Below are 194,197 nucleotides of genomic sequence, written 5' to 3'. Positions count from 1 at the left end.
TACGGATTTGACTTGGGGTGAACGTACACACTACCATCATATATATACTCACTTTCAAACTTCTCTCCATATTTTTGCTGCATATAATACTCTGCTGCATTCATGTAATCTTTTCTTGTCAGCATAAAAATACTTACCCCTCTTTTTACCAGCATATCTCTAAGGAATACCAGTCCCACTATAAATACTATTATTATAAGAATACCTCTTATTGCTTCTTCATTCTGGCTTATTCTTCTTTTTTTCATTCTAATCCCTTAAATTTAAAAATACACATATATTCATTTATCTTAATAAACTAAATAATAACTTATAGATAACATAAATACATGGGCTACAAAACTAACTTCTATATTAAACTTATTTGCAATCTCTTCATAAAGTGCCTGAGTTGCATCCCCCATGTTATCACACTGCCTTGCTATGTCTTCCATTACTCTAATTAAATTTTCTTATGTATTTTTTGTTATATTTACTCTTAATGCGTTTAAAAAGAAAGCTGAAAATTCCCTTAGTACAAGATGCTCCTTCCTTAGGATATCTGTATCTGCTTTTATCTTTGTCCAAGCTTGCATTCCTTCAGGATCATGGTCATTATTACCGGCACCATCATTATCCTTCCAGCTCATATTTGATATCCTGGCTTCACCAAGTTCAGGTCTTTCTTTTAGGATTGCCTCTATTGCCTGGAGATTTTTTGCTATAGCTTTTTGAGCAGCTTCTATCTTTTCCTTTTCTTCTTTTTTTAGACTATCTTTTATTTTATCCCTTTTCTTTTCCTTCATTACAGTTTGATTAACTATATCAATTATATTATATTTATCTTTTATACCTAACTTGTCCAATGGTAAATACTGTATAATATCGTACAATGCTTTTTTCTTGTAAGTCTTTATCTGTAGGTCTTTCACTTACCATAGTCCTTGTCTCCTTCCAATATATCTATATCATCATCAAAACCTGTCTTATATGCCTTATCATAAAAGCTGGAAATCCTATAGTAAAACTTTAGCTCATTAAATGTATAGGATATCAATTTTTCTTCAAATTTATCAAAATCTTCTTTTGTAATATATGTGACCAGTAATCTGTTAGTCTGCAAGTCTTTATCTACAAATATATTACATAACTTTTCAAAATCTCCTTCTCTGTTTTCAACATTTTTATCTGTGAATATACATGTAGTATAGTCACTATTACTTACATATGTCATCAAGTCTGTATCTCTATTAAAGCTGTCATCCAGTGAAAAACCATACGGATGAGTATACACCTTACACTCTCCATATATAGGTTTTACAAGCTCATATATATACTTCTCAAGTTCCTCTTTCTTTAGGTATCCTACATAATTATCGCTAAAATAAGTTAATCCATTTTCACTATAAACTTCTACTACTGCATGCCACTGAGGATTTTCCTTTGGATGAACGTATATATTGTTCTCAACTATATACTCACCTTCAAACTTTTCTCCGTATTTTTTCTGCATATAATATTCTACTGCATTCATATAATCTTGCCTTGTCAACATCAAAATCCTTACTCCCCTTTTTACCAGCATATCTCTAAGGAATACAAGTCCAACTATAAAAACTATTATCAGTAAAATACCCCTTATTGCCTCTTCGTTTTGGCTTAGTCTTCTCTTTTTCAACATTTGATTTTTTAACCTCTATTCGATAAAAACTTTTGTATCAGGAAACATAGCCTCAATGTCTTCATTTATCTTCAAATGATATAAATGTAAATCCTCTAAATATTTAAATTTTTTTATTAAATATATATTATCAAGCACATTCTCCTCCTCATAAATACTATTATCTCCATCATACGCACTTATGTAGCTAAACCATACAGTTTTAGTGTTCTTAAAATACTTTATATCTTCAATATTTTTTACTTTATATTCTCTAAAGTTTATTGATACCGACTGAACCCTCTCAAGATCTCTTTTCCAAATTATTCCATCTAATGCCTTTTCTCTTCTATCTACCATTGACACTTTAGATGATATTAAAGTATCTCTTACCGCCCTTTCAAACTCTCTATCTTTAAAAAAGACTATTTGGTCCATAATATATATACAAATTACCGACATCACAACAATAGCAATTTGTATTCTTCTCTTTTTCATCATATCCCATACCTCCGGCAAATATTTCAAACTTACCTTTAGAAAAATTTGTATTAAAATTCTCAATACACTCTTTTGTCATTTCATTTCCCCGGTATCTACTTTGTAACTTGGATAAATTCTGTATTCACATATATACAAACATCCGTACATATTTACTCTATAACTACCCTCGCATTAGGAAACATTTTCTTTATATTTTCTATAGCTTCATCATCCAACTTTAAGTGATATAATTGCAAATCATCCAGATATTTTAAATCCTTTATCTTGTATAAATTATCAAGTACATTCTCATCCTCATATATGCTTTTATCTCCATAATATGCACTTGAATATACCAACGATATTAATTTAGCGTTCTTAAAATATACCAGGTCACTTATATCTCTTATTTTATATTTTCTAAAGTCTATATATATATTATCTACATCCTTAAGATTGTCTTTCCAAATTATACCCTTAATGGGATTGATTCTTCTGTATTCGTCTATAGTTACCATCTCATAATCAGTTTTAGTTTCTCTTACCAATCTTTCAAACTCAGGATCATGAAAAAAAGCTATTTTATTTACAGTATATAATGCAAATACGATAATAATAATTACTGTTGCACAAATTATCTTCTTATATTTCCTTAGCATAAATTCACCCCTCCGATGCAATATCCACTGTTCTTTTAATCCTGTCTCTAATATACTTACTCTTTTCCGGCATTTGTTTTTTCCTGCAAATCTTTCTCTGTAGGTTTTTCACTTGCCATATTTTTCATCCCCTTCTAATATCTTTATTTCATCAAATCCCACTTTGTCTACTTTACTATAAAAACTTGAAATTCTATAATAATATTTTTGTTGGTTAAATATGTAATCCATTCTGTACTCTTCAAATTTATCAAAGTCTTCCTTTGTAAAATATGTAACCAGTAATCTATTTGTTTGTAAATTTTTATCTAAAAAAATATCACATACTTTTCTAAAGTCTTTTTCTATATTTTTAGCCTTTTTATATGTAAATATACATGTAATATAGTTTCCTCTATTTACATATGTCATTATATCTGTATCTCTATTGAAGCTATCATCAAGAGAAAAATCATATGGCTGTGTATACACCTTACACTCCCCATATATCGGCTTTGCCAGCTCAGATATATACTTCTCAAGTTCCTCTTTCTTCAGGTATCCTACATAATTATCATGGAAAGATGTCAACCCTCCCTCACTCTCAAAATCCACTACCACATGCCACTCCGATTTTGACTTTGGGTGTACATATACGCTACCTTCATATACATATTCTCCTTCAAATTCCTCTCCATATTTTTTCTGCATGTAATATTCTGCTGCATTTATATAATCTAACTCTGTTAACATAGTAATGCTCACTCCCCTTTTTACCAGTATATCCCTAATGAATACCAGTCCAACCACAAAAGCTATCACTGCAATAATACCTATTATTCCATGTTCATTATTACTCAGTTTTCTATTTTTCATTTTATACCTTCAAATTCAAAAATATCCATGTATTTATATATCTTAATAAACTAAATACTAACTTATAGATAACATAAATACATGGGCTACAAAACTAACTCCTACTTAAGCTTACTTGCAATCTCTTCATCAAGTACCTGAGTTGCATCTCCCACGTCATCACACTGCTTTGCTATGTCCGGTATTAACTGATATATTTGATTGAATAAAGGCTGTAATGACTCAAACTGTGCTACGAAGCTCTCACTTGCCGCACCTTCCCATTCACCCTGTAATATGTTTATCAGATTTCTCATAGTGCTTTTTCCTGTAGTTCATCTTCAGTTTCAATATTATTATTTTCCATAACCATCTCTTCCTTTCAATACATCTATATCTGAAAATCCGGTATCATTCTTTTTATCATATATACTATCTAATGAATAATAGTAATCCTTTGAATTATATATGTTGTCAATATTAATTTCCTCTAGACTGCTGAAGTTTTCTTGAGTAATATATGTAACATTTATAACATTGCATTCTAATTTATTTTCAATAAAAATACTGCATGTCTTATTTAATTCAGTTTCCATATTTTCTGCATTTTCATACGTAAATATATCTAATGCATAATTTCCATTACTTACGTATGTCATTAAGTCCGTATCTTTGTTAAAGCTGTCATCCAATGAAAAACCATATGGATGTATATATACTTTGCACTCCCCATATATCGGCTTTGCCAACTCATATATATACTTTTCAAGTTCCGCTTTCTTAAGATATCCCACATAATTATCATGGAAATAAGTCATTCCGTCTTTATTTTCAACATCTACTACTACATGCCGGTACGGATTTGACTTGGGGTGAACGTACACACTACCATCATATATATACTCACTTTCAAACTTCTCTCCATATTTTTGCTGCATATAATACTCTGCCGCATTCATATAATCTTTTCTTGTAAACATCACTATACTCACTCCTCTTTTAACCAATACATCCCTTATAAATATTATTGCTGATATTGATGCAATTATTATCAATATTTTTAATAATATACTTCTTATGTTATTTTTTACTTTTTTCTTCATAAATGCATAATCCCTTCAACCAAAACATTTTTTATCTTGTTTATATATCAAATTGTAATAGTATTATTTCTACACTTTTTTGGTGCTAGAATATATTTAGTACAAAACAAAATGAGATATTTCCTTATTTGTTATATAATAAACCTTAGGAGGAACTCATTATGTCAAGTAAAAGAAACCATCACTCAGAGCAATTTAAGCTGGATGCTATCAACTATCGAAATGAACATCCGGATCTTACTCAAGTTGAATGTGCCAAGAATCTTGGTATTGGTGTTAGTACACTTGCCAAATGGGAAAGTCAATTTCGTAATAACGATGGTGACATTCCCGTTCGTGGCTCAGGTAACTATCAATCTGATGATGCAAAAGAAATAGCTCGCCTTAAACGTGAGCTTCGTGATGCTCAGGATGCTCTTGATGTACTAAAAAAAGCAATAAACATTCTGGAGAAAAGTTAACTCTTACTATCTATGCAGAATTTTCTGCATAGGTAGTGATATTTGATTTTTTAACCTCTACTCGATAGAAACTTCTGCTTCACGAAACATAGCTTCAATGTCTTCATTTATCTTCAAATGATATAAATGTAAATCTGTACATATTTACTCTATAACTACCCTCGCATTAGGAAATATTTTCTTTATATTTTCTATAGCTTCATCATCCAACTTTAAGTGATATAATTGCAAGTCATCCAAGTATTTTAAATCTTTTATCTTGTATAAATTATCAAGTACATGCTCGTCATCATATATACTCTTATCTCCGTCATATGCACTTGAATATACCAACCATATTGATTTAGCGTTCTTAAAATATACCAAGTCTCTTATATCCCGTATTTTATATCCCATAAAATCTAAATATATATCTTCTATGTCTTTCAAGTCATTCTTCCATATAACACCATTTATAGGTTTATATCTCTTATATTTATCTATTGCAAACATTGTACTATTGACTTTCGTTTCTCTAACAAATCTTTCAAACTCCGGGTCATGGAAAAAAGCTATTTTATTTACAGTATATAATGCAAATACGATAATAATAATTATGGTTATACAAATTATCTTCTTATATTGTAGGATATCATATAATGCTTTTTCCTGTAATTCATCTTCTGTCAGTCTATTATTGCTTGGCATAATCTTCATTTCCTTTCAATATATCTATATCTATATCTATAAATCTTTTTTCAACATTATCATATACTGCATCCACCCTATAGAAAAAACTTCGTCTATTATTTACCATGTCTATATATTTCTCCTGAAAATTACTTAAATCAGCATCCGTAATATATGTTACCAGTATTGCATTGCTTTCAAGTTTATTATCAATAAAAATTTGACATATGCTTTTAAATTTTGTATCCATATCTTTTATGTTATTATTTGTAAATATATTTGTAGTATAATCTCCCTTACTCGCATATATTCTCATATCTGTATCTTTGTTCCAATTATCATATAATCCAAAACCATGTGGCTCTATAAATACCTTACACTCCCCATATATTGGCTTTGCCAGCTCATATATATACTTCTCAAGTTCTTCTTTCTTTAGGTATCCTACATAATTATCATGAAAAGATGTCAACCCTCCCTCACTCTCAAAATCCACTACCACATGCCACTCCGGTTTTGACTTTGGGTGTACATACACACTATATTCATATACATATTCTCCTTCAAACTTCTCTCCATATTTTTTCTGCATATAATACTCTGCTGCATTTATATAATCTTGCCTTGTAAGCATCAAAATCCTCACTCCCCTTTTTACCAGTATATCTCTAAGGAATACCAGTCCCACTATGAATGCTATTATTATCAGAATACCTCTTATTGCTTCTTTATTTTGGCTTATTTTTCTCTTTTCCATCCTATCTCTCCAATCAAAAAAGTCCACGCAATTATATCCTGACAAAGTAATACTTTAAATTATCAGTAACATAAATGCGTGGGCTGTATAAATTTTCTATTCTTCTTTAATAAATCCGTAGTAAGATCCGGTCTTCATATTTGCAATATCCAGTATCGTTTCATCTTCCAAAAAAAATCCCATGTAGGGTATCGTATTCGGCTTAGATATCTGTTCCTTACCCTCTAACATAAATGTCGTATTCTTTGTATAAATACATATAAAATCTTCTACTGTATATTCGTCCGATCTGTTTATAACTTCCATCAGCTCGGCCTTGGTCACACCATAGGAGGAAAGTTTCTTTTCTATAAAATCCATTGCCTTCTCACCTCTGTACAATTCATATGTTCCGCCATAATAATTGTCATCGGTAATCCCCTTCTCCTGATACCAGAAAAAGCTGTGGTACTCATTGAACACCCAATATGATCCGTCATCATATGAAATCCATGATGTTTTTGTCAGAGCATCCGGCTCGATATTTTCGGCTTTGTCTGAACTAAAACATCCGCTAAGCAGAAATACCGCAAGTAGCATTGTCACAAAAATCGTCTTAAATTTTCTCATAAGATGTCTCCTTATTTGATTTTTACGAACTGAAGTAATAAACTGTTATCTATAGTATATATCATTTTCGATATTTTTCAATGTATTTCTACTTTATTCCCTATGTCCGCCTATTTGTCTGTTTCTGTCAAGTGCAGTTCCCTCTTCTTTGAGATTAAGCCCTTTAAATATGGCATTGTTTCCGAACTTTCTTTTTACTTTAAGTACGGCTTTCATTCTGCTGCTTTCTTTTTCTTTAGAAATGCTGTTTGCTTCCAAGAGATTTCCCGTACAGCCTGCGCTGTTTTTATGACTTATCTCACTTGCAACTATGGTTATCCTTCTAAACAGCAATATGGGATTTGCAAGTTTCTCAAAGAGCTCCTCACTTTTCTTGCAGATTTCTTTTGTGGAATTGGTATATGATAAAAGATTTATCGAGCCATGCGCACCTTCAGGTACGCTCCTTCCGTAAAAGTCTTTTGTAATATTCCCGGTGTATCTTTTTGCTGTTTTGGGATCTGCCAAGCTGTCTATATCGTATCCTATACTTAAAGTTATCTGCCTTGTGGCGGTATCTTTTTCCAGCAATGAAAATGACAGTCTTTCAGCCATCTCTATAACAATTGTTCTTACCTCTTCATAGCTGTACGCCCTAAGCAATACCTGACCTTCGCTTATACTTTTTTTCTCCGGAGTATATGCTTTTATATCTTTGATGTCCGTATTGTCAATTCCCCAGGCATGTTCTATCAAAAAGCTTGCATTTTTCCCAAACAGCTTATATAAAAGATTCATTCCCTCATTGGCACGATTCTTTTTTAAGCTCTCCCTTGCAATATCTCCCATTGTATACATTCCGTACTTTGCAAGGTTCTTGCTGTAACCTCTTCCTATTCTCCAAAAATCGGTAATAGGTGTATGACTCCAAAGCTTTTCTCTGTAGGATTTGACGCTCAGCTCTCCTATTCTTGCTCCATGCTCATTAGGCTCGGCTCTTTTTGCCATGATATCCATAGCTATTTTTGCCAGGTACATATTTTCACCTATACCGGCACTTGCCGTTATTCCTGTGGTATCAAGGACATCTTTTACCATTTTTTCAACAAAACCTGTTGCATCATCACCTGCATATCCCGTAATATCTATAAAGACCTCATCCACCGAATATACATAGATGTCCTCAGGTGAGACATACTTTAGATATACACTGATTATTCTTGCGCTGTACTCCATATATTTTTTCATTCTCGGTACAGCCACCACCAAATCAACTTCCAGCTTTACATTTTTTTTGAGTTCTTCAAGAGAATATGACTTTCCTTCAGACTTTCCTACAAGTTTTTCTCTTCTGTTATTTACTTCCTGCAGTCTTTTTATTACTTCAAAAAGTCTCGGCCTTCCGGGTATTCCAAAGGTCTTAAGTGCAGGACTTACCGCAAGACAGATAGTCTTTGAAGTTCTGCTCTCATCAGCTACCACCAGATTTATATCCAAGGGATCCAATTTTCTTTCTCTACACTCTACCGAGGCATAGAAGGATTTTAAGTCTATTGCCGCAAATATCCTTTTTTTATTATTCATTTTCAATTATCTATTATTTTAGCTTCTTTTCCCAATGCAGGTATTATCTTATTTAAAAAATCATCAGTGCTTATCTTCAGTGTTGAGGTATTCTCACAGGGATGACATCTGATAAAATCAGCCTGTATTACATCTTTGTCTATTACAAGTTCCACTCTGTTGTCTTTATCATTTAAAAGTCCCAGTACACTTACAGATCCCGGTGTTACATCCAAAAATTCCTTCAAATAGTTTTCTTTTGCAAAGGAGAGTCTGGACATATCCAGTTTCTTTGAGATATCTTTTGTAACATATTTCTTATCTCCGGGCATCATAAACAGGAAAAATCTTGTCTCCTGTCTGTTGCAAAGAACTATATTCTTGCAGATTTTAACTCCCAGTGCACCCTCTATCTCCTTGCATTTTTCCATATCTGAAGCTTCATCATGGTCAACCACCTCGTATTCCACTCCCAAGCCGTCCAAAAAATCATAACATCTTTTTTCTTTGTCCTGTCTTTTTTCAATATCAACAGGTCTTCCCTTATAGGGTTTTGAAATATACATAATAACCTTCCGAAATTACTCTAATATAAACACATATTTTTTCTCATTTGAAAGCTCTTTATCAAATTTGAATCCGAGTCTGTCAAACTTTTTTATTTTCTCTTCATTTTGGATATTTCCGGATGCAATGAAGTTTACCATCTCACCTCTTGCCATCTTTGCCATGGTGGCTTTTTGTACTACCTTACCGTCTTTTTTCTCGGCAAACACACATGTAATGAATTTATTTTCTTTTGAAAGATAGCTTTCTATAGTTTTTGAATATTCTTTTGAGGCAAGATTTATCACTACTTCTCCCGTTTCAAAAATCTTTTTATATATTTTATCTCCCCAAAATTCATACAGATTTTTGTGCTCTCCTATCTCCATCTTCGCCTGCATCTCAAGTCTGTACGGACTTACTCCGTCAAATGCTCTAAGTATTCCGAAAAATCCCGAAAGTATATATAAATTCTCTTTTATATACTCTATTGCAGAGGCTTCCATTACATTTACCGCCATATACTGATACTGTATACCTTGATAAGAAAATATTGCAGGGGTAAGACTCCCCTGCAAATTCATGTTTTTAAATCTGTCAAAATTTTCATTTGCAATCTTTTCATTGCATTTCCAGATCTCTTTCAGCTCTTCGTAAGATCTTTGTCTTATCTCTTCTAAAAGGATCTTGCTCTTATCAATATATGTAGGTACACTGCTTCCGATATAACAGTCTGTATTTTCTATCATTGTCTTGGCAGGTGATACTACTATTTTCATTCCAAAATCTCCAACATCTCAGCCGGATTCTTGGCAGCTTTTACCTTATCCATAGCCTCTATGATAACTCCCTTTTCATCTATAAGATATGTGGTTCTTACCACTCCCATAGACACTTTTCCATAGAGTTTTTTCTCATGCCATACATCATACGCCTGTATCACGTCAAGCTCAGGATTTGAAAGCAGTGTAAACGGCAGTGAATATTTATCTTTAAACTTCTTATGTGATGCAACACTGTCTTTACTGATGCCTACAACCTCTACTCCTTTTTCCGTAAACTGCGGATACAACTCTCCGAAGCCGCAAGCCTGCGCACTGCAACCCGGAGTATTATCCTTTGGATAAAAGTATAATATAAGTTTCTTACCTTCATAATCTGAAAGGTTTCTGACTGTTCCGTTCTCATCCGGAAGTGAAAACTCCGGTGCTTTTGTTCCTATCTGTAACATAAATTTCCTTCCTTATAAAATCTCTTTAAATATACCCTTAAGTGCCGGATATATCTTTCTAAACTTTTGGTATCTTTCCTCATATTTTGCCACAAGTTCCGGTTCCGGTTGTATTCTTTCTTTTATTTTTATTATGGACTTTGTAGCCGCTTCAACACTTTCGTATTCTTTGCAGCCTACCGCCGCAAGTATGGCGGCTCCAAATCCCGGACCTTCTTCGCTGACAGGTACTTCCACTTCTACATTCATGATATTTGCCACAAGTTTTTTCCAAAGTGCACTCTTTGCGCCTCCGCCGCATATCATGGTCTTCTTTATCTCTATGCCTAGGCTTCTTGCCACTTCCAAAGAATCTCTGAGACCGAAAGTAACACCCTCCAGTATTGCAAGTGTCATATCTTCTCTTTTTGTATCCATACTCATTCCGATAAATGTACCTCTTGCAGCCGGATCATTGTGAGGTGAGCGCTCTCCCATAAGATATGGTAAAAAGAACACCTTATTTTCTCCAAGATTATCTATATTTTCCTGTTCTTTTGAAAAATCCTTTGTCTTTAAAATATCTTCCATCCACCATTTATTACATGAAGCCGCACTGAGCATACATCCCATAAGGTGGTATTTTCCATCCGAATGATCAAATGAATGAAGCGCATTATACTTATCAACTCCGAAGTTTTGACTGGATATAAATATGGTTCCTGAAGTTCCCAAAGAAATATTGCAGGCTCCTTCTCCCACAGTGCCTGTTCCTATGGCTGCAGCCGCATTATCTCCGGCTCCTGCGATTATTTTTATATCTTCATTCAGTCCAAGCTCTTTTGCAAGTTCAGGTTTTATATTTCCTACCACCTCAAAGCTCTCGAAAAGTTTTGGAAGCATATTTTCTGAAATACTGCATATTTCTATCATTTCGGATGACCATTTTTTGTTTTTCACATCCAAAAGCAACATACCGGAAGCATCCGAATAATCTGTAGCAAAGCTTCCGCTAAGCATATAGCTGATATAATCCTTCGGAAGCATTATTTTTGAAATTTTTGCAAAAATCTCAGGTTCATTATTCTTTACCCAAAGTATCTTAGGTGCGGTAAATCCTGCAAATGCAATATTTGCCGTAAGTTTAGAAAGTTTTTCCTTTCCGATAACATTGTTTAAATAGTCTGTTTCCTCAGTACTTCTGCCGTCATTCCAGAGTATTGCAGGCCTTAGCACATTGTCATCCTTATCAAGAATAACAAGTCCATGCATCTGTCCTCCGAAACTGATACCTGCTATCTTCTCTTTTGCACCTTCACAAATTTCCTTTAATCCTTCTTTTACCGCTATAAACCAGTCTTCGGGCTTTTGCTCACTCCATCCGGAATGAGGAAAGTATATCGGATACTCCTTTGATACAGACTTTACAAGTTCACCTTTACTGTTCATCATCACAAGCTTTAGGGCCGAAGTGCCCAAATCAACACCAATATAATACATACACGTCTCCATAAATTAAAAGTTTATTCTACTATCTATTACATTAAGATTCTACTCTTACCTTGTCAATTGTATTCTTGCTCTTTTTACTGATAAAGTTGCTATCCGGTTTTATGTCTGTTTTGATTTTTTAAATCTTTTCGGTAAATGCAACTTAAATACCGAATCCACAAAGAATATGGCAAGGGCTATGGATCCCGCAATTTTCAATGCTTCGTTCATATAGGTACTCAGATATGACGACTCCCTTATAAAGGCATAAGCACATCTGTATATTGAGCCTCCGGGCACTATCGGCAGTATTCCCGGTATAAGGAAATTACTTACCGGTGCTTTTAAAACTCTGGCAAGTATATGTGACATTGTTGCAATACAAAGTGCTGAAACGAGTGCCGCTATTTCCACTCTGTGCGCAACCATATCCATCAAAAGATATACAGCCCAGCCAACCATTCCGGTCATTCCTGCCTGTACCATGTATTTTTTCGGCAGCTCTATCATAATACAAAAAGCCACCACTGCAATAAATGCACCAATTATCTTAAACAACATATCCGCCTCACAAAATCACATATGCCAGTGCCACGCCTACGGCAACAGCAAAGGCCACAACACCTGTCTCAAGCATTCTACTGACACCTGCGGTGTAATCACCGTTTAGAGTATCTCTCATCGCCGTGGTAAAAATAACTCCGGGTACTATCGGCATTATTCCGCCTATTATGACAAGATCGATATTCATATTTGCAAATACAAATCTTTGAAATCCCACCGCTGTCAAAGCCATGGACAGTGTGGAAATCATATTCAGGAAAAATGAGTTAAATCCGAAAGGAACCAGCGCCCACTGCGTAATTGCCATTGCAAGTCCCGCAACTCCGGCCACCATGCAGTCGGTAAAATCTCCTCCAAGCATCATGGTGAAAAAAAGTGCCACTCCTACAAAGGAAAGTCCGTATAAAATACCTGTAAACTGTCTTACATCCTTTATCTTTTTTATTTCGGAATACGCCTCATATATATCCATTTTCCCTGCACTCAAGGCTCTTGATACATTGTTTATCAGATATATTCTGTTGATATTTGTAGTTCTTTCAGGTACTCTTTTTGACATGGTAATAAGTCCTTCATCACTGTCCAAAGTCAAGGTAATACCTGTTGCCAGAACAAATGCAGTATGGGATTCACATTTTGAATAGTCTAGTATCCTGTTCATCGTATCTTCCACTCTGCTGATCTCCGCTCCGGCTATGAGCATAGTCTCACCTGCAAGCATGGCTGTCTCCGCCACCACTCTTTCCAGGCTTTTTGACACATTTTTTCCGTCTGCCACTTCCTCTTCTCCAATTTATTATTTTTATAAGCTTGCTCTGAGCTCACTTATCTTATCTCGCAAAAGTGCCGCATTTTCAAAATCCAACTCCGCAGCGGCTCTAAACATTTTCTTTTCAAGCTCTTTTATAAGCTTGTTTATCTCCGCTTTATCCATGGATTCCACATCTTTATCAATAGTTGATACACTCTCGGCAGCCTTTGATATCGCTATCAGATCTCTTACCGCCTTCTTTATTGTGGTAGGTGTGATACCATGCTCTTTATTGTAGGCTTCCTGTATGCCTCTTCTTCTGTAGGTCTCATCTATTGCCGCCTTCATGGAATCCGTCATATTGTCGGCATACATTATTACATGTCCGTCCGCATTTCTTGCGGCTCTTCCTATGGTCTGAATAAGTGAGGTCTCACTTCTAAGGAAACCTTCCTTATCCGCATCAAGTATCGCCACCAGCGTAATCTCCGGTATATCAAGTCCCTCACGCAAAAGATTGATACCTACAAGTACGTCAAATTTATCAAGTCTCATGTCCCTGATAATCTCCGCTCTCTCTAATGTATCAATATCCGAATGCAGGTATCTTACTCTGATACCGACTTCCTTCATATATTCGGTAAGATCCTCCGCCATTCTCTTTGTGAGAGTGGTGATAAGTATCTTGTTCTTTTTTTCTATTTCTTTGTTTACTTCGGAAATCAAATCATCTATCTGACCTTCTACAGGTCTTACACTTATAGGCGGATCCAAAAGTCCTGTAGGTCTTATGATCTGCTCCGTTCTAAACATTTCATGCTCTTTTTCATATACACTTGGTGTAGCGGATACAAAAAGCATTTGATCTATCTTTGATTCAAACTCCGAAAATTCCAAAGGTCTGTTATCAAGTGCCGACGGCAGTCTGAAACCGTAGTTTACCAAAGTGGTCTTTCTTGATCTGTCACCTGCATACATTCCTCTAACCTGTGGAATGGTAATATGGGACTCGTCTACGATTATAAGAAATTCATCTTTAAAATAATCTATCAATGTATAGGGAGGTTCTCCCGGTGCCGAACCTGTAAGATGTCTTGAGTAGTTTTCTATCCCTGAGCAAAATCCGGTCTCTCTCATCATCTCCACATCAAAATGAGTTCGTTCATCTATTCTTTGAGCTTCTATAAGCTTATCCTCCGATTTGAAGAACTTTACTCTCTCTTCACACTCTTCCAAAATATTTTGTGTGGCAATCATCATCTTTTCAGGTGCCACTACATAGTGAGATGCCGGGAAGATGACCGCATGTGAAAGTTCGGCTAAGATATTTCCTGTAAGTGTATCTATCTCAAGTATTCTGTCCACCTCATCACCGAAAAACTCAAATCTTAATGCTGTGGATGTGGATGCCGCAGGAAATACTTCAAGCACATCTCCACGTACACGAAAAGTACCACGATGAAAGTCCATATCGTTTCTGTCATACTGCATATCTATCAGCTTTCTTATGACATCATCTCTGTCTCTTTCCATTCCCGGTCTTAATGATACTACCATCTCCTGATAGTCTATCGGGCTACCAAGTCCATATATACATGACACTGAAGCCACTATTATCACATCTTTTCTTTCTGAAAGTGATGCTGTGGCGGAGTGTCTGAGTTTATCTATCTCGTCATTTATTGCAGAGTCTTTTTCAATATATGTGTCTGTGGAAGGTACATATGCCTCAGGCTGATAATAATCATAATAAGAAACAAAGTATTCTACCGCATTTTCAGGAAAGAACTCTTTAAACTCTCCATAGAGCTGGGCTGCCAATGTCTTATTATGTGCTATTATAAGTGTAGGTTTTTGCAATTTTTGAATAACATTTGCCATGGTAAATGTCTTACCGGAACCGGTCGCACCGAGCAAGGTTTGAAACTGGTTTCCCTCTTTAAAGCCTTTTACCAGTGCCTCTATTGCTTGAGGCTGATCTCCTGTAGGCAAAAACTCTGAATGTAATTTAAATTCCATTATTTTTAACCTTTCTGTCTGTCGGCAACTGCCAACCTACAAAAATTATAGCATGTGATAATATAAATGTACAGTTCAAAAGAACATTTGTTCGAAATATTTTAGACTGCTTCTATAGCACAAATACCTGATAAATCAGCCTTGCGGATTGCTTACCTGCAGTATTCCGGCCTGCTTTTCCAACATCTTTATAAAACTTTCCATCTGTCTGTTTATAAACCTGTCTTTTTTATGTAACACTTGATAGTTTGCCTTTATATGGAAATCCTTTATCGGCAATACCTTCAATGTATCATCTCTTAATTTCGGCTCAATCAGAAATCTCGGTAACACCGAATAACCCATATTGTTGCATAAGAGCTTTATAATCAGATTTGTATTCTGTGATTCAATGCTTGGCTTTATACTAAGACCTAGCTCAGAGAGTTTACTCTCAAGAATATATCTGTAGCTTGCATTTTTCTCAGTAAGTATACAGGGATATTCCAAAATCTCGGAGAGCTCTATTTCATTTTTGTATGCCAAGGGGTGATTTCTTGAAGCACAAAATACCACTTCAGTCTCTATCTGCACATCCGCAACAAAATCCCTTGAAACGCTCGGTTTGTCAAGCAGGAGCATTATATCTATATTATTGTGTTTTATCCCTTCAAAGAGCTCCGACGGAGTACATACCTTTACTTCAACAGTTACATTCGGATTTTTCTCATAAAACTCCGCCAAAACCTGTGGAAATAATGTGTCGCAAATGGAATCTATGGTTCCTATTCGAAGTTCTCCTGTCAGCATATCATCAGTTCTGATAAGTGACTCTTTTGCCTCTTCATTGAGCATAAGTATCTTTTCGGCATATGGATAAAACTGTTTTCCGTGATCTGTAAGTCGCACCTGCTTACCGAGTCTGTCAAAAAGTCTCATCCCAAGGTCAAACTCCAATTGTTGTATCTGTATAGATACCGCCGCCGGTGAATACCCAAGCATCATTGAGGCTTTGTAAAAGCTCCCCGATTCCGCTATTTTCACGAAGGTATTCAACTTCTTTAAATCTAAAAAATTTTCCATAACTTCCCCTTTATATGGTTGGTAAATGTTTTTGTAGTCCCACAGCATATTAAATACATTTAACTAATTATCTTTATTTTTCTTAAATTATATATTTAATTTTTTAAGATTTACAATTTACACATAGACCTACTATACTATATATATATAATATTTACCATAATAATATTTGATAAAACAGGCTGTTTGGGGGTGTATTCAGTTTAATGGAAAAGGATGATATCAGGTACAGGACTTATGTCCGAATATTAAAAGACGAGCTTGTACCGGCTATGGGATGTACGGAACCCATAGCACTGGCTTATGCGGCCGCAAAGGCAAGGGAAGTACTCGGCAAATTGCCGAAAGCAGTGCTTGTTGAAGCCAGCGGAAGTATAATAAAAAATGTAAAGAGCGTGATTGTTCCGAATACGGGGCATCTGAAAGGTATACCTGCTGCGGTGGCTGCCGGTATAGTTGCAGGTGATGCAAACAGAAAACTTGAAGTTATTTCCGATGTGGATGATTTAAAGAAATGTGAAATTGCCGATTTTATGAACAATATTAAAATTGATGTGATTCCGCTTGATATCGGTTATGTATTTGATCTTATTATTACACTTTTTGCTGATGATGAGTATGTAAAGATTCGTATTACAAATCAACATACAAATATAGTGCTTATCGAGAAAAATCATGAGATAATTTTTGAATCCGAGATTGAGAACAATGCCGTATCAGGAAGCGCCGATAAGGATCTGCTGACTATGGACGGTATATGGGACTTTATAAACTCGTTGGATGTTTCTGATGTGAAGGATATCTTGGACAGACAGATATTTTATAATACTTCAATATCTGAGGAAGGTCTTTTGGGAAATTACGGTGCAAATATAGGCTCCGTGCTGCTTGATACCTATGGCAATGATATTAAGGTAAGAGCAAAGGCTAAAGCCGCCGCAGGTTCCGATGCCAGAATGAACGGCTGTGAGCTTCCCGTTGTTATAAATTCAGGAAGCGGTAATCAAGGCATCACCTGTTCGATTCCCGTTATCGAATATGCCAAGGAATTAAAGGCTTCAAAGGAAAAGCTATATCGTGCACTGGCACTTTCAAATCTTACTTCCATACATCAAAAACATGGCATAGGTACACTGTCAGCCTACTGCGGTGCCGTAAGTGCAGGTGCAGGTGCAGGCGCGGGTATCGCCTATCTTACGGAAGGCAGTCTTGAAGCTGTGGAACATACCGTTGTAAACACTTTGGCTATAGTATCGGGTATTATGTGTGACGGTGCAAAGGCATCCTGTGCGGCTAAGATAGCCTCTTCAGTAGATGCGGCTATTATGGGACTGAGCATGTATAAAGACGGTCAGGCCTTCCATGGCGGTGACGGTATTGTAATGAACAATATTGAGGAAACTATCAAGGGAATTTCAAAGATAGGTAAGGACGGAATGCGTGAAACAAATAATGAAATTATAAAACTTATGGTGGAAAGCCATTAAAATTAGGAGGATTTTGATATGAAAAAGAACGGTATTTTAAACAGCCTTCCTTTCCGGCTGTTGCTTGCACTTGTTATAGGTATTGTTGCGGGACTTTTCCTGAACAAAAATGATACAAGTGCCGTTTCTGTGGCACTGCTTAATATAATTGTGACTGTTAAGTACATTGTCGGGCAATTTATAGGATTTTGTATTCCGCTTATTATTATAGGTTTTATTGCCCCGTCTATTACAAGGCTTGGCAGCAATGCATCAAGAATACTTATAGTTGCTCTTATACTAGCCTATGTTTCTTCAATCGGTGCGGCATTTTTTGCTACAGCTTCAGGCTTTATAATACTTCCACATATGAGTATTACGCCTGAAGTTGAGGGCCTTAAAGAATTACCCCAGCTTGTATTCCAGCTTTCAATACCGGCTATAATGCCTGTTATGAGTGCTCTTTTCTTCTCAATCATGGTTGGCCTTGCGGCTGCATGGAACAGAAGTGAACTTATTACCGGTGTTTTGGAAGAATTCCAAAAGGTTGTACTCAGCATAGTAACAAAATTTGTTATTCCTGTACTTCCTGTTCTTATCGGTACTACTTTTGCAACTCTCGCATATGAGGGAAGTATTACAAAACAATTGCCTGTGTTCCTTGTTATCATCATTATGGTAATGATAGGTCACTATATATGGTTGGCACTTCTTTATCTTATCGCAGGTGCTTATGCAGGTGCAAATCCTTTGGATATAATAAGAAACTACGGCCCTGCATACATGACTGCGGTAGGTACCATGTCAAGTGCCGCTACACTTTCAGTCGCTCTGGAATGTGCCAGGAAATCGGAACCGCCTCTTCGTGAAGATATGGTAAATTTCGGTATTCCGCTGTTTGCAAATATCCACCTTTGCGGCTCTGTTATGACTGAGACATTCTTTGTAATGGTCGTTTCAAAAATGCTTTACGGTGAATTCCCGTCTCCTGCAAAAATGATTTTATTCTGTTTGCTTTTAGGAGTATTTGCAATAGGCGCACCGGGAGTTCCGGGAGGTACTGTAATGGCTTCACTCGGCCTTATAACAGGTGTACTTATGTTTGATGAGACCGGAACAGCTCTTATGCTTACAATCTTTGCACTTCAGGATTCATTCGGTACAGCTTGTAATGTAACAGGTGACGGTGCTCTGACGCTTATACTTACCGGGTATGCAAAAAAGAATAAGATAGAACCCCAAAAACTTGGAAATATATTGAAGTAAACTAAAATATTTAAGTAAACTAAAAAATGGCTATCACTTATAGAAGCGGATTCATAAAGTGATAACCATTTTTTTATATATTTCATACGAAGTTATTGCCTATACTTTATTATTATAGTATATATTAAGTGTATCAAACTGATTATTAATTATATGAACTCTAACCGGATAAATTTACTTTTACCGGACATCATATAATTTTCTTGTGTACGAAAGGAAAAATGTTATGAGAAAAAATAAATACTTGCTGCACATTATAATTGCTCTTACCGTTACAGCCTCTGTAGGTATTACAGCCTGTAAAAGTTCAACTGATGAGACAAAGATAAGTGCCGATGATCCAACTTCCTCTGTAGCAGAAGAAAATAAAGAATTGGAATCCCCAAAAAACACAAGGGATCTTGACTATAAGAGTTTGACGGTAGAAGATCTGACAAAAAACTTAATCGGTAAGAATGAGCTTACAGATGAAGAATTTTTAGAGTTGGTATCAACTTACAGATATGTCCCCATTACTGAAGATTTAAATCTTGAAGACGGAAGCGTTACACAACAGGCATTTTCGTTGTTGGACGATAAGAATGTTAAGTATATTGCAAGCCAAAATGTACTAAAAACTTTGATAAAAAGTGAATATCCTCAACTTAGGGGGATTGCATGTGAGCTGATAGATGAATTTAACGGAGCAAAAGAGGAAAACATAGACTTGGTGAAAGAAATCCTAAAGACAGAAACAGAGCCATATGTACTTAGAAGAGCTGTAAGTGTAGTAGCATATAAAGCCGGAGAGGATCCCGAAATTGCAAAGTTCCTTCTTGATATGGCTAAAAATGAGAATCCCGGAGTAAGAGAAAGAGCTGCCTATTGGTTATGCATCGGTTCTAATAAGGACATAGAAGGAGCGCAAGATCTGGTTTTTGAACTTATGCAGGATGAGAATAAAGAAGTTATGAGAACCGCATGTGAAAAAAGCGGAGTGTTTAGAGATAATACAAAAATCACGGAGTATTTAAAAACAATACTTCTTGATGACAGTAAATACGAGCTTCATGGTATCTATGGAAAAGCTCTTATAGACATGTGGCTTAATCCTACTTATATGAACGGTCATAATGAAACTGCTTATAATGCGACTGTTGAATATATTGAAAAGACATCAAGAAATGAAAATATACCTGAGTTTACAGTGCTTAATTATTTGAGTGGAATATCTGATACGGGGTTTGAAGAATGGAAAGCACAAAATCCGTACTACAATAAGGATAAAATAATAGCTGCAATGATTGAAATTATTAAGGATCCTAATGCAAACAGTTTGGCACGCGCTTCTGCTATTGAAGTAATACATGCTCATGGAAAAAAAGAAGCCATGGAATCTATAAAATCTGTAATCGAAGCTTTGACTGACAAAGATGCCTCATTTATAAAGGATGTTTTTTCTAAAGAGCTTACAAAATAAATCATAAAATGCGACAAGGGTAAATAAAACTCAAGTCGCATTTTTTAGCTTTATATTTCAACAGCTTTATTTAAATAAGTAAAATATCTTAGTATAATATAAATCTCTAATTCTCTTTATTATTGTAAATCCACTTCAGTACCGCCATAGATATAATAATTGTATATCCTATAAAGCTTAATCTGTCCGGAATCTGACCTACAAATATAAATCCTAAAAGTGCCGAATATATAACCTGTGTATAGTCATATACCGATATTTCCTTTGCCGGAGCATATGTATAGGCTTTTGTAATGCAAATCTGTCCCACCATTGCGGAAAATCCCGAACCCATAAGCATTATAAACTGTATAAAGCTTGGGATGATAAAATCTATAGCCATAAGCGGTATACAGCATATGCTTGAAAAAACCGAGAATGAAAATACTATGAACATTCCCTTCACACCGCTACCGGTCATCTTTCTCACCAAAGCATATGCAGTGCCCGCCATAAGTCCGCCCATGACTCCTATCATAGCTACTACAAATGCAAAATTTGCACTTGGCTTTACTACAAATATCGCACCTATAAATGCTACTACCGTAGTTAGAATATCCATCAAAACCGGTTTTTCTTGTAAAATTATAAAACTTATCATTATTGCAAAAAAAGGACTAAGTTTATTCAATATAGAGGCATCTGCTATATTCATATGGTCAATTGCATAGAAGTTACAGATAACACCGATAAATCCACAGGTTGACCTGATAAATAATAAAATCCAATTTTTTCTTCCTATATTTTCCCACTTATAACCGCTTTTTATAAGCATAAAGAATGCTACAAAGGCTGCAATCAGATTTCTGAAAAACACCTTTTCAAATGTGGGCAGTTCTCCCGCCATTCGCACAAAGAGTCCCATCAGGGAAAAACCGAATGCAGCTCCAAGTATGTACAATATTCCTATCTTTTTATTATATTTATTCATAATGAAATTTTTCTCTTATCTCTTTTTCTCTAAATACTTCTCTTAATACATTTATGCAATATAAAAATCCGGGTATAAGAAACATATCCGCAACTATCCATGCCAGAGGTGATGCCATACATGCCGCCACAAAACCAAGATGTGGAACTGCCACAAAACCTATAAAGCCTCTGGCAAACATCTCACATACTCCCGACAATATGGCAAACATAGGAAATCCCATACCTTGAATGGAGTTTCTCCATACATTAACAAAGATAAGTGCAAAATAAAATCCTGAATTCCACAAGAGGAATATCCTTGCCCTTTCTATTACATCCGTCTTTGTTGCATCAATGAAAAACTTGGGCAATTCTCCACCGATAAATATCATTAAAACAAATACTATTGCAGAATATATTATTCCTATTATTGTAGCTACTCTTACACCTTCCTTTACTCTTTCAAGCTTTCCGGCACCTACATTTTGTCCGCAATAAGTAGCCATGGTCGCCCCAAGAGCATCTGTTACAGCCACGCAGAAGCTGCTTATCTTACTGCCTGCCGTTACCGCGGCTACAACCACAGCTCCCAGTCCGTTTACTGCAGCCTGCAATATTACGGAGCCTATGGCGGTGATTGAATACTGCAATCCCATAGGGATGCCCATGGACAATAATATCTTTATATGCCTTGCGGATACTCTGCCCTCTCCCGATTTAAGCTTTAATATATGAAACCTTTTAACCATAAATATCACACATAGTATTCCCGATACCAGCTGTGATATAACTGTTGCATAGGCAGGTCCTGCCACTCCAAGTCCCATAAACTGTATTGATACAATATCCAGCACTATATTAAGCAATGCCGCCACTATAAGAAAATACAGCGGAGTCCTTGAATCTCCCAATGCCCTTATAATACTTGCCGTCAAATTATAAAGATACATTACAGGAATGCCTGCAAATATAACAATAATATATATATAGGCTTCGTCCAGAATTTCTGCGGGTGTATTTGTAACTACAAGTATTAACCTTGTAAGCAGACAGACTATTGCAGTAAGAACTACGGAGAAAAATATTCCCATATATACCGCATTCATAGTGAATCTTCTCATCTCACTATAGTCTTTTGCACCGAATTTTTGTGCTATAGGTATGGAAAACCCTGCCGTATTTCCAATAACAAAGCCGTTTACCATGAAAAAGATGGCACCTGTGGAACCCACAGCTGCCAATGAATTAACACCCAGATACTTACCTACCATTACCGCATCCACCATACTGTAGAACTGCTGGAATAATGTTCCTATAAGCATGGGTATAGCAAATGCCAATATAAGTTTTAAAGGTTTTCCACAGGTCATATCTGTGATTCCCTGTGATTTCTTTTGTATATTTTCTTCCATAATTACCTCAAAACAGCATTTACATTTCGTCAATACTTTTATTTAAAACCATCCTAAGATTATCTATACTGTTATTCAGTATAAGTTCTTTTGGGAAATCCATTTCAGTCAACAATGTATCACAGTTTCTGAAGTCACCCACATCATCCGCATAATGGCTGTCTGTATTACATATTATATATGTACCGTATTTTCTTGCAGCCTCAAGCATCTTTATGGCATTCTCTCTTCCATGCAGTCTTGCGGACTTAGGATTCAATGACGAATTGTTAAGTTCAAGGACAATGCCCTTTTTTTTGGCTTCCTTTGCCAGTTCATCATGATCCATAGGATATCTTCCATCATCCGGATGCCCTATAATCTTTACATATGGATTTGACATGGCACCAAAATATGCATCCATATTTTCCTGCAGGCTTCCCGGCTCTATACAGATGGTATGCATACTGGCTATAACATAATCAAGTCGATTTAAAATATTATTATCAATATCTAAATTCCCCTTGAAATCAATTATATTTGCCTCTACACCTCTAAGTATCAATACCCCTTTATATCTTCTGGGCATTACCTTAAAATTCATGAAATATATATTTTTGCATGAACCGGGTACCGCTTCACTATGATCTGAAAAGCCATATGCCAAAAGTCCTTTTGCAGCCGCTTCTTCCATATTTTCTTTCAATGTGGAGTATGCATGACCGCTAGCGATTGTATGCGTATGCAAATCAAATAAAAAGTCCATATTATTTCTTAAAAAGGTCTCCAATCTTATCCATAGCGCTTGAGATTCCTACTTTAGCTATCTGTGTCTTTACACCTGCAACAACCGAATCAAGCTGACCGTCAGGTATATCGATACCTGTAAGTCCTTCTATTGTCTTCTCAGGATCCTTTGCAAGGTTTGATAAAAGTTCAGGATCCGCCTTTGCCTTGTTTATTATATCTGTTACTATTTTTGTGATATCCATATTTTCTCCTTTTTTGTACAACTAAAGCCAAGATTATATAAAGTATCTTGGCTCCGGTTAAATATATTATTGATTTATATTAGTTTCCTGACATCTGCTTTGCAACTTCTTCTGCAAAGTTCTCGCTCTTCTTCTCAAGGCCTTCACCTGTCTCAAATCTGACAAATCCCTTGATAGAGATGTTTGCATTGTTTGCCTTAGCAACCTCTGCAACATAAGCAGCTACAGACTGCTTTCCGTCCGCCGCCTTAACATAATGCTGGTCAAGAAGACAAATCTCTTTAAGCTCCTTCTTAATTCTACCCTCGATCATTCCCATGATAACCTTCTCAGGCTTTGAAGCCTCCTTAGGATCGTTCTTGATCTGAGCTAAGAGAATCTCTCTCTCCTTTGCAAGGTACTCTGCATCAACTTCCTTGTCTGAAGTATACTTCGGATGGAGTGCTGCAACCTGCATTGCAACATTCTTAGCCATCTCTTTGATTTCATCGTTTACAACATCAGTTGTAACATCTACAAGAACACCGATCTTTCCACCTGCATGAATGTATGAAACTACACAACCGGCATTCTCTTCTATCTTCTCAAATCTTCTGATAGACATGTTCTCGCCGATGATTGAGATCATGCTTGAAAGCTTCTCACCTACTGTAAGGCTTGGATCAAGATCCCACTTCTCGTTCAAGAACTCTTCTGTATTGCTTGCAGTTGTCTTTAATGCCTGTGCTGCAACCTCTGCAACATAAGTTCTGAACTTCTCATTCTTAGCAACGAAGTCTGTCTCTGCATTAACCTCAAGTACAACCGCTTTCTTAGCATCATCGCTTACACAAACATCTACGATACCTTCAGCTGCTATACGACCTGCCTTCTTCTGTGCTCCTGCAAGTCCCTTCTCACGAAGGAAGTCAACTGCCGCATCCATATCTCCATCAGTTGCAGCGAGGGCCTTCTTACAGTCCATCATTCCTGCGCCTGTCATCTCTCTTAACTCTTTTACCATTGCTGCTGTTACTGCTGCCATTGTAAAACCTCCTAAACATTTATAAATATGACAAGTTGCAAAGCGGTAAAATCCCTCTTTGCAACCCGTCTATAACTCAAATCTCTTTAAAATTAGAACTGTCTGTCGTCCAATTCTTCCTTATCAGGTGCAAATGTCTCACCCTCAAGTGAATCATCGGCAACGTCTTCTGATGTTGAAAGGATCTCACCCTGATTTGCCTCGATAACTGCATCTGCCATCTTAGCTACGATAAGCTTTACAGCACGGATAGCATCATCATTTCCCGGGATAAGGTAATCAAGCTCATCAGGATCACAGTTTGTATCACAGATACCGATAAGTGGAATACCTAAAGTATGAGCCTCCTGAACACAGATTCTCTCCTTCTTTGGATCTATAATAAATATAGCGTCAGGAATGTTCTTCATATCCTTGATACCGCCGAGGTTCTTCTCAAGCTTCTCCCATTCCTTCTTTAACTGGATAACTTCCTTCTTTGGAAGTAAATCAAATGTACCGTCTTCGCTCATCTCTTCCAACTGACGAAGTCTCTTGATTCTTGACTGGATTGTCTTAAAGTTTGTAAGCATTCCGCCAAGCCATCTCTCGTTTACATAGTACATTCCGCAACGCTCTGCCTCTTCCTTGATAGCATCCTGTGCCTGCTTCTTTGTTCCTACGAAAAGGATCTTTCCACCATCCTTAGCTATGTCTGACATAGCATTGTATGCTGTATCAACCATACCTACACTCTGCTGAAGATCGATAATATGGATACCGTTTCTCTCTGTGTAGATATATGGAGCCATCTTAGGGTTCCATCTTCTTGTCTGATGTCCGAAGTGAACACCTGCCTCAAGTAACTGCTTCATTGAAATAACACTCATTGTTTTTCTCCTTTGGTTTTTCTTCCATCAAGCTTAAGAAAAGGACCTATGGCACCTCTTTCCCTATTCACTTGATGTGCTTATTTAGCTATAAAATTCTATCATAATATTCATCAGATTGCAACTCTTCTTTTTTATTACCATGATACAAAACAAGACATAATATAAATCCCGCCGCAGCACCTGCCACATGTGCGGCATTGTCCACACCTGTAGTCCTGAATCCTGTATAAAGCATAAGTGCAAGAGAAATTGCTATCTGTTGTACACTCAAATCCTTTATTCTTCCTCTGTTTACAAGTAAAGCATATAAAAGCGCTCCCACTATACCGAATATCGCACCTGAAGCACCTGCACTTACAGCCACATCACCTGTATAATTCTGAAACCAGTCAGAACCTATATTTGCAAGTATACCTGAGAGCATATATATGATGAAGAATCTCACATGCCCCAGTATATCTTCAAGTTTTCCTCCAAGAAGTACCAAAATAAGCATATTATTGACGATATGTTCTATTCCGAAATGCATAAACATGGAAGTTACAAGTCTGTAATACTCACCGTTTTTAATGTTCTCCGGAAAAGCCGCACCGTATTTGAGCATAACCATGGTACTTTCCGAGCCTCCATGGGTTTCAAGAAAAATGAAATATATAATATTTACAATGATAATGCCGATCGCAACATAATTTTTCTTACCTATTCCAAGTTCCATTATCTTATACACTCTGCTATTTTCTTTGCTGTCTCTTTTTGTACTTCCTTATCCGACTGTCCCGGTACCCAACTTACAATACTTGAAGCGTCATCATATCTCGGTATAACATGTATATGACAGTGGAAAACCGTCTGACCTGCGCTCTCCCCTGTATTTGCCAGTGTGTTAAATCCTGTAGCTCCAAGAGCCGCCATAGATGCCTTACCCAGTTTTGCAGCCAAAACAATTGCCTTTCCGGCTATATCCTCACCAAGTTCCGTGATATCTCTTGCATGTGTCTTCGGCAATATAAGCATATGTCCCTTGCTTGCAGGTGATAAATCAAGTATCACCTTAAAATTGTCGTCTTCAAAAACTGTATCTGAAGGAATCTCCCCGTTGGCTATTTTACAAAAAATACAATCCATATTTACCTCGCTTTAATCATTATTAGTCCACTCAGGTTCCTGCGGTGTTTCAAAAGTTCCCTTTATATTTGTATCACCGTCTATTGCCACAAGTACTCCTGCCGAATTGGTCTTATACTCCACCTTGTCTGCATCTTTTACTTTTCCGTTTGATACTATCTTACCTGATGAGTTCACCACATAGTTTGTAGTACCGCTTCCGCTCTCATTCGGCACTGCAAAAACCTGATACTTTAAGGAATCATTTGCTTTTACAAGTCTTCCCTTGTAGTAAAGCTTGTGGTCCTTTGTGCCTGTCAACCCCTTACCTGTTGAAGTCTGGAAAAAATACTCCTCCGACTTGCCGGTTCCGTCCTTTATCATTTGCTTACCTTTCATAAGATAGCATTGTGACTCATTTCCGAAATAGTATGCCGAATATGTATTCCCCTGGTAAACCTTTTGAATACCGTATACAGGTGTGCCGTTTTTATTAAACAGATACTGATTTCCCTTTATTTTTTGCAAATCACTTGCATACAATTTTTCATTCTTTGATGCAACAGGCTCCCCTGTAGATGAAAAGTAGAACCATTCAACAGTATGATTGTACTCTCCTTCCAACTCCTCAGGCGGTTCTATGGAATACCAGCCTGTTCTTAGAGTTCCGTCCTCATTCATATACTTGAAATTTTTGATGGTAGGATTTGAACCTCCGGAAGTCTGTACCCAGCCTGTAACAAGCTCTCCGTTCTCATTGAAAGCATATCTTACACCGTCTATCTTCTTCTCACCAAATTTTGATCCGTTTGTCAGTACAGGTTTAAACTTCTTTCCTGTATTTGTAAAGTAGAACCACTTTTCATTCGAGGATGAATTCGGCCCTGTCCTTCTTTCTCCCTCATCATTTGGCGGCATAAGTTTATACCAGCCGGTCACCATGGTTCCGTCACTTTTTATATAGTAGTTGTCATCAAGTATCCACCCGGTAAGCATCTTTCCGTCTTCATCAAAGTAATAGTATTGATTGTTTATGCTCTTCCAATTGCCTTTGACCGCCTTACCTCCGGCCTGAAAATAAGCCCAGTAATCCTCACCTCTGTCCTTTAACTTTCTCCAGCCTTCCACTATAAGACCCTGATTGTCAACATAGTATTTGTCATCGTCCACCCAGCTGTCGGTTGCCATAACTCCTGCATCATTTAAATAACGCCATTTGTCATCTGCACCTTTTCTCCACTCATTTGTTATTTTATTATTGTTTCTGTCCAGGTAAGTCCAATCGGAACCGGATTTTGCCCAGCCTTCGGCATATGTACTTAAAGGCGTTACCAAAAGTAAACTGAAAGCCAAAACCGGTAAAAGTATTTTCTTTTTCATATTCTACTCCATATCGTTTATGCTCATTAAAGTTTATTTGATTCCATACACTCTTTTGTATCATATATTATACACTACAAGGTTGTATTTTTCATTACATTTACCTTAACTAACGCAAAAAACCCGTCTCTGTCTTAGACAAAAACGGGTTTTGTTATATTTTTTGTAAATTTTATTCTACAACGTAAGGAAGAAGAGCTATATGTCTAGCCTTCTTGATAGCTACTGTGATTTCTCTCTGATGCTTAGCACAGCTTCCTGAAATTCTTCTTGGAAGGATTTTTCCTCTCTCTGAAATATATTTTCTAAGAGTTGCCACATCTTTATAATCAATAGCCTTTTCCTTATCACTACAGAATGCACAAACTTTCTTTCTCCTGCGTAATCCGTTAGCAGGTCTTCTTCTAGAGCCTTCTGCTCTGTCAGCCTTGTTAAATGCCATGATAAAGTCCCCTTTCTTAATTTTAACCTAGTTAAATGGTAGACCCTCGTCATCAACTCCGTCCGGAATATTCATAAATCCGTCTGTACTCGCTGATGCCGGTGACGGTCTTGTAGAAGCCTGATAGCTGCTTGAGCCATCACTTGCTCCCTTACTGTCTGCAAATTCCTGAGTATCTATAATGACCTCAGTTGTATAAACTTTTTGACCTTCTTTGTTGGTATAACTTCCTGTCTGAATACGACCTGAAACCAATACTCTCATTCCCTGTCTAAAATATCTCTCTGCAAACTCGCCGGCTTTATCAAATGCAACACATGGTATAAAGTCTGCGTTCTGTTCAGATGAGTCTCCACGTTTGAAACCTCTGTCTACCGCAAGAGTATATCTTGCAATTGCCATAGATCTCTCACCACTTGAATATCTTACTTCCGGGTCTCTTGTTAGTCTGCCCATTAATATGGCTCTGTTCATACAATCTCTCCTTTATATTAAGCTTACTGCTTAACGACTAGGTATCTCACAACTGATTCCATGATACGAACATTTGCCTCTAACTCGTTAGGACAATTGTTATCCTCTGACTGGAACTTAATGAAATAGTAGAATCCTTCTTTTTGTTTGTTAATGTCATAGGCAAATCTCTTCTTACCCCAATCATCGACATTTACAACGCTTCCACCAAATCTTGTGATGTAGTTTTGAACTTTCTCCAGAGCTTCCGCTCTTGCATCATCTTCAAGCTTACCATTAAGCACTAATGCTAATTCATATGTACTTGTCATTTCTTACCTCCTCTTGGTCTCTGGCCTTTGATATCGATATCAAAAGCAAGGATTATGTGTCACAGTACTTAATAATATCATAGTTCGATTTTTATTGCAAGCGATAAATCATTATCTTTTTGCTTTGTTTTTTTGATACTCCGAAGGACTTAAAGAGGTGTATTTTTTAAATACGGTACAAAAATACTTGTAATCACTGAATCCTACTTTGCATGATATTTCGTATATCATCAGATCGGTTTTTTCAAGATAAGATATCGCCTTTTTTATTCTGTATTGACTCAAAAGGTCAACAAAACTTGTATTAAGCTTTGTCTTTAACTTCCTGCTGATATAACTGTTACTTACCTTAAGCTCATCCGCCACATCATTTATACTCAGCCTTTCTGTATATTTACCTTGTATAATATTATAAACCGAGCTTATAATAGCATCTGAGCTTTCTCCCGCTTTTAAAAATATTTTCCAGTCGTCTTCCTTTTCTATTATCTTATCCTTTACACTTTCCTCTATCTTTTTTTGCCTGTTCTTTTTATTTATTTTATCGGTTATTGATTTTAACAATTCTACAAGCTCGTCCTCGTCTACAGGCTTTAATAAATATCCTGACGCACCGAATTCTATTGCACTTTTGGCATAACCGAATTCCGCATAGCTGGTAAGAATTATACTGAAAAAATCCTTGCCTTGCTTTTTGGCATTTTGTATCATTTCTATTCCGCTCATCTTCGGCATCTTAATATCACTGATAACTATATCAGGATTAAGCTCAAGTATCATATCAAGCCCTTCCTTGCCGTCTTTTGCGAGCCCCACTATATTACATCCGTAATCCATCCAATCAAAGGAAATAACAAGACCGTTTCTTATAATCTCCTCATCTTCAACTATAATAATCTTATGCATATCTCACTCTCCCTATTTAAAAATTTCCGGCAACACCAAAACAACTTCCGTACCTTTACCTGTTTCACTTTTGATCTCAAGCCCGTATTCACTACCGTAGAGAAGTTCTATTCTCTTGTGTACATTGTAAAGTCCTATATGGTCCGAAAGATTGTATTTCTCCTTTAAATTAACCACCAATTCTTTTAATAAATCTTTTTCTATACCTACTCCGTCATCCCTTACTGTTACATACACTTTTCCGGATTTGATATAAGCAGATATACCAACCTTTAAAACTTCCACATCTTCACCGAATCCATATTTAACGGCATTTTCCACAATGGGCTGAATTATCATCTTCGGTACACTTACCTCTTTGACATCCTCAGAAATATTGTCATTAAATTCAAGCCTTTCACCGAATCTCACCTTCATTATCTCTATATATCTTTTGGCAAAATCAAACTCTTCCTTGAATCTGACTGTATCTACCGTATTTTGTATGCTGTATCTTAAAAGCTTTGACAAGTTTACTACCGTCTTATCTGCAACCTTAGGATTAAATTTCACCAGATATCTTATAGACTCAAGTGTATTGAATAAAAAATGCGGATTGAACTGCGATTCCATCATTTGAACTATTGCCATATTATTTTCCAGAGCCATTTTATCATGTCTTTCTATAAGGTGCCTTATACTCCCAAGCATCATATTAAAAGAATGACCTATGGATTTAAACTCGTCATCAGATTCAATATTCAAATTTATATCAAGTTTTCCATCCTCTACCTGCTTTAGAGCATCTATAAGTTGATATATTATGGCTGTCTTTTTTGCTGAGAATTTGCCTGCACTTGAAGAAATTGCCGCCGCCATTATAATTGCTACGGCAATTATCAACAGCAGCATTATTACGCTTATATTAAGATAAGTGCTGCAATCTGTAATCACATATATCCACGTATCTGCATAATCAACCTTATTCCTTGAAATATAGATCAGTTCTCCATCATTAAAGATAAGCCCTCTTCTGTCTCTGAAATTTTTAATAATCTTATTCCTGTCATCCACAAAACGCTTTGAATTACTAAATAGCACTCTATGAAATTTATTTACAAGCAAAACCGTACTGTTTGTATTGTTAAAAACAGCATCAAGATTTTTAAGCTCCAACTCATATGTACAAAGCCCTGCAAATTCATTATCTCTCACAATCGGCTTTACTATAAGATATGAAGATATTGGAGGATTTTCTGTTCCGTTACCACCGTAAATATATATTATACCTGGGCTCTCTCCCCAAAAGTTTGATTTGCTTCCGTCTATCTGATATTTTATAAGATCCTTTTTATTATCACTTCTTTCCGTGCTGAATAACATATCAAACTTTTTATCAAAAATATAAAATTGTGCCTTTATATCCTTTTGATTTATGAAGTTATATACACCTTCTATTATCTCAACTTTGTATTGGTTGTTGTTTTTAAAAAGTTCTATATCAATCTCATTTGCAACATGATTTGTATTTTCGATGTAGCTGTTTAAAACAACCTCTAGCTTTTCTTTTGAGTTTAGTGAATATGTATTATTATTCCTATATATATTTACAAATGCAATTGAAATAAATCCAAGTGTACATATTATGCATAAAATAAAACAGGGTGTAAGCGCATGAACTATAAGACTCCTTTTTAACTCTTCTTTAAAACTTATCTTTTTATTCATAGCTTACACCCTTTATATCCTATATTATATTTTTATTACATTGTAACATCCTTGCTTCCGGATACCTTAAAGAATACCAGAAGTGATATTACTGTTGTCAATGTCAATATACTTGCAAGTGCCGCCGCCTGGCCGTAGCTTGCTCTTATAACTTCATTATAAATAGCTACAGACATTGTCTTAGTCTTTGAAGTATATAACATAACCGAAGAACTCAACTCATTTATTATTGTAATCCAGCTCAAAATAGCACCTGATGCTACTCCCGGAAGCATCATCTTTGCAGTAACCTTTATAAATGATTTAGCAGGAGTATCTCCCAAACTTACAGCAGCCTCTTCCATACTTGGGCTTATCTGATAAAGTATAGCAGAGCTTGACCTCAATGTATATGCCAACCTTCTTATTACCAATGATATAATTATTATAAACGCCGTACCTGCAAGCATCAAAGGCTTATGATTAAATGCAATCAAAAGAGTTATACCGAGAACCGATCCCGGTACAATATAAGGGAACATTGCAATACTGTCTATAGCTGAAGTAAGTACACTTCTTCTTCTGACTGTAAGATATGCTATCAACATTCCCAAAGTTATAATTATTACAATTGCAAAGAAACAGAATACATATGTGTTTGTAATTGCTGCCAATGCTTTATCGGCAACCTTTTTATAGCTTCCCAAAGAAAATCCGTCTACAAACACCTGCATCTTTGTCGCCTTAAATGATGTATATACCACCATAGCCTGCGGAATTATAGAAAGACCTGCAAGCAGATATATGTACACATAAATAAGTACTTTAAATATCCCATTCGGTTCCTTCGGCTGTATAGGTCTTATTGAACTCATTGTAAATGATTTTGTATTTATATACCACTTTTGCAAGAAGAATACCAAGGCGGTTATAATTATCATTATAGTAGCCATACAGGCCGCAAAGTTTGCAGACCCTCCCGACTCACCTACAAACTCCGAATAGACAAGAGTAGGCATAACTCTGTATCCCTCACCTATAAGAGCCGGTGTTCCGAAATCCGCCATACAGTTCATAAATACTAAAAGCGCCGCCGCAACAAGTGTAGGGGTTATAAGAGGCATAATAACCGTAAATACCTTTTTAAGTCCACCGCAGCCCAAACTCTCCGCCGCCTCTGAAAGGGCAACGTCTATCTTTTTTAATGCACCCGATACATAGATATAAATAAACGGATAGAGCTTAAGAGAGAATACAAGTAACATTCCGACAAATCCATATATTGAAGGCATACTTATTCCAAGTGCTTTTTCCAAAAACTTTGTAACGCTTCCGTTTCTTCCAAGCAAAAGTATCCATGAATAAGCACCGATAAAGTTAGGACTCATCATTGATATAATAAACAATACCTCTAAGATTCCCTTTCCTTTTATCTTATAAAAAGACATAAAATATGCTAAAGGAACTCCTATCAAAACAGCTATTACAGTTACACTTATTGTAAGTTTAAAAGAATTTATAAGTGCACTTGTATAATATTTCTTTGAAAAGAACTGAATGTAGTTCATCAAAGACCATACACCGCTTTTACTGTCTTTAAAACCGTCTAAAAAAAGGCTTAGTAAAGGATAAATAAGGAAAATCGCAAAAACTATAATTATTAATAACGTAACTATATTCCAGAAATCTAATTTAATCTTCTTATTCAGCATACTTTACCACATCCTTTATAAGACTCTTTTCCATATCCTTTGTAAATATATTGATTTTCTTCTTGTTCGGAAGCAGTTTTATCATCTCTCCCTCATCAAATATTCTGTCCGCCTGACCAAGGTCTTGAGAGTATTCAATACTTGGCTGATCATCAAGTACCATACCGGGTGCAAACTCAAGGAAATAGTTGGTATATTTTCCAAGGAAAACTCTGCTTAGAATCTTACAATCAATTCCGGTTTCAGAAATAGAAAACTCCTCAGGTCTTACAGATATTACTACTTCTTCTCCATCCTTGGCTTCACTTGATATATTGTCCATAAATATACTGTATCCGTCATTAAATACTACTTTGTAGCCTCCATCCGCACTCTTTAGAGTTCCGTGGAAAAGATTTGAATGTCCGATAAATGTTGAAACAAATGCATCATAAGGTCTGGCATAGATATCCTGCGGACTGCCTATCTGTCTGATAATACCGTCTTTCATTACAGCTATTCTGTCCGATATCGCAAGCGCCTCTTCCTGATCATGAGTTACATATACTGTAGTTATTCCTATCTGCTTTTGTACATCTCTTATGGCACTTCTCATTTCTATTCTAAGCTTTGCATCAAGATTTGAGAGCGGCTCATCCATTAAAAGTACCTGCGGATGTATAACAATCGCTCTTGCAAGTGCAACTCTTTGTTGCTGTCCGCCTGACAACCTCTCAGGCAGCCTGTCCTGATACTCTTCTATCTTTACTATCTTGAGTATCTCATCCACTCTTTGTTTCATCTCTGCCTTAGGTACTTTTCTTATCTTAAGCCCGTACTCTACATTCTGTCTTACTGTAAGATGCGGGAAGATCGCATAACTTTGAAAAACCATTCCTATATTTCTGTTTTGTGCCGGCGTATCATTTATAATTTTATCGTCAAATGCTATTGTACCGCCCTCTATTGAGTTAAATCCGGCTATCATTCTCAGTAATGTTGTCTTTCCGCAGCCTGAAGGTCCAAGCAGTGTGAAAAACTCTCCGTTTTTTATAGTGGTGGACAGATCCGGTATTATTGTTATATCACCATATTTTTTTACAACATCTTTTACATTTATACTAACGCTCATCTTTTTCTCCTGATATATAGTTATTCTTTCCGATTAAAGAAAGAGCTGCCGCCAACACAACTCTTACAAGTTATATCTAAGTCTCTTTAGCTTTTACTTGTATCGTCCTGTATTATGCAGCAGCTTTTCCATAATTTATTTTGTAAATATTTCTTTGAACTTATCCAACCATTCGGACTTATGCTCAGCTGTATTGGTCTCATCGTCAGTGATAACCTTGATTTCAATCATAGGCTTCATGGCATCACCTGCTTCAACGTCTTTTCTGATGCTTCTACGATACTGTGTACTATTCATAAATTCCTGTGTCTCTTTACTTGTCAACCAGTCAAGGAAGATCTGAGCACTTCTCTCATTGGCACAGTTCTTTATTATATATGCACCGTCTCCTCTAAAGATAACACCTTCATTCATGTATACCACTTTTACAGGCGAACCTGCTCCTACATACTGTGCAGCACCCTGCTCAAATGTAAGTCCTACCGTATACTCACCGTCCGCTACTCCCTTATAAACTGCTGATGAACCTCCAAGAAGCTTTCCGTCCAGCTGGTCTACAAGCTTATCTACATAGTCCCATCCCTTATCAGGGTCACCGTTACCCATAGCGTACAACATATTAACAAGGTGCTCAAATGATGAAGATGACGCTGACGGTTCTGCAAAAGCTATCTTTCCCTTAAGCTCAGGATTTAATAAATCCTCATAACCTTCAACTTTGATATCTCCTATCAAATCTGTGTTTACCATGATTACAGAAGGTATTGTATCAAATCTTGTAAGATTGCCCTCTTTATTCTTGTACTCATCATAGAATGCATCTTCATTTGCACATTTATAATCTGCAAAATACTCACTCTTATTCTTTACTGTACCGATTGTTCCGGACCAAAGTACATCCGCCTGTGGGTTATCAGCCTCTGTCTCAATCCTTTTAAGAGCATCACCTGTTCCCATTGCAAGACACTCCGCCTCTATTCCGGTTTCCTCTTCAAACTTTGTGATCATCTCATCAATCATAGACTCGGTCAAAGGACTGTATATAACAAGCTTTCCTGTTTCTTTAAGATCCCCGTCCTTTGTATCCTTGCTTTCAACCTTAGCATCGGAACTTGCAGTTCCCTCACTCTTTTGACCTGAACAAGCCATAAGACTAAAAGCAGTCATAGCTGCCAAAGATATTGCAATTACTTGCTTTTTCATAAATATTCCTCCATTACGTAAAACTTATATAGTGATTATATCTGTATAAAAAAGTAAAATAAACCCAATAATAAGTCGATATATCCAAAATTCTGAACAAGATAAAAAGAATAACATATTAAGGAATTTAGGTGATGAAAATGAGAGAAGAATATGATATAAGTATCTTGAAATATCCCATACTCAAATTAGATACAATATTAAAAAGCTGCAAAGGGGTGATTTTGATTAAAAATAAGGAGAACTTTATGGATCAATACATTTGTAATTATCGGACTATCGAAGATATATCTACTACAGATATCAGTTTTTTACCGTCAGTCTATAATTTTTATAAAAATGATATTATTATGCCGAAGAAATCACTTGATGATATGATTTTACTGCTTTCCAAAGATTATGGTCTGACTAAAGTATTATATAGTGAACTTGACAGGATGACTGCGGAGTCAGCCATATCATTGATTAATTATAATACTCACGAAAACAATCTGAATATTCCTACTAATGATATTTGGCAACTTCCACAAAATTTGTCGACTTCCCGCTTTTATAAGGATTTTTATGAGAGATTTGTAAAAATCGGAGATTCTCCTAAGATTATATTGATTTATATACCGGATAAAGATTACTTTATGTCCAATTCGTCTTTTTTTGAAACTGCAATTTATGTTTATAGAGGAATAAATGAGGATGATTTTAATAAAAAAGGACCTGAGTATAAACATTATCTCAACAGTATGTTTTTATTGAGTGAATCTCTAAAAATGCAATATTAAAAACCGACCGTGAAAACTTTTTTTCACAGTCGGTTTCTTTATTTTCTACATTATTCATCGCCCGCATTTCTTGCAGGGCAACCGAGACTCTGCCATGTAAGATATGCAATAATAAACTTATCAATATCTCCGTCCATTACGGCACTTACATTTCCGCTTTCCGCTCCGGTTCTGTGATCCTTTACCATTGTATATGGCTGCATTACATAGGAACGAATCTGATTTCCCCAGCCAATGTCTTTTACATCACCTCTGATATCCGAAAGCTTCTCGACATTTGCCTGCTGCTTTAACATAAAGAGCTTTGCCTTAAGCATCTGCATGGCCTTGTCCTTGTTTTGGAACTGGCTTCTTTCATTCTGACATTGTACTACCACACCTGTAGGAAGATGTGTGATTCTTATAGCTGAAGAAGTCTTGTTGATATGCTGACCTCCGGCACCTGATGAACGATATGTATCTATTCTCAAATCATCAGGGTTGATATCCACGTCAAGGTCTTCTTCAATATCCGGCATAATATCACAGGACACAAACGAGGTCTGACGCTTTCCTGCCGCATTAAAAGGCGAGATACGCACAAGTCTGTGCACACCATGCTCACTTCTAAGATAACCGTAGGCATTTAAACCGTTTATCTGCAATGTGACAGACTTTATACCTGCCTCATCACCTTCAAGCATATCAAGGACTTCTACAGTGTATCCTTCTTTAGCGGCCCATCTTGTATACATTCTGTAAAGCATTGAACACCAGTCACAGGACTCGGTTCCGCCTGCTCCTGCATTAAGTTTCATGATGGCATTTGAAGAGTCATATTCACCTGTAAGAAGTGTAGCTATCTTCAGTTCATCTATTTCTTTTGTAAACGCTTCAAGCATACCTTCTATCTCAGGTATAAGGCTATCATCATTTTCCTCATAGCCCATCTCTATAAGGACTCCGATATCTTCGTATTCAGACTTTAACTTATTATATTTTTCGACAGTATCTTTGAGCTGTTTTGCCTCTCTTACTATCTTGGTACTCTCCTTAGGATCATCCCAAAATGTAGGCTCTTCCATAGCACGATCAAGCTCAATTATCTTTTTTTCCTTACTGTCCAAGTCAAAGTGAATCCCTCACTTCCAGCAATATTTTTTCGTAGGATTGTAGTGTGGTTTTAAAACCGTCTAATTCTACCATTTGCTCACCCACTTTCATTATTTTCTAAATATCCAAACGAATATCAACGACATTATATTAAAGTTTGGGGATTATGTAAACAGAAAGCTTCCATACCCTATGCTATCTTCCAGCTTACCGCCAATTCTCTGGCATTTATAAATGTTTTGTAGATTCCTTCCTGCTTTATCAGCTCTTCATGCTTTCCTTCCTGTACTATTTTGCCCTCATCTATAACCACTATCTTATCCGCATTTCTAACGGTCTTTAATCTGTGGGCTATCATTATTACCGTCTTTTTTCTGGTAAGTTCCTCTATAGCCTGCACAAGTTCCTTCTCATTCTCCGGGTCCACATTTGCGGTGGCTTCATCAAGTATTATAATAGGCGCCGATTTCATCATAGCTCTGGCTATTGAAATCCTTTGCTTTTCTCCACCTGAAAGAGAGGCTCCTCCCTCTCCTATCACAGTATCATAACCCTTGTCAAGTTTCATTATAAAATCATGGCAGCATGCCTTCTTTGCCACTTTTATTACCTCATCCATACTTGCATCCGGATTTCCAAACCTTATATTATTTGCAACAGTGTCCTCAAACAGATAAACACTTTGAAAAACAAAGCTGAAGTTTTTCATCAGAGAGTCCATACTGTAATCACGCACATCCTTGCCTCCAAGCTTTATACTTCCGCTGTTGACATCCCAAAATCTTGCCATAAGCCTGCATAATGTGGTCTTTCCGCTTCCGCTAGGTCCTACTATCGCAGTTGTGGTTCCCTCCTCTATATGCAAAGATATATTATTTATAATCTTTCTTTTATCGTATGAAAAATCAACATCTTCCAAATCTATATTATAGTTTTCAGGAACTATATCATCTCCGTTTATATCCATAGGATCTATTTTTAAGATGGAATTAGCCTTTTCTATAGCTATATTTACACTTCTTATAAGAGCCGAGAAACTTCCTGCACTGTCAAGTGCCGAATACATCATAAAGGCACATATAAGCATCATAATACAGTCTTCAAGACTCATACTGTTATTTATATAAAAATATATGGAAACCGCCACCAGACATACACCTGTGGCCTTTGTAATAATTGTCTGCAATGCCATAAACGGAAGCAGTCTTTTTTCCATTTGAAAGTTTACATTTGAGGCATTTTCTATAGCCTCTGTCAATTTTTTATTTTCTCCTCCATACAGTGAATATGATTTTATCTCAGACATACCCTGCACATACTCCAGCACTGAGGAAACCATAGTTCTGTCCGCATTGTCCTTACTTTCAGATACACTGAGAGCTCTGTACTGCAGATATCTGTTTGTAGCCAAAAATATAAGTAAACCGGTAACGGCTATAAGAGCAAGACGATAATCAAAGGTAAACATCATGCAGATTATAAGTAAAGTTGTAAGAAGTCCCTGAGTGGTCATCATAACTACCTTGGTCGCAACATCAGCCAAAGCCTCCATAGTATTTGTCGTAACCGAGGTAATATATCCCAGACTGTTTTCATTAAAATATCCCATAGGAATATATCTCATATGCTCCGCAATCTCTATACGCTTATTTGCACATGTACCATATCCCGCCTCTGTCTGCAACATTGTGGTTTTTGCTTTTACTATTATGGTAAAAACTATACTTATAAGTAAAATTCCCAAACTTATATAGCCGGTATTTGTATTTATACTTCCCTTTACTATCGCCTTTATCACCACATAGGTTGCAGGTATACGCAAAGCCTCAAGGAAAGCCATCATTACTCCCAGCACTATAGATATATAAAATTTCTTTTTATTTACATTTCCGCAAAAATCAAAAAACTTTTTTAATACTTCTATCATACTCTTCTCCTATGCCCTGTCTTTTACTTCTATATGTGCTTCCCACATATCTTTATAAAGCTTACTGCTCTTTAATAGTTCATCATGAGTATTTGCAGCTTCCACTTTTCCGTCATTTATCACATATATTTTATCCACATCCTTTATAGTACTTAATCTGTGAGCTATCACAATCATTGTTTTATTCTGTGACAGCTTTGCCACAGCTGATTGTATCAATGCCTCATTTTCAGGATCGGTATATGCGGTAGCTTCATCCAGGATTATAAGCTTTGCATCCTTTAACATCGCCCTTGCTATGGAAATTCTCTGCCTTTCACCACCTGATAGATGTCCGCCTGCACCTCCTACAACAGTTTCATATCCGTCACTCAGATTCATTATAAAATCATGACATCCGCTTTTTTTAGCAATCTCTTCCACTTCTTTATCACTTGCCTTCGGATTTCCAAGCCTTATATTCTCTCTTATATTCAAATCAAATAAATAATTGTCCTGTGATACATAGGCTATAAATTTATTTTGCACATCTAAGGGTATTTCCTTTGTATTTATTCCACCTATTAAAATATTTCCCTCACCTGTATCCCACAGACCTGCTATAAGCTTTGCTATTGTGGACTTTCCGCTTCCGCTTGGACCTACAAGTGCCACCACATTTCCGTCATCTATTTTCATATCGATACCATGCAAAACTTCTTTTTTATGATAGCCGAAACGAACAGCCCTAAGCTCTACATCAGCATTTCCTAACTTGCGATTGAAATCTTTAGGTCTTTCCATATCTTTTTCTTCCATCACACTGCTGATTTCAGACATAATAGTGCCTACCTTGGCAAGATCCTCGGCAAAAGCCGAACATGTAATAAGAGGTGCCACGATTCCAAAAGAAAGTATAATGATAAGTACAAATACCGGACCTAAAAGGCTGCCCTTATTATAAAGATACACTCCTATCGGCAAAATTCCTACCAAGGTTGCAGGCAGCAAAGACATTGCCGTAGACGAATACCAGATACATGCCCTCATCCATTCTATAAAGCAATCAGCTCCCTCCTTGGCAGCCAGCACAAATTTATCATAGGAACTCTGCGCTTTTCCAAATACCTTTATTACCTCGATACCGTTGATATATTCCACTGCGGTATCATTTAGCACTTTTGTTTTTACTATGGTATTATTATATCTTTCATCCATATTTTTAAACATTCCCATATAGGCAATTATACCCACCGGAACAGTTATAAGGGATGCCAATGCCATTCTCCAATCCAGGAAAAACAAATAAATCACTATACATACAGGTCCTAAAATATTGGCTGTAAGCTCGGGTATCATATGTGCGAGGGTGATTTCCATGCTGTCAACTCTTTCAACTATGATATTTTTGAGTGAACCTGACGGAATATCCTTTACATATCCCAATGGAAGTTTATAAAGTTTTTCACAGAGATTTTTTCTTATGTCTCCCAACATTGCAAAAGTTATTTTATGCGAAATAAATGTTGATATATTATGAAATAATATCCTAAAAAGCCAAACAATCATTATGACTAAGCATAAATTAAGGTATATGGAATAATCCTTTACTCCCTCCAAAAGATTTACCATTATATTGCCTATTATAAAATAAGGCGCCATCGCAAAAAATACTCCAAGTATTGCCGCACTTACAGACATAATATACCATCCCCTTTTTTGTTTAATGATATTTTTTAACCATGTAAAATCATATCTTTTCTTCATACTCAATTCTCCTTCTCATATTTTAATCCAAGTAATCTGTCCCAGCCGGCTGCAAAAAAATCCTGCAAACTGTTTACATATTCTATGGCATCATCTTTGTCAAAATCATGTGCAACGGTCTCAAAGATTCCGTTTAATAAAGAGCTTGCCAACATATGACACAAATCAACTCTTATATTCCGAACAATATAGCCCTCTTCCCTAAGCACATCCATAAATTTAATGCTGCTTTCCACCTCCATATCTACAAGATTGTCTACATAATGCTCATAACTTGAACCGAAACCATAGCATATTATCAGCTTAAAGCTGTCAAAGTATTCATATATTATATCCATTATTTCCTCCATTCCCTGCTCCGAAAAACTGTGCATGGAGGATATCTGTTCTTTAGGGGTGGAACTTCCGAACAAATCCAACTTATTTTTAAATCCGTTTAGAAGTTTATCCGCCCCCTCTTTTACCAGAATACTGAAAATCTTGTTCTTATCGACAAATCTGCTATACAGCATTCCCGTAGTACATCCTGATTTTTCAGCAATAACTCTCATGGAAGCATTCATATATCCCTGCTCCATAAACTCTTTTTTTGCAATTTCAAGTATTTTTAATTCAATATCTGTATCTTTCATAAGCCTCTCCATTTCTTATAACACTGTTATTATAACGCTGTTATAAAAAAATGTAAACTAAAAATAAGCCACAATTTTAAAATTAATGTGGGTTTTTATAGCATTCAACATAAAAAAGAGATACGACTTTTCAGCCATACCTCTCTTTATTCATAAACTGTATAATACAAAGTATTTTTAGACAAATCGAATCTCTTTTGATTTTTCCATATATTATCTGTTTAATATCTCCATAAACTCATCACCTGTGATAGTTTCCTTCTCATACAGGAAACGAGATATTTCTTCAAGTTTTTCTCTGTTTTCCATAAGTATCTGAGCAGCTTTCTCATGCTGTTCCTTTACTAATGCCACTACCTGCCTATCTATTATAGCCGCCGTTTCCGCCGAGGCTGCCAGTGAGGTATCTCCTCCAAGATACCTGTTTGTAACCGTTTCAAGTGCGACCATATCAAAGTCTTTACTCATTCCGTATCTTGTAATCATAGCTCTTGCAAGCTTGGTAGCCTGTTCGATATCATTTGATGCTCCTGTGGAAACATCACCGAATACCACTTCCTCCGCAGCTCTTCCACCTGTGAGTGTGGCTATTTTATTTTCAAGTTCCGATTTTGTCATCAGATAATGGTTGCCCTCATCCACCTGCATAGTATATCCAAGTGCACCCGAGGTTCTTGGTATAATGGTTATCTTGGTAACCGGTGCGGAATTTGTCTGTTTTGCCGCAACCAGTGCATGTCCCACCTCATGATAGGATACTCTCCACTTCTCGGCATCAGTTAAAATAGAATTCTTCTTTTGATATCCTGCAATTACCACCTCTATACTCTCTTCCAAATCGTATTGAATAACAAACTTTCTGTTATCCCTGACCGCCCTCAGTGCCGCTTCATTTATAATATTTGCAAGTTCCGCACCTGAAGCACCTGAAGCCATCCTTGCAATGATTTTAAAATCCACATCATCTGCCAGCTTTATTTTCTTTGCATGTACCTTGAGTATTTCTTCTCTTCCCTTTAAATCAGGAAGTTCTACAGGTACACGCCTGTCAAATCTTCCCGGTCTTGTAAGTGCGGGATCAAGTGCATCCGGTCTGTTTGTCGCCGCAAGGATTATAACTCCTGAATTCCCCTCAAAACCGTCCATCTCAGTCAAAAGCTGATTTAGAGTCTGCTCTCTCTCATCATTTCCGCCTATATGACCGTCTCTTTTTTTACCTATGGCGTCTATCTCATCAATAAATACTATACATGGAGCTTTCTCCTTTGCCTGCTTAAACAAATCTCTTACCTTGGAAGCTCCCATACCTACAAACATCTCAACAAACTCGGAACCCGACATTGAAAAGAATGGTACATTCGCCTCACCTGCAACCGCCTTTGCAAGCATTGTCTTACCTGTTCCCGGAGGGCCTACAAGCAAAATACCCTTTGGCATTGAAGCTCCGATATCCTTATATTTATTGGGATTATGCAGATAATCCACTATTTCAGTAAGATTCTCCTTTGCCTCGTCCTCACCTGCCACATCATCAAACTTTATACCCTCTGATGATTTTACATAAACCTTTGCTCCCGATTTTCCCATATTCCCAAACATCAATGAGTTTGCACTGTTTTTATCAAACACTCTCTTTGAAATTCTGTTCCAAAGGAAATAGAATAATGCCAGTGGGAGAATCCAACTCAAAAGCGCATCCACAAAAGGTGAATCTTTTCTGACTATCTCACTTGAAAACTGTACTCCTGCATTATGAAGTCTGTCTGTAAGTCCCGGATCATTCATAAGTCCTGTCTTATATACCGTCTTATCATTGTTTCCTGTAAAAAGAATTTGATTGGTCTGTATATCAACTTTTGAAATCTCTTTATTTTCAGTCATGGTCATAAATGTACCATAGTCTACCTGCTTTATCTGCCCTTCCTTTATAAACGGAAGTACCATAAAGTTTATAGCCGTCATTATTATTAATACTATAAGATAATAATATATAAAAGGCCTTCTGTTTTTGGGATCATCTATCATATTACCTCCTTTTTTTGATAATATAATCAACCTTGTTCACTGTTATCCAACCATTTTTAGAGGTTGTTGTTAGCACTATACCACCTCGAGTGCCAACTGTCAACATAAATATAAGGTTAAATTGTATTCAATCTAACCTTATGCTGAACTTTATATTACTTTTTCAAATTTTATCTGTACCTTGAAAAGATCTCCGTCTATTATTATCTCAAACTTTCCGCCTTGCAGTATGGTCAGAGATTTTGCTATAGAAAGCCCGAGTCCGCTACCTTCAGTGGTTCTTGATACATCACCTCTTACAAATCTTTCTGTAAGCTCATCAGGTCTTATATTTAACGGATTTTCAGATATATTTTTTATAACGAAAGTTGCTCCGGTATTATCCGAAATAACATCTATATAAATTCTTGAATTCTTTGCCGCATATTTAAATGCATTATTGTAAAGGTTTTCCAAAACTCTCCAAAGATGTCTACCGTCGGCCTTTATCATCACTCCACTTGAAGGAGTATTTGAAATAATTGACAGTCCTTTTTCACTGAACTTTTCTTCAAACTCTCCGTTTGTCTGGTTTATCATCTCTACCAGATCAATATCTCTCAGATCTACCGATATATTTCCGCTTGAGACCTTACTTGCCTCAACAAGATCCTCAGTCAGGTTCTTTAAATGCTGTGACTTTACGGATAGTATATCCAGATACTCCTGTATTTTGGCATTTTCAGGTTTTTCTCTCTTTATAAGATCGACATAATTTATTATTGAAGTGAGCGGTGTCTTGATATCATGTGACACATTTGTTATCAAATCGGCTTTCAGCCTTTCGCTCTTTACCTGATCGTTTATCGCCCCCTGAAGTCCCTTACTTATATTGTTGAGATCCTTTACAACACTTGCCTCTCTTCCGGCAAACTCATCCTCATTGAGTCTGTATCTTGTATCTCCGCTTGCAATCTCTTTTATAGCTTCAGCAATACTGTCAAAAGCTATAGCCGTTTTATAAATCTTATTAAATATAATAAAGTTTATAACTAAAAATATAATAAAGCAGATAAATATCATCAATCTTCCAAGAAGTCTCTTTTCATTTATAGTTGTCACAAGGAAAAATGTAACCGCAATAAAATCTACAAGCATCAAAACAAGGAAATTCGATCCCCATTTTTTCTTAAAACTTCTTTTTAACATATATACGGAAAAACTTTCCTTAATCACTTTTGTATATGAGTTTTTCCACAAAAGTCCGGCCTTATACTCTCTTACAATTGAGAATACGATAGGTAATGCAACAATATAAACAGAAGCGTAATTCAACATCTGATTTGCAAAATTCCAATGTTTTTTTTCTATATAAATATGTAATACTTTCTGTCCTATAAAATTGTTTGAGGCAAAAACTAAAACTATTCCGAAGGTCAACAAAAGAATTTTCACTTCAACCGGTATAATATCAAAAAGCTTATTTATTTTTATGCCCTTCTTACCCTCACTGTGACCGCTGAAAATAAGAAGATAAGCCATACTTAAAGCCATCAAAATAAGACCTACTGTAGCCGATACCAATCCTATAGAGTATACTCTCCTCTGTCTCAAATAATCCACATTGGCTAAAGCATATGTATCCGTTGCGGTATATACGGTATTCACGGCGATATATACCTTATAAGGCTTCGGCAGTTTATCTGTAAGTTTTTCCGCCTGATACGACAACTCTTTCGGTATTTCACTTAAATTAGTGTCAACCATCATCCCCTGAGAAGACGCTATGGCGTACTTTCCGTATTCATAAACACTCTTAATATTAAGTGTTCTGTCATTTGTATATACAGTATCACCATACTCGAGTCTGTATCTGAAATTTGAAGGGGTGAGAATAAATCTTTCATAGGCATTGTAGTATTTTGACAGCAAAACAAGACTATCCGTTATAATTGTCTTCATACTTATATATGCATCACCCGGTTCCACAAGACCTGAAGTATCCGCATATGTTCTGTAATTAACAAAATATGATGTATCTTCTATCTGATTTACCAGACTTTGATCTACAATACTGACCTGAAAATGCTCATCTATATAAAATCCATGTCTCTTGGCATATTCTATTATTGCACCTACAGTAAAATCCACATCATTGCTTGGGCCCATATTCAGACCGAATACATCCTTATTTATGTCAAATTTCCCGTCCGTTTCAAAGATATCCTTTAAATTTGCATACGAAAAAAGCAATGAAATATCGGAGTCAAACTGTGTTCTGAATGCCGGCGAATCATCATACTTCTCCGCATTGATCCACAGCAGACCCCTATTGAAATTTTCATTACAATAAATAATTGAAATACCTATAACAAAAACTATGAAAGCCGCTATATGTAATATGGTTACCCATACTTTCATCCTGCTTTTTGATAAAAATGTATTCTTATCCATATCAGCTTTGTTTTTCTATCTTATATCCGACTCCCCAAACCACTTTTAAGTATCTTGGCTCCTTAGGGTTTAACTCTATCTTTTCTCTTATATGTCTTATATGTACGGCAACCGTATTGTCAGCTCCGATAGCCTCTTCATTCCAAATCTGCTCATATATTTCATCAATAGAGAACACCTTTCCAGCATTCTTTGCAAGAAGTAAGAGTATATTGTACTCTATAGGTGTAAGCTTTATCAGCTCTCCTGCGATTGTAACTTCCTTAGTCTCATCGTCAATTTCAAGATCACCTACAACAACCTTTTGTGACTCAGGCACAGACATATTTCCAAGTTTTTTATATCTTCTAAGCTGACTCTTTACTCTTGCAACAAGCTCAAGAGGGTTAAAAGGCTTTGTAAGATAATCATCCGCACCGATATTCAGTCCTAAAATCTTATCTGCATCCTCAGATTTTGCCGAAAGCATTATAATAGGCACTGTGCTGTTCTCTCTTATCTTCATCGTAGCTCTTATTCCGTCCAGTACAGGCATCATAATATCTATTATAAGCAAATCAACTCTGTGTTTTGCCATCAATTTTACCGCTTCTTCACCGTCATAGGCTGTAAGTACTTCAAAACCCTCCCCTGAAAGATAGATTTTTATTGCGTCTACTATCTCTCTGTCGTCATCACATACCAATATTAATTCCATTGTTCCACCTTTATATCTTGACTTAATTTTTATTTTGATTTAGTTTAAAATGTAACTGTTTATATTATACCATTTGTTTTAATATAAAAAAATGAATATTTTCTAACAGTTTTGTAGTTTTATGATTATAAACCTAAAGTGTTAATTTTTTGTGTCTTATAAAGGGAATTTATGAATAAGGATGAATATTTTTTAAAAGAAGCCATAAAGCAGGCAAAGAAAGCCGGTGATATAGGTGATGTTCCTATAGGCTGTGTTATTGTTTTTGAAGATAAGATAATAGCAAGAGGATATAATAGAAGAAACAAGGACAAAAGTACACTCTCTCATGCTGAAATTATTGCAATAAAAAAGGGCTGTAAAAAGCTTGGAGATTGGAGGCTTGAAGATTGCACCATGTATATCACCCTTGAGCCCTGCCCGATGTGTGCAGGTGCGATAGTCCAGTCCAGAATAAAAAAAGTGGTTCTCGGTGCCATGAATCCGAAAGCCGGATGTGCCGGTTCCATTATAAATATTTTGCAAACAGACGGCTTCAATCACAAAACGGAAGTAGAACTTATATCAGGTCCCCTTCATGAGGAATGTTCCGGTATGCTTACCTCCTTTTTTAAATCGTTAAGACAGAACAAATCATAAAAACAACCGGGAGAGTCAAACTGTATTGACAATCCCGGTTTTATACTTACTCTTCCACTATCTTCGCATCTTTTATTCTTCCATATGTATTAGGACCTTCTTCATAAGTCTCAAATACACCTTCCACAGTTACAAGAGCATCTTCCTCTGGGCAGTTCTCATGTCTGTTCATTTTCTCGTCTGTCCAAAGCAGTTCCAACCCCTGTGTGCAGCATGCAGCCGCATCTTTTATTATGCAGAAATGATAGTATACATCTTTATCATTGCTGTATGAAGAATAATAGTTTCCTCTTATTTTAAAGCTCTTACCTATGTATGACTTGGGATCTATCATCATCTGATATACTGTGGCATACACCATATCCGCACCCATTACGGTCAAATCGTAGTCTACCTCTCCGTCCTTTTTTACAGATTCACTCTCCGTCGTTTCCTCCGTACCGTTCTCATTTATATTACTCTCATTTGCTATTTTGCTTTCAGCAACTGTCTTTTCATTATCAGCTTTACCGGCACTGCCGCACCCGGCCAAGAAAAGGCAGGAAAGCACTATTATAAACCTCTTCGTAAGTATTTCCTCCTTTGTTTATTATATCTATTATTATATTTTCTTCACTTAAATATGTACAGTTAAAATTTATATACTATTTTTTTAAATAATTGTTGTTTATTTTTCGCCAATTAATTATTGGACCTCTTTTACTGTATAAATTCAACTAAATACCTTGTTTTTTGTGTATTCTTACAATGTTTTTGTTGACCTAAATTTTTTTTAGTTTGCTATTGATTTGCTTTGTTAAAGGTGCTATATTATAGATACCTAAAAAAATTTTAGGTATTCAAATAATAAAGGAATGGCAATAGTGAATTTTATGAAAAGAGATGATTTGACTTTAGAATCTTTGGTAATGATTGCTCATGGTATAGCCAGGCATTTCGGCAATGACTGTGAGGTCTGTATTCATGATTTACAAGCTGACGATCTGGAACACACTATTTGCTATATCATCAATGGTCATGTAACGGGAAGAAAAATCGGTGACGGTGCTTCGACAATAGTTTTGGGGACTCTTGAGGCCTTAAAAAAAGGGGAAAATGTAAGTGATCACCTCGGCTATAAGACTCACACCACCGACGGCAGGATATTAAAATCTTCCTCCGTATTCTTAAAGGATGAAACCGGTAAATACAGATTTATTCTTGGTATAAACCATGATATGACAAATTTCATAAATGCTCAGGCAACGCTCTCAAGTATAGTTGAAAATTTTGAAGCTGCCGAAGAAGACGTTTATGGACAAATCCCACTTAGTGTTAATGATTTGCTTGAAAATCTGATTGAACAGAGTGTAAAGCTTGTGGGAAAAACACCTGCCCTTATGACAAAGGATGAAAAGATCAAGGCTATTAAATTTTTACAGGATGCCGGTGCTTTTCTCATCACTAAGTCCGGGGACAAAATTTCTCAATTTTTTGGTATTAGTAAATTCACACTGTACAGCTACATTGAACAGGCTAAGACAGTTAATGAATAATAGCATTTTTGCTAAACAATTTAGGAGGTTTAAAATTTCATGTCACAACTAAAATGGGTCTTAAATAATATGCCCAAAACAGAGGATGCCAATCTTCCGATAATGTCTGTGGAAGAAGTAACAAAAGCGAAAGCATTCCATGAGAGCTTTCCTCAGTATACTCAAACACCATTGGCTGATTTAAAGGAAATGGCTGAATTCCTTGGATTAGGAACAGTAAAGGTAAAGGATGAGTCTTACAGATTCGGTTTGAACGCATTTAAGGTTCTTGGCGGTTCATATGCTATCGCTAAGTACATAGCTGATGAAATGAATGTAGATGTATCTGAGCTGCCTTATTCAGTTCTTACATCCGACGAGTTTGCAAAGAAATTCAAACCTGCTACATTCTTCTCTGCTACAGATGGTAACCATGGTCGTGGAGTAGCTTGGGCAGCAAATAAGTTGCATCAAAAATCGGTAATCATCATGCCTAAGGGTTCAACTGAGACAAGACTCAACAACATCAAGGCTGAGGGTGCTGATGCTTGGATTTCCGATGTAAACTATGATGAGTGCGTTCGTGAGGCTGCAAAGCTTGCTGCCGGTGTTGAGCACGGTGTTGTGGTTCAGGATACAGCTTGGGAAGGCTATGAGAAGATTCCTGCATGGATTATGCAAGGATACGGTACTATGGCACTTGAAGCTGATGCTCAGTTTGCCGAGAGACCTACTCATGTATTTGTTCAGGCAGGTGTAGGCTCACTTGCAGGTGCAATGGTTGGTTACTTTGCTAATAAGTACAAAGAGAACCCACCTGTAATGGTAGTTGTTGAGGCTGAGGCTGCAGCTTGTCTTTACAAGGGTGCAAAGGCTGCTGACGGTGATATAAGAATAGTAGATGGAGATATGGATACAATCATGGCAGGTCTTGCTTGCGGTGAGCCTAATATCACATCTTGGGACATATTAAAGAATCATGTGACATGCTTTATAGCTGCTGAGGATATCGTGGCTGCAAGAGGTATGCGTATGCTTAATGCTCCTTTAAAGGGAGATACTCAGGTTCTTTCAGGTGAGTCGGGAGCCGCTCCGTTCGGTGCACTCGCTACTATCATGATGGATGATGAGTACAAGGAGCTTAGAGAGAAACTAAACTTAACCAAGGATTCTAAGGTATTACTCTTCTCAACCGAGGGTGACACTGATCCACAGCGTTGGAGAAATATTATCTGGGAAGCTAAGGAAAGATAAGATAGTTATATATTGAAGGAGGAACAATACAATGGGTAAATTATCAAAAGAAGAGTTAGAGAAGATTAAATCTTTAGCTGAAGGCTACAAGGCTGATATGACAGCTTTTCTTCGTGCTATAGTTGCTAATCCGGGCGAGTCATCTGACGAGGCTGCTCACGTTGCTACAATCAAAGCTGAGATGGAAAAAGTAGGCTTTGATGAAGTTAAGGTTGATCCACAGGGAAATGTTATGGGATTCATGGGATCAGGCAAGACTCTTATCGCTTTTGACGGACATATTGATACAGTAGGTATCGGAAACATCGACAACTGGAACTTTGATCCATATGAGGGATTTGAGGACGAGGAAGAGATCGGCGGTCGTGGTGTTTCAGATCAGCTCGGTGGAACAGTTTCTGCAGTATATGCTGCAAAGATTATGAAGGATCTCGGTCTTCTTAACGATAAGTATCGTGTAATGGTTGTAGGTACAGTTCAGGAAGAGGACTGTGACGGTCTTTGCTGGGAATATATCTACCATGAGGATAAGATCAGACCTGAGTTCGTTGTATCATCAGAGCCTACAGACGGCGGTCTTTACAGAGGACAAAGAGGACGTATGGAGATCAGAATCGATGTTAAGGGTGTTTCTTGCCACGGTTCAGCTCCTGACAGAGGTGACAATGCTCTCTACAAGATGGCTGATATCTTAAGAGACGTTCGTGCACTTAACAACAACGGTGATGCAGAGTCTACAGACATCAGAGGTCTTGTAAAGATGCTCAATCCTAAGTACAATGATCAGTGGAAAGAAGCAAGATTCCTTGGTAGAGGAACTGTTACAGCTTCACAGATCTTCTATACATCTCCTTCTCGTTGTGCAGTTGCTGACTCTTGTGCAGTATCTCTTGACAGAAGAATGACTGTAGGTGAGACTTGGGAGTCATGTCTTGAGGAGATCAGACAGCTTCCTGCAGTTAAGAAGTACGGTGATGATGTAGTTGTAAGCATGTACAACTATGACAGACCTTCATTTACAGGTGTTGTATATCCTATCGAGTGCTACTTCCCTACTTGGGTACTTCCTGAGGATCACAAAGTTTGTACAAGTGCTGTTGCAGCTTACAAGGATCTCTTCGGTGATAAGAGAATCGGTAATGCCAAGACTACACCTGAGCGTGAGGTAAGACCGCTTCTTGACAAGTGGACATTCTCTACAAACGGTGTTTCAATCATGGGTAGAAACGGTATCCCTGTAATCGGATTCGGTCCCGGTGCCGAGGCACAGGCTCATGCTCCAAACGAGATCACATGGAAGAAAGACTTGGTAACTTGTGCAGCATTCTATGCAGCTCTTCCTGCTTACTACTGTGACTAATTATAATAATATTTATGTTTAACGTTCCGGGCTTTTGCCCGGAGGGTTAAACTTGTGTACAAACGATTAATATATAAACTTTAAGCGCAAAGCGCTTTAAAAATAAGGAGTAATAAAAAATGTCAAATTTCAAGAGTTTAGTTGAAAAATTAAAGAACCTCAAAACACAGGATATGTTCATGAACGACTTCTTCCTTACATGGGAAAAGACAGATGATGAGCTTAATGCTGTATGGACAGTTGCTGATGCACTTCGTGACCTCAGACAGAGAAACATCTCTACAAAGGTTTTCGATTCAGGACTTGGAATATCACTCTTCCGTGATAACTCAACAAGAACAAGATTCTCTTTCGCTTCAGCTTGTAACCTTTTAGGTCTTGAGGTTCAGGATCTTGATGAAGGTAAGTCACAGATCGCTCACGGTGAAACAGTTCGTGAGACAGCTAACATGATCTCTTTCATGGCTGACGTTATCGGTATCAGAGATGATATGTACATCGGTAAGGGTAATGCTTATATGCACGAAGTTGCAGATTCTGTTGAGGCAGGATACAAGGATGGCGTTCTTGAGCAGAGACCTACTCTTGTAAACCTTCAGTGCGATATCGATCACCCTACACAGTGTATGGCTGATGCTCTTCATGTAATCCATGAGTTCGGCGGTCTTGAGAACCTTAAGGGTAAGAAGATTGCTATGAGCTGGGCTTATTCACCATCTTACGGTAAGCCTCTTTCAGTTCCACAGGGTGTTATCGGTCTTTTCACAAGACTTGGTATGGATGTTGTTTTAGCTCATCCGGAAGGTTATGAGGTAATGCCTGAGGTTGCTGAGGTTGCTAAGAAGCAGGCAGCTGAGTGTGGCGGTAAGTTCACTATCACAAACGATATGAAGGAAGCATTCAAGGATGCAGATATCGTTTATCCTAAGTCTTGGGCACCTTTTGCAGCTATGGAGAAGAGAACAAACCTTTATGCAGAGGGCGATTCAGAGGGAATCAAGAAGCTTGAGAAGGAACTTCTTGCTCAGAATGCAGAGCACAAGGATTGGGCATGTACAGAAGAAATGATGAAGCTTACAAAGGACGGTAAGGCTCTTTATCTTCACTGCTTACCTGCTGATATCACAGGCGTTTCTTGCAAGGAAGGCGAGGTTGACGGTTCAGTATTCGACAGATACAGAGATCCTCTTTACAAAGAGGCAAGCTTCAAGCCATATGTAATCGCAGCTATGATCTTACTTGAGAAGTTCAAAGATCCTGCTAAGGTTTTAGAGCAGCTTGAGGCACGTGGACAGGACAGAATCTTTTCAGAAAAATAAAGAGGCCAGTGAGTCTTAGTAAATCCGGCGACAGATGTCTTGTCGCCTATACAAAAGGGGGGCGGCTATTTTAGGCTGCCCCTTTATCTTTATAAACTATATCCTAACATTAAGGGGAAATTTATATGAAATTCAAAAGCAAGATTGTTATAGCTCTTGGTGGTAATGCCCTAGGTAATAATTTAAAAGAGCAGATGGTAGCTGTAAAAACTACTGCAAAGGCTATCGTAGATTTGATCGAAGATGGCCATGAGGTTCTTATCGTTCATGGAAACGGTCCACAGGTTGGTGTAATAAACAATGCTATGACAGAGTATGCGCATAATACCGACTCCGATTCAACTCCACTTTCAGTATGTGTGGCAATGAGCCAGGCTTATATCGGATATGATATACAGAACGCTCTTCGTGAGGAATTTTTAAACCGAAATCTTGAAGTTCCTCCAATAGCTACAGTTGTTACTCAGATCAGAGTAGATGAGAATGATAAAGCATTTGAAAATCCTACAAAGCCTATCGGTAAATTCATGGGCAAGGATGAAGCTCTTGAAGCTGCAGGAAACAGAGGCTGGATCGTAAAAGAGGATGCCGGAAGAGGTTACAGAAGAGTTGTTGCTTCTCCTGCTCCACAGGAAATTATTGAGTTATCTGCTATTAAGTCAATGGCTGACAACGGACAGGTTGTAATCTGCTGCGGTGGTGGCGGAATCCCTGTAATATCAAACGGAAAGCATCTTTCAGGTGCTCCTGCAGTAATCGATAAGGATGCCGCTGCCGCTCTTCTCGCAAAGAATGTAGGCGCAGATACACTTATTATCCTTACTGCTGTAGAAAAGGTTGCCATCGGATATGGCACAGAAAATGAAAAATGGTTGGATAAGCTCAGCACAGCTGAAGCTTTAAAGTATGCTGATGACGGAGAGTTCGCTCCGGGATCAATGCTTCCAAAGGTACTTGCCGCAGTAGATTTCGCTGCTTCAGGTGAAAACAAAACTGCAATGATAACATTGCTCGAAAAAGCTAAAGATGCTATTAACGGTAAGACAGGTACAAGAATTGTAGATTGATCAGGGAGGTATTGATAATATGAGTAATTCAGCAAATGCAGGCCAGAAGCAGTATGCTTCTATATTTGAATTGGACGGTTTCCCAAAGTTTTCAGAAGCTCTTCCACTTGCACTTCAACACGTGGTTGCAATGATTGTAGGATGTATAACACCTGCTATCATCGTATCAAATGTTGCTGAGCTTTCAGGTCCGGACAGAGTGCTTATGGTTCAGGCGGCTTTGGTAGTTGCCGCATTGTCTACACTCTTACAGCTTTTCGGTATAGGTACCAAGACATTTAGAATCGGTGCAAAACTTCCTGTTATTATGGGTATAAGCTTTGCATACGTTCCTACTATGCAGGATATTGCGAAAACTTCGGGTGTAGCTTCCATACTTGGAGCTCAGATAGTCGGTGGTATTGTTGCTATATTGGTAGGTTTCTCTGTTAAGAAAATTCAGAAGCTTTTCCCACCGCTTGTAACAGGTACTGTAGTATTTACTATCGGTCTTTCACTTTACTCAGTTGCTGTAAACTATATGGCAGGCGGTCTTGGAAAAGATGACTACGGCTCTTTAAAGAACTGGGGTGTAGCAATTTTTACACTTATTATTGTTATAGTACTCAACAACTTTGCTACAGGTATCTTAAAGCTTGCTTCCATATTGGTGGCAATGATTTGCGGTTATATTCTTGCATTGGTGCTTGGTATGGTCAACTTCTCATCTGTCGCAAGTGCAGGTGTATTCTCACTGCCTCAGATACTTCACTTCGGTATAAAGTTTGACCTGGCAGCTTGTATAGCAATCGGACTTTTGTTTGCTATAAACTCTATTCAGGCTATCGGAGATTTATCAGCTACAACAAGCGGTTCTATGGACAGACTTCCTACAGGTGATGAGCTTAGAAGCGGTATCATCGGTTATGGTATCTCAAATATACTCGGTGCCGCACTTGGCGGACTTCCTACAGCTACATTCTCACAGAATGTAGGTATTGTAACAACAACAAAGGTTATAAACAGAGCAGTACTTGGACTTGCAGGTATTATAATACTTATAGCAGGTCTTATACCTAAGTTCTCTGCATTGCTTACTACTATCCCTGTTTGTGTACTCGGTGGTGCTACAATATCAGTATTTGCTTCAATAGCAATGACAGGTATCAAGCTTATCTTCACAGAGAAGATGGACTTTAGAAACACATCTATTGTCGGACTTTCAGTAGCTCTCGGTGTAGGTATATCACAGGCACAAGGTTCACTTGCCGCTTTCCCACCGGAATTTACTACTATCTTCGGAAAGAGCCCTGTAGTTGTTGCAACTATCATGGCTGTTCTATTGAATGTAGTCCTTCCAAAAGATAAAACAGATCTTAAAAAATAAATTATAAATCTAAAAAGGAGTTATTCGGAAATAGATAACTTCAAAATAGGGGGCTGTCGGGAAATACTGAAATTTAATCCCTACAGAACAAAATAGAAATATCCTGACAAATACAAGGCATTTTGGCTTTGTGACTTTGTCAGGATATTTTGTTTTTCTATTATGCTGTATATTTTTTGGCATAAAAACCCCTTGGCTGAAATTTTGCTTTTGCATTTTTTACTATGCTGTTTTCTCCTGTAGTTTTCCTTCAAATTTCTTTAGTTTGGCATAGAGAAAACGATGATATTTATTTATATTTCTTCCTATTGCAAAAAGCATAAATTCTTTATAAACCTTATCTGAAGTACGATAGTTAAAGCGTCGGAAATCTTCATTCTCTTTAATATCTCCAAAATGACCTTCTGTTTGAATAGAGCGTATCTGTCGTTTCAGAATACCTTTTTCACTCTGTATGTTAGCATGTGATTTCTCTCGAAGCTCTTCCCATACTTCATTGATCTTCATCAATTTGTTCTTATCAATATCTTTATCAGGATTATATTTATATAAGCATTTAGGCTTATGTTCACATCCACTACAGTCTGAACATCCATATACCTCATATGTTTGTGTATAACCATTCTGTTCTTTCTTTTCTGTGTTGATATGTCTAAGTTCACGGCCGTCATGACAGATATAGACTTGCTCATCCTCAAATACCGTTGTCTTCATGTTGTAGTATTTACCTATATCTTTACTGTATGCTCTTGTTTTTCGTTTTTCGTGATCCTGTAGTTTTATATAACTGTCTATTTGATTTTCTTTCAGATATAAGAGGTTTTTCTCACTACAATAGCCGCTATCTGCCGTAACTTCTTCAAGCACTTCTCCAAATGCTTTCTTATGCTTTTCAAGGACAGGAATCAGTGTGTTATAGTCTGTACGATCATTACTTACATAACCATGCACAATAAAATAATTCTCTACTGCTATCTGTACATTGTATGCCGGCTTTAGCTGCCCGTTCAGCATATGATCTTCCTTCATTCGCATAAAAGTTGCTTCCAAATCAGTTTTGGAATAGCTGTTTCTATCTTTCCCCATAATCTCAAAGCATTCTTTATAGTGCATTAATCGCTATCCACAATGTTCAAGTTCTTCATAGAGTTGTTGAAGTTTTGGCTTTCTCTTACCCTTTCCGTTAACAAATACAATGCCTTCTCCGTCAGCAATTGTCATAAGATTTTTCTGGAGCTTAAGTATTTCAAGAGGAGAGCAGTTATCAATCTCTATAATACGGTTATTAGATAGCTTTTTATGTTTTGTAATCTTTCTTTTTCTGTTCTTTTCAATAATATCTCTAACTTTATCAATCCCGTCAATCACAAACATTTGTGCATTTCCAAGCTCGTACTTCTCCCCAAAACTGTTATCTTGTAAAAAAGAGTTATAGTCTGAATAAAGCTTATCAATAGAATCCAGAAGACCTGCAAGATGATAATTAATGCTTCCACGCCATACAAAAGTATAACGATTAGCATTAGCTTCTATTTTCGTTCCATCAATAAACAATTCTTTTAATATTACAAATCCTTCTTTTTGTAATCGTCTCATAAACTGATAGTTTAAGTCATCTAGGATATCTGAAGTAAGTTTCTTACTTTTAAAATCATAAAAGGCATCTCTTTTAGGCTTCCTCCCTTGAGTAAGCCAGATAAAAGCAATATCTCTTTCGCATAAATCTACAATACGATCAATAGAACGAATTCCTCGCATATTTGCATAAGTAATAACTGCATACATCATAATTGGATTGTACCCTGTTCTTCCCTTATCCGAACAATTGGCTAACAGTCTGGAAAAATTTAAATCCTCCATAACTTTTTTTAGGGTATAGACTGGATCGTCATCGGGTAAACTCAATTCATAGAAGCTAAAGTTGATTTTCTGTTGACCTATTTCAAAAAAGTCGTTATAATAATTAACTGTAAGCATAGTTACATTATAACATGTAACGGAGAAAGATGGTTATCGTTAGCCATCTTTTTTTATGTAAAAACTTAGGGAGGAGTGACTCATTTTGAGTTACTCCTCCCTCTTTTATAGCTGCCTTTTCCCGACAGCCCCCTAAATTTTTATTTTATACAATAAAAGTACGATAAAAACTTGTGTTTTTATGGCTCTAATATTTATCTTTATTGACTTTTATATTTTTTTAAGATAATTCTCAAATAATATCCCGAGTGATAATACTTACACTAAAATACCTCAAATAATTTTCTAAAAGATATTTTCCCATATTCTTTTATTACTTTTTCTTTTCCATTTCCGTAGTCATAGATAAACTTTGTAAAATGTGCTGTCCTGTCATGCCCTATTATGTTAAGTTCATCAATGTACAGTACATTAAACTCACTTTTCTTATACATATATCTACATAATTCATCCAGATTTCTCACTTCCTTAAATTCTTCCAACCCTTCACTCTCAGAAATTGTCTTATATCTTTTCTCAGGTTCATTCCATACTTTTATATGAGACATATTATCGTTGAATATCTCTATCCTCCTAGCTGTATTTTCTCCCTCTATCAGTTTGAATTGCCCCAGTGTCTTTATCTCTCCCTTTATATATTTGTCGGATACTTCTTCACACTTATCGACCAACATAGTTTCATTGTCAAAATAAAATACACTTCCATCAGTAGCGACATACTCCAATTTAGCTTCTGTGGCTTGCTGTAATTCATATTTTCTTACTCCATCATAAAAAAATTCTATAGAATCTTTACTACGTATATTTATTATATTTTGTAAGTGAGCTCTATATCTATAAACAGAATAACTACTAATGCACACCAAAGTAAGTATTCCCCAAAAAATAAATAATCTTACCGTTCTCCCCTTTTTATCCAATTTAATCCTCCATGTGTTTTATTCAAATAAATCACCAAAATCTATTTTCCCATAGTCTGTTATCACTTTTTCTTCTCCATTTCCATAATCATAAATAAACTTTGTAAATCGTGCTGTTCTATCATGACCTATTATGTCAAGTTCATCAATATACAGTTCTCCTTTATTACTTATCTTGTTCATATACTCAAACATTTCTTGTAAACTTTTAATCTCTTTGAACTCCTCCAAACCCTCGCTTTCAGAAATTGTCTTATATTTTTTTTCTTGCTCATTCCATACTCTTATGTGTTTCATATTATTATTAAAGTTTTTAATTGCTTGCTCAGTATCATGACTATCAAATGGATTTATTGTATATGAATAATTCATTCCAAGCTTTTCTAACATTAATTTATCCTCTCTTATATTAGTATCTTTAGTTAAATATCCATTCTTTCTAGCCTTTGCTTTACTTGTATTTGGATATAAACTTTCATAGTCTGACCATAATTTTTGAACAGTTTTCAAGGCTTTACTTTTTCTAAGAGTTATAGCTGTATACAATGCTAACTCTTTCCCCAATTTTAATACATTTAAATTATTATATAATGATTCTAAGTAAATCATTTTATTATCTTTTAATTCATTATTTATCCTTTTTGAATCTAGAATTCCTGATAACAAACCACCAACAGTACAGGCTATACTTAAGGGTGTTGCTAAAGGTGCTGCAGCTATTGACGGTATTGTAAGAATTAATGCAGCAATTGCTGTCCCCCAAGTTACCATTGCAGCACCATCAGAGCTTTTTGCACCAACACTATCTAATGCCTCTGATGCAAAATCTTTACTACTCTTACATACACTATTTCCTGATGTTACAAATATATAAACCTCTTGCAATTTAACTTCTATTCCCCACTCAGTTGCAACTCCGACATACGGATTTACTCCTAAATCTACCAATTCTCCATCATCATACTTTAAAGTGTATCCCATAAAATGTTTTGTTTCATCTTTATTTAATTCTATATTGAATAAAAGTTCTTCATTAAACTGAAAATTATACAAATTCCCTGCCACTATTACTTCATCCAAAAGTTTTACATTCAAGAAACTTCTCTGTATCATCTCATCAGTAGCACTAGAAACAATATCCTCAATACCAAACATAGTATTATCTTTAATGAATCTTTTCAGTTTATCGCAGGTATCTGTGAGTTTTGACCATGTTATTGGTTTTATAATAAATACTTTGTTGCTTAAACTACAAAATCTAGCATAAGCATTTGCACACCCCGATACATAAATAAAATTATCAAGAAGTGTATGTTGACAAATTGTAACATTAGATATTCGTTTGTCAGCAGTTGTAGCTATATAAGCACAACAAATAATTTTTTTTATTATATTTACATCTTCACATACACATAAATATATTCCTAACTTTATCAATGCATCCTCTTCACTCTCTTTCATGACTGATACATTCCTTAGTAACAGCTTTTTTACAATCAATTCATCCACTGTGCCGTCATCATTTAAAAATTTAGGATATTTATTATAGGACTTACTTAGTGTATATTCCTGCCCTGATGTTACAGGTGATATTATTCCTCCATGCTTGCATGGTAAATATGAGTTTGTATCTAAAGCATATTTACCGTTTATGGTAACACTCTTTCTAACATTTCTCCATTCTCCAAGTTTAAAACGGCAAATATGTTTGCCTACAAGCGGTTCATCATTCCATTTTGAACATGCAACAAATCCGTCAAACTTTTTATCATCGGTATTTGCAAGAGCCCCGGTTTCACTGCTGTCGGTATAAACACCATGATCAGCACTATTCAGTGTAGAATAATCACTTCCACGACTACAACAAAGTATTGCACCGTTAACAAGAAATTCTGTGCTTTCATCATTATGTTCTTTCCAATACTGCAACATTTTGTCTTTTATCTTTTTCTCGTCTGCATCTGTAAGCTCCCTTATCGATGCCCCAAAAGCGCCTTTTTTCTTACCTAATACTTCATATATCCATTCCACCTGACTTTTTTCTTCCATATCTACCTCTCATACATATCATTCTGCTACCTTTTATTCTTATTTCCTTATCATCTATACTCACTCTTACAAATTCATTCTCAACTTGACTTACTTTTGCAAATACTGTCACACATGTAAGTTTATTGACTTTATCATTTCAAAAGCTGCTCTTTTCCACTCATCCATATCATCATACCTGCAATTAAATGCTCCCTGAATAATATATTTGTCTATACTGATTAAATATATTATGTTATAAGCGGCTTCATCAATTCCATAGCTTTTAAACTGTATTAAGCTTATACTGTTCCCTGCAACACTTTCAATTGTTTTATCTTCAAAAAATACATATGCCGGATTCATGTTTTTTATCATTGTTTTTAACATGTTTATGGCATAGCTCATATCCCTTTCACCCGATGAAGTTACTAATAAATTAAACGAGAAATTTACGCTCCCATCAAGATTTGTATATATAACATCAGGCTTTTTCTCAGATATGTACTTAGTGTCTACAAGTTCAGGTAACATAATTACAAATTCATTCGGCATCATTACAGACAACTTTTCTTCAAACAACAGTTCTTTATGAAATAATGTAAGTGAGTTTTGTATATATAGCCCCTCTTCTATACTGCCGTATTCATCACGTCTTTTTATGTGCTTTGCACTTATTACCTCTTCATCAAAGTATTCCATGCCTATATCCTCTCTTATCTTTTTAACACTGTTATCTCATCATTTGATTCAATAGAAATCATCTGTGCCTCTATTTTTATTTTTCCTTTTGCATTTATATGAAGTTTTTCGATACTTCCAAAGTTTGTTAATGCTGATGAAAGGCTTAATATACTTGACCCTCCACATTTAACAGAAGTTTCATCCACTGACATTTCCTTTTTATCCTCTGTGGTAAGCCCTCTATCGCTCTTTTTAATATGATCAATTATATCAGAGGCAATGACAATCTTACTTTCTTCACTGTCTCCAAAATATAACTGCACTCTGCTGTTTACTTCAGGCATACAATACATGACATTTCCTGTAATCGGAATCCATACAACCGGAAAAACACTTTCAGAACAGTCAATATCACTTTTGACATAGATATGTTCTTCTTTTACATCTACAACCTTCCCACCGATTACAAGCCCAGTAATATTCTCATTAAGTTTTTGTGTTGATTTTATATATTGTTTATCACAAAGCTTGTATGTAAAAACCAAGTACCCTTCTCTGGTTTCTATTTTTTTCTCTTTTATATAAAATATTTTGCCCATAAACTCCGTCTTACTTCCAAGTTCATAGTCATTATAGTCTGATATTTTATAGTATCTATCCCCGACAGGCATATTATGGTGTACTTTTGATAAATCATTTTTTTCATAAATATCTATTTCAAACTCTGATTCATAATGATCCGGATGGAAATGTACCATATCTTCACTGTATGGCATACCATAATAAAAAGCTGTTACTCCTGATTTATAATCAGCCACAAGCACTTCTCCAAAGTTACTTGCAATTCTCTTTATAAACTCCCAATCAGTTTCCTTATATTGTAAAAACAGCTTTCCCAGCTTTTTAATTTCTGTATTATAAATCACCCTTGTCTCAATTTTAGAAGATACCTTTTCGATAACAGACTTTATATTATCTTCCTTATTTTGAAACAGCCTGTCATTTTTTTCTTTATCAAGCAACAAACTTTTGCTGAATGCTTCTATATGGCATACGCAGACACCTAAATCATTACTAAATCTAAAACTTTCGATTATTCCTTTGAACAAAATCTTAGTTTTGTTATCTGCTACATCGGTATACTCTATGCCTATATCGGAGCCTTTTATCTTATTTATTATGTTTTTAATTTGATTAATAAAACTATAACTGATATTAACCTTCAATTTTACGCATGCATGACTACATGGCTTTACTGTAAAATATAAATCAGCTACACTTTCTACTTCCAACAAACTATGTACTTTTACATTTCCTAAGCCAATCATTTTAAAATGCTCCTTTACAAGTATTTTTAGTACTCAATCTCCAAAGCCTGTAGGCAAATTCCTTTCATGCCTCGTTTTAATAGGCTTTCCACAAAATCAAGCCTTGCCACAGTAGACATGCCGTCAACACTTGGTATCTTAAATAAAGCTGTATCCGGTATATTTTTACCTATAAGTATTCCCTTATCTATATATCGTCCACGCCTGAATGTAGTTCTATCCGACAGACAATCTATTCTTTTAAGAATCGGGATTATATACTCATATGCTTCATCGCTGCTTTCTCCCATTAAAAGAACCCTCTTTATTACTGTTGCCGGCTCATAAAGCTTAAATATCCTGTATGCTTCATCAGACAACATAAATATTCCCTGATCCATTATATCCGGATATTTAGTATGCTCGTCAAATGAGTTCCGTATATTCACCAAAGATATCCCCGCTTGCTTATAACTTTCTCCTTCTTCAAGATATTCTTCTTTTATGCTCTTTCTCATATCAATCATTAAAGGTAGAGGCTCATAACTTTCGTCAGTACCTATAAGAAAATATCTTTCACTCATACAATATTCCCACTAAAAAAGTGTTCTCCCCTCTCCATATAAAGGCCATATACTATATTAAAATCATTTAATGCAGCCCCATTTTTCTTATTAATATATTCAACAAAGCACTCTATTGATTCTCTCCATATCTGCCTTCCGGTCATCAAATATCTAAGGCTATATTGATACTTTATATCCTTTTTTTGAAAATCTGTAACTTTTTCAATCTCCATATGATTAAGCATATATTTATCTATCGTAGCAAAGTCCTCTGTTATATACCTTTTCATTAAAGGAAGTTCCCTGTATATACTTTTATCGAGATTGCTCAAGTATAGATCCTTACCATATACCCCCAGTCTATATTCATATGATTGTGTAACAAAGCTGCTGTAGAGCGGCGAAATCACAATATATTTAGCATTTTTTTCTCCCAAAAGTTCCTCCAAGTCCTTAAAAACACATTGTTTATAATCATCTTTTTTCAGATGAAACTCTTTTAAAAACTCTTCACTTCTTTCCAAAAATAACTTATTTTGCATAATTTCAATATCCGTTATCACCTTACCCCCCATAAAACCTGAAAACTCTCATTATGACCAATCTTTGTACTTGTCATTAAATAATTCAAATAAACTAATCACACTCACTGATATTTCTTTACTTTCTCCATTTCCGTAATCATATATAAACTTTCCGGGTTGACCTGTTCTGTCATATCCAACTATATCAAGCTCATTCATATATAAAATATTTTCGTCATTTCGCCTATTCATATACTCCCACAGTTCTTCAAAACTATTTATATCCTCAAACTCTTCCAACCCCTCATTCTCAGCAATCGTTATATATCTATTCTCATGTGCACTCCATATCTTATATGTTTCATATTATCATTAAAATTTTTTATCAGTTCTAATGTTTCTTCACCTTCAGTTATCTGAAAGGAGCCAAGGGTAGGTAAATCACCTAAAATATATGGCTTTATAACTTCATCATATATATCTAAAAGCACGGGTTCAGTTTCTATTATTCTGATATTTCCTTTACTATCTGTATACTCCATATTTGCACCTGCATACAGCATCATTCTGTATTTCTTCCAGCCATCTTCCATAAATTCCAATGCTTCTTTTTTCTCATATCTTCTAACTTTTTAGCTCTTTCCCTAAATAAATGATTTCCATATATCAATAATACTAAGGAAAATATTATACCGAAAAAACACATTTAGGCTTTAATTTGTTTCCCATTACAATAATACTCCTTATAAAGCTATTCCCTATACCCCTACTTCAATAAGCCAAATAAATTAACTAAGCTAATCCTATTGATTGATAATTCTTTAATTTTTCCATTCCCATAATCATATATAAACTTTGCATCTTGTGCTGTTCTGTCATATCCAACTATGTCAAGTTCATTTATATATATAACTCCTTCATCATTTCGCTTATTCATATATTCCCACAGTTCTTCAAAACTATTTATATCTTTAAACTCTTCCAATCCCTCATTTTCAGCAATTGATATATACCTGTTCTTATGTGCACCCCATATCTTTACATGTTTCATATTATCATTAAAGTTTTTTATAAATTCTGATGTTCTTTTACCTTCAGTTATCCGAAAGGAGCCAAGAGTAGGTATCTTACCTAAAATATATGGCTTTATAACTTCATCATATATATCCAACAGTGCCGGTTCAGTTTCTATTATTCTGATATTTCCTTCACTATCTGTATACTCCATATTTGCACCTGCATACAGCATCATTCTGTATTTTTTCCAGCCATCTTCCATAAATTCTAATGATTCTTTTTTTCTCATATCTTCCAATTTTTTAGCTCTTTCCTTAAATAAATGATTCCCATATATCAATAATACTAAGGAAAATATTATGAAGCAAAAAACCCATTTAGGCTTTAATTTGTTTCCCATTACAATAATACCTCCTCATGAAGCTATTCCTTATACTCCTATTTCAAGAAGCCAAATAAATTAACTAAGCTAATCCTATCAACTGATACTTCTTTAATTTCTCCATTCCCATTATCATATATAAACTTTGCATCTTGTCCTGTTCTATCATGTCCAACTATATCAAGTTCATTCATATATAAAACGTTTTCGTCATTTCGTTTATTCATATAATCAAAAACCTCCGGTATAGTTTTCAATTCCTGAAACTCTTCCAATCCCTCATTTTCAGAAATAGTCCTGTATCTACCCTCACGATTATTCCATATCTTTAAGTGCAACATATTATCATTAAAATTTCTTATTCTTGTAGTAGTCATGTAACTGTCAAATACACTGACATAATAACTGTAATCATTTCCTAACGCATCAATCTTCATATCTCCCGCAGTCATATTATCATCAGGTGTTAATTTACCACTACTCTTAGAATTAACTTTTCTATTGTTAAGTTCTCTCTTATACGATAGCCAAGTACTTTCGCTTTTCTTCAATATCGGTGTAGTTCTCAATGTGATAGCTGTATACAATGACATACACTCACTCATCCTTATTACATTTGTATTTTTATTGTTTGCATCCAGATACAATCGTTTATTTGTCCCAGTTTCATCACTCCTTCTATCTGCATCAGCCTCACCTGCTGCCAGGCCTGTTACAGTGCAGGCAAATCCCAATGGTGCTGCAAAAGGTGCTGATGCTAAAGCAGGTATTATTGACAATGCTATTGAAATTCCCGCAGTTCCCCATGTTATTACAGTTGTCTTTCCGGAGTTTTTAGCATCCACACTCCCTACTACCAAATTTGAAATCTCAGCAATACTGTCGAACTTATTATCCCCTGAGGTTATATAAATATAAGCCTCCTGTAGTATAGGTGTAACCGTATATTTATCGACCCTCTCCATCTTTAATCCTTCTTGTATTAAAACACTGCTTTTTGTCAACTCTCCATCGTGATAACGTAAATTATATAACAGTACTCCTGTATTAGCCCCACTGTCAAACTTGATACTATGAACTCTATCTATATCTGACACTGTTGTATATATATTGCCTGCCAGCAATATTGTATCCAATAATTTTACGTTTAAAATTTGTATTTTTATAGCATCTACCTCTGTTCTGTCCACATCCGGCTTTGCGTCAGAAAGTATTTTCTCATTTACATATCGTTTCAACTTGGCAGCAGTATTACCAAGTTTATCCCATGTTGGAGGAAACTTTATATCTACCCTGTTACGTAGGCTACAAAATCTTGCATATGCAGTAGACCAAGATAATACATATTTGAAGTTATCAAGAAGTGTATATTGATAAAATTGCTCTTCAACTTCATTTCTATAGAATTGCTCTAAGTATGCACAACAAATAATCTTTCTCAACTTCTCTACATCAGTACATACACATAAATATATTCCCAACTTAATCAAGGCATCTATCTCATTCTCTTTCATTTGCTGCATATTTCTTAACAACAATTTTTTAATAATTAATTCATCTACTGTGCCGTCATCGTTTAAAAATTTAGGATATTTATTATAGGACTTACTTAGTGTATATTCCTGCCCTGATGTTACAGGTGATATTATTCCTCCATGTTTGCATGGCAAATATGAGTTTGTATCTAAGGCATACTTACCGTTTATGGTGACACTCTTTCTAACATTTTTCCATTCTCCAAGCTTAAAACGGCAAATATGTTTGCTTACAAGCGGTTCATCATTCCATTTTGAACATGCAACAAATCCGTCAAATTTTTTATCATCGGTATTTGCAAGCGCTCCGGTTTCACTGCTGTCGGTATAGACACCATGATCAGCACTATTAAGCGTAGAATAATCACTTCCGCGACTACAACAAAGTACCGCTCCATTGACAAGAAATTCAGTGCTTTCATCATTATGTTCTTTCCAGTACCGCAACATTTCTTCTCTTATCTTTTTCTCATCTGCATCTGTAAGCTCCCTTATAGATGCCCCCAAAATCCCTTTTTTCTTACCTAATACTTCATATATCCATTCCGCCTGATTTTTTTCTTTCATACGTACCTCCCGCAATGTAGCTCGTATCAATATTCTATCCTAAGTATACTTTACTTCCTTTATTGGTTATTCCGTCATTCATTTCTATCTGTGTTCCGTTTTGTGTTATTTGTACTGATGTAGGCGATATCAAGCTTATGCCTGCATTACTGCTTTCTATCAGCACTTCAGTTTTTGCAGCTATTGATATCATCCCGCTACTTTTTATACTTATTCCCTTATCATCTTTAAGTTCTATACTTGAACCGCTATTATCTGTAATAAGTACACTTTCAGGACTCAATCTGATTTCCTTTCCTTCTTTATTTTTGAAAAATTTAATTTCAGGATTGTCACGACCGCCTGCACTGCCTACATGAAAAGCGTTTTGTACATATATATTTTGTTCATTTGCATCAGGGAATTTCACTATTACCCTATCTCCGACTTCAGGCATACAATACCAGCTCCCTCCTTCAGGTGAAGAATATACTGTAGCGTAGTTTAGGAACGTCTTATCATCAGAATCGTTTTCATCATCATCTATACTCACTTTTACAAGTTCATTTTCGACTTGACACACCTTTGCAAATAATGCCGCACCTATAAGTTTTTCATTCTGATACGCCTTAGTCTTTACATCACTTTCTTTCATTAATATGTACTCATTAATCACTTCTCTATGTTCCAGTCTGCTGACTCTTGCTACAACAGCCTGTGTTTCGCCAAAAAATGTTAATCTTTCCCCTATTTCATAATGTTCTCTTACAGCAACTTTATAATATGCCTTGCCTGAATTAAGTAAAGACTCATCACCACTGTCAACTCCAAGCTCGTAATATTCCGACCTCAACAGCTTTTCCTGTCTACATGGAAGTCCTATAAAAAACTTAACGCCCTCTACACTACAGTCAGGGTATATCACTGTATTAGCAGAAAATGCCAGCCTTTTCAGATACTCCCAATCAGTTTCTTTATACTGACACATAAACCCCTGAGTTTTCTTATCATCACCTGAAGTCATTATAAATGCACTGTTATTATAACTTTCTATGATAATATCAATAATATCTCTGTAGCTAACTCCTGCATTTTGAAATGTTCTTATATGCTCTTTTCCATCCATAAGTACACTTTGTGTCATCAGGCCAAGAGTCATATAGTGAACATCTCCGTTACTTTTTATATTGCAGGAAGTGATAATTCCACAAAACAGAACTATACTATTACCCTCATATGTTTTAGCAATTATTTGTGTCACCTTTCCGCCAGATGATAAATATTCTTCTTTTTTATCCCCTCTTATAGTACCTCCAATAACTGCCTTACCATGTTTATTGGGCTTAATCTCTGAATAAAATTCCTGTATATCAATAAAATCAAAACCGTATATTTCTAAAAGTTCCGCCCTCATAACACACCTCCATGTACATATCTTTTATTCCATTAAATAACAAGATAGTTTCTAATCTCTGTTAAAAACTTTCAATATCAGTTAAACTTTTCTCACATCACTCACCTATATCTTCATTTATCTCCTGTAATGATGTATAAGGTATTTTTATATCTTCTATATTTTTTTTAATAAATTCTCCATTTACAAGCTCATAAATCATGCCATCATAAATAACTGCCTCATCAAATGTTCTGTACATTATATCTATCGGTCTGTTATATGAATAATATATAGGATATGTATAGTATTCTTTTAATGTCGTTACATATATATATCCATCTATAAAATAATATTCTGAAGTCGATTTTTCATCTTCTCCGTAAATTATTACAGTACATCTTGACACTTTATTATTTGTATCAATATATTTTACTACTTCCCCATCCCAGCCTATTATATCTTTATTAACAACTGTTATCTCTTCATCTAAATAATCAGTCGAAAATTTTTTATAAAATCCACTTATATCACTTTTTATATTATTGATATTTATTTTTTTGTTAACCGAGGAGTCCATACATCCTGTTATTAATATACATAATACAAAAAATAAACTCAGAAATTTAATATTACTCTTCATGCCTATCTTTATCCCTTATTAATTCCAGGTTTTTTCAAATTCATCAGGTGTTCCATATTGTTGTTTCAACTCTTTGGTAGTGCTTCCCCAATCAGGTAGTTGAAAATGGGGTTTATCTACCGGCTTTTTCCAATCTCCACCCCATTCAAGACCTATAGATTTCCCTATTGCACCAACTTTACTAAAGAATCCATCTTTATCATAATATGGATCATTCCCATCATTTCTACAAAAATCAAATGCTGTTCCCCATTGGTGATGTGAAGAATAGTCTGACCCCCTTGCATTAGTAACAATATTTCCTGAAGTTGTCCGCCCTTGTGCATACAGCCTGTCTTGTTCTTCAGCCGTTCTGATTTCTTGTGTTATTCTTATTAATAATCCCTTACTTTCACATTCTTCAATTAGTTTTTTCTGCAATATTTTTAGCTTTGGATGAATATCACTAACATTATGACCTGTATTATTTCTTTTTTTAGTACATACTCCATTCCCATCCACATGATATGTAGTACCTTCCCATGTAATGTCTTTATTGACCACCATTGCCCCATCTTCTCCAAGATAGTAATTTTTTCCATCAGCGCCCTTTACCATTTGTGATGTTACCATTTCTCCATTGCTTCCAAGGTAATACCATTTCCCTGCACTATCCTGTCTCCATTCAGATTTTACCATCTGACCATTGCTTCTTACATAGTACCACTTTCCGACACTATCCTGTCTCCACTCAGATTTTGCTATCTCACCGTTACTTTTTATGTAGTACCAGTTCTTATTTGTTTTATCCTGTATCCATTCAGACTCTGCCATATCACCTTTGCTATGAAAATAATAGATTTTTCCACTTATAGTACGCCAGCCTGTTTGCATAACTCCGGTAGACTCAAAGTAATACCACTTGCCATCTATCAGCTTCCATCCTGTTACAGGTTTACCGTTTTCATTATACATCCAACCTATCTCAGTCTTAACCCATCCGTTACGTTCAGATTTATTTATATTACTTAATACACTGTTTTTATTCCCTGAAGCTGCTTTTGCTGCTGTACGCACTCCTGTTGTATCATGGTACATCACATAGTTTATATCTTTTATTCCCATAGTCTTTTCTCCTGATTTTTTTAACTCTGTTTTAGTTAGACTTCCTATTACTACAGGTATAGAGCCTTGCACCATTTTTAAAATTTCCATCTCCGCTCTTTGTTCTGAACTTCCGGTTACCAAAACACAAGAAGGAATAGAGCCTAATGCATTTTTTGCCATTTTATTCATGTTGAATTTTCGCCTGTCCAAACTTTTGACCGGTATTCTGTTTGCCTTTTCCTTGGTACTAAATGACACACTTTTGCCACTCATATCTACGCGATTATTTATCTTCACAGATGATTTCATACTCTACCTCCTGATATATAAAACACAAATTCCTGTATAAAAATATGTATTCCATATATTAGCTTAACATTGATTTTCCAGTTACTTATTCCACATCATCATAATCGGATGTTTTTACTTCCTCTCTTTTTTCTTCCCATCCATAATTATTTCCTGCATAATCAATATACATAAATTTGCCTGAGCCGATTTCTAAAATATCCCCATCTTTCAGCTCTTTCGAAGTATATACAGCCTTCCCGTTTAATCTCACAAAACCCATACACTCTTCTCCCAACAACGTACCCTTAAGTCCTCGCATATCAAAAGCTATTACAGCATGCCTTTTATCCCTTATGTCATCATAACCTAGGATTTGTATAGTCATCGTGTCGTTTTTACCAATATAATTTTTCCCTTCCACTATATTGTATGAACGTCCCATTCTTGATCCTTCTATACAAACAATCCATGCACATACAGGAAACTCCTCTTCAAGTGATAGTTTTTTTGAGGTTCTCTTATCTTTGTACTTTTCTTCTAAAGTAAGTTTTTCCCTTTTTAAAGTTTTATATTTCCTATTCTTTAGTGACAAATCTTCCTTGGCGCCTATTTCTTCACATTTCCACTTATCCGACAGTTCTTCATGTTTTGATAAAAATTCTTTATATAAAAATTTGCTGTTTCCAATCTCTAAAATGTTTTTATCTTCCAATACATATTTATCATATTGAGGTTTATCCTTAATGTATACAATCCCGTCCGCTCTTGCAGGTAACAGCATTCCCTTATTTTCATTCTCATCAAAGTATATAAGGGTATGTTTTTTCTTTATCTTCTCATCTCCAAGTATCTGTATCTCATTGTCTCGGTCCGTACCTATAAAGTTTTCTCCGAAGCTTATTACATAACTCTTCCCTCTTCTTGCACCCTCTATACATACAAGCCATGCACATACCGGTCTCTCTTCCTTTAGGGAAAGTCCACATTCTTTCCTTAAACTTACATAAACTTTTTCAGGAGTGTCCAGATCAAAGCCACAGTGTGGGCATATTGTTCCATACCTTGTTTTTGAAAACCTGTGTCCGTAAGGGCAGTCCATTATGTTTGACATCTTTTCCTCCTAACTGCTGCTAATCCACCAAGATCTTCTTTGGGCTAAATCCTGTAGTCCTATGTCCGTCCGGATCTTTTGCACTGCTTAATATATACAAAAGTCCGGTATAAATTTCTGTATTGCTTAGCCGGCTTCCCTTTAGCTTTCCTTCCTTAAATGCTATATAGTTTTCTATAATATTTCTGCCTATTCCTTCCTTACTGTTTATGACCATATAGCAAAAGACTCTGTCAGTTTCTTCACATTTTTTTGTATTAAGGTATTCCTTAGCATATGCTTTTAATACATCTATATTAAATGACTTCTCACCATACCCTGCATAATCTGCATTCATAAGATGTATAGTATCATACTCGGATCTCATGTCAGCAAAGTCAAGATAAGTATCCCTTAATATAAACCCCGACTTGAGCAAAAAGTCGCAAAGTAAAATCTCTCCATCACTACTTTCTTCCTCTTCAGACAGAAAAGCCTCTATCTCGCTTATTATAAAGTCTTTATCCCTTACCTCTTTACACTTTAACTTTAAATACTCCCTTTGCTCAGTATTGGTGTATGCTACTTTTATTTCTTTATGTATCTGATATACCTCACCTTTCAGTTTTACAAGTCCCTTTCCGATGATAATATATTTATTCTCATGGTCTGAGCTTAATCTTAATCCTCTTATAACTCCGTCTGTATATCCATCATAAAGAATTGAGAGCAGATCTCTTGGGTAGTCTCTTAGTATTTCAAGTGCATCTTTTTTTAAGATCCTTCCGGTCTCAAACAAAGGGTATCTGTTTTCCATTAGCTTCTCCTTTACATTTAGTGCTCTCCATCAAAGAAATCACAAATCCATTCGTCGGTTTCAAACTTATACTCCTGCCCCTCTCCTGCATATAATATATCTTTCAACCTATATACCGGTACTATCTGAAATCCCCATTTTTTATAGTCTACAAAGGCAAATATCTTCAGTTCTCCGTTTTGTATATCATCCGTATCTTCCTGCTTAATATATCCGCTATATCTTCCTGCAAGCTCAATTCTGTCAGTCTCTCTTGCCTCATCTTTTTTGAAATGGAAAAGATACTCGAATCGTACATTTTCAGAAGCGTCATACAAATACATTCTAAGCAATATATCTTCAAGGCTTCTAAGTAAACTTCCGGTCATCTTATTGCTTTCAAAACCGTCAATAAGTACCTCTTGTCTGCCTGAGTATGACAATGCTTTTATTTTATAAGGAATCAGAGCCTCCTCATCTCTTATATCAAATCCCGCATATCCGGTTCTTTTATCATAAAGATACCTCATAAGTCCGTCCACACAGGCAAGTTTTAACTCTTCCTTTTTAACGCTCCCACCGCTTTGCATCATATTACCGGGTACAAATTCTTTCAGTGCATCCCTAAACAAACCGATCTTGCAGGACTGTCCTGTAAGTCTAATCATGTCAAAGTTGTAAAGTTCTCCATTTGTATACAATCTTTCCATAAATGCTTTCATAACCGCATATATTTCACCGGCAATAAGCTTTTCAACTTCATAACGGTTGAAATTTATCTTTGGCATTTCTTCCAATATATCAAGTTTATCTTCTTTAAATATGGAAAGCTTATAACGATCCGCCTCAAGCCTTAGAAGTCCTGATTTTATATTTTTATCCTCAGGTACTTCTATAACAATATCATTTCCTGAAAAAAGTCCTTGTTTTATTTCATCTGCAAGAGTAAATAAAAAGAAGTAATTATTTCTTACTCTGTAATACCCCTCCTTGCCATACGTTTCAAAATGTTTAAACGCAGTAGGTAAAATTTCTTCTACCCTTTCATAAGCTTTCTGCAAGCCCTCATAGAAGCTTTCCACACTTTCTTCATCAATATATCTATAAGGATCACCCGGCAGATCCTCAATCACTTCACTACCGAGGTCTTTCTCAAGTCCAAGAAGTTTGGATACAATTTTCAGTTTTAGAAGTTGCATTATTCTGTAGGTAATATTGTTTCCCCCAAAATCCGTATTACCGTTTTTGTAGCTGTTTTCCATGATATAGGTCTGTATATCACCCTTTGCATGTACCTTAAACTTGCATGCACTAAGATCTGTGGTTCCTCCTCCACAGTCCATTATCAGTGCCTTATAGCTTTCACCGTCTTTTAAGCGATTTTTCTCCCTCATCTTACTTATAAAACTATAAAGTACTGCTGTGCTCTCATCCAAAGTCACCTTTATTTCTAACGAAAGCATTTCTGACAGAATACCAAGCATTTGCTCATACACATGCTTTTGCTTTACGGGTACTGTAATATACACTTCTTTTATACAGCATTTAAAACTGTCTCTGGTAATATCCAGTACATGCCTTAAATATGCTCCTATAATCTCTATTCTTTGTACGTATTTATACCTTCCTTTTGAGTCTGTGAGTTCTTCCTTCCTCTCAAAATCTCCTACCCATCTTTTAATATCATAAAAGACTGAAAAACCTTTATCCGTATAGCTTAGATTGGCATACCACAAAGCTTTTCTTCCGAAAGCATACTCTATACAATTCTCTTTAACCTCTGTTACAGCAACTACTGTCGGAATCATCATTTCCATAAAGTTTTCTCCACCGACAGATTCAAAAAAAACAGTATGACAGATGGTATTCTCCTTTATGCCTCTTTGCTTCGCAGTGTTTATCTGCCTGTAATAGCTGCTGTCAGCATACATAGCAACAGTTGTATTGGTAGAACCTAAATCCAGAGCTATCGGCATATGTAACTCTATAAGTGGAAGTACTTCAAAGTCCATTATAGGAAGTTTATAGGCTTTATATTTTAGAAGTGATGCATTTGCTTCTTTATCTCCTATATATGTATGATATATAAACTCTGAAGCATCCCTTTCCATAAGATAAAGGCTGTAATCCTTTGTTTCGGTAACAATGCATGAAAGATCAGCCTCTTTTACCAAATATAAAGAATCCTTTTTATCTCCCATTGATACAACATTAAATACGGCACACACCTTTTTATCTCCGCTTACAATCAGGGCATTTGTATTTAAGAATTTTTCTTTGTACTCAATTTTATAATCATCTAAAAAGTTTAGCGCAGCACCTTCATAAATACTGATTTTCCCGGATATTCGAAGTTCTTCTTTCTCAGGCTCTCTTATACTGAACTTATCAAGGATTTGCTCTATACGCTCTCTTCCACCCGGTATCTCTTTTCTTATCAATTCATCTTCAAAGCTTTGGCAATATGAAAGAATCATCTCTATAAGCTCTTCATTTGTCAGGTTCTTATCAAGTCCCTTTACTATATGTTCCCTACGGCAAACTTCCCTCAGTCTGTATTCACTCATTAACTCAAGCTCGCTTCTTGAATACAGTGCAGCCTGTTCCACTTTTATTTCTCTGTTAAGCTTATAGCCCATAGCATTTCTACCGTCCTATACCTTTATTTTTTATAATAGCCTAATATATTGCTGTCTCTCCGATTCTCATACTCTCACCTACTCCTATGACACCAAAATGATGTTTCCAAAAGACATCCATTTCATAAGACAATGACAAGAACATATCTTTAAGCATTTCTATTGTTTCAATATCTTTTTTTGTCTTATCCACCCCTGTAAAAAGAATAAGTTTTTTAACATCCTCACTATGTATGTATAGATTGGAGTTTGGATAAAGCTCTCTCAATACTTTTTTAAAAATGGTGATATAATCTCCGCAGCTATATAAATCAAGCAAACAAAATATAATTCTTTTCGCCTTTTCAAAGCCAAGATGAAATAGTGTCTCTCTAAATCTCTTCAAAAATGCTCCCGACTCTATCTCTTTTAAGATATACATCGCCTTTAGCTCCTTTTTATCCGTTCCGCTCCTAAGATCCCATACCGCTATATAATGCATCATCACATCAAGGAATAATTCTCTTATGTTTTCATATCCTACTATGTCCGGCAAAAATATATCACCCAGTTCATTTGAAAAACGATACAGAGGATTCACTTCCAATTCCGTATCTTCAACTGTATCATAATTTAAAAAATCAAAAGAACTTTCCGTATACGGGCTGGGGCTTTTACTGTTTATAAATCTAAGTTCTTCCAATTTGTGTCCGTTTTTCTTTGCTTTTAATACAATTTCCCATATACAGTTCATACCTTGCTCCTACTTTTAATAATAAATAATTTCCGGGTTCATTCTTAGTAAGTCAAATTCATCAATAAAATATTTACCCTTCATATGTTTCGGTAGTCTTATGGTTTTTAAATTTATACAATCTGACACAACATCATTACTTATATATTCTATACTGTCCGGAAATGTTATTGTCGCAAATCCTGTACAACTATGAAAAGCAAAACTTTCAACTCTTTGTAGCTTTATTGGCAAAGTGATTTCTTCTAGACTTACACAGCCGTCAAAAGCTTTTTCATCAATTTTTTTTAGTTCACTCCCTTCTGCAAATCTGACTTCTTTTAAATTTTCACATGATCTGAATGCACCAAATCCTATAAATTCCACACTTTTGGGAATTTCCACTGTCTCAAGTCCCTTTGATTCTGAAAAAACCAATCCTACTATCAGTTTTGTTCCGTCTTGAATTTTTACAAAACTGTCATTTCCTGAATGTTCCAGCAATATGTTTTGAAAATATTTACAGTGATATTCATCCTGTTCCAAATTTTTAAGCCATAAGGTATTTTTAAAAACACATGCACTTACTTTTTCAGGTGTATGAGACATTTTTACTTCCTTTAAACTTACACAATTTTCAAATGATCTAAAGCCTATAAAACTTACTGTTTCAGGAATATCTACACTTTCTATATTGCAAGCATAAAACGCCTTACTTCTAATCTTCTCCAATTTGCTTGGTATATTTATATCTTTAAGTTCATGACACTCAGCAAATGCTTCATCTCCTATACAAATAAGACTTTCAGGCAACTCTGCCGAAACCAGATTCTCCATTCCGGCACAAGCTCCATTTGCTATAACTCTGGTTCCCTCCTTTACCTTGATATCAGAAATCCCCCTATTACACTTTATTAATACTTTACCTATATAAATATCATTATTCTTATCTGATAAATTCTCTATATAATACTTCGTTTCATTAAATACCTCTGTCTCTACATATCTTATTCCTTCGGACATTTTTATCTCTTCAAGATTCTTGCAGGAATAAAACGCTTTTGACTCTATTTCTTCTACGGAATCTTTATACTTTTAATATTTTCACATCCTGAAAAAGCCTCTGCCATTATAGACTTTATTCCTTCTCTCATTTCCACTTCTTCTAATCCTTGACAATTTAAGAAGGCTCCTGTAAATATCTTTTCTATTCCGTCATGAAGTATAATTTTTTTCAAACTTTTACATTCTTCAAAAGTATATCCTTCAATTGCAGTAATACCCAAAGGAATATTTACTTTTTCCAAACTATGGCAACCTCTAAACGCATTAATTCTTAGTCTTTTTAGATTTTCAGGCAGCTCTATGACTCTTAAATTAACGCAGTTTCTAAATGCACTTTCTTCAATATTTTTCAGATTTTTAGGCAATTCTATATGCTCTAATTGATAACAATCTTCAAAGGCAGAATTTCCTATAGTTTCAATTGTTTCAGGTAATTCTACACTTTCTAGTTTTTTACATTCTCTAAAAGCATTATCACCCAGTTTTGTAACACCTACAGGAACTGTAATTTGTTTTATACTTGACCTTCTCTCAATTATTCCGCTTTCTATTCTTATTAATACATTGTCCTCTATTATAAGTTTGGATTTTACATGAGTAGAAATATACAGTAAAATGACTGTTAGTATCGGTATTAATACTATAAACCTATATCGTCTCTTTCTATGCCTGCTTCTATGCATATTTTCTCCTCACAATTATCTTATTTTCCATTCATTGCTTTTTAAGCTATTACCTAGTTTTTCAATATTCTCTGCTTTTTTATCATTATCTTCTGTACTGTATCCTGTCAATAATATAAATTTACCCTCAAGATACTTTTGTCCGTATATTGTAGTAGCAACTTCTTCTCTATATTCATCAAAATCCACTATATCAAACCTGGTGATTGTGAATGGCTTCAAACTGCAATCTCCCCATCCATTATCCCCATATAGGTCTGTATATACATCATATAATATTATTTTCGTCGGCTTTGTACTTCTTTTAATAATCTCATTTTTTAACTTTTTTAAAAGATCTTTGGATGACAAAGTGAACAATGCCCCAATAACTGCTAAACCTGCACTGATACCTCCTGTAACTGTCCCAAATATTTCAGCCCCCATTAATCCTAGATAATTAAGTAATGCCGGAATTCCATATGAAAGTCCCGAAAAAAATAACGATGCCCACCCTGAATTTTCAGACAAATTAGCAGCTTTATTAGGTGAGAGCCAATGTTTATCTTCTTCTATCATTGTATCTATTAAAAAATTCAGTTCACTTATATAAGCTCCATTTAGATACATTATTATAGCAGGAGTACCTCTATTGTTTCTTCTACTTAAATCTTCATAAATATCAGGATTTTTCTTTTTGAATTTACTATTCATTACCCATATTCCTGATACAGTGTCATTTTTAACATTTCCATCTATGGTTGTATTTAAAATTGCAGTCTCCTGATTTCCAATTAACTTATAATCAATGGCGTTTTCCTCAAAGCAATCTATTTCAAAATAATAATCCCTATTAGCATAAAGAGCTATATTTATACAATAGTTCTCCTCATTTGTCACATGTTTTTTTATCTCATATTCACCTACATATCTTAATTTACCACAAAGGAATTCATAGACAAATACACTTCCGGCTGTCAAAGTAGTTTTACCATGCTGAGGCACTACGCCAAAATTATATAACCCTGAATTCTTAACTTTTACATGACCTACAAAATCCTTTTTATCTCTTGGTCGTCTCCAAGTTCCTTTCACATTCTCAACTATTTCCACAGCATCTTTTACCTCTGTATTATCATAACTTGGTGAAGCTTGTCCAGAAGTTTTGAATGAAACTATTCCCCCTTTTTCACATACTGTTATGGAATCCTGTGTAACTGCCTCAGCACACTCATTAGTTTTAAGATCCACTATATATAGCTTCTTACCTTCAATTACGGACCATTCACTTAGTTTCGGAACGCATTTACAAGGTTTACTTTTATCTTTATTGCATATCCCAAAACCGCTTATATTTGTAGGTTTACTGTCTCCCTTAATAATTAACGGTCTTCCATCCGAAGTATAAGAACCATGATCCCTTGATAAATTTAGTACACCGGTTTTGCTTCCATATTTACATGATACTTCCGCTCCCCTGACCACATACTCTTTACTTACCGAACCATTTATCAACTGCTGTTTATACATTTTCTCAATATTATCTGACATAAGTATTTGTCCTATTATTTATCAAAACTATAACTATTTTCCAAAATTCCTATACAGATATATTCATCAAAATTTATCTGTACCTGAGAAACAGCGTACCTTACAATTCCCTCACAAAGATTGCTGTCACTGTTTCTTAGGAATTTCAAAATCAATTTAGGGCTATCTTTCTTTATCACAATCTCTTCCTCAAAAAAACTATTCATGTCAGGTAAGATTTTATCTTCTTCTTTTAAAAATTGTTCCTCTACAGCTTCAAACCTTTCGCAAGACTTTAGAGATATATACTCTGAAATATCAAGTTCTTCAATTATCCTTTCTATTTCTGCCTTGGTATGTATTTTTACATTTCTATTTTTCTTCCATCTTCCAATCATGTTTTCTTTTCTTTTATTGCTTATTAAATCTATGGGCAATTCTTCTTTTGTATAACGAATATCAAAGATATTATAGCCGGTAAGGTCACTGTAGCTTTCCTCATAGGACTTTATAAAAATTCTTTCATCTTCATGTCTTATGCCGACCATTCCTTCTGTTTTTGCTATCAGTCTTAATGCTACTTCTTTATCTTTTGATAATACCATTTCCCTCTCATAGTACAATCCGTCGTTACATGGACTCAAAAAAGTGCTGCTTTTAAATAAAGTTTTTTCTATATTCCATACCGGATATATATCTTCTTTGATCATATCAGAGTATTTCCCATAGTCCACTTCCACTCCTCTTGCATCATCCGGTACATCTGACAAGTCAATATCAAAAAAACGATCAATATATACTGTATTTACAGTATCCCATATAAGCCCGTTGTGTGAGAAAGTTTCATGTAAATCGGCTACTTCTCTCCTGTATCGAAAAGCTTTCTTAGGCTTTACAAAAATATCCACCTGTTCTCTTTCTTTTGTGAAAGTAACTCTCAATTTATCCTTTGAAAAATTTTTGCAAATACTGTCCGTTGCATCTAAATATACAGTCTTCACATTGTTTTCTCTTTGTTTTTCTTCTATTGCATCATTCTCCTCTAATACATCTTCCTCAGATATAGGATAAAATCGTTTTAAAAATACCTTTTCTTTTTTTGAAAGCAACATTATCGCAATTTCATAGCTTTCTTTGCTATCTTCCAGCTCATCATAAACTTTCCGATATAATGTTTTGAATCTTTCTTCAAATACTTCACTCATCTTATACAGGCCTTCATATAAAACACTTTTGGCCAGAGCATATTCATCTTCATCCTTTATCTCGGAAAGTCTGTCCTTAACATATTTTTTTACGTCAAATTCATCTAAATATCCCATACCCTTATAAACTCCTCCAATATCAGTTTGACGAAGACTCCGACTCGCTTGTTTGCTGTACTGTGGATTCATTAGTTGCTGTAGAAGGTACTGCTTCTTTCTGCTTTATTTCATCAATCCTTTTTTGTACATCATTAAGCTTTTTATCCATCTGTATTGTATTTATCTCATCATTAATCTTTACATAAAGTCTTCTTGCATACTCATAATTTTCTCTGGCTGTTTCAAAATCACCCCTTAAAAAGGCTTCATCTCCTGTAATCGCATAGCCGCTTGCAGCATTTTTTTCCTCTTCACTTTCACTGATTTTCTTATCTGCTGTAGAGATTTTCTCCTCTATTTCAGCAAGTCCGGCACTTTCACCTGATTTTTCCAACAAATCTTTTGCCGTATTATAGTTTGCCCTTGCAGACAAAAAATCACCTTTGCTTAATGCCTCATCTCCCGCACTTAACATATCATTTGCCGATTGAAAGTTCTTTGACTGTTTGTCCGCTTCAGCCTGTTTTCCTTCCTGATCTTTTGCAATAGCTTGATCTACCGCTAAGAGCTTGGCCTCCGCCTTTAACTTTCCCTCTTCATAACCTATCTTTCTTGACTCATTTTTTGCGTCATTGTATCGTTCTCTTGCCCTTTCGTATATTTCAGAGTCAAAAAGTATATCTCCGTTATCCAAACTTAGATTTACGCTTTCATATCCCGATATAAAATCAAGTTTTCCTTTTACATAAGAAAGCCCGGCATTATCTGCATATGGAATTTCATCCAATACAAGTTTATATAAAGATTTTGCTTCACTGTAACTTTCGGCATCGTATTTTTCATCTGCCTCAAGTATTCCTTCAATAACTTGTTCATAGTGATAAAGCAACTCTTTCATATCCTTATCTCTGAGGCCTTCAGCCTTCTTTATTGACTCTTCACATTCTGTATCCGCTTTTTTATAATTTTCCATTTCAATAAATTTAAGCATCTTATCATAATGTGTATCCATATCTTCTTTTAACTCTTTTCTATATCGAGTATAAAAATATATAGCAATAACTGTAGCTAATATTAAAACTACAGCAACAATCGAACCGATTAAAATAAGCTTCCTTCTTCTTTTCTTCTTCGTATCCGACTCAATAAATACTTTATCAATATAAATCCCTGCAATTGTATAATTGTCAATATATTTTCTGTTTTTATCGAGTAGTGCAGTTTCCACTTCTCCAAGACATTCACTCGGATCTTTTCCACTGTTTTCAAAAATCTTATCAATTTCTCCCTCGGACACATTCTCCCAAATGCCCTTTGTATAGAGAATTAAAATATCTGTATCAAAAAGTTTTATTTTTCCTGATATTACCGGAGAAAAATCCTTCTGCCCCAAATATGAATATAAATTGCTTCTTTGTTCATGTCTTGATAAGGCATCTTCACTAAGCAGTTCATTTGATACCATCTCACTGCTTAAAGATGTATCAGTACTTTTATAAAAAACTTTATTATTTCTATATAATCTTATTCTTGTATTTCCGGCATATGCTAAACGCAGATTCTCATAATCGGTTACTGCAACTACTATTGATGCCTTTAATCTCATGTACTTTTCAGACTTTAACAGTACTTCATTTGCATATTTTAAATACTTATGTATACTTGCCTTTGACATTGACGGTTTTTCCTGAAATTTTAAAATTACACTTTCCACCGCTTCCTTTGCAGACTCGGTATCTGCTATATCCTCAATACCGTCTGCCAGTACGTAGCAGGCAAAATTATCAAGCTCCGCATAAGCAAAATAATCACTGTTTTTAAGTGCACTGCCCTCTTCTGAAATAAAATTTGTATTAAATCTGCTGTTTTGCTTACGCATTTTCTCCTCCTACATTCCAATAATTATCAGTCCCAGATTAGCCGTTTCTTTATTTTTACCTTTTATAACTTCTATAATCTCTCTTGCTTTTTCTTTACATGAGTTCTTTTTTACAAGAACTTCTTCCATTTCCCTAACTGAAATACTGTTTTGCACACTTTCAGTTAGCATTACAAGTATATCTTTTTTCTTTAATCTTATATCATTCCTACTTACAAGAGGAGGCATATAATCATCTCTTCCTACAAAATTGTATGCCCTGTTTATATCGGAAATTCTAAGTGCTGCCTCTTTACTTAAAAGCCCTTTACTTACTTTTTCTTTTATAAGCTCCTCCATAATCTGCCCCTTACTAAGTAGTATCAGTTCTTTTCCTCTAAAAATATAAATATTCATATGCCCGACTATGGCGTATTTCAATGTATTTCCATTTAGTACAATACATCCTGCATAAGCCTTTCCCATATCCGGTATATTTAGTACATTTGTATTAGCCAGTTTAAATACCTTTTCAAAGAAGCTGTCAGGACTTTGTGTACTGTCATATTGGTCATATAATTTAGTAAAAGTCCTTACCGTAGTCAGTGCCGCAACTTTTCCTACATAATCTCTTCCTTCCCCTGCTGTAAGAACCGCCATCATGCCGCCATTTAATCTTTTAATACCATATGCATTTGTCTGAATCTGTCTTTTTCCTATATCAAGTACAGCTTCTACATCACATTTACCGTTTTTTTCTTTTTTTACTTGTATAGATATCCTTAGAATTAAAATTCCAAAAGCAGTTATTATACAAATTACATTTGCCCATAAAGCAATTTCCATATTATTTACCTCATAATTATTTTTACCATGAAAACTGCTTACCACATAAGGCAATATATAAAAACTCACTCTCCCCCATGGTAATTACATCATATGTTTCCAAAACCTGAGGTGTATACACAGCCTTACCATTTAGGTATGTAATTCCTCCTCCTTCTGTACAAATCAAGGTGCCTTCCATATCTCTTTCATCAAATGACAAAATTGCATGATTCTCCTGCTTTATTGCATTATCACCTATAATTTGAATATCCATAGCATCTGTTCTTCCTATATAGTTTTTCCCAAATACTACTCTATAATCCTTTCCGTACCTCGGTCCTTTAATGCATACCAACCATGCACACACCGGCTTGGTTTTTATTCTAATCAAGCTTTCTTCAAGTTCAGCATCATCAAAAGATTCCTCAAGCTCTCTTCTTTCAGTCATATCCATATTGCAATATGGGCATATATTCCCATATCTTCTCTTTGAAAACATATGACCGTTTTTGCATCGTATTAAATTCCCCATAGCTCTTACCTTATCTGTAATTTATTCAGTCCAATAAAAATATAGTCATTTTTTACAAGTCTACTTTGCCCATCTCGTATGTTATAAAGTTTATCTTCTAAAAACCCTTTTATCTGTGTTCCGTTTTTACTCTGCATGTCTTCTATATACCAGAGCCCCTCCACATAGTTAAGTACTGCATGAATATCACTTACCGTTCCACCAAAAGCAGTATCGCATAGGTCTATATCTATATCTTCCTCGCTGTTTTTCTTTCCTATTACAACCGAATTTTTCCCTAATATACTCCAACTTCTTATAACTGTATTTTCCTCGCTTAAAAGTACAAGTTCTGATAGAAATGTATCTTGTATCTTTTCTCTTTTTAAAGAAAAATCCTTTATCAGAAAATAGATCAAAGAACCTGAAACTAAAAAAGAAAACATATAAAATATATATCCGCCATTCCATGCCCTTCCAAAGATTCCTGTAATTATGGCGCACAATATGGCCATAGTTATACCTAAAATATCAATTAAACATTTTTTATTCATATATCTCTCCCCTACTTTTATTCAAGTAGGGGGTGATTTATTCTCCCTACTCGTCAGCATGGCGGTACTTGTCGCAAGGCGATAATTCCCTGACGCCAACACTATAAAAAACAAGGCTGCATGACAAGTCATACAGCCTACATTTCTAACGGCTGATTATCTGTTATTCGGCTGCATAACCGCCTTCCACTACCAGACCTGCCATTTTATCTTTTTTCTGTTTTATTACAAGAGTAAAGTTTCCAACACCTTCCTCATCTCCATGCCTCTCTGTATAAGCAACTACAAATGCATTAGGAAATACATATTTTCTTTTTGTAATTCCTGCTACAATCTGCTCTACAGTAACCTTTCTGTAGCAATCTTTGCTCTGTGCAGGAACCATTGACCAAAGTGCCATGTTTTTAGTAGAATCAAAAGGATCCCCATCTACCGCAGTCAGAATCTTTCCTGTGATTTCCATGGTAGCACCGGCATCATTGGTACGTGCATTTGAATCAATCGGGATATCAGTAGATAAAAACACACTGTTTACGCATTCCTTTGCCAGTTCAAAACTTTCATTACCCTCAATTTTTACTTTATATGCCATACTTAAGCCCTCCTATTCCTTATTCTCCGGCATATCCGCCTTCTACAGTCACTTTCGCATTATTATCCTTCTTTTGACGGATATGAATGTAAAACTCTCCTGTTCCGTTCACATCATCCGCCCTCTCAGAATACTCTACAACAAAAGCATTTGGAATGACATACTTCCTTACAACAGCTCCTGCTGAAACTACTGTAACCTCCGCCACTCTGTAACAATCAGCATTTTCAGATGGTATTTGAGACCATTTTGCCAGCTTTAATACATCATCACTGTCAGCTCCGACATTGTACAAAACTCGCCCCCATACCTTGACTCCTAAGCCATAATCTGTCGCCTTAGCATTGGAATCTTTCGGTGACTCTGATAAAAATTCAGCATTTACAATACTTCTCTCATCAAAGTCCGCTACTTCTGATCCGGTTACTCTGAATCTAATTCCCATTGTGCTACCTCCTATAAAAGTATTATTATAGTAAAACCTCTTAAAATATTATAAAAATATTTTTCGACTAACAAAGTTGCAGGTATATTACTTTATGTAATTTATTCTCCTGCACGGTTTAACGGTACTTCAAGTCTCTTTATTGCATTACCGAAGCTTATTTCTATTGTACATACACCTGCTGTTTCATCCGCTTCATAGGTAATATCATCACCTGCACCAAGTATAGCATTAATATTTGACCTCTTTGAAAGCCAAACACTCTTTTGACTTGAAGGATTATTAGAGAAAAACTTACCTATATTCTCTGATTTGAAGTCCCCTGTTGCATGTCTTAAAATTCTTTCAATATAATTAGCTGTCTGTGTTTTATAAATCGGCTCATAGCTTCCACCCGACAGTTTTAAATTTCTTGCTTTGTAAACCATTATATGGCTGATATTTTCTCCATCCAAAACCGCATTCTCAGAAGAAAATACAAATCCGAATCCTCTTTTGTTAATATCATCTTTAACACTATTAGTAAACCCGGTTATCTCTTTAGACATTGTAGTATGCACCTTAAGCGAATTGTTCTTAGCCTCAATATCAAATCTCACTCCCGGTAAATCAGTATCAACATCTTTCTTAAAGTACTCTTTTAAATACTCCGGAGACTGATAACTTGCCACAAATCCGGCCGCCACATAAGCTGCACCTATATATACTCCATCTATCCAGAGTTTCATAATATCTTCTTTTGCCTTAGAAAGTTCTGCCGCCTCGTTTTCATTGATTATCATCTTGCTTTCAAGCTTTACCCCTGACTTATCCTTTGGAATAATAGTAAAGTTAGGCACACATGGAATCAAATATTCTGAATAAGGCTTTCCGCTAAGACCTGAACATCTGTCATCAAAAAATCCTACACCGGTCATTGCCATACTGTTAAATGTTGTCTTATCTCCGGTTTCATATGAATAAAAACACTGCACTCCATAATCCTTTAGTGCATCCGCAATCCTTGCCAATGATTCAACGCTAATATTCTCTGATTTTACACTGTCTTTATTACCTTTAAACCTCTCTCTTGTTACATTCATCTTTGATTTTTCATCTAAAGATACACCTGCAACAATTGCATACCATACAGTATTACTGTAATCATTCTTTTCATTCACCGTATTCAGATATGCACAAAGTTTTGGCACATTTAAACTGTTTGCCATTACTTCATTTTTAACATTTGCAACAAGTAATGTGGGTTTCATACCTTTTACCTGCTTAGGATACTGCTCAAAAAATGCCCATACACCTAAAATTTTTTCAACTAAAGGTTTTACAACTTTTATAAAATCATCCTTTGCATTCTTATAAAATTCAAGATATGTATTATAGTTTGCCACTTCTTTTTTGACATCTATCTGACTTTGCATAGCTGAATTCAAAGGACAAAATGTTCTTACTACCAGTTGCTTTACATAGCTGTTACCTTCAGCATTAAGTGCATCATAATCCTCCTCAAGGGCTTCTATCAATCCGGCATTTGAGTTATCATCTGCAAGAACAAGTCTGCTCTCTTCCACTTTCGGTGCTTCAATTACTGTAAGTTCTCCCTCGGAAGACATAGTTAGAAGTCCTAATGTTAATGCATCATTACTCTTCGACTCTTCTGATTCCCCTAATAAAAGTCTTGTTTTTATATCGGAAATTGCTAACGGAATCATAGCCATCAGGTTTTGATAATTTGCACTTGCCTCTTCAAACATTGAATTAAGTTTATCTCCGAGATCAAGCTTATGTGGGTCTCCGTCTTCAAGCTTTGCATACTCTGCATATGTATACTGAAGTTCTTTTCTAACCTGCTTAATATCGTCCATTACCTTTGACGGTGAAATCATCTCTGTAAGCTTTTCAAATTTAAAATCTGCATTTATAATTCCCTGACTTCTTTTTGTCTCCACCAAGGTCATAAGCATTTTCAAAAAATCATTATGTGCATTTAGATGAACTATGCTTAGCATATTCTCAGGAACACCTGTAGGTTTCTCTTTTGAATATACAATTTTTCCCGTTGATGCATTAAAAAAAGAGTATACTGTAGGGTCAAACTTTTCTAAAAACTCATCAAAATCCTTAACTAAAAGTGCTTCATTGATTTCCTTTACTTTATCATCACTTAAACTATCCAACCCTCTTACATCCCCTACTAAAGTAAGTAAGTTCAGTTTCTCCGGATTAATCTCTTCAATCAATAAAGTACGATTCGTTTGCCTTATAATACTCTCTGCCATCCTTGCGTCTCCTTTAAAAAAATATTAAGTTTTACTTGCACCTAATACAGTCTCTTAAAAATGCACAAAATTACCCCTCTTTCTCTCTCATAATATCATATTAAGTACAATATTTTACGTCCACATTTTCTAACATTTGCATTTTATATAATTTTCTTCACACTTTTCTTAGTGGTTTAATATTATCATATGAAAACTATATTTTCAATACTTAAAATATAAATTTTATTTCCGAAGTTATTTAAAATGCTTGAAATCATATTCACCTACATTGTTATATTTCACCAATTCTTCACTGGACTAAAGCTACTTATCAATGTATACTTTAGAATATAATATTTGCCGGCACTTCGGCAGATGTCCACTTGAAAGGAGAGAGTGTATGGATATACCTTATAAGATTTATTTGGAAGAAAATGAGATGCCAAAATATTGGTACAATGTAAGAGCTGATATGAAGAATAAGCCGGCTCCGCTTTTAAATCCCGGAACACATAAACCTGTGACCTATGAAGAGCTGTCACATGTATTCTGTGACGAGCTTGTTAAGCAGGAGCTTGATGATACCACCGCTTATTTTGAGATACCTGAGGCAATCAGATCATTTTACAGAATGTACAGACCTGCTCCACTTGTAAGAGCATACTGTCTGGAAGAAAAGCTTGGCACACCTGCAAAGATTTATTACAAATTTGAGGGAAATAATACCAGCGGAAGCCATAAGTTAAACTCGGCTATAGCTCAAGCCTACTATGCTAAAGAACAGGGACTTAAAGGTGTTACCACAGAAACCGGTGCAGGACAATGGGGTACCGCACTTTCTATGGCATGTGCATACTTTGGACTTGACTGTAAGGTATATATGGTTAAGGTATCCTATGAGCAGAAGCCTTTCAGACGTGAGGTTATGAGAACATACGGTGCTACCGTCACACCTTCACCGTCTATGGAAACGGAAGTGGGAAGAAGAATTCTGGAAAGACATCCCGGCACCACAGGAAGTCTTGGATGTGCTATATCGGAGGCTGTAGAAAAGGCCACAACTACTGAAGGGTACAGATATGTGCTCGGAAGCGTATTAAATCAGGTTTTATTGCATCAGTCAATTATCGGTCTTGAGACTAAGGCCGCACTTGATAAGTATAATATCAAGCCTGATATTATTATAGGCTGTGCAGGCGGCGGTTCAAACCTTGGCGGTCTTATATCTCCTTTCATGGGTGAGAAGCTCAGAGGTGAAAGTGATGTGAGAATCGTAGCTATAGAGCCTGCGTCATGTCCAAGCTTTACAAGAGGAACATTTGCCTATGACTTCTGTGATACGGGTATGATGACTCCGCTTGCAAAGATGTACACTTTAGGAAGTGATTTTATTCCTTCACCAAGCCATGCCGGTGGTCTCAGATATCATGGAATGAGTTCTACTCTCTCTCAGCTTTATCATGACGGTTATATGGAGGCAGCTTCAGTAAATCAGACGGATGTATTTAAGGCTGCAGAATATTTTGCAAGAACTGAGGGTATTCTCCCTGCTCCTGAGAGCTCACATGCTATCTATGCGGCTATTGAAGAAGCAAAAAAATGCAAAGAGAGCGGTGAAGAAAAGACTATCGTATTCGGACTTACAGGAACCGGATATTTTGATATGGTTGCTTATGAGAAATTCCATGACGGAAAGATGGATGACAGTGTTCCGACAGATGAGGAACTCAAAAAATATGCAGATATGCTGCCAAAGGTAGAGTAAAAAATAAGAGCTTTATTTCATAATACAAGCGCTACAAGTATTATGAAATAAAGCTCATTTGCATTTATATGTTTTATTTATTCTCTATCAAATAATATATCGCACCGATAAGGCCGGCATCATTTCCAAGTTTTGCAGGAACTATTTCAAGTCCTTCTGAAAATCTTGGCATTACTTTTTCATTTACCTTTTTACTAAGGCTTTCTATAAACTCTTTTCTGCCGCTTACTCCACCGCCTATAATAACCTGTTCGGGATTAAAGATATGAACCAGTGAAATTATTCCAAGTGAAATATCATCCACCCAGTTATCAACCGCCTGCCTTAACAGGCTGTTTTCATGTAAGGCATCAAATATCTTTCTACCGTTTATATTTTCTTCAAAGTCTTTCGGAAAAGCTGTCGGATTTTCCTTTTGCAATTTTGAGACACTCCTTACAAGCGCTGTTGTGGATGCATATCTTTCAAGACAACCTACATTTCCGCATGAACAACTCTCTCCGCTTCCATGTATCACTATATGTCCTATCTCTCCTGCCAGTCCTCTTTTTCCAAGCAAAATCTTGTCATCAACTATAATGCCTCCACCAACTCCGGTACCGATAGTTATAGCAACTATATTTTTATAGCCTCTTCCTGCTCCTATCCATTTTTCACCGAGGGCCGCACTGTTTGCATCATTTATAACTATAGTTTTGACAGCATATTTTTTTTCAAAGCTTTCCTTTATCTTTGATCCTACCCAGTTTTTTATATGTCCCGCACTTCCGATAACTTCACCTTTTTCGGAGTCTATCTGACCTGTAGCAGATACACCTATACCGGATATTTCACTAAACTCAAGTCCGCTTGAAGCCACAAAATACTCTGTCTTTTCCAAAACAGTCTTAAGTATCGGAGTCTCATATCCGTCAAATGAAACCGAGAACTCATCCTTGTGAAGTATGTTGCCGTTCTCATCAACAAGTCCAAACTTTGCTGCGGTTCCACCTATATCAATTCCCAAATACACTTTATTTATCATAAAAATTTCTTCTTGGCGTCAACTATCATTTTTGCCGCTGATTTTGCAATCTCTTTATCGGCATCTGTCAATGCCACCAACGGTTTTCTTACGCTTCCGATATCAAGCCCCTCGTTAATTCTAAGAACTTCCTTTATCATAGCATACATATTTCCATGTCCTGAAGTAAGAGCCGCTATAATATCATTTACACAATATTGTATCTCATTTGCTCTCTTCATATCGCCTGAATTTATACACTCATCCATTGCAAGGAAAAGCTCAGGCATTGCTCCGTATGTTCCACCGATACCTGCTTTTGCACCTATTACTCTACCTGAAACAAACTGCTCATCCGGACCGTTAAATACGATATAATCATCGCCGCCGTCTCTTACAAAGCCTTGAATGTCAAATACAGGCATGGAAGAATTCTTTACACCTATAACATTCTTATTCTCTCTCATCTTTGCATAGAGTCCTCTGCTTAAAGCCACTCCTGCAAGCTGTGGGATATTGTAGATAATAAAATCTGTATTCGGCGCAGCACTGCTGTAATCATTCCAATACTGTGCAACGGCATACTCCGGAAGCTTAAAATAAATAGGCGGAATTGCCGCAATTGCATCTACTTTAAGACTCTCTGCATGAGCTGCAAGTTCCATACCGTCCTTTGTATTGTTACATGCTATATGGTTAATTATTGTGAGATCACCCTTAACCTTCATTACATTCTCAAGAACAACTTTTCTGTCTTCAACGCTCTGATAAATACATTCACCTGAAGAACCGTTTACATATACTCCTCTAACCTTTTTATCCACAAAGTACTCTGTAAGAGCTCTTACTCTCTCAGGACTGATCTCCCCGTTATCATCATAACATGCATAAAATGCCGGAATGACTCCCTTGTACTTATCTAAATTTCTCATAATGCCTCCTTATTGTAGAGATAATACCAAGAGGGTCAAATATCTTTGACCCTCATCATATAATTATAAGCTTAGAATATCACTCATTGAATAGTTTTTCAATAAGAATAATCATTTTGAAATTATTTTCTAAACTTTCTATGCTTTATCAGTTTTAAATAAATTACGCTCTAACCGATGTCTTTACTGCCACCTATTCCCCCACTCACTTTCTTTAAAACCTACCAAGGCAAAATCGTCTCCCAAAACTATAGGTCTTTTTACAAGCATTCCGTTTTCTGAAAGGAGCTTGAGCTTTTCGTCATCACTCATAGTATCCATTTTTTCTTTGATATTAAGCTCTCTATATAGCATACCGCTTGTATTAAAAAGCTTCTTTATAGGAAGTCCCGAATAATCTAAAACCTTTTTTAACTCTTCTACACTTGGAGTCTCCTCCACAATATTCTTTTCTGTGAACTCCACATTTTTATCTCTTAACCACTTTCTTGCCTTCACACAAGTTGAACATTTAGGATAATGAAATACTAACATAAAATCTCCTTTAATAAACTAAAAATAGTCCGGCTTAAAATAAGGCCAAAATATTTTTAAAAAATGCTGTTTTTTAGATAAACTATATATCACTTTAACTTCTGCGTATTAATAGGCGGAAGTATAATCGGAGCCATACCGGGCTGTGATGTCAATAGCGTAACTTGGCTTCTAATAAATGGAAACATTATTGCTACAGTATTTGTATTTATTATTGACTCTTCTCTTGAATAATCCTCCGACTCATATAAAAATTGGGCTTCCGCTACCAATTCTATGTTCATATCATCCTTTTCAATTGTAGTTGTCAATATTACATTGTATTCATGCTTACCGATAGGAATGATATTCTTCTTTATATCTGCATTAAGTTCACCATTTTTAATAACCTTATCCCTCACAAATGAAAATTTACTAAAACAAAAGTTCTTCATTTGTAGACTTGATCTAATGTCCTTAATATCCATTCTCACCTCACTAAGCAGCCAAGCCAATATCCTGTTGTATACAGTCATCAACTAAATATACTGTATCCATATTCGCTACTATAGCTGAATCATTCTTATATATAAATTTTTCATCATATGATACAGCTGTGTTTTCTTCTTCTGTGATGAAGCTTACTCCAAATAATGACTCAAATGTATCTGGAGTATCAGCTTCTGTCAGTGAAATATCATATCCAAACTGCTCTTTCGCATACATTATAAACTTGTCCATCAAACTATTCACCTTGCTTACCTCCTATTCGAATATTACTGATTATACCGGTATCTTTTACACAATATATTGTCTCTACTCCAAAAACCATGTCCAATGAATCTGCAAACTCAATTGTACGCTCATATAAAGGTTGTTGACGTTGTTTAAAATTGCCTATTATCAACTTGTAATGTTTTTCTTTTGCATAAAACGAAATCAACATGGACCTTAATACAATTTTTCTCTCTACTTCATCATCAACTCCTTCAATCAGAATTTTATCATCCCCTGATAACATTGAATTGACAAAGCTTTCAAAATCGTCCAAGTCTTTTTTTACCCTTAAGTCAAACGTTTCATCCTTGTATATATCTTCTATATCAGCTAAAATAACCGTGGCTTTAATACTACCTTTGCCCTTTTGCTTTAACTCATTACATTTTCTTTTAGCTGCCCACCAGGCTTTCGCCTTTATATCATAGAAATATACACCTTCTCCACACCAACTTGTCTTATCTCCTCTTAAAGCAAAGCCATTTGTTTTAATATCTTCTGCAGATTCAATATCTGTCCCATGGCTTAGATTATAGTAGCTTTCAGTATATCTCATTATTTCTCCATGTGACCAATACTCTCTCAATAATGTATATTATATTCTAACATTTTTCTATGTTATTATCTATACAATTAAAAATTTATTTTCCAACTTCATGATACTCATTACAAAGCAGTCTGTAATACTTTTCACTTTCTTCTTTATTGCATTCTCTATTTTGCAGATAAAAGCTCTATTATAGCTCCTCTAACAAACTCGTTTTCACATACACAGTAAATTTCACCAATTAATTCACACGCATTTTGAGAGTTATACTTTCGTACCACCTCCATTACAGCTGTCTTTAAATCATATTCTATCTGTGCCTTATTAAGTATATCAAATGCTCTGCTCTGTATGCTGCTATGTGAAGGGCTCTCTTTATCATCAATTTCCACTTCTAAAGCAGATGATGATGAAATCTCCGGCAATCTTATAATTAAAACATTTTTTGTTTCATCATATTCAATACTTGCAGGTTCTATTTTCTTTTTATCGAGTAAAATATCAAATTCACTTTCTTTTCCTGCACCGTAGAAATAGAGATTATATCTTCTCTTCTCCCTTGCAGCATTTTTATTTCCCGAAACAGGGTTTATTCTAAATATTCTCTTTGCATTGCCTTCCAGAATCTCATATCCTGTATATGCCCAGTCAGACTCGACATAAGTATTAAATTCCTTTTCATCTTCGGCAAGAGTGAACTCTCCGTCCTTACCGGCAAAAATAAACAGATCCATTTCTGCAGGACTTGATATCTCATTTGTACTTACATTTGCATTAAGAGGTAAAATACTTCCCTCTCTTGCAAATACGGCGATATCTTCCAGATTTCTGTAGATTTCAAGTTCACGATTTCCTCTATACCTTACTCCGGTAAAGATATCAAACCATTCACCCTCCGGAAGCCATATCTTGGTCTTTGCCAATCCGCTCTCTGCATCAATTTTTCTTGTCACAGGACATACTATCAGATCCTCTCCGAAATAATACTCATTTTTATAATTATAAACCTTATCATTTGCAGGCTCATAGTAATAAAGTGGCAGTATTAAAGGAAGCTTATCCACATTTGCTCTTTTGTTCATAGTATAAAGATATGGTATAAGTCTATGACGAAGTCTTAAATATTTCTTTGTTATTCTTTCCGCAATCTGATTGTACTTCCAAGGTTCTTTTCCTGAAAACTCATTGCAGGTACTGTGCAATCTCATTATAGGTGAGAATACCCCAAACTGTACCCATCTTACAAACATCTCGTCATCTCGAACTCCGTTCATATGTCCGCCGATATCATGGCTCCACCATGCATATCCGATATTTGATGCTGTAGCTGTAAAATACGGCTGAAAGTCAAGACTGTCCCATGTAATAATGGTATCTCCGGAAAATCCTATAGGATATTTGTGACTTCCCACTCCTGCATATCTTGAAAGTATTAGACCTCTTCCCTCATCTCTTCTTTCAGAATCTTTATAGTGGAAATAGTTTAAAAGCCATAGCGGATCAAGCCCCTTATGGCCTGAGTTTTCTCCCTGTTGCCAGTCTATCCACCAGTAATCGACTCCCTGCTTTTCAAGTGGATGATGTACATGTTTAAAATATCCTTCTCTGAATTTATCATCGGCAATATCAAAAAGTACAGGTTCTTCCTTTTTAATATCTACACCCATAAATTCCCCCATATCCTTATAGCAATCTTCATATGCCCTTATACCGTCTGCCGGATGTACATTCAGTAAGACCTTATATCCTCTTGTATGCAGTTCACTTAGAAAATCTTTTGGACTTGGGAAAAGTTCCTTATTCCATGTATAACCTGTCCATCCTGTACCGAATCTTCCTTCCACATCAGTAATGTGCCAGTCCATATCGATAACCGCCACACAAAACGGAATATCCTCACTGTCAAATCTGTCCATCAAATCCAGATATGACTTTTGAGTGTATTTATAATATCTGCTCCACCAGTTACCAAGTGTAAATCTCGGCAGTAGAGGTAATTCTCCACTGAGAGTATAGAAATCCTTCAGTGCTGTCAAAAAATCAAGTCCATATCCGAAGAAATATAAATCTATTGCTTCAGAATCTTTTCTTAATTTAAATCCATCCTTTGTTATAAGCATTGAATTGCTGTCATCCACCACAGACCACATCTGCCTTGAAACAATTCCCTCGCCAAGCTCTGTTGCTCCGTCAATATTATCAAGAGTTCTGGTTGTTCCTTTTAAACTCTCATTCTTATCTCCATAATGCCATACACTTGAAGTTGTTCCGTAATTTCCGCTTACATTAATCCTTAAGCCTTCACCTGTAAATTCTTTTTTATCATATATTACTCTTAGATAATCTGTAACTATAACCAGTTTGTCTTCACTGTCCAAAACATCAAATTTTGCTTTCGGGAACTTTCTGTTTGTAACAGCCGCCGTCTCTTCATCAACAAATATATTTTTTTTACTGTATTCAAACCTTATAAGTCTATCGGTAAGAATACTTATTCTATAATTATTCCCTTTAATTATTGAAGCCTCTGCCGCCTTTGTACTTACCATTTTTCTCTCTTTCTATATTTCCCCTCAATCCTTCGCTACCGGATACTCATTGCAAAGCAGTCTATACGGCTCTTCGTCCTCTTCTATCTCAGGGAATCTGCCTATATCTTCATAGAATCTGTTGTCTATATTGTCATCATTACATTGGGAAACTTCACCTATAAGCACACTTCCGCTTCCCGGCTCCACATGGAACTCATGGTATTGATGTGGCCATATGGTGATACTCTCTCCCGGCAAAAGCTTTACAAGGCTTCCCGCTTTTACATAGTATGATCTTCCGTCTGAATTTATAAGTACATCCGAGTCGGCAAGTCCGCCCTTACCGTCATCATTATATACTTTTATAAGAAGTGTACCGCCACCTCTGTTTATAATATCCTCCGATTTAAACCAATGGAAATGCATAGGCGCCATCATATCGTCTCTTAAGAATAAAAGCTTCTCCGCATATACCTTTTTATACTTCTCGTTGTTCCTGTTCCCGTTTCTGAGTGTAATAAGCCCGAAACCTATCTTATCAAAATCTCCGAGTCCGAAGTCCGTTATATCCCATCCGAGCATATTATCTCTTATTTCATCATATTCATGCCCCTTGTTTTCCCAATCCTTTGGAGTCCAGTTGCAAAACGGCGGCAGATTAAAGCCGTTCTCTTTTATAAGCTCCTCCATCTCTCTTATGATGCTGTTAATTTGTGATCTTTTCATTCCTTTCCCCTTTCTTGTAACAAATATTTGCTCATTTGTCTTTGCAATATTCTAAGTGCATTTTCTATATCATCTCCCAGATTCAGCTTTGAAATTTTTGAATCCGCCAGAGATATCGCTCCTTCATAACCGCTGAATTTCGGTTTTGCTATACCGTTCTCAAGTATATGGCATATAAGTCTCGAATCTATTATATCTTCGTCTTCTTTAAAGATATTCTCCGACTCCTTACTTTCCATAACCTCTTTAAGTACCGATGCTACAGGCATCTCATTATACAATGTCTGCTGTATTTCGGTATCATAGGTGAGTGTTTTAAGAAATTCCCATGCCAGTTTCTTCTTATTTGACCTTGAACTTATTGCAATATCCAGACTGTCAATCATACTTACATTATTTCCTGATTTTCCTGCCGGCATCGGTATGCAATCCCACGCAAAACCTGTGTATTTTTTTATCTTGTAAGGATATGACTTATAAGTCCTATATTCGGCAAGTGACATCTGGCTGAATGCCAACTTACCGCTGTCAAACTGCTCTTTTGTTATATTCTTATTGCCGTTTAATGACTCAAGGCTTTTTACAAATCGTATAGACTCTGCAAACTTCTCCTGATTGAAATATGACTTCTTTCCGTCTTTTGAAAAAAGCACAACATTATTTGAAAGTGCAGCATTTATCCAGTCATATTTGTATATTCCGAAGTAATCCAGGCTGCCGTCAAGGTCCCTGTCCAAAGTTATCATTCTACACATTCTGTAAAAATCATCAAATGTGTAGTCATTTCCCGGTATATCAACATGCAGCTTTTCAAGCAGTGTACGGTTTACAAACATAAGAGTAGGCATGGCTTCATATGGAAGGGCGTATCTATGTCCCGAGAAAACTCCGGAATTTGCAATTTCACTGTAATATTTATTTATATCAAAATCTTTGTCTTCCATGACATATCTGTCAAGATTTTCTATAAGCCCCAGATTTATATAATTTTCAAAATCCTCATCCAAAACCATAAAAATATCCGGCATTTCATCCTTCAATATTCTCTCAGCCATCCACTCGCTGTAGTCTTCTTTTTGTATTCCGCCGATATATTTTATCTTTACACCTTTATGTTCATTCTCAAACTTCTCAATCGCTTTGTCAATAACGGAATAGCTTTCCTGTACGGCAACATCCCAATTACTGCCGTTAAACATAGCAAATTCTATTACTGTTTCTTTAGGTCTGCATATATAAAAAAATATGCCGAGTATTGCCGCAAAAAGAATTGCCCCCACAAAAAGTTTACTTTTCTTTCTCAAAGTTCACCTCTGCCTATTGCCCATATGGCAAGCTGTGTTCTGTCACGAAGTTCAAGTTTATCAAGGACAGTTGATAAATAATTTCTTACCGTACCTTCTGAAAAACTCAAATCCTTTGCAATTTCTTTATTGCTCTTCCCCTTTGCCACCTCTTCTATTATGGCCCATTCATTCTTTGTAAGAGTTTTTACATTCTCGGAATCTACATGTATGGTTTCATTGTTTACAGCCAGTTTTGAGAAAAACTTCAAAACCTTTGAAGCAATATCAGGATTTATCATTGCCTGTCCCTGATATACCGTATTTATCGCCTCTACCAGGCTGTCCATACTTATACCTTTTAAAAGATAACCGCTGGCTCCATATTTTAAAGCGTTAAAAACATATTCATCATCATCAAATGTGGTGAGTATAATAATCTTTATATCCGGATAACCTTCTTTTATAATCTTGGTACATGACACTCCGTCAAGTCTCGGCATTCTTATATCCAGAAGTATTATATCGGGCTTATTTTCTCTGACACTCCTTATTACCTCAAGTCCGTCAGACACGGCATCCGTTACCTCTATGTCAGGTTTACTGTCAAGGATTATCTTTAAGCTTTCTCTTATCAGCTCCTGATCATCTGCAATTAAAACTTTAATCATATTCCTCTCCCCATCTTATCGGTATCATAGCTTCCACCTTAAAGCCTTCTTCACTACTGAAATTTACCTGGCCTTTTAACATATTTACTCTTTCTCTGATATGTCTGAGTCCGAATCCCGCCTTGATATTTTCGCATCCTATTCCGTCATCACATATCAAAAGATTGATGCTTCCATAGTTTTTCTTAATTGATACATCTATATTTTTTGCCCTTCCATGCCTTATAGCATTTGTAAGACTTTCCTGTACTATCCTGTATATGGCCATCTCTTCGTCTTCATCAAACTTCAGATTAATAATATCACAATCAAGTTTTATATTTACACCGGCAACCCTTTTTGTATTCTCTACAAGTTCTTCTATGGCACTTTTAAGATTAAGTCTTTCAGGTGCATCCGGTCTTAATGAGCTGACACTCATTCTGATATCTTTTATACCGTTCCTACTGACCTTTGAGAGCAGATTCAGCTGATTTCTCAGAGCCGGTTTATCATCTCCTGCCAAAGCTATACAGGCATCTATACCTGCTGCAAGCCCTGTAAGAGTATGTCCCAGAGTATCGTGAATTTCCCTGGCAATACGGTTTCTTTCTCTGATCTCTGCAAGCCTTGCATTGTCCATTAAAGACTTCTCAAGTTCTTCATTTGTCCTTTGCAAATCTGTATTTGCTATCTCAAGTCTTTTATTAAGCTCCAGATTTTTCTCTATTATCTCTTCCTTACTTACTATTATAATTATACAGCATAATATAAAACATACCACAGTCATAAGATTTAGCGCATTGTAGATAAAGTATATTAATGTCTGTATACTTTGACTGCATACCTCTATGTAAGATGAGATATCATACACATTTATAAAGAGCTTCACCAGCTCATGAGTTGTTAAAAGATAGCTTATCATCGCGATAACAACTACCATCGGCATATATTTATTTCTTTTTAAATACATCAAAGCGTTTGCAAAAGTCCAAAGCAGTATTCCGTTATAATTAAAATTTAAAAGTATGATACATATTAATCCAAGTATAAATTCCAATGCGAAAGTTGCAACTATAATACCGGTATCATTTATGATATTGCCGTTTCTAATGCAGAAAGTTATTACAAAGCATACTGATGATATAACTGTAAATGTGAATATATACAAAGTATTGCCCGGTACATTTACCGCATTTGATAAAAACAGCTTTGCCTCATGTATACTTACCGTTCTTTCTGTAACTATCCATATAAAGCCTGAAATCAAAATAACTGCCGCAAGAGATATGACCAGCATTATTTCCTGTATTGTATTTATTTTAAAATTTCCTATACTTTTCATCTTATTGCCACTTCGATATATCAAATCTTGTTAAATTTCCTGCGTTTATCAAGTCGACATTTATGCTTATGTCGGATTCTATTTCTTTTCCGTTTAGATAATCGTACGCCGCTTTAGCCGCTTCCTTACCCATATATATAGGATGTTGAGCAACTGTTGCCGTAAAAAGCCCCTGCCTTATCAGCTCCTTCGCATCCGGGGATCCGTCAACTCCGTAGATTAAAACTTTCTTTTCGCTCTTCTCTCTAAGCGCCGCAACTGCACCGATTGCTGTAGGATCGTTCAACCCGAATATAACATCAAAATCTTTATCATTATTTTCAATATAATCAATAACAGCATGATTTACAGTTTCAATCTCACTTACTCCGTCTATTTCCTCTACAATCTCATACTTTTGATTATCCTTTATAGTGTCAATAAATCCCTGTCTTCTTTGTATCATGGATAAAGCTATAAGATTCTCAACAATAAGTATCTTTGCACCTTCAGGCTTTTTTCTTATTAAATCCTGTGCCAAAAGTACTCCGGCTTCATAATTATCCGATTGTATTGCACTTATTACACCGATTCTGTTATCAACATCGGTATCAATTAAAATTACCGGAACCCCTCTTTTTTCGCATTCAAGCAATGCACTTTCTATTCCGCTCTTGTCTACGGCATTTACAAACAAAAAATCAATTCCTTCATTTAACATATCCGTTATTTGAGCATTTTGTCTTTCCTGACTTTGCGCCGGATCTCTTGTTATAAGTATATCACCGTTTGCTTCAATAGTGTCTCTTATATTCTCATTGAGCACATTAAAGTAAGGATTATTCATTGTCATAAATGTAGATCCGAAAACAATTTTTTTGTCTTCAGTTTTCAATTTAAACAAAACTACCGATAAACACAATAAAAAAACATATGCTAAGAGCATATAAAATGCCCTTAGCCTGTTTTTGTCGATTTTTTTCATTATTTACTCTTTTTTAAATTTCTAATATAGTCGATAAATACTGCAAGTAATATTACAATACCCTTTACAACAGTCTGCCAGAAAGAGTTTACATTCATAAGGTTAAGTCCGTTACTTAAAATTCCTATGATAAGTGCACCTACCAAAGTACCTCCAAGCTTTCCGTATCCGCCCGACATTGATGTTCCGCCTACTACTACCGCAGCAATGGCATCCATCTCGGCGCCGTCACCTGCTGTAGGCTGCCCTGAATACATACGTGAAGCCAAGATAACTCCTGCAAGACCTGCCATAAGTCCTGAATAAGTATACACCATGAATTTTACTTTTGAAACACTTATGCCTGAAAACTTTGCCGCAAGTGTGTTTCCACCGACTGCATATATATATCTACCGATTTTTGTTCTGTTCATTATAAGAACCGATATTATAAATATAATAATCATTATAATAACAGGTACAGGAAAAATACCGATATATCCGGCACCCAGCCACTGCCATTCTTTTGATACAACTCTTACCGGTGAACCTCCTGTATAAACACCTGCAAGACCTCTTGCGATATTCATTGTTGCCAGAGTCACGATAAATGGCGGGATTGTTGTTCTTGAAATAACAAAACCGTTGAATGCACCTATTACTATTCCTATGATTACTCCGATAATCATAGCAAGGTAAATATTCATTCCGTATCTGGATACACATCCTGCGGCAAATACTCCTGAAAGTGCTATTACCGAACCTACCGACAAGTCGATACCGCCAAGTATGATTACCATAGTCATTCCACATGCAAGAAGCATATTTGTGGATATCTGTCTAAGTACATTGAAAACATTCTTTGTTGTAGGGAACGAACTGCTTGTAGCAGGAAATACTGTCAGAAATATTGCCAGCACCAGCAATGCGATTATGATTCCCATATTCTCTTTGAAAAAATTTAACGCCTTTAAATTATTCGCTTTTTTCACTTTTTACCTCCATCATATAGCTGCCAATGCCATAATGCTCTCTTGTGATATTTCTTCATGATCTATACAGCCTCTTATCGTTCCTGCCGCCATAACATATACTCTGTCACTCATGTTGATTATTTCCGGCAGTTCCGAGGATATCATAATGATTGAAACACCCTGTTTTACCAGGTCATTCATTATTCTGTATATCTCCGATTTTGCTCCTACATCTATTCCTCTTGTAGGCTCGTCCAAAATAAGGATTTTAGGATTTGTAGCCAGCCATCTTCCTATCATTACCTTTTGCTGATTTCCACCTGAGAGATTACCGATCACCTGCTCCTGTGAAGGTGTCTTGGTCGCCATCATGTCTATATATTTTTGAGTTATCTCAGACTCCTTTTTTGAATTTACATTCAAATTTTTTATAAAATCGTCAAGAACTTCAATAGTGGTATTGTATTTTATATCCTGCAGTAAATAAAGTCCCTGCTCTTTTCTGCTCTCAGGCACAAGTGCAAGACCGTTTTTTATCGCATCTGTCGGATCTTTTATATTTACCTTTTTCCCCTCAATATATATATCTCCGGAAACATCCTTTGAAAGTCCGAATATTGCCTGCATAGCCTCGCTTCTGCCCGCTCCGACAAGCCCTGCAAAACCTATTATCTCGCCTTTCTTTAACTCAAAGCTGACATCTTTTACCCTGTCGCCGTCTTTTAAATTCTCTACTTTAAGTATAACTTCCTTAGACGGCATAAAATCCCTTACATAGTAGTTTGTCAAAGTTCTTCCAACCATCATGGCTATAAGTTCGTCCTTGTTGGTCTCCTTTACGACCTTTGTTCCTACATATTCGCCGTCTCTCATTACCGTTACTCTGTCACATATTTCTTCGAGTTCGCTCATCTTATGTGATATGTAGATTATTCCGACACCCTTCTTTGTCAGATCTCTCATGATATTGAAGAGATTTTCAACCTCTCTGTCACTTATGGAAGAGGTAGGCTCATCCATAACCAGTATCTTTGCATTAACAGATACCGCCTTTGTTATTTCCACCATTTGCTGCTTAGCTATAGGAAGATTCATAACAAGTTCTCTTGCATCTATGTCCATGCCCAAATCATCAAGAATCTTTTGAGCATCTTTTTCCATCTTTGAAATATTTACAGTAAATCCTTTTCCTGATTCTCTGCCTAAATATATATTTTCCGCCACTGTCATATAAGGTACCAAAACAAGTTCCTGATGTATTATCGCAATATTGTTTTTTGATGCATCATGAACCGACTCAATCGATACCTTCCTGCCTTCGATTTCTATTTCTCCCTCATCAAGGCTGTATATTCCGCCAAGCACTTTTATAAGAGTTGATTTGCCGGCACCATTTTCACCCAACAGTGCATGCACTTCCCCGGACTTCAATTCGAGGTTTACTTTATCTAAGGCTTTAACTCCCGGAAAGCTCTTAGATATATTTTTCATTTTCAATAAAATATTGTCTGCCACTGTTTCACCTGCTCTTATTTTCTAAATAAGGCATCCCTGGGGATGCCTGAAATTTTGTTATATTAATAATATCCGCCGTTTAACTGCGACTGTTTACTGCCAGCCGTCTGTTCCGTACTTTGCTACATTGTCTGATGTGATAAGGAATGTTTCTACAGGATATCTCTCTTCAACCTGCTTTCCTTCTACATAATCATACATAATCTTCACTGCCTGCTCTGCGATAGATACAGGAGACTGAGCACCGCTACCCTCTATTAAAGAGTTACCTGATGCAAGCTCGGACTTAATGTCAGGTGAACCGTCAACACCGTAAATCATGCAATTCTTGATGCCTGCCGCATTTGCTGCCGCCAAAGCTCCTAAAGCTGTAGGATCGTTTCCTCCGAAGATTGCAACAACGTCAGGATTTGACTGTAGAAGATCCTCTGCAATACCCATTGCTACCTGAAGATTTCCCTTTGCATCCTGCTGTGCTACAACTTCAAATCCATGATCTTTTATAGCATCCATAAAACCGTTTGTTCTATCTACAACAGACTGCATAGTAGGTGAGTCAAGAACTATAATCTTTCCTCCGTTAGGTGCCTTCTTAACAAGGTCCTCTCCAACTACTTTTCCCGCATTGTAGTTATCTGATCCTGTGTATGATACAAGATATGACATATCGCCTACTTCAGTATCAAATCCCACCATAGGAACTCCTGCATCCTTTGCAAGATCAAGTGCAGGTATGATACCCTGTGCATCAACAGGATTCATAAACAATCCGTCAAGATTCTGTGAAAGCATATCCTCAACCTGTGAAATCTGCTTTGTAACATCATTTCCGGGATCTGTTACTATAAGTTCGTCACCGTTTGCCTCTACCAATTCCTTGATTTTATCCTGAATTGTAACGAAGAACGGGTTTGTTCCGTCCATACATGTGTATCCAAACTTATAATGCTTCTTTTCTCCGCTTTGGCTTTCACCACCCTGTGCTGTTGTAGCAGCCTCTTTGCTTTCTCCCTCTGATGCGGCCTTTTTCTCTCCGCCACCACAAGCTACCAAGCTACCTGCCATTACAAATGCCAATGCACCTGCCATTAATTTTCTTCTCATAAGACCTCCTCATATTACCTTTCGGTTGATATGGTAATAATATCAATAAAAACTATTTTACATAATTGTTTTTTGTAACGGGTATCATATGACAATTGTCATATACTATTTTTCGTTCTTAAATACTCTTATAGCATCCCTGTAAGTCTGCTTCATACTCTCTCTTGCAGTCACAAATACATCATGTGAATACAGATTTCCACTTGTATCCTCAGCCATTTTTCTTATTGCATCTCCTGCGAATTTTGCCGCATAGGTATAGAAGTTAATCTTCCTTACTCCACGGTCAATACATCTTCTGAAATCATCATCACTGATTCCGGATCCTCCATGCATTACCACAGGAACTCCCGTAAGTTCTCTGATATTTTCTATTCTTTCAAAGTCAAGCTTGGGTTCACTCTTATATATTCCATGTACCGTTCCGAATGAAGCCGCCAGTGCGTCAATACCTGTTTCCTCTACAAAGATTTTTGCAAGCTCGGGATCCGTATAGGCACCCATAACATTCTCCTCTACGCCCTCGGCCCCCATAGCGCCAAGCTCTGCTTCTATACTTGCACCGTATTCATCTGCAAGAGCTGCCGCATATCTTGTATTTGCCACATTTTCTTTAAAAGGCAATGAGGATCCGTCATACATTATCCCTGTAAATCCAAGGTCCAGCGCAGTCTTTATCTCAAAGAAATTATCACCATGATCCAGATGTACACATACCGGTACCTTCGCCTCATCAGCAAGCATTACCATTATTTTTCCTATCTTTTCAAGAGGTACATATTTTCCATGTGCCGCATTTGCAAACTGCAATATTACAGGAGCATTCTCCTCCTCTGCGGCCTCTATTACAGCCATTATCCCCTCAAGAGAAGTGGCATTAAATGCGGCAACAGCCATATTTTTACTCTCTGCTATATCCAAAATATTCTTAAGTGTTATTAACATAATCTACTCCTTTATAAAATCCTGAGTTTCCCAGTTATTTCCTATCTTTTCTTCAAGTTTTTTTATATCAATTAAACCGCTATAGGTATCGTATTCCGTAATACACATCGCACCTGTACCTGCCGCTATCTCCATAGCGGATTTTGGTAAGTAGTCATTTACTATTCCGTAAATAAATGCTGCTATGGCAGTATCCCCCGCTCCTATTGCAGACTTTATTCTGTCAGGTTTAAAGCTCTTTTGAAAATATTTAAAGCTGTCCCATTCTCTGCCAAGTCCGAGTTTTTTTGAAACATCTCCTGCCGTACAAAGATACATACCTGCCGCACCGCATTTTATAAGCAATATTGAAACTCCAAATTCCATGATCTTTTCTGCCAGCGGCAATATATCCTTTTCAAGGCTTAAGCACATGCAAACATCTTCTTCTCCCGCTCTTTCCAAAAGATTTTCGTATGCTTCTTTATCCATCATACATAAAAGCTCTTCAAAACTCGGCTCAAATACATCAACATATGGAAGCACCTGCTTTAGTATTTCTTTCCAGTCAAGTTTTCCTGCATCGCCCTCAGGGTCTATGGCCGCCACATCAAGACTTGTTATCAGTCCGGCTTCCTTTACACTTCTATACATTTCTATAAGATCTTTAGCATTGTTCTTATAAAATCCTGCCATTAGTGTAGGATAACCGAAATGGAACAGATACCCGTTCTTTATATCTTCCATATCTAAATCTGAAAATTTGAAGGTATCGTTTGTTCCCGTAAAATGTAAGAAACTTCTGTCAAAGCCCGGCGGTGATAATACTATGGTATATGATGTATCTTCTCCCATAGCCTTTATAAAATTTGTTTTTGCGCCCTTTTCTTCACATTTTTCTATTATCTGACGACCGAACTCATCATCTCCGACCTTGGCAATAAGATCGACATTTGCTCCGAATTTGTGCAATGCCATACCTGTATTATTTACAGCTCCGCCATTTGCCACTGTTGCCCTGCCTATATTTATAAGTTTTCCGGGTTTTAACATCTTTGCAAAATTTTTCCCTTTAGTATCATATATTTGAGGTGTAATATCATAGGATATATGGCCTGCAACTATTATTTTTCTGTCCATATTGCCCCCTTTCAAAAATAATTTACTAAAATTTACAAAAAAATAATAGTTACATTAGTCATTCTTTTTGACTGATATAACTATTATCTTTATTAAAGTTTCTTCCAAATAAATTTCCACATCGCCCATAACAAAACTGCGGTAATAACACTTATAATTATCCATCCGCCTTCCACTTTTGCCAGTGGCAGATCCACATTCATACCGAAAAATCCTGAAATCACTGTAGGTATTGTCATAAGAAGCGACCATATGGTCATAATACGCATAGTCTCATTCAACTTTATATTTATCAAATTGTTGTACATACCGCTCATCTGCTCCACTATGCTTGTCGCCATCTCGGCCATATCGCTTGCCTGCTTGGCCTCTATGTATGCATCCTCAAGTTCTTCCTTTTCGGCTTCACTACATTTTTTAATTGCCGAGGTTATCCTCATCTGCCTTATTGCCACCACATTCTGTCTTGTTGCGGCACCGAGGTAGATAAGACCGACCTCAAGGTCCGAGAGATCCCAGATACCCTGATTATTTGTATTCATTCTGAGTCTTCTGTTAAGATGCAGTCTCTCTTCATTGAGCTTATCAAGTATCGGTAAAAATGAGTCCGATATAACGAAAAGACTTAAAAACAAAAGCATCATCGGACTGCTTGCCTCTTCCGCCTGTATATACTTTTCAATAAGCGGAACTATATAGTTCGTGTCATATGTAACGAACATAAATATGCTTTCTGAATTTACAAAAAACTTTATTGACCTTGTCTCATAATGTCCGTTGTTTTGTGTAAATGCCGGCACATGTATTACTACAAGCAGATTTTTTCCGTCATATTCCACTCTGGCTCTTTCATTTGAGTCAAGAACATACTCCGCCATTTCCTCCGTTAATTCAAATTTTGTTTCCAAAGTCTCCACATCGGCAATATTACTGACATCTACGACTCTCCAATAATACTTTTTTCCCTCTTCTCCCAAATATAACTGCATTTATCAAACCTCTGAGTATATTAACCTTTTCTATTTGTATTCTTTATACCATTTATCGTCTACGGTAATATATTTTATCTTTTCAATAAGTAATTGTTCTATATTGGCATTGGTCTCTTCCACAAGCTTCTTTTGAAGTCTTTCGCAAGTCTCTTTTTCAAATATCAGACTTATTGTTACCATCTCATCAAATACGGTATCTTCTATAACTATATTTTCACTGTCTGCTATATATTTTATTTTTCCGTAAAAATCATATCCGAATTTATACTGTACTCTGAAACCGTCTCTGATCTCTCCTGTTTTCGTATTGGCAAGCGCCTCTATAACCGCCCCCTGATAAGCACGTATAAGTCCGCCCACACCAAGTAAGGTGCCTCCGAAATATCTCGTAACCACCGCCACTATATCAAAATAACCTTGATTTTCCAGTACTTCCATCATGGGCATTCCGGCACTTCTTTGCGGTTCACCGTCATCAGAACATTTTTTCTTATTTCCGTCTTCTCCTATAATATATGCATAGCAATTGTGCCTGGCATCATAGTATTTTTTCTTTATTTTATCTATAAATTCAAGTGCCTCTTCTTCAGAGCTTACCATAGCAATATTTGCTATAAATCTTGATTTCTTTTCTACAATCTCGGCTTCATTATTTTCCAGAATGATTTTCATAGACCTTATCTCCTGTTTTCACCAAGGTATTATAACAAATGTTTGAGGAAATAAAAAGATGACGCTAGAATACATTCAACTTTAATACTCTTTCTATACCATTTTCTATCGCTTCATCATATGTTATATTCTCATATAACAACTTACTTGTTATATTATTGTAATCCGATTCAAATACTCTTTTATCTATTATTTTTTTTAATATCTCTGCTATATTGTTTTCAAGTTGTGCTGAAGGATTATTTTTTGAAAGCATCCTATCTTTTCTGACATTTCCAATTAACTCATAAAACCTATTATCAAACTTTATATTTGGAATTATTTTTGCGATATCATATAGATGTCTTGAATGTCTATTTACATTACCTAGAAGCGTATAGTCGCAGACTGCAAAGATTTTATCAATGAATGTTCTATTTAAGTCCTGTACATGTATTGTACAATTTAGTTTTTTTGTCTCATTTATTTCTATTTTTCTTCTTTCACAAAACTTTCCTATTATTGAACTGACTTTAAGAAATTCTGTGGGATAAGATGTTTGGTAAAAGCTTGTTTCTACTATAATTTCCGGCTGAATATTACTAAACAGAGACTCATACTCAAAAACATATTTATTATAACTGTATCCCGACATAATATCTCTTTCATTAGTAAGAACAAGCCCAATACTTTTTGCTATATGGTTTACAATATAACTTGCTGACTTCTTTTCCGACTCTGTTATCTTTCTACTCATAGATAAATCTATATCTTCTGAAAACCTGTTTATCAAATCATATACTTTTGATAGCGAGGTTCCTCCCTTAAAGACGAATGGCAGTTCACTGTCAGACAGTTTTAAAAGAAATATGGACTGTATAGTATCCTTCTCAACCATTTGTACACTCCTGTTTTCTTCGGTTGCAACAATCTTTATAATTTCAGCCCACCTTTCCTTTTGATTCTCATACCAATTCACTCATCACACCCCCTTCATATATATTTCTATAAACTTTATCCGGATAAAACGGCAAATATTCTTTTACTATTTTAAAGTCTACATTATTTATATCTACAAACTTTTTTATTTTTCTAATCTTTTCATCGTCTGAAATCTCACAATACTTATCTATTTCAGACATCAAATCCAAAAATTGTAATGACGCCCTATTCTCTTCATTAACCTCTTTAACCGGCCTATATATAATTAAAGTATTCCCATCAACTTCCTGTCTCCTATATCCGGTAGTTGCCTCATTACTACATATCTCATAGCATGAGGGATTTTGTGTAGTAAATCCATATTGGTTAGCAAGCTGAAGACCTTTTATATATCCTTTTGTTTCCTGATTTGTCTGAATGTACTTTTTTTCTATATATTTATCTATAGAAATTCTTCCTTTAGTCCCTAATATAGTTGTATATGGTAAATAGTATACACCATTATATAATCTTTCCAAATTACCGTTATCCACAAGCTTCTTAATTTGCTGTCTAAGATAATCTTTAGACTTTCCCGGTAATTCACTAAAGAAAATAGGTTCTCCACATTCAAATTTTTCTAAAATATAGTTATATATCATATTCAACCACCTAATATATTTGAACAATTTATTTTCATTTTTATTATACATTGAACTTGAATTAAAATCAAATTAAAAAGCCTCCGGGTCGAAAACCCGAAAGCTCTTAAACTTACTATATTGAAAGTACCATATCCACCTGACGTGAAAAAGATACTCCTGTTTTGCACCAAAGTGCAAAATGCTCACAATTGTTTCTGGTAAAATTGTAGGCTCTTTCTCCAAGCCTTGATTTTGCCCTCTCTATAGTCTCCTCCGGTGAAAACAGATTATACTTTGCTTTAAATAAAAAATCAAATATACCGGTCTGTTCTCTCGGATTTTTATCAAAGTTTGTACTGCTCCTAATTTTTCTTGGCGGACCTCCCGCCTTTGGAAAATGAAGTACAAAATAATCCTCCGACCCTTCTGTAAATTCCTTTAAGTCGGTCTCATATATGCTGACATTCCTGCCGAAATCCTTGGTTTTGTCCGCATAGTGAATGACCTTGCCGTCTCCTATATAAATACCGTAGTGATCGTATAATGCTCTGGATACTCCTATCACATCTCCGGGCTTTAGGAAACTGCCTGAAACCAATCTTTCAAATTTCTCTTCCATAGCACTCATTGTACCGGTAGCTTTTCTTATATTATTTTTATCAAGAATCCTTGCATGTCCGTCAAGAAGACTGTACTGCAATCTATAGCCCATTTCTTCTCTTTTATCTCTCCAAAAATGTTGCTTACCGCAAATTTTCTCTTCTCTGTTCGGTCTGTCACCACCGGTTCCCATCAACATCTTACCGGCAATCAAAAGTGCTAATAACATATCCACTCCAAGTAATATATAACATTTTACCAAGTTAGGCTTTACTAAGTTAGGTAATACTAATATATATTACATGTATGGATTTTTCAAGTGGAAACTACTTTTCCGAAGATTTCAGCCGGAATATATGCTTTTATACGGATTCCTTCATCAATATATTCTTCACTGAGGATTTCACCGAATTTTCTGACAATTGCTATTTTACCGGCATCCTTATACGGGAATACATGCTCAAGATAAACTCTTTGCTTTTGTAATATATCTTCAACAGTCTTTTTTAAATCCTCTATACCCACTCCGGTCTTTGCCGACATCTTTAAAACTTTATCCGCATGGAAATCTCTTGGAAGTTCCATATTTTCTTCCATCAGATCCGTCTTATTAAATACGGTAATTATATCTTTATCAACTACATCAAGGCTTCTGAGTGTGTCGTATACCACCAGCATCTGTGATGATGCCTCTTCATTTGAAGCGTCCACCATATGTATCAGAAGATTTGCATACTTTGCCTCTTCCAGAGTGGATTTGAATGCTTCTATAAGATGATGCGGAAGTTTTCTTATAAAACCTACAGTATCCGTTACCAGTATTTCCTGACCGCTTCCAAGTTTTAACTTTCTTGTAGTAGGATCTAGAGTTGCAAAAAGCTTATCCTCCGCCAAAATATTTGCATCTGTAAGCTTATTAAGCAAAGTGGATTTTCCGGCATTGGTATATCCCACTATTGCCACATTAAAGGCAAGGTTTTCATCTCTGGATTTTCTTATCAGCTCTCTGTGATTTTCAACCTTTTTAAGTTCCGCTTTCAACTGTGAAATTCTCTCATGGATAAGTCTTCTGTCCATCTCAAGCTTTTTCTCTCCCGGACCTCTGGTTCCTATACCTCCACCAAGTCTTGAAAGACTGCTTCTAAGTCCTACCAATCTTGCTGCAGAAAATTTCAGCTGTGCCAACTCAACCTGAATCTTTCCTTCACTTGTTGTTGCTCTTTTTGCAAATATATCCAGGATTACCATTGTTCTGTCCATTACCTTGGTGTCCAAAAGATCCTCAAGATTTCTAAGCTGTGCAGGTGTGAGCTCGTCATCGCATACCACACCTGTAGCTCCAAGCTCTATAACTCTGTCTTTGACTTCCTCTATCTTACCCTTTCCTATATAGGTACCCGGGTGCATCCTCTCTCTCGATTGTATAATACTCTCAAGCACTGTTGCGCCTGCAGTATCCACAAGCTCTGCCAGCTCTTTCATGGATTCCTTTGTATCGTCACCCACATCAACTCCCAGCAGAATTACCTTTTCAACTATTTCTTTTGTTTCATATGTACTCATATACTACCTATCTGATTCTTGACTTTAAAAAAGCCACTTCATGAGAAACCGCCTCGTCCTCACCGTATTTTAAAATATATGCATTGAAGCATTCCAAAGCCTTGTCATAGTCACTCACATATTCATAACATGAGCCCTTTGAAAACATCAAAGACTTTAATGTCTCATCGTCATGTGCACTTAAAGTCTTATTTTCCAAAAGTGCCATGCCCTCTTCAACGGCTTCAAGTGCCTTTTCATAATCTTCTCTCTTTGACATATGCTTTGCATAGACAGCCAGCACCTTGGCATTTTTTCTGTTGGTTTCTTTTAACTGATTTTCTAAGAATTCCTCGGCCTTATCAAGATATGATGAATCTGAACTCTTATCATACATATCCTCATAATACTGTACTATACTGATACCCGCATTTATATGAAGTTCACTTCTGTCATCAAGGCTCTCCGCCTTATCATACATTGCCGTAGCATCTGCTATTTCTATATCCATATCTATATTGCAAAGCTTCGTATATATTATGGCCAGCATGTCCAAGTATTCCGTTCTTTCTTCATCTGCAGATATAAGAAGTCTGTATGTATGTTCGGCCGCCTTGTAATCACCTGCTTTGTACTCGGCTTCCGCTCTGTATCTGAGTATATCTATTTCAAGACCTCTGATATTTTTGCTTCCATGCACACCTATCGCCTTATCAAAGACTTCCACCGCTTGTGCATATTTCCCCTCTTCAAGCAAGGCCTTACCACTTTCAAAGTATTTCTTTTCATTTGCGGCACAACCGCTTAGTAAAACAAGAGATAATATACCTGATACAAATATCTTTTTAATTTTTCCCTGTACTGCCAAAGCCACCTCTGTCTACTCCATCCAATTTTTTCACTTCTTCAAATTCAAATGCATCCTGATGCTTTATTATTCTGAACTGGCATATTCTGTCATTTACTTCTATAACGGTATCTCTCATAGCCAATGCGGGAAATCTCCATTCATCATTATCACCGCAGTATGACTCGTCAATTACTCCCATAGAATTTGTCTGTAATATTCCGAAGTTTTTGAAAGTTGAACTTCTCGGTACCACCAACGCTTCATATCCGAGCGGCAATTCCATTCCCACTCCGAGCCTGATAAGCTTATAATCTCCCGACTTCATCTCAACTCTTTCAGCGGCTCTTAAGTCTATCCAGTCACTTTTTCCGTCTATGAATTTCAGTTTTTCAATATCCTCACTGAAATATTTTATCTTTATCTTCATATTAATTATCTTCCCCAACTCCGTTTACTTCACTTTCAAAGCCGAACTTCCAGCCTGTCTCTTCCTCCACCTCATGCACTATCTCGGCTTCAAGATCCGAATTGAGCCTTGGCAATGATTCTTTTGACTCCACTCCGAATCTTCTTAAGAATTCTTCGGTAGTTGCAAACTGTGAAGGTCTTCCGGGTGCATCAAGTTTTCCGGCTTCATACACAAGTCCGAACTCTACCAATCTGCTGACCACATGGTCCGATGATACGCCTCTTATGCGCTCTATTTCAGCCTTTGTAATAGGCTGCTTATATGCGATAATTGATAATGTCTCAAGCAGGGCATCGGTAAGTACCTGCTTTTTGGGTGTCTTACATACCTTTATAAGTTGTTCATAGTACTCTGTCTTTGTACACATCTGAACACAATCCCCCAAATCAATTATCTGTATTCCTCTGTTATCATTATTATACTTTGCTTTTAAAGATTCGAGATTTTGAATTACTTCACTCTCTTTCATATCAAGAGCGGCACATAATTGTCTTATTTCTACAGATGTTCCCAAGGCAAAAAGTATCGCCTCTATTGCCGCTTCTGTTTTACTCAATTTAGCCATCTAATATATCGCTTAGATCCAGCGTCTCCTCCTTTCCCTCTTCCTCCAAAGTTTCTATTTGCATTTCTCCAAAAGTCTCCTCCTGTAAAAGAGCTATTTTGCCTATTTTCATAAGTTCAAGTACACTTAAAAATGTAACCACAACTTCAAGCTTGGTTGCCTGGCTTTCAAGTAAAGATCTGAAAGTAAATTTTCTATGCTTTCTGGCATATCCCATAACCTCCGTTATCTTGGTTTCCAAAGATACAGGTTCCTTTTTTATGGTACCGAAATTACTCCTTACCTTATCAATCCTGTTTTCCTTTTGCTTCATTACACGGTCAAATACTTCTTTTAACTTGTGCAGATTTAAACCGCCGAAAAGCTCATCCAAGTTTACAGGCTCCTTGTACTCTTCCACCTCTGCAGGAATACTCGGCTCCTTAAAAAGGATTTTTTCGGCGTCAAAATATCTTCCGGCAAGTTCATTTGCCATCATCTTGTATTTTTTATATTCCAAAAGTCTTGCCACAAGCTCTGCTCTCGGGTCTATGATTTCCTTTGTTTCCTCATCCTCCTCAAGCGGTAAAAGCATCTTAGCTTTTATATCAAGAAGCGTGGTCGCCATTACAATAAATTCGCTCATCAAGTCAAGGTCATCGGTTTCCAGCTCGTTCATATAGTTTAAATACTGCTCTGTTATACTCACAATCGGAATATCATATATATCTATTCTATCCCTTTCTATAAGATATAAGAGCAAATCAAGCGGTCCTTCAAACCTCTCCAATTTGTATGAAATCTCCATACTCACCTCTCAAATATAAATATCACTCAACCTTACTATTGTACCAAATTTCAAGATTTATTGCGACACTTAAGATTAATCACAATCAGCTCCGACATATCATTTAATCTTATATTGATACTGTGAGTTCCAAGTCCCGCTCCGATTATCTGAATCATACTTCCGACTTTTTTTATTCCTACAACCAATCTGTTAAAGAAATGAAACTGCGGTGTCATCACGCCTATACCGCCCGGAAGCCTTATCGTTCCACCGTGAAAATGCCCTGCAAGTGCCAAATCCACATGACTGTCTGCATAGTCTTTTACAAACAGGGGTGAATGTGCCAATAAAATATTAAACTTTGATTCGTCTATACTTATGCGTTTATTTATATAACCGGAATCCAGAGGCTTTTTAAATCTTCTCAAATAATATTTTCTCTCAAGGTCCAATCCGTGAACACATATATTATCATCCAAATCACAGCTTTTATTTGAAAGATACACTATCCCCATATCCTCCATTATCTGCTTATATTGCCTGTAATTTAATCCGAATTTATTCTCACTAAGTCTTTGTTCATGATTTCCGTTGGCATATATACATTTATACTTACTTGAAAGCCTTTTTAAAAGAGGCAGGACATTTTCTATACCCAGTCTGCTCTTTACGGTTATCATATCACCGCCTATAAGCACCAAGTCCGGCGATATGTCCTCTATAGCTGAAAATAGCTTCTCATTGTTTTTTCCGAAACTGTTATTGTGTAAATCTGTTAAAAAGACTATTTTCTTTTCACTCTCAATCTTTTCACTGCTTATATTATATTGTACTGTTTTAAAGTTCTTTCTTTCATAAAAAGAACGGAGCAGCAAGGAAATACTCCCCACTGCTCCCAATCCTATAATTTTAGAAAATATATTTTTCATCAAACTCCTAGCTTACCCAAACTCCGTCACTGTTTAAAGTGTATCCGTCAGGTGTGGTGGTATTTGTCAACATTTTACCATCACTTCCCAAATAATACCATAGTCCGTTGTACTTAAGCCAGCCTGAAGAATTCATAGCTCCCGAATCCTCCATAAAATACCAAGATCCGCTTGTATCCTGTCTCCAGCCTTTTGCCATTTTGCCGTCCGCATCAAACCAGTATTTTTTTCCGTTAATATTTAAAACTTCAGCTCTTGCACTTGTTTTATCTGATTTTACATAAAACCAGCTTCCGTTGCTCTCTTTCCAACCTATATCCGGCGCCATACCTGGACCGTAGTTTTCAGCTCTTACATCAGATGTGGCAATTGACTTCGGTGCGGCATCAACTTTTGCACTGTCCGCATTTGTTACCTGAGCTTGCTGTGCCGATTCCGTTCTTGCAACAACTTCCTTTTTTGCGGCCTGCACTGCGGCACCTGTAATACTCTTTTTCACACTTACATCTTTTGATGCAATATCCACACCGCCTGTTGAAGCTATCGCAAAGCCGTAGTCAAGTAAGGCTCTTGTGTCGGTATAATGAGTTCCCTGACTCTTAAGTATTACAACTACCAGTCTTACACCGTTTCTCTCCGCACATGTTACCAAAGTATTTCCGGCACTCTTTGTATATCCGGTCTTTCCGCCTATAACACCCGGATAATATCTGTTGTCATTGGTCTGAACCATCTTATGATGCATTGCAATTGAAGTGGCGGGGTTTCTCTGAGTTGCGGGGAATGTATAATATCTTGTGCTTGCAATCGCTCTGAAATTAGGATTTCTAAACGCTTCAGCCGCAATCAAAGCCATATCCTTAGCTGTAGTCTTGTGGTTTTGATTGTTCAAACCGCTCGGATTTACAAAATTTGTGTTTTTTGCCCCTATTTCTCTCGCTCTTGCATTCATCATATTTGCAAAGCCCGGTATTGAACCTCCGACATGCTCCGCAAGTCCGTTTGCAACCTCATTTGCCGATGCAAGCATTGTTCCGTAAAGTGCATCTCTTACACTTATTCTGTCACCTTCCACTACACCAAGATTTGTAGCTCCCGATTCCAGATTTGTAGTTGCACTCTTTGAAAACACCACGGTATCATCAAGATCCGCCTGCTCCAAAGCAAGCAATGTTGTCATAATCTTAGTGATCGAGGCAGGGAAAAACTGCTTATTTCCCTCTTTTTCATACAGGAATTCACCTGTATTTGCATTGTAAAGTGCAGCTCCCTGCGATGCTATGTTTGGAGGAGTAGCTGCATGTGTTACCATTCCGTTCCCCGGCGCAAAAGTTATCACACCCACCGACAATAATATCGAAAGGCCGCCGGCTATAATTTTTTCGATTTTCATTTTTTATACTCACTTTAATTTTAAAATTTACCCTCTAATTTATTAATACTATATCACAAATATTGAACATATGTATTAAAATAACCTTACATACCTGTTACTTTATGCTAAACTATATTTTAGAGGTAAAGTATCTTTAACAGTTTAATAAAAACCAATCTGAAAATCAATGAACATCTGTCTTTAAATCTGTCTTATATTTATAATCAAAGGCTACACGCTTTCTTTGACAAAGAACCATTAAATAGAAAAATTCGGACCGCTTAAGGTCCGAATCAAATCTTCATTATTTATTTTTCTGTAAGTTCTTTCATTATATCTTCCACATGCTCAAGCGCTGTTGCTCTGTAAGCATTTGAACCGCAAAAGAGCAATGCATGGCTTTCATCCGAGTTTGCAGCAGAACACAGTGCATCTGTTATACAATACGGTATTGTCTTTCTGTCACATACCGACAATGCCAAACAGTTGTGACAATGTCTTATCGGTATAGGACCGGTCTTCAGTCTGTCCATAAAGTCGTTTCTTATAGCTCTTCCCGGCATACCTACAGGTGATTTTGTGATAACAATATCTTCTTCTTTTGCATCAATATATGTCTGCTTGTAATCATCCGGTGCATCACATTCATATGTGGTAACAAATCTTGTACCCATCTGTACTCCGTCCGCACCCAGACTCATGGCATGCTCCATATCTTCTCTTGTATATATACCGCCTGCCACAAACACAGGAATCTTTTTACCGAACTTTTCTTCATAGATTCTTACTTCCTCTATGATCTCTTTTATTTCGGCATCATATTTTTCTCTTTTATAGTTTTTACTTGCCATAGTGTCGGCGCCAAGCTCGTGAAGCTCATCATAGGAAAATCCCAGATGTCCGCCTGCAAGCGGTCCTTCTATTACTACGGCATCAGCTGTGGTGTTATATTTTCTGTCCCACATCTTTAAAATAACTTTTGCACTTTTTCTGCTTGAAACTATCGGTGCAATACAGGTCTTTTTTGCGTTTTCGCTTAAGGCCTGTCCCTTTTCCACAAGCTCCGGCAATTCTATCGGCAGTCCGGCTCCTGATATTATGATATCCGCACCGGCTTTTACGGCTTCTATTACATAGTCCGCATATTTGTTTGTTGCCACCATTATATTAAAGCCTATAAAAGGATTATAGTTTTTTAATTTTTCCAAGAATTTAGAAGCCTGCTTTGAAACCTTAAATCTCCTTTCGAATACTTCCGCCGCTATATCTCTGGCTTTTTGAAGTTCGGTCTTTACGGCACGAAGATTTGCTTCTATAGGATTTTTATAAAAATCATCCTCTCTGAATCCGATCTGTGCTGTTGATATAATTCCCATTCCTCCATTGCCTGCCACATGTGCCGCAAGGGATGAAAGGCTTATTCCTACACCCATACCGCCCTGGATAATGGGATAGAGCAAACTTTTATCTCCTATTTTTAAGAATTCCATATTTCCCTTTCAGCTATTTAAAACTTCCTGAATCTGTTGTATCTGTCCTCTGCAATTTCTTCCTTGGATTTTGAATCAATTTTCTCAAAGAAATCATCGATATTTGAAACCATCTCTTCTATTACAACATACATAGTATCGACAGTCAAAGGTAATTCTTCCTTTATAACTCTGTCTATTACCCCCAAGCCTAAAAGTTCTTTTGAGGTAATCTTCATAACCTCTGCAGCCTCTTTGTTCTTTTTTGCATCTTTATAAAGTATTGAAGCGAAACCTTCAGGTGAAAGTATTGAGTATATTGAATGTTCAAGCATCCAGACTTCATTGGCTACGGCAAGTGCAAGTGCACCTCCCGATCCGCCTTCACCTATTACAACAGATAAAATAGGCACAGTCATATCGCTCATTTCAAAGAGTGCTCTTGCTATTGCCTCGGCCTGCCCCTTCTCCTCGGCTTCTATTCCGCAAAATGCTCCCGGAGTATCCACTATACATATAACCGGCATATTAAACTTCTGCGCATGCTTCATAAGTCTTAGTGCCTTACGATATCCGCTTGGATTCGGCATACCGAAGTTTCTGATTTTATTTTCCTTTATGCTCTTACCTTTTTGCTGGGCTACAACCATTACAGGTTTTCCATAGTAGTTTGCTATGCCGCCGACAATGGCACCGTCATCTCCGGAAAGTCTGTCTCCATGTAGTTCAAAAAAGAAACTGAACAATCTGTCGATATAATCCTTTGCGGTAGGTCTGTCAGGTCTTCTTGATAAGAGTACACTGTCCCAGGCAGTCTTCGGTGCCTTTACCTTCGGTCGCTTCTCTGCGGCCTTTTCGGTATTTTCATCCTGACTTTCCTGACGTGCAACTTTCTTAAATCCTGAAGTATGAGCTCTCAGTATCTTCTTTAAGACGCTTCTTTGCTCCGATCTTTCCACTATAGCATCTATAAAGCCGTGCTCAAGTAAAAACTCTGCACTCTGGAAACCTTCCGGCAGCTTTGTTCCTATAGTCTGTGCAATAACTCTCGGGCCTGCAAATCCTATAAGGGCCTTCGGCTCTGCCAGTATAATATCTCCAAGCATTGCAAATGAAGCACTTACTCCACCCATTGTAGGATCTGTAAGGAAGCTTATAAAAAGTTGTCCTGCCTCATGATGCTTCTTTAACGCGGCCGATGTCTTTGCCATCTGCATAAGTGAAATCATACCTTCCTGCATTCTGGCACCGCCTGAACATGAGAAAATAATAATCGGCATTTTCTCTTTTGTCGCATTTTCTACAGCCGCTGTTATCTTTTCACCTACAACTCTTCCCATAGAAGACATCATAAATCTTGCATCACATACGGCTATAGCTGTTCTTATATTACCTATGGTAGCCTCTCCTGTGACTACAGCTTCATCAAGCTTGCTCTTTTGTCTTTCCTCTTCAAGCTTGATCTCATAGTCGGGGAAATCCAAAGGATTTGATATAGGCATTGTCTTATTCCACTCGATGAAACTTCCGTCATCCACAAGCATTTCTATTCTTCTGTATGCATGAACTCTAAAATATCCGCCGCATTTCGGACATGTATAAAGATTTGACTTTACATCTTCAGCAAAAATCGGCTCTTTACAGATTCTGCACTTTTTCCAAAGTCCCTCCGGGATATCTATCTTTTCACTTTCCGGTTCTATCTTTGCATATGTCTTTTTAAACATATTTCTAAACATGACAACACCTCAAAACTTTCATTGCTACATTTTAAACTGTTTTTCTATAAATGAAGTATCTATATCAGCATCTATAAAGTACGGATTATTAATAATCTCATAGTTAAAATCTATATTTGTATCCACACCTTCTATTACAATTTCACCAAGAGCCGATCTCATCTTTGCAATAGCTTCCTGTCTTGTTTTTCCATGAACTATCAATTTTAAAAGCATGGAATCATAAAAAGGTGATACCGTGTAATCTTCATAAATATGTGTATCTATTCTTACACCGTTACCGCCGGGCAAATGCATGCTCTCAATTCTTCCCGGAGAAGGTGCAAAATTCTTATCTGGGTTTTCGGCATTTATTCTGCACTCTATGGAATGTCCTTCAATCTTCACATCCTTTTGAGTAATTGAAAGCTTCTCTCCCGCAGCTACTCTGATCTGCTCCTTTATAAGATCCATACCGGTGATCATCTCCGTTACAGGATGCTCTACCTGAATTCTTGTATTCATCTCCATAAAGTAGAAGTTTTTATTCTTATCCACCAAAAACTCAATGGTTCCGGCATTCTCATATCCTGCAGCCTTTGCCGCACTTACTGCAGCCTTTCCCATCTTTTCTCTGAGCTTACTGTCAAGAAATACCGACGGTGCCTCTTCCAATACTTTTTGATGTCTTCTTTGTATGGAACAATCTCTTTCACCAAGATGTATTACATTTCCATAGCTGTCCGCCAAAATCTGGAACTCTATATGTCTCGGTCTTTCTATATATTTTTCAATATACATGGAGTCGTCGGAAAATCCCTTAAGTGCCTCCGCTTTTGCAGTCATAAAATTCTCTGCAAAATCATCTTCACTTCTTGATATTCTCATACCCTTTCCACCACCGCCAAGAGCGGCCTTGATCATTACGGGGAAGCCCACTTTCTTTGCAAGCTTTAATGCCTCATTCACATCCTTAACACTTCCGTCAGTTCCCGGTATTACAGGGATATGAGCCTTTTGCATGGTTGCTCTGGCTACGGCCTTATCGCCAAGCTTGGCAATTGTTTCAGATTTAGGTCCGATAAACTTTATTCCTACTTCAGTACAAAGTCTTGCAAATTTTTCATTCTCAGATAAAAATCCGAATCCCGGATGAATGGCCTCGGCACCTGTTGTAACGGCCGCACTGAGTATCCTCTCCATATCCAGATAGCTTTTCATCGCAGGTGCAGGTCCTATACAAATAGCCTCATCTGCAAGCATCGTATGTAAGCTGTCTCTATCCGCCTCGGAATATACGGCAACACTTATAATACCCATTTCTCTAAGTGCTCTGATTATTCTGACTGCAATCTCTCCTCTGTTTGCTATCAATACTTTTCTAAACATTTATTCTCCAATGATAAAGGTAAGTTCGGCATCAACCGCTATCTCACCGTCCACACTCGCTATAGCTTTTCCTATTCCTATTCTTCCTTTTGATCTGATTATCTCACAAGATAATTTAAGCTTATCTCCCGGAACAACTTTTCTTTTGAATTTGGCGGAATTTATAGCTCCGAAATATGCTGTCTTTCCCTTATTCTCAGGTACAGACAATATAGCAACCGCACCTGTCTGTGCCAGTGCCTCTATCATAAGCACACCCGGCATTACAGGCTCCTCGGGAAAATGTCCCAAAAACTGTGACTCATTATATGTTATACATTTATATCCGACACTTTTTTTGCCCGGCTCCAGCTCCTCAATACAGTCAATAAGCAAAAACGGATGTCTGTGAGGTATTATCTCTTGAATTTCCTTAATTCCCAACATATTCTTTACTCCAAAATAAACAGCGGCTGTCCGTACTCTACCACATCCTCATCCTTAACAAGGATTTCCTTTATAACACCGTCAAAATCACTCTCAAGCTCATTCATAAGTTTCATTGCCTCAATAATACCTATTACCTGACCTTTCTTTACTCTGTCACCTACATTTACAAAGCTTGGTGAATCAGGTGAAGGTGCACTGTAGAAAGTTCCTACAAGCGGTGATGTTACGGTATGACCTGCAACCTTTGTGTTCTCTGCCGTGTTTGCAGCTTCAAAACTTACGCTCTGTGCCACCGGTACTGCCTGAACCTCTCCTGCTACAAGTTTTGTTTTATTTTTCTTTATAACTATTTTTTCGGAATCTGTAGCATAGTTTAATGTATCAACATCATTCTTACTTACTGTCTCTATAAGTTTTATAATCTCATCTATTTTCATCTGTTTACTCCACAAATTTTTTTATAACTATACTTGCATTGTGACCGCCAAATCCAAGTGAATTGCTTATTGTTCCGTTCACTTCCACCTCTTTTGACTCTGTCAAAAAGTCCAAATCACACTCAGGATCTTTATTTATAAGTCCTACATTCTTGTGCATAAATCCGTCTTCTATAGACTTTACACATACAATTGCCTCAACACCTCCGGCCGCACCGAGAAGATGTCCTACCATTGACTTTGTAGAGCTTATTCCCACTTTATTTGCATGCTCACCAAGTGCGGTCTTTATTGCTTTGGTCTCAAATAAATCATTGTGATGAGTTCCTGTACCATGTGCATTTACATAGTCAATATCCTCAGGCTTCATACCTGCATCCTTTATTGCAAGCTCCATAGCCTTTGCAGCGCCCGAGCCGTCTTCTGCAGGTGAAGTAATATGGAATGCATCACAGGTTGCACCGTATCCTGCCATCTCGGCATATATATGTGCACCTCTTTTTTTAGCATGCTCAAGTTCTTCTAAAACTAAAACGCCTGCTCCCTCTCCCATGATAAATCCGTTTCTGTCTTTATCAAAAGGTATTGATGCTCTATCCGGATCATCTACTGTATTAAGTGCTGTGAGTGAAGTAAATCCCGCCACACCGATAGGAGTGATGGAGCTTTCCGTACCTCCTGCAAGCATTACATCAGCCTCTCCGTAAACGATGGATCTGAATGCCTCACCTATACAGTTTGTTCCTGTGGCACAAGCCGTTACTACATTTATATTCTTTCCTTTACATCCATAGGCAATCGCTACATTACCTGCCGCCATATTTGAAATCATCATAGGTACCAAAAGAGGTGCCACTCTGCTTGGTCCTTTTTCCAAAAGCTTTCCGTATTCCTTTTCCATAGCCTGCAGCGATCCGATTCCCGATCCTACCGCAACTCCTACCATATAAGGATCTTCCTTTGACATATCAAGCTTTGCATCTTCAATAGCCTCTTTTGTTGCCGCTACTGCAAACTGTGAAAACTGCTCCATTCTTCTGGCAGATTTTGGATCCATATAGTTCTTGGCATCAAAGTCCTTTACTTCAGCTGCAAGCTTTGCCTTATAGTCGGTTGTATCAAAGTATGTTATAGGTCCTATACCGTGTACACCCGCTTTTATATTTTTCCAAAAATCATTGACATTAAGACCTATCGGTGTGATAGCTCCCAATCCTGTAATAACAACTCTTCTTCTCATAGTCACCTCTTTTTTGGTTGTTCTTTCAATCCTTATTAATTACATACTCATTCCGCCATCTATTTTGATGACCTGACCTGTAATATATCTGCCCTCTTCACCGGCAAGGTATGCCACCATATTTGCAATATCCTCTACCTCACCCTGATATCCCAACGGAATAAATGAATTGATTTTTGCCTTGGCATCATCTGTCATGGCATCCGTCATATCTGTTCTTATATATCCCGGTGCTATGGCATTTACGGTAATATTTCTGCTTGCCATCTCTCTTGCTGCAGTCTTTGTCATTCCTATAACTCCTGCCTTTGATGCCGCATAGTTTATCTGTCCTGCATTGCCCATCACACCGCTAACGGAAGAAATATTTATTATTCTTCCGGCTCTTTTCTTAATCATGTATTTTGAAACCACCTGCATGGTATTAAAGCTTCCCTTTAAATTGGTTGCTATTACCGCATCAAACTCTTCAGGTTTCATTCTCATTATCAGATTATCTTTTGTAATACCGGCATTATTTACCAATATATCCACCGCACCGTCCTCTGAAATGATATTTTCAATCATCTGCTTGGTGCTCTCATAATCCGATATATCACATTGGCAGATTTTTGCACTTCCGCCATTATCCTCTATCTCTTTTGCAACACTTTTTGCGGCCTCACTTGATGCCGCATAATTTATATATACCAGTGCTCCGTCAGCTGCCAGTTTCTTTGCTATAGCGGCTCCGATGCCTCTTCCTGCACCTGTTACCAGAGCTGTTTTGCCTTCTAATCTTTTCATTTTGCCTCCAAAATCTGACTACAAACACTTGCCACATCCGCATACTCTTCGATATTGAAGATTTTTACCTCCGGATCAATTTTCTTTACAAAACCTGCCATGGTCTTTCCCGGTCCGATTTCTACAAAGGTGTCAACACCCCATTCAATCATTTTTCTTATGCTCTGTTCCAAATGTACACTTCCGGATACCTGATCTATCAAATTTTTCTTGATATCATTCTTATCTGTAACAATTTGCGCATTGATATTTGCCACATAAGGTATCTGAATATCTCTTATTTCAACACCGTCGAGTACTTTTGAAAGTTTTTCTCCGGCTTCTTTCATAAGTCCTGAGTGAAAAGCACCGCTTACCTTTAAAGGCAGTACTCTTTTTGCTCCGGCTTCTTTTAATTTTTCGCCTGCAAGGGCAACCGCTTCTTCGGTTCCTGATATTACAGTCTGTCCCGGGCAGTTATAATTTGCCACCCAACATCCGTCTATCTCATCAACTACAGACTTGATGGTCTCGTTAGAAAGTGAAAGTACGGCACTCATTGCACCACCCTTTATTTCCGACATATACTGACCTCTTTTGTCCACTACCGAAATGGCATCCTCAGCACTTATAGCACCGCTTAAATACAGTGCTTCATATTCTCCAAGGCTTAAACCTGCACATATATCAGCCTTAAGTCCCGCTTTTTCTACAGCCTTTAACATGGCAATACCTGTTGCCACCATGGCTATCTGTGTATATCTTGTATTGTTTAATTCATCATTTTCTTTGAAAATCAGATCACATGCATCTATCCCCGTGACTGTTTTTACACTGTCAAAAACCGCCCTTGAATCCGCATCATTTTCATAAAAACTCTTGCCCATATTTTGTTTTTGAGCTCCCTGTCCCGGGAATAAAAATGCTATCTTCATAATTTATACTAAGCTCCCTGCATTCTTTAAAAGATTAGTTGCCTCACTCATTATCTCGTCAATGATTTCTTTTGCACTTTGCTTTTTGTTTATAAGTCCTGCTATCTGACCTGCCATAACTGTTCCGTTTACAATATCACCCTCCATAACAGCTTTTCTGAGTGTACCGAGAGTCAAGTACTCAAGTTCCTCAAAACTCTTTCCTTCAGCTTCAAGCTTAGTGTATTCTCTGGTCATGGCATTTCTTAAACTTCTTACCGGATGTCCGTGACTTCTGCCTGTTACGGCCGAATCGATATCCTTTGCGGCAATTACCCTGTCTTTGTAGTTTTCATGTACAATAGACTCATTTGCAACCACAAATCTTGTTCCTATCTGTACAGCCTTTGCTCCAAGCATAAGTGCCGCAGCCAAACCTCTTCCGTCTGCAATACCTCCTGCCGCAATAACAGGAATATTTACCGCATTTACAACCTGTGGAACCAAAGTCATTGTAGTAGCTTCACCTATATGGCCTCCACTTTCGGTACCCTCGGCTACAATGGCGTCAGCTCCGCATCTTTCCATTCTTCTTGCAAGTGCAACACTTGCAACTACGGGAATTACCACTATTCCGGCTTCCTTCCACATCTGCATATACTTCTCAGGTGAGCCTGCGCCTGTAGTAACTACCTTTATACCTTCTTCCACAACTACCTTGGCAATTTCTTCCGCATGAGGTGACATAAGCATTACATTTACTCCAAAAGGCTTATCTGTAAGCTTTCTTGCCTCTCTTATTTCATTTCTTACAACCTCTGCCGGTGCATTTGCCCCGCCAATAAGTCCAAGTCCGCCTGCAGCACTTACCGCTGCAGCCAAATGATGCTCGGCAACCCATGCCATACCGCCTTGAATTATCGGATATTCTATACCTAATAGTTTTGTTATTTCTGTTTGCATTAATTTCCTCTGCCTTTTTAAGAAAACGCCCGTAGGCGTTTTTTATTTTTTATAAATTATCTACGCCCTTGTCCTTAAGGTAATTTACCACATCACCTACAGTTAAAAGCTTCTCTAAATCCTCAGAAGGTATCTCAACACCATAGTTATCCTCAAGTGCCATTACCATCTCAAAAAGGTCAAGTGAATCTGCATTTAAATCATCCTTGAAGCTTGACTCCAATGTGATTTCTGATGCATCGATATTTAACTGCTCTGCAATAATTGATTTCATTTTCTCTGACATAATTTTCTCCATCCTTTTAAATGTTTATTTTATTTATATTTAAGTTGTAAAATAATTACAATCTTAATACACAAGTTCCCCAGGTTAATCCTGCTCCGAATCCACAAAGCAAAATCAAATCACCTTTTTTTGCAATGCCTTTTTTTATTACCTCATCAAGTAGTAAAGGTATACTTCCTGCCGAAGTATTTCCGGTATTTTCCAGATTGTGAGGTAACTTTTCAAGAGGTATATCCAGCTTTTTGGATACGGCCTCAAGTATTCTCAAATTTGCCTGATGTAAAAGATATAAATCTATATCATCCTTATGTACCCCGGCCTTTTGTATAGCCTGTTCAATGCTGTGAGGTACCGTTCTGACAGTGAATTTAAAGACCTCTTGTCCGTCCATTCTTATATATCTGTCATCACCGTAAGAATTATCATACAGTGCAAATCCCTTACTTCCGTCAGCTCCTATATCAAAGCTTAAAAATCCCTCTTCTATATCCGCCTTCTTGAGTACCGCGGCTCCCACACCGTCACCGAAAAGTACACAGGTGGTTCTGTCGGTCCAATCCATCTCTCTTGAAAGTACATCACCGCCTACTACAAGAGCATACTCAATATCCAGAGTATTCATCATTGAATATGCAATACTCAGTGCATATATAAATCCGGAACATGCAGAGCTTACATCCATACATGCACAGTCCTTTGCACCAAGTAGAGGCTGCAACTCACATGCGGTATTTGGGAGTCTCTTATCCTGAGTTGATGTACCCACTATAATAAGTCCCAAATCCTTGCCGTCAATATTTGCAGATTCTAATGCTTCTTTTCCGGCTGCAAATGCCAGACTTACCAGATTTTCATTTTCACCTATGATATGTCTTTTTTTGATTCCGGTTCTTTGGCTGATCCACTCATCACTTGTATCTACGATTTTACTCAAATCATCATTTGTCAAAACCTTAGAAGGCAGCTTTGAGCCTGTTCCTGCAAGTGCTATCTTCATCCTTCATAAGTCCTTTCATAAGACTTTCATCAAAATAAAAAATACTTTGAATACCAAAGCAAATAGTTTGATACTCAAAGTATTTTAATTTTACTACATAAATTTGTCAAGTGATTTGTTCATTCAGTTCCGTATGCTATTAATGCATCTTTCTTTCTGACCCCCAAGGATAATGTATAGTATAAAATATCCGCATCAAATTTTGCCACAACTACCTGAAGCTTTTCTCCTTCAATATTTTTTAATACTCCAAGCAGTTCTCCCTTTTTTACTCTCTGTCCCTGTTTAATATAAGGATACCAAAGCCCGTCACACTCCGCCTCTACATACTCTGCACTCACTATCTCTTTTTGTTTTTTATTTACGCTTATATCATGTCCCTCTTTTATTATTCCAAGTATCTCCATAAGCTTATATATGTCTTTTTTTTCAGCAAGTACATCCTCTTCACTCCATATACCATGTGCCCCTCTTTCATAGAGCATTGCGGGAATATTTTTCTTTGTGGCATAGCTATAAAGTCCGTTGGATGCATAGGAGCCGACTCTAAAATTTACGCTCATTCTCGAAGCTATATCTCTCACATAGTTTTTCATATCTTTACCGGATCCGTAAGGAAAAAAGATAAGGGGAATAAGATTCTCATTAATATCTCCCCCATGCAAATCCACTATAAAATCAGCTGTCGGGTAGAGATATTTTTCTATATCAAAAGCAATTCTTTGTGTACTTGTACCTTTTTCATCACCCGGAAATTCCCTGTTTAAATTTTTATAATCCGATGTGGATATCTGTTTTACTCCGTCATAAAATCCGTCGGTATTTAAAACAGGGCAGATAATAATATTTCCGGATAATTTTTCAGCTTTAAGTTCTTTTATAAGTCTTAGAGCTGTTTCTATTCCCACATATTCTCCGCCATGTACTCCTGCGGTTATAACTAAAGTTTTCCCTGTATTTCTCCCACAAAAAGCTGTTCCGCTTATATTTCCAAGTATGAATTTTTTCTTTTCCCCTTTATTTATCAGAATATCTCCTATTTTCATAGATTCCTCCTTTCCGAATACACTAAGTTTTTATGTTATATTAGCATAGTTAGTCGCATCTAACCATACATTTTTTCATTACTTATTATTTAGCCAAATAAAAGACGGATGTCTGTTTTTCTATATTTTTTATTTTTTTATGAAAGATATTTCCATGTTTTATTAAAAAAACTTGAAAAACTTATTTTCAAGTAGTACCTGACTTCCGTCGTTTCTCTCAAAACCTAGTACTCTAGGCATCCAAGAGCATGCAGTTTTGAAAGAAATTGTCGACTTCAGCTTTGGTTAAATAGAGGGCATCAAGGTTACTAAAACCAACCAGTTTTTTAACCTTTTCGTTAACGGACTGGTATCTTGATATATTGATATATGTATTATCACCTTTATTTACCACTCTAAAATCACGCATAAAGTTAATCAAGTCATAAGAGTTTATTTTATTCTTGAAGCACTTGATTTCTAATACTCTTAAAAGAAACAAACTAAGGTAGCATATCAAAAAATGCCCGTAGATTGTTTCTTTTTTCTGTAAATAAACAGGCCTGGCATCCAGGTATGATTTTGTAAGTCTAAAAGATTCCTCGATTTTCCATAGGCTATGGTATGTCTTATATACCTGTAATGGCTCCATGTCTATCTCAGATGTCACTAAAAGGTTATATCCTGCATATTTAAGATCTTCATCAATCTTAGATTTATTTAAATCTATTATAGGCTTTATTGTCTTGCCTGTACTATCTTTAGTTATGATGTCTAAATATTTAGCGCAATCTCCAAGTTCATCTTTAGCGATATTTTTGTATGTAGAAAACTTTGAAGCTTTATCGACCATTTTCATTATTTCAAGTCTTTGTTTCTTTGCAAGGTTAGGATTATAAGAGACGATACGCTTTTCTTTTACAGAGAACTTTGTAACACTCTCTTTTCCTGTTTCCGGATCGATCTCTTTAAAGCTGTAGTCAAAGCTGTCAATACAGGATTTAAGACGAAAAGATATATTACCTCTTTCATCAGTGTAATTAGAAAAGACATTTGTATCATTCTCAAGTAGAACCCATTTCTTTTCCTTTTCACTTAGATTCTTACCATGTATTGATTTTGAGAATATATAGCCGTCATTATCTTCTTTAACGGCAGCATAAATATTTCTTGCACAATTAAGTCCTTTATCAGCCACCTGAATTGTCTTACCTGATACGCTGTGTCGTTGCTTCATTTCTTCAATAACTTTTCTAATATACGGCTTTTCCGATTCATTTCCGGGATACATTTGCATGGAGACAGGTACGAGATCAGCATCTAAAAGTAAAGCTTGCCCTATTATCGGGGAGTGCCTATTCTCTTTTGAAGGTCCCTTTTGCTTATCATCACTAGGGATATCAATTTCAAAGTAATAATTAGTGCAATCAAAAAATACATTGCTTAGATCCCTTTTATAATACCTTTCATAAGAGTGATTAAATAAATCAATATACTTTTTATAAGACTCTCCTATGAAAGAACACCCGTCATATACTTGGTCTTCAGAGATTGTAGAGCTGCCATAAAGGTATGGAAATATATGAGAGGCTGTCTTTGACTTAGAGCATGGAGATATAACTCTTGCATAAATAAGTTGTGTAATTAAGTCAAATACAGAGAACTGAAAACGCATTTGAGAAGCAAGTATATCAATAGTTTCTTTAACATCAAGCTCATCAATTAATGAGTAGAGTAAGAAGTGCCCTATATTAAGTTCAACAGGGGAGGAAAATGCACGAGGACGTGACTCTTCAGAAAGAGCTTTTGTTCTATTCTCATTTTGCTCTTTTACATAGTCACTGTAAAATTTAACAGGATCAGGAATCTCACCTGAAATCAAATCCTCAACATAACCAAAAGATTTTACATTTTTTGTTCTTGGTTGCTTTTTATCCTTATCCCAAAATGATTCATACATCTGAAGATAAGTACCTTTTTTCTTCTTTTCTTTTCTCAAAAAATAAGCCATAAACACCTCTAAAAGTAAAGTACTATGAAGTACTATGATTATAACATACTCAAAAAAAATTTTCAACTTTTTTTAAATATTTTTTATGGCAGAAAAGCCTTTAAAATAAGGGGTCTAAAAGAATTGCGTAAAATCAAATAGCTTATTAGAAATTTAAAACGTCGGAACTTTCATAGTACTTCGACGGAAGACGGGAGCTGTTTCTATTCCCACATATTCTCCGCCATGTACTCCTGCGGTTATAACTAAAGTTTTCCCTGTATTTCTCCCACAAAAAGCTGTTCCGCTTATATTTCCAAGTATGAATTTTTTCTTTTCCCCTTTATTTATCAGAATATCTCCTATTTTCATAGATTCCTCCTTTCCGAATACACTAAGTTTTTATGTTATATTAGCATAGTTAGTCGCATCTAACCATACATTTTTTCATTACTTATTATTTAGCCAAATAAAAGACGGATGTCTGTTTTTCTATATTTTTTATTTTTTTATGAAAGATATTTCCATGTTTTATTAAAAAAACTTGAAAAACTTATTTTCAAGTAGTATGTTTATTATGTATTAATTAAACATAGATAGAAAGAGAGGAATTTTCTATGGCAACATTTATGATCGGCCTTGTGATTCTAATCGTAGGCGGGCTTATCATGGGCAAGTTATGTGACCATGTTTTTCAGCCTGACGACAGAGAAACACCGGCCTATTCTAAGCAGGACGGTGTAGACTATGTTCCTATGCCTACATGGAAAAATGCACTTATCAACCTACTTAATATCGCAGGAACAGGACCTATTCTCGGACCTATCCAGGGTATTCTTTTCGGACCTATAGCACTTCTTACAATACCGATAGGTAATGTAATCGGCGGTGCTGTTCACGACTATTTTGCAGGTATGATTTGTACAAGAGACGGCGGCGCTCAGATGCCTGAGATGGTTCGCAAATATACAAGTAAAACCGTATTCTGGATTTATGACGTGTTTGTATGTCTCTTGCTTTTACTTGTAGGTACGGTATTTATTTATACACCGGGTGATATAGCCGCAACTCAGGTATTCGGTTTCAGCGGTTCTCCTACAGAAGTTTCAACATGGGTCATCTACGCTGCGATTTTTGTTTATTACCTTATTGCAACAGTTTTCCCGATTGATAAGATTATAGGACGTGTATACCCTATCTTCGGTGCGATTTTGGTATTCTCCGCACTTGGTGTATTCGGTGCAATGGTTATCTTCCATTATCCGCTTGTAGATGTTTGGGGAAGCTGGGCAACACAGTCATTTGACTATGCAGCATATTTTAAAGCGGGACATTTTATTCCGATTTTCTTCGTTACTGTAGCCTGCGGTATCCTTTCAGGATTCCATTCATCACAGACAGCTCTTGTAGCTCGTACAATTAAGAGCGAAAAAGAAGGTCGTATGACTTTCTACAATATGATGGTTGTTGAAGGATTTATAGCTATGGTATGGGCTGCCGGTACAATGGCACTTATCCAGTTTACAGCTGAGCACGGCGGTATCACAATGCAGCTTAGTGACAAGGGTGTATGGCAGTATATGATCCAAAAAGGAGGCGAGCTTGTCGCTATTTCTCCTACCAGTGTTGTAGGTGTAGTATGTAGATATGCACTTGGACCTATCGGAGGTGCCGTAGCACTTATCGGTATTATTATACTTCCTATAACATCAGGAGATACAGCACTTCGTGCACTTAGACTTACTATTGCAGATACTTTCCACATCAAGCAGGATAACAATGCAAGAAGACTCAGTCTTGCCGTTCCTATTTTCGTTATAGTAGGTGCAATCCTTGTTTGGGCAAAGATTGATCCTAAGGGATTCAATATTCTTTGGAGATATTTCGCATGGTCTAACCAGACAATGGCACTCTTCCCACTTGCTGCCGCTACTATTTATTTAATAATAAATAAGAGAGGACAGTGGGCATGGATGACTCTCATACCGGGTGTCTTCTACACATTTATTTGTGCATGCTATATCTTGAATGCAAAGCTTGGCTTCGGTTTAAGCTGGAATGTTGCTTATATCGTCGGTGCTGTAATTGCCGCTTTATATGCAGTTCTTACTATCTGGAGAGGTAAAAAGGGTGGTTTCACTCCTGCCGATCCTGTAAAGTAAATAAAATTATTGCTCCTCCCAAGACAGTTGTAATATAATACTGTCTTGGGAGTTTTTTATTATTTTTTATTAGACAGAGGAAATATGGAAATTTTAGAATTTTTAAAACAGGAAAATATATCGGATAAAATTATTTCAGAAATAAAGTCATTTAGAAGCTTCTATAAGCTTGAAACCGAGGATGAAAGAAGAATCCCGAAAGATTCATATCTTTACTACGGAAAAGAGATTTGGGAAGAGGCGGCTACAGCTATAATAGCAGGTGAAAATATCTTGCTTGACGGTCCTAAAGCTACAGGAAAGAATGTATTGGCACAAAATCTTGCAATGGCATTTGCAAGACCGGAGTGGGATATATCACTTTATATAAATACCGATGCTTCATCTCTTATAGGCTCGGATACCTTTGAAAACGGCGAAGTCAAGCTTAGAAAAGGACCTATACTTAACTGTGCCCTAAAAGGAGGTTTCGGCGTGCTTGATGAAATAAATATGGCAAAGAATGAATCTCTTGCCGTACTTCATGCGGTACTTGACTTCAGAAGAACCATTGATTTGCCGGGATATGACAGAATAAATCTTCATGAAGCCACAAGATTTATAGGTACAATGAACTACGGCTATGCAGGCACCAGAGAGATGAACGAAGCCCTTGCTTCAAGATTTATGGTACTTCATATGCCTGTTATATCGGCAGAAAACTTACAAAAGCTTATAAAGGATAAATATCCTACTCTAAAACCTGAGTACATATCACAATTTGCCGCTCTCTTTGATGAAATAAGAAAAAAATGTGAGGGCGGTGAAATCTCTACAAGAAGTCTTGATCTTAGAGGTCTTATCTCCTGTATAGGAATGATGAAAAAGGGACTTGGAGTTACAAAGGCTCTAGAAATGGGACTTATCAATAAATGCTTTGATGAGTATGAAAGACAGCTTGTACTTGATATTGTAAGTGCCAGATTACCTGAAAGTCTTTTGGGGGAGAGTATCTTTTCATGATCTTGACGGAGTTTGAAAAAAAGAGAGCCGCAAACATGATTTGGAATGCTGCAGGAAATTATGATGTTTCCGTCGGATTTCGTATGTATGACAATGATGCAAAGGCGGATCTTTACTGGAATACTATACTTGGCAGCAGCTATGCACATTTTGACTGGAAAAGGTTAAAAGAGTTTTACAATACCTTCCATGAAACAATAGGGCAGGGAACCTATGAAGCATTGTTTTGGATTGCACTTGAAAATTCCACCTTTGAAAAGGAAAAGGATTCAAGACCGAGTCTTCCACTACTTAGAAAAGAGTACTGCAAACAAAAGCTCATAGAATTTATGCCGAGTATTGCCGAAAGCAGAGAGGGATGGATACTTGAAGGACATTACAGGACTTCTATGGGTGAGGACAGCGGACTGCCCGATTTGGTAGACAGGAAACTCTTAAGTGATGTTGAAATCGGTGCTGATGTGGATACAGAAGGCTTTATAAAAAGTCTGTCAAATACCCTTGCAAAGTATTTTACCTATCTTCCCGGTGTCAGTGCAAAGGGACAAAAGCGCAGATTCAAAATCCCTGTTCCAAGACTTTTCTTCGGCAAAAAGGCAGGCGTATCAAATGAAATAGAAGGAGTCACCAAGCTTGTACTTGGCTATGTTGAAAATCAGGGAGGTGCCGACGCCTCCGCATTTGAAACAGACTCTGAAAAATTTAACAGAATCACGGAAGAGGGACTTAGAAAATATATCAGCAGCTATTTCGGAAAGTCCATTTATGATGATAAGACTTCGGAGAAAATACAAAGAGAGTGCTGTACCGGTAATCACGAAGGTACCAGAATATTTTTTACAAGAGGTGAAAGTGAAGATAAGGTAAGCGGATTTGCCGCAAAGATGCGAAAAGAAATGCAAAAGCAGTATACTAAAAACAAAGCATTTTTCTTTGACAATATCGGAAGTAATAATGCGGCCGTCTTGGAACTTACAAATCGTATAAAAAATGCTCTGCTGACTCAGCTTGAGCCTACTACAGTTTATTCAAAAACAGGTAAATTAAATCCTGCTCTTGTCTGGAAGGCACTTTATCTTAACAATAATAAGATTTTTGAAAAACAGGTGGCTGAAGGTAGCGGTAATATAAGTGTCGATATTTTACTGGATGCCTCAGCTTCACAGATTCATCGTATGGACACAGTATCAACACAGGGCTATATTATTTCAAAAGCACTTGACAACTGCCATGTTCCTGTAAGAGTATGGGGATATTCATCTATGAACGGCTACACTGTAATGAATCTTTACAGAGATTATAATGAGACCTCAAAGAACAATGAAATATTCAGATTCTTTACCACAGGTGCCAACAGAGACGGTCTTGCACTTAACGCTTTAATGGAACAGATGAAGAAAAACAATGCTTCTCACAGAGTTGTGATATGGCTTACAGATATAAAGCCGAATGATATGCTTGAGGTCAAGGGTAAATCAAGAAATTACAGCGGTGATATCGCTATAGAGGATATGACCGAGCTTGTGCATAAGGCAAAGCTTAAAAACATTTATGTCCTCTGTGCCTTTACCGGCGATGACGCCGACCTGCCGAATGTTCAAAAAATCTTCGGCCGAAGTTTTGTAAAGGTGAAATCGCTTGATAATTTTGCATCTTTGGTAGGAAATATGTTACAGGCGGAAATTAGGAGAATGTAAAATATGATGAGGTAAGCAATCTTTCCTCTTGTTATATATAACAGTAAAAATAGCATATCAATATAGGGTGGCTTTGCCACCCTTAACTTATAAAATTATATTTTATTCAGGTATTCGTCCTTTATACATGATACTTCCTTATATCTACATTATCACGAACAGAATAATGCATTACATCAATGTAGAGAATTGTATAACCTTTATCTAACGGTCTATTATCCTTATAAATGTCTGAAATATCCTTCTATTGTTTTTAACAATTTGTGTTTCAAAAGTATATTTACAGTCACCAAGAACTTCACTATCATAATTCCTCTAAAATTGTAGCAACTTTTTTCTTTCGACTTATCTTTCTATCATCATATTTTTCCACAGTTTGTATTGCAAATTCAATTTGACCTTTAAAAAAATCTAAATATTCAAGCAACTCCTCCGGATTAAGAAACTCTAATACTTCATCAAATGTTAGTTTTAAAATACTAGGCCAATTTCCACATTTATTATTCCTCATACATATTTCTGCTATACATTTTTCTATTTTTTTATATATCTGCATTTCTCGTTCATCATTGTTGCCCAAATATCGAAACATGTTTAATCGACTATTCAGAATTAATCCATAAAACAAATATTGATCTTTTATAGTTAAAGATGTTCTATAGCGTTTTTTCTCTCTATATGGATCTTTAACAAATGTTACTCCTTCATACATGATATTTAACAATTCTATTGAGAACCCATATTGTGAATATAAGCTCTTAATTTCTCTCAAAATTGGACATAAAATTATTTTGTTTACTTTTTCGCTTTGTAAATCAAATAGCATAGTAAAATAGGCATCTGAAAATAAAGAATCCGACTCTTGTATCCAAGTCAATAATAATTTTGATTGCTCATCATCAACTAGCTTACATGTATATACTGCTGCAAAATACTCTTGAAAAGAACGATGAGAGAAACGATAAGCCCCACCTTCTTTTACCAGCATGCATACAGACTGTGTTAAGTCCTCCTGAAAATTCTCAACAGTAAAATTAAACCTATCAAATTTTTCCCTAGCCTGTTGAATATAAATCCTTAAACGTGATTCCGAAAATTGAAATTCTTCATTAAAATATGATTTAAAACAAATATACGAAAAAACCAGTTTAAAGTCCTCGCACCCTAATCCACTTCTTATATCCCTAATATATGAATCTTTTGTTGCATCATGAGCATTAAATAATGTAACAAATGCCTCACCATAAAAATCATTCAATCTTTCAGGTATAGATGCATGTTTTTGAAATGTAAGTAACATAATATTTAGTAATAAGGGATTTGAAGCAAATGACTCATATTTATCATAAAGTGTTCTATCTAACTCTTTATAAAAAGTGTCTTTCACCACTTCATCAAACTCTAACTTTTTTACCAAATTTAATGCTTGTTGCTTATTCAATTTAAGTGTTTCTACCTCACAAAAATCATTCCATCCTATAAATTCTTCAGAGGGTCTTGATGAAACTAAAAATTTATTTTTACCATACTTCTCTGATAGTTCCTTTATTTCTCTTGTTATTTTCTCTGTCTTGTCTCTATTAACCTCATCATAACCATCAAAGAGAATTATGTATGCCCCCTCTTTTAAACTATATTCAAAATATTTATCACTTAGTTCAAACCCGTTATCCACCAAACCTTTATATATGGCTGTATAAATAGATATGTCCTTAGTATCATATATATTAAAACTCCTTAATTCGATTAAGACAGGAATATACGCTGTTTCTGCAATCGTATTAAGAAATAAATGTTTAAATAGAATGGATTTTCCTATGCCACCTGTTCCAGAAACAATAATCTTGTTCCCTATTTTTAATATATCATTGATATTTTCTGTATTTATAGTATTTCCATTATACCTAACACCTGTGCACTCATAGAATGAATAAAGATCTTTAGGTGCTCTCCTATATATTATTGTCTTAATTTTGCTTACTTTTTGTTCTGTATTTATAAGATATTTTTCATAAGCATTTTTATAGCGAATAGAATCCTTCGCATCCAAATCCTCAAAAAACTTTTTTATCTTGTTCCATGCAGTTTTTATACAATCTTCAGCTATATTAGTAGTAATATTGGTTAAAAGCTGTTGACTATCTATACTATCCATAATACTCTTCCTCCTATACATTTTTTATCATAATAGTTAAGAACTTCAACAAGAATATTTCCTTATATACTTTATCATAAATCTTAATTGTAATCCATTATTTAGCTCATCCGATAATACCTGTTATACCTACTCACACGCTGCTCTGTGCATACCCGTTCTTTTGCCTTATGAATTGAATAATTTATATCATCAATACAAAGATTTGAGTAAATTTCGTATGGCAGCCTGTTCTGTCAATAAACAATATAAGTCATACACTTGACGCCTCACCCCACTTAGTTCAACTTATCTGCAACATTACCCAGATGTTTTTGACTGTCTATATCGTAATTCGCAATCTTTGGCTTTTCATCAGCAAATGATCCACCGATACCGTAATACTTTTCAAAGAAAGATTTAAGCTTATCAATGACTGTCAGTTTTTTAGCAGCTCGACTTCCACCCCCAAAACGGGATACTGCCGGCATAAACTTATCAATTTCCGTACCTGTAGTCTTGATTTCACCGTCACGAAATGCATTTTCAATGAACTTCCTGGTTTCAATTCCTTTAAGATTTTCCTCATCAATAATTTGAAGAATCTCCTCTTCTCGATTTTTATTTACATAATCACTCCATTCAGCCATAACGTCATCAACATCATTGATTCCTGAAATAAAATTCTCAATAAGAAGCTTTTTACTACGAAGCTCAGGACTTGAATCAATAGCCTTTTTAATTGTAATAAGCACCTCTTTATCTTCACAATGACTGTCGTGATACTTATTAACCAGCACAAGAATATAATCAATATTTATTTCTATCTGCTTGATAAGCTCAACTTCAAATACAATATCATCAATAATATCAGTGCTTTCACCCTTTTTTCGCTTTTCATTCCATTCATCACGTAAATCCTGATATCTACCAAGATAATCCTGGAAATCTCTTTCAGTAATTATTTCTTGACCTGAGAATTCGTCAAATGCAGCTAATATATTTCTCATACGAAGAATAGCACCAAATAAAGCAATAAAATCCTTCTGATTCTGCTCACCTATGATTCTAGGCTCTGAAAGCGGAAACTTTGATATAAGTTCTTCTATCATGTCCACATATCCGGTATATAATTTACCGTCTACGCCCTCATAGCCATAGTAATAATCTTTGAATCCCTTCATCAAGACAATACCGCCTGCATTTTTATCACCAAAAAGAGAAATAGCAGTATCTACTCTCTTTTGAAGATTTCTAAAACAAATAATATTTCCAAAGGTCTTAATAGAATTCAAAATTCTGTTTGTTCTTGAAAATGCCTGAATCAGTCCATGCATTTTGAGATTCTTATCTGCCCACAATGTATTTAATGTAGTTGCATCAAAACCTGTAAGGAACATATTTACCACAATAAGTAAATCAAGCTCCTTGTTTTTCATACGTAGTGAAACATCCTTATAATAATTTTGAAATTTATCACTGTCTGTCGAATAATTCGTATGAAACATATCATTATAGTCTTTAATAGCATCTTCTAAAAAATCTCTTGACGATTTATCCAGTGCCGATGTATCTTCTGAGTTCTCCTCATCAAGAATCCCACCTATCACTCCGTCATAGTCATCCTCATTTGCACCGTAACTATAGATAGTGGCAATACGTAATTTCTTAGTAGGATCCGCTTCCATCTGCTTCTTAAATTCCTGGTAATATAATTTTGCCATAGGAACAGACGCCACAGCAAAAATCGAGTTGAATCCGCTCACTCTTTGTTTTTGCTTTATCTCTTCTACTGCACCCTTTTTACCTGATGCAACATCTGAAATATTGGTAAGTGTATTATAAATATAAGTTTTATCACCTCTATATGTCTTTCTGTCAAAGTTGTTTAATATATATTCGGTAATAAGCCTTATTCTTTCGGGTGCCATCATTGCCTTTTCACGTGCAATGTCCCACACCTGCTCATCATCTATATCTTCACCTAAATCCATAGTCTTAACGTAGTCTACCCTAAATGGTAGAACATTCTTATCATTAATGGCATCCACTATCGTATAGGTATGAAGTTGATCTCCAAATGTCTGCTCAGTTGTAAAAAACTGTGACTTGCGAACACCTCCGGTATTTGCAGGGAAAATCGGAGTTCCTGTAAATCCGAATAAATGGTACTTTTTAAAGCTTTTTACAATCGCTGCATGCATATCACCAAATTGACTTCTATGACATTCATCAAAGATAATAACCACATGCTTATTGTAAACATCATGTTCTTTATTTTTCTTGATAAAAGTTGCAAGTTTCTGAATAGTGGTAATAATAATATGTGCATTGTCATCTTCCAACTGCTTCTTTAGTATTGCTGTAGAAGTATTACTATTTGCCGCACCTTTCTCAAAACGGTCATATTCCTTCATTGTCTGATAGTCAAGGTCTTTACGGTCAACAACAAATAATACCTTATCTATATAAGACAGTGATGACGCTTGCCTTGCAGTCTTAAATGATGTAAGCGTCTTACCTGAACCTGTTGTATGCCATATATATCCTCCACCGGCTACATCACCATATTTTTTATAGTTATTAGCTATATCAATACGATTTAAAATACGCTCAGTAGCAGTAATCTGATACGGTCTCATTACCATAAGCATATTTTCTGATGTAAAGATACAGTATTTTGTAATAATATTGAGAATAGTATGCTTGGCAAAGAATGTTCTTGTAAAATCAATCAAATCAGGAATAACTCTATTGTTTGCATCTGCCCAAAAAGAAGTAAATTCAAAGCTGTTACTTGTTTTACTTTTCTTTGACATAGCTGCTGCATTTATATCTTTGATAGCATTAAATCTGGTACTGTTTGAATAATACTTTGTATTTGTTCCATTAGATATAACAAAAATCTGTGTATATTCAAACAAACCGCTTCCTGCCCAAAACGAATCCCTTTGATATCTGTTAATCTGATTGAATGCTTCTCGAATAGCCACTCCTCTACGTTTTAATTCTATATGTACCAGAGGAAAACCGTTCACCAGTATAGAAACATCATATCTATTATCACGCTTTGCACCTTGTGCAGTACTTATTACATATTGGTTGATAACCTGTAAAAAATTATTATGTATATTTTTCTTATCAATAAGAGTAATATTCTTTGTACTTCCGTCATCACGCTTTAATACCTGAATATTGTCTTCTTGAATTTTACGAGTTTTTTCTACAATTCCCTCATTTTGATTCGCAATACATTCTTTAAAGAATCTGTTCCACTCGGTTTCTGAGAAATTATAGTTATTAAGTTTTTCAAGCTGAACACGAAGATTATTAGTCAAATCATTTTCCTTATGTATTTTAAGATATTCATATCCCTGTTCAGTAAGCATATAAATAAATTCTTTTTCCAATGCTGCTTCAGATTGGTAATTTACGTAACGTGTTTTTACCGGTTCATATTCTGTAACAACTGTATTTTCTGTAGTCTGTGCGATAATATTAAAATATGACACAGCACTTTCCTCCTTTACTTAAAATCAAGTAATTTATCTCTATAGTATTCATATTGTTTTTTTCGGGCTTCTATTTCGGCAGGAAGCCCACTTGTAATATCATTGCATAATGAATCGAATCTATCCAAAATAGATACTATTCTTGATTGCTCTTCTATGGTAGGCAACACTATTTTATAATGTTTTAACAACCTATCTGAAATCGCAGGATAACTGGCTCCTTGTTGATTTGCTTCAATATATGCATAGAAATCGTTGGTTCCTATAACATGATAAATATAATTTGTTAAAGACATTTGTTCATTAATTCTTAATACACAAAATCCTGTGCTACATATCTGATTTTCATATTTTTCTGTAGCAACACAATATCGTTTCAACATAGGTCTTGTTCCACCAAACAAAATATCATTTTTCTTTATTATCTGTTTTGCCCTGCTCGGTGCATTGTCCTTGCAAATTAGAATTACATCTTCATCATTAATACAATGTTTTTCCCTACTAACAGAAGTCAAGTCAACATAATACTTATTTCCAGTCTCATTATTCCAACTAATTAATGATACTTTATTACAAATTTCTTCAAGGCTTACATCTACATAGCCAAACACATACTGAACCAGTTTAATTACTGTCTGTCTGTCTGTCTGTCTGTCTGTCTGTCTGTCTGTCTGTCTGCTAAGATTGTGCTTCCTGTTTCAGCAAATGTCAACAACACATCTCTATAGTATTCGTACTGTTTCCTACGGGCTTCAATCTCAGCAGGAAGTCCTATATTAAGGTCATTACAAATTTTTTCAAAGTTATCAAGACAATCAACTATTTTTCTTTGTCTATTTAATGATGGTATTGTTAAATTCAACTTATTCAATACTGATTGTGTAAGACTAGGCACTCCACCTGCTGTATTCAAAGATTCCAAATGTTCCTTCTGTAACAAATAATATAAGTACTTTGGAATAAGTTTACTTTCATTAATTTCAGTATAAAAAACTGTATCTACATTCCAAAATGGTTCTTCTACATAAAACAAGTTACTTAATGATCCTTTTCTTGGAATCAATACAGATGGCTTATCATAAGTATATTCACTTTTGTATGTCATAATACCACCTGACCCATATACAGGATATTTTCCATCTTTAAGATGTTTATAATCTTTTCCATTTTTAATATTAACAACATCTGACAATGGTATATTTTCTACATCATCACATGGTGGTACTAGTAGCATATCTCTATAATATTCATACTGTTTTTTACGAGCTGTAAGCTCTGCTGTAAGCTTTGTTGTAAGTTCTTCTGTAAGCAATGTGAAAGAGTCCAAAATGCGGACTATTTCACGTTGTACCTCCATAGGAGGTACAGGAACCGGATATCTATTCAACATTGGTCTACGCACAGAAGTAACAGATGAATTCACAGCTGTTTTTTGAATATATTCAAAAAAATTTGCTTTCATGTAATGGAACAAGAATCTTACATTTAACCTGCTATCTGTAATATGAATTCTATAAGCTCTTTGATGCAATGCATATTTTCCATTTATATAATGAAAAATTTTACCAACACCAACACCATCTCCAGATGTTATAATAGCGGCTTCATCATAGTCGTAATCATTTAATCTTCTTACTTCTTGAGATCTAACAAAAAATGGAAACTCTCCCTCATTAAGCCCTTCATTAGTATTATGTCTTCCTGTCCCAATATCTGCTAAATGCGACAATTGAAAATATACTACACCATCAGGACATAGCCTATTTATTAAATTATTTAATCTATTCATTTTAGTTGCTATCCTATCACCTAATATTTACTGTATTATTCAAGTATATCATTTATTTCTGTTTCACAGTCTCCTTCTGAACTTTCCACATCTATTTCTTTTATAATTTCAAAAGCTTTTTTTGCGCACTCGCCTACTTCATCATATTTAACATTTGATAATATAGTATTATAAAAATCAAAAATATCATCATCTCTTATTATCCACTTTACTTGTGCATTATATACTAGAGCACAGCAAATTTTTGCAATATCTGCTTTTGTCCAACTTGAATATTTTTTTAGTAAGGCTACCAATCCATGTGTTTCCATAAAAGATTTACTATTTATTAACATGCTAATATATTCTTGTTTTTTAATCTCTTCCTTAAGCTGTATTTCCTCCACATGTTCATTCAAAAATCCAACTAATGTTGAATAAAAATGTACTTTCGATTCTTTTTTATTTCTCCACTCTTTAACCAAAAATTCATTCATATTATCATTACAAATCAATGAACTATAATCTTTATCTGAACTAATAAGATATAAATCTTCTCCGTTATTTATATTATCTAATAAGCATTCCCAATTTATTGCATCACCATAACTGTTATTCTTCCCCGGCGGATTTCCAATCTTATAACGGTTATATGCTTTTTCAACATACTTATCACAAGGTATGAATTCTACAATATCAAAAAAACTTTTTAATACTTTATCTGCTGGGAGTTCTTCATTAATTATGTCTTTTTCAATTTCTTTTTTAAATTCATCAAACTTTTTCTTAACAGAAGTTAAAGCATCTTTCAACTCTGCAAAATGATTATATCCTTTACAAAATACAGGATCCTTAGGTATTTTTAAATCAAAACTTTTAAGGGCATCCAAAATTTTATTTTCTCTATTTCTAGTTATTTCATCATAAACTTGTTGAGGAACTATCAAATTTATATTTTGATTAATCATGTTCTTAAATCTCTCAAATTGTGAAAGATCATCATTTGTAAAATGATATAAAGAGAGCCATATATTTGTATCAATAAAAACATTTTTCATCCTATTTACACCTCAATTTCTGCAATTATTTCATCAATTGCTTTTCTCAAAGCTTCTTCACGAGCAACTATTTCTTTAATTTCCGTATTAAGTTTTACTATATCAATCTTTTCTCTTGTATCTTCAGCCTCTACATAAGTAGAAACAGAAAGGTTGTATTCATTTCCTGAAACCTCTTCATATGTGGCAAGATGTGAAAAATGCTTGATTTCAGCTCTTTTTGTAAAGCAGTCCACAATCTTATTCATATTTTCCTGAGTGAGTTTATTATTATTTGTAACCTTAACACACTCGTTTGTAGCATCTATAAATAAAGTTTTACTATCAGCTTTTCCCTTCTTTAAAACCATAATACAGGTTGCAATAGATGTACCGAAGAAAAGATTTGACGGAAGTTGAATTATACAATCAACATAGTTATTATCTATAAGATACTTTCTGATCTTCTGCTCAGCACCTCCACGATACATTATACCTGGGAAGCATACAATAGCCGCAGTTCCATTTGATGCAAGCCATGAAAGACTATGCATAATGAATGCCAAATCAGCTTTACTCTTAGGTGCAAGCACTCCAGCAGGTGCAAATCTGGGATCGTTTATAAGTAACGGATTTTCATCTCCTGCCCATTTTATTGAATATGGCGGATTTGAAACAATAAGTTCAAAAGGCTCATCATCCCAGTGTGCAGGTGCTGTGAGAGTATCTTCACATGCAATACTGAACTTATCAAATCCTATATCATGTAAGAACATATTTATACGACAAAGGTTATAGGTTGTTATATTGATTTCCTGTCCAAAGAATCCGTTACGAACTTTATCTCTTCCAAGTACTTTCTCAGCCTTCAAAAGCAACGAACCCGATCCGCAGGCAGGGTCATATACCTTGTTAATTTCAGTCTTTCCAACTGTACCAAGCCTTGTAAGCAACTCTGAAACATCTGCAGGTGTAAAGAATTCTCCACCTGACTTACCTGCATTTGATGCATACATTGTCATAAGGTATTCGTAGGCATCTCCAAAAGCATCAATATCATGATTTTTTACATCTCCAAGATTCATACCGGCAACACCATCAAGAAGCTTGCAAAGTTTTTCATTTCTCTTTGCTACCGTTGAACCAAGCTTATTACTGTTCACATCAAAGTCATCAAAAAGACCTGCAAAGTCGGATTCAGATTCACTTCCCTTTGCAGATTCTTCAATATGTCGAAACACTTTCTCAAGAGTTTCATTCAAATTTTCATCACCTTTAGCTTTTGCCCTTACATTGCAAAACAGTTCTGACGGTAGAATAAAGAATCCTTTTTCTTCAACCAGACTCTGTCTTGCTTCTTCTGCTTTTGTATCATTCATCATTGAATAATCAAAGTCCGGATTTCCTGCTTCTATTTCACCTTTATTTATATAATCTGTTATATTTTCAGATATATATCTATAGAACATAGTGCCCAGTACATAATTTTTAAAGTCCCAACCATCTACCGCACCTCTAAGTTCATCCGCTATTGCCCATATTGCACGATGAAGCTCATCTCGTTCCTGCTCTTTCTTATTATCTATAGCCATTACTATCTCCTGTATTAACCTCTCCACTTATAAAGTAACTCAAATTTCTCACAACGATAGGTTATGTTAAAAATTCTATTTTAAACAAATAAAAAGGTATAATTTTATAATATTTACATTGTACCACAAAACCATTCATATTCATAAAAAAGGTGAGTTGTCATCCAACTCACCAAATCAACGTTATAAAATGCTTGTAACTTATAGACTAACCTTTACCTCTTTAACTTTACTATCAGATATCTCACAATAAGTCCGACAGCGACAAAATATCCTACATATCCGACTACACTGACAACTGTTATTACAGAGTCCCAAAACAACTGCATGTCCATAAAATTCCTCCTCATTCCCCATACAAAACTTTCACGAAGCTTTTATTTAACTTCATTGTACATCTTATAAATCAGTTGTCAATAGCTGCGGCTTATTATATTTCCTCACCATAAAGCAAAAAATCTCCAGGCTCGGCTGGCTCCTGATGTTGGTGAACTTACTGCTGGAGATTATTATCAATATATATGTACACAAGATATGTACACTGTTATAGTACTATAACAAAGGAAAATCGTCAAAATATTTTTTAATCCAAGCTGTTTCTAACCGACTTATACTACTATACTACGGCTAAATCTTCCTCTTTATGAACTATCTCATCAGATACAGCCCAACCGAGAGCTTTTCTCTTTTCAATGATATCTGCAACTATTTTTTCTCCCAGAGAGTCGGGATTTGTATCTACAACCATAACAGATCCAAGTAATTCCTTAGTTCCCTCCTTCAAAAATTCTATTACATTCTTCGAACCGTGAATTTGAGCCTCCACACAATGATATGAATTTATACCCATAAGTCTGAAACCAAGGGCCGCATCTATTCCCTTTTCATTGCTCCACTCCGGAGATGAAAATGCAAAAGGCATTTCATAAAGCGGCTTACCCGCCTCACCTGCAACACCTGCAAAGATTCCGCTTGACCTGGTATTATCTATACACTCACCCACATGCCATACCGGAGGTAAATCTCCAAGGAATTCTTTTAAACTCTCTCCTGCATGCTCCTGTCCCGAAACATTGCAATATCCCATCTTCATAAGCGGGAATGAGGCACATCCGTTTGTAAGTATCAAGATATTGTTTCTAAGCAGTGCATTGGCTACATCAATAACACATTTCTCATATACAACCTTAGGATTGTTACATCCTACTATATTTACAATACCAAGTATTTTGCCTTCTCTTACGGCCTCGTATAAAGGTTTCATAGAACCGTAGTGTTTATGCACATACTCAGGTGAAAATCCGACTTCGGCATCAACCTCATATGGCGGAATATATACAGGTATACCCTGTCTGTCTTTAAAGCTTTCTATACCTCTGAGTACTATTTTTTCTGCAAGTTCTCTTGTCTCTCCTATATTTGAATGATGATGGTCATACTCAAATCTCTCGGCACCCGGCAATCTTGCAGATTCACTTGTCGTAACAACTGTAGTTCTGAAGCACTTTGCAACTTCCATAATTGACGGAAATACATCCTGTACATCGGCAATCCAAAGGTCAAGCGCTCCCGTACCAAGTACAAGCTCCGCAGATACAGCATTTGAAAGTGGAATAACTCCTGCATAACGATACATTGCTGAAAGTCCTGAACAGCAGATGCCGTAGAATCTGATTCCCTTTGCCCCGGCTTCTTTTGCAAGATTTATAAACTTCTCTTCCTGACCGACTCTTACAATCTCACTTACAAGGGTAGGCAGATGACCGTGAACAGCAATATTTACATATCCTTTTTTCAAAGCACCGATATTTACCTTTGATGTAACTCTGTCACCCACTCCGAAAAGTCCGTCTGTTGCTATTGATGTACTTACAACACCTGAGTATGTGAATGCAAGTCCGCAGCGTAAAAACTGCTGCATAATGCTCTTCCAGTCACCGTCAGTACCGACACCTGTTTTATGATAAGCTTCAAACACTTCATGGTAGGCACTGATAGGTATAATATCAAGTTCCTTCCACACTTTCTTTCTTTCCTCTGAACCAAGTGCCTCTATGATCTTATAATCCCCCGGCACTGTACGGCTCATATCATCCAAAAGCACATCAGCAAGTTCCGATGCAATCTTTTTTATACTTCTTCTCTCAGTCTTTATTCCGAATGCTTTTGCGGTATCCTTTATCTTTTGCTGTCCGAGTATAGGTAAATCAAGTTTCCCTTCAGCAGCCCACTTTAAAGATAGAATAACTTCTCTACCGTGCATACCGTGCTGAGCCGCACCTGCAGCAGCGGAACGAAGCAAATTTCTTGCCACTATAAGATCCGCATCCGCACCACAGACTCCCTTAGGACTCTTTGAAGTTATCTTACATGGACCCATATTACAAATCTTACAGCAGATTCCCGCCATACCGAAACCACACTGTGGCTGCTGTTTGTCAAATCTGTCAAATGTGGTATCAAATCCCAGCTGATTCTGACGCAAAATCATCTCTTTTACTGCCGGATCCGGAGTATTTTCCAAAACCTCATCCTTTGACGGAAAAGTCTTTCTGTACTCAGATACAGCATTCATATAATCTCTGATAAAAGCTTTATCGTCTCCGTCCTCTTCATGGTCCGACTTTAATGTAATTGTCGGTACTCCATGTTCATCAAATCCTATCAAATTTCTATGGCTGTGAATATGGTCAACTCCATGCTTATGTTCGCGACTGTGATTGTGTTCGTGATTATGATTATGTTCGTGACTGTGTTCTTTCTTTCCCATGAGCATTCCTTCCTACTTTACAACAAGAAACCTATAACCTATTTACCTATTAATTTAGTATGTTTTAAGGTTTTTTGATTATAAAATATTTTTCATTCCATGTCAAGTGGGAATTTGCACTATTTTTAAAACAAAAAATCGCTATAAACCCGTTTCCCGGTTTATAGCGATCTGATTTATATGTATATATTAATCTTCTTTAGCAAGCTCCGCTTTAATCTTCTCTGTAAGTGCAGGAACTATCTTGTTCAAATCACCTACTATACCATAGTCTGCAACACTGAAGATAGGTGCATTCTCATCCTTATTGATAGCGATGATAATATCACTCTCTTCCATACCTGCCAAATGCTGTATAGCACCTGAAATACCTATTGCAAAATAAAGATGTGGACGAACTGTTTTTCCTGTCTGTCCTACCTGAATATCCTTTGACATCCAACCTGCATCAACTACAGCTCTTGAACAGCTTACAGTACCGTGAAGTGCATCTGCCAAATCCTTAAGTATCCTAAAATTCTCTGCCGAACCTAAACCTCTACCGCCTGATACCAAAATCTTTGCAGCCATGATATCTTCTGTTGTCTTGGCATTCTTTACTATCTCTAAGATCTCAACATATTTGCTGTTCTCTTCAAGCTTGGCATCAAAGTCTATTACCTGTGCTTTTGCACCTGCCACTCTTTCCTTCTTTTGCATAACACCCGGACGAACTGTTGCCATCTGCGGTCTGTTCTCAGGGCATGCAATAGTAGCTATGGTATTTCCACCGAATGCAGGTCTTGTCATAAGAAGCTGATTATGCTTCTGCTCTCTTCCTGCAATAGCCACTAAAGGATAATCACCGATCTCAAGCTGTGTACAGTCTGCTGTAAGTCCTGTTCCGACTCTTGCGGAAACTCTAGGTCCTAAATCTCTACCTATAGCTGTTGCACCGATAATAAATATTTCAGGCTTAAACTCGTTTATAACCGCTGTAAGTGCCTGTGTATACGGCTCTGTACGGTACTCTTTAAGTTTAGGATCATCTACAACTATTATCTTATCAGCACCGTGCTCGGCGAGTTCTTCAACCAGTCCCTTTATATCAGATCCAAGTAATACTGCTGTAACCTCTGTATTGAGATCAGCAGCCAAATCCTTACCTTTTCCTATAAGTTCAAGGGAAATACCGCTCAATTTGCCGTCTACCTGCTGGGCAAATGTAAACACTCCCCTGTATTCTTCTGTATTTTGTCTCATAAACGACTCCTTTTTAGATGATATGTGTTTCTTTTAACTTGCCTATGATGTAGTCAACAGACTCTGATGCACCAAGGTTTACCTGCTCTCCTGCACCCTTTCTTACCTTATCGGATGCTTTTGCAATCTGTGTCGGTGAACCCTTAAGACCGATATTTGAATCATCTACACCTACAAGGTCCGCTCTTGAGAATACAATTACTTCTTTGTCATAAGCATCAAAAATACCACCCGGAGTCATATATCTTGGCTCATTAAGCTCTGATAAAGCTGTAATAAGTACAGGCATTTTTGCTTTTAAAACATGATATCTGTCATCAAACTGACGCTCTACCACAACACTGTCTCCATCAATCTCTATCTTTTGTGCATAGCTGATAACAGGTAAATCAAGATGTTCTGAAATCTGTGGTCCTACCTGCGCCGTATCTCCGTCTATAGCCTGACGACCTGTGATAATAAGATCATATTCAAGCTTTCTGAGTGCTCCCGCTATAGTCTGTGATGTAGCCCATGTATCGGCTCCGCCAAGTACTCTGTCTGTAATAAGCACAGCCTTGTCGGCTCCCATTGCCATAGCTTCTCTAAGCACTTCATCAGCCTTTGGAAGTCCCATAGTAACCACAGTAACTTCTGCACCGTATTTATCTTTAAGTCTAAGAGCAGCCTCAAGACCCGCCTTGTCGTCCGGGTTCATAATTGTAAGCATAGCTCCTCTGTTTAATGTGCCGTCAGGGTTAAAAACAACACCGCCCTTTGTATCCGGCACTTGTTTAATACAAACAACTATCTTCATGACATCCTCCATTCGTAATAGCACAATTATTTAAGCAATGCGCCTGAAATTACCATTCTTTGTACTTCACTTGTACCTTCATATACTTCTGTAATCTTCGCATCACGCATCATTCTTTCAATTTCGTATTCTCTTGTATATCCATATCCACCGTGAAGCTGTACTGCCTTTGTGGTAACTTCCATTGCCACTTCTGCAGCGTAAAGCTTAGCCATAGCCGCTTCCTCTGAATATGTCTTCTGTGTTGCCTTAGCCATAGCTGCCCTGTATACAAGCATCTGTGCCGCCTTTACTTTGGTTGCCATATTTGCAAGCTCAAACTGAGTATTTTGGAATGCTCCGATAGATCTTCCGAACTGTTTTCTTTCTTTTACATATGCAACTGTTCTCTCAAGTGCTCCCTCAGCTATACCAAGTGCCTGTGCGGCAATACCGATACGACCGCCGTCAAGAGTGTGCATTGCAATACCGAATCCCTTACCTGCAGGACCGAGCATATTTTCCTTCGGAACTCTGCAATCTGTAAAAATAAGCTCATAAGTAGATGAACCTCTGATACCCATCTTCTTTTCCTTTGTTCCGAATCCGAATCCCGGTGTATCCTTCTCAACTATAAATGCGGAGAAAATCTTCTTCTGTCTTCCCTTTGCATCCACCTTTATCTCTGTACATGCAATTACAACATAGATATCCGCCTCTTTACCGTTTGTAATAAAAATCTTTGAACCGTTAAGTACATACTCGTCACCGTCAAGCACCGCCTTTGTAACAGCGCCCTGAGCATCCGTACCTGCATTAGGCTCTGTAAGTGCGAAAGCACCAAGTTTCTCTCCCTTTGCCAAAGGAACAAGATACTTTTCCTTCTGCTCCGGTGTACCGTACATAGCGATAGGATCTGCACAAAGTGATGTATGAGCTGAAACAATAACACCTGTTGTGGCACAAACCTTTGATATCTCTTCTACACACATAACATATGCTAACGGATCGGCACCCTGACCTCCAAATTCCTTTGCTACAGGAATACCAAGGAAACCGTATTTTGCCATCTTGGTTACAGTTTCTCTTGGAAATATTTCTGTTTCATCCACCTCTACTGCAAGAGGTTTTACTTCCTTTTCGGCAAACTCTCTGAAAAGGGATCTTGCCATCTCATGTTTCTTGTCTAAACTAAAATCCATGAATCATACCTACTTGAATAAATCCAAGTGCAAACATAAATAGTGAAAGTCTTTGTTTGCGTTATCCTTTCTTAGTTTTCTTTCACCTATATAGTAAATACAAACCCGCCTTTTGTATCTATCTCACATTAAAACCCCTTTTTACATTTTAACTGTAAAAAGGGGATAAATATTTTACTTATAAGAGAATATTCCTTCTCCGGTCTTCTTACCAAGCTTACCTGCAGCTACAAGCTCTTTTAACTTTGGAGCCGGTAAATACTTGTCATCCCCTGTCTCATTGTGAATAACTTCCATAATGGCAAGGCAAATATCAAGTCCGATAAGGTCTGCCAAATGAAGAGGTCCCATAGGATGTGCACATCCCAAAACCATAGCTGTATCAACACCCTCAGCGTCTGCCGTTCCTGCATCCCATACATTGATTGCTTCATTGATCATTGGAATAAGGATACGGTTTACTACAAATCCCGGTGCTTCCTTAACCTGTACAGGAGTCTTTCCGATATCTTCAGATATCTTCTTAATCTTTTCCACCAATTCTGCAGGTGTCTTCTCTCCACCGATTACTTCAACAAGTTTCATTCTGTCCGCAGGGTTAAAGAAATGCATACCTACTACAGGTCTGTCAAGCGCCTCACCGATTCTTGTGATAGAAAGTGATGAAGTATTTGAAGCGAAAATACAATCCTTAGAAACTATATTCTGAAGCTCTTTGAAAATCTGCTGCTTAACTTCCATCTTCTCAAGGGCAACTTCAACAATCAAATCACAGTCACTGCAGATATCGTTAAGGCCTACTTTTATTTTTGAAATAATCTTATCTCCGGCCTCTTTTGATATTTTCTCTTTTCCTACAAGGAAATTGATGTTCTTTTGAATCTTTGCAAAGCCTGCCTGTGCGTATTCTTCCTTAATATCACAAAGTCTTACTTCATATCCTTCCGTCATTGCAAAAGCCTGAGCAATTCCTGAACCCATTGTACCTGCACCGATAATACCAACTTTCATTTTTTTATCCTTTCCGAATTAAAATTTATATTTTAAACTTCATTATAATTTTTTAAATTAGACCTATATTTATGAATTAGTAAAATTCTTCTCTTTTCTCTTTTCAAGGAAAGCGTTCATACCCTCTATCTGATCATGTGTTTCAAAGCAACTTCCAAACAGCTTCTCCTCAATCACAATTGCATCATCCATCTTCGCATCAAGTCCTTCATTGATAGCTTTCTTACATGCACGAACTGCTATAGGAGCGTTTTGTGCTATGGTAGCCGCCATCTTTTTTGCGGCAGGCATAAGTTCCTCCGGTGAATATACAGCGTTAACAAGCCCTATTCTAAACGCCTCATCAGCTTTTATATTTCTTGCTGTATAAATCAACTGCTTTGCCATTCCTACACCGACTATTCTCGCAAGTCTTTGTGTTCCGCCAAATCCCGGTGTGATTCCAAGTCCCACTTCAGGTTGACCGAACATCGCATTATCTGAGCATATACGAATGTCACAGCTCATAGCGATCTCACATCCTCCGCCAAGTGCAAATCCGTTCACAGCGGCTATAACAGGAACAGGGAAAGTCTCTATCTTTCTGAATACATCATTTCCCTTCTTACCGAAAGCCTCACCCTCCGCCGGGCTCAATTTGCTCATTTCACCTATATCGGCACCTGCTACAAAAGACTTATCTCCTTCTCCTGTCAGAATGACAGCTCTGATTGTATTAGTGTCAATACTGTCAAAGCAAGCATCAAGCTCAGCCAGTACTTCAGAGTTCAAAGCATTGAGCGCCTTCGGTCTATCTATTGTCACAATACCTACAGCACCTTCTGTATCAAACCTTACAAAACCCATAAAACACCTCCTTGTCAATATTGCATGTCAGAAACCAAGTTTGACATGTTAATCCATATGATAAAAATATAACATATATGTATCCGACAATCAATTAGTTTTTTTGACTAATTATTATATCCATTTTGCATAACAATATTCTAAAATCGAAATATCATCATGCTTAAAACATATATTTTTTTCATTTATATTGAGCAAAATTATTTTGCTGTTCTTTTTATTATCCACAAAAGATTAAACACGACTCATCTTTAATATTTTTTACATATCAATATTTTTATTTATTATACCACATTGTTTAAATAAGATATATATAAAAACATATTATTTTTTTTATAGCAATTTTGAATAACCAAGGGGTGGATAATTGATTTCACTTGTGATATGCTATAGGTGATACATATATCTGACAATACAAAAAAAAGTTTACTCAATCGGTATTGTCCACTTTTATAGAATAAGTGAGGTGAAAAATATGAAAGAAGTAGTTATCGTCAGTGCTGCAAGAACAGCTATCGGTAGTTTCGGCGGTTCATTGGCAGGTGTAAGTGCAGTAGATCTCGGTATAACCGCAGCAAAGGGAGCCATTGAACGTGCAGGCATTGACGCTTCTCTTATCGACGAAGCCGTTATAGGAAATGTTTTAGGCGCAGGACTTGGCCAGAATATCGCTCGTCAGGTAATACTCGGAGCGGGATTGCCAAATACAACACCCGCATTTTCAATAAATAAGGTTTGCGGTTCAGGTCTTAGAACCGTTGAACTTGCAGCACAGATTATAAAGGCCGGTGATGCGGATATCATTCTTGCCGGCGGTACGGAGAGCATGTCAAACGCTCCATATCTTGTTAAAGGTGCAAGATTCGGCGTTAAGATGGGTAATCAAACATTGGTTGACGAGATGATTACAGACGGTCTTTGGGATGCTTACAACAACTATCACATGGGCGTGACAGCGGAAAATATTGCTGAACAAAAAGGAATAACAAGAGAAGATCAGGATGTATTCTCGGTTGAAAGCCAGAGAAGAGCACAGGTAGCTATAGAGACCGGAAGATTAAAAGATGAAATAGTTCCTGTACTTATTCCTCAAAGAAAAGGAGACCCTAAGGTATTTGATACAGACGAATATCCTAAGTTCAATACTACAATCGAAAATCTTGCAAAGCTTAAACCGGCATTTAAAAAAGACGGTACTGTAACTGCAGGTAATGCTTCAGGTATCAATGACGGTGCCGCAATGTTCATCATCGCATCAAAGGAAAAGGCACTTGAGCTTAAACTTCCTATCATGGCTACTATAAAGGGATATGCTTCAGGAGGTGTTGACCCAAGCGTAATGGGACTCGGAGTAATTCCGGCATCAAAAAAAGCAATGGAAAAAGCAGGTATCACAGCCGACGATCTTGATCTTATAGAGGCAAACGAAGCTTTTGCGGCACAGGCTCTTGCAGTATGCAACGAACTTGGATTTAAGAGAGAAATCACAAATGTAAACGGCGGTGCAATCGCGCTTGGACATCCTATCGGAGCATCAGGTGCAAGAATACTTACCACTTTACTCTTTGAGATGCAAAAGAGAGATGTTAAATGTGGCCTTGCTACACTGTGTATAGGTGGTGGAATGGGCACAGCAATTGTTGTAGAAAGGGAGACAAAATGAAAATAGTTTCAATCAAAGATGCTATTGCAGGTATCAATGACGGCGCTACAATCATGGTAGGCGGATTTTTAGCATGCGGTACACCAGAGCCGATTATTGATGCATTAGTTGAAAAAGGTGTAAAGGACTTAACACTTATTTGTAATGATACTGCCACTCCTACCACAGGTATAGGTAAGCTGGTTGCCAACAATCAGGTAAAAAAAGTTATTGCAACACATATAGGTACAAATCCTATAACCGGACAAAAGATGCATGACGGTACTATGGAGGTTGAACTTTCTCCTCAGGGTACACTTGCAGAGAGAATACGTTCAGGCGGCGCAGGACTTGGCGGTGTACTTACACCTACAGGTGTAGGTACCGAGGTTGCCGAAGGTAAGCAGGTATTAAATATTGACGGTAAAGATTATCTTTTGGAAAAACCTTTAAGAGCGGACTTTGCGCTTATAGGTGCAACAATAGCCGATGAGAAGGGAAACCTTTACTTTACTGCTACCAGCAAAAACTTCAATACGGTTATGGCAACCGCTGCCGATGTTGTTATTGTAGGTGCGGAACTTATAGTTCCTGTAGGCGATATCCAGCCTGAAAATGTTGCAATACCTGCAATATTTGTAGATTATCTTGTAGGAGGTGAGTCATAATGTCAAAAGAGAGAATTGCAAGACGTGTTGCAAGAGATTTAAACGATGGTGACGTGGTAAACTTAGGTATAGGACTTCCTACTATGGTGGCTGACTATGTACCTGAGGGTATAGAAATTACACTTCAGTCAGAGAACGGAATCCTCGGTATGGGTCCTTTGGCTTCAAGTGCAACAGCAAATAAACATTTAATTAATTCCGGCGGACAAAATGTTACCGTGCTTCCGGGTGCCTCATACTTTGACAGTGCATTCTCATTTATGATTATTCGAGGAGGCCATGTTGATATGACCGTTTTAGGTGCATTGCAGGTGGATGCTCACGGAAATCTTGCAAGCCATATAGTTCCGGGTAAAATGGTACCCGGTATGGGCGGTGCTATGGATCTTGTTACAGGTTCAAAGAAGGTTGTTGTCGCTATGACACATACCGCCAAAGACGGTGCACCGAAGATTTTAAAGGATATCACACTCCCTGCTACAGCTATTCATGCAGTTGATGAAATTGTTACAGAATTGGCTGTAATAAAGGTTACCGATGAAGGTCTTGTGCTTACAGAAGTAGCTGAGGGCGTAAGTGTGGAAGATGTTATAGCAAAGACAGAGGCACCTCTTAAGGTTGCAGATGATTTAAAGACATTCTAATTTAATTTAGTATAATTTAAATTCCCATGACCGGGATGCCGTATTTAAAAGATTAATCTCTTTTAAGATCGACATTCCGGTCTTTTATAATCTCATATCGGATGACTTCAGTATCAGAAAATACTAATTATAAATTTTTTTGTGTGATATATATAATATGTTTATACATTTTCGTTATTTTTTAGACTGGAAAAACGGATATCGGATTGATATAATAATGTTAATAATTAAACAATTTGCAAAAAGGAGGCAGATAAATGTTTAAGAAATTTACAAACGCATGTGTAAATATTGTTCAGAAATATTTGCCGGACGCATTTATTTTTTGTATCGTACTTACTATTCTTGTTTTTGCCGCTGCAATGCCTGTCAGCAAAATGAATCCGTTTGAAATAGCAAACGCTTGGGGCGAAAGTATGTGGTCCCTACTGGGATTCTCAATGCAGATGGCTTTGGTACTTGTACTGGGTACAGCACTTGCTACCGCACCTCCGGTAAAGAGAGCTATAAATGCGGCAGCGGAAGTTCCAAAATCTCCTACATCGGCAATTATTTTTATTACGGTAGTTTCAATGATTGCCTGCTGGCTTAACTGGGGATTCGGACTTGTAGTCGGTGCTATACTTGCAAAGGAAATTGCAAAGAAGGTAAAAGGTGTTGACTACAGACTTCTTATCGCATCTGCATACTCAGGCTTCGTAATCTGGCATGCAGGTTTTTCAGGTTCCATACCTCTACAGCTTGCATCATACAGTGAAGCTATAGGAAAGCAAACAGCAGGTGCGGTGACCGAATCCATTCCGACATCGCTCACCATCTTCTCATCTTGGAATCTTATAATTGTTATAGCTATAATTATAGTTATAGCATTTGTAAATGCACAGATGCATCCTACACCTGAGAATACAGTTACTGTAGACCCTAAGCTTTTATTGGATACTGAAGTACCGGAAAATAAACCTGTTTCAAAAACACCGGCTGAATGGCTTGAGAACTGTCCGTTACTCTCATTACTTACAGCATTATTTGCTATATTGTATCTGGTATATACATTTAAAACCAAGGGAAGTATCACACTCTCTCTTAATGTAGTAAATTTGATTTTCCTTACACTTGGAATTATATTCCACGGAACACCTATAAGTTATGTAAACGCTATTACAGACGCCGCAAAGAGTGCCGGAGGTATTATATTACAGTTCCCGTTCTATGCAGGTATTATGGGCATTATGACTGCTACAGGTCCTACAGGTCAGTCACTTGCAGGTGCTATAAGTGATTTCTTTGTAAATATATCAAATCAGACTACATTCCCTTTGTTTACTTTCCTTTCAGCAGGTATTGTAAACTTCTTCGTACCTTCAGGTGGCGGTCAGTGGGCTGTGCAGGCTCCTATCGTAATGCCTGCCGGAAATGCTCTCGGTGTTTCTCCTGCAGTATCAGCCATGGCTATCGCATGGGGTGATGCATGGACAAATATGCTTCAACCGTTCTGGGCTCTACCGGCTCTCGGTATAGCAGGTCTCGGTGCAAGAGATATTATGGGATATTGCGCTATAGTTCTTATTGTAACAGGAATAATCATAGGGTGCGGATTCCTATTCCTCGTCCCGTTCCTGGCATAAACATAAAAAGTACCGGCCCACAACCGGTACTTTTTTCTTATCTTAAAATAATATATACAGTATACGCTATATAGGCCGCTACCATTGCAAGGCCTTCTTTTTTTGATATCTCACCGTCATTCTTGGCAAGTATATATACCATCAAACTTGCACAAAGCAAAAAGAATGTATCGTATACAGCCACAACTTCCGCACCTATCCGATTAAGTACCGATGAAAATGCCAGAATAAATATTATATTGAATATATTTGAACCTACGACATTTCCAAGAGCAAGCGCATTCTCTCCCTTGCTTGATGCTACAATACTTGTCACAAGTTCAGGAAGTGATGTTCCTATGGCGACTATTGTAAGTCCGACCAAAGTCTCACTCATTCCGAACATCAACGCTATTTCGGAAGCGGACTCCACTACCTTGTCACCGCCAAACACTACAAGAGCAAGTCCTCCCACTATATAAACAATGGCCAAAGGTATCGGTAAATTCTTTTTCTTTTCATCATTAGCGTCATTGCTTCCCTTTAATGCAAGTCTTATAGTGTATATCATATACACTATAAAAATCAGCAGGAAAATAACTCCGGCAATTCTGTCTATGCCGCTTAAAAAGAAAACAAATCCAAGCAACAATATTGTTATAACAATATTTACAATATAATCAAATTTTAAAAGCGCCTTATCTACCGGCATAGCATGTATTATTCCGCAAATTCCCACTACAGCCAATAGATTAAATATATTCGATCCGATTACATTGTTCAGCGCTATTGCATTGTTGCCCTTTAATGCCGCATCAATACTTACCGCCGCCTCAGGTGCACTGGTTCCGAAAGCCACTATAGTAAGCCCTATTACAACCGAAGGGACATTCAACTTTCTTGCCACTCCCGAAGCACCCTCAACAAAAAAATTAGCTCCTCCCACAAGACATACGAAGCCCAAAATAAGCCATATATATACCATAAAATCATTCCTTTACATTAAAAACTGAACACAGACATAATATCTATATATTCCCTGATTGTCAACATAAGTATTAAAAATAAACTTTATTTCTATTCATCTACTGCTTAAAGAGCAATTACATATTCCTTTAAAAGTATTTAAGAAATTTATCAACACAAATATAGTATTATCTGCTATACTAGGTAAATGTATCGAATACTCTGTATGTCATCTACATCTTATATTTTGTCTATCGTAGATTCCACACAACTCAGGGCATTCAATTTATATAAGGAAGGTAGAAATGAAAAGGAGAAGTAGAAGAAGACGAAAGAATATTTTCGTCCCGATTGTAGTTTTAATTTTTTGTTGTATTTTTACGGCAATGGTTGCCTATGGATGGCAGTCACGTAAAAAGAATGTAAAAGTAGCCGATTCCTCAAAGAATGCAAATGAAACTGTAGAAGTAAATCAAAGTGAAACTTCAACCGACGGTGAGATTAACGCAATATCCGAGAGTGAGACGGATACAACAGCTGAAACCACCACAGTACCTGTGAGCAATCCGGGTCCGGATGAAAAGGTTGTTTATTTCACATTTGACGACGGTCCTTGGACAGGTACACCAAGACTTTTGGATATCTTGGATCAGTACAATATCAAGGCTTGTTTCTTTGTTACAGCACAGTATATGGATACTGAACCTCTGATAAATATGCTTAAGCAGATAAAAGACAGAGGACATAATGTAGCCGTTCACAGTTTGACACATAACTACAAGCAGATATATGCTTCCGTAGATGCTTTTATGGCAGACTATGACGCTATGGACGATCTTATATTTAAGGCTACAGGTGAGCACAGCACTATGCTTCGTTTCCCGGGTGGAAGCAATGCAAGCTATAATAAAGCTATCAGACCTCAGCTTTTACAGGCTGTAAGAGACAGAGGAATAGTATACTTTGACTGGAACTCATTTGACGGTGACGTAGAGGGCAAGAGAGGTCAGGAACTTATCGACCAGACTATCAGACAGGTAAATGAGAATACTCATTCCATTTTACTTATGCATGATATGCCGAATACTGCATTCGTACACGATGCTCTCCCTACAATCATAGAGAGACTTAAAGCTGACGGATATAAGTTTGAGCTTCTTAATGAAAATACACCACCAAGACAGTTTGCAAAATAATATATAAAGGTCTTAATTTTTCCGTTTTGTTACTTCGGAAGAAATTAAGACCTTTTTTAATACACAAAATATAAAAAAGAGAAAACCGAAATGATTTTCTCTCTAATATCCCTTTTGCAAATGTATTAACTATATTACCCCTTCTTGATAAAGAGGCCTCTGAGCTATATATGCTGTATATTGCTCACGTTACCTGCTGTAACTATGTATAACTGTTCTTTTACATTAACTTATTTGCTGTATTCTATTTTTACTGATTCTGTCCGGCCTGTCTTTCAGCTCTTCTTGCCAAGATTGCTTCAATCTTTTGCTGAGCTTCCTTAGCATCGCCTTCAACAATATAAAGTTCCGGATATCTTACTCCGTGCGCTCTGGCTTCACTATCATTGTTCATATAGATATCAATGGTTCTTCCCTTGATATTACCACCTGTATCCTCAACAACATAGATAGTATCACTATTTCCGATGCGGACTCTTGTACCCCTTGGGAGTACTGACCAGTCAGCCGCAATAGTTCTTCCAACAACCGGTGTTGTGCCTGCTTTTGTTATATTTGAAGGATCGCAATCATGTGAGTAGGCATAGGCTTTAAACTTACCTATGGATCTTCCCTTAGCCGCTTCTCTAAGAGCAGCTATTTCCGCATCCTCCTTTGCTACAAGCTCAGCTTCCTGCTGTTGTTTATATGAGTCAAGCGTTGTTTCATACTGATCGGCATTCAAACCGAATGCGGGACCTGTAACTTTGTCAACCTCCGCCTGTGTAGCTGCATAAGCACTTCCTGCCATCAATGCAGAAAATACACATGCTACTAAAGTAACCTTTTTTATTTTATTTATCATTTACTTCCTTTCTTGCAAAGAACGAATCTTTTGTTCGTCGGGATACACTAATTATATTACATAAATGTTAAATGTCAATAAGAAAATGTTGCATTCTCTTTGCGAAGCATTAAAAAAGGCTCAAGCGCTCTATTTTTTCGGTTTTTCTGCATAAAAAAATCACGTTAAAATACATTAATTATATATAATAACGTGATATCTCTTATGTTGTCCATAAAACTTTGTTAAATATTTTTTAAGTAACTTTTGTAAATTTCTACACAAAATTACATTTTATTCATCCTTTGAAGCAAGTTTAAAAAGCTCTGCAACTTTGCTGATAGGAACCAAAAGTCCGCCTCCCGATGCCGCCATCTTATCACCGTATACGTAAGAAGGTACGGCCTGAATCTCCAAAGTCTGCCAAACTTCAATGTTTGAATCCTCCACCTTCTTTGCATTCCTGTTCTCATTAAGCAAGGTAAGGATATCTTCTCTCTTTGCGCCCGCAGCTTCGGCCAAATCAGCCAAAAGCTCTATATCATCAATTCTTTGCTGATTCTCAAAATGTGCTTCAAATACGGAATCATTGTACTTTTTGATATTCAAGCCGTTTTCCGCCAAATAAAATCCTACCTGTGCGGCCAAATCCGAATGCACTCTTGCAGGTTCGGGTTTTGGATGAGCTTCACATGGTGACCATTCAATCTCTACAGTTTTATAATCCGGAAGAATATCTCCAAGTTCCTTTAAACCTTTATAACAAAACGGACAGGTATAATCATAAAAAACTTTAATCTTCTTTGACATAGACTTTTTCCTTTCTACTCACAGTATATGATATATTCATACTTTGTAATATTTATTATAACATATACATATCGTTAAGGCTATATCTTTGATTTTCTCTTTAATACCATATATCCTGCATCCGCTACCGCCTTTGAGAGCTTCTCAATATCAGGCGGATTTTTTAAAAGGACTGTCGCCATATTATCTTCAAGACTTACAGTTGCCCAAGTTCCGTCAAGAGCATTTAGTGCATTCTCTACATTTCTTACGCAATTATTGCAACTCATACCATCAATGGCAAGCTTTGCTTCATATGGATAATGTGACTTATCTCTATCCTTTACTTTTACGGACTTCGTGGCTTCTTCATGCTCAGGACAGCAATCTCCGCCTTTTTTCAACTTCTTTATATAGTTGATTGAACCGAATACAACTATTGCCGCGACAATTAATACTATAATTATATTTACTATATTCATTAAAAAACCTCCCAGTTAGATATCGCTAACTAGGAGTATATCACTTTGTTCTCAAAAAACAAGTTTCTATTTAAATTTTAATACAATATTATTCTATTATCTCTATCGGACCACCTTCGTATACAAAAATCATTGCATCATACAGGCCGCTTGGCATCGCCTTAGGTCTGTAACTGCTCTGTACTATCCTCATTATCCATGTATATCCTTCTCCAAGAGATCCCATTCTTAACGGAGAATTTATCAGACTGTATAGACTGCTGCCCTCCTTTATATCGGAAAAGTCCAATAAATACTGCTTATCTTTTGCAAATCTTGCCTGTCCCGCAAGCGGATCGGCTGAAATAAAACTTTGTATACTTCTTTTTTTCTTTTCAAGGACCTTAATATTGTCTGTGACCTTCCAAAAATCTGTGCCTATACTGTAGTAAGCATCTTTAAGATCATTTGATAAAACGGCTCCCATAGATGTATATCCGTTACCGATCTTTGCTATATGTCCGTCATGTGCCGCTATAACAAGCTTTCCGCTACCTATTTTCTTTTCTATATCCAAAACGGCTTCTATATTGCCTGCCATATCGTTATCTCTGAGAGTATAATATGATTCATTGCTGTTAGTGAAAGTCTCCATCGACTGTCTTACAGTATTTAACTCAAATACCGCATCTCTGTCATCGGCATTTGCCACATCTATATCACCGATTTTTTCTTTCACGCCGGTAACGAAATCAATAACAGCTTTTGCACTCTCTACACTTATCTCACCTTTTTCTATACAGTCGAGATTTTTATCAAACTCCTCTGCACTTGTAAGTCCTTTTGATATGCAGTAATTTTTTAAAAACTCATAACTTGTTTCGGGATTTTGCATATCAAAGCCGTAGAATCTAAGTTTCTTACCTTCACTTACAGTACTGTTGTATTCTCTCATCCATGAAATAAGCTCTTCCATCTGTTTTGTACGATATATCGGAAATGAAAATGTCTTTACAATACTTTCTATATCTCCGTCACCGCCTTGAATATATCTGTTTATTGCAGCACACTCACCATAGTCAGCCTCAAGGGCAAACGCTCTGAAGTCATAATCTTTCACCATTTTCTTTAATACCGAAAGCTTTAGTTCCTGAAAGTCCTTACAGCCGTGAGCCGCCTCTCCTATCGCAACTACATTTACATTATCCGAAACTTTTATATCATCCACAGTCTTCATATATGAATTTACATCCGCTATTTTTTTATGAGCGCTTATTTCTTCCACTTTAAATCTGCCAAACCACAAACAAGTTACTGCCGATATAATAATTACAAATCCAAGCAATATTCTCTTTAATGTTTTCATATTGTCTCCTATTCTTTTATAAGCTCATATAATTTCTTAGACCATTCATCATCCAACTGTTTTAATAAAGGTTTTAAAAGCAGCAACACCTGTTTTGAATAATAATAAAAGCTGTAAAATAAATCATCAGGAAATACGTCTTCTTCTTCCCATCTCATTTCATCCTCTTCTTCATCATAAACTTCGGACCAAAGATACTTTTCATCAATCATATCTTTAAAGTTCGGTAAAGGATCTGCATGCTCCATATCTTCGACAATATTTACCGCTTCAGCTATATATCCGAACAATTCCGCAAGCTCCGGTACAAGGTATTCTGCTACCGAATTTTTATCTCTGTCCTCTAAAGCCTTTTTAAAGACTCTGTATAGGAATATACAGGCAAAAGGTGTTGCATGCCACAGTGTGGACTGATGTTCAATTCCCATGGCTATCTCCTCTCCTGCCGTCTCTATTGCTTCTTTATCATTCATATCGTTTAAGATTTCAAAGTACTTAGGAAAGTCGGTAGCTCTTTTATAAGTTGTGGTTATTCTGTGCCAAGGTATATCCCCGGCTTTTACATTTTCTATATACTGTAAGTTTTCTTTTGTCATTTTTCCTCCTAAAAAAATACCCCTCATTATTTTTATCAAATGAGGGGCAAATAAATTATTCTAATTTTATATATTTCTTTGTTTCTTCATCTATATGATCAAGGTCCATGTAATGTTTGCTGTCAGGCTCCAATCCCTTTTTCTTTAAGAAATGCTCTGAAAGCCTGCTTATAGTCCTGTATATTATAGCCCAAGTAGGCACAGCTATTATCATTCCCACAATACCGAAGAGTCCACCAAATAACAGTATCGAAAACAGTACCCAAAAACTTGGAAGTCCTGTAGTCTGTCCCAGTATCTTAGGTCCGATAATATTTCCGTCCACCTGCTGCAATATCAAAATCCATACGGCAAACTGAAGTGCCGTAACAGGCGATATAAGAAGCAAAAGTATAATACTTGGAATAGCACCTATAAAAGGTCCGAAGAAAGGTATTACATTGGTTACACCTACCACCACACTTATAAGCAAGGCATACGGCATATGTATTATGGCCATAAATACATAGTTTATTATTCCTATTATAATAGAATCTATTATCTTACCTACAATAAACTTTTCAAACATATTCTTGATATATCTGGCCTCTGTAACTATTTCATTTCCTATCTTTACTCCTGCAACCGCATACACTATTTTCTTTGCCTGTGATGCCAGCGTAGTCTTCATATTTAAAAGATACATCATTACCATTAAACCGATAATAATATTTACTACCACACCAAGAGCATTGATTACACCGCTTGAGAGATTCTTTATATAGGTATTTACATTAGGCAATACCGTTGTAGTGGCTATATCGCTAAGTCTCGCGCTTATATCCAGATAATTCCCGATTATAAGTTTCTCAAGATTCGGATTTTTATTCAGTATATCCTTAAGCCAGGCTTCCAGATTCTGTGTACCCGAAGGTGCGTAGCTGATAACATTTGTGATACTGTTTACCAGCTCAGGTATAATCATCATTATCAAAGCAAACACTACCAAAATAAGTATTACAAGACAGGCCAGAGTGGCTACCATCTTCGCATACTTATCGGATTTCTTCCACTTTGGAAACAGTAATGATAATATCTCACCCACCCATATGCCGATACGATCATATACCGGTGCCATCAAAAACGCCATCACCACACCGTAAAGCACTGAAGAAACGGTTGATATTATAGTGCTTATAGCTGTAGCAATAGGCCCAAGTTTACTAAAAATCAAAGATATCACAAGGGCTATTACTATAACCGCAACTGCTGTTAAACCCCATTTAAAATATATGTCATTCTTATTTTCTTCCATTTAAACCTCTACAGCGACCTTGTCATCTTTTATATCAATATTTGCTTCAAAAAAGGCTTTAAGCGTCTCAAAAGCATATCCTACATCCTTTGCACCTGCAGTCTCATATGCGGAATGCATTGCCAACTGCGGCAATCCGATGTCCACAGCATTCATACTTACAACGGTATTTGAAAGATTTCCAAGAGTTGAACCACCTGCAATATCACTTCTGTTTGCAAAAGTCTGATACGGTATATTTTTCTTTTCAAGAATCTTTTTAAGTATTGCTCTGCTGAATGCATCTGTTGTATATTTTTGATTTGCACTTTCTTTAATTGCAATTCCTTGATTTAAAACCGGTCTGTTCTTTACATCAAAAAGTTCAGGGTGATTGGGATGAACGGCATGTGCATTATCACAGCTGATAAGCATACTCTTTGCTATAGCTGTGTAATACTCTTCCTTTGATTTTCCAAGTGCGGTATTTACTCTGTCAAGTGTACTTGCAAGGAATGTAGACATGGCCCCCTGCTTTGTAACGGAGCCCACCTCTTCATTGTCAAATACCGCAAAGACATTTATATGATTTTTATTTTCAGCCTCAACAAATCCTCTAAGCGATGTGTAAACACACTCCAAATCGTCAAGTCTTCCGCTTGATATAAGCTCATTGTCAAATCCGATAACCGCCGCCTTTTGTCTGTTTACCAGATATAAATCTTTTGCAAGTATAGCCTCAGGCTCTATACCCAGTTCCTTTGCAACCATATTGTCAAAGTCAGCTTCTTTAAGACTGCCTGCACTGAATACCGGAAGCATATCAACTTGATTGTTGAAAGCAAATCCCTTATTTATCTCCCTGTTAAAATGTATAGGTACATTTGGAATAATAAGTAAATCTCTATCTATATGAAGAAGTCTTGTTTCAATAACTTTATCGGTATTTACCATAACTCTTCCTGCCAGTGTCAGAGGTTTATCAATCCATGTGGCATTAATCATACCTCCATAACCTTCCACATTCAGCTTTAAATAGCCGTTTGCTTCTATTATAGGTTTATCCTTAAGCTTAAATGTTGGTGAATCGGAATGTGCGGCACTTATCTGAAAGTGATAATCTCCTTCAGCTATATCAAAAGCTATAAGACTTGATGAATTTCTTTTTGTATAGTACTTTCCTTTGTTTATATTCCATTTTTCATTTTCAGGCAGATAAGTAAAGCCTGATTTTTGTAAAACTTTTTCGCATTCATTTATCGCATGAAACATTGTCACTGATGAATCCAAAAAATTCATCAAATCTCTTAAAATATCCATACAGCCTCTTTCTATCTTATAATGTCATCTTAATACTGCATTATACCATAGAAAACTCTATCTGTATTATCTAAATTTATTATGATTCTTATATTTAAATATTTAATGTACTTAAATTTATCTGACTATATTCGTATAAACTTTTGATGTGAGTTTAAAAATAACAAAGTAAATAAGTGCAAATATTAACAGCACATCCCCAAAGCATATCATATACAGTAAAGCGTCCGATACTCCAAACAACCCCAAAAGTCTGAAGATAATCTTTGACGCCACAATACAATGAATAGCTGCTACAATAAGAGGTCCGTAAAACATCAGGCAGATTTGAGAATCGGTGGTTTTCTTTATCAAATCATCTGAAAGCCCCAGCTTTTTCATAATCTGATACTTTTCTCTGTCCTCATAGCCTTCACTGATCTGCTTATAGTAAGTAATCAAAACAGTTCCTGTAAGGAAGATAATGCCTATCAATACCCCAAGGAATAAAAATCCTCCGTTTATCTCATACTGATTGTGTATCATCTCACTACGACTGCTTACATCATACACACTTCTGCCAGCACCTGTAAGCTGATTCTTTATGCCGTCTTTAAGCTTTACCAATGTATCCTCATATTCCTTATCATCTACTCCGTCTACATCCCAATATACACTGCAATTTATATCCAAACCGTCCAAAGCCTCTCTTAAAAATTCCAGAGTAGCCATATCCTTAACAACAATACTGTATCCTTCCACTCCTGAATATTCATAAGGAAATATACTGTCTATTTTTCTGACCTTAAAATCTCTGTCTCCTATTTTTAATGTATCACCGATTTTATTATTTTTATTATCTCCCAGTAAAATTTCTCCTTCATCAAGTTTAAAATTTTGATGCGTTCTCCCATTGTATCCGTCAAGGTCGCTTGCAATCAGAAATATAGGATCAGCTTTGCTGTCTCTTTGATATTCAGCTATTGTATCACCTGTCTTTACTGCAGCTGTAGTCATATCAAATATAGTGTACTCATCTTTAATCATTGACGCATCCGGTAAACTTGACTCCACAAGGCTTTGCAGTCTCTTTGCCATATCCTCATTGCTTATATTCTCACTTCCGGCTCCAATCCTGTATTCTCTCGGCATTACACTGTCCCCAAGCTTTATATAGTTTGAGTATATCGTTACCGTAGTGGACAGACTTATGATAACTCCGGCACTTAGAATAGATATGCTTGCAAGCGATATTGCATTGCCCTTCATTCTGTATAAAAGACCACTCACACTCAAAAATCGCTTCGGTGTATAAAAGCTTTTATTATTTCTTTGCGCTTTCAACATAAACACCGTAAAAGTTGCATATAAAAGGTAAGTCGCAAATATGGTTGCAAGCACCGCTACAAAGAAATAGTTAATAGATGAGAGCAATCCGCCTACAAACAGTGCAATACCATAACCTACCGCCAGCAGTAAAAATCCTGTAAGCATTATTATAATTCTTGACTTCTGTTCACCCTCACCTTTGTGAGTTCTTTGTAAAAGCTCCATTGGTGTGGACATATATATTCTAAGTCCGCTTCCGATAATAATAGTCAGATAGAGGATTGCTACCAAAACTGTAGTATCTATAAGTGCCGAAATGCTGAAAGGATAGTCCATCAGTCTTCCCGACACATCCTTCATTAAAAAGTTTAAAAACAAAAAGCAAAGCTGCCCGAATATATATCCGCCTACTATCCCTGCGAACCATATGATTGCAAACAGTATAAGAAATTCAATACTGATAATCTTACCTACATGTTTCTTCTCAAGCCCCAAGATGCCGTACAGTGCAAACTCCTTACTTCTCCTTTTTAACCAAAAGGCTGCCGCGTACTGTACAAATATAAATGTAAATATTGCCAGAATAACTATTCCGAAGTTTATAAGCGTCGGCAAAACCACATGTCTTGTTTTTACATAATTGTTGTTTACCAAGCTTGCCGTTATATTAAAAAGTATCAGCATCACGCCTGATGACAGTACAAACGGAATCTCAAGCAATTTATTTGCTTTAAGGTTTTGAAGAGCAAACTTTTTTGCCATTGAAAAACTCATACTTTCTTACCTCTTCCAAGCATAAACTCAGCCTGACTTATTCTTTCCATAAAAAGATTTCGACTCTCATCCTCACCTCTGTAGATTTCATGGAAAACAACTCCGTCACGAATAAATAATACTCTCTTTGCATAGGCTGCCGCACGGAGCGAATGTGTTACAAGTAAAACCGTCTGTCCTTCTTCATTTATTTGATGAAATAGATTCAAAATCATCTCTGAAGATGTGGAATCCAGTGCCCCTGTCGGTTCATCTGCCAAAAGCAGTGCCGGTTTTGTAATAATCGCTCTGGCAATTGCTACTCTCTGTTTTTGTCCACCCGATATTTCATAAGGGTATTTATCCAAAATTTCCCTTATATCAAGTCTGTCCTGTATCTCATCAAGTCTTTCTTTCATCAAATCCGGCTTTTCATCAGACAATACCAAGGGCAGGTAAATATTTTCTCTGTTATTAAACTGATCCAAAAGATTAAAGTCCTGAAATACAAAACCCAATTCTTTTCTCCGAAATATCGATATATCACTTGTTTTTAATGTTCCGATATCATTACCGTTTAACATTAAAGTACCCGTAGTGGCTTTATCCAATGTTGCAATAATATTTAAAAGCGTGGTTTTGCCTGCTCCCGACTCACCCATTATAGAAATAAACTCTCCCTTTTCCACAGAGAAGTTCACACCTTTTAATGCCTCGGTAGTGACATTCTTTGTCTTATACAGCTTTTTTATATTCTTACATTCCAATATTGTCATTTCTTTCCTCCTTTATATTGCCTATTCTACATCCGCAGAAAAATTTCTGCATTTATCTAATATGACAAAATCCGGTTTAATCTTACAATCTTGTAAGCTTAGACCGAATTTTAAATAAAATTATCTGTTTTTAAATATAAAGGAGAACTCACTGCCTACATTAAGCTCCGATTTTACTTCTATTTCAATATTCAAAATTTCAGCTGTCTTTCCTACCATATAAAGTCCGAGACCGCTTGATTTTTCATTTATTCTGCCGTTAAATCCCGAATAACCCCTGTCAAAGATTTTTTTGATATCCTTTGAAGGAATTCCTATTCCGGTATCTTTTATACTTAACTTTGAAAGTTCCTTATCATAGAATATGCTTATACTGCCATGCTTTGTGTATTTGAGGGCATTTGAAATAATCTGCTCCAAAAGTATGGAAAGCCATTTTGCATCACTTACTACTCTTTCACCGGTTTTTATATATTCAAGTTTTATCTTCTTTTCAATAAATATAAGAGAATACTTCTTTATAACACTGTTTAATACCTCATCCAGATTCACTTCACATATATCCATATCCGTACTTCTGTCTTTCAGCTTTAAATAGTTCATAGCCATATTTGTGTATTCCTCTATATAAAATATCTGCTCTTTAAGCCTTTTATCAGCTCCCGATTTATCCAAAATAAGATTGCAGACTGTGATAGGCGTTTTGATTTGATGTATCCAGAGTAAAAAATACTCTTCCAAATCCTTTCTTTCATCAATTATCTTATTTCTGAGAGTATTATTTTCAATTTGAAGCCTTTCAAATTCCTCCGACATTTTTTCTCTCTTTACATAAGATATCCACTCTATGATAAGAAAAACAAACATGCAAAATAATATAAGCTCAAGACTTAAGATAAAATATTTCATATCAAAATTTGCAAATAAAAATACCCCTCCAAATATTAAACATACATATAGAAGGGTAATAAAAATACGATATTCACTTTTTAAAAAAGACCATAATCTGTCCATATCTACCTCACAAGATAATATCCCATACCTTTTTTAGTCTGTATAAATTCTTTATATCCGACATTATCAAGTTTCTTTCTAAGCCTTGTAATATTTACCGCCAAAGTATTGTCATCTATAAAATCATCACCCTGCCAACAGTGATTCATAATGTCCTCTCTTCTTACTATATGCCCCTTGGCATTAAACAGGGCTTCAAGTATAAGAAGCTCCGTCTTTGTAAGGTCTATATCAAAGTTTTCACCGGTAAGCTTTGCCCTTAAAGTATCCAGACTTATTCCTTCAAATGTCAATTTATCGACCTGCATTGTATATTCATAAGTCCTTCTTAAAATTGCCTGTATTTTTACTCTGGTCAGGTTGATATCAATAGGCTTTGTAATATAGTCATCCGCTCCGAATTGCATTGCAGATACCATATCCATCGAATTATTGTGAGAAGATATGAAAATTATAGGCACATTTGAGTTTTCTCTGATTTTCTGCGTCCAGTAAAATCCGTTGTAGTATGGCAGGGTAATATCCATAAGTACAAGATCCGACTTAAACTCTTTTGCCTCTTCTGCCACATTATTAAAGTCTTTCACAGACATTGTTTCATATCCCCATGCTCTGAGTTCATCTCCCAAAAGTTCCACTATATTTTCATCATCTTCTACAATAAATATCTTCATTAAATTAAACCTGTTCTTCTGCCAAAAGATTTTCTATAAATTCATATACTTCTTCTCTGCCCTGCTTGGTCTGTGATGAGAAGGGTATAAGTACACCTTCTTTCGGTAATCCAAGTCCTTCTCTCACTATCTTCACACATTTAGCCACCTGACTTCTTTTTAACTTATCAAGCTTTGTAGCTATAATTACAGGCTGATATCCGTTATATACAATCCAGTCATACATCTGCTTATCATTTTTACCCGGCTCATGCCTTATATCTATCAGCAAAAATATACATCTTATCTGCTTTGAAGTATGGAGGTACTTTTCTATCATCTTACCCCATTTTTCCTTTGTGGCAAGGTTTGCATTGGCATAACCGTAACCCGGAAGGTCAACGAAATATAGATCATCATTTACTTTATAATAATTTATTGTCTGTGTCTTTCCGGGCTGACTTGATGTCCTTGCCAAAGATTTCCTGTTCATGAGAGAATTTATCAATGATGATTTTCCCACATTTGACTTACCTGCAAAGACTATTTCCGGATCTGTATTTTCAGGAAATGTACTGGTAATACCGCATACAGTCTCCAGCTCCGCTTTTTTTATTATCATAAGTACCTCTTTTATATTCTTTTATATTACGTCAAATTTTAATCTGTCAGCGCTACCTTTAGGACTTCTTTTATATCCTTGACATATACGATTTCCAAACCGCCTGTGATTTCTGCCGACAATTCGGATACATCCACTTCATTTTCCTTTGGAACGCATACCGTCTTTACTCCCGCAAGCTTGGCAGCCAAGAGCTTTTCTTTTAAACCGCCTATAGGAAGCACCTTGCCTCTTAGCGTTATCTCTCCGGTCATTGCCACATCGGCCCTCACTCTTTTTCCTGTGATAGCGGAAATGATTGCTGTGGTCATTGTCACTCCGGCACTTGGACCGTCCTTCGGTACGGCACCCTCAGGTATATGCAAATGTATGTCGTTCTTTTCAAAGAATCCTTCTTCTATATCATATTCCTTTGCCATACTTCTTACAAGGCTCTTTGAAATACCGGCACTCTCCTTCATTACATCGCCCATATTTCCGGTAAGTGTAAGCACTCCTTTTCCGGGCATTATATTTACTTCAATGCTAAGGGTATCTCCACCTACACTTGTCCATGCAAGGCCTGTAACCATTCCGACCTGCGGCTCTTTTTCAACCTCTTCATGTCTTACCTTTTCTTTTCCGAGGTATTTACCGATGTTTTTTTCTGTTATTTTAAAACTCTTTTTACCCTCAAGTGATTCTCTGGCACATTTTCTGCAGATATCCCCGATCCTTCTTGAAAGATTTCTGACTCCGGCCTCTCTTGTATAGTTGTGGATTATCTTCTTTATAGCCTTATCACTGAAATGAATTCCCTTATCCTTCATGCCGTTTGCTTCCACTTCCTTTGGAACAAGGTAACTCTTGGCAATATGATATTTTTCATTTTCAGTATATGAGCTGATTTCAATTATATCCATTCTGTCAAGAAGCGGTCTTGGAATAGTATCCAGAGTATTAGCCGTTGCTATAAATAAAACCTTAGACAAATCAAGAGGTATTTCAAGATATCTGTCTCTAAAGGTCTTATTTTGTTCTCCGTCAAGCACCTCCAAAAGTGCGGCTGATACATCACCCTTATAATCTTTTGAGCTTTTATCTATCTCATCCAGCAAAAGTAGAGGATTTGCAACTTTGGCATGCTTTATAGCTTCCACTATTCTTCCCGGCATAGCACCTACATAGGTTCTTCTATGTCCTCTGATTTCAGCCTCATCTCCCACTCCGCCAAGACTTATTCTTACATACTTTCTTCCAAGCGCCTTTGCAACGCTCTTTGCAATCGAGGTCTTACCTGTTCCCGGAGGTCCTACAAGGCAGAGTATAGGTGAATTTCCTGTCGGGTTTAATATTCTTACAGAGAGATATTCAAGAATTCTGTCCTTTACTTTTTCAAGTCCGTAATGGTCCTCATCCAAAATCTTTTTTGCTCGTATTATATCATTGAAATCTTCACTGTATACACCGAAAGGCATTTCAAAAACAGTGTCCAGATATGTTCTGATTACATTTCCCTCGGCACCGTTACTGCCGGCTGTATTAAGCCTGAAAATATCCTTTTTTATCTTCTCTTTATATTCATCAGCAAGCGCCAAGTTTTTAAGTTTCTCTTCGTACTCGTCGGAAACAGTCTCATAGCCGCTGTTTTTTGCCATTTCATTTTGGATTACCTTCAAATGCTCTCTGAGAATATAATCTCTTTGGTTCTTTGAAATATCCTTGTCTACTTCCGATTTTATTTTTTCCGCAATTTCTTTTCTGTCTATGGCCTCGCTCATAATCTCCATAAGCAGCATAGACTCTTCAACCGGTGTCTTTGCGGCATTTATGATCTTTTTCTTCTCATAATCAAGGTTTAGAGCAAGCCTTAGCCTGTCCAAAAGCTCAGGCAGATTATCGATAGCAAGCAATTCGTTTAAGATATGTTTTTTAAATCTCTCATTTACATCGCTATAGCCTCTCATTGTCAGCTGCAGACTGTTTAACATTCTGTCAAAGCCTTCATCCGACTGTATATACTCTTCTACTTCCGCCTCATATTCATTCTCGGCATAATTATTTAAAGAAATAAGCTTACCTCGTCTTAGCGCTCTTACTACAACTTCTATTACACCGTTATCTTTATTTTTTACACTCTCAACCTTTGCAATTACACCGTTAGTCTCGGTATATGCACTGTCTTTTCTCTCCTCTTCATTGTCCGCTTTATATCTTAAAATGAAAAGTTCTTCATCATTCTCATAAGCATCCAGCTGTGCCTTTATTATATTGCTGTCTGCAGATGAAAACCCTATCACCTCTCCCGGAAAGATGATTTGATTCCTTATCAATATTGTTTTTAATTTATTCATTTACACCCTAATATAATACCCCCGGTTGTTATCCGAGGGTAAAATTAAAAATTAAGCACTTTCGCTGTTTTCATTTGTGTCTTTTACTTTTTTTGTTCTTACAGATTTATCTCTGTACACAATATCAGGCTCTCCACCGTCAATTGTTTCTTTTGTAATAGTACAAATACCTATATTCGGATCTGAAGGTATTTCATACATCATATCCGTCATCACACCCTCAAGTATGGATCTTAGACCTCTGGCACCTATTTTTCTCTCAAGCGCAAGATTGGCCACTTCTTCAACCGCAGATTGATCAAACTCAAGTTTAACATCATCAAGCTCAAAGAGCTTTTGATACTGCTTTGTAATGGCATTCTTAGGCTTTGTCATTATCTGTACAAGCGCATCCTTATCAAGCATATCAAGTGATACTGTTACAGGTACACGACCTATAAACTCGGGTATAAGACCGAACTTGGTCAAGTCTCCCGGAAGTACCATCTTGAAAAGCTCGTCTATAGACTTTGAATTCTTCTCCACAACATCCGAATTAAATCCTATGCTGCCCTTTGAAAGTCTGTTTTCAACTATTTTCTCAAGTCCGTCAAATGCACCGCCGCATATGAACAGTATATTTGTAGTATCTATCTGGATAAGCTCCTGCTGTGGATGCTTTCTACCACCCTGCGGCGGTACCGAAGCCACACTACCCTCCAGTATTTTCAGTAAAGCCTGCTGTACACCCTCACCCGATACATCTCTGGTGATGGATACATTCTCAGACTTCTTTGTTATTTTGTCTATCTCATCTATATAAATGATTCCATATTCAGCTCTCTTGACATCACCGTCAGCTGCCTGAATAAGTTTAAGAAGAATATTTTCAACATCTTCTCCGACATATCCCGCCTCTGTAAGTGTTGTAGCGTCTGCTATAGCAAAAGGTACATTTAAAATCTTTGCAAGAGTCTGTGCCAAATATGTTTTACCCGAACCTGTAGGTCCAAGCATAAGTATATTACTCTTTTGAATCTCAACCTCTGAGCTTTTCTTTGATTTAATTCTCTTATAATGATTGTATACCGCTACGGACAATACCTTCTTGGCATCATCCTGTCCGATTACATAATCATCAAGGAAATTTTTGATTTCCTTAGGTTTTAAAAGATTTATTTCATTTGAAGCATCATAGTAGTCAGATACTCCGTCAAGTTCCTCTTCAAGTATTTCAGAACATAATTCTATACATTCATCACAAATATATACTCCGTTCGGACCTGAAAGAAGTCGTCTAACCTGATCGGATGTTTTTCCACAAAATGAGCAACATATTTTGTCCTTATTGGCCATGATACCTCCTTAGTGGTGTTCTATAACCTTATCTATGATTCCATAAGAAAGGGCTTCTTCGGCAGACATATAATTGTCTCTCTCAGTATCTCTTTCTATGACCTCTATCGGCTGATTTGTATTCTCCGCCAATATTTTATTTAATTTCTGTTTTGTCTTTAAAATTTGTTCCGCAACAATCTTTATATCGCTGGCCTGTCCCTGCGCACCTCCTGAAGGCTGGTGAATCATTATCTCGGCATTAGGAAGGGCATATCTTTTACCCTTTGTACCGCCTGCCAAAAGGAATGCACCCATGCTTGCAGCCATACCCATACATATGGTTGATACATCACATTTTACATATTGCATTGTATCATATATAGCCATACCTGCCACAACACTTCCGCCCGGGCTGTTTATATAAAGATTGATATCCTTTGTAGGATCTTCCGACTCAAGGAAAAGAATCTGTGCAACCACAAGACTTGCAGTAACATCATTTACCTCTTCTCCCAAGAAAATTATTCTATCCTTTAAAAGTCTTGAGTATATATCAAAGGCTCTCTCGCCTCTGCTTGTAGACTCAATGACTGTAGGTACTAAACTCATAACTCTCCTATCTTTAAGGATTTTTTAAAATCCTTTAATACTCCAATAAGCCAGCCTTATGGCTGACTTATTTTTAAATTGGTTTATACTAATTTAGCATTTTCTACTAAAAAGTCAATAGCTTTTTGAACTGCAAGATCATCAGTCATCTGCTTTCTCTCGTTCTCGCCAAAGAATCCTTTAATCTTTTCCAAGTCCATCTTATAGGAATCTGCTATCTTCTGAAGCTCTTCATCTATCTCAGCCTCACTTACGGTAATATTCTCAGCCTTTGCAACTTCCTCAAGTACAAGTCTTGTCTTAATCTGCTTTAATGCCTGAGGCTTGAACTGATTGTTTAAATCGGCCTTTGTCATACCTGTGATCTGAAGGTACTGATCAAGTGTAATACCCTGGCTCTCCATTCTTCTGCCATAGTCTGCCACAAGTCCTTCAACCTGTGCCTCAACCATAGGCTCAGGAATGTCCATAGTGGAAGTCTCAATCAACTTGTCCACAACAGCATTCTCATTCTCTGTAGCCGCTCTCTTTGCCTTAGCCTCTGAAAGCTGCTTCTTTAAATCTTCCTTGTACTCGGCCATTGTATCAAACTCGCTGATCTCGCTTGCGAAATCATCATCAAGCTCAGGAAGCTCTTTCTTCTTAATTTCCTTTACGGTACAAGCAAATACTGCAGCCTTACCTGCAAGGTCCTTCATCTGATAGTTCTCAGGGAAAGTGATATTTACATCAAAAGCCTCTCCGACATTGTGTCCGATAATCTGATCTTCAAATCCCGGAATAAATGCACCTGAACCGATAACAAGAGGATAATCCTCTCCCTTACCGCCGTCAAAAGGAACTCCATCAATGCTTCCCTCGAAATCAAGTGAAATATTGTCTCCGCTTTCTACAGCTCTTCCCTCAACAGTGATAAGTCTTGCATTCTTCTCCTGCTCGCTCTTTAATGCACTTGCTATATCATCGTCATTAACAACTTCGTCAGCCTTCTTTACTTCGATGCCCTTGTACTCACCGAGAGTTACTGCAGGCTTAACTGCAACCAATGCCTCGTATACGAAATCTTCGCCTTTTTTAGCATTCTTAATCTCTATCTGTGGTCTTGAAACGATCTCAAGCTCACTGTCTCTTACTGCGCTTGGATATGTTGCGTCAAGCATAAAGTCTATAGCATCAGGAATCAAATTCTCAGAACCGTACATCTTCTCAAAAACTTCCTGTGTAACATGTCCTTTTCTAAATCCCGGAACATTGAATTTATTTTTATTTCTCTTAAAGGAATCAGCTATAGCCTTATCAAATTCTTTAGCTTCTACTGTGACTGTAAGCTTTGCCATATTTTTTTCTAATTTTTGTACTTCTACGCTCATTAAAGTTTCTCCTTGTTTCATAAATGCCTAAAGAGGCATATCTAATTAACCATTATATCATAAAGATAAATCTCATACAACAGTCATTAAAAAGTTTTAGAATTAAAATTACTTATCGCATGTTACTACAAGGCAGCCTCTTGCGTAATCACTCTCCTTGTAAAGACTTAAAGGCATCACAAGAATATCCTCCACCCTGCTGCTATATTCCTTTACATAGCGCTCTCTATCCTCAGGATAATAATCATATATACCTGCCGAGTAAATATGTCCGCTCTGCAAATCCACTTCAAACTGTAAATTTTCTGTCTTTATATTTATATTTTTTCCTGCTGCGCCTACCGCCGTAGTTTCAAAAACACCCTCAAAGCTATGTTTACCGGCATCAAGCGCTACAACCTTTTCCAGACTCTCACCGGTAGTTGTATCAAAATGTGAAATATCATTTCCGTCAATCTTTAAATCTTTTCCATACAGATGTACAATGGCTCTGTCTCTATTCTCATTATTAAATTCATTAGCCTTTGCCTGTCTCTTTTTATTAAAGCTCATCATAATAACAAAGAGCACCGCCCAAACTACCACTACAATTGCAACAATTAAAAATGTATTATTCATAATTCCTCCAAAAAATTCCTACACTTTATATATTAAAGGCACGAATATTATAACAAATATGGCTTAAGTCTACAATATTTCTATGTCTGTTATATTTAAATATTTTCTTTAATTAGTACAAAAAATTATGTATACTGATTTTGAACCGGAACAGGCTTATAATTTAAGCATAAGTCAATTTATTAAACAGAATCAACTTATAATACGAAGGAGTACTATGGAAAATATAGAAATAGAAAGAAAATTTCTTGTAAAAGAAATGCCCGATAATCTTGATAACTATGAGAGGGTAGAAATGACTCAAGGGTATTTAAATACAAATCCCGTAGTCAGGATAAGAAAAGAAAATGATGATTATGTTCTTACTTATAAAGGAAGCGGATTGCTGTCACGAAGCGAATATAATCTTCCTCTGGACGAAGAATCTTTTAATCATCTGATTAAAAAATGTGACGGTATAATTATATCAAAAAGCAGATATAAAATTCCGCTAAAAAACAATCTCATAGCGGAGCTTGATATATTTAAAGGTGACCTTGACAGCCTCAAACTTGTAGAGGTGGAGTTTAACTCGGTTGAAGAAGCCGATAATTTCACCCCGCCTGAATGGTTCGGAGAAGATGTTACAACAGACGGCAGATACCACAACTCATATATATCCAAGTACGGATTACTTAAGTGGAGATACTGAAAAAAGGAAAAGAAGGCTTTATACAACTCCTAAAGCCTTCTTTTTACATTATCTTGCAGCCATATAGATATTATACATATCATTATAATCGAGTGATTTAAAACTTCCTATACTTCTTGATTTCTTGTAGGAACAGTTTATTGCCAAGTCCTCACAGTCTTTTTCACTTACCTCTCTGTTAAGAAGCTCATGTAAACTTACAGGCATTCCGACAGATTTGAAAAACTCAACAGTCTTTTCAATACCTATATCAGCCGCCTTTTTATCATCAGTCTCAACTACTCCATATACCTTTCTTGAAAAATTTGCAAATCGCTCTATATTTTCATTCTTTACATAGTTTGCCCAAGAAGCCCAAATCGCACTTAGAGTTGCACCATGTGTGGAGTCAAAGAGCGCTGAAAGAGCCATTCCAAGCTGATGGCATGACCAGTCACCGTCTCTTGGAGTATCACCTTTAGCTCCAAGACCTGTAAGACCAATATGTGATACACTTCCGCACCACATAACTTCACTCATAGCTTCATAGTCGGTTGGATTTTTTACAGCCTTCGGTCCGAATTTTATAATATCTCTAAAGAGTCCCTCAGCCATCTCATCAGTCAAATGGTTTCCCAGAATATTAGTAAAATATCTCTCAGATGTGTGCATGAAGATATCTGCCACACCGGCACCTATCTGATACTTAGGTAAAGAATATGTAAGCTCCGGATCCATTATCGCAAACTTACATCTGTTAAAATCAGTTGTAATTCCCTTCTTTATATGGCTTCCGGTTACATCATCGGTAAGTACGGCTGAGTCACTGGTCTCGGAACCCGCTGCGGCAATAGTCAAAACTGTACCTATCGGAAGAGATTTTTCCACCTTCTTTCTTTGAAAGAAAAACTCTTCTATATCGGTATCGGGACTTGCCACACCTATTGCAACAAACTTTGCGGTATCTATTACACTTCCGCCGCCTACCGCCAGTACAAACTCGGCTCCGAACTTTACGGCCTCCTTTGTCATCTCCTTTGCTTTACTTAAAAGCGGATTCGGCACCACACCTCCAAGTAAGAGTACATCTATACCTTCAGACTTTATCTTTTCTTCTACCAAATCAAGCAGACCGCTTTTCTTTGCACTGTTTCCGCCAAAGATAACTGCAACCTTCTTTACTCCGAACTCTTTTATTAAATTTCCTATGTCATTCCTTGTTCCTGCTCCGAAAACAATCCTTGTAGGTGAATAATAATTAAACTTTTGCATATACTACCTCACTTTTCATTTATTCTATTTATCAAGTCCATATAGTCCTTGCAGTATTTTTCATAAAGGGGCTCCAAGATTTTCTTGAAATTTGCTCTATCCTCACCTGATAAAGTATTTATCTCTATACCTTTATCGACAAGCTCCTTCTCATATATCTTTTCCTGTTTTGCCCAGATTTCTCTCTCATAAATACTGCTCTCTATGGCAGCCTCTTTTATAATTGCCCTGTCTTCTTCTGAAAGTTTACTCCATGTCACATCAGAGCAAAGTTGCATTTCCGGAACTCTGGTATGCTCATCCTTTGTGTAATATTTCGCATATTGATAATGCATTGCCGATATATAAGACGGAATATTATTCTCCGCACCGTCTATCACACCTCTTTCAAGAGAAGCGTAAACCAGACTGTACTCCTGTGCCACCGGCTCAGCTCCCAAAGCTCTAATCATATCCTTCATAAGGTCTGATTGTTGCACTCTGATTTTTAATCCCGACAGATCCGATATATCTTCTATCGGTCTTACATTGTTATAGAAGTTTCTCGCACCGGCAGTATAAAATGATAAAGGCTCAATGCCGGAACCCTCAAACTGTGCAAGGATTTCATCGCCTATCTCGCTGTAAAGTACATTCCACATATGCTCCTCATCCCTGTATAAATAAGGCATCTGCAAAACATTCAAAACCTCAATATCGTTTGAGAGCGGTGAAATAGATGCTCTGGTAAAATCAATTCCTCCAAACTTCAGCTGTTTTATAACACTCAGCTCGTCTCCAAGCTTTCCGTCATATACTACTTCTATTACTATTCTCCCCTTGCTCTTTTCCTCTACAAGTCTTGCAAATTCAAATGCTCCCAGTGTAGTCGGATAATCCTTCGGGTGGTTTTCCGCATATGTAAAAACATACTCGGTAGCCGGATTTTTTCTCACGCATGAAGTATTAATAATCATAACGGAAATGATAAAAAACCATATCAGTTTTCTTTTCATCTTTTTATTTTTCCCAAAATATCATTAAATATTTTTTTGTAATCTTTACCTACAATTCTCTTTGTCAGAATATATCCGTTTGTATTGTCGGTGAAAATTATAAGCATACCCGGAAATCTCTTTCCGGCTTTGACTCTACTCCAGTCAATATACTCGTGCTTACCCTCCACCTCTACGGTTATTCCTTTTTCACCAATTTCAAGTGTCAGTTCCTTAAGAGTATTTACATTCCCTCTCGCCCTGTTATACATCATAAAAGGTTGAAAGAGCACGAAGAAAAGTACGGCAAAGACAAGTATTGCTCTGAGAAAATTATTGGCTTCATGCCATCTTGAAATTATAAGCGCAAGCATTGCAAACGTAAAAATAATATTCACGATTCCCGCAAGTGAAGAATATAGAAAAAAGAAAGACAACTTAAACAACTCAAAAGCTGTATTCTTGTAGTGAAATTTGTAATTCATAGGGCCTCCATGTATTAGTGTTGTATAACTATTTTATATCAAAAATATCCGGTTGGCAAATAGCGTTTCTCACGCAAAAAGACGGGTTGAATTTCAACCCGTCCCTGATGTCAAAGCCTTTTCTATTACTTTTTTGTTATTACTTAGCAGCCTTATTCTGGTTTACCAAGATATTTGTTGTTCCTGCATCCTTGCCTGCATTGAACTGATCCCAAAGAAGATCCATTGAAAGCTGAACGCCCTTGCCCTGGCTTAACTTATCATCTTTATCTGTTCTGTTCTCTGTTGTACCTGTTGTGTAAACACCCTTTGCATCAGGATCCATAGCTACACCAACGAAAATATCAAGTCTTTGATCTGTAGCAGGTGCACACTTAATAATATTGTTCTGTAAAGCCTGCTTTAAGTCTACATCATCAAGAGCTGACAATCTAACAAAGTCAACACCGCCAACTGTGAAGAATCTGTCATCATTAGGTACTTCGCTTGCTACAGCCTTAGCAAGTTTGAATGTATCTTCATTTCCTGTATTCTTAGGATTGTACTGCTCTCTGTGAATATATACGGCAACACCGATCATATCCTCAAGATTTCCCATATCTTTCTTATCAAGTGTCTTTGCCTCAAACTTAATATTGCTGAGCTTTGCTGCGATATCACCGACATTTACGATATCTGAACGGAATACCTGTGCATATCCCGGATACATATTGTCAACTGTTATCTGAATCTTACCGCTTGCGTCTGTAACCGCCTTATTGTAAGGGCCTACCTTCTTTGATAATCCCTCTTTATCTACAAGCTCTGCATTGAAATCAACACTGTTGTATCCCTTTGCTCTGTCTTTGTAAGCATCAACTGTTCCCGGTGCCGCAATACTGTTGTAATCCTTAGGACCTCTTAAGAAGAACTGATCTCCAACGAATCCTGACTCATCTATACCGTCTACGATTGACCATCCTGCACCCTTCATTGTCTCATCTGAGTACTGTCCGTATAATCCGAGGTCAACGAATCTTACACCGAAATCTCCGGTTGTTGCCTTAGTTGTTACGTTTAATGAATCTGTCCAATACGCATAACCTGTTCCTGCCAATACCAATCCTAATGCTACTATTCCACCAACTAATGTGTTTCTTCTTGATTTTCTCATCTTTTCCTCCTAAAAATCGGATATTAAATTGTGAATCATGATTTCAACTTTTGAAAAACGGATGTTTTCTCGTTTTTCACTTATGCTCTAATTGTATAGCATTTGTTACATTAATAAAATGTACTCAAGTCATAATTTGAACTACCACTAAAGTAGTATATGAATAATCAAGTCTAAACTTTACTCTCAAAGAAGTATATATAATCCTTTGAAAGGATATATATCTTACCGTCCTTAGGCAGCTCTTTTTCACCTTCAATATAAAGTACAGGCTCTCTGATTTCATCTGCCAATTCTATCAGATCTGTAATACTTTTTACTCTTATTTCAGACTTTTGCGAAATATCGGGCAGATTTTCAATACAAACCATTCTGCTGCCGTACTTTCTCATCAACTCTGAAAGTTTCTTTTGTTCAAGTTCTTTTCCCTCCATATTTGCAGTAAAGAATCTTACAAATACAAGAATACCGGCAGCTACAAAAAGTAATAATATAAATATCGCATAAGAACTGAAAGCAGGCATAACATTAACAAGATTTGATTCTTTAATATCACCGCTGTCCTCCACCGGCTCGGCCTTTCTTATTTCATAGAACTTATCATTGTTTATAGGTATATCAATTCTGTATGAAAACGGCTTTTCCTCTCCGTCCACAATATACTTTCCGCTAAGCTCAACGTAGAAATCCTTTCCAGTTTCTCCGCCAAGTACATTTTCTATCTCCTGTGCATAATTTCTGTATGCCGCTCTGTCTATACTCAGACTTTCATTTATTGAGGAGCTGCTTGTAACACTCTCAATAACCCTGCCCTCAATAATAGGATATATTTTTTCATACACCGGAACCTTCTCTTCATCTTTTCCTGTTTGATACCCTTCAAGTACAGCCCGTATAATATAATCTCCGGATATGCTTAAAGCATTTGTCATAGCAAGTTCCGATTTAAAATCAATATTTATAAAATCTGTAATTGCACTTGGATATACTCTTCCTTCTTCCAGAAATTCTTCTTCAAAAACATTGTTTTCTTTCAGATGTACCCTATAAGAGGCACCTGTTGTTATGTTATAGGAATTTACAACCACTTCCTCTGTTCGGGTATGTGGTCTTATATTTATAAATAAGAGTATCGCACTTACAAGACACAATATACCGCCTAAAACATATAGAAAAAATCTTGTATTTTTTGTCAGCTTAAAATCATCTTTTTTATCCTGCTCCAAGGTATGTACATCTTTTGTCTTTTTCCTGTTATCTTTTATGATTTTCTTCATCAGTTGTCTATAACTCCCTCCGGAATTTTATCCTGTCCTTTCAGTATCAATGTCGGCAAACCGATCTTAGGTACAACTTTTATCACTGTACCTCTTATATCATTTGGTTGTACCTTATCTTCATCAACCGCATTATTGTTATCGCCCTTAGTCTCAAAACTTACATTCCCCGCTTCATCTTTAAATACTTCTTTAATTCTATGAGTTATTATGATATTCCCGCGCTTAAAGTTTATAATATCACCTTTCGAAAGTTCATATATTTCATCTTCATTTGATATTTTATGTACCAGTACCACATCTCCGGGCATTATTAGAGGCTCCATGCTTCCTGTAAGTATTACAGAAGGATATACCGGAAAAACTCCCACACAAAACCAGGCAAAGGCTGTTGCAACTAAAAGTGAAATCAGATACATCACATCGCTTTTTTTATCTTCACTTCTCTTTCTTGCAGTTGCAAAAACATGATCCGATATAAACATGGCATAGACTATCGGAAAAACCATTCCTATGGCACCGTCAAGAAGCCACGATAATTCAGGCAATACCGGAAAGCATTTTTCAAAAAGCTGTATTATCCCGATATACACTACGCTTGACAGCACACCTCCATAAAATACAAATACCGACATAAGTATATTCTTTGCCGCTATCGGCAATAAAATCTGTGTACTGTATATAAACAACTCTTTAAACTCTTTTATTGACAAAAGATTTCCAAAATTGATTTCAACAAGACACATTATTATTGTTATTAAAAATATAGCTGTTCTCTTATGTTTTAAGGTTTTACATGCCGATGCAAAAGAGTAATACCTTATCATTTCCTTTGCTGTTATTGCCGGTATTATCGTCAATGCATTTACAAGTATTCCTGAAATTGATGTATCATAGGGACTGGCTCCCAGTTTTTTCATAAAGACCCCGGGCACAAATTTCAGTGCTATAAATATTATTCCCCCTGATAAACCGTATCCTACAAGATATCTGCTTGCAGGATTTTTTACCGGTATATAAAGCCATGGTAAAATAAAAAGCATAATGCCTATCAGTATGCACCAGTATAAAGACACAATAAAAGGCGTCTCTAAGGTCTTTACTTTAATATATGGTAAGGCCGGAATTATTACACATAGTAAAAGTACACTTGCATAAATAATATATCTTTTTTCAAGGCTTATCTTTTTCATATCATTTGGATTCAGTAATGTTCTCAGAATTATCTTCACCTAAAGATTTCTCGGGTTCCTGTGTAATTTCTTTAGACTTTTTAGGTCTTATAACGAGGTCCCTTTGATCAGGTTTGATATTATCTCTTTGTTCGGATTTTTTAACCATATCTTCATTCTCCTCTTTTGAAATCGCCCCCTCATCCGCCTTGCTTTCTTTTTGAACCGCTTCTTCTTTTACTTCTATTTGTGCTTCATAAGCAAAGGCAACATTGGCCTTTACCTTCAGCTCATCCTTCCAGTATGCCCATGAAGTCAAGCAGAATATTAAAGCCATTGCCGATGCGGCTATACATAAACAAATTCTTTTTTTCATATTCCTCTCCTATTTACCGTCGTCCTGCACTTTAGATCCTCCCTGAAATACATCAAAAGGTATCTCACAGGAATATGTCACCACTACGCCGTTTCCTACTGAAGCTACAAGGTTTCCTTCATTAAAATCAAGATCAAGGCTTTCCTGCATTTTCTCACTGTTTATAATGAAACTTACCGGCAGTTCAAGTATTTTTTCCACGCTTTCCGCCTTGAGTTTCAGATAAATCTGTCCGCTAAACTCATCTTTTCCTTCTTCACTCAAAGTCTTATATACTTCAAACTGTAGAGGTTGCATAAAAGCAGCCTCATCTTCTCCAAGAGAATATGCCGCTCCTTCATATGCAAGCACAGCCTTATCCGCTTTCAACTCCAAGTCCTCTCCTGTCTTTGTCATATCAAGCTTTGTATAATTTAATTTATTTACGGTACTTCCTTGTGAGGTTGTAAGAGGAAAATCCAATTTCAAGAGCTTTCCCTCAAGTAATGAATTCACAGGCAAACCCTCAGTAAATGTAATCTCAACTTCCTTATCTGTTGTACTGAACTCGGCATCTATCAAAGTTTCATTATTTCCGCTTTCATCAGTCAGATACACCGAATACTTCTCATCGGAATTTCCGGCAAATAATATATCCATAACTCCGCTCGTCATCTTCATTTCTGCTGATAAAGCGGAATGCCAGCTTGAATAAGCTCCGCCTATTGCCGCCAATCCGAAAAATAAAATCAAAAAAACAAACGGTTTCTTTAAAAACTTTCTATTACTGTGCATAACTCTCCTATCCTATATATGATTTTTATAAATTATGGCTTGTTTCAGCCAAATTAAATGCCAGTTCAAATTTTTCAATATTTCGTTCAACAAATACCAATACTTCCGTTCTGCTGTACATATCAAGCTTACCGAATATATTTGAAATATGTTTCTTTACAGTACCTTCAGATACAAACAAGTCCTCTGCAATTTTTGCATTTGTATAGCCCTCTCTTAAAAGCAGTGCGACTTCCAGTTCTCTTTTTGTCAGAGCTTCTATCTTTTTTTCTTCTTCCGTAAAGCTCCCCATATTGTCAACCAGGTCTGAAGAATAGAACTTTCCTCCCCTGTCAACAACTTTAAGGCTATACATAATATCGTCTATAAACGCATCTTTTAATACATACGCGTCTATCCCGAGATTTTTTGCCTTTACAAAATCACTTTCACTTGAAGATGAAGTTATTACAAATGTCTTTATAGCTTTATCATGTCTTTGTACCCACTCCAAAAATTCAAATCCGCTCTCATTATGTAAATGCAAATCCACAAATGCCATATCTACCGGTTTATGCTCTACCAAATCGATGGCTTCACCGACAGTGCCCGCCTGCAAGGTTTCCTCCTCCGGCTTATGAAGTTTTATAATTGATTCCAGTCCCTGTCTTGCAATAGGGTGATCGTCTAAAACAAGTACCATATTCCGTCCTCCTGTTATCTCGGCAAACTAAGTTTAACTCTAACGCCTTTTTTATTGTCATATACCACACTCAAATATCCTTTTAATAAAACGGCTATATTTCGCATATTTCTCAATCCGTTACCTTCTGAGAAGTTTTTATCCTCTCTTGAAAAACCTGTTCCGTCATCTTCTATCAAAAGCTCTACAGTGTCTGATTGCATTTTTAATTCGATATTTATATTTTTTGACTTACCATGTTTTATAGCATTATTCACAGCCTCACATGCAACTCTGTATAGAGCTATCTTTTGCGCTATCTTTATATAATCCGCTTCTTCATCCAAATTTAAATTTATCTTTACATCATTAAGCCTTTCAAGTTCCTCCATATATGCATATAGCGCATGAATAAATGTATTTATATTATCCTTGAATCTTTTTCCGTAGATACTTTCTCTAAGCTCCGCCATCGTGCTCTCTACAGATTTTTTCAGTATATGTATGGACTCTATAATATCTTTTTTTTCTACATCCGCCTTCACCTTACTTTCCAATACCGCAAGATTACAGGTAATGCCGAAAAGTTTCTGTATTACAGTGTCATGTATTTCATTTGCAATACGATTTTGTTCCTCTACAGCTACATATCTTTCTATTTGGGCGTAGGTATCCAGATTATTGAATACCGTCTTTATCAACTGTAAGTAGAAATCCTTTCCGTCATCATGCAACTCCGATGCACGCCTTATCAAAATACCGCTTAGATAATCGGTCTCTCCTATTTTTATTAATTCATAAGTATTACCGGATGACTCTATTTTTAATATTTCTACATTCTCACCATTACCGGTGTATTCATCTTGAAACTTTACCTTTTCCGATATGTCATCATATACATCTTTTTCAATACCGCAGCTCTCTATAATCTCAGGAAAATCATCACGTTCAAATTTTACAAGCACAAATTCCCGATACAAATTGTTATTTCTAAGCAGCATTGACAGCTTTTCCATGATTTTTTTCGGATCCGTCATTGCAAAGAGTCCAAAGCTTTCACTCAACTCCGTCAACATTACAAAAGCATAGTTACTAAGTTCCTTTTCTTTAGTCAGCTCCGTATTCAAACTTTCAAGTTCTTCATTTTGCTTCCCTATGTATGCTACATAATAACGGATTATATAGAACTCGCACATAAGCATACCCATGCCCAAAATAATATTGATATCCTGATAAGACGAATTTTCTATACTCTTTCCGGCTATGGCACAAAATAAACACCAGATACAGGCAATAAATGTTACTATAATATTTCTGTCTAAAGCAACCATCAACAAAATGCAGTTTACTTCATACCATAAATACGGACTGTTGAACCCTCCGCTAAGAAATATAAATATCCCATAAGCAAATACTTCCAAAACGAACATAATCCTAAAGTGCATTCTGTTCTCACAGACCTTTTTATACAGCCAGCAACTTAATGCACATGAGACTGACATCCCCAAAAAAATAATCAGATTTATATTCTCTTTGTTATATACCGAAACCGAAATATAAAATACTGTTGATATTATAAAAGCTGCTATTCTCCACAATACGTTTATATTTATATATGTGGAGCATTCTTTTCCACCCATCTAAACCGTTCCCCTGCACAGCCCCTAAAGCCGTCTATTAAAATTTATTTAATTTATGATTTAAACTTTCTATTACTTTCTTATTATATATCACTATAAGATATATATCTAGTAAAACTTTTTTTAGTAATAGTCACATTTAGAAAAGTTTGTATTGAAATAAAAAAGAGCTCTGTGATTTTATAAAAATCACGGAACTCTTTACATTTTTATTCAGCGAATTTTTCCACGCTCAACCTCTCAATATCTACAGCATTCAAATATCTCTGAGTAAAGGTCTTAAATCCTTCCACATCCTTTTCATCAGCCATAATTTCGCTTCCGTTGTTTTTGTCAAAAATCTTCTTAGACAGGAACTCATCTAAGCTGTACTTATCCGCCCGGCTGACATATAATGCCAGCAATGCTATTCCCCATGCACCGCCTTCACTTGCGGTTTCAAACACTTCTACAGGAGCATTGATAGCTGCAGAAAGATATCTTTGTCCGACTCCTTTGGTTTTAAATAATCCTCCATGCCCCATCATTTTCTTTATCTTTACATTCTCTTTCTCTGTTAAGATATCAAGCCCCACCTTAACCGCTGTAAGTGAACTGTATAAATGTGCTCTCATAAAGTTTGCCAGATTGAACTCACTCTTAGGGCTTCTTAAAAATAAAGGTCTTCCTTCATTTAGCTTCGTAATACCCTCTCCCGAAAAATATCCGAATGACATCAGATTACCACAGTCGGGGCTACCTTTTAATGAATTTGTATAGAGTTTTTCAAACAGTTCTCCATCTGAAATATTTATACCGAAAAGCTTTGAAAATTCTCTAAATAAGCCAACCCATGCATTCAAATCACTTGTACCGTTATTTGCGTGTGACATAGCCACCGGATCTCCGGCCGGTGTAGTCACCATATCTATTTCCTCATAGTAATCATTAAGTTTCTTATCAAGTACAAGCATTGCAAACATACTTGTACCTGCAGACATATTTCCTGTACCTTTTTTAATGGAGTTGGTTGCTACCATTCCGGTACCCGCATCACCCTCAGGTGGGCAAAGTATACTGCCCTCTTTTAAGTCTCCATCTTTATCTAAAAGGCTTGCACCCAATTTTGTGAGTACTCCGGCTCTCTGCCCTGCCACCATTACCTTTGGCAATATCTCTCTTATCTCCCATGGAAATTTGTACTTTTTAATCTTTTCTTCAAATATATTAAGCATTGATGCATCATAGTCCATAGTAGAAGAATCTATCGGGAATATACCTGAAGCATCACCTATACCTATATTCTTTTCACCTGTAAGCAGGTAATGAATATAGGATGACAATGTTGTAACAAAATCAAGTTTCTCAACATGCTCTTCTTCATCAATTATTCTCTGATACAGATGTGCTATTGTCCATCTAAGCGGAATATTAAATTTAAAGCTTTCACTTAAATCCTTTGCAGCTTCCCAGGTATTTGAATTTCTCCAAGTTTGAAAAGGAGCAAGCAGATTCATATCCTTATCAAATGCCATATATCCATGCATCATAGCACTGATACCCATGTATTTTATCTGCTTTAGAGTCACTCCATACTTTTCTTTTATATCCCACTTTATACTCGCATAACAGCTTGAAAGTCCTGAAAGTATCTCATCCAGAGGATATGTCCAAATACCGTGTAAAAAGCTGTTTTCCCAGTCATGGATCCCTGTTCCCAGTACTTCTCCGTTTTTATCAGTCAATACAGCCTTTATTCTTGTAGAGCCGAACTCGATTCCCAAGAATATATCTCCTGTTTCTATTATCTTTTTTACTTCCATATTCCCCCTAGTTGCCATAGTAGGCATTCTTACCATGCTTTCTCAAAAAATGCTTATCCTGTAAATATTTCGGCGCTTTCTTCGCATCAGGATTTATACTTAGTGCAAATAAATTCATCTTCGCAACTTCTTCCATTACTACTGCATTATGTACCGCCGTATATGCATCCTTACCCCATGCAAAAGGACCATGGCTGTGGCATATACATCCCGGTATATATACAGGATTGATATTTCTTTCTTTGAAGGTTTCCACTATCACCTTACCTGTGTTAAGCTCATAATCCTCATCCAACTCTTCTTTTGTAAGATGTCTTATACATGGAATATCACCATAGAAATAATCACATTGTGTAGTACCCATACAGGCAATATCCGATCCTGCCTGTGCAAATCCCGTTGCATATGGAGAATGAGTATGTACGACTCCACCTATATCTTTAAAGTTTTGATACAGTATAAGATGTGTCTTTGTATCGGATGAAGGATTATATCTTCCTTCTACACGGTTGCCGTCAATATCCATTACCACCATATCATCAGGTGTAAGTTTGTCATACTCTATTCCGCTGGGCTTTATTACAAAGTATTTTCCGCTTTCATCAATACCCGATACATTTCCCCATGTAAATGTCACCAGACCATATTTCGGCAAAAGCATATTTGCCTCATATACCTCTTTTTTCAGTTTTTCTAACATATTCCTCCTGATATAAATAGATTTTACGAATTGCTATATTAAGTATTTTAGCTTTTAAAATGTTTATTAGCAATAATTAATACTTTAATTTTGCTCTTTTCATTTCTTATTCTCAATTCTTTATCTATTATCTCCAATTTTAGAAATATAATTCCTACATTTTGCCGATTGATTTATCTTAAGAATTCTGTCATAATACTTACATAAATTCTAATATTTTAGGATTGTTACTGAGACGCAGGCAAGACCGAATTTACCATAGTACTATGGTTTATTTGGTTTTTTTTATTGCTTTATGGTGGTGCGATGATCATTGAAAAAATTATAAATAATAATATTGTCTTAACCCATGACCATAAAAACAAGGAAATTATTGCCATGGGTAAGGGTATAGGCTTCGGCAGAAAAAAAGGAGATGCTCTATCGGAATCTGAAATAGAAAAGGTATTTCGTATCAAGGAAAATGAAATGCTTCTTAAGTTTCAGGATATGATTGCGGATATCCCTATTGAAAGGATAACTCTTACAGATGATGTCATTTCATATGCAATCAATGTGGAAAAGCTGAAGCTCAGCCAAAGCATTTATCTTACTCTGGTTGACCATGTGAATTTTGCCATTGAACGATTTAAAGAAGGCATGACTCCAGAGAATGCTCTGATGTGGGAAATCAAAAGATTTTATCCTCAGGAATATGCCCTTGGACTCTATACACTCAGACTCATAGATGATAGAATAGGACTTTCCCTTCCGGATTCGGAGGCAGGCTTTATTGCACTTCATTTTGTCAATGCGCAGTACAGCACTCATATGAAGGAGACTTTAAGTCTTCCACATCTTATGAGGGATATAATGGACATTGTAAAGAGTGAATTGAACGTGGAGCTGAATGAAAACTCTATCCACTATGAAAGATTTGTTACTCATGTAAAATTTCTTATTCAAAGACTTTACAGAAATGAGATGCTACATGACGACGATACAATTTTTGAGGATATGATGAAAGAAAAGTATCCCGAAGAATTCGAATGCGGAAAAAGGATTGCAGAATATATTGAGGTTGAAACCCGTTCAAAGATAACAAGAATGGAAATGACCTACTTGGCAATTCATATAAAAAGAGTAACTATGGCAGAGGAGTAAAATATGTTCGGTTTATTTAAGAAAAAGAAAAATACATTTTTCAGTCCTATGAGCGGAAAAAGTGTTTCTATAAAAGAGGTTCCTGATGATACATTTTCATCAGAGATGCTTGGAAAGGGAGTTGCAATCGTTCCAAATGACGGTCTTGTAACCTCTCCTGCTGACGGTAAGGTAACTATGGTTTTTGAAACCTTACACGCTGTCAGCATATTAGCCGATACAGGTGAGGAAATTCTCATCCATATCGGGCTTGATACCGTAAAGATGAACGGTGAAGGATTCTCTTCCTTTGTAAAAGCGGGGGATAGAGTTAAAGCAAAAGATCCGCTTATACAGGCAGATCTTGATAAAATAAAGTCAGCAGGATTTAAAACCATAACCATGATGCTTGTTTGCAATACTCCGGATTTTAAATCGGTTGAAAGTATCACAGATATAGCTGTGACTAAGGATAGTGAAATATTGGTAGTAATACCAAAATAATAAATTTTCTCTTTGACCGGCCGGCAAAGGGATGAACTTAAACATTAAGGAGAAATTTTTATGAAGTATTTACAACGTCTTGGGAAGTCTTTGATGCTTCCTGTAGCCTGCCTTCCTGTGGCGGCGATTTTGATGGGTATCGGTTATTGGATCGATCCTACCGGTTGGGGTGGAAATAACATAATAGCGGCTTTCCTTTTAAAGGCAGGCGGTGCTATCATTGACAACATGGCTATCTTGTTTGCCATAGGTGTTGCTGTCGGTATGAGTGATGACGGTGACGGTGCCGCAGCACTTGCAGGTCTTGTTTCATGGCTTGTTGTTACAACTCTTTTATCAAAGGGTTCAGTAGCTATGTTTACAGGCGTTGAGGCTGATGCCGTTCCTGCAGCTTTCGGTAAGACACAGACTCAGTTTATCGGAATTATTTGCGGTCTTATCGGTGCTGTTTGCTATAATAAGTTTAAAACAACAAAGCTTCCTGATGCACTCTCTTTCTTTAGCGGTAAGAGAAGCGTGGCTATCGTTACTGCAGGCTTTTCACTTATTGCAGCTATTGTTTTATTCTTTATCTGGCCTGTTGTTTATGGTGTATTGGTAAGCTTCGGTGAGGCAATTCTGAGCACAGGTGCTGTAGGTGCAGGTATCTACGGATTCCTCAACAGACTTTTGATTCCGTTCGGACTTCACCATGCACTTAACTCTGTATTCTGGTTTGATGTTGCAGGTATCAATGATATCGGTAAATTCTGGGGAAGCGCAGAAGGCGGTGTCCTTGGACAGACAGGTATGTATATGTCAGGATTCTTCCCTGTAATGATGTTCGGTCTTCCGGGCGCTGCTCTTGCTATGTATCACACAGCTAAGGATGCAAGAAAGAAAGCCGCTTACGGTCTTTTACTTGCCGCAGCTCTTTCATCATTCTTTACAGGTGTTACAGAGCCGCTTGAGTTTGCATTTATGTTCCTTGCACCTGTACTTTACGTTATCCATGCTGTTTTAACAGGTATTTCACTTGCTGTAGTTGCACTCCTTCCTATAAGAGCAGGATTTAACTTCAGTGCCGGTCTTGTTGACTGGGTACTCAGCTTTAAAGCTCCGTTTGCACAAAATCCGCTTCTTTTGGTTCCGATCGGCGTGGTTTACGGTGCAATATACTATGCAATCTTCCGCTTTGTTATCACAAAGTTTGATTTAAAGACTCCGGGTAGAGAGGATGATGAGGAAGAAGAGAAAAAGGCTGTTTTAGCTAATGATGACTTTACCTCGGTTGCAGCTATTATCTTAGAAGGTGTAGGCGGTCCTGAAAACCTTACATCTATTGATAACTGTATCACAAGACTTCGTCTTGAGATCAAGGACTATACAAAGGTTGATGAGAAGAAGATCAAATCTGCAGGTGTTGCAGGTGTTATCAGACCTTCAAAGACTGCCGTACAGGTTATTATCGGTACAAAAGTTCAGTTCGTAGCGGACGAGTTCAAAAAACTTGCTAAAAATAAATAATAATTAACACACTTCATAAAAAGGGGATGTGAAAAAACTCGATTGAGTTTTTTCGCATCTCCCTTTTTACATTTATTGTGTATAGTTGACTGAAATCATACGCGAAAAAAGCGCACTTCCCCTACCCCATAGAAATTCTTTTTTTGAATCTATGCGGCAGTTCTGTTTCTCATCTTTTTTTTCTGATATTTATATAAATTATGTCCTATCGCCACGAGTAAAACTTCCAGTTTGACTGAATGAATACCTCTTCGGACAATTCTCTTGTACCAACGGTCGTTTTTCATAATTCCGTAAG

Annotated in this window: 182 protein-coding genes and 3 pseudogenes; 25 read left to right on the top strand and 160 right to left on the bottom strand. The window is 36.5% G+C overall.

Going from position 1 to position 194,197, the window contains the following annotated elements:
* From HMPREF1135_RS14065 to HMPREF1135_RS12490, 9 genes and pseudogenes are all read right to left on the bottom strand, one after another.
* Window positions 1-248, bottom strand: a pseudogene (locus HMPREF1135_RS14065) (hypothetical protein); the annotation flags it as partial.
* Between the two features lie 42 nt (window positions 249-290).
* Complete coding sequence (locus HMPREF1135_RS14075) at window positions 291-434, bottom strand: hypothetical protein (protein WP_207635497.1); 144 nt, start codon at window positions 432-434, stop codon at window positions 291-293.
* An 18-nt stretch (window positions 435-452) separates the two neighbouring features.
* Complete coding sequence (locus HMPREF1135_RS12520) at window positions 453-872, bottom strand: hypothetical protein (protein WP_242824860.1); 420 nt, start codon at window positions 870-872, stop codon at window positions 453-455.
* A gap of 35 nt (window positions 873-907) precedes the next feature.
* Window positions 908-1,657: a hypothetical protein gene (locus tag HMPREF1135_RS12515; RefSeq protein WP_034243565.1), complete on the bottom strand. Its 750-nt coding sequence runs from the start codon at window positions 1,655-1,657 to the stop codon at window positions 908-910.
* An 18-nt stretch (window positions 1,658-1,675) separates the two neighbouring features.
* Window positions 1,676-2,140 (bottom strand): hypothetical protein, encoded by a 465-nt coding sequence (locus HMPREF1135_RS12510; RefSeq protein WP_007595736.1) that lies wholly within the window; start codon window positions 2,138-2,140, stop codon window positions 1,676-1,678.
* A gap of 152 nt (window positions 2,141-2,292) precedes the next feature.
* Entirely contained in the window at window positions 2,293-2,781 is a 489-nt protein-coding gene (locus tag HMPREF1135_RS12505; RefSeq protein WP_007595735.1) for a hypothetical protein, read from the bottom strand.
* 108 nt (window positions 2,782-2,889) lie between these two features.
* A complete protein-coding gene (locus tag HMPREF1135_RS12500; protein WP_007595733.1) occupies window positions 2,890-3,636 on the bottom strand; it encodes a hypothetical protein in 747 nt (248 codons plus the stop codon).
* A 101-nt stretch (window positions 3,637-3,737) separates the two neighbouring features.
* Window positions 3,738-3,932, bottom strand: coding sequence for a WXG100 family type VII secretion target (locus tag HMPREF1135_RS12495; RefSeq protein WP_007595731.1), 195 nt, complete (start codon window positions 3,930-3,932; stop codon window positions 3,738-3,740).
* A 39-nt stretch (window positions 3,933-3,971) separates the two neighbouring features.
* Entirely contained in the window at window positions 3,972-4,718 is a 747-nt protein-coding gene (locus HMPREF1135_RS12490; RefSeq protein WP_007595728.1) for a hypothetical protein, read from the bottom strand.
* Window positions 4,719-4,879: 161 nt separating this feature from the next.
* Between HMPREF1135_RS12490 and HMPREF1135_RS12485 the strand changes: the two genes are divergently transcribed.
* Window positions 4,880-5,179: a transposase gene (locus HMPREF1135_RS12485; RefSeq protein ID WP_007595726.1), complete on the top strand. Its 300-nt coding sequence runs from the start codon at window positions 4,880-4,882 to the stop codon at window positions 5,177-5,179.
* Between the two features lie 144 nt (window positions 5,180-5,323).
* On the opposite strand, the gene HMPREF1135_RS12480 is transcribed toward HMPREF1135_RS12485, so the two are convergent.
* From HMPREF1135_RS12480 to HMPREF1135_RS12425, 12 genes are all read right to left on the bottom strand, one after another.
* Entirely contained in the window at window positions 5,324-5,866 is a 543-nt protein-coding gene (locus HMPREF1135_RS12480; RefSeq protein ID WP_007595724.1) for a hypothetical protein, read from the bottom strand.
* Window positions 5,853-6,605, bottom strand: coding sequence for a hypothetical protein (locus tag HMPREF1135_RS12475; RefSeq protein WP_007595721.1), 753 nt, complete (start codon window positions 6,603-6,605; stop codon window positions 5,853-5,855). The genes HMPREF1135_RS12480 and HMPREF1135_RS12475 overlap by 14 nt, the downstream gene beginning before the upstream one ends.
* Window positions 6,606-6,701: 96 nt before the next feature.
* Window positions 6,702-7,214, bottom strand: coding sequence for a hypothetical protein (locus HMPREF1135_RS12470; protein WP_007595719.1), 513 nt, complete (start codon window positions 7,212-7,214; stop codon window positions 6,702-6,704).
* A gap of 93 nt (window positions 7,215-7,307) precedes the next feature.
* Window positions 7,308-8,777, bottom strand: a complete 1,470-nt coding sequence (locus HMPREF1135_RS12465) for a Y-family DNA polymerase (RefSeq protein ID WP_007595712.1) — start codon at window positions 8,775-8,777, stop codon at window positions 7,308-7,310.
* Window positions 8,778-8,779: 2 nt separating this feature from the next.
* Window positions 8,780-9,322: a prolyl-tRNA synthetase associated domain-containing protein gene (locus HMPREF1135_RS12460; protein WP_007595711.1), complete on the bottom strand. Its 543-nt coding sequence runs from the start codon at window positions 9,320-9,322 to the stop codon at window positions 8,780-8,782.
* Window positions 9,323-9,337: 15 nt separating this feature from the next.
* Window positions 9,338-10,081, bottom strand: coding sequence for a peroxide stress protein YaaA (gene yaaA / locus HMPREF1135_RS12455; RefSeq protein WP_007595710.1), 744 nt, complete (start codon window positions 10,079-10,081; stop codon window positions 9,338-9,340).
* Window positions 10,078-10,533, bottom strand: coding sequence for a thioredoxin-dependent thiol peroxidase (gene bcp / locus HMPREF1135_RS12450; protein ID WP_007595709.1), 456 nt, complete (start codon window positions 10,531-10,533; stop codon window positions 10,078-10,080). The genes yaaA and bcp overlap by 4 nt, the downstream gene beginning before the upstream one ends.
* A gap of 12 nt (window positions 10,534-10,545) precedes the next feature.
* Window positions 10,546-12,012 (bottom strand): xylulokinase, encoded by a 1,467-nt coding sequence (gene xylB / locus HMPREF1135_RS12445; RefSeq protein WP_007595708.1) that lies wholly within the window; start codon window positions 12,010-12,012, stop codon window positions 10,546-10,548.
* A 111-nt stretch (window positions 12,013-12,123) separates the two neighbouring features.
* A complete protein-coding gene (locus tag HMPREF1135_RS12440) occupies window positions 12,124-12,564 on the bottom strand; it encodes a threonine/serine exporter family protein (protein ID WP_007595707.1) in 441 nt (146 codons plus the stop codon).
* A gap of 7 nt (window positions 12,565-12,571) precedes the next feature.
* Entirely contained in the window at window positions 12,572-13,345 is a 774-nt protein-coding gene (locus HMPREF1135_RS12435) for a threonine/serine ThrE exporter family protein (RefSeq protein ID WP_007595705.1), read from the bottom strand.
* Between the two features lie 24 nt (window positions 13,346-13,369).
* Window positions 13,370-15,337: an excinuclease ABC subunit UvrB gene (gene uvrB / locus HMPREF1135_RS12430; protein WP_007595703.1), complete on the bottom strand. Its 1,968-nt coding sequence runs from the start codon at window positions 15,335-15,337 to the stop codon at window positions 13,370-13,372.
* Between the two features lie 135 nt (window positions 15,338-15,472).
* Window positions 15,473-16,399 (bottom strand): LysR family transcriptional regulator, encoded by a 927-nt coding sequence (locus tag HMPREF1135_RS12425; RefSeq protein WP_007595701.1) that lies wholly within the window; start codon window positions 16,397-16,399, stop codon window positions 15,473-15,475.
* 206 nt (window positions 16,400-16,605) lie between these two features.
* Between HMPREF1135_RS12425 and HMPREF1135_RS12420 the strand changes: the two genes are divergently transcribed.
* From HMPREF1135_RS12420 to HMPREF1135_RS12410, 3 genes are all read left to right on the top strand, one after another.
* Window positions 16,606-17,886 carry an L-cysteine desulfidase family protein gene (locus HMPREF1135_RS12420; RefSeq protein WP_007595699.1) on the top strand — a complete coding sequence of 427 codons (1,281 nt, stop codon included), beginning with the start codon at window positions 16,606-16,608 and terminating at the stop codon, window positions 17,884-17,886.
* A gap of 18 nt (window positions 17,887-17,904) precedes the next feature.
* Entirely contained in the window at window positions 17,905-19,131 is a 1,227-nt protein-coding gene (locus HMPREF1135_RS12415; RefSeq protein WP_007595697.1) for a dicarboxylate/amino acid:cation symporter, read from the top strand.
* Window positions 19,132-19,357: 226 nt separating this feature from the next.
* Window positions 19,358-20,590, top strand: coding sequence for a HEAT repeat domain-containing protein (locus HMPREF1135_RS12410; RefSeq protein WP_007595694.1), 1,233 nt, complete (start codon window positions 19,358-19,360; stop codon window positions 20,588-20,590).
* Window positions 20,591-20,696: 106 nt separating this feature from the next.
* On the opposite strand, the gene HMPREF1135_RS12405 is transcribed toward HMPREF1135_RS12410, so the two are convergent.
* From HMPREF1135_RS12405 to HMPREF1135_RS12325, 17 genes are all read right to left on the bottom strand, one after another.
* Window positions 20,697-21,560, bottom strand: a complete 864-nt coding sequence (locus HMPREF1135_RS12405) for a DMT family transporter (RefSeq protein ID WP_007595693.1) — start codon at window positions 21,558-21,560, stop codon at window positions 20,697-20,699.
* On the bottom strand, window positions 21,553-22,953 hold the full coding sequence (locus HMPREF1135_RS12400; RefSeq protein ID WP_007595692.1) for an MATE family efflux transporter: 1,401 nt from the start codon (window positions 22,951-22,953) through the stop codon (window positions 21,553-21,555). Before HMPREF1135_RS12400 ends, HMPREF1135_RS12405 begins: the two co-directional genes overlap by 8 nt.
* Before the next feature lie 19 nt (window positions 22,954-22,972).
* Window positions 22,973-23,698 (bottom strand): phosphatase, encoded by a 726-nt coding sequence (locus HMPREF1135_RS12395; RefSeq protein ID WP_034243205.1) that lies wholly within the window; start codon window positions 23,696-23,698, stop codon window positions 22,973-22,975.
* Between the two features lies 1 nt (window position 23,699).
* Window positions 23,700-23,924: a hypothetical protein gene (locus HMPREF1135_RS12390; RefSeq protein ID WP_007595683.1), complete on the bottom strand. Its 225-nt coding sequence runs from the start codon at window positions 23,922-23,924 to the stop codon at window positions 23,700-23,702.
* 79 nt (window positions 23,925-24,003) lie between these two features.
* The gene (gene tsf / locus HMPREF1135_RS12385) at window positions 24,004-24,948 is read right to left on the bottom strand and encodes a translation elongation factor Ts (protein ID WP_007595681.1); all 945 of its coding nucleotides are present in this window, start codon (window positions 24,946-24,948) and stop codon (window positions 24,004-24,006) included.
* A gap of 92 nt (window positions 24,949-25,040) precedes the next feature.
* Complete coding sequence (gene rpsB, locus HMPREF1135_RS12380) at window positions 25,041-25,817, bottom strand: 30S ribosomal protein S2 (protein WP_007595680.1); 777 nt, start codon at window positions 25,815-25,817, stop codon at window positions 25,041-25,043.
* A gap of 88 nt (window positions 25,818-25,905) precedes the next feature.
* Complete coding sequence (locus HMPREF1135_RS12375; RefSeq protein WP_007595679.1) at window positions 25,906-26,535, bottom strand: rhomboid family intramembrane serine protease; 630 nt, start codon at window positions 26,533-26,535, stop codon at window positions 25,906-25,908.
* Window positions 26,535-26,945: an HIT family protein gene (locus tag HMPREF1135_RS12370; RefSeq protein WP_007595678.1), complete on the bottom strand. Its 411-nt coding sequence runs from the start codon at window positions 26,943-26,945 to the stop codon at window positions 26,535-26,537. The genes HMPREF1135_RS12375 and HMPREF1135_RS12370 overlap by 1 nt, the downstream gene beginning before the upstream one ends.
* A 12-nt stretch (window positions 26,946-26,957) precedes the next feature.
* Window positions 26,958-28,304: an N-acetylmuramoyl-L-alanine amidase family protein gene (locus tag HMPREF1135_RS12365; RefSeq protein ID WP_007595677.1), complete on the bottom strand. Its 1,347-nt coding sequence runs from the start codon at window positions 28,302-28,304 to the stop codon at window positions 26,958-26,960.
* A gap of 172 nt (window positions 28,305-28,476) precedes the next feature.
* Window positions 28,477-28,746, bottom strand: a complete 270-nt coding sequence (gene rpsR, locus HMPREF1135_RS12360; protein WP_007595675.1) for a 30S ribosomal protein S18 — start codon at window positions 28,744-28,746, stop codon at window positions 28,477-28,479.
* A gap of 27 nt (window positions 28,747-28,773) precedes the next feature.
* Entirely contained in the window at window positions 28,774-29,220 is a 447-nt protein-coding gene (locus HMPREF1135_RS12355) for a single-stranded DNA-binding protein (protein WP_007595674.1), read from the bottom strand.
* A 23-nt stretch (window positions 29,221-29,243) separates the two neighbouring features.
* Window positions 29,244-29,531: a 30S ribosomal protein S6 gene (gene rpsF, locus HMPREF1135_RS12350; protein WP_007595672.1), complete on the bottom strand. Its 288-nt coding sequence runs from the start codon at window positions 29,529-29,531 to the stop codon at window positions 29,244-29,246.
* Window positions 29,532-29,642: 111 nt separating this feature from the next.
* Window positions 29,643-30,437 (bottom strand): response regulator transcription factor, encoded by a 795-nt coding sequence (locus HMPREF1135_RS12345; RefSeq protein ID WP_007595670.1) that lies wholly within the window; start codon window positions 30,435-30,437, stop codon window positions 29,643-29,645.
* 12 nt (window positions 30,438-30,449) lie between these two features.
* Window positions 30,450-32,144, bottom strand: a complete 1,695-nt coding sequence (locus tag HMPREF1135_RS12340; protein WP_007595668.1) for a sensor histidine kinase — start codon at window positions 32,142-32,144, stop codon at window positions 30,450-30,452.
* Window positions 32,145-32,179: 35 nt separating this feature from the next.
* Entirely contained in the window at window positions 32,180-33,835 is a 1,656-nt protein-coding gene (locus HMPREF1135_RS12335; RefSeq protein WP_007595665.1) for an ABC transporter permease, read from the bottom strand.
* On the bottom strand, window positions 33,825-34,946 hold the full coding sequence (locus HMPREF1135_RS12330) for an ABC transporter ATP-binding protein (RefSeq protein WP_007595664.1): 1,122 nt from the start codon (window positions 34,944-34,946) through the stop codon (window positions 33,825-33,827). Before HMPREF1135_RS12330 ends, HMPREF1135_RS12335 begins: the two co-directional genes overlap by 11 nt.
* A gap of 135 nt (window positions 34,947-35,081) precedes the next feature.
* Entirely contained in the window at window positions 35,082-36,149 is a 1,068-nt protein-coding gene (locus tag HMPREF1135_RS12325) for an ABC transporter substrate-binding protein (protein WP_007595663.1), read from the bottom strand.
* 248 nt (window positions 36,150-36,397) lie between these two features.
* Here HMPREF1135_RS12325 and HMPREF1135_RS12320 point away from each other — a divergent pair, with 248 nt between their 5' ends.
* Window positions 36,398-36,928 carry a hypothetical protein gene (locus tag HMPREF1135_RS12320; RefSeq protein WP_034243554.1) on the top strand — a complete coding sequence of 177 codons (531 nt, stop codon included), beginning with the start codon at window positions 36,398-36,400 and terminating at the stop codon, window positions 36,926-36,928.
* Between the two features lie 50 nt (window positions 36,929-36,978).
* On the opposite strand, the gene prfB is transcribed toward HMPREF1135_RS12320, so the two are convergent.
* The 7 genes from prfB to HMPREF1135_RS12285 all read right to left on the bottom strand — a co-directional run bounded on the left by prfB (window position 36,979) and on the right by HMPREF1135_RS12285 (window position 47,480).
* A protein-coding gene (gene prfB, locus HMPREF1135_RS12315) for a peptide chain release factor 2 (RefSeq protein ID WP_156804111.1) occupies window positions 36,979-38,113 on the bottom strand; the annotation gives its coding sequence in 2 pieces (ribosomal slippage) (window positions 36,979-38,037 and window positions 38,039-38,113; 1,134 coding nt in all).
* A 97-nt stretch (window positions 38,114-38,210) separates the two neighbouring features.
* Complete coding sequence (locus HMPREF1135_RS12310) at window positions 38,211-39,947, bottom strand: ABC transporter ATP-binding protein (protein ID WP_007595660.1); 1,737 nt, start codon at window positions 39,945-39,947, stop codon at window positions 38,211-38,213.
* A 9-nt stretch (window positions 39,948-39,956) separates the two neighbouring features.
* Window positions 39,957-41,693, bottom strand: a complete 1,737-nt coding sequence (locus tag HMPREF1135_RS12305; RefSeq protein WP_007595658.1) for an ABC transporter ATP-binding protein — start codon at window positions 41,691-41,693, stop codon at window positions 39,957-39,959.
* 2 nt (window positions 41,694-41,695) lie between these two features.
* Window positions 41,696-42,325, bottom strand: a complete 630-nt coding sequence (locus HMPREF1135_RS12300; protein WP_007595656.1) for a TetR/AcrR family transcriptional regulator — start codon at window positions 42,323-42,325, stop codon at window positions 41,696-41,698.
* A 213-nt stretch (window positions 42,326-42,538) separates the two neighbouring features.
* Window positions 42,539-44,350: an ATP-dependent zinc metalloprotease FtsH gene (gene ftsH / locus HMPREF1135_RS12295; RefSeq protein ID WP_007595654.1), complete on the bottom strand. Its 1,812-nt coding sequence runs from the start codon at window positions 44,348-44,350 to the stop codon at window positions 42,539-42,541.
* Between the two features lie 150 nt (window positions 44,351-44,500).
* Window positions 44,501-46,783: a sensor histidine kinase gene (locus HMPREF1135_RS12290; RefSeq protein ID WP_007595652.1), complete on the bottom strand. Its 2,283-nt coding sequence runs from the start codon at window positions 46,781-46,783 to the stop codon at window positions 44,501-44,503.
* Between the two features lies 1 nt (window position 46,784).
* On the bottom strand, window positions 46,785-47,480 hold the full coding sequence (locus tag HMPREF1135_RS12285; protein WP_007595650.1) for a response regulator transcription factor: 696 nt from the start codon (window positions 47,478-47,480) through the stop codon (window positions 46,785-46,787).
* Window positions 47,481-47,651: 171 nt separating this feature from the next.
* Between HMPREF1135_RS12285 and tadA the strand changes: the two genes are divergently transcribed.
* The gene (tadA, locus tag HMPREF1135_RS12280) at window positions 47,652-48,119 is read left to right on the top strand and encodes a tRNA adenosine(34) deaminase TadA (RefSeq protein WP_007595648.1); all 468 of its coding nucleotides are present in this window, start codon (window positions 47,652-47,654) and stop codon (window positions 48,117-48,119) included.
* Between the two features lie 46 nt (window positions 48,120-48,165).
* On the opposite strand, the gene HMPREF1135_RS12275 is transcribed toward tadA, so the two are convergent.
* On the bottom strand, window positions 48,166-48,669 hold the full coding sequence (locus HMPREF1135_RS12275) for a hypothetical protein (protein ID WP_007595647.1): 504 nt from the start codon (window positions 48,667-48,669) through the stop codon (window positions 48,166-48,168).
* 322 nt (window positions 48,670-48,991) lie between these two features.
* On the opposite strand from HMPREF1135_RS12275, the gene HMPREF1135_RS12270 reads away from it, so the two are divergent.
* The 6 genes from HMPREF1135_RS12270 to HMPREF1135_RS12245 all read left to right on the top strand — a co-directional run bounded on the left by HMPREF1135_RS12270 (window position 48,992) and on the right by HMPREF1135_RS12245 (window position 55,999).
* A complete protein-coding gene (locus HMPREF1135_RS12270; RefSeq protein ID WP_034243200.1) occupies window positions 48,992-49,654 on the top strand; it encodes a helix-turn-helix transcriptional regulator in 663 nt (220 codons plus the stop codon).
* Between the two features lie 39 nt (window positions 49,655-49,693).
* Entirely contained in the window at window positions 49,694-50,887 is a 1,194-nt protein-coding gene (gene dpaL, locus HMPREF1135_RS12265) for a diaminopropionate ammonia-lyase (protein ID WP_007595645.1), read from the top strand.
* A gap of 31 nt (window positions 50,888-50,918) precedes the next feature.
* The gene (locus HMPREF1135_RS12260) at window positions 50,919-52,247 is read left to right on the top strand and encodes a YgeY family selenium metabolism-linked hydrolase (protein WP_007595644.1); all 1,329 of its coding nucleotides are present in this window, start codon (window positions 50,919-50,921) and stop codon (window positions 52,245-52,247) included.
* Between the two features lie 119 nt (window positions 52,248-52,366).
* Entirely contained in the window at window positions 52,367-53,566 is a 1,200-nt protein-coding gene (ygeW, locus tag HMPREF1135_RS12255) for a knotted carbamoyltransferase YgeW (RefSeq protein WP_007595643.1), read from the top strand.
* 125 nt (window positions 53,567-53,691) lie between these two features.
* A complete protein-coding gene (gene arcC, locus HMPREF1135_RS12250; protein ID WP_007595641.1) occupies window positions 53,692-54,633 on the top strand; it encodes a carbamate kinase in 942 nt (313 codons plus the stop codon).
* Between the two features lie 19 nt (window positions 54,634-54,652).
* Complete coding sequence (locus HMPREF1135_RS12245) at window positions 54,653-55,999, top strand: uracil-xanthine permease family protein (protein ID WP_007595639.1); 1,347 nt, start codon at window positions 54,653-54,655, stop codon at window positions 55,997-55,999.
* A gap of 222 nt (window positions 56,000-56,221) precedes the next feature.
* Here the strand turns inward: HMPREF1135_RS12245 and HMPREF1135_RS14565 are convergent.
* The 28 genes and pseudogenes from HMPREF1135_RS14565 to HMPREF1135_RS12100 all read right to left on the bottom strand — a co-directional run bounded on the left by HMPREF1135_RS14565 (window position 56,222) and on the right by HMPREF1135_RS12100 (window position 87,757).
* Window positions 56,222-57,976, bottom strand: a pseudogene (locus HMPREF1135_RS14565) (IS1182 family transposase).
* Window positions 57,977-58,239: 263 nt separating this feature from the next.
* Entirely contained in the window at window positions 58,240-58,896 is a 657-nt protein-coding gene (locus HMPREF1135_RS12230; protein WP_007595634.1) for a hypothetical protein, read from the bottom strand.
* 18 nt (window positions 58,897-58,914) lie between these two features.
* The gene (locus tag HMPREF1135_RS12225) at window positions 58,915-60,945 is read right to left on the bottom strand and encodes a PAAR-like protein (RefSeq protein ID WP_007595633.1); all 2,031 of its coding nucleotides are present in this window, start codon (window positions 60,943-60,945) and stop codon (window positions 58,915-58,917) included.
* 108 nt (window positions 60,946-61,053) lie between these two features.
* Window positions 61,054-61,626 (bottom strand): hypothetical protein, encoded by a 573-nt coding sequence (locus HMPREF1135_RS12220; protein WP_007595631.1) that lies wholly within the window; start codon window positions 61,624-61,626, stop codon window positions 61,054-61,056.
* Between the two features lie 14 nt (window positions 61,627-61,640).
* The gene (locus tag HMPREF1135_RS12215; RefSeq protein WP_007595630.1) at window positions 61,641-62,936 is read right to left on the bottom strand and encodes a hypothetical protein; all 1,296 of its coding nucleotides are present in this window, start codon (window positions 62,934-62,936) and stop codon (window positions 61,641-61,643) included.
* 26 nt (window positions 62,937-62,962) lie between these two features.
* The gene (locus HMPREF1135_RS12210) at window positions 62,963-63,499 is read right to left on the bottom strand and encodes a hypothetical protein (protein WP_007595629.1); all 537 of its coding nucleotides are present in this window, start codon (window positions 63,497-63,499) and stop codon (window positions 62,963-62,965) included.
* Window positions 63,496-64,044 carry a hypothetical protein gene (locus HMPREF1135_RS12205; protein ID WP_242824859.1) on the bottom strand — a complete coding sequence of 183 codons (549 nt, stop codon included), beginning with the start codon at window positions 64,042-64,044 and terminating at the stop codon, window positions 63,496-63,498. The genes HMPREF1135_RS12210 and HMPREF1135_RS12205 overlap by 4 nt, the downstream gene beginning before the upstream one ends.
* Window positions 64,045-64,074: 30 nt before the next feature.
* Window positions 64,075-64,711 (bottom strand): annotated as a pseudogene (locus HMPREF1135_RS14485) (hypothetical protein).
* A gap of 60 nt (window positions 64,712-64,771) precedes the next feature.
* Window positions 64,772-65,422 carry a hypothetical protein gene (locus HMPREF1135_RS12195; protein ID WP_007595622.1) on the bottom strand — a complete coding sequence of 217 codons (651 nt, stop codon included), beginning with the start codon at window positions 65,420-65,422 and terminating at the stop codon, window positions 64,772-64,774.
* 38 nt (window positions 65,423-65,460) lie between these two features.
* Window positions 65,461-67,506, bottom strand: coding sequence for a DUF4280 domain-containing protein (locus tag HMPREF1135_RS12190; RefSeq protein WP_007595620.1), 2,046 nt, complete (start codon window positions 67,504-67,506; stop codon window positions 65,461-65,463).
* A 34-nt stretch (window positions 67,507-67,540) separates the two neighbouring features.
* Window positions 67,541-68,899, bottom strand: coding sequence for a contractile injection system protein, VgrG/Pvc8 family (locus HMPREF1135_RS12185; RefSeq protein WP_007595618.1), 1,359 nt, complete (start codon window positions 68,897-68,899; stop codon window positions 67,541-67,543).
* Between the two features lie 97 nt (window positions 68,900-68,996).
* Complete coding sequence (locus tag HMPREF1135_RS12180) at window positions 68,997-69,458, bottom strand: hypothetical protein (protein WP_242824858.1); 462 nt, start codon at window positions 69,456-69,458, stop codon at window positions 68,997-68,999.
* 81 nt (window positions 69,459-69,539) lie between these two features.
* A complete protein-coding gene (locus HMPREF1135_RS14285; protein ID WP_007595615.1) occupies window positions 69,540-70,916 on the bottom strand; it encodes a M15 family metallopeptidase in 1,377 nt (458 codons plus the stop codon).
* Window positions 70,917-71,001: 85 nt separating this feature from the next.
* A complete protein-coding gene (locus HMPREF1135_RS12165; RefSeq protein ID WP_007595613.1) occupies window positions 71,002-72,009 on the bottom strand; it encodes a hypothetical protein in 1,008 nt (335 codons plus the stop codon).
* Window positions 72,010-72,028: 19 nt separating this feature from the next.
* Window positions 72,029-72,805, bottom strand: a complete 777-nt coding sequence (locus HMPREF1135_RS12160) for a hypothetical protein (RefSeq protein ID WP_007595612.1) — start codon at window positions 72,803-72,805, stop codon at window positions 72,029-72,031.
* Between the two features lie 17 nt (window positions 72,806-72,822).
* Window positions 72,823-75,423 (bottom strand): hypothetical protein, encoded by a 2,601-nt coding sequence (locus tag HMPREF1135_RS12155; protein WP_007595611.1) that lies wholly within the window; start codon window positions 75,421-75,423, stop codon window positions 72,823-72,825.
* 40 nt (window positions 75,424-75,463) lie between these two features.
* The gene (locus tag HMPREF1135_RS12150) at window positions 75,464-76,156 is read right to left on the bottom strand and encodes a hypothetical protein (protein WP_007595610.1); all 693 of its coding nucleotides are present in this window, start codon (window positions 76,154-76,156) and stop codon (window positions 75,464-75,466) included.
* Window positions 76,157-76,171: 15 nt separating this feature from the next.
* Window positions 76,172-77,164, bottom strand: coding sequence for a leucine-rich repeat domain-containing protein (locus HMPREF1135_RS13595; protein ID WP_242824869.1), 993 nt, complete (start codon window positions 77,162-77,164; stop codon window positions 76,172-76,174).
* A 47-nt stretch (window positions 77,165-77,211) separates the two neighbouring features.
* Entirely contained in the window at window positions 77,212-77,883 is a 672-nt protein-coding gene (locus tag HMPREF1135_RS13590; RefSeq protein WP_007595608.1) for a leucine-rich repeat domain-containing protein, read from the bottom strand.
* 15 nt (window positions 77,884-77,898) lie between these two features.
* Window positions 77,899-79,413, bottom strand: a complete 1,515-nt coding sequence (locus HMPREF1135_RS14215) for a DUF4280 domain-containing protein (RefSeq protein WP_007595607.1) — start codon at window positions 79,411-79,413, stop codon at window positions 77,899-77,901.
* A gap of 14 nt (window positions 79,414-79,427) precedes the next feature.
* Complete coding sequence (locus HMPREF1135_RS12135) at window positions 79,428-80,714, bottom strand: hypothetical protein (RefSeq protein ID WP_007595593.1); 1,287 nt, start codon at window positions 80,712-80,714, stop codon at window positions 79,428-79,430.
* Between the two features lie 22 nt (window positions 80,715-80,736).
* Window positions 80,737-82,575, bottom strand: a complete 1,839-nt coding sequence (locus tag HMPREF1135_RS12130) for a hypothetical protein (protein ID WP_007595591.1) — start codon at window positions 82,573-82,575, stop codon at window positions 80,737-80,739.
* 9 nt (window positions 82,576-82,584) lie between these two features.
* Window positions 82,585-83,400, bottom strand: coding sequence for a hypothetical protein (locus HMPREF1135_RS12125; protein WP_007595589.1), 816 nt, complete (start codon window positions 83,398-83,400; stop codon window positions 82,585-82,587).
* Window positions 83,401-83,422: 22 nt separating this feature from the next.
* On the bottom strand, window positions 83,423-83,914 hold the full coding sequence (locus tag HMPREF1135_RS12120; RefSeq protein WP_007595587.1) for an FHA domain-containing protein: 492 nt from the start codon (window positions 83,912-83,914) through the stop codon (window positions 83,423-83,425).
* 5 nt (window positions 83,915-83,919) lie between these two features.
* Window positions 83,920-84,447 carry an FHA domain-containing protein gene (locus tag HMPREF1135_RS12115; RefSeq protein WP_007595586.1) on the bottom strand — a complete coding sequence of 176 codons (528 nt, stop codon included), beginning with the start codon at window positions 84,445-84,447 and terminating at the stop codon, window positions 83,920-83,922.
* Between the two features lie 163 nt (window positions 84,448-84,610).
* Entirely contained in the window at window positions 84,611-85,039 is a 429-nt protein-coding gene (locus HMPREF1135_RS12110) for a hypothetical protein (RefSeq protein ID WP_007595585.1), read from the bottom strand.
* Between the two features lie 19 nt (window positions 85,040-85,058).
* Window positions 85,059-85,484 (bottom strand): hypothetical protein, encoded by a 426-nt coding sequence (locus HMPREF1135_RS12105; protein WP_007595584.1) that lies wholly within the window; start codon window positions 85,482-85,484, stop codon window positions 85,059-85,061.
* 101 nt (window positions 85,485-85,585) lie between these two features.
* On the bottom strand, window positions 85,586-87,757 hold the full coding sequence (locus HMPREF1135_RS12100) for a hypothetical protein (RefSeq protein ID WP_007595583.1): 2,172 nt from the start codon (window positions 87,755-87,757) through the stop codon (window positions 85,586-85,588).
* 382 nt (window positions 87,758-88,139) lie between these two features.
* Here HMPREF1135_RS12100 and HMPREF1135_RS12095 point away from each other — a divergent pair, with 382 nt between their 5' ends.
* Window positions 88,140-89,504, top strand: coding sequence for a TrpB-like pyridoxal phosphate-dependent enzyme (locus tag HMPREF1135_RS12095; protein WP_007595582.1), 1,365 nt, complete (start codon window positions 88,140-88,142; stop codon window positions 89,502-89,504).
* A 73-nt stretch (window positions 89,505-89,577) separates the two neighbouring features.
* Here the strand turns inward: HMPREF1135_RS12095 and HMPREF1135_RS12090 are convergent, their stop codons facing one another.
* From HMPREF1135_RS12090 to HMPREF1135_RS11880, 43 genes are all read right to left on the bottom strand, one after another.
* Window positions 89,578-90,528 carry an ROK family protein gene (locus HMPREF1135_RS12090; protein WP_007595581.1) on the bottom strand — a complete coding sequence of 317 codons (951 nt, stop codon included), beginning with the start codon at window positions 90,526-90,528 and terminating at the stop codon, window positions 89,578-89,580.
* Window positions 90,525-91,439, bottom strand: coding sequence for a dihydrodipicolinate synthase family protein (locus HMPREF1135_RS12085; protein WP_007595580.1), 915 nt, complete (start codon window positions 91,437-91,439; stop codon window positions 90,525-90,527). Before HMPREF1135_RS12085 ends, HMPREF1135_RS12090 begins: the two co-directional genes overlap by 4 nt.
* Window positions 91,440-91,622: 183 nt before the next feature.
* A complete protein-coding gene (locus HMPREF1135_RS12080) occupies window positions 91,623-91,973 on the bottom strand; it encodes an arsenate reductase family protein (protein WP_007595579.1) in 351 nt (116 codons plus the stop codon).
* An 89-nt stretch (window positions 91,974-92,062) separates the two neighbouring features.
* Window positions 92,063-92,440 carry a protein-export chaperone SecB gene (locus HMPREF1135_RS12075; protein WP_007595578.1) on the bottom strand — a complete coding sequence of 126 codons (378 nt, stop codon included), beginning with the start codon at window positions 92,438-92,440 and terminating at the stop codon, window positions 92,063-92,065.
* 10 nt (window positions 92,441-92,450) lie between these two features.
* Window positions 92,451-92,705, bottom strand: coding sequence for a hypothetical protein (locus HMPREF1135_RS12070; protein ID WP_007595577.1), 255 nt, complete (start codon window positions 92,703-92,705; stop codon window positions 92,451-92,453).
* Window positions 92,698-93,285, bottom strand: a complete 588-nt coding sequence (locus HMPREF1135_RS12065) for a hypothetical protein (RefSeq protein WP_007595576.1) — start codon at window positions 93,283-93,285, stop codon at window positions 92,698-92,700. The genes HMPREF1135_RS12070 and HMPREF1135_RS12065 overlap by 8 nt, the downstream gene beginning before the upstream one ends.
* A gap of 158 nt (window positions 93,286-93,443) precedes the next feature.
* Complete coding sequence (locus HMPREF1135_RS12060; protein ID WP_007595575.1) at window positions 93,444-95,825, bottom strand: glycoside hydrolase family 31 protein; 2,382 nt, start codon at window positions 95,823-95,825, stop codon at window positions 93,444-93,446.
* Window positions 95,826-95,849: 24 nt separating this feature from the next.
* Window positions 95,850-96,533: a D-lyxose/D-mannose family sugar isomerase gene (locus tag HMPREF1135_RS12055; RefSeq protein ID WP_007595574.1), complete on the bottom strand. Its 684-nt coding sequence runs from the start codon at window positions 96,531-96,533 to the stop codon at window positions 95,850-95,852.
* Window positions 96,530-97,837 (bottom strand): ABC transporter substrate-binding protein, encoded by a 1,308-nt coding sequence (locus HMPREF1135_RS12050; protein ID WP_007595573.1) that lies wholly within the window; start codon window positions 97,835-97,837, stop codon window positions 96,530-96,532. The genes HMPREF1135_RS12055 and HMPREF1135_RS12050 overlap by 4 nt, the downstream gene beginning before the upstream one ends.
* Complete coding sequence (locus HMPREF1135_RS12045; RefSeq protein ID WP_007595572.1) at window positions 97,834-98,487, bottom strand: response regulator transcription factor; 654 nt, start codon at window positions 98,485-98,487, stop codon at window positions 97,834-97,836. Before HMPREF1135_RS12045 ends, HMPREF1135_RS12050 begins: the two co-directional genes overlap by 4 nt.
* Window positions 98,480-99,811 carry a sensor histidine kinase gene (locus HMPREF1135_RS12040; RefSeq protein WP_034211125.1) on the bottom strand — a complete coding sequence of 444 codons (1,332 nt, stop codon included), beginning with the start codon at window positions 99,809-99,811 and terminating at the stop codon, window positions 98,480-98,482. The genes HMPREF1135_RS12045 and HMPREF1135_RS12040 overlap by 8 nt, the downstream gene beginning before the upstream one ends.
* Before the next feature lies 1 nt (window position 99,812).
* On the bottom strand, window positions 99,813-100,775 hold the full coding sequence (locus HMPREF1135_RS12035; protein ID WP_007595569.1) for a sugar ABC transporter substrate-binding protein: 963 nt from the start codon (window positions 100,773-100,775) through the stop codon (window positions 99,813-99,815).
* Window positions 100,775-101,746 carry an ABC transporter permease gene (locus HMPREF1135_RS12030; RefSeq protein WP_007595567.1) on the bottom strand — a complete coding sequence of 324 codons (972 nt, stop codon included), beginning with the start codon at window positions 101,744-101,746 and terminating at the stop codon, window positions 100,775-100,777. The genes HMPREF1135_RS12035 and HMPREF1135_RS12030 overlap by 1 nt, the downstream gene beginning before the upstream one ends.
* Before the next feature lie 12 nt (window positions 101,747-101,758).
* Entirely contained in the window at window positions 101,759-103,243 is a 1,485-nt protein-coding gene (locus tag HMPREF1135_RS12025; RefSeq protein WP_007595563.1) for a sugar ABC transporter ATP-binding protein, read from the bottom strand.
* Window positions 103,244-103,336: 93 nt separating this feature from the next.
* On the bottom strand, window positions 103,337-104,347 hold the full coding sequence (locus HMPREF1135_RS12020; RefSeq protein WP_007595561.1) for a sugar ABC transporter substrate-binding protein: 1,011 nt from the start codon (window positions 104,345-104,347) through the stop codon (window positions 103,337-103,339).
* Window positions 104,348-104,452: 105 nt separating this feature from the next.
* Complete coding sequence (locus HMPREF1135_RS12015; RefSeq protein ID WP_007595559.1) at window positions 104,453-105,292, bottom strand: class II fructose-bisphosphate aldolase; 840 nt, start codon at window positions 105,290-105,292, stop codon at window positions 104,453-104,455.
* Window positions 105,293-105,295: 3 nt separating this feature from the next.
* The gene (locus HMPREF1135_RS12010; protein ID WP_007595557.1) at window positions 105,296-106,411 is read right to left on the bottom strand and encodes a carbohydrate kinase family protein; all 1,116 of its coding nucleotides are present in this window, start codon (window positions 106,409-106,411) and stop codon (window positions 105,296-105,298) included.
* Between the two features lie 92 nt (window positions 106,412-106,503).
* Window positions 106,504-107,400, bottom strand: a complete 897-nt coding sequence (locus tag HMPREF1135_RS12005) for a magnesium transporter CorA family protein (protein WP_007595555.1) — start codon at window positions 107,398-107,400, stop codon at window positions 106,504-106,506.
* Window positions 107,401-107,430: 30 nt separating this feature from the next.
* Window positions 107,431-108,075, bottom strand: a complete 645-nt coding sequence (locus HMPREF1135_RS12000) for a YigZ family protein (RefSeq protein WP_007595553.1) — start codon at window positions 108,073-108,075, stop codon at window positions 107,431-107,433.
* A 64-nt stretch (window positions 108,076-108,139) separates the two neighbouring features.
* Window positions 108,140-109,033, bottom strand: a complete 894-nt coding sequence (locus HMPREF1135_RS11995) for a nucleotidyl transferase AbiEii/AbiGii toxin family protein (RefSeq protein WP_007595551.1) — start codon at window positions 109,031-109,033, stop codon at window positions 108,140-108,142.
* A complete protein-coding gene (locus HMPREF1135_RS11990) occupies window positions 109,020-109,637 on the bottom strand; it encodes a hypothetical protein (RefSeq protein ID WP_007595549.1) in 618 nt (205 codons plus the stop codon). The genes HMPREF1135_RS11995 and HMPREF1135_RS11990 overlap by 14 nt, the downstream gene beginning before the upstream one ends.
* A gap of 115 nt (window positions 109,638-109,752) precedes the next feature.
* Window positions 109,753-110,448, bottom strand: coding sequence for a lecithin retinol acyltransferase family protein (locus tag HMPREF1135_RS11985; protein WP_007595547.1), 696 nt, complete (start codon window positions 110,446-110,448; stop codon window positions 109,753-109,755).
* Window positions 110,449-110,534: 86 nt separating this feature from the next.
* Complete coding sequence (hflX, locus tag HMPREF1135_RS11980) at window positions 110,535-111,782, bottom strand: GTPase HflX (RefSeq protein ID WP_007595544.1); 1,248 nt, start codon at window positions 111,780-111,782, stop codon at window positions 110,535-110,537.
* Window positions 111,783-111,789: 7 nt separating this feature from the next.
* Window positions 111,790-112,635, bottom strand: coding sequence for a tetratricopeptide repeat protein (locus HMPREF1135_RS11975; RefSeq protein WP_007595542.1), 846 nt, complete (start codon window positions 112,633-112,635; stop codon window positions 111,790-111,792).
* Window positions 112,607-113,038: a dUTP diphosphatase gene (locus HMPREF1135_RS11970; protein ID WP_007595540.1), complete on the bottom strand. Its 432-nt coding sequence runs from the start codon at window positions 113,036-113,038 to the stop codon at window positions 112,607-112,609. The genes HMPREF1135_RS11975 and HMPREF1135_RS11970 overlap by 29 nt, the downstream gene beginning before the upstream one ends.
* A 1-nt stretch (window position 113,039) precedes the next feature.
* Window positions 113,040-113,645: an SMC-Scp complex subunit ScpB gene (scpB, locus tag HMPREF1135_RS11965; RefSeq protein ID WP_007595538.1), complete on the bottom strand. Its 606-nt coding sequence runs from the start codon at window positions 113,643-113,645 to the stop codon at window positions 113,040-113,042.
* Window positions 113,638-114,432 carry a segregation and condensation protein A gene (locus HMPREF1135_RS11960; RefSeq protein WP_007595536.1) on the bottom strand — a complete coding sequence of 265 codons (795 nt, stop codon included), beginning with the start codon at window positions 114,430-114,432 and terminating at the stop codon, window positions 113,638-113,640. The genes scpB and HMPREF1135_RS11960 overlap by 8 nt, the downstream gene beginning before the upstream one ends.
* Window positions 114,433-114,482: 50 nt before the next feature.
* On the bottom strand, window positions 114,483-115,343 hold the full coding sequence (locus tag HMPREF1135_RS11955; RefSeq protein WP_007595534.1) for a metallophosphoesterase: 861 nt from the start codon (window positions 115,341-115,343) through the stop codon (window positions 114,483-114,485).
* A 7-nt stretch (window positions 115,344-115,350) separates the two neighbouring features.
* Window positions 115,351-116,736 (bottom strand): serine hydrolase, encoded by a 1,386-nt coding sequence (locus tag HMPREF1135_RS11950; RefSeq protein WP_007595532.1) that lies wholly within the window; start codon window positions 116,734-116,736, stop codon window positions 115,351-115,353.
* Between the two features lie 290 nt (window positions 116,737-117,026).
* Entirely contained in the window at window positions 117,027-118,208 is a 1,182-nt protein-coding gene (locus tag HMPREF1135_RS11945) for an NAD(P)H-dependent flavin oxidoreductase (RefSeq protein ID WP_007595530.1), read from the bottom strand.
* A gap of 17 nt (window positions 118,209-118,225) precedes the next feature.
* Window positions 118,226-119,926, bottom strand: coding sequence for an acetyl-CoA carboxylase carboxyl transferase subunit (locus tag HMPREF1135_RS11940; protein ID WP_007595528.1), 1,701 nt, complete (start codon window positions 119,924-119,926; stop codon window positions 118,226-118,228).
* A gap of 24 nt (window positions 119,927-119,950) precedes the next feature.
* A complete protein-coding gene (locus tag HMPREF1135_RS11935; RefSeq protein ID WP_007595525.1) occupies window positions 119,951-121,294 on the bottom strand; it encodes an acetyl-CoA carboxylase biotin carboxylase subunit in 1,344 nt (447 codons plus the stop codon).
* Window positions 121,295-121,720, bottom strand: a complete 426-nt coding sequence (gene fabZ / locus HMPREF1135_RS11930; RefSeq protein ID WP_007595523.1) for a 3-hydroxyacyl-ACP dehydratase FabZ — start codon at window positions 121,718-121,720, stop codon at window positions 121,295-121,297.
* A gap of 5 nt (window positions 121,721-121,725) precedes the next feature.
* A complete protein-coding gene (gene accB / locus HMPREF1135_RS11925) occupies window positions 121,726-122,160 on the bottom strand; it encodes an acetyl-CoA carboxylase biotin carboxyl carrier protein (protein WP_007595521.1) in 435 nt (144 codons plus the stop codon).
* A gap of 4 nt (window positions 122,161-122,164) precedes the next feature.
* On the bottom strand, window positions 122,165-123,400 hold the full coding sequence (gene fabF, locus HMPREF1135_RS11920; RefSeq protein ID WP_007595519.1) for a beta-ketoacyl-ACP synthase II: 1,236 nt from the start codon (window positions 123,398-123,400) through the stop codon (window positions 122,165-122,167).
* A 39-nt stretch (window positions 123,401-123,439) separates the two neighbouring features.
* Window positions 123,440-124,186: a 3-oxoacyl-[acyl-carrier-protein] reductase gene (gene fabG, locus HMPREF1135_RS11915; protein ID WP_007595517.1), complete on the bottom strand. Its 747-nt coding sequence runs from the start codon at window positions 124,184-124,186 to the stop codon at window positions 123,440-123,442.
* Window positions 124,183-125,100 carry an ACP S-malonyltransferase gene (gene fabD, locus HMPREF1135_RS11910; protein ID WP_007595515.1) on the bottom strand — a complete coding sequence of 306 codons (918 nt, stop codon included), beginning with the start codon at window positions 125,098-125,100 and terminating at the stop codon, window positions 124,183-124,185. Before fabD ends, fabG begins: the two co-directional genes overlap by 4 nt.
* A 3-nt stretch (window positions 125,101-125,103) precedes the next feature.
* Window positions 125,104-126,042, bottom strand: a complete 939-nt coding sequence (gene fabK / locus HMPREF1135_RS11905; protein WP_007595513.1) for an enoyl-[acyl-carrier-protein] reductase FabK — start codon at window positions 126,040-126,042, stop codon at window positions 125,104-125,106.
* Window positions 126,043-126,091: 49 nt separating this feature from the next.
* Window positions 126,092-126,328, bottom strand: coding sequence for an acyl carrier protein (gene acpP, locus HMPREF1135_RS11900; RefSeq protein ID WP_007595511.1), 237 nt, complete (start codon window positions 126,326-126,328; stop codon window positions 126,092-126,094).
* A 55-nt stretch (window positions 126,329-126,383) separates the two neighbouring features.
* Complete coding sequence (locus HMPREF1135_RS11895) at window positions 126,384-127,325, bottom strand: beta-ketoacyl-ACP synthase III (RefSeq protein WP_007595510.1); 942 nt, start codon at window positions 127,323-127,325, stop codon at window positions 126,384-126,386.
* A 119-nt stretch (window positions 127,326-127,444) separates the two neighbouring features.
* Window positions 127,445-128,371, bottom strand: a complete 927-nt coding sequence (locus HMPREF1135_RS11890; RefSeq protein ID WP_007595507.1) for a M14 family zinc carboxypeptidase — start codon at window positions 128,369-128,371, stop codon at window positions 127,445-127,447.
* Between the two features lie 232 nt (window positions 128,372-128,603).
* Window positions 128,604-130,361 carry an IS1634 family transposase gene (locus HMPREF1135_RS11885; protein WP_007592098.1) on the bottom strand — a complete coding sequence of 586 codons (1,758 nt, stop codon included), beginning with the start codon at window positions 130,359-130,361 and terminating at the stop codon, window positions 128,604-128,606.
* Window positions 130,362-130,514: 153 nt separating this feature from the next.
* On the bottom strand, window positions 130,515-130,712 hold the full coding sequence (locus HMPREF1135_RS11880; RefSeq protein WP_007595499.1) for a hypothetical protein: 198 nt from the start codon (window positions 130,710-130,712) through the stop codon (window positions 130,515-130,517).
* Window positions 130,713-130,957: 245 nt separating this feature from the next.
* On the opposite strand from HMPREF1135_RS11880, the gene HMPREF1135_RS11875 reads away from it, so the two are divergent.
* The 3 genes from HMPREF1135_RS11875 (at window position 130,958) to HMPREF1135_RS11865 (ending at window position 135,201) form a co-directional block, all read left to right on the top strand.
* Window positions 130,958-132,502, top strand: coding sequence for a carbon starvation CstA family protein (locus tag HMPREF1135_RS11875; RefSeq protein ID WP_007595486.1), 1,545 nt, complete (start codon window positions 130,958-130,960; stop codon window positions 132,500-132,502).
* Window positions 132,503-132,586: 84 nt separating this feature from the next.
* Window positions 132,587-133,504: an AAA family ATPase gene (locus HMPREF1135_RS11870; RefSeq protein ID WP_007595484.1), complete on the top strand. Its 918-nt coding sequence runs from the start codon at window positions 132,587-132,589 to the stop codon at window positions 133,502-133,504.
* The gene (locus tag HMPREF1135_RS11865; protein ID WP_007595483.1) at window positions 133,501-135,201 is read left to right on the top strand and encodes a hypothetical protein; all 1,701 of its coding nucleotides are present in this window, start codon (window positions 133,501-133,503) and stop codon (window positions 135,199-135,201) included. Before HMPREF1135_RS11870 ends, HMPREF1135_RS11865 begins: the two co-directional genes overlap by 4 nt.
* Window positions 135,202-135,505: 304 nt before the next feature.
* Here the strand turns inward: HMPREF1135_RS11865 and HMPREF1135_RS11860 are convergent, their stop codons facing one another.
* The 12 genes from HMPREF1135_RS11860 to HMPREF1135_RS11810 all read right to left on the bottom strand — a co-directional run bounded on the left by HMPREF1135_RS11860 (window position 135,506) and on the right by HMPREF1135_RS11810 (window position 153,090).
* Window positions 135,506-137,356 carry an NACHT domain-containing protein gene (locus HMPREF1135_RS11860; protein WP_007595481.1) on the bottom strand — a complete coding sequence of 617 codons (1,851 nt, stop codon included), beginning with the start codon at window positions 137,354-137,356 and terminating at the stop codon, window positions 135,506-135,508.
* Window positions 137,357-137,634: 278 nt separating this feature from the next.
* Complete coding sequence (locus tag HMPREF1135_RS11855) at window positions 137,635-140,847, bottom strand: type I restriction endonuclease subunit R (RefSeq protein WP_007595480.1); 3,213 nt, start codon at window positions 140,845-140,847, stop codon at window positions 137,635-137,637.
* 14 nt (window positions 140,848-140,861) lie between these two features.
* Window positions 140,862-141,458 (bottom strand): restriction endonuclease subunit S, encoded by a 597-nt coding sequence (locus HMPREF1135_RS11850; RefSeq protein ID WP_007595478.1) that lies wholly within the window; start codon window positions 141,456-141,458, stop codon window positions 140,862-140,864.
* Window positions 141,459-141,475: 17 nt separating this feature from the next.
* Window positions 141,476-142,636, bottom strand: a complete 1,161-nt coding sequence (locus tag HMPREF1135_RS13585) for a restriction endonuclease subunit S (protein WP_007595477.1) — start codon at window positions 142,634-142,636, stop codon at window positions 141,476-141,478.
* A gap of 35 nt (window positions 142,637-142,671) precedes the next feature.
* Entirely contained in the window at window positions 142,672-143,673 is a 1,002-nt protein-coding gene (locus HMPREF1135_RS11845) for a PIN domain-containing protein (RefSeq protein ID WP_007595476.1), read from the bottom strand.
* Between the two features lie 5 nt (window positions 143,674-143,678).
* Window positions 143,679-145,244, bottom strand: coding sequence for a type I restriction-modification system subunit M (locus tag HMPREF1135_RS11840; protein WP_007595475.1), 1,566 nt, complete (start codon window positions 145,242-145,244; stop codon window positions 143,679-143,681).
* Between the two features lie 616 nt (window positions 145,245-145,860).
* Entirely contained in the window at window positions 145,861-148,020 is a 2,160-nt protein-coding gene (cooS, locus tag HMPREF1135_RS11835) for an anaerobic carbon-monoxide dehydrogenase catalytic subunit (protein WP_007595473.1), read from the bottom strand.
* A gap of 183 nt (window positions 148,021-148,203) precedes the next feature.
* Window positions 148,204-149,256 (bottom strand): electron transfer flavoprotein subunit alpha/FixB family protein, encoded by a 1,053-nt coding sequence (locus HMPREF1135_RS11830; protein WP_007595472.1) that lies wholly within the window; start codon window positions 149,254-149,256, stop codon window positions 148,204-148,206.
* 13 nt (window positions 149,257-149,269) lie between these two features.
* Window positions 149,270-150,052: an electron transfer flavoprotein subunit beta/FixA family protein gene (locus HMPREF1135_RS11825; protein WP_007595471.1), complete on the bottom strand. Its 783-nt coding sequence runs from the start codon at window positions 150,050-150,052 to the stop codon at window positions 149,270-149,272.
* A 26-nt stretch (window positions 150,053-150,078) separates the two neighbouring features.
* A complete protein-coding gene (locus HMPREF1135_RS11820; protein ID WP_007595470.1) occupies window positions 150,079-151,233 on the bottom strand; it encodes an acyl-CoA dehydrogenase in 1,155 nt (384 codons plus the stop codon).
* Window positions 151,234-151,407: 174 nt separating this feature from the next.
* Window positions 151,408-152,244: a 3-hydroxyacyl-CoA dehydrogenase family protein gene (locus tag HMPREF1135_RS11815; RefSeq protein ID WP_007595469.1), complete on the bottom strand. Its 837-nt coding sequence runs from the start codon at window positions 152,242-152,244 to the stop codon at window positions 151,408-151,410.
* A gap of 69 nt (window positions 152,245-152,313) precedes the next feature.
* Window positions 152,314-153,090, bottom strand: a complete 777-nt coding sequence (locus tag HMPREF1135_RS11810; protein ID WP_007595468.1) for an enoyl-CoA hydratase-related protein — start codon at window positions 153,088-153,090, stop codon at window positions 152,314-152,316.
* A gap of 475 nt (window positions 153,091-153,565) precedes the next feature.
* Between HMPREF1135_RS11810 and HMPREF1135_RS11805 the strand changes: the two genes are divergently transcribed.
* The 4 genes from HMPREF1135_RS11805 to HMPREF1135_RS11790 all read left to right on the top strand — a co-directional run bounded on the left by HMPREF1135_RS11805 (window position 153,566) and on the right by HMPREF1135_RS11790 (window position 157,669).
* Window positions 153,566-154,753 (top strand): acetyl-CoA C-acetyltransferase, encoded by a 1,188-nt coding sequence (locus tag HMPREF1135_RS11805; protein WP_007595467.1) that lies wholly within the window; start codon window positions 153,566-153,568, stop codon window positions 154,751-154,753.
* On the top strand, window positions 154,750-155,400 hold the full coding sequence (locus HMPREF1135_RS11800) for a CoA transferase subunit A (RefSeq protein WP_007595465.1): 651 nt from the start codon (window positions 154,750-154,752) through the stop codon (window positions 155,398-155,400). The genes HMPREF1135_RS11805 and HMPREF1135_RS11800 overlap by 4 nt, the downstream gene beginning before the upstream one ends.
* Window positions 155,400-156,044: a 3-oxoacid CoA-transferase subunit B gene (locus HMPREF1135_RS11795; protein WP_007595463.1), complete on the top strand. Its 645-nt coding sequence runs from the start codon at window positions 155,400-155,402 to the stop codon at window positions 156,042-156,044. Before HMPREF1135_RS11800 ends, HMPREF1135_RS11795 begins: the two co-directional genes overlap by 1 nt.
* Window positions 156,045-156,301: 257 nt before the next feature.
* The gene (locus HMPREF1135_RS11790) at window positions 156,302-157,669 is read left to right on the top strand and encodes a short-chain fatty acid transporter (protein WP_007595462.1); all 1,368 of its coding nucleotides are present in this window, start codon (window positions 156,302-156,304) and stop codon (window positions 157,667-157,669) included.
* 37 nt (window positions 157,670-157,706) lie between these two features.
* Here HMPREF1135_RS11790 and HMPREF1135_RS11785 read toward each other — a convergent pair whose 3' ends face one another.
* A complete protein-coding gene (locus HMPREF1135_RS11785; protein ID WP_007595460.1) occupies window positions 157,707-158,633 on the bottom strand; it encodes a calcium/sodium antiporter in 927 nt (308 codons plus the stop codon).
* Between the two features lie 286 nt (window positions 158,634-158,919).
* Between HMPREF1135_RS11785 and HMPREF1135_RS11780 the strand changes: the two genes are divergently transcribed.
* Window positions 158,920-159,810 (top strand): polysaccharide deacetylase family protein, encoded by an 891-nt coding sequence (locus HMPREF1135_RS11780; protein WP_007595458.1) that lies wholly within the window; start codon window positions 158,920-158,922, stop codon window positions 159,808-159,810.
* A gap of 250 nt (window positions 159,811-160,060) precedes the next feature.
* Here HMPREF1135_RS11780 and HMPREF1135_RS11775 read toward each other — a convergent pair whose 3' ends face one another.
* The 17 genes from HMPREF1135_RS11775 to HMPREF1135_RS11695 form a co-directional block, all read right to left on the bottom strand.
* Window positions 160,061-160,654: a 3D domain-containing protein gene (locus HMPREF1135_RS11775; protein ID WP_007595456.1), complete on the bottom strand. Its 594-nt coding sequence runs from the start codon at window positions 160,652-160,654 to the stop codon at window positions 160,061-160,063.
* A 273-nt stretch (window positions 160,655-160,927) separates the two neighbouring features.
* On the bottom strand, window positions 160,928-161,443 hold the full coding sequence (locus HMPREF1135_RS11770) for a DsbA family oxidoreductase (protein WP_007595454.1): 516 nt from the start codon (window positions 161,441-161,443) through the stop codon (window positions 160,928-160,930).
* An 80-nt stretch (window positions 161,444-161,523) separates the two neighbouring features.
* Window positions 161,524-161,904, bottom strand: coding sequence for a heavy-metal-associated domain-containing protein (locus tag HMPREF1135_RS11765; RefSeq protein ID WP_007595446.1), 381 nt, complete (start codon window positions 161,902-161,904; stop codon window positions 161,524-161,526).
* 88 nt (window positions 161,905-161,992) lie between these two features.
* Window positions 161,993-163,249, bottom strand: coding sequence for an erythromycin esterase family protein (locus tag HMPREF1135_RS11760; protein WP_007595445.1), 1,257 nt, complete (start codon window positions 163,247-163,249; stop codon window positions 161,993-161,995).
* An 8-nt stretch (window positions 163,250-163,257) separates the two neighbouring features.
* Window positions 163,258-163,845, bottom strand: coding sequence for a hypothetical protein (locus tag HMPREF1135_RS11755; protein WP_007595444.1), 588 nt, complete (start codon window positions 163,843-163,845; stop codon window positions 163,258-163,260).
* Between the two features lie 55 nt (window positions 163,846-163,900).
* On the bottom strand, window positions 163,901-165,139 hold the full coding sequence (locus tag HMPREF1135_RS11750; protein ID WP_007595443.1) for an AI-2E family transporter: 1,239 nt from the start codon (window positions 165,137-165,139) through the stop codon (window positions 163,901-163,903).
* Window positions 165,140-166,438, bottom strand: coding sequence for a M18 family aminopeptidase (locus HMPREF1135_RS11745; RefSeq protein WP_007595442.1), 1,299 nt, complete (start codon window positions 166,436-166,438; stop codon window positions 165,140-165,142).
* 117 nt (window positions 166,439-166,555) lie between these two features.
* Entirely contained in the window at window positions 166,556-168,520 is a 1,965-nt protein-coding gene (locus tag HMPREF1135_RS11740; protein WP_007595441.1) for an FtsX-like permease family protein, read from the bottom strand.
* Window positions 168,517-169,275 (bottom strand): ABC transporter ATP-binding protein, encoded by a 759-nt coding sequence (locus tag HMPREF1135_RS11735; protein ID WP_007595439.1) that lies wholly within the window; start codon window positions 169,273-169,275, stop codon window positions 168,517-168,519. Before HMPREF1135_RS11735 ends, HMPREF1135_RS11740 begins: the two co-directional genes overlap by 4 nt.
* Before the next feature lie 120 nt (window positions 169,276-169,395).
* Complete coding sequence (locus HMPREF1135_RS11730; RefSeq protein ID WP_007595437.1) at window positions 169,396-170,289, bottom strand: sensor histidine kinase; 894 nt, start codon at window positions 170,287-170,289, stop codon at window positions 169,396-169,398.
* Between the two features lie 2 nt (window positions 170,290-170,291).
* Window positions 170,292-170,963, bottom strand: a complete 672-nt coding sequence (locus HMPREF1135_RS11725) for a response regulator transcription factor (RefSeq protein ID WP_007595435.1) — start codon at window positions 170,961-170,963, stop codon at window positions 170,292-170,294.
* A 4-nt stretch (window positions 170,964-170,967) separates the two neighbouring features.
* Window positions 170,968-171,564: a ribosome biogenesis GTP-binding protein YihA/YsxC gene (gene yihA, locus HMPREF1135_RS11720; protein WP_007595433.1), complete on the bottom strand. Its 597-nt coding sequence runs from the start codon at window positions 171,562-171,564 to the stop codon at window positions 170,968-170,970.
* Window positions 171,565-171,602: 38 nt separating this feature from the next.
* On the bottom strand, window positions 171,603-173,897 hold the full coding sequence (lon, locus tag HMPREF1135_RS11715) for an endopeptidase La (RefSeq protein ID WP_007595431.1): 2,295 nt from the start codon (window positions 173,895-173,897) through the stop codon (window positions 171,603-171,605).
* 51 nt (window positions 173,898-173,948) lie between these two features.
* Window positions 173,949-175,232, bottom strand: a complete 1,284-nt coding sequence (clpX, locus tag HMPREF1135_RS11710) for an ATP-dependent Clp protease ATP-binding subunit ClpX (protein ID WP_007595428.1) — start codon at window positions 175,230-175,232, stop codon at window positions 173,949-173,951.
* Between the two features lie 9 nt (window positions 175,233-175,241).
* Entirely contained in the window at window positions 175,242-175,823 is a 582-nt protein-coding gene (gene clpP / locus HMPREF1135_RS11705; RefSeq protein WP_007595427.1) for an ATP-dependent Clp endopeptidase proteolytic subunit ClpP, read from the bottom strand.
* A gap of 83 nt (window positions 175,824-175,906) precedes the next feature.
* Window positions 175,907-177,193, bottom strand: coding sequence for a trigger factor (gene tig, locus HMPREF1135_RS11700; protein ID WP_007595425.1), 1,287 nt, complete (start codon window positions 177,191-177,193; stop codon window positions 175,907-175,909).
* Window positions 177,194-177,301: 108 nt separating this feature from the next.
* Window positions 177,302-177,811: a hypothetical protein gene (locus tag HMPREF1135_RS11695; protein WP_007595424.1), complete on the bottom strand. Its 510-nt coding sequence runs from the start codon at window positions 177,809-177,811 to the stop codon at window positions 177,302-177,304.
* A gap of 217 nt (window positions 177,812-178,028) precedes the next feature.
* Between HMPREF1135_RS11695 and HMPREF1135_RS11690 the strand changes: the two genes are divergently transcribed.
* The gene (locus HMPREF1135_RS11690; protein ID WP_007595422.1) at window positions 178,029-178,502 is read left to right on the top strand and encodes a CYTH domain-containing protein; all 474 of its coding nucleotides are present in this window, start codon (window positions 178,029-178,031) and stop codon (window positions 178,500-178,502) included.
* Window positions 178,503-178,550: 48 nt separating this feature from the next.
* On the opposite strand, the gene HMPREF1135_RS11685 is transcribed toward HMPREF1135_RS11690, so the two are convergent.
* From HMPREF1135_RS11685 to HMPREF1135_RS11630, 12 genes are all read right to left on the bottom strand, one after another.
* Window positions 178,551-179,753, bottom strand: coding sequence for an iron-containing alcohol dehydrogenase (locus HMPREF1135_RS11685; RefSeq protein ID WP_007595420.1), 1,203 nt, complete (start codon window positions 179,751-179,753; stop codon window positions 178,551-178,553).
* A gap of 8 nt (window positions 179,754-179,761) precedes the next feature.
* Window positions 179,762-180,748, bottom strand: a complete 987-nt coding sequence (locus HMPREF1135_RS11680) for a TRAP transporter substrate-binding protein (protein WP_007595418.1) — start codon at window positions 180,746-180,748, stop codon at window positions 179,762-179,764.
* Entirely contained in the window at window positions 180,745-181,212 is a 468-nt protein-coding gene (locus HMPREF1135_RS11675) for a YcxB family protein (RefSeq protein ID WP_007595417.1), read from the bottom strand. Before HMPREF1135_RS11675 ends, HMPREF1135_RS11680 begins: the two co-directional genes overlap by 4 nt.
* A gap of 139 nt (window positions 181,213-181,351) precedes the next feature.
* Window positions 181,352-182,365 (bottom strand): hypothetical protein, encoded by a 1,014-nt coding sequence (locus HMPREF1135_RS11670; RefSeq protein ID WP_007595416.1) that lies wholly within the window; start codon window positions 182,363-182,365, stop codon window positions 181,352-181,354.
* 173 nt (window positions 182,366-182,538) lie between these two features.
* Window positions 182,539-183,642 (bottom strand): DUF5305 domain-containing protein, encoded by a 1,104-nt coding sequence (locus HMPREF1135_RS11665; protein ID WP_007595415.1) that lies wholly within the window; start codon window positions 183,640-183,642, stop codon window positions 182,539-182,541.
* Complete coding sequence (locus tag HMPREF1135_RS11660; protein WP_034243181.1) at window positions 183,642-184,835, bottom strand: signal peptidase I; 1,194 nt, start codon at window positions 184,833-184,835, stop codon at window positions 183,642-183,644. The genes HMPREF1135_RS11665 and HMPREF1135_RS11660 overlap by 1 nt, the downstream gene beginning before the upstream one ends.
* A 1-nt stretch (window position 184,836) precedes the next feature.
* A complete protein-coding gene (locus HMPREF1135_RS11655) occupies window positions 184,837-185,190 on the bottom strand; it encodes a hypothetical protein (RefSeq protein WP_007595413.1) in 354 nt (117 codons plus the stop codon).
* 9 nt (window positions 185,191-185,199) lie between these two features.
* The gene (locus tag HMPREF1135_RS11650) at window positions 185,200-185,964 is read right to left on the bottom strand and encodes a hypothetical protein (protein WP_007595412.1); all 765 of its coding nucleotides are present in this window, start codon (window positions 185,962-185,964) and stop codon (window positions 185,200-185,202) included.
* Between the two features lie 25 nt (window positions 185,965-185,989).
* Window positions 185,990-186,646 carry a response regulator transcription factor gene (locus HMPREF1135_RS11645; protein ID WP_007595411.1) on the bottom strand — a complete coding sequence of 219 codons (657 nt, stop codon included), beginning with the start codon at window positions 186,644-186,646 and terminating at the stop codon, window positions 185,990-185,992.
* 14 nt (window positions 186,647-186,660) lie between these two features.
* A complete protein-coding gene (locus tag HMPREF1135_RS11640) occupies window positions 186,661-188,265 on the bottom strand; it encodes a sensor histidine kinase (protein WP_007595410.1) in 1,605 nt (534 codons plus the stop codon).
* A 209-nt stretch (window positions 188,266-188,474) separates the two neighbouring features.
* Window positions 188,475-190,067, bottom strand: coding sequence for a xylulokinase (locus HMPREF1135_RS11635; protein WP_034243179.1), 1,593 nt, complete (start codon window positions 190,065-190,067; stop codon window positions 188,475-188,477).
* 7 nt (window positions 190,068-190,074) lie between these two features.
* Window positions 190,075-190,767, bottom strand: a complete 693-nt coding sequence (locus tag HMPREF1135_RS11630; protein WP_007595408.1) for an L-ribulose-5-phosphate 4-epimerase — start codon at window positions 190,765-190,767, stop codon at window positions 190,075-190,077.
* 306 nt (window positions 190,768-191,073) lie between these two features.
* On the opposite strand from HMPREF1135_RS11630, the gene licT reads away from it, so the two are divergent.
* From licT to nagE, 3 genes are read left to right on the top strand one after another with little or no spacing between them, the layout of a single operon-like run.
* Complete coding sequence (gene licT / locus HMPREF1135_RS11625; RefSeq protein WP_007595407.1) at window positions 191,074-191,910, top strand: BglG family transcription antiterminator LicT; 837 nt, start codon at window positions 191,074-191,076, stop codon at window positions 191,908-191,910.
* Between the two features lie 3 nt (window positions 191,911-191,913).
* Complete coding sequence (locus HMPREF1135_RS11620) at window positions 191,914-192,393, top strand: PTS sugar transporter subunit IIA (protein ID WP_007595405.1); 480 nt, start codon at window positions 191,914-191,916, stop codon at window positions 192,391-192,393.
* Window positions 192,394-192,453: 60 nt separating this feature from the next.
* Window positions 192,454-193,899 carry an N-acetylglucosamine-specific PTS transporter subunit IIBC gene (nagE, locus tag HMPREF1135_RS11615; protein ID WP_007595404.1) on the top strand — a complete coding sequence of 482 codons (1,446 nt, stop codon included), beginning with the start codon at window positions 192,454-192,456 and terminating at the stop codon, window positions 193,897-193,899.
* Between the two features lie 149 nt (window positions 193,900-194,048).
* On the opposite strand, the gene HMPREF1135_RS14480 is transcribed toward nagE, so the two are convergent.
* The coding region (locus HMPREF1135_RS14480) for a transposase (RefSeq protein WP_007595403.1) at window positions 194,049-194,197 on the bottom strand (149 nt) is incomplete at its 5' end.

It is taken from the genome of Lachnoanaerobaculum sp. OBRC5-5 (assembly GCF_000296385.1).
In the GTDB taxonomy this organism is placed as follows: Bacteria; Bacillota; Clostridia; order Lachnospirales; family Lachnospiraceae; genus Lachnoanaerobaculum.
Note: the sequence above shows the minus strand (reverse complement) of the source record. Positions and strands in the feature narration are given on the sequence as shown.

Coding starts and splice junctions, on each gene's coding strand:
- HMPREF1135_RS11865 (WP_007595483.1), top strand. CDS start 133,501: ATGATCTTGACGGAGTTTGAAAAAAAGAGAGCCGCAAACATGATTTGG.
- HMPREF1135_RS12195 (WP_007595622.1), bottom strand. CDS start 65,422: ATGGGAAACAAATTAAAGCCTAAATGGGTTTTTTGCTTCATAATATTT.
- HMPREF1135_RS12325 (WP_007595663.1), bottom strand. CDS start 36,149: ATGAAAAAGCAAGTAATTGCAATATCTTTGGCAGCTATGACTGCTTTT.
- HMPREF1135_RS11775 (WP_007595456.1), bottom strand. CDS start 160,654: ATGATAAATAAAATAAAAAAGGTTACTTTAGTAGCATGTGTATTTTCT.
- HMPREF1135_RS11950 (WP_007595532.1), bottom strand. CDS start 116,736: ATGAAAATCGAAAAAATTATAGCCGGCGGCCTTTCGATATTATTGTCG.
- HMPREF1135_RS12320 (WP_034243554.1), top strand. CDS start 36,398: ATGGATCAATACATTTGTAATTATCGGACTATCGAAGATATATCTACT.
- HMPREF1135_RS12060 (WP_007595575.1), bottom strand. CDS start 95,825: ATGGTAAGTACAAAGGCGGCAGAGGCTTCAATAATTAAAGGGAATAAT.
- clpX (WP_007595428.1), bottom strand. CDS start 175,232: ATGGCCAATAAGGACAAAATATGTTGCTCATTTTGTGGAAAAACATCC.
- HMPREF1135_RS11790 (WP_007595462.1), top strand. CDS start 156,302: ATGTTTAAGAAATTTACAAACGCATGTGTAAATATTGTTCAGAAATAT.
- HMPREF1135_RS11755 (WP_007595444.1), bottom strand. CDS start 163,845: ATGACAAAAGAAAACTTACAGTATATAGAAAATGTAAAAGCCGGGGAT.
- HMPREF1135_RS11825 (WP_007595471.1), bottom strand. CDS start 150,052: ATGAAGATAGTTGTTTGTATTAAACAAGTGCCGGATACAAAGGGCGGT.
- fabD (WP_007595515.1), bottom strand. CDS start 125,100: ATGAAGATAGCATTTTTATTCCCGGGACAGGGAGCTCAAAAACAAAAT.
- HMPREF1135_RS11745 (WP_007595442.1), bottom strand. CDS start 166,438: ATGGATATTTTAAGAGATTTGATGAATTTTTTGGATTCATCAGTGACA.
- HMPREF1135_RS11685 (WP_007595420.1), bottom strand. CDS start 179,753: ATGCAAAAGTTTAATTATTATTCACCTACAAGGATTGTTTTCGGAGCA.
- HMPREF1135_RS12100 (WP_007595583.1), bottom strand. CDS start 87,757: ATGGCAGAGAGTATTATAAGGCAAACGAATCGTACTTTATTGATTGAA.
- HMPREF1135_RS12015 (WP_007595559.1), bottom strand. CDS start 105,292: ATGTTAATAACACTTAAGAATATTTTGGATATAGCAGAGAGTAAAAAT.
- yihA (WP_007595433.1), bottom strand. CDS start 171,564: ATGATAATAAAAAAAGCGGAGCTGGAGACTGTATGCGGTATTACCAGT.
- HMPREF1135_RS11860 (WP_007595481.1), bottom strand. CDS start 137,356: ATGGATAGTATAGATAGTCAACAGCTTTTAACCAATATTACTACTAAT.
- HMPREF1135_RS12375 (WP_007595679.1), bottom strand. CDS start 26,535: ATGGAACTTGGAATAGGTAAGAAAAATTATGTTGCGATCGGCATTATC.
- fabF (WP_007595519.1), bottom strand. CDS start 123,400: ATGAGAAGAAGAGTTGTTATTACAGGATTGGGAGCTATCACACCGATA.
- HMPREF1135_RS12210 (WP_007595629.1), bottom strand. CDS start 63,499: ATGAGTGAAAGATATTTTCTTATAGGTACTGACGAAAGTTATGAGCCT.
- HMPREF1135_RS12105 (WP_007595584.1), bottom strand. CDS start 85,484: ATGGGAATTAGATTCAGAGTAACCGGATCAGAAGTAGCGGACTTTGAT.
- HMPREF1135_RS12415 (WP_007595697.1), top strand. CDS start 17,905: ATGAAAAAGAACGGTATTTTAAACAGCCTTCCTTTCCGGCTGTTGCTT.
- HMPREF1135_RS12155 (WP_007595611.1), bottom strand. CDS start 75,423: ATGGGCTATAAGCTTAACAGAGAAATAAAAGTGGAACAGGCTGCACTG.
- HMPREF1135_RS12460 (WP_007595711.1), bottom strand. CDS start 9,322: ATGTATATTTCAAAACCCTATAAGGGAAGACCTGTTGATATTGAAAAA.
- HMPREF1135_RS11675 (WP_007595417.1), bottom strand. CDS start 181,212: ATGAATTACAAATTTCACTACAAGAATACAGCTTTTGAGTTGTTTAAG.
- HMPREF1135_RS11785 (WP_007595460.1), bottom strand. CDS start 158,633: ATGGTATATATATGGCTTATTTTGGGCTTCGTATGTCTTGTGGGAGGA.
- rpsB (WP_007595680.1), bottom strand. CDS start 25,817: ATGAGTGTTATTTCAATGAAGCAGTTACTTGAGGCAGGTGTTCACTTC.
- HMPREF1135_RS11650 (WP_007595412.1), bottom strand. CDS start 185,964: ATGCACAGTAATAGAAAGTTTTTAAAGAAACCGTTTGTTTTTTTGATT.
- HMPREF1135_RS12485 (WP_007595726.1), top strand. CDS start 4,880: ATGTCAAGTAAAAGAAACCATCACTCAGAGCAATTTAAGCTGGATGCT.
- HMPREF1135_RS12310 (WP_007595660.1), bottom strand. CDS start 39,947: ATGATAGAAGTATTAAAAAAGTTTTTTGATTTTTGCGGAAATGTAAAT.
- dpaL (WP_007595645.1), top strand. CDS start 49,694: ATGTCACAACTAAAATGGGTCTTAAATAATATGCCCAAAACAGAGGAT.
- HMPREF1135_RS11760 (WP_007595445.1), bottom strand. CDS start 163,249: ATGAAAACATTAAAGAGAATATTGCTTGGATTTGTAATTATTATATCG.
- HMPREF1135_RS11725 (WP_007595435.1), bottom strand. CDS start 170,963: ATGAAGATATTTATTGTAGAAGATGATGAAAATATAGTGGAACTTTTG.
- HMPREF1135_RS12005 (WP_007595555.1), bottom strand. CDS start 107,400: ATGCAGTTATATTTGGGAGAAGAGGGAAAAAAGTATTATTGGAGAGTC.
- HMPREF1135_RS12480 (WP_007595724.1), bottom strand. CDS start 5,866: ATGCCAAGCAATAATAGACTGACAGAAGATGAATTACAGGAAAAAGCA.
- HMPREF1135_RS12040 (WP_034211125.1), bottom strand. CDS start 99,811: ATGAAAAGTATAGGAAATTTTAAAATAAATACAATACAGGAAATAATG.
- bcp (WP_007595709.1), bottom strand. CDS start 10,533: ATGTTACAGATAGGAACAAAAGCACCGGAGTTTTCACTTCCGGATGAG.
- HMPREF1135_RS12160 (WP_007595612.1), bottom strand. CDS start 72,805: ATGGAAAACAGATACCCTTTGTTTGAGACCGGAAGGATCTTAAAAAAA.
- HMPREF1135_RS11970 (WP_007595540.1), bottom strand. CDS start 113,038: ATGAAGATAAAGATAAAATATTTCAGTGAGGATATTGAAAAACTGAAA.
- HMPREF1135_RS11935 (WP_007595525.1), bottom strand. CDS start 121,294: ATGTTTAGAAAAGTATTGATAGCAAACAGAGGAGAGATTGCAGTCAGA.
- HMPREF1135_RS11985 (WP_007595547.1), bottom strand. CDS start 110,448: ATGTTATTAGCACTTTTGATTGCCGGTAAGATGTTGATGGGAACCGGT.
- HMPREF1135_RS11830 (WP_007595472.1), bottom strand. CDS start 149,256: ATGAGACAAAATACAGAAGAATACAGGGGAGTGTTTACATTTGCCCAG.
- HMPREF1135_RS11735 (WP_007595439.1), bottom strand. CDS start 169,275: ATGACAATATTGGAATGTAAGAATATAAAAAAGCTGTATAAGACAAAG.
- HMPREF1135_RS12085 (WP_007595580.1), bottom strand. CDS start 91,439: ATGAGAAATTTAGATAAGTACAAGGGAGTCATTCCGGCATTTTATGCA.
- nagE (WP_007595404.1), top strand. CDS start 192,454: ATGAAGTATTTACAACGTCTTGGGAAGTCTTTGATGCTTCCTGTAGCC.
- HMPREF1135_RS12475 (WP_007595721.1), bottom strand. CDS start 6,605: ATGGAAAAGAGAAAAATAAGCCAAAATAAAGAAGCAATAAGAGGTATT.
- HMPREF1135_RS12080 (WP_007595579.1), bottom strand. CDS start 91,973: ATGTTAGTATTTCATTATCCTAAATGTTCAACTTGTGTGAAGGCAAGA.
- HMPREF1135_RS11875 (WP_007595486.1), top strand. CDS start 130,958: ATGGCAACATTTATGATCGGCCTTGTGATTCTAATCGTAGGCGGGCTT.
- HMPREF1135_RS12300 (WP_007595656.1), bottom strand. CDS start 42,325: ATGAAAGATACAGATATTGAATTAAAAATACTTGAAATTGCAAAAAAA.
- HMPREF1135_RS12190 (WP_007595620.1), bottom strand. CDS start 67,506: ATGAAAGAAAAAAATCAGGCGGAATGGATATATGAAGTATTAGGTAAG.
- HMPREF1135_RS12090 (WP_007595581.1), bottom strand. CDS start 90,528: ATGATAAATAAAGTGTATTTGGGAATTGATATAGGTGGAACCGCAGCA.
- arcC (WP_007595641.1), top strand. CDS start 53,692: ATGAAATTCAAAAGCAAGATTGTTATAGCTCTTGGTGGTAATGCCCTA.
- HMPREF1135_RS12290 (WP_007595652.1), bottom strand. CDS start 46,783: ATGGATAAGAATACATTTTTATCAAAAAGCAGGATGAAAGTATGGGTA.
- tadA (WP_007595648.1), top strand. CDS start 47,652: ATGAATAAGGATGAATATTTTTTAAAAGAAGCCATAAAGCAGGCAAAG.
- HMPREF1135_RS11665 (WP_007595415.1), bottom strand. CDS start 183,642: ATGAAGAAAATCATAAAAGATAACAGGAAAAAGACAAAAGATGTACAT.
- HMPREF1135_RS12260 (WP_007595644.1), top strand. CDS start 50,919: ATGGGTAAATTATCAAAAGAAGAGTTAGAGAAGATTAAATCTTTAGCT.
- rpsF (WP_007595672.1), bottom strand. CDS start 29,531: ATGACAAGTACATATGAATTAGCATTAGTGCTTAATGGTAAGCTTGAA.
- HMPREF1135_RS11750 (WP_007595443.1), bottom strand. CDS start 165,139: ATGGAAGAAAATAAGAATGACATATATTTTAAATGGGGTTTAACAGCA.
- HMPREF1135_RS12165 (WP_007595613.1), bottom strand. CDS start 72,009: ATGTCAAACATAATGGACTGCCCTTACGGACACAGGTTTTCAAAAACA.
- HMPREF1135_RS12185 (WP_007595618.1), bottom strand. CDS start 68,899: ATGAGGGCGGAACTTTTAGAAATATACGGTTTTGATTTTATTGATATA.
- HMPREF1135_RS11640 (WP_007595410.1), bottom strand. CDS start 188,265: ATGGGTGGAAAAGAATGCTCCACATATATAAATATAAACGTATTGTGG.
- HMPREF1135_RS11795 (WP_007595463.1), top strand. CDS start 155,400: ATGTCAAAAGAGAGAATTGCAAGACGTGTTGCAAGAGATTTAAACGAT.
- tig (WP_007595425.1), bottom strand. CDS start 177,193: ATGAGCGTAGAAGTACAAAAATTAGAAAAAAATATGGCAAAGCTTACA.
- HMPREF1135_RS11810 (WP_007595468.1), bottom strand. CDS start 153,090: ATGGGTTTTGTAAGGTTTGATACAGAAGGTGCTGTAGGTATTGTGACA.
- HMPREF1135_RS12390 (WP_007595683.1), bottom strand. CDS start 23,924: ATGGATATCACAAAAATAGTAACAGATATAATAAACAAGGCAAAGGCG.
- hflX (WP_007595544.1), bottom strand. CDS start 111,782: ATGAGTACATATGAAACAAAAGAAATAGTTGAAAAGGTAATTCTGCTG.
- HMPREF1135_RS11940 (WP_007595528.1), bottom strand. CDS start 119,926: ATGTTTAGAAATATGTTTAAAAAGACATATGCAAAGATAGAACCGGAA.
- HMPREF1135_RS11620 (WP_007595405.1), top strand. CDS start 191,914: ATGTTCGGTTTATTTAAGAAAAAGAAAAATACATTTTTCAGTCCTATG.
- fabZ (WP_007595523.1), bottom strand. CDS start 121,720: ATGTTGGGAATTAAGGAAATTCAAGAGATAATACCTCACAGACATCCG.
- HMPREF1135_RS12370 (WP_007595678.1), bottom strand. CDS start 26,945: ATGGATTGTATTTTTTGTAAAATAGCCAACGGGGAGATTCCTTCAGAT.
- HMPREF1135_RS12225 (WP_007595633.1), bottom strand. CDS start 60,945: ATGGAAGAAAAAAGTCAGGTGGAATGGATATATGAAGTATTAGGTAAG.
- HMPREF1135_RS11805 (WP_007595467.1), top strand. CDS start 153,566: ATGAAAGAAGTAGTTATCGTCAGTGCTGCAAGAACAGCTATCGGTAGT.
- HMPREF1135_RS12355 (WP_007595674.1), bottom strand. CDS start 29,220: ATGAACAGAGCCATATTAATGGGCAGACTAACAAGAGACCCGGAAGTA.
- HMPREF1135_RS11840 (WP_007595475.1), bottom strand. CDS start 145,244: ATGGCTATAGATAATAAGAAAGAGCAGGAACGAGATGAGCTTCATCGT.
- rpsR (WP_007595675.1), bottom strand. CDS start 28,746: ATGGCATTTAACAAGGCTGACAGAGCAGAAGGCTCTAGAAGAAGACCT.
- HMPREF1135_RS12465 (WP_007595712.1), bottom strand. CDS start 8,777: ATGAATAATAAAAAAAGGATATTTGCGGCAATAGACTTAAAATCCTTC.
- HMPREF1135_RS12150 (WP_007595610.1), bottom strand. CDS start 76,156: ATGAACTGTATATGGGAAATTGTATTAAAAGCAAAGAAAAACGGACAC.
- HMPREF1135_RS11990 (WP_007595549.1), bottom strand. CDS start 109,637: ATGATATATAACTATATTTTAGAAAAATTTGAATGTGGAGAACCTATT.
- HMPREF1135_RS12400 (WP_007595692.1), bottom strand. CDS start 22,953: ATGGAAGAAAATATACAAAAGAAATCACAGGGAATCACAGATATGACC.
- HMPREF1135_RS11960 (WP_007595536.1), bottom strand. CDS start 114,432: ATGGAGATTTCATACAAATTGGAGAGGTTTGAAGGACCGCTTGATTTG.
- HMPREF1135_RS11630 (WP_007595408.1), bottom strand. CDS start 190,767: ATGTTAGAAAAACTGAAAAAAGAGGTATATGAGGCAAATATGCTTTTG.
- HMPREF1135_RS13590 (WP_007595608.1), bottom strand. CDS start 77,883: ATGCATAGAAGCAGGCATAGAAAGAGACGATATAGGTTTATAGTATTA.
- HMPREF1135_RS12270 (WP_034243200.1), top strand. CDS start 48,992: ATGAAAAGAGATGATTTGACTTTAGAATCTTTGGTAATGATTGCTCAT.
- HMPREF1135_RS11765 (WP_007595446.1), bottom strand. CDS start 161,904: ATGAATATAGTAAATATAATTATAGTATTAATTGTCGCGGCAATAGTT.
- HMPREF1135_RS12215 (WP_007595630.1), bottom strand. CDS start 62,936: ATGATTGGCTTAGGAAATGTAAAAGTACATAGTTTGTTGGAAGTAGAA.
- HMPREF1135_RS12045 (WP_007595572.1), bottom strand. CDS start 98,487: ATGATTAAAGTTTTAATTGCAGATGATCAGGAGCTGATAAGAGAAAGC.
- HMPREF1135_RS14075 (WP_207635497.1), bottom strand. CDS start 434: ATGGAAGACATAGCAAGGCAGTGTGATAACATGGGGGATGCAACTCAG.
- HMPREF1135_RS12490 (WP_007595728.1), bottom strand. CDS start 4,718: ATGAAGAAAAAAGTAAAAAATAACATAAGAAGTATATTATTAAAAATA.
- acpP (WP_007595511.1), bottom strand. CDS start 126,328: ATGTCAGAGAAAATGAAATCAATTATTGCAGAGCAGTTAAATATCGAT.
- HMPREF1135_RS11945 (WP_007595530.1), bottom strand. CDS start 118,208: ATGGAATTCTTAAAAATAGGAGATAAAAGTTTGCTCTATCCCATTATC.
- HMPREF1135_RS12285 (WP_007595650.1), bottom strand. CDS start 47,480: ATGGAATTAATATTGGTATGTGATGACGACAGAGAGATAGTAGACGCA.
- HMPREF1135_RS12440 (WP_007595707.1), bottom strand. CDS start 12,564: ATGTTGTTTAAGATAATTGGTGCATTTATTGCAGTGGTGGCTTTTTGT.
- HMPREF1135_RS12135 (WP_007595593.1), bottom strand. CDS start 80,714: ATGGGATATTTAGATGAATTTGACGTAAAAAAATATGTTAAGGACAGA.
- lon (WP_007595431.1), bottom strand. CDS start 173,897: ATGAATAAATTAAAAACAATATTGATAAGGAATCAAATCATCTTTCCG.
- uvrB (WP_007595703.1), bottom strand. CDS start 15,337: ATGGAATTTAAATTACATTCAGAGTTTTTGCCTACAGGAGATCAGCCT.
- HMPREF1135_RS12120 (WP_007595587.1), bottom strand. CDS start 83,914: ATGGGGAATTTAATACGATGCAAAAACGGTCATATGTTTTCAAAGAGA.
- HMPREF1135_RS11695 (WP_007595424.1), bottom strand. CDS start 177,811: ATGAATAATACATTTTTAATTGTTGCAATTGTAGTGGTAGTTTGGGCG.
- HMPREF1135_RS11800 (WP_007595465.1), top strand. CDS start 154,750: ATGAAAATAGTTTCAATCAAAGATGCTATTGCAGGTATCAATGACGGC.
- HMPREF1135_RS11885 (WP_007592098.1), bottom strand. CDS start 130,361: ATGGCTTATTTTTTGAGAAAAGAAAAGAAGAAAAAAGGTACTTATCTT.
- HMPREF1135_RS12220 (WP_007595631.1), bottom strand. CDS start 61,626: ATGGAATACTTTGATGAAGAGGTAATAAGTGCAAAGCACATAAAAAGA.
- clpP (WP_007595427.1), bottom strand. CDS start 175,823: ATGAGTTTAGTACCTACAGTCATTGAGTCTACAAGCAGAGGCGAGAGA.
- HMPREF1135_RS12510 (WP_007595736.1), bottom strand. CDS start 2,140: ATGATGAAAAAGAGAAGAATACAAATTGCTATTGTTGTGATGTCGGTA.
- HMPREF1135_RS11780 (WP_007595458.1), top strand. CDS start 158,920: ATGAAAAGGAGAAGTAGAAGAAGACGAAAGAATATTTTCGTCCCGATT.
- HMPREF1135_RS12340 (WP_007595668.1), bottom strand. CDS start 32,144: ATGAATAAAAAGATAAGTTTTAAAGAAGAGTTAAAAAGGAGTCTTATA.
- HMPREF1135_RS11815 (WP_007595469.1), bottom strand. CDS start 152,244: ATGAAAGTTGGTATTATCGGTGCAGGTACAATGGGTTCAGGAATTGCT.
- cooS (WP_007595473.1), bottom strand. CDS start 148,020: ATGCTCATGGGAAAGAAAGAACACAGTCACGAACATAATCATAATCAC.
- HMPREF1135_RS11870 (WP_007595484.1), top strand. CDS start 132,587: ATGGAAATTTTAGAATTTTTAAAACAGGAAAATATATCGGATAAAATT.
- xylB (WP_007595708.1), bottom strand. CDS start 12,012: ATGTATTATATTGGTGTTGATTTGGGCACTTCGGCCCTAAAGCTTGTG.
- HMPREF1135_RS11635 (WP_034243179.1), bottom strand. CDS start 190,067: ATGGAAGTAAAAAAGATAATAGAAACAGGAGATATATTCTTGGGAATC.
- HMPREF1135_RS11690 (WP_007595422.1), top strand. CDS start 178,029: ATGGAAAATATAGAAATAGAAAGAAAATTTCTTGTAAAAGAAATGCCC.
- HMPREF1135_RS11660 (WP_034243181.1), bottom strand. CDS start 184,835: ATGAAAAAGATAAGCCTTGAAAAAAGATATATTATTTATGCAAGTGTA.
- HMPREF1135_RS11770 (WP_007595454.1), bottom strand. CDS start 161,443: ATGTCAAAGAAGATTAAAGTTTTTTATGATTATACCTGTCCGTTTTGT.
- fabG (WP_007595517.1), bottom strand. CDS start 124,186: ATGAAAAGATTAGAAGGCAAAACAGCTCTGGTAACAGGTGCAGGAAGA.
- HMPREF1135_RS12500 (WP_007595733.1), bottom strand. CDS start 3,636: ATGAAAAATAGAAAACTGAGTAATAATGAACATGGAATAATAGGTATT.
- HMPREF1135_RS11680 (WP_007595418.1), bottom strand. CDS start 180,748: ATGAAAAGAAAACTGATATGGTTTTTTATCATTTCCGTTATGATTATT.
- HMPREF1135_RS14215 (WP_007595607.1), bottom strand. CDS start 79,413: ATGTCAGATAATATTGAGAAAATGTATAAACAGCAGTTGATAAATGGT.
- HMPREF1135_RS13585 (WP_007595477.1), bottom strand. CDS start 142,636: ATGAATAGATTAAATAATTTAATAAATAGGCTATGTCCTGATGGTGTA.
- HMPREF1135_RS12405 (WP_007595693.1), bottom strand. CDS start 21,560: ATGAATAAATATAATAAAAAGATAGGAATATTGTACATACTTGGAGCT.
- HMPREF1135_RS12305 (WP_007595658.1), bottom strand. CDS start 41,693: ATGAAGAAAAGATATGATTTTACATGGTTAAAAAATATCATTAAACAA.
- HMPREF1135_RS12115 (WP_007595586.1), bottom strand. CDS start 84,447: ATGAATAAAAAATGTTTAATTGATATTTTAGGTATAACTATGGCCATA.
- HMPREF1135_RS12010 (WP_007595557.1), bottom strand. CDS start 106,411: ATGGACAGAAAAATAATAGTTGCAGGCCATATATCCTATGATATTACA.
- HMPREF1135_RS14285 (WP_007595615.1), bottom strand. CDS start 70,916: ATGAAATCATCTGTGAAGATAAATAATCGCGTAGATATGAGTGGCAAA.
- HMPREF1135_RS12020 (WP_007595561.1), bottom strand. CDS start 104,347: ATGAGAAGAAAATTAATGGCAGGTGCATTGGCATTTGTAATGGCAGGT.
- HMPREF1135_RS12065 (WP_007595576.1), bottom strand. CDS start 93,285: ATGAGATATACTGAAAGCTACTATAATCTAAGCCATGGGACAGATATT.
- licT (WP_007595407.1), top strand. CDS start 191,074: ATGATCATTGAAAAAATTATAAATAATAATATTGTCTTAACCCATGAC.
- HMPREF1135_RS12000 (WP_007595553.1), bottom strand. CDS start 108,075: ATGAAAATCATTCTGGAAAATAATGAAGCCGAGATTGTAGAAAAGAAA.
- HMPREF1135_RS11820 (WP_007595470.1), bottom strand. CDS start 151,233: ATGGATTTTAGTTTAGACAAGAAACATGAGATGGCAAGATCCCTTTTC.
- HMPREF1135_RS12365 (WP_007595677.1), bottom strand. CDS start 28,304: ATGAAAAAGAAAATACTTTTACCGGTTTTGGCTTTCAGTTTACTTTTG.
- HMPREF1135_RS11645 (WP_007595411.1), bottom strand. CDS start 186,646: ATGGTACTTGTTTTAGACGATCACCCTATTGCAAGACAGGGACTGGAA.
- HMPREF1135_RS12335 (WP_007595665.1), bottom strand. CDS start 33,835: ATGCTGAATAAGAAGATTAAATTAGATTTCTGGAATATAGTTACGTTA.
- HMPREF1135_RS11845 (WP_007595476.1), bottom strand. CDS start 143,673: ATGAAAAATGTTTTTATTGATACAAATATATGGCTCTCTTTATATCAT.
- HMPREF1135_RS12110 (WP_007595585.1), bottom strand. CDS start 85,039: ATGGCATATAAAGTAAAAATTGAGGGTAATGAAAGTTTTGAACTGGCA.
- HMPREF1135_RS12180 (WP_242824858.1), bottom strand. CDS start 69,458: ATGGACTCCTCGGTTAACAAAAAAATAAATATCAATAATATAAAAAGT.
- HMPREF1135_RS12345 (WP_007595670.1), bottom strand. CDS start 30,437: ATGCATAAGATTATTATAGTTGAAGATGAGGAGATTATAAGAAACGGT.
- HMPREF1135_RS12395 (WP_034243205.1), bottom strand. CDS start 23,698: ATGGACTTTTTATTTGATTTGCATACGCATACAATCGCTAGCGGTCAT.
- scpB (WP_007595538.1), bottom strand. CDS start 113,645: ATGGCTAAATTGAGTAAAACAGAAGCGGCAATAGAGGCGATACTTTTT.
- HMPREF1135_RS12330 (WP_007595664.1), bottom strand. CDS start 34,946: ATGAGCGTTAGTATAAATGTAAAAGATGTTGTAAAAAAATATGGTGAT.
- HMPREF1135_RS12495 (WP_007595731.1), bottom strand. CDS start 3,932: ATGAGAAATCTGATAAACATATTACAGGGTGAATGGGAAGGTGCGGCA.
- HMPREF1135_RS11730 (WP_007595437.1), bottom strand. CDS start 170,289: ATGGACAGATTATGGTCTTTTTTAAAAAGTGAATATCGTATTTTTATT.
- HMPREF1135_RS11890 (WP_007595507.1), bottom strand. CDS start 128,371: ATGAAAATAGGAGATATTCTGATAAATAAAGGGGAAAAGAAAAAATTC.
- HMPREF1135_RS11740 (WP_007595441.1), bottom strand. CDS start 168,520: ATGAGTTTTTCAATGGCAAAAAAGTTTGCTCTTCAAAACCTTAAAGCA.
- accB (WP_007595521.1), bottom strand. CDS start 122,160: ATGAAAATAGATGAGATTATAAAACTTATAGAGACAGTAAGTAAGAAT.
- HMPREF1135_RS12425 (WP_007595701.1), bottom strand. CDS start 16,399: ATGGAAAATTTTTTAGATTTAAAGAAGTTGAATACCTTCGTGAAAATA.
- HMPREF1135_RS11895 (WP_007595510.1), bottom strand. CDS start 127,325: ATGAAGATAGCACTTGCAGGAACAGGCTCAAAGCTGCCTTCTAAGGTT.
- HMPREF1135_RS12130 (WP_007595591.1), bottom strand. CDS start 82,575: ATGCGTAAGCAAAACAGCAGATTTAATACAAATTTTATTTCAGAAGAG.
- HMPREF1135_RS12125 (WP_007595589.1), bottom strand. CDS start 83,400: ATGGAAATTGCTTTATGGGCAAATGTAATTTGTATAATAACTGCTTTT.
- HMPREF1135_RS11670 (WP_007595416.1), bottom strand. CDS start 182,365: ATGAGAAAATCAAGAAGAAACACATTAGTTGGTGGAATAGTAGCATTA.
- HMPREF1135_RS12420 (WP_007595699.1), top strand. CDS start 16,606: ATGGAAAAGGATGATATCAGGTACAGGACTTATGTCCGAATATTAAAA.
- yaaA (WP_007595710.1), bottom strand. CDS start 10,081: ATGAAAATAGTAGTATCACCTGCCAAGACAATGATAGAAAATACAGAC.
- HMPREF1135_RS12505 (WP_007595735.1), bottom strand. CDS start 2,781: ATGCTAAGGAAATATAAGAAGATAATTTGTGCAACAGTAATTATTATT.
- HMPREF1135_RS12095 (WP_007595582.1), top strand. CDS start 88,140: ATGGATATACCTTATAAGATTTATTTGGAAGAAAATGAGATGCCAAAA.
- HMPREF1135_RS12410 (WP_007595694.1), top strand. CDS start 19,358: ATGAGAAAAAATAAATACTTGCTGCACATTATAATTGCTCTTACCGTT.
- fabK (WP_007595513.1), bottom strand. CDS start 126,042: ATGCAAACAGAAATAACAAAACTATTAGGTATAGAATATCCGATAATT.
- HMPREF1135_RS12075 (WP_007595578.1), bottom strand. CDS start 92,440: ATGGATATTAAGGACATTAGATCAAGTCTACAAATGAAGAACTTTTGT.
- HMPREF1135_RS12245 (WP_007595639.1), top strand. CDS start 54,653: ATGAGTAATTCAGCAAATGCAGGCCAGAAGCAGTATGCTTCTATATTT.
- HMPREF1135_RS12035 (WP_007595569.1), bottom strand. CDS start 100,775: ATGAAAAAAATCGACAAAAACAGGCTAAGGGCATTTTATATGCTCTTA.
- ygeW (WP_007595643.1), top strand. CDS start 52,367: ATGTCAAATTTCAAGAGTTTAGTTGAAAAATTAAAGAACCTCAAAACA.
- HMPREF1135_RS11955 (WP_007595534.1), bottom strand. CDS start 115,343: ATGAAAAATATATTTTCTAAAATTATAGGATTGGGAGCAGTGGGGAGT.
- ftsH (WP_007595654.1), bottom strand. CDS start 44,350: ATGATAGATGATCCCAAAAACAGAAGGCCTTTTATATATTATTATCTT.
- HMPREF1135_RS12470 (WP_007595719.1), bottom strand. CDS start 7,214: ATGAGAAAATTTAAGACGATTTTTGTGACAATGCTACTTGCGGTATTT.
- HMPREF1135_RS11880 (WP_007595499.1), bottom strand. CDS start 130,712: ATGAAAATAGGAGATATTCTGATAAATAAAGGGGAAAAGAAAAAATTC.
- tsf (WP_007595681.1), bottom strand. CDS start 24,948: ATGGCAGCAGTAACAGCAGCAATGGTAAAAGAGTTAAGAGAGATGACA.
- HMPREF1135_RS12055 (WP_007595574.1), bottom strand. CDS start 96,533: ATGAAAAGATCACAAATTAACAGCATCATAAGAGAGATGGAGGAGCTT.
- HMPREF1135_RS11655 (WP_007595413.1), bottom strand. CDS start 185,190: ATGAAAAAAAGAATTTGTTTATGTATAGCCGCATCGGCAATGGCTTTA.